The following is a 230686-nucleotide window of genomic DNA, read 5'->3' on the forward strand; positions in this document are numbered from 1 at the left end:
CGGGACCGAAGGCGGGCGGATCGAGCTGACCGTCCAGCGCCTGGACGACGGCGAGGTCTCCCCGTACCTGGTCGATGTCCTTGATCTTGGTGATCAGGTGGAGCTGCGTGGTCCGGTCGGCGGCTGGTTCGTCTGGCGGGACAGGCAACCGGCTCCGGTGCTGCTGCTGGCCGGCGGCTCCGGCGTCGTGCCGCTGATGGCGATGATCCGCGCCCGGGCCGAGGCCGGCGCCAAGCAGCCGTTCCGCCTGATCTACTCGGTGCGCACGCCGGCCGACCTGATCTACGCCGGCGAGCTGGCCCGGCGGGTGCGCGACGACGGCGGCCTCGACGTGCATCTCGTCTACACCCGGGAAACCCCGGACGGGTGGCCCGCACCCGCCAAGCGGATCGACGTGGCCACGATCAACACGTACGGTTGGCCCGCGGACTTCGCGCCGGACTGCTACGTCTGCGGGCCGACCTCGTTCGTCGAGACGGCCGCCGACATCCTGGTGGCACTCGGGCACGACCCCAAGCGCATCCGGACGGAACGCTTCGGAGGCACCTCATGAACGAGCTCGACGGCAACGCGATGGCCGGCGACCTCCGCGAGATCTTCGCGGTGGACGCCACCGCGGCCCGGTTCACCTGTGCCGGCTGCGGGCATGCCGACGCGGTCGCCACCCTGCGCCTGTGGGGGCACCAGATGGGCCGGGTCGGCCGCTGCCCGCAGTGCGCCGACGTGATCCTGCTGCTGGTGCGCACCCCCGACCGGGTAGTCCTCGACCTGCGCGGCACCGTCCGCCTCGAACTGCCCCTCGCGGGCTCCTGACCCGGCCCGGCATCCGGTGGACGACGACCTGCTGACCGAGCTCGCCCCGGATGACTGCGCCGCGATCCGGGCCGCTCAGGACGACGTGGTCCGCACCCCGCTGGACCGCCTGCTGATCGTGCGCGGCGGCCCGGGCACCGGCAAGACGCTGACCGCGCTGCGCCGGGTGGCCTGGCTGATCGACGAGGGCCTGGACGACGCTGACGCGCTGGTGGTCGGCCCGTCGCCGGCGTTCGCCCGGTACACCGAGGACCGGCTCAGCGGCTGGGGCTACGACGGCGTGGTGCACCACCCGGTGCACGAACTGCTGCCCGCGGTGGGCGGTGTCCGCGACGAGGCCCCGCACGTCACCCGGCTCAAGGGCGAGGCCCGGATGGCCGGCCTGCTGTCCCGCGCCCTCGGCGGGTACCGCAACCGGGTGCCGTCCGACCTGCCGGCGACGATCTGGGTGGACGGCCGCGAGGTGAAACTCGACCAGGTCGCCCTCCAGCGGGTGATCACCACGGCGCTGGCCAGCGAGGCCCCGGCCGGTGACCGGCGGCGCATCCTGCGCGCGGTGCTGGCCGCCGGCAGCGAAGACCCGCGGCTGATACTGGAGGCCGCCGACCTGCTGGCCGATCAGCTGTGGCCGCCGTTCGAGCCGACCGCCTTCCTGCGCGACCTGTTCGGATCGCGGCACCTGCTGGAGGCCGCCGGCGGTGGCGAGTTCACCGACCGCGAGGTCGACGCGCTGTACCGGCTGGCCGCCGAGGACCCCGCGTTCGAGGTGTGGAGCGAGGCTGACCTGCCGCTGCTGGACGAGGCCGACCACCTGGTCAACGGCGACCCGAAGGGGTATGCGCACGTGGTGGTCGACGAGGCGCAGGACCTCTCCCCGATGGAGCTGCGCGCGGTGTGCCGGCGGGCGGCCACCGGCTCGATGACGATCGTCGGCGACATCGCCCAGTCCACCGGCCCGTGGGCCCGCGACGACTGGCACGACCTGGTCGCCCAGTTGCCGGTCACGATGGCGCACGAGCACCGCGAGCTGTCCTGGGGCTACCGGGTGCCGCGCCAGATCTTCGAGCTGGCCGCCGAGTTGCTGCCGATGGCCGCGCCGAGCGTCGAGGCACCGACGCCGGTACGCCTGGGCCCGGCCGACCCGGTGCTGCTGCCGGCCGGCACCGCGGACCGGGCCCAGCTGGTGGTGCACGCCGCCGCCCAGCACGAGGCCGCCGGCCGGGCCGTCGCGGTGATCTGCCCGGCCCGCTGGCGGGACGAGATCGAGGCCCTGCTGGACGACGAAAATGTGCCGTGGCGCCCGGCCGGCGACGAGTTCGGCCCCGGGATCGTGCTGGTCGGCCCGCACGAGGCCAAGGGGCTGGAGTTCGACGCCGTGGTGGTGGTGGAGCCCGGGCACATCCTCGACGACGACCCGCGCGGGCACCGGCTGCTCTACATCGCGCTGACCCGGGCCACCGGGCACCTGCACCTGGTGGGCGCGGCCGAGGACCTCCCGATGGACTTCGGCATGCTGCCGTCGCCGGTCGAGACGCCGCCGGCCCCGCCGCTGCCGGCACCGGAGCCCGAGCTGGCACCCGGCGTCACCGAGAACATCGACATGGTGGTGCAGTCCCTGGCCGAGACGCTGCTGGGCAACCTGAGCCCGGAGCTGTGGCCGATCGCCCTGCGCCGCCTGGAACAGCTGATCAGTCCGGACTAGGCGCGGAAGCCCCCGCGGAGGCGCTGGGTCAGCGAGACCGACGGCCGGGGCGGCGGCACCACCGGCGCGGGCCGCGGCCGGGCCGGGATCGAGCGGCCGACCGGGCGGTCGTAGTCGGCGGTGGCGATGGCCTCGACGATCTGCCCGTCGCCGAAGTTCTCCGATTCGGGTATCGACGGAACGAAGCCGACCAGGATGCCGTTGCGCATGATCTGCGCCTCCAGGCCCGCGGTGCCGTCGTTGTCCCAGATCGCCTCGCGCCCGTCCGGGAGCATGACCCGGATGCCGTACTGCGTGACTCCCGCCTGGGGCAGTTTCACGTGGGCGAAGACGTTGCGCGCCCGCAAAGTGTCGACGACTCGACGTGCCCGTTCTTCTTCCATGCGAAAACGGTAGTGGTCCTGCCTGTGGGCAGCCTGAATGACGTCTGTGCCGCCAGTTAAAGTAAGATCACGCAAAGCGCATGAAACGTAACTGCATGTCATTCATGCAGGTGATATTGATGGATGTTACTTCTTCGTAATGGGATTGTCACGGTGTTTCTTTTCCCAGCCCCTTGACTTACTTTGCGGTAACCGGAGCGCTTCGGCTTCCTCTCCCCCACGGACCGGAGGCCACCGATGAGCAGGCGCCATTTCACCCTCGGCTGCGTCGTCACCACCACCCTGCTCTCCCTGGCGATCGCGACCCCCGCCGCCGCGACCGCCACCACCCTCGCCGACGTCGACTATGCGGCACTCGGCGACTCCTACTCCTCGGGCGTCGGGGCGCCCGGACAGACCGGGAGCTGCCTGCGCAGCCCGTACGGATACGCCGCCCTGTGGGCCGCGCGCAACAATCCCACCTCGTTCACCAACCTGACCTGCGGCGGCGCCGTCACCGGCGACGTCCTCAGCCGGCAGGTCCCGCAACTGCCCAGCGGGGCCGACCTGATCAGCATCACCATCGGCGGCAACGACGCGGGCTTCGCGCCCACGGTGCTGACCTGCCAGTTCGCCAGCGACGCCGAGTGCCAGCGGACCGTCGCCGAGGCCGAGACCGACATCGGCGCCACGCTCGGCGGCAAGCTCGACAACACGTACGCGGCCATCAAGCGCAAGGCCCCGGACGCGCAAGTGATCGTCCTGGGTTATCCGCTGCTGTTCGACACCGCGTCGGCCAGTTGCGGGGCCGGCATGAGCCTGGCCAAGAGGCGGGCGCTCAACCACGGCGCGCAGGTGCTCAACGACCTGATCAAGGCGCGCGTCGAGGCGGCCGGGCTGACCTTCTCCGACGTCCGCGACGAGTTCGCCGGCCACGGGATCTGCGCGTCCGGCGCGTACCTCAACGGCCTGACGATTCTCCCGCCGCAGAACTCCTTCCACCCCAACCGCAACGGATACACGTACGGCTATCTCCCAGCCATGATCGACGCGCTCGGCTGACGCGGCGGCCCGGCGTCACGGACGCCGGGCCGCACACCCGTTTTGCACCTTTTTCGGGACCGCGCGATCGCCCGCGCTTTGGCAGTATCTCCACCCATGGTTCGCCTCTACGCGCTGCTCGCCCTCGCCAATCTGGCGCTGCTCGTGATCGCCCTGATCGACTGCCTGACGGCCGACGAGGGCGCGATCCGGGCCCTGCCCCGGGTGCCCTGGGTGTTCATCATCCTGCTGTTCTCCCCGGTGGGCGCGATCGCGTGGTTCGTGGCCGGCCGCCCCGCGCCGACCGCCAGGCTGAGCAACGGCACGGTCTGGCGTCCCGGCAGCGGCTTCCCGGAGAGCCAGCGCCCGAGGCAGCAGTCGGTGGCCCCCGACGACAACCCCGAGTTCCTGCGCGGCCTGGCCGAGTCGCTGCGCGAGGACGAGAGCATGATGAACAAGTGGGAAGCCGACCTGCGCCGCCGCGAGGAGGAGTTGCGCCGCAAGGAGCAGCCGGAGTAACGGTCCGCTCGGTTCCGGCCGCGTCGGCCCGCTTCACGCTCTTCCCGTCGATGGGCGAATATCCGGCCTACGACGACCGGGTCTACGACGCCTTCGACGCCACCGACGACCGCTGCCGCGCCTACCGGCAGGCCATCCGCGCGGCAGCGCCCGGCCGGGTGGTGCTCGACATCGGCACCGGCCGCGACGCGCTGTGGGCGATCGAGGCGGCCCGGGCCGGCGCGCGGCACGTCTACGCGATCGAGGCGGATCATCGGGCCGCGAGGCACGCCCGGCAGGCGGTGGCATCGGCCGGCCTGGGCGATCAGGTCACGATCCTGCCGGGCTGGTCCACCGAGCAGACCTTGCCCGTACGGGTGGAAGTCTGCGTCTCCGAAATAGCCGGCAACATAGCGTCCGCCGAGGGCGCCATCCCCGTCCTCAACGACGCCCGCCGTCGCCTGGCCACACCCGGCTGCGTCTGGATCCCGTTCCGCATGCAAACCTGGGCCGCGGCCGTCTCCCTGCCCTCGCTGGCCTTGGCCGAGGAGTCCCTGCCGTACCTGCACAGCGTCTTCACCCACGCCGGCGCCCCGTTCGACCTGCGCCTGTGCCTGGCCGGCCCGGCGCACGAGGCCATCATCTCCACCGCCGCCGCGGTGGAGTCGGTGCCGTTCACCGACTTCGCGGCCCCCGGCGACTCCCGCTACGCCGACCTGCGGGTGGAGGTCCCGTCCACGATGACCGGCCTGCTGCTGTGGACCCGCCTGGCCCTAACCGCCGCGGGCGGCCGCGAGGTGGACACCCTGACCAGCGACACCCGAGGCTGGGCACCGGTGCTGGCGCCACTCCCGCCGACCCAGCTAGACCCCGGCACCTCACTGAGGGTCCGTTTCACCCGCCGCACCGGCACCGACGGCCTGCACCCCGACTACGAACTGACGCTCAACGACCTGCCGCCCTGGCACAGCCCGCACCGCGGCGCCCCGTTCCGAGCCACCCCGTTCTATCAAGACCTGTTCAGCGGGGACGGCACCCGGACGGCCGCCATCCCGGCCGCGGCGGCCGCTCGCATGCCGTAGTCGGTGTCCTCGAAGACCAGGCAGCGGTCCGGGGCCACGCCCAGCTTGGACGCGGCCAGCAGGAAGCACTCCGGCTCCGGCTTGCCCAGCGTGTAGTCGCCGGCGCAGACCATCACGTCGAACCGGTCCAGCAGGCCCAGCGCGGTCAGCGAGGCCGTCACCGACGCGCGGGTGCTGCCGGAGACCACCGCGAACGGCACCCGGCCGTACGCGTCCTCGATGTGGGCCAGCACCCCGGGCACCGCCTTGACCTGCGGCAACATCTCGTGGAACGTGCGCTCCTGGAGCGCCGCCACCTCGGCCACCGGCATGGTCAGGCCCTGCTGGGAGTTCAGGTCGGTCACGATGTCGACGATCGGGCGGCCGCCCCAGGCGTAGAACTGCTCCTCGGTGAAGTCGGCGCCCCAGGTCGCCAGCGTCTGCCGCCAGGCCACGAAGTGCACCGGCATCGAGTCGGCGATGGTGCCGTCGCAGTCGAACAGGTACGCGTCGAAGATGCCCTCGGGCAGCGGCAAGATCACCAGGCAACGGTAACGGCGGGGGCCGGACCGGTGCTTCCCCGCTGGCGGATGCGGATCGGCGGGGCCGTGTAGACGCGGTGCGGCGCGCCGGCCAGCGCGTCCAGCACCGCGGCGCCGACCGTGACGCCGTGCTCGTGCACATCGATCGACAGCGCCGACAGCGGCGGCACGGCCAGCTCGCACAGCGCCGAGTCGTCGCAGGCCAGCAGGCTCACCTGGCCGGGAACGTCGACGCCGGACCGGACCAGTTCCTCCTCGGCGGCCACCGCCATCACGTCGTTGTCGAAGACGATCGCGGTGGGTGCGCCGGCGCCGGCCAGCAACTTCCGGGTGGCCCGTACGCCCGACTCCGCGCTGTAGTCGGCCTCGACGATCCGGACATCGACGTGCAGCCGCTTACCGGTCGCCCGCATGGCCGCGGTCCGCTCGGCGGTGTGCGCCAGTTCGACCGGGCCGCTCACCCGCCCGATGGCCCGGTGACCCAACTCGCCGAGCAGCCGCATGGCCGCGTCGATCGCGCCGGCGTTGTCGGCCACCACGCTGCTGAGCGCGGCCGGACCGGAGTATCGCCCGGCGAGCACCGCGGGCAGCCCGAGCCGTTCCAGCCGGGCCGGACGGACGTCGTCGCGCACCAGATTGACCACCACAACAGCGTCGACCGTACGCTCGGCCGCCCAGCGCTCGTAGGTGGCCAACTCGGCCTCGAGGTCTTCGACGGTCAGCAGCAGCACCGTGCCGCCGGCCGGGCCGAGCACCTCCTCCATGCCGGCGACCAGCTCGATGAAGAACGGCTCGACGCCGACCCGGGGCGCGCTGGCGGTGAGCACGAGACCGATCATTGTGTCGGACATCCCGCGAACGCTCCCGTCACCGCTGCTCAAGGGCCTGATCGATCCATTATCTTAAGCGGGTGAATGAAGGTGTCAACGCGGGACGTGGGCGCCGTGCGGGGGCGCGCGAGGCGATTCTGACCGCGATCCGCACCGCCGAACCGCTCAGCCGGGTGGAACTGGCCGGCATCACCGGTCTGACCGAGGCGTCGGTCTCCACCACGGTCCGGCGACTGCTGGACGAGGGTCTGGTGGTCGAGACCGGGCGGGCGCCGACCGGCGGCAAGCCCCGGGTGCTGCTGCGGCTCGACCCGGCAGCCCGGATCGCGGTGGGCGTGCACCTCGACGACGACGTCACCACGTACGTGCTCACCGGGCAGACCGGCGGCATCATCTCGCGGATGAACCGGCCCGCCCCGCACCACACCGACCCGGACGCGGTGGTGCGCCGCCTGGTCGCCGACATCGGCGGCCTGGTGGCCGGCTCCGGCATCGACCGGGCGCGCTGCCTCGGCATCGGCCTGGTGCAGCCGGGCCCCGCCGCACGGCACGACCTGGACCGGCGGCTGGCGCAAGCGACCGGCTGGCCGGTGCTGCTCGAGAACGACGCCACCGCGGCCGCCGTCGGCGAATACTGGGTGGCCCGGGTCGGCGCCGCCCGCCCGTTCGCGGCCCTCTACATGGGCAGCGGCCTGGGCGCCGGCATCGTGCTGGACGGCCAGGCGCTGCGCGGCCGGCACGCGAACGCCGGCGAGTTCGGCCACCTGTGCCTCCAGTTCGACGGTCCACCGTGCTGGTGCGGCAGCCGCGGCTGCGTCGAGGCGCTGGCCGGCCCGCAGGTGGTGGTGGACGCGGCCCTGGCCGATCCGGCGGCCGCGGCCGAGGCCGGGTTGGACGCCGGTGCGCGGCGCAGCACCATCGAGGAGTTCACCGCGGTGGCCCGGGCCGCACGATCCGGGGCGCCCGGCTGCCGCGCGCTGCTGGAGCGCTCCGCCCGGCTGGTCGCGGCCGCCGCCGAGTCGGTGGTCAACCTGCTCGACGTCGACCTGCTGGTGCTCACCGGGCCGGGGTTCGCGGCAGCGTCCTTCGTGTACGGACCGGCGATCTCGTCGCGGCTGGCGGCGGCCGACGCGCGTACCTGGCACCGCTCTGTCTCCGTGACGGTATCGCTCGCCGCACCCACCGCCTCGGCCACCGGCGCCGCCGCGCTGGTGCTGCAGTCGACCCTTTCTTAGGCTGCCTAAGTTTCTGACCCCCAAATCTTGACTTGCCTAAGAAAGGTGCTCACGCTGGGAGCGCTCCCAAATATCGATGAGCGTGAGAGGAGAGCCCCGATGAAACACCGCTTCGCCTTGGTGGCGGTCGCGGTCGCCGGCTTGATCGGCGCGGGCACGATGGCGGCGGTGTCCACCGCATCGGCCGCCACCACCGGATGCTCGGCGACCTACACCGTGGCCAGTCAGTGGCAGGGCGGCTTCCAGGGCGGAATCACCGTCACCAACCTCGGTGACGCGCTGACCGGCTGGCGGCTGGAGTTCGACTTCGCCGGCGCCGGGCAACAGGTGAGCCAGGGCTGGAACGCCGCCTGGACGCAGTCCGGCGCGCACGTCACGGCCGCGAGCATGAGCTGGAACGGTGGCCTGGCCACCGGCGGTTCGGTGTCGGTCGGCTTCATCGGCTCGTGGTCCGGCAGCAACCCGGCTCCGGCCTCGTTCACCCTCAATGGTGTGGCCTGCACCGGCGGCACCACCGGGCCTACCACGCCACCCACCACCGAACCCACCACGCCGCCCACCACCGAGCCCACCACTCCCCCGACCACCACGCCCGCCGAGGGTCCCGCGCCGGCTCTCAAGGTGAACGGCAACAAGCTGGTCACCGCCGCGGGTCAGACCTACCGGCTGCTCGGCGTCAACCGGGCCAGCGCCGAGTTCGCCTGCGTGCAGGGCAAGGGCATCTGGGACAGCCCGCAGCCGGACCAGGCCACCGTCGACGCCATGAAGGCCTGGAACATCCACGCCGTACGCATTCCGCTCAACGAGGACTGCTGGCTCGGCACCTTCGGCACGCCCAGCGGCACCGAATATCAGACCGCGGTCAAGCAGTACGTGGACCTGCTGGTGTCCAACGGCATCAACCCGATCCTCGATCTGCACTGGACCCACGGCGCCTACACCGGCAACATCTCGGCCTGCCCCGACGTGAACGCGACCTGCCAGAAGCCGATGCCCAGCGCCGAGTACACGCCGCGGTTCTGGACCAGCGTGGCGAACACCTTCAAGGGCAACAACGCGGTCCTCTTCGACCTGTTCAACGAGCCCTACCCGGACGCCGCGAACAACTGGTCCGACATGACCGCGGCCTGGAAGTGCGTCCGCGACGGCGGCACCTGCACCGGCATCACCTACGAGGTGGCCGGCATGCAGGACCTGGTCGACGCGGTCCGCGCCACCGGTGCCACGAACGTCCTGCTGGTCGCCGGTCTCACCTGGACCAACGACCTCACCCAGTGGCTGGCGTACAAGCCGGTCGACCCGGCCGGCAACATCGTCGCGTCCTGGCACTCGTACAACTTCAATGCCTGTGTGACGGTGTCCTGCTGGGACAGCCAGATCGGCTCGGTGGCGGCCCAGGTGCCGGTGCACGCCGGCGAGATCGGCCAGGACACCTGCGCGCACGACTACATCGACCAGGTGATGGCGTGGGCGGACGCGAACGGTGTCGGCTACACGGCGTGGACCTGGAACCCGTGGGGCTGCACCGGCGGCAACGTCCTGATCCAGGACTACACCGGCACCCCGACCCAGACGTTCGGCGAGGGCGTCAAGGCGCACCTCCTCACGGTTGACCCGTACCGGTCATGAGGGCCAACCGATTCCGCGCGCTGCTGATCAGCGCCGCCCTGGCCGTCACCGCCGCCGTACCCGCACTGGTGGCCACCGCCGGGCCGGCCACCGCGGCCGCTCCGGTCCGGATCATGCCGCTCGGCGACTCGATCACCGCGGGCACCGGCTGCTGGCGCGCCAAGCTGTGGCGCCAGTTGCAGACCACCGGCTACACCAACATCGACTTCGTCGGCGGCGTCTCGGACGGCGGCGGCTGCAATCCCGGTTACTCGTACGACTTCGACCACGAGGGCCACGGCGGCTTCTCGGCGACCGGCATCGCCGACGCCAACCAGCTGCCGCCCTGGCTGGCCGCGGCCAACCCGGACATCGTGCTGGTGCACCTGGGCACCAACGACATGTGGGGCGGCCACATCCCGCTGGCGAACAAGCTGACCGCCTTCACCAAACTGGTCGGCCAGATGCGCGCCAACAACCCCAACATGAAGATCATCGTCGCCAAAATCATCCCGATGAGCGCGGCGGCCTGCGCCAACTGCCCGGCCGACGTGGTGGCATTCAACAACGCGCTGCCCGGGTGGGCGGCCGGGCTCACCACGGCGGCGTCACCCATCGTCCTGGCCGACCTCTGGACCGGGTACGACGCGGTGGCCGACAACAACGACGGCGTGCACCCGAACGACGCCGGCTACACCAAGATGGCCGCCGCGTGGTATCCCGTCCTGGCCCGGGTCCTGGGCGGCACCACGACCCCGACCACCGCACCGACCACCCCACCGACGACGGCGCCCACCACGGCGCCGACGACTCCGCCGACCACAGCGCCCACCACGGCTCCGCCGGCCGGTGGTTGCACCGCGACCTACAAGGCCGGTTCACAGTGGACCGGCGGCTTCCAGGGCGAGGTGACGGTCCGCAACGGCGGCACCGCCACCGCGACCGGCTGGACGGCAACGATCGCCTTCGCCGACGGCCAGCAGATCTCCCAGGCCTGGAACGCCACGGTGACCCAGAGCGGAAACACCGCCACCGCCCGGAACGTCACCTGGAACGGCGGTCTGACCGCCGGCGGGACGGCGAGTTTCGGCTTCCTGGCCTCGTGGCAGGGCACCAACAACCCGCCCTCGGTGACCTGCACGCTGAGCTGAGGAGAACCCGCCCGTCCCGGCTGCCCGCCGGGACGGGCGGGTTACTGCAAGCCGGAAATTTCTGTTATCTCCGATACAGATGAGCATCGATATAAGGGACAGGTGTCAACACGCACCCGCTCCGAAAGGAATCCCCCGCATGATGCTCACCACGTTGCGCCGCCGCTGGCGCAGCACCGCCGCGGTGTCAGTCGTGGCCGGTGCCGCAGTCGTCGCTACCGCCCTGACCATGCTGCCGTCCACCGCCGCAGTCACCCCCAAGATCGCCGCGGGCACCCTGGTCGGCTGGGCCGCGCAGAACGGCGGAACCACCGGCGGCAACGGCGGCTCGACCGTCACCGTGACCACCGCCTCCGCCCTGGACAGCGCGCTGCAGGCCAGCGGAGCCCGGATCATCAAGGTGTCCGGCACGATCACGGTCTCCGGCATGCGCAAGGTCACCTCGAACAAGACCATCCAGGGCGTCGGCTCCGGCTCCGGCATCCGCGGCGGCGGACTGTCCATGTCCAACGTCAGCAACATCATCATTCAGAACCTGACCTTCTCGGGTTCCAGCGATGACGCCATCAACGTGCAGGACAATTCGCACCACATCTGGATCGACCACAACGTCTTCACCAGCGCCACCGACGGACTGGTCGACATCCGGCTCGGCTCCGACTTCATCACGGTGTCCTGGAACATCACCCGCAGCCACGACAAGACGTTCCTGCTCGGCTCGGACGACTCCAACACCGGTGACCGCGGCAAGCTGCGCGTGAGTTACCACCACAACTGGTTCGACGGCACCAACCAGCGTCACCCGCGGGTCCGCTTCGGCAACCCGGTGCACGTCTACAACAACTACTACGCCCGGACCGCCAGCTACGGCGTGGCCTCCACCACCGAGGCCGGCGTTCTCGTCGAGGGCAACTACTTCGAGAACGTGTCCCGGCCCACCACGCTCGCCCAGGGCACCTCGCCCAACGGCAAGCTGGTGCAGCGCAACAACCACTTCGTCAGCTCCGGCACGCCGATGACGAACGGCACGGTCAACGCGATCCCCTACGCGTACACCCTCGACACGGCCAGCCAGGTCAAGTCGATCGTGAGCGCGGGCGCGGGCGTCGGCAAGCTCGGGCTCTGACACTGACCGAAGCGGGCGGTTCCGGCTCCGGCCGGGGCCGCCCGTTCGCCTTGCCCGGATTGGCATGGCTTCAGGAAAGCGCTTGCCTTAAAATCGGCCAAATCCTGCAAATAGCAGGCTAACGAACTTCATCCCAAACCGGACAATAGCTACCCAATGACTGCCGACCGACGCGCCGGCAGGCCACCTTGTCCCAATTCATTGCAACAAAACTGCAAATAAGAGTTATTGACTGTTTTCGATGGACCTTCCTACGTTGGGAAGACGCGTACCCCCAACGCAGGAGGTCCCATCATGCAGATCCCCCAGATACCGCGCCGCATCGTCAAGGCATCTCTCGCCACGGCCGCGGCCACGGCCCTGGCCGTCACGATCGGCGCCGCCGCCAACGCCGTTTCCGCGCCCGACGCAGAGGTCGACATCCTGGCCGCCGACGTGGGCTGGGCCACCCAGGGCGGCGGCACCCGCGGCGGCGAGGGCGGCACCACCGTCACCGTCACGAGCTGGTCCGCGCTGCGCGACCAGGCCGAGGCGAGCGGCGCCCGGACGATCCTGGTCAACGGCATGCTCAGCGGCTCCGGCACGATCGAGATCTCGGCAAACAAGACGATCCGCGGCGTCGGGGCCAACTCCGGCGTCTCGAACACCACATTCAACATCGAGGACATGTCGCCGGCCAACGTGATCATCCAGAACATGAACATCCGCGGCGTGGTCGGCGGCGACGCCATTCAGATCGAGAACGCCCGGAACATCTGGATCGACCACAACACCCTGTCCAGCACCATCGAGGACGACCCCGACCACTACGACGGCATGATCGACATCACGCATGCCGGCGACTTCGTCACGGTCTCCTGGAACATCATCCGCGACCACTGGAAGACCTCGCTGGTCGGGCACTCCGACGGCAACGAGAGCGAGGACACCGGGCACCTGCGGGTCACGTACCACCACAACTGGTTCGACCGCACCTTCGAGCGCAGCCCGCGGGTTCGCTTCGGCGAGACGGTACACGTCTTCAACAACTACTACTCCAACATCAAAAACAATGAGGAGTCGTACGCGATCGCCAGTGTCATGGACGCCGGCACCCTGGTCGAGGGCAACGTCTTCGAGAACGTGCAGCAGGCCTGCTGGTCGGCCAGCGGCATCTTCGAGTCCGACCCGGGCCGGCTGGTGGCCCGCGACAACATCCTGACCAACTCCGGCCCGTGCGAGACCAACGGCTCGGTGGCCGCCCTCCCGTACAGCTACACCGCGCAGAGCAGCGGCACCGTCAAGGCCGCCGTGACCGCGGGCGCGGGCGCCGGCCGCATCTGATCCAGGCGCACCCGACCGGCCCGCCGCGCCACCCGGCACGGCGGGCCGTGTGCGCCGCGACAGGACAGCAGAAAACGTCACCCGGCTGCGCGGCCGCGACGGCATGCTGGACCCGGTCAGCAGCGATCGAACGGGAGCGCCCACCGATGACTCAGCAAGTTTTGACGGTGACCGTGCCGGCCGGGCCGCCCGCCGTGTTCCGCTACCTGACCGAGCCGGAACTGCTGACCCGGTGGATCGACGGGCTGCGCGAGTCGCGGCCGCTCGGCGATCGGGTGATGCGGGTGGGCGCCAGGTCGATCGAGGTGGTCGAGGCACAGGGCAGGACCATGGAGATCGTTTCGGAGGTGACCGCCCTGGACCCGGACCGGATGCTGGCCGTCCGCATCACCTATCCCGGCGCGGGCGACACCGACATGGTCTACGAACTGGCGCCGGTCGCTTCCGGCACCGAGTTGCGGCTCACCGTCACGCCTCGCTACCGGGGTGTCGCCCGGCTGGTCGGCCGGTTGATGCAGCCGATGATGCGACGGCGGCTGCAGGGCAATCTCGACCGGCTGGCGCGGGTGGTCTGATCGGTGATCCGTGCCGATGTCATGCGGGTCCTGGTCCACGTCGAGGCCCACCTCGACCGGGATCTGTCCGCCCCGGCGCTGGCCGCGGCGGCCGGCCTGTCCGCCTCGCGTTTTCACCGGGTCTTCGTCGCCGAGATCGGCGAGACCCCGCACGCCTACGTGGCCCGGCTGCGGCTGGACCGGGCCGCACTCTACCTGGCCACCCAGGCCGGGCCGATCGCCGGCATCGCGGCCGCCGTCGGCTACGAGACGCCGGAGACCTTCGCTCGCGCCTTCGCCCGCCGGTTCGCCACCACCCCGTCGGCCTACCGCGCCGCCGTTCCGGTCGCGGCACCTCTCCCGGCGCGCCGGCCGGGGCTGGAGCAGCAGGCCGGAGAGGGCGTGCTCTCGGCGGTCCGAGTGACCGAGTTGCGGCCCCAGCCGGCGGCGTTCCTCCGTCACCTCGGCCCCTACGAGGACGTCGACGGCTCCCTCTTCGAGGATCTGGCCGCCTGGTCGCACGGACGGACCGGGGTGACCGGACCCTGGCTCGGTGTCGGCCACGACGCACCGGGCATCACCCCGGCCCGGCTGCTGCGCTTCGACGCCTGCCTCGGGGTCACGGCCGCACGTCACACCCGGGGTCGCGTCGCCTTCCAGACCGTGCCCGGCGGCTGGTATGCCGTCGCCACCCACACCGGCCCCTACACCTCGCTGCCCCAGGCCCACCGGTCCGTCTACGCCACCGCCCAGTCGTTCGCCGGCTACCGCGTCGCTGGCCTCCCCCTCGTTGAGTGCTACCTGACCAGCACCGTCCGGCCGGACGCCCACCTCAACACCACCCAGATCCGGCTGCCGTTGGTGCGTCTCGCCCGATGAGCCGGATTTCTGTCTTTTGCCCGGCCTCCACCGCGTCTACTAATCGCCGCCCGCCCCGAGGCGGCACCAACCGTCTGCGAGGTCACCATGCAAAACCAAACCATGGAGGTACGACGAACACGCCCGGCCCTGGCCGCCGCAGCAGTCGGCCTACTGCTCGCCGGAACCGTCGCGGCACTCCCCCGGCCCGCCACGGCCGCCCCGGCCCTGACCGGCGCCACCGGATCGCCGGACGGATTCGCCGCCGTGCCGGCCTGGGGCCAGGACGGCACCACGGGCGGCGCCGGCGGAGCGACCGTCACCGTGCGCACCGCCGAGGACTTCCTCGCCGCGATCGCCCAGCCGGAACCGCTCATCGTCCAGGTCGACGGCATCCTGACGCTGCCCGGCCCGATGCACAACGTCGCCTCGGACAAGACCATCGTCGGGCTCGGCGCCGGCGGCGGCCTGAACATCGGCCTGCCCATCGACGACAGCATCACCGACCCGCCGGCCGACGCCGTGCACAACGTGATCATCCAGAACCTGAAGTTCGACGCCTGGGCGGACGACGCGATCAACGTGCAGATGTTCACCCACCACGTCTGGATCGACCACAACACGTTCGTCGCCGGGTTCGACGGCGCCGCCGACGTCAAGCGCGGCTCGTCGTACGTCACGGTGTCCTGGAACCACAGCACCCACGGCAAGAACATGCTGGTGGGCCACTTCGCCGGCAACGCGCACCAGGACAAGGGACGGCTCAAGGTCACGTACCACCACAACTTCTTCGACGGCACGGTGGAGCGCAACCCGTGGGTCCGCTTCGGCAACCCCGCGCACGTCTACAACAACTACTACCGCGCCGTGAGCAAGTACGGCGTCCGGTCCAGTTCGGAGGCGGGCATCCTGGTCGAGGGCAACTTCTTCCAGGGCGTCGCGCAGCCGTTCCAGCGCGGCGTGGGCGGCACCGAACTCGGCGACCTCGTCGAGCGCGACAACTGCTTCGCCGAGTCCGGCGAGCCGCAGTCCGGTGGCACCACCGAGGAAATTCCTTACCCGTACACCGTGGAGCCCTGCGACGGAGTGCCCGCAGCGGTGACCGCGGGCGCCGGCGCGGGCCGGCTCGGATAGGACCCGCACGGAGGTGTGCCGGTACGTCCGGCACACCTCCTCAGCGGTGGTTCAATCCAGCAGTTCGGTCACCGTGCCGGCGGCGACCGTGCGGTTGCCCTCGCGTACCGCAAAACCAAGACCGACCTCGAGTGCGACCGGCTTGCCCAGCGTCACCACCACCGAGTCCAGGGTGTCGCCCGGCATCACCAGGTCCCGGCCGCCCAGATCCAGACCACCCGGCACGTCGGTGGTGTGGAAGTAGAACTGCGGCCGGTAGTTCGCCTCGAACGGGGTGTGCCGCCCGCCCTCGGCATACGTCAGCGCGTACATGGTCGCCGTGAATTTGTGGTGTGGCGTCACGCTGCCCGGCACCGCGACCACCTGGCCGCGCTGCACCTGCTCGCGCTTCACCCCACGCAGGAGTACGGCGGCGTTGTCGCCGGCCTGCGCCGACTCGAGCGACTTGCCGAACGTCTCCAGCCCGGTCGCCACACTGGTCAGCGTGGGACCGAGGCCGACCACCTCGACCGGCTCGCCGACCCGCAGCGTGCCCCGCTCGACCTTGCCGGTCACCACGGTGCCCCGCCCGCTGATCGACAGCACGTTCTCGATCGGCATCAGGAACGGCTCGCCCAACTCGCGCGGCGGGATCGGCACGTAGTTGTCGACCGCGTCGAGCAACTCGACGATCGAACCGACCCAGTGCGGGTCGCCCTCGAGGGCCTTCAGCGCGCTGACCCGGATCACCGGCACCTCGTCACCGGGGAACCCGTACTCCGAAATCAGCTCGCGGACCTCGAGCTCGACCAGGTCGAGCAGCTCCGGGTCGTCGACCGCGTCGCTCTTGTTGAGCGCCACCACCAGGTACGGCACGCCGACCCGCTGGGCCAGCAGCACGTGCTCCCGGGTCTGCGGCATCGAGCCGTCCTGAGCCGACACCACCAGGATCGCCCCGTCCACCTGAGCCGCGCCCGTGATCATGTTCTTCACGTAGTCGGCGTGGCCCGGCATATCGACGTGGGCGTAGTGGCGCGCCTCGGTCTCGTACTCGACGTGCGCGATGGTGATGGTGATGCCGCGGGCGGCCTCTTCCGGCGCCTTGTCGATGCCCTCGAACGCCACGTACCGGTTGGTTGCCGGGTCGCGGTCGGCGAGAACCTTCGTGATGGCCGCCGTCAGGGTCGTCTTGCCGTGGTCGACATGCCCCATCGTGCCGATGTTGAGGTGCGGTTTGGTACGCATGAACTGGCTCTTGGCCATGGGTTTCTCAATCCTCACTGGATGCAAGGCACTTCGGTGGTACACGACCCCGTCGCCAGGCGGGGCGCGTCAGAACCCGCGCAGGGAGCAGCCCACCCTTCCCCGGGGTTCTGCTGCCGGTGGGGAAGGGTCAGACTCGCGTATCGGCGCCGGGAAAATCGCACACGGGAGCCACCGCAAGGGGCAGCTGCAGACCGGGCGCGAACATGACCGTCACGTTAGCTCCCGGCGCCCGGCCGGGCGAACGAATTTCCGCGCCGCTCAGGAGCCGATGCCGAGCGCCGCCTTCAGGCCGCTGCGCGGGCAGTCGCCGGACCGGTGGACGCCCACCCGGCCCAGGAGTTCGCCCAGGGTCTCCCGTTCGGCCGGGGACAGCGCGGCGAACAACTCCTCCTCGGCCGCGGCGACGGCCGTGCCGACGTCCTGGAGCGTGCCCACGCCGGCCGTGGTGATCTCGACGATGTGCCGGCGGCGGTCGGCGGGATCCCGGCGCCGCTCGATCAGCCCGGACCGTTCGAGGTCGTTGAGAAGGCTGACCAGCACGCTCGGATCCACCTCGAGCACCTCGACCAGCACCTGCTGACAGGCGGCCTCCGCGTCCAGGTGCAGCAGGACGGTCACGTGCCGGGGGGTGAGCTTGCTGGCGGCGAGCGCGGCCCGCAACCGGGCGTCCGCGATCGCTCCGCGGCGGGCCAGCGTCAGGCTCAGCCAGTCCCGCGAGTCACCCATGTCGCCTCCGTCCGGTGCCGCCACCAGCACGAGCAGCACAGCGCCCACGATAACAGGGCGCCGATTGACCGCCTGCTTCAATTGTTGATAGCGTTCAACGATCGGAGTTGCTCAACTATGGAGGGGAACCCATGAACATCGCGTACATCGTCTCCGCCGTCCTGGTTTCTGTCGTGCTGGTGGTGACGGCCCGCTTCAAGCTGATCCGCGAGAAAGAAGTGACGGCCACGCTCACCCGGCTGCACGTCCCGGACCGGATGTTCCCGGTGCTGGCCGCCCTCCAGCTGGCCGGTGCCGCCGGCCTGCTGATCGGCATCTTCTTCCGGCCGCTGGGCATCGCCGCGGCCATCGGCGTGGTGCTGTTCTTCATCGGAGCGGTCATCGCCCACCTGCGGGCGAACGATGCCAAGGGCGCTCCGGTGCCGGCCGCACTCGCGGTCTTCGCCGCCGCCCCGCTGGCGCTGGGCCTCGCCTCCGTCTGAGGGCCGGCGCCGCGAACGGCGATGACCGCACCCCGGACGGGATGCGGTCATCCTCGTGCTCAGCCGTGCCCCAGCTGGAAGCCCACCCCCCGTACGGTGATCACCCAGCTGCTGGCCCCGAGCTTGCTGCGCAGGGTGCCGACGTGCGTGTCGACGGTCCGCCGGGACCAGGAGTCACCCCAGATCTCCAGCATCAGCCGCTTACGGGGGATCACCGTGTCCGGGTTGGTGGCGAGCAGGTAGAGCAGGTCGAACTCCTTGCGGGTGAGATCGATCCGGCGACCGTCCAGCAGGACCCGCCGCACGCTGGGATCGATCTCCAGCGGGCCGTGCGACACCGTGCGCACCGCCGGCGCGGTCGTCTGGGTGCGCCGCAGGACCGCTTCCATCCGGGCCAGCAGCTCGCGGAAGCCGTACGGCTTGACGAGGTAGTCGTCGGCACCGGCCTGCAGACCCAGCACCCGGTCGAGTTCGGCCCCGCGCGAGGTGACGGCGATGACCGGCTTGTCGCAGGCCGCGCGGATGCCACGGCAGACCTCGAGCCCGTCCAGATCGGGCAGTTCGAGGTCCAGCAGGACGATGTCGGCCTCCTCGAAGGAGCCGAGGGCCGCTGCGGCCGTGCCGACCACGGCGACCTCGTGACCGTGCCGCCGCAGTCCGTGGGTCAGCGTCTCGGCCTCCGCCGCGTTGCTGTCCACCACCAGAACCCGCCGCGTCGCCGATTGCCCGGGAACTCCCGTCGCGACCTCCGAGTGGCTCCCCTCCGCCGGAGCCACCGCTTTCGCACCACATGAGCAATGCCTAGTACGTTCGAGCAGATTCACAGTTTGCCGAGACATTTTCCCTCAACCTGTTACCTTCGGTTGCTCTGGCGTCACTCGACCGTACCCAGCTCCATTGGTGGATGTCAACGATTGGCGTGAATACAATATGTGCCATGACGAGGCCCGGGAAGAACGGCATTAAAGGCACCGCGAGCCAGCTGTCAATGTGATTACGAACATGTTACCGAGACGAATATCCGGCACCGATCGGACATTGATCTTCGACGGGCGACGGCGGCGTCGCGTCGAAACAATAAATGAATCTTTTCGGCCGGCCGGCAAACCCGGGAATGCATTCTTCGAGTTCACCCGGTGGCCGCGCGTGCGCCGCGACGGGGGGACGGGCGAGCGCGCGGCCACCGGACCGGCGGGGCAGGGCTCTAGTTGGCGACGTACGCCGCACGGCGGTGCAGGTCGTCGCGATCAACCACGTCCAGCACCGCGGTGGCTAGATCCGCGTAGCTGATCGAACGCGCCCCGGGGAGGGGCCGGGTGGCGTCGAGCCGATACCGGCCGGTAACCGGCGCCGCCACCAACCGCGGCGGACGCAACGACGTCCAGTCGGCCGCGCTGTCCCGCAGCAGCGCCTCCATCCGCCGCATGTCCCGATAGGTGGCGCCGAAGATCCGTTCCAGGATCGGAAACACGATTCTGCGGTCGGCGAACGAATGCTCCGGCCCGGCGCCGACCGGGAGCGCCGAGATCACCACCACCCGTTTCACGCCGTTCGCCGCCATCGCGTTCAGGAGGTTGGCCGTGCCGGCCGAATAGAGCTCGGTGGGCTGCCGGGACGTCCCGATCCCCACCGCCGAGACGACCGCGTCCACGCCGGCCAGGGCATCGGTGATCCGCTCGCGGTCCAGGACGTCACCGGCGACGCGGGACAGACCCGGCTCCGGCGGTGTCGTCCCGTGCCGCCGGGCGACCGCCGTCACCTCGATCGACCGTTCCCGCGCCTGGCGCACCACCGACCGGCCGGTACGTCCGTTGGCACCTACGACGGCGATCCTCATGCCCGGTACGGCGTCGCGGACCGCGCCTCCAGCAGGGCACCGCCCCACCAGCTGAGGTCGTCCAGCAGGCCGCGGGCCACCCGCACCGCGGGTTCGGGCTCGATCAGGTTGCCGTCCTCGGTGAACAGCTCCCAGTAGTTCGCGAAGCTGACCGAGTCGCGCATCGTCACCGCGTGCATCTCCGCGAAGACGAGCCGGAGCTGCTCGACGGCTCGCAGGCCGCCGGCGGTCGAGCCGTACGACACGAAGCCGACCGGCTTGGCCTGCCACTCGGTGTAGTGCCAGTCGATCAGGGCCTTGACCGAGGCCGGGAAACTGCGGTTGTACTCCGGGGTCACCACGACGAACGCGTCGGCCCCGGCGAGGGCGGCGCTGCACCGGGCCATCGCGGCGGGACGGGTGTCGGCGGTGGCCATGGCCGGCGGCTCGGGGCCGAGCACCAGCGGCAGGTCGACCTCGGCGAGATCGACCACCGTCACCTTGAAGCCACCGTGCTGCTCGGCCTGCTCGGTGAACCACTGCGCCGCCACCGGACCGAACCGTCCCTCCCGCACGCTGCCGATGATCACGGCGAGGTTGAGCACCTTGTCGGACATGCTGACTCCTCGTCTGGGCACAACGGGGTGATTGTTCGACGCCATCGTCACCCCGGGCCGCGCCGGCAACCAGACCGGGCGGAGACGGGCACTGGCAGGGCGACCCACCCTGGCACGGAATTGACACCGGCCCGACGAAACTTCGCGAAGACTTGGTAATCGCGGCCTTGACCCACTCCTCGGGGCCCCGAAAAACTAGGTCCCACCGGATCGTTCACATGATGCATTCCGTGCCGAATTCAGTAATACCGGGAAGGCTCGACGTGACTGTCACGACCGAAACCCCGACGTCTGACCTGGACCTCTACTCCGACGAATCCGTGATCGCGCCGTACGACAATTATCGGCAATTGCGGGAGTCCGGACCGGCGGTCTGGCTGAGCAGATATCAGGTGTGGGCACTGGCCCGCCATGCCGAAATCTATGCGGCTCTGCACGACCATGAGACCTTTTCCTCCGGCTCCGGAGTCGGGCTCAGCGAGGAACTGAACAAGGTGATGGCCGGCGGCACCATCGCCAGCGATCCGCCGGAGCACGACCAGATCCGCCGGGTGATCGGCCGGCAGCTCACCCCGAAGGCCCTGCGGCACCACCAGGAGCACGTTCGCCACCGGGCCGCGGTCCTGGTCCACGAGCTGGTGGAGCGCCGCAGCTTCGACGCGGTGCCGGAGTTCGCCCAGCGCTTCCCGGTTTCGCTGGTGCCCGATCTGCTGGGCTGGCCGGAGGACGAGACCGGCAAGCTGCTCGAGTGGGCCGGGGCCGGATTCAACGCGCTGGGGCCGATGAACGAGCGCACCATGGCGGGCTTCCCGGTGCTCAAGGGCCTGTGGGAGTTCCTCGACCAGTTGGCCGTCTCACGCAACCTGCGGGCGGACACCTGGGGGGCCAACCTGGTCGCCGCCGTCGACGCCGGCGAGGTGCCGGCGGCCAAGCTGCCCGTCCTGCTCGGCGACTTCCTGGTCCCCTCGCTGGACACCACCGTCAGCGCCCTGGCCAGCGCCATCTGGCTGTTCGGCACGCATCCGGAGCAGTGGCAGCGGGTGCGCGCCGATCCGTCGCTCATTCCCGCCGCGTTCAATGAGATCGTCCGGTACGAGACGCCGGCGCGGGGCTTCTGCCGGCTCGTCACCCGCGACCACGAACTGCCCGGCGGCGTACGGCTGACCGCCGGCTCCCGCGTCTTCCTGCTGTTCGCCTCGGCGAACCGCGACGAACGCGTCTTTCCCGAGCCGGACACCTTCGACGTGACCCGGCCCAACGTGGCCATGCACCTGGCGTTCGGGCACGGCATCCACGGCTGCGTGGGGCAGGGCCTGGCCCGGATGGAGGCGCACGCGCTGCTCGCGGAACTGGCCGCCCGGGTGGAACACATCGAGGTGGGCCCGCCGGTGTGGCGCCGGCACAACACCATCCGCGGGCTCGCGGAACTGCCTACGACTCTGCACTCCTGATACATCGACCTGCGTCTGCCGAGGTGGTCCCGATGCGAATAACCCTTGACCGCGACCGGTGCGAGGGGCACGGCGTGTGCGAGTCCGCCGCCCCGGAACTGTTCCGCCTGGACGACCAGGGTGACCTGGAATTCCCCCTCGACGGGCAGGAGATTCCACCGCCGCTGCGCGCGGCCGCCGCCGATTCCGTCCTCATCTGCCCCGTCGCCGCGTTGAAGCTGGAGGGCTGAGCACCGATGCCCGACGATCGAGCGTCCTCCGTCTTCCGGCCCGCGTCCGCCCGGACCCTGCGGTTGATCGCCCAGCACAACCGGGACCGGCGCTGCAACTTCCTGATGGCGAGCAACTACGTCAACGCGACAGCGGCCCAGCTCGGCTACGTGCTGAGCGACCTGGCCCCGGTGGGGCCGGCCGGGCCGCGAGTGTCCTATCTGCTCAGCTCGGGCCTGGAAGCCCTGTCGGCGGCGATCAAGCTGGCCCGGCACACGGCCGTGCGCGACGGGCGCGACTCGGGTGGATGGGTCCTGCTGCTCGACCCGCGCGGGCGGTACCAGGAGTTCATGGACCCGGTGCGGGCCGGGCTCGACGAGGCCCTGATCCCGCACGTGGCCTGGGCACCGACCGCCGCCGAGGCAGCCCGCCGGTTCCCCGGCACGACCTGGACCGGCGTCCTCATCGTCCGCGAGGACGACACCGACCTCACCGACCCCGCGCTCGGCGACCTGCTCGCCGCCTGCCGCCGGGCCTCCGGCCTGGTGGCGCTCTGTGCCACCGAAACCGAGCTCACCGGGACCGAGCTCACCGGGACCGCGGTGTTCGCCAACCCGATCGACGCCGATGTCATGGTCTTCGGCGAGAACCTGGCCGACCGGCAGGTGCCGTTCGGCGCGCTGACCATGTCGCCCCGGGCGCACCGGGTGTGGCGCAACCACGTCGACTGTTTCGCGCACACCTCCACCTACGGCGGGAACGTGCTCTGCGCGGCGATCGTCCTCGACGCGCTCGAACGGGCCGGCTGTCTGACCGACCGGCACCGGGCGGTGCTCGCCGCCATCGATGCCGACCCCGCGGTCACGGTGGACTACTGGGGCCGGCACATCAACCCGAACATCGCCGCGATGGCCAAGGTGTTCAACCTCAACGTCGACGTGCGGCGGGCGTCGGGCGGCCGTTTCACCACCGGCGACGGGCGCGACGTGATCGACTGCGCCGGCGGTTTCGGCAGCAACCTGCGCGGCCACAATCCACCGGATCTGGTGCCCGAGGTGCTCGACCGGCACGACCCCGGCCACGACTACGCCGCCGACCTGGAGGGCGTTCTCGCCGAGCTGACCGGCCTGCCGCACGCGTTCCCGTCGGTCAGCGGCGCGGTGGCCAACCACGTGGCCGTCAGCCTGGCGGCGCTGGCCCGGCCGCAGCGCCGGACCGTGGTCAGCTTCAAGGGCAACTACGGCGGCAAGACCCTGTTCTCGCTCAACCTGAGCAAGTACGGGCCGCAGCGCACCGAGTCGGTCGAGGACGCCTTCCGGCCGTACTACCACCGGCTGGTCCACCTCGACCCGTTCGCCGCCGGCGCCGCCGACCGGTTCCGCGAGGTCGTTGCGGACGGCGACGTGGCGCTCGTGTGGTTCGAGCTGATCCAGGGGGCGACCTGCCGCCCGCTGCCGGACGCCCTGGTGCGGGTCATCGACGAGGGACGCGAGGCCGGCGGCTATCTGGTCGGCGTCGACGAGGTGCTGACCGGCGGCTGGCGCAGCGGTGCCGGCTACCTGGCGCACCACGATCGGATGCGTCCTGCCGACATCGTGTCGCTGGGCAAGACGATCAGCGACATGACGATGCCCGCGGCCTCGGTCGTGGTGTCCGAGCCGGTCTACCGCGACGCCGTCGCCACCGATCCGGAACACGTGGCGGTGCTGCGGACCCGGCTGCGGCACAACCTCGGCGCGCACATCTCGCTGCACGCGCTGCGCAGCCTCGACGCCGGCACGGTGGCCGAGTTCCAACAGGCGTACGCGGAACTGCGCGCCAACCTGGACGCGGTCTGCCAGGACTCCCCCGTGCTCGGGCCGGTCGCCGGCCGGGCGGCGCACATGCGGTTGACGATGGAGCACCGCCTGCTGTCGTTCCCGCACGGCTCCACCCCGGGCACCCTGCTCACCCTGGCGCTGGCCGACCTGATCTTCCAGCGCAGCAACGTGTACGTGCCGCTGCTCGCGATCCGGCACCGGGTCGCCGCGGACCCCGCCGACCTCAAGACCCTCGCCGAGCGCATCGCGGCCGGCACCCGCGGGATCACCCCGCTGATGGTCTACCGGCACGCGGCCGGCCGGATCCTCGGCCAGAAGTTCCCCTGGCTCGGCCGGCGGCTGTCCGGCCGCGGGCCGACCAGCCAGGTTCCGGATCCGCGGCCGGCCACGTCGCTGACCGGCTCCTGATCACCCCAATCCACCAGGAGGTCGTACCTGTCATGCGGGTCGAGAACACCGAACTGGCCCCCGCCCAGCAGATCCTGCGGCTCGCCACCGCGAGCTGGATGTCGTCCGCGGTCAGCGCGGCCGCCGAACTGGGCATCGCCGACCACCTCACGGACGGGTCCCGGACGGCAGCGGAGATCGCGGCGGACATCGGCGCCGACGCGCACACCCTGTACCGGCTGATGCGGGCCTGCGCCGACATCGGCCTCTTCCGCGAGGCACCGGACCGGACGTTCACCCTGACCGAGGTCGGCAGCGCGCTGCGCAGCGATGCGGCGACCTCGCTGCGCAACTTCGCCCGCTGGGTGGCGTTGCCGGCCGACCGGCACACCTGGGAAGGGCTGGCGGAGACGGTCCGGACCGGTACGCCGGCGTTCGCCCGGGTGCACGGCGGCGAGGTGTGGGAGCACTTCCGGGACAACCCCCGGGTCGCGGCGATCTTCGACGACGCGATGAGCGAGCTCTCCCGCCAGGTGATCGCTCCGGCCGTGGCCGCGTACGACTGGTCCGGCCTACGTCATGTGGTCGACGTCGGCGGTGGGCACGGCACCCTGCTGGCACAGATTCTCACCACCCTGCCGCAGGCGCGCGGCGTGCTGTTCGATCAGCCCGAGGTGATCGAGGGAGCCGGTGCGCCGCTCGACGCGGCCGGCGTGCGCGACCGGTGCGAGCTGGTCGGCGGGGACTTCTTCGCGACCGTGCCGGCCGGCGGGGACGCGTACGTGCTGTCCAACATCATCCACGACTGGGACGACGAGCCGTCCCGGCAGATCCTGGCGAACTGCCGCGACGCGATGGCCCCCGGCGGCCGGATTCTGCTGGTCGAGGCGGTGGTGCCGGACGACGACACCCCGGCCGGCACGGTGAAGCTGATGGACCTCGACATGCTCGTCATCAGCGGCGGCCAGCAGCGCACCGGCGCCCAGTTCGACGCGTTGTTCCAGCAGGCCGGGCTCAAGCTGTCGCGGATCGTGCCGGGCGGGCTGTGCAGCGTCGTCGAAGCCGTCCGGGCCTGACCGAGGAGACCGAGATGCCGTTCATCAAGGCCGGGGACGGATACCTGACCGTCTTCAACATGTTCACCTGCGACACCCCGCAGGACCAGGACCGGATCGTCGACGAGATGAAGGACATCGTCAACAACGCCGACTATCCCGGGTGGATCTCGTCCACCGTGCACGCCGGCGTGGACTCCCCCGGCACCGCCAACTACATCCAGTGGCGCAGCCTCGAGGACCTGCAGGCCCGGTATGCCGGTGCCCGCTACCAGAACGTCACGGTTCCGCTGTTCCAGCAGATCTCCACCTCGGTGGCGCTGCTCAAGACCGAGGTGGTGTTCAGCCAGCACCACCCGGACCTAAACCGGATCGAGATCTCGCCGCAGCGCGACGACTACACGGTCATCATCATCATGGACGTCGAGCCGCGGGACCAGGGCGCGCTGGTGGATGCGCTGGGCCGGCCCGACGAGTGGCTGATGACGGTGCCCGGCTACCGCTCACACGCGCTGTGCCGGGGCATCGACGGCAAATTCGTGGTGCTGTACGCGCAATGGGACTCCAAGGAGCACTACGACGTGTTCCACCACCTGCCCGAGTCGGCACGGCCGGCGGACGTCCGCGAGGCGCGGGCGTTCAGCGACACGATCGTCACGCGGCGGCAGGCAAACACCTACCGGGCCGTGCACACCAGGTCCGCGGTGCCGGCCGGACGCGCCGGATGAAGGGGAAACGATGACCGGACAGACCGACCGGGACGTGCTCGAGCGGGCCATCGAGCTGATCAATGCCGGCGAGGTGGCCGAGGGCGTCACCGCGCTGTTCGCGGAGGACGCCGTCGACCACGATCCCGCGCCCGGTCAGGGCGCCGGCCGGGCCGGTTTCCTGGCCTTCTTCGGCACCCTCACGACGGCCTTCCCGGACCTGCGCCTGACGCCGCGGCATCTGACCGCCGGCGACGGGCACGTGTCGCTGGCCTTCACCGTGTCCGGCACGCACCTGGGTGACTTCAACGGGATTCCGCCGTCCGGGCGGTCCTTCAAGGTCAGCGGGGTGGAGATCTTCCGCTTCACCGCCGGCCGGGTCGCCGAACGCTGGGGACTGACCGACGACATGGGAATCCTCGGTCAGCTGGGCCTTCTCCCGGAGGATCACTAGTGGTCCGCGCCGGCCTGGTCGTCGTCGGTGCCTCCTTGGCCGGGTTGCGAGCGGTGGAGGCCGCACGCCTGGCCGGCCACCGGGGCCCGGTCACCCTGGTCGGCGCCGAGCCGCATCTGCCGTACGACCGGCCCCCGCTGTCGAAGGAGTTTCTCGGCCTGCCGGGCGGCGCCGTGCCCACCTTCCACAACGCCGTTGCCCTGACCCGCGAACTCGGTGCCGACCTGCGCCTCGGCTCGCCGGCGACCGCCCTGGACGTCGACGAACAGACGATCGAGGTGGCCGGCTCGACGATCCGCTACGACGCCCTGGTGCTCGCCACCGGCGCCGCCGCCCGCACCCTGCCGGGCACCACCCACCTGAGCGGCGTGCACACGCTGCGCGGGCTGGACGACGCCCGGGCCATCCGGGCGGCGCTGCTGCCGGGGACGCGGGTGGTCGTCGTCGGTGCGGGTTTCATCGGGGCCGAGGTGGCCTACGCCGCCCGCCGCCGCGGCCTGGCGGTGACCGTGGTGGAGGCCGCCGCGGCGCCGATGGTCCGGGCGGTCGGCGACCGGTTCGGTGCCGTGCTGGGCGAGGTGCTCCGGCGCGACGGCATCGATCTGCGCTGCGGCGCCGGGGTCGACATGTTCGAGGGCGACGGGCGGGTCCGCGCCGTCCGGTTGACCGACGGCGGCGTGCTGCCCGCAGACCTCGTCGTGCTCGGGGTCGGCGCCGCACCGGCGACCGGCTGGCTGGCCACCAGCGGGCTCAAGCTCGACGACGGCGTGGTGTGCGACGAAAATCTGCACGCCGGTGCACCCGGCGTCTACGCCGCCGGCGACGTGGTCCGCTGGTTCAACCCGGTGTTCGGCCAGACCATGCGCCTGGAGAACTGGACGACCGCCGCCGAACAGGCGGTCGTCGCGGCACGCAACGCCGTGGATCCGGCCGCGGCCCGGCCGTGCGCCACGGTGCCGTATTTCTGGTCGGACTGGAACGGGCGCCGCGTGCAGTTCGTCGGCGTGCCGGAAGCGGACGAGACGGTACTGGTCGACGGCGACCCGGGCGGGGACACGTTTCTCGCGGTGTACCGCCGCGAGGACCGGCTGGTCGGCGCCCTGGGACTGGGCCAACGGCGGGCGGTGATGGCGCTGCGCGCGGCGATCGCACGCGGCACGCGGTGGGCGCCGGCGCTGCGCGGACTGCGTGCTCAGCCGGGTGGAGCCGGCCCAGGCTGAGAGTGCACGGCCGCGTCCGGTTCGATCCCGAGTTTGGCGAGGGCCGCGCGCGACGTGTCGTCGGCCGGGAACAGCACCACCAGGCGCAGGTCCGGATCGGACAGTTGCAGCATCTCGAACGCCAGCCGGACGGGGCCCACCTCGGGATGGTTCAACTGGCGGACACCCGCGCGCCGGCCACCGAGCGGGCGGCGCCGCCACCGTTCGCTGAACGCCGGCCCGGCGGCGCGGGACAGCCGGTCGGCGAAGCTGTCCACGGCCTGACCGTCCCAGCGCAACTGGTACAGGTCGGCGACGTGCTCGTCGGCCACCTGTTCCCAGTCCGGATAGGCGGTGCGGGCCCGCTCGTCGACGAACGTGTACCAGACCACGTTGGGTTCGTCGCCGTCCAGGACGCCGAGCGGGCCGACCAGCCGGCCGTATCCCTGGGTCCAGGCCAGCAGGTCGGCGAGCGGGTTCACCACGAACGCGGGCGCGGGCTCCAGCTGCCGCAGGACAGCCTGAATCCCGGGGCGCACCGTTCGCGAGATGCGGCGCTCCCGCGGCGCCAGCTCGGCACCGGCGATGACCGCGGCGAGCCGGTGCAGGTGCTCGGTGTCCTGGGCGCCCAGCCGCAGGGCCTCGGCGAGAGCACTGAGGATCTTGGCCGAGGGACGGGTGTCCCGGCCCTGCTCCAGCCGGGCCAGGTATTCGACGCTGACCCCGGCCAGGGTGGCCAGCTCGGCCCGGCGCAGTCCCGGGGTGCGCCGGCCGGTGTGCGCCGGGAGCCCGACGTCGGCCGGCGTCACCGCCTCACGCCGGCTCCGCAGGAAGGCGCCGAGCTCGTCTTCCCTCATGCCGCCCAGTATGCCAGCGGTCCGGCGAGGGTGGCCCCACCAGGGATACGACCAGCACGGTCTCCCTCACCGCCCGAACCGCTTCCAGAATGGGCTCCGTCGGTTCCGCCACCTCCCCGCGAAGGACGTCATGACGCCCACGAAGACCTCCTCCCCGCCGAGGGCCGGCCGGCGCGAATGGCTGGGCCTGGGCATGCTGGCGCTGCCCGCCCTGCTGACCTCGATGGACCTCACCGTGCTGCACCTGGCCGCCCCCGCGATCAGCGCGGACCTGTGGCCCAGCGCGGCCCAGCTGCTGTGGATCGTCGACATCTACGGCTTCATGATCGCCGGGTTCCTGATCACCATGGGAACGCTGGGCGACCGCATCGGCCGCCGCCGGCTGCTGCTGATCGGCGCGGCCGCGTTCGGCGTGGCGTCGGTCATCGCGGCGTTCTCCACCAGCGCCGAGATGCTGATCGCCGCGCGGGCCCTGCTGGGCATCGCCGGTGCCACCCTCGCACCGTCCACCGTGGCGCTGATCCGCAACATGTTCCACGACCCGGCGCAGCGTTCCACCGCGATCTCGATCTGGTTCATGAGCTTCATGACCGGCTCGGCGATCGGGCCGCTGATCGGCGGCGCGCTGCTCGAGGTGGCGTGGTGGGGAGCGACGTTCCTGATCGGCGTGCCGGTGATGGCGCTGCTGCTGGTGTTCGGCCCCCGCGTGCTGCCGGAATACCGGGACCCGCGGCCCGGGCGCCTGGACCTGCCCGGCGCACTCACCGCCCTGACCGGCGTCCTGTGCACCCTGTACGGCCTCAAGCACGTCGCCGAGCACGGATTCGCCCTGCTGCCCGTGCTCGTGGGCGCCGCCGGCCTGCTCTTCGGGGTGCTGTTCGTGGTGCGGCAGCGGCGGGCGGCGGCCCCGCTCATCGACCTGAACCTGTTCCGGCTGCGTACGGCCAGCGTCTCGGTGCTCGCCCTGACCGTGGCGGCGGTCGCGGTCGGCGGGGTCGGCTACCTGAGCTCCCTCTACCTGCAGATGGTGGCCGGCCAGTCACCGATCATGGCCGGGGTGTGGATGGTGCCGCCGCTGCTGACCGGCATCCTCACGACGCTGGTGACCCCGGTGATCGGCCGGCGGGTGCGTCCCGGCGTCAAGATCGCCACCGGGCTGTCCGTCGGCGGGATCGGCTTGCTGGTGGTGACCCAGGTCCACGGCGCCACCGATCCGGGCTGGGTGATCGGCGGGCTGGTGCTGCTGTTCGGCGGCATCATGCCGGTGCTGGCGCTGGGGGTGGACGTCGTGGTGAGCGCCGCACCGCCGGAACGCACCGGGGCCGCGTCCGCAATCACCGAGACCGCCCAGGAGCTGGGCATCGCGCTGGGCATCGCGCTCCTGGGCAGCCTGTCCACCGCGGTCTACCGCCATCAGGTCTCCGGCCTGCTGCCGGAGTACGTCCCGGCGGAGGCGGCGGAGGCCGCGCAGTCCACCCTCGGCGGCGCCGGCGGGGTCGCCGATCAGTTGCCGGCCGGCTTCCTGGAGACGGCGGGCTTAGCCTTCACCGACGGCCTCCGGCTGACCGCGGCCGTCGGTGCCGTGCTGCTGCTGGCCACCGCCGCCGTCGCGGGCGTCGTCCTGCGCCACACCACGATCTCCGAACACCGTTAGAGAGCTGCCCGGACCGGGGTCTGCGCGACTCCGGTCCGGGCCGCAGTCCTGGCCCCGCACCGTGTGCCGAGCGGGCTGCCGCGCAAACTCAGCGCGCGACGGCCACCGGCGGCTCGCCCGTCTGCCAGATCAACCGGAAGGACAGCCGCTGCAACCGCCAGCCCTCGGCGGTGCGGCGGGCCTCGCCGTGCGCCGCGGTTCCGGTGGTGAACAGCGAGCCGGACGGCAACACCTGGGTGGAGATCAGGCTGGCCCGCAGGATGGCCCGGTCGCCGTCGAGGTCGACCACCGCCGGTGAGTTCAGGTGCTGGGTCCGGGTGAACTTCGCCATCGCCGCGCGGTGAAAACCGGCCAGCCCGGCACGGCCCTCATGGCGGCCCACCGGGAACTCCACCACCGCGTCCGCGGTGAACAGCGCCGCCGCCCAACGCTCGTCGCACCCGCCCTCGTCGAGCCCGGTGAGATAGCGGTCGAGCAGTGTGCCCACTTCGGTGCCGGGCGTCTGCATAATCGTCTCCCTGCCCTCGGTGACGTCGTCGATCGCAGGCTCGTTCATTACCGGTCCGTATTCAAGTCCGGGCGCACTCCTTGACCGTTCCTTGACATTCCTGACGCGATTCTGCGGGGGGTTGGCAAACAACTGACCCTTCCTGGAAAAGCCGGTATTGAACGGTCCTGCCGAAGTCGAGAAATATGGTTCCCGAAGCCGTTTTCCGCCGGCACAGTCGCGCATCGAGGAGGCCGAACTTGCGTAAGGTGCTCATCGCCAACCGCGGCGAGATCGCGGTTCGGGTGGCCCGGGCCTGCCGGGACACCGGGCGGATCGCCGTGGCCGTGTACGCCGATCCGGACCGCGACGCCCCGCACGTACGCGCCGCGGACGAGGCGTACGCCCTCGGCGGTGACACCCCGGCCACGAGTTACCTGGACATCGCCAAGCTGCTCGACGCCGCGGCCCGCGCGGACGCCGACGCGGTGCACCCGGGCTACGGCTTCCTGTCGGAGAACGCCGACTTCGCCCGCGCCGTCCTGGCGGCCGGACTGGTGTGGATCGGGCCGCCGCCGGCGGCGATCGACGCGCTGGGCGACAAGGTCACTGCCCGGCACATCGCACAGCGCGTGGGCGCACCCCTGGTGGTGGGCACCCCCGACCCGGTCGCCGGGCCGCAGGAGGCGGTCGCCTTCGCCGAGGAGCACGGCCTGCCGATCGCCATCAAGGCGGCGTTCGGCGGCGGCGGCCGCGGGCTGAAGGTGGCCCGGACCCTCGCCGAGATCCCGGATCTGTTCGCGTCGGCACAGCGGGAGGCGGTGACCGCCTTCGGCCGCGGCGAGTGTTTCGTCGAGCGGTACCTGGACCGTCCGCGGCACGTGGAGACGCAGTGCCTGGCCGACGCGCACGGCGCGGTCGTGGTGGTGTCCACCCGCGACTGCTCGCTCCAGCGCCGGCACCAGAAGCTGGTCGAGGAGGCGCCCGCGCCGTTCCTGACCGCCGGGCAGAACGCGCAGCTGTACGAGTCGTCCAAGGCGATCCTCCGGGCGGCCGGCTATGTCGGCGCGGGCACCTGCGAGTTCCTGGTCGCCGCCGACGGCACCATCTCGTTCCTCGAGGTCAACACCCGGTTGCAGGTCGAGCACCCGGTCACCGAGGAGGTCACCGGTCTCGACCTGGTCCGCGAGCAGTTCCGGATCGCCGAGGGCGAGCACCTCGGCTACCCGGACCCGCTGGTACGCGGCCACTCGATCGAGTTCCGGATCAACGCCGAGGACCCCGGCCGCGGGTTCCTGCCCGGTCCGGGCGTCGTCGGCGCGGTGGTCGTTCCCGGCGGTCCGGGCGTACGCCTCGACTCCGGCGCCGAGACCGGCACGGAGATCGGTCCGGCCTGGGACTCGATGCTGGCCAAGCTGATCGTCACCGGCTCCGACCGGGAACACGCGCTGCTCCGGGCCGCGCGCGCCCTGGCCGAGATGCGGGTGGACGGGCTGGCCACCACCCTGCCGTTCCACCGGGCCGTGGTCACCGATCCCGCCTTCACCGGCGCACCGTTCACGGTGCACACCCGGTGGATCGAAACGGAGTTCGCCGGCGGGCTGGCACCGTTCGACGGCGGAGCCGCGGACCCTCCGGTCGGCAGCGCGCGGGAGACCGTGGTGGTCGAGGTGGGCGGCAAACGCATCGAGGTGTCGCTGCCGTCCGAGCTGGGCGGGCCGGCGGCCCGGCCAGCGGCGAGCACCGCCCGGCCGGTCCGTGCCGCGAGCCGGCGGGCGGCCACCTCCGGTGACGCGGTCGTCACGCCGATGCAGGGAACGATCGTCAAGGTCGCCGTTCAGGACGGGCAGGCGGTCGCGGCCGGCGACGTGATCGTCGTTCTGGAGGCCATGAAGATGGAGCAGTCGCTGACCGCCCACAAAGCCGGCGCGATCGTCGGGCTGAATGCCGAAATCGGCCGCGTGGTAAACAGCGGAACCACTGTCTGCGACATCAAGGCGCTGCCGTGAAACGGCCCAAGAAAGGACAGTGACAATGCACAGTACGCTCATCGTCGCACGCATGGATCCGGCCGCCGGCCCCGATGTCGCCGCGCTTTTCGCGGATTTCGACACCACCGACATGCCGCATCGGATGGGGACCCGCCGGCGTCAGTTGTTCGCCTATCGCGGCCTGTATTTCCACCTCCAGGACTTCGCCGTCGACAACGGCGCCGAAGTGATCGAGCAGGCCAAGACCGACCCACGGTTCGTGCGGATCAGCGAGGACCTCAAGCCGCACATCGAGGCGTACGACCCGGCGACGTGGCGGTCCCCGGCGGATGCCATGGCGACCCGCTTCTACGACTGGACCGCCGCATGACCGGCCGCCGGGTCGTGATCACCGGCGTGGCCGTCCTGGCTCCGGGCGGGGTCGGTGCGAAGGCGTTCTGGGAACTGCTGGCCGACGGGCGCACCGCCACCCGGCGGATCACCTTCTTCGACCCGGAACCGTTCCGGTCGCGGGTCGCGGCCGAGATCGACTTCGATCCGGCGGAGCACGGGCTGACCCCGCAGGAGATCCGGCGGATGGACCGGGCCGCCCAGTTCGCCGTGGTGGCCGCCCGCGACGCGGTGGCGGACAGCGGGATCGAGATCAGCGAGATGGACACCTACCGGGCCGGTGTCACCATCGGCAGCGCGGTCGGCGCCACCATGGGCCTGGATGCCGAGTACCGCGTGGTCAGCGACGGCGGCCGCCTGCACCTGGTCGACCACACCTACGCGGTCCCGCACCTCTACAACTACCTCGTGCCCAGCTCGTTCTCGGCCGAGGTGGCCTGGGCGGTCGGCGCGCAGGGACCGAACACGGTGGTGTCGACCGGCTGCACCTCGGGCATCGACTCGGTCGGCTACGCGGCCGACCTGATCCGGGAGGGCTCGGCCGACGTCATGGTCGCCGGTTCGTCGGACGCGCCGATCTCCCCGATCACGCTGGCCTGTTTCGACGCGATCAAGGCGACCACGCCGCGGCACGACGATCCGGCGACCGCCTCGCGGCCGTTCGACGGCACCCGCAACGGGTTCGTCCTCGGCGAGGGGGCGGCGGTGTTCGTGCTGGAGGAGCTGGAGAGCGCCCGCCGTCGCGGCGCACAGGTGTACGCCGAGATCGCCGGCTACGCCACACGCAGCAACGCGTACCACATGACCGGGCTGCGGCCGGACGGCATCGAGATGGCGGAGGCCATCCGGGTGGCCCTCGACGAGGCCCGGCTGCCGGCCGAGGCGGTCGACTACATCAACGCCCACGGTTCCGGCACGAAGCAGAACGACCGGCACGAGACGGCGGCGTTCAAGCGCGGTCTCGGTGCGCACGCCTACGCGACACCGATCAGCTCGATCAAGTCGATGGTCGGGCACTCTCTCGGCGCCATCGGGTCCATCGAGATCGCCGCGTCGGTGCTGGCCATGAAGTACAACGTGGTGCCGCCCACCGCCAACCTGAACACCCCGGACCCGCAATGCGACCTCGACTATGTGCCGCGGTCGGCACGCGACCACGTCATCGACACCGTCCTGACGGTCGGCAGCGGCTTCGGTGGCTTCCAGAGCGCCATGGTGCTCACCCGCCCCGAACGGAGAACGGCATGACCCCGACCGTAGTCACCGGCCTGGGGGTGGTCGCCCCCACCGGACTCGGCGTCCGCGCGTACTGGGACGCGACCCGCAGCGGCAAGAGCGGCATCGCCCGGATCACCCGCTTCGCCCCGGAGCAGTATCCGGCCCGGCTGGCCGGGCAGATCCCCGGATTCGTCGCGGAGGCGCACCTGCCCAGCCGGCTGCTGCCGCAGACCGACCGGATGACCCGGCTGGCGCTGGTCGCAGCGGACTGGGCGCTCGCCGACGCCGGAATCGAGCCCCGGGACCTGCCCGAGTTCGACATGGGAGTGATCACGGCGAGCTTCGCCGGCGGGTTCGAGTTCGGCCAGGGCGAACTCGCGAGCCTGTGGGCAAAGGGCAGCCAGTACGTCACCGCGTACCAGTCTTTCGCCTGGTTCTACGCCGTCAACAGCGGCCAGATCTCGATCCGGCACGGCATGAAGGGCCCCAGCGGCGTCGTGGTCAGCGACCAGGCCGGCGGCCTGGACGCGGTGGCCCAGGCCCGGCGACAGATCCGCAAGGGCACCGCCCTGGTGGTGTCCGGCGCGGTCGACGCGACGATCTGCCCGTGGGGCTGGGTCGCCCTGCAGACCAGCAACCGGCTGAGCACCAGCGACGAGCCCGCACTCGCCTACCGCCCGTTCGACGAGGGCGCGGACGGCCACGTCCCCGGGGAGGGCGGTGCGATCCTGATCCTGGAGTCGGGCCCGGCCGCGAAGGCCCGCGGGGCGCGCATCTACGGCGAGATCGCGGGATACGCCGCCACCTTCGACCCGCCGCCGGGCAGTGGCCGGCCGTCCGCGCTGCGCAAGGCCGTCGAACTGGCACTCGCCGATGCCGGCGTGGCACCGCAGGACGTGGACGTCGTGTTCGCCGATGCCGCCGGCCAGCCCGATCTGGACCGGACCGAGGCGGAAGCGCTCGTCGCGGTCTTCGGCCCGCGCGGTGTGCCGGTGACCGCCCCGAAGACGATGACCGGCCGCCTCTACTCGGGCGGCGGCCCCCTGGACCTGGCGGCGGCCTTCCTCGCCATCGAGGAGGGCCTGATCCCGCCGACCGTGCACGTCGACCCCCGGCCCGAGCTCGGCTTGGACCTGGTGGTCGCCACCCCGCGCACCGCCGAGGTGCGTACCGCGCTGGTGATCGCCCGCGGGCAGGGCGGTTTCAACTCCGCCATGGTCGTGCGCGCCCCGCAGCCCTGACCCGTCCGACGAAGGAGAGAGAAACCCGTGACCGCACACCTGACGCTGGACGACCTCAAGCGGATCATGCGCGAGGTCGCCGGCGCGGACGAGACCGTCGACTTCGACGCCGACATCCTCGACACCACGTTCCTCGATCTCGGCTACGACTCGCTCGCCCTGCTGGAGACCGGCAGCCGGATCGAACGCGACTACGCCGTCGCCCTCGACGACGAGACGGTGACCGGCGCGGACACCCCGCGCGCCCTGCTCGGCGCGGTCAACTCCCAGCTTCCCGTCGCCTGAGCCTGCCGAAGGAGAACCACCATGACACAGACCACCCAGGACACCCGGCGCGTGGCCGTGGTGACCGGCGCGACCAGCGGCATCGGCCTGGCGGTCGCCCGGCTGCTGGCCGGACATGGCCATCGCGTGTTCATCGGGGCGCGCACCGCGGACGCGGTGAGCGAAACCGTCAAGAGGTTGTGCGACGAGGGCCTGGAGGTCGACGGCGCGACCGTCGACGTCCGGTCCGCCGCGGAGGTGACAACCTTCGTCGCCGCGGCCGTCGCCCGGTTCGGCCCGATCGACGTGCTGGTCAACAACGCCGGGCGCAGCGGCGGCGGGGTCACCGCCGAGCTCACCGACGAACTGTGGAACGACGTCGTCGAGACCAACCTGAACAGCGTCTTCCGGATGACCCGGGAGGTGCTCACCAACGGCGGCATGCGGACCCGCGACCGGGGCCGCATCGTCAACATCGCGTCGACCGCGGGCAAGCAGGGCGTCGTGCTGGGTGCGCCGTACTCGGCGTCCAAACACGGCGTGGTGGGCTTCACCAAGGCACTGGGCAACGAGCTGGCGCCGACCGGCATCACGGTCAACGCGGTCTGTCCCGGTTACGTGGAGACGCCGATGGCGCAGCGGGTCCGGCAGGGGTACGCCGCCGCGTACGACACCACCGAGGAGGCCATCCTCGCGAAGTTCCAGGCCAAGATCCCGCTCGGCCGGTACTCCACCCCGGAGGAGGTCGCCGGGCTGGTGGGCTATCTGACCTCGGACACGGCCGGGTCCATCACCGCGCAGGCGCTGAACGTCTGCGGCGGCCTCGGCAACTTCTGATCCGTCACCGCGTGAGGAGCATGCACATGTCCGAGTCGGGCCGGCGCGAAGTCGAGCACGAGATCGTCGTCTCCGCGCCCGCGGAGACCCTCTACCGGCTGATCGCCGAGGCGGAGGCCTGGCCGCAGGTCTTCCCGCCGACCATCCTCGTCGACCACCTGGAACGCGGCGAGCACACGGAGCGGATCCGGATCTGGGCCACCGCCAAGGGCGAGCCCAAGAACTGGACCTCGCGCCGCGAACTGGACCCCGCGGGGCTGCGGATCACCTTCCGGCAGGAGTCGTCGGCCCACCCGGTGGCGTCGATGGGCGGTACCTGGATCTTCGAGCCGTTGCCGGCCGGCCGCACCCGGGTACGCCTGCTGCACGACTACCGGGCGGCCGGCGACGACCCCAAGCACCTGGCGTGGATCGACGAGGCGGTGGACCGGAACTCCCGCTCCGAACTGGACTCGCTGAAAGAGATCGCGGAGAACGCCGCCACGACCGCGGAGCTGACCTTTTCGTTCACCGACACGGTGCACGTGGCCGGGTCGGCCAAGGACGTCTTCGACTTCATCAACGAGGCGCAGTTCTGGTCCGAGCGCCTGCCGCACGTCGCCACCGTCCGGCTCACCGAGGAGTCGCCCGGGCTGCAGACGCTGGAGATGGACACCCGCGCCAGGGACGGGTCCACGCACACGACGAAGTCGTACCGGGTGACCTTCTCGCCGCAGCGGATCGCGTACAAGCAGGTGACCCTGCCGGCCCTGATGAAGGTGCACACCGGGGTGTGGACGTTCACCGAGGACGACGCCGGCGTGTCCGCCTCCTCGCAGCACACCGTGGTGCTCAACACCGCGAACATCGCCCGGGTGCTCGGCCCGGACGCCGGGGTGGCCGAGGCCCGCGAGTACGTGCGCACCGCGCTGAGCACCAACAGCCGGGCCACCCTCGAGCACGCCAAGGCATACGCCGAGAAGAACCGCTGAGCGGCGTGGACACCCCGATCGCGGTGGTCGGTGCCGGCCCGGCCGGGCTGATGCTCGCTGCCGAGTTGCGCCTCGGCGGTGCGCAGGTGACGGTGCTGGAACGGCGGGACCGGCCGGCCACCGAGTCGCGGGCGTCCACGCTGCACGCCCGCACCATGGAGATCCTGGCCAGCCGCGGTCTCCGGGAGTTGTTCGGCGAGCTGCCGTGCGAGCCGCGCGGACATTTCGGCGGCATACCGATGGACCTGACCCTGCCCTCGGACTTCCCGGGTCAGTGGAAGGTCCCGCAGACCCGGACCGAGGCGCTGCTGGCCGACCGGGCCCGGAGCCTCGGCGCGGAGGTGCGCCGGGGCTGGACGGTGCGCGGCGTGACCGCGGCCGGCGACCACGTGCGGGTCACCGCCGACACCGCCCGGGGGCCGCGGGAACTGCGCGCCGCGTACGTGGTGGCCTGCGACGGCCAGGACAGCACCGTGCGGACGCTGCTGGGCGCGGACTTCCCGGGGCGGCCGGCCCGGCGCGAGATGCTGCGCGCCGACGTCGGCGGCATCGACGTGCCGAACCGGCGTTTCGAGCGCCGGGAGCGGGGCATGGTGGTCGCCGCCCGCAACCCCGCCGGGGTCACCCGGGTGATGGTGCACGAATTCGGCCGCCCGGTGCGCGCCGGCCGGGAGCCGGACTTCGGCGACGTCGTCGACGCCTGGAAGCGGGTCACCGGCGAGGACCTGAGCGGCGGTGACCCGCTGTGGGTCAACGCGTTCGACGACACCGACCGCCAGCTGGCCCGGTACCGGCACGGCCGGGTGCTGTTCGCCGGGGATGCCGCCCACGTGCAGATGCCGATCGGTGGCCAGGCGCTCAACCTCGGCCTGCAGGACGCCGTCAACCTCGGCTGGAAACTGGCCGCCGTGGCCGGCGGGCGGGTCCCGGCCGACCTGCTCGACACGTACCACGACGAGCGGCACGCCGCCGGCCGCCAGGTGCTTGCCAACATCCGGGCGCAGGCGGAACTGCTGCTCGGCACCGCCGCGGTCGAACCGGTCCGCGCCGTGGTCGCCGCCCTGCTCGCCGCCGAGCCCAATCGGGTGCGGCTGGCCGGGGTGGTCAGCGGTCTGGGACTGCGGTACCCGGCCGGCCCGGACGATCACCCGGCCGTCGGCACCCGGCTGCCCGGCGTGGATCTGCACGACGGGCGCGGTCTGCTGGTGGCCGCGCCCTCGACGGCCCGCGACGCGATCGCCGCCGGTTGGCGCGGCCGGGTCCGTACCGCGTCCGGGCCGGTACCGGCGACCGGCACCACCGCCGCGCTGATCCGCCCGGACGGTCACCTCGCCTGGGCCGGCACCGATCCCACCGCGGCCCGCCCGGCGCTCACCCGCTGGTTCGGTCCTATCGATCGCAGAGAGAAGGAACTGTCGTGACCATTGACGTGATCGTCGTCGGCGCCGGACCGACCGGGCTGATGCTCGCCGGCGAACTGCGCCTCGGCGGGGCCCGGGTGGTGGTGGTCGAGCAGTTGGCCGCACCCACCGGCCAGTCCCGCGGCCTGGGCTTCACCGCCCGCACCATGGAGACCTTCGACCAGCGCGGCATCCTGCCGCTCTTCGGCGACCTGGAGAAGAGCCCGATGGGGCACTTCGGCGGGGTGCAGTTCGACTACACCGTGCTGGCGGACGCCCACTTCGGCGCGCGCGGCGTACCGCAGTCGAAAACCGAGGCGGTGCTGGCGGAGTGGGCGACCGGCCTGGGTGCCGAGATCCGCCGCGGCTGGGAGCTGCGCGAGCTGATCGACGACGGCGACGGGGTGCAGATCACCGCCGCCACCCCGGACGGCGAACAGCGGCTGCGGGCCGCGTACCTGGTGGGCTGTGACGGCGGTGGCAGCACCGTCCGCAAGCTGGCCGGTATCGCCTTCCCGGGCACGTCCGCCACCCGGGGGATGTACCTCGCCGACGTCGTCGGGTGCGACCTGCGGCCCCGGTTCCTCGGCGAGAAGCTGGCCGGCGGCATGGTGATGGCCGCGCCGCTGGCGCCGGGCGTCGACCGCATCATCGTCTGCGAGGACGGCACCCCCGCCGTGGACCGTGCCGAGGAACGAACCTTCACCGAGGTCGCCGACGCCTGGCAGCGCATCACCGGGGAGTCGATCCACCACGGCTCGGCCGACTGGGTGAGCTCCTTCACCGACGCGACCCGGCAGGCCGCCGAGTACCGGCGGGGACGGGTGCTGCTGGCCGGCGACGCCGCGCACGTGCACCTTCCGGCCGGTGGCCAGGGCCTGAGCACCGGGGTACTGGACGCGGTCAACCTGGGCTGGAAGCTGGCCGCCGTGATTCGCGGCTGGGCGCCCGCCGACCTGCTGGACACCTACCACGGCGAGCGGCACCCGGCCGGCGCCCGGCTGCTGATGAACACCCGGGCCCAGGGCACGATCTTCCTCGGCGGCCCGGAGGCCGATCCGCTGCGCGAACTGTTCCGCGAGCTGATCACCGCCGACGACACCAAGCGGCTGCTCGCCGGCATCGTCAGCGGGCTGGACATCCGGTACGACGTCGGCACCGGCGACCATCCGCTTCTCGGCCGCCGGATCCCACCGCGCCGGCTGACCACGGCGTCCGGCCCGACCGGCACCGCGGACCTGCTGCACCGGGGCCGCGGCGTCCTGCTCGACCTGGCCGACGACGCCGGCATCCGCGGCGTCGCGGCCGGCTGGCCGGACCGGGTGACCGCGGTGACCGCGGCGGAGGACGGTTCCACCTCGCTCGGCCGGCAGACGTTGCTGGTGCGCCCGGACGGCTATGTGGCCTGGGCCGGCGACGATCCCAAGGAGCTGGACACGGCGCTGCGGCGGTGGTTCGGGGCGCCGCTGGACGCCGGATCATGACGGCGGCGGCCACCACCGCGCCGGCGGTCCGTCCGATCCTGCTCGACGTCGCGGGCGTGCCGCTGTCCGGCCTCGTCGGTGAGCCGGCGGAACCGCCCCGCGGCACGATCCTGGCGCTGCACGGCTCCGGGATGAGCGCCGGCTACTTCCACGGGCCGGCCGGACCCGGCCTCTCCCTGCTGACGCTGGGCGTCCACCTGGGCTTCACCGTGCTGGCCCTGGACCGCCCGGGCTATCGCGGGTCGGCCGCCCGGCTGCCGGACGGCCAGTCCCTGCAGGACCAGGCGGCGACCGTCGCGGCGGCGGTGCACGAGTTCACCGCCGACCGACCGCTCGGTGCCGGGCTGCTGGTGGTCGCGCACTCGTTCGGCGGCAAGCTGGCGCTCGCGCTGGCCGCCGGCGGGCACCTGCCGCAGCTGCTCGGCCTGGACATCTCGGGGTGCGGACACCGGTACGCGGTTCCGGACGAGGACCTGCCGCGGCCCGGTGCCGGCGGCCGGCGGGTGGCGAGTTGGGGGCCGCTGCGGTGCTACCCGCCGGACACCTTCGCCACCAGCCAGCGGTTGCTGGCGCCGCTGCCCGCCCGGGAGGCCACCGACATGGCCCGCTGGCCGCAACTGTTCCATCGGCTGGCACCGGCCGTCCGGGTGCCGGTACGGATCACCTTCGCCGAGCACGAGCGGTGGTGGCGCCACGATCCGGAGGCGCTCGCGGAGTTGCGGACGGCGCTGGCGGCCGCTCCCCGGGTGCAGGTGGACCGGCAGCCGCACGCCGGTCACAACATCAGCCTCGGGTGGGCGGCTCGCGCGTACCACCTCAAGGTTCTTGGTTTTGCCGAGGAACTGATCGCGGCCGGGGAGGCGGGATGACGACGGTCGACGACCTGGCGGAGGTCAAGCGGCAGGCGCAGGACGGGCCGGATGCCGCGGCCACCGAACGTCAGCACGCGAAGGGCAAGCTGACCGCGCGGGAACGCATCGAGCTGCTGCTGGACAAGGGTTCGTTCAGTGAGCTGGAACCGCTGCGACGGCACCGGGCCACCGGGTTCGGGCTGGAGGCCAAGCGGCCGTACACCGACGGCGTGGTGACCGGCTGGGGCACGGTGCACGGCCGTCCGGTGTTCGTCTACGCGCACGATTTCCGGATCTTCGGGGGCGCGCTGGGCGAGGCCCACGCCGAGAAGATCCACAAGATCATGGACCTGGCGATCACCGCCGGCGCGCCGCTGGTGTCGCTGAACGACGGGGCCGGCGCCCGGATCCAGGAGGGTGTGGTCGCGCTCGCCGGCTACGGTGGCATCTTCCAGCGCAACACCCGGGCCTCCGGCGTCATCCCGCAGATCAGCGTGATGCTCGGTCCGTGCGCCGGCGGTGCCGCCTACTCCCCCGCGCTCACCGACTTCGTGTTCATGGTCCGGAACACCTCGCAGATGTTCATCACCGGGCCGGACGTGGTCGCCGCGGTCACCGGCGCGAAGGTCACCCAGGACGAGCTGGGCGGGGCCGACGTCCACGGCGGACGGTCGGGGGTGGCCCATTTCGTCCACGACGACGAGCAGTCGTGCCTGGCAGATGTCCGGTACCTGCTCTCGCTGCTGCCCGCCAACAACCGGGAGCTACCGCCGGCCGAGCGGTCCGGCGACCCGGACGACCGCCGGTGTTCCGCCCTGAGCGACCTGGTTCCGGCCGACGGCACCCGCCCGTACGACGTCGGCGCGGTGCTCGCCGAGATCGCCGACCACGGCCAGTACCTGGAGGTGCACGAGGGCTGGGCGGCGAACGTGGTGGTGGCGCTGGCCCGCCTCGACGGCCAGGTGGTCGGTTTCGTGGCCAACCAGCCGCAGTCCTCGGCCGGGGTGCTGGACATCCACGCCAGCGAGAAGGCCGCGCGGTTCGTGCAGTTCTGCGACGCGTTCAACATCCCGCTGGTCACCCTGCTCGACGTGCCCGGCTTCCTGCCCGGGGTGGACCAGGAGCACGGCGGCATCATCCGGCACGGCGCCAAGCTGCTGTACGCCTACTGCAACGCCAGTGTGCCGCGGATCTCGCTGGTGCTGCGCAAGGCCTACGGCGGCGCGTACATCGTGATGGACTCCCGCAGCGTCGGCGCCGATCTGTCCTACGCCTGGCCCACCAACGAGATCGCGGTGATGGGTGCCGAGGGTGCCGCGAACGTCATCTTCCGCCGCCAGATCGCCGCGGCCGACGACCCCGAGGCGACGTACGCCGAGCTGGTCCGGCAGTACCGCGAGGAGCTCATGCACCCGTACTACGCGGCGGAGCGCGGCCTGATCGACGACGTCATCGACCCCGCGGACACCCGCGCGGTGCTGATCCGGGCGCTGCGCATGCTGCACACCAAGCACGCCGACCTGCCCGCCCGCAAGCACGGCAACCCGCCCCAATAGACCCGTTACACCAGACCCCGCCCCACCAGATCGGAGGCACCGATGAATCCGCTCTACCAGGTCACCAGCGGACGGCTGACGCCGGACGAAATCGTCGCCCTGACCGTCGTGCTGATGGCCCGCGCCGGCGATGCCGCACCGGCGCGCGCGCCGCGGCGCCGGCCCGGTCCCCGCTGGCGGCGTCTCGGACCGGCCAGCGGCTACCTCAGCCCGGTCAGCTGGCGCTGACCGGACCCTATTGAAAGGCGGGACGATGCAACGCCTGTTCACCTCCGAATCCGTCACCGAGGGCCACCCCGACAAGATCGCCGATCAGATCAGCGACGGTGTCCTGGACGCGCTCCTCTCCCAGGACCCGCACAGCCGCGTCGCGGTCGAGACGCTGATCACCACCGGGCAGGTGCACGTCGCCGGCGAGGTGACCACCCGGGCGTACGCCGACATCCCGGCGATCGTCCGCGAGACCGTCCTGGACATCGGCTACGACGCGTCGCAGAAGGGCTTCGACGGCGCGTCGTGCGGGGTCAGCGTGTCCATCGGCGCCCAGTCACCGGACATCGCCCGGGGTGTCGACCGCGCCCTGGAGAGCGGCACCGGCCATCTGCTGGACGCCCAGGGCGCCGGCGACCAGGGCATGATGTTCGGCTTCGCCTGCTCGGAGACGCCGGAACTGATGCCGCTGCCGATCGCCCTGGCGCACCGGCTGGCCCGGCGCCTCGCCGCCGTCCGCCGGGACCGCGCCCTGCCCTACCTGCGCCCGGACGGCAAGACCCAGGTCACGGTCGAGTACGCGGGCCTGCGCCCGGTCCGCCTCGACACGGTCGTGGTGTCCACCCAGCACGCCCGCGACGTCTCCCTGGACGGGCTGCTCGCCCCGCAGATCCGGGAGCAGGTGGTGGAGACCGAGCTCGCCGGGCTCGGCCTGGACACCGCGGGGTACCGGCTGCTGGTCAACCCGACCGGCCGGTTCGAGATCGGCGGTCCGATGGGCGACGCCGGGCTCACCGGACGAAAGATCATCGTGGACACCTACGGGGGCTACGCCCGGCACGGCGGCGGGGCGTTCTCCGGCAAGGACCCGTCCAAGGTGGACCGGTCCGCGGCGTACGCGATGCGCTGGGTGGCCAAGAACGTCGTCGCCGCGGGCCTTGCGGAGCGCTGCGAGACACAGGTCGCGTACGCGATCGGCAAGGCCCGCCCGGTGTCGCTGTCCGTCGAGACCTTCGGCACCGAGAACGTGCCCGTCGAGCGCATCGAGAAGGCCATCACCGAGGTCTTCGACCTGCGCCCGGCCGCGATCGTCCGGGACCTCGACCTGCTGCGCCCGATCTACCGGCAGACCGCGGCCTACGGGCACTTCGGCCGCGAACTGCCGGACCTGCTCTGGGAGAGCACCGACCGCGCCCAGGACCTGAAGAATGCCGCCGCCTGATCGTCAGGGGAACCGGTACGAGCCGACCTCCTCCATCTGCGTCACCTCGGGCGGCTCCGCGCACCGCCCCTCCAGCCCGGCCCGGTAGCGCCCGAACGCCTCGATCTGCCGCAGCATCCCCGGCCCCTGCGGCAGGTCGACCACGTCGATGAAGGTCACCCCGTCCGCCAGCCGGTAGGTCGCGTAGCGCAGGCCGTCGATCTCGGCCGAGGCCAGTTCGTCATAGACCTCGCGCAGCATCGCCAGTTCCTGGCCGACCTGATCCTCGAGAACCTTCCACCGCACCATCACCTGCACGACTTGCCCTCCGTGGCGTCGACAACATTCGTACGACAGCTTGTATTCGGAAATACATGGCGTCAAGTGAACGCTAGGATCGGCACCGTGGCCCCCCGTCCCTACCGACAGCGCCTGCGGGCCGAATCCACCCTCGACACCCGGCGCCGGATCATCGACGCCGTCCTCGAGCAGCTCCGCCACGCCCCCACCGAGCCCGTCACCCTCGACCGGGTGGCCCAGCGCGCCCGGGTCGCGCGCCCGACGATCTACACGACGTTCGGGTCGCGCGCCGGCCTCTTCGACGCGGTCGGCGCCGACCTGCTGCACCGTGCCGGGCTGGCCGGCGTGCTGGCCGCCGCGGAGCATCCGGACGCCCGGGCCGGGTTGCGCGCGACCGTGCACGCGGTGGTCACCCTCTACGCCGCCCATCACGACGTGTTCCGCCCGCTGTACGCGATGGCCCGCCTCGACCCGTCCACCATGGCCGGCGCCGTCCAGCGGATGGAGAACGGCCGCGCCGCGGGGATGGCCGAGCTGTGCGACCGGCTGGCCGCGCAGCACCTGCTCCGGCCCGGGCTCACCCCGGCGGCGGCGGCCCACCTGCTGTGGCTGGTGACCAGCTTCGAGACCTTCGACCTGCTGCACACCGGCCGCGACCTGCCGGTGCCGGTCACGGCAGACCTGCTGACCGGCACCGCCGAGCAAACCCTGTGCGGGACGTGAATGCTCAGGCGCGCGGCAGATCGGCGATCGGGGCCAGCACGATCCGCGGCCGCAGCGCCGGATCCAACCACCGCAGCACCGCCACCATCTGCGTCCGGGACAGCGACACGCACCCGGCCGTCGACCCACGACCGTGGACGTGCAGGAAGATCGCCGAGCCTCGGCCCGCCACCGCCGGCGCGCTGGTCACGTACTGGCCCAGGGCGGTGTTCCAGCTGACCGACCCGGGTGCCGGCCGGTTGAAGTCGACCACCGCGGCGTACGCGTACTGCCTCGGGTAGTCGGCGAGCCGCTCGGCCCGCGAGGTGCGCCAGGTGCGCCGCGGGGACAGCGACGGCTGGAACATGTTGTACGTCCGCGGGTCGCTCCGGTCGCCCACCCAGTGGTCGTTGCCGTCCACCCGCCGGTAGTCGAGCCGGGTGCCCGGGTCGGCCGCCAGCCCGAACGCCTCGGTGATCGTGAAGGTGCCGATCGGGGTGGTGCCGGTCCCCTGCACCCGCCGGCTGGCCCACTGCCAGCCGCCGTAGCCGTTGCGGGCCGCCATGGCCGGGAACGCGGCGCGCCACCGGCCGTCCGTCCCGCGCTGGTAGGCGTACGCGGTCGAGGAGGTCGAGGTGCGACTGTGCCCGGCCACCACGACGACCTGCCGGCTGTCACCGAGGTGGCCGAGGCGGGTGGGGAACCAGGGCGGCACCGCGGCCGTCGCCGGCCCGCCGACAGCCGGCCCGCCGACAGCCGCCCCGCCGACAGCCGCCAGGAGCAGAGCCACCACCAGCACGAATCTCATGGTCGGTTCTCACCGTATCGGCCTCACCACGCGAAGGCGGACCCTTTCGCGGTGCCCGACATGGCCCGCCCGTCGCGCTGGTACCGGAACGCCATCACCACGGTGTACTGCCGCCCCCGCTCGGGTCGCGCGGTCGCCGGCCCGCAGCTGCGCGTCGACGCGTCCCCGCCGAACGTCAGGTCGTCGCACGTCCGGGGCCCGGCCACGGTCCGCCCGGTGGCGGCATCCTGCACGGTCACCGTGATGCTGCCGGTGCCACCACCCGGCGCCGTGAGCGACCCCTGGTACTGGATGTCCCGTCCGAGCATCTGACACGGCTTGGTGGCCATCGCCATCTTGCTGGTCAGGTCGAACGCAAATCGCTGCGTGCACTGCCACGGCCCGTAAGGCTTCGCCTCCGGTTGCGGTGGGCGAGTTGCTTTATCCGGTACGCGCGAGGCCGCCGCCGATCGTGCGGTCTTGACGGCATCGCCCGTCCCGCCCAACTGCCGAGGCGCCCCGGTCGACGAGGCCACGGCCCGCTGCGGCACCCGCTTACCGGCCGTGCCGCGCTGCGGCAGCTGAGCCGGACTGGACGCCGCAAGAACCTGCGGCGCGGTGGTCATGGTGTCCGGCGCGTCGTTCTCGGCCCGCCCGAAGTGCCAGGCCGTGGTAGCCACCGCCGACGCCAGCATGGCCGCCGCGATCAGCGTGGCCCCCGGCCGGGCCCAGCGCCAGCCGGGCGCGGCGTTCCCCCGCGGATCCGCCGCCCGAGGCAGCGGCACGATGGAGACCGGATCCGGCTCGTCCCCGTGCCCCCCGGCGTCAAGCGGCCGGCCCGTACCCCGCCCGGACCCACTCGGCTCCGACCCGGCCCTTCCCAAGCCCGCCCGTCCCACGCCGTCCGCCCCCGAGCCGGCCCTTCCCGAGCCCGCCCGTCCCGAACGGCCCGGCTCCGAGCCCGCCATCCCCAGGGCGGCGCTGTTCGGGGCGGCGCTGTTCGGGGCGGCGCTGTTCGGGGCGGCATTGTCCGGGGCCGCCTGGCGTGGGACCGGCGGCGGCAGCACCCGGCTCACGTCGGCCAGGCTGAAGTCCGGTGCCGGGCGCTGCGGGGCCGGCAGCGCCCGCGTACCGGCGCACTCCCGCGCCAGATCCGCCAGCGAAACCACCAGTTCGGCGGCCGACGGCCGCAGCCGCGGCTTGGTCGCCATGCAGTCCATGATCACGTCCCAGACCGGCTCCGGGACACCGGGCGGCCGCGGCGGGTTGCCCTCCATGTGCCGGCGCATCAGGTCGGGGATCGAGTCGCTGTCGTAGGGCGGGCGGCCGGTCACCAGCTCGTAGAGCAGCACGCCCAGCGCGTAGACGTCCGTGGCCGGCGAGGCCGTGGTGCCGTGGAACGCCTCCGGCGCCATGTAGTGCGGCGTGCCCACCACCGCGTTCGGCGTGGTCATGCTCGGGGTGTTGAGGATGCGGGCCACCCCGAAGTCGGTGAGCCGGGTGTCCAGCCGGCCGTTCTCGAGGTGCAGCAGGATGTTGTCCGGCTTGAGGTCGCGGTGGATCACCCCGAGCTCGTGCGCCTCGGCCAGCGCCGCCGCCACCTGACAGGCGAGCCGCGCCGCCTCCCCCGCCGGCACCGTGTCGTGCTCGCGCAGGTGGTCCCGCAGCGAGCCGCCGTCCACCAGGTCCATCACCAGCCCGAGCGTCTCGCCCACGCTGAACAGGTCGCGCACCCGCACCACGTTCCGGTGCCGCAGCATCAGCAGGATGGTCCGCTCCTGCACGAAGCGGGTGACCAGCTTGGGCTGCCGCAGCAGACTCTCGTGCAGCAGCTTGACCGCCACCGGCTCCCCGGTCGACCGGTCCAGCCCGCGCCACACCGTCCCGGTGGCGCCCTGCCCGATCGGATGTTGCAGGATGTACGAGCTGCCGACGCACCGCCCGCTGAGATCCATGGTCGACGCGCCGTCGGAATCCGCGCGTGCGACGCTGCTCGTGCGATCCTTGGTCACTCGGGCTTCCTTCCGAAGTCGGCGATGCCCCGGAATCCTGCTGTTTGTCCGGATCGCCTGGCAAGCCTGTGGCGCCAAGTTCGCACCTTCGGTCTGAGAAGGCGGATTCGCGTCACCTCCCCGCCCGACGGCTCGTTCGAGCTGTCAGAACCAACCCCAGCCCCCGCACGCCCAGAGCCTGGCCACTCGCTCAGAGCGGGCTCATCTCGCCGAGCACCCGGTCCGCCAGGTCGATGATCTGTGCGACCTTGGGCAGATCGCGCTCGACCTCCTCCGCACCGATGACCGGCGTGCTGGACGACGGGTACTCGACCTGGTTACGCCGCCGCCGGAGTCTGTCGAACGGCCGGAGGACCCCGCCAAGCGGCGGATCGAGTTGCGCCGAAACCGCGTCGCGCACCGCTATGTGCCCGCCCCGGCTGGTGGCCCGCACACCCTGGTTTTCCAGCACAGCGGCAAAGGCCTTACGCGCCGCGTCGTACAGCAGCTGATAAGCACCAGCCGGGTCGGAACCGGCGATGGCGCTCGCCGAGCCGAGGTGGCGGCGCGCCTGGGAGAGCAACAGATCGGCGTGGTCCCGACTGGCCGGGACCCGTTCCAGTTCACCTCGGCTGATCATGCTGTCCAGCGTTTCGCGACCCTGCTGCCACCGCACGAGGACCTCCGAACCCGTCAACTTTGCTACTAGCTTAGCGACTAGCTGTCATTAAGCTAGTCCGGGAGGATGCGGTGGAGCGAGCGTGAGCGCACAGTTGCGAGAAACGGGTCGGATTCGGGTGATCGCCAGCTCGCGCTGGAGATCCGGTGGATGTTCACCTCGCGGGCCAGCTGGTGCTCGGCAGCCCGAGCCGCCTCTGCCAGGTCGTCCTCGTCGGCGTCGCCCACGACCAGCACGTCCACGTCACGGGGCGGTGGGCCGGGCTCGCCGGCGTAGCGGGCGGCCCACGACCCGTAGATGTACGCTTCGTGCACGCCAGCGACCGGCGCCAAGCGGTCGGCGAGCACCGCGGCGGGGCCGTACGTCAGCGCCAGCAGATCGGTGAGCGGGCGCGCCGCCGGATGCGAAAGGTCCGCGCGCAGGAGGCGCATGTTGCCGCGCCGATCCTCGCGCACGAAGCCCGTCTCGGTGAGCCGGTCGGCCTCCCGGCTGACGGTCGAAGCGGAGACCTGGAATCGGGTGGCCAGCTCAACCACCGAGTAGCCCTCCTCGGGGTGCAGGAAGAGCCACGCCAGCAGCTCGCCGAGGAGTGGCGAGCGCAGCAGCGGCAGCAACTGCGACCTAGCTTGCACATCCTGCACGATAGCTTGCAGGATGTGCAAAGTCCCAGCTGATCAGGCCGTCTCCGAAGGCTGGGGGCCGCATAGTGTGCGGATCGCGCCCAGCAGCGTCGAGCGGGTGAACGGCTTTTCGATCAGCATGCTGTTCTCGTCCAGGTGGAGCTGGGGGCCCAGCGACGCCGCCGTGTAGCCGGACATGTAGAGGACCGGCAGGTCGGGGTGGTGGGTGCGCAGGGCGTTCGCCAGTTCGGGGCCGGTCATGGTCGGCATCACCACGTCGGTGATCAGCAGGTCGGGGTGGGCGCCGGCGGCCACCTGGGTCACCGCCATCAGGGCGTCGGTGGCGACCGTGATGGTGTAGCCGGCCGGGGCGATCAGGCGCTGGACCAGCTGGGCCACCTCGGGCTGGTCCTCGACGATCAGGACCGTGCCGATCACCTGGGTGGTGCCCTGGCGGGCCTCGGCGCCGGCCGGCTTCTCCTCGGCGGCCGGCAGGTAGAGGTGGACCGTGGTGCCCATCCGGGGCTCCGACTCCAGCTCGATGTGGCCGCCGATGCCCTGCACGATGCCGGCGGTGGTGGCCAGGCCCAGGCCGGCGGCGGTCGGGCGGGTGGTGAAGAACGGTTCGAGGGCCCGCCTGCGGACCTCGTCGGTCATGCCCACGCCGGTGTCGGTGATGACCAGGTGCACCAGCCGGCCGGGCGGCACGCCCTGCTTGCCGTCCGGTTCGACCACCTCGTTGGAGGCCGCCACCCGCAGCATGCCGCCGTGCAGCATCGCGTCGCGGGCGTTCGCGGCCAGGTTGACCAGGGCCTGCTCGAGCGGGCCCCGTTCGGCGCGCACCGGCCAGACGTCGGGGCCGAACGCCAGGTCCAGGCCGATGTGCTCACCGAGCGTACGGCTGAACAAAGATTGGACGTCGGTCAGCAGGTCCGGGATCGGAATGATCTCCGGGCGGTTGCCCTCGCTGCGGCCGAACGCGAGCAGCTGATGGGTCAGGGTCCGGCCGGTGCCGACCGCCTCGAGGATGTCCTGGGCCAGCTGGTGCTGCGGCGAGCCCTCCTCGGCGCTGGTCAGGATCATGTCGGCCGAGCCGCCCACGACCGTGAGCAGGTTGTTGAAGTCGTGCGAGATGCCGCCGATCAGCTGGCCCAGGCTGTCCAGCCGGCGCAGGTGGTCGAGCTGCCGTTTGAGGCCGCGGGCGTCGATGTGGTCAGTGGTGTCGGTGACCATGCAGACCACGCCGGAGAACCGGCCCTGGTCGTCCATCAGCGGCATCATGCTCATCCGGACACTGCGCTGCGAGCCGTCCGCGCGCATCAGCCGGGTGGCGCCGACCGTGGAGCGGCCCGCCTGGCACTCGCTGAGGCGCCGGCTCAGCTCCTTCTGTCCCTGGCTGTCGAGAAAACCCCTTAAAGACACACCAACAAGCTGGGTACGCGGCATGCCGAGCACCACGCCCATCGGCTCATTCGCGTACGTGGCCACGCCCTCCGCATCGAGCTGGAGCACCCCCTCGGGGATGGTCTCCAGCACCCGCCGGTACCGCTCCTCGCTGGCCCGCAGGCGCTCCAGGGCCCGGGCGCTGGACTCGGCCAGGGCCAGCTCGCCGGCGATGTCCCGGGCAAGTTCGACCTCGGCGGTGGAATAGAACGAGCCGGGCTGTTCCCGGGTGAGCACCAGATAGCCGGCGTACGTGTTGTCGACGATCACCGGGCAGAGCACGGCCGCGTGGATGTGGTGCTCCTCCCCGGCCAGCGGCTCGACCCCGTCGCCGGCCAGCACGATGGGGCGGCGGCTGGCGGCCATCGAGGTGGAGAAATCGTCGTCCGGCAGCTGGCCGACGTGGTCGAGCACCCGGGCGATGGCGGCCGAGCGCTCGTCGTCGACGTGGTGGTAGGTGATCGCGTCGTACCGGCCGTCGTCGCGCAGCAGTTGCACGCCGGCCCCGTCGCCGATCATGTCGGCCGCGGCCCGGGCCGCGGTTGAGCGCACCTCGGCGGCATCGCCAGCGACCCGGCTGAGCGCCAGGGCGAGGTCGGCCAGCGCGTACCGGAGGGGGTAAGCCATGACACCCATGCCGACATGATCCGTGTCTGGTGGGGTTCGTGCGGCCGGTTCGCCAGCTTTGCAACCTTGAAGCCTGCCGTTACGGCGATCGGCGCAGGCGGTACAGGACGTGCCGGCGCTCGGCCCAGTCGGCCGGCACCGTCGGGTGGTCGAAGTCGTCGGCCGGGTCGTGGGTCATGCCGAGCTTCTCCATCACCCGGCGCGAGGCCCGGTTCTGCACCGTCGTGAACGAGACCAGCTCCGGCAACGCGATCTCGTCGAACGCGTACCCGACCACTCGGCGCGCGCCTTCCGTCGCGTACCCCTGCCCCTGAAACCCCGCAGCGAGCCGCCACCCGATCTCCACCGCCGGCGCCACCGGCATGCTCGGGTTTGTCACCGGCTGAAGGCCGATGAACCCGGCGAACGCGCCGCCCGCGCGGACCTCGACGGCCCAGAGCCCCCAGCCGCGCTCCGCGATGCCGGCCTCGAGGCGGTCGGCCAGCCCGTCGCTCTCGGCGCTCGTCATCACGCGCGGGAAGTGCCGCATCACGACGGGGTCGGCGTTCATGGCCGCGAACGGCTCGCGGTCGCCCGGTCGCCACTGACGCAGCAGCAGTCGTTCGGTCGCCAGGGTCAACGGGGCCTCCAGGTGGCGAACTGGCCGATTTTGCACATTCGGAGCAGGGAGCCCCAACGACCTTGCTGTGAAGATCACCACTGGGCAGCGGTGCGCAGGAGCGCCAATGGCGTCGTCAGGTGGCATACGGAGCGCACCGGTCGGCGCGACATCGAGTGTTCATTATTGACATAAGTCAATTCAGCGGGGATGGTGGGCACATCTCGCCGGGTCACGCGACGGCGGAGGCATAGGGCAGCCTCCGCGATTTCCCTATGACCCCCTTGCCTCGTCCACCGGGGCGTAAACCAGCGGAGAACTGAGCCCTCATGAACCTCAAGAAGCGTACTCGCCTGTTCGTTGGCGTCATGGCCAGCGCACTGGTGGCCACCTTTGCCGTGGTGGCCCTGCCGGCGTCGCCGGCCAGCGCCCACGGCAATGTGCTGAATCCGGCCTCCCGCAACTACAGCTGTTGGTCCCGTTGGGGCGACAAGTTCCAGGACCCGACCATGCAGACCCTGGACCCGATGTGCTGGCAGGCCTGGCAGGCCGACCCCAGCGCGATGTGGAACTGGAACGGCCTGTTCCGCGAGGGTGTCGCCGGCAACCACCAGGGCGCCATTGCGGACGGTCAGCTGTGCAGCGGCGGGCGTACGTCGAGCGGCCGCTACAACGCTCTCGACACGGTGGGCAACTGGACCGCCACCAACCTGAACAACAGCTTCACCATGAACATCTTCGACCAGGCCTCGCACGGCGCGGACTACATCCGGGTGTACGTGTCGCGCCAGGGCTTCGACCCGACGACCACGGCTCTCAAGTGGTCGGACCTGTCGCAGGTCGCCGAGATCGGTGACACCCCCGCCTCCGAGTGGGACCCCGCCACCGGCGGTGTGCAGCTGAACATCCCGGTGTCGCTCTCGGGCCGCAGCGGCCGGGCCATCGTCTACACGATCTGGCAGGCCAGCCACCTGGACCAGTCGTACTACTGGTGCAGCGACGTGAACTTCGGCGGCACCACCAACCCGACCACGCCGCCCACCACGACGCCGACCACCACGCCGACCACGCCGCCCACCACCACGCCGACCACGCCGCCGACGACCCCGCCGACGACTGGGCCGACCAGCAACCCGCCGGCTTCCGGTGCCTGCTCCGCCACCTACACGCTGGCCAGCCAGTGGGGCGGCGGCTACCAGGGCAGCGTGACCGTGACCGCCGGCTCCTCGGCGATCAAGGGCTGGACGGTGCGCCTGACCTACCCGAGCGCGCCGTCGATCCAGCAGACCTGGAACGCGACGTCCTCGATCAGCGGTAACACGCAAACCGCCACGAACGTGGGCTACAACGGTGCCCTCAACGCGGGCGGGACCACGACGTTCGGCTTCCTCGGTTCGGGTACCGCGGCGACACCGACCGTCACCTGCTCCGCGACCGTCTGACCCACCTCTTCTCAACGGACAGAGGCACGGTTACTCTGGTTGGGAGCGCTCCCATAATCGACCCCCAGCGAAGAAGGGAGGCGGCCTAGCAGCATTCCCCGCGTGACACCGGTTCCACGAGACACCAATCCGTCCACATGGACTGGAGCGGGGGTCGGGACGCCCTCCCCGGCCCCCGCTCAACCTTTCTTTCAACTTAAGCTTTCAGGCGAACAACGCGCTTACCGATTCGCCGTTGTGAATGCGGCGCATTGCCTCGGCAAGCGCCGGCGCTACCGACAGCACCGTGAGCTTTTCGGTGCGGTCGGCCATCGGGATCGGCACCGTATTGGTGCAGACGATCTCCTCGACGTCTTTCTCGTCGGACAGCCGGCGGATCGCGTCGTTCGAGAACAGGCCGTGCGTACAGGCCACCCGGACACTGCGGGCATTGCGCTCGCGCAACCGGGCCAGCAGCTCGAAGACCGTGCTCCCCTTGGCGATCTCGTCGTCCAGGACGATCACGTCGCGGTCGGCGACGTCACCGATCACGGTGCTGATCACCACCTTGTCGTCGGCGAAGCGCTGCTTGGCCCCGGCCGCCACGTCGATGTCGAGCATCCGGGCGAACGCGGCCGCCTCCTTGGCGTTGCCCAGGTCGGGCGAGACCACCACGGCGTTGCTCAGGTCGTAGCGGCGGAAGTGGTTGGCCAGCTCGCGCAGCGCGTGCAGGTGGTCGACCGGGATGTTGAAGAAGCCGTGCACCTGCGGCGAGTGCAGGGTCAGGGCGAGCACCCGGTCGGCGCCCGCGGTGGTGAGCAGGTCGGCCACCAGCCGGCCGCCGATCGAGATGCGCGGGGCGTCCTTCTTGTCGCTACGGGCGTACGCGTAGTGCGGCAGCACCACGGTGATCCGCCCGGCCGACGCGCCGCGCGCCGCATTCAGCATGAACAGCAGCTCGACCAGGTTTTCCTGGGTGGGCGGGACCAGCGGCTGGATCAGGAAGACGTCCCGTTCCCGGCAGTTGCCCTGCAGCTGCACCTCGATGCAGTCGTTGGCGAACCGGGAGGTCTTGGTCGGCATCAGAGGCACGCCCAGATGCAGGCAGATCTCCGCTGCGAGCTCGGTGTGGGCAGATCCGGTGAAAACGGCGATGTCACGCACGGGACCACCCTAAGAGGCGGCCGCCGAACACTATCGGGCGACCATCTTCGTTACCGTGTGGCTCATGAACGGACTTGCCGTAGCCTGCCGCCGGGTAGTCCACATCTACCGCGCCGAGGCGGGCGACGTGGTGGCGCTGGCCGGGGTCGACCTGTCCATCGCGCCCGGCGAGACGCTCGCCCTGGTCGGCCCGTCCGGGTCCGGCAAGTCCACGCTGATCGCCTTGCTCGCCGGCCTGATGCGGCCGTCCGCCGGGCGGATCAACATCGGCACCTACGACATGGGCAAGCTGTCCGACGGCGAGATCTCCCGGCTGCGCGGCACCGAGATCGGCGTGGTGCTGCAGGGCGCGGGGCGCAACCTTCTGCCGTACGCCTCACTGCACCGCAACATCTGGCTCGCGCAACGGCGGGCCGCGCACACCCGGGGCATCAAGCTGGACGACCCGGACCGCATCCTCGACCTGGTGGGCCTGCCCGGTCAGGGCCGGCAGCGGCTGGCCGACCTGACCCCCGGCGGGCGGCAGCGGGCCGCGCTGGCCGTCGGCATCGCCACCGGACCGGGCCTGCTGCTGGTCGACGAGCCCACCAGCCGGCTCGACACGGCCGGCCGCGACGAGGTGCTGGCCGCCATGGAGACGGTGAACGCCGAGCGGCAGACCACCATCGTGGTGGTCACCCACGACAACGAGGTGGGCGCCCGGCTGGGCCGCGCCGTCACGATCCGGGACGGCCGGGTCGGCGCCGAGGGCCGCGACGGCCAGGACTTCGCGGTGGTGGCCGGCGACGGCACCGTGCAGTTGCCGCCCGAGGTGCTCGGCAGCTACCCGCCCGGCACGCTGTTCACGGTCCAGCACGTCGACGGCGAAGTCACCCTGGTGCCGGGCGGCACCGAGCACGCCGCCTGACTCAGGCGCGGGCCCAGGTCGCTTCGCCGTCGGCCAGGTGCAGCTCGCGGTCGCAGGCCGCGGCGGCCTCCGGGTCGTGGGTGGCGAACACGACCGCGGCACCCCGGTCGGCCTCGGCGCGCAGCAGTTCGATCACCCGCTGCCGGTTCGCCGCGTCCAGTTCGCTGGTGATCTCGTCGGCGAGCAGCACGTCGCCGCGCAGCGCCAGGCCGCGGGCGATCGCGGTGCGCTGCTGCTGGCCGCCGGACAGCTCCTCGATCAGCTGGTTGGCCTGGCCGGACAGGCCCAGCGGGTCGAGCGCCTCGGCGGTGCGGCGCCGGGCCTCGGCCGGGGTGCCGCCGGTGGCGATCACCGCGACCGAGATGTTCTCGGCCGCGGTCAGGATCGCGGCCAGCCCGTTGTCCTGCGGGATCAGCACCACGCTGAGGGCCACCGCGTGGTCCCGGTCGCGCAGCGGCTCGCCGTCCACCCGCACCTCGCCGCCGGCCGGGGGCAACAGCCCGGCCATGGCGCTGAGCAGCGTCGTCTTGCCGGCGCCCGAGGTGCCGGTGACGGCCAGCATCTCGCCGGGCCGGGCCGCCACGGTGACCCCGGTCAGCACCGGCGGGTCGCCGTTCCAGGCCAGGTCGGCGGCGTCCACCGTCAGCGTCTTCACCCGATCCTCCTCAGAGCCAGCGGCGGTGCTTCATGTAGAGATACAGACCGCCGGCCGTCACGACAATCAGCAGAACGCTCTGCACGTACCCGGACCAATGATTGAAGCCGGGATAGGGCACGTTTTGGCCGAAATAGCCGGTGAGCAGCGTGGGCACCGCGATGATCGCGGCCCAGGCGGCCAGCTTGCGGGTGATGTCGTTGAGGACGTTGCTCTGCTCGGCGAGGTCGGCCTGCAGCAGGCCCTCGATCCGGTCCTGCAGGTGTTCGACCTGGTCGAACGCGTGCTGGGCGTGGTCCTCGACGTCCCGGTAGTACGGCGCCAGGTGCTCGTTGACCAGGCCGAGATCCTTGCGCATGGCCGCGGCCACCACCTCGGGCATCGGCGCCACCGCCCGGCGCAGCGCGGCCGTGGTCTTGCGCAGCTGGATGCCGCGCATCCGCATCGGGCGGGGTGCGCCGCCCTCCTCGAGCAGGGCGTCCTCGACGCCGTCCATCGCCACGTCGATCTTCTGCGCCGCGGCCACATGCCCGTCCACGACCGCGTCCAGCAACCCGTACAGCAGGAACGCCACCCCGTCGCCCTGGCCGGCCAGGGCGGCGTCCGCGTCCCAGCGCTCCACGAAGTGGGCGGTGTCGGTGGCCGACTTGCGCACCGTGATCAGGGCCCGGTCGGTGACGAACGCGCTGATCTCGGCCTTGCCGAACGGATGCGTGGAGACGTCCACGGCGTACACGTTGAGGAAGAGGTGATCGGGATAGCGGTCGAGCTTGGGCCGCTCGTGGTCCTGGACGGCGTCCTCCAGGGCGAGCGGGTGCAGGCGGAACTCCTCGGCCACCGCGGCCAGGTCGTCCAGGTCCGGGTCGTACAGGTCGAGCCAGAGCACCGCCTCGGGGTGCTCGGCCAGCATCTGCCCCACCCGGTCGGCGCCGAAGTCCTCGGCGACGACCGTCCCGTTCTCGTAGAGGCGGGTGTGGGTGGGGCAGGCCGGCGCAGCCATGGTCAGGCGGCCGACGGACCCGTGTTGATCCGGGAGCGCACCACCTCGGCCACGTGCGCGACCGCCTCGTCGAGCGGGACGCCGTTGCGCTGCGAGCCGTCCCGGTAGCGGAACGAGACCGTGCCCGCGCTCACGTCGTCGTCGCCGGCGATCGCCATGAACGGGATCTTCTGCTGCTGAGCGGTCCGGATCTTCTTCTGCATCCGGTCGTCCGAATAGTCCACCTCGGCCCGGATGCCCTCGCGGCGCAATCTCCCGACAAACTCGTCCAAATGGGAAGCGTGGTCGTCGCGGATCGGGATGCCCACCACCTGGACCGGCGCCAGCCAGGCCGGGAACGCGCCCGCGTAGTGCTCGACCAGCACGCCGAAGAACCGCTCGAGCGAGCCGAACTTCGCCGAGTGGATCATCACCGGCTCCTGGCGGGTGCCGTCGGCGGCCTGGTACTCGAGGCCGAACCGGGCCGGCTGGTTGAAGTCGTACTGGATCGTCGACATCTGCCAGGTGCGGCCGATCGCGTCCTTGGCCTGCACCGAGATCTTCGGGCCGTAGAACGCCGCGCCGCCCGGGTCGAGCACCAGGTCGAGGCCGGACTCGCGGGCCACGTCCTCGAGCACCTTGGTGGCCACCGCCCACTGCTCATCCGTACCGATGAACTTGTCGCTCTTGGGATCTCTGGTGGACAACTCCAGGTAGTAGTCGTCGAGGCCGAAGTCGCGCAGCAGCGACAGCACGAAGTCCAGCAGGTGCTTGATCTCGCCCGGGGCCTGCTCGGCGGTCACGTACGAGTGCGAGTCGTCCTGGGTCAGGCCCCGCACCCGGGTCAGGCCGTGCACCACGCCGGACTTCTCGTAGCGGTAGACCGAGCCGAACTCGAACAGCCGCAGCGGCAGCTCACGGTACGACCGTCCGCGCGACTTGAAGATCAAGTTGTGCATCGGGCAGTTCATGGCCTTGAGGTAGTAGTCGCTCCCCTCCATGTGCATCGGGGGGAACATCGTGTCCTTGTAGTACGGCAGGTGCCCGGAGGTGTGGAACAGCCCCTCCTTGGTGATGTGCGGCGTCCCGACGTACTGGAATCCCTCCTCGATGTGCCGCGCCCGGACGTAGTCCTCCATCTCGCGCTTGAGCACCCCACCCTTCGGGTGGAAGACCGCGAGACCCGAGCCGATCTCGTCCGGGAAGGAGAACAGGTCGAGCTCGGTGCCCAGCTTGCGGTGGTCGCGGCGCTCGGCCTCGGCCAACCGATGGAGGTACGCCTTGAGCTCGTCGCGCGACGGCCAGGCCGTCCCGTAGATGCGCTGCAGCTGGGGGTTCTTTTCGCTGCCGCGCCAGTAGGCGGCGGCCGACCGCATCAGCTTGAACGCCGGGATGAACCGGGTCGACGGCAGGTGCGGTCCGCGGCACAGGTCGCCCCAGACCCGCTTGCCCTCCCGGTCGAGGTTGTCGTAGTGGGTCAGCTCGCCGCCGCCCACCTCCATCACCTCGGCATCGTCGACGTCGCCCTTGATGTCGACCAGCTCGAGCTTGTACGGCTCCGACGCCAGCTCGACCTTGGCCTCGTCCAGCGAGGTGTACTCGCGGCGGCGGAAAGTCTGGCCGGACTTGACGATCTCCTGCATCCGCTTTTCGAGCTTGGCCAGGTCGTCCGGCTGGAACGGCTTGGGCACGTCGAAGTCGTAGTAGAAGCCGTTCTCGATGGGCGGTCCGATGCCCAGCTTGGCCTCGGGGAACACGTCCTGTACGGCCTGCGCCAGCACGTGCGCGGTGGAGTGGCGCAGCACGTTCAGCCCGTCCGGCTCGTCGACGGCGACCGGGGTCGCCTCGGTGTCCAGCTCGGGTCGCCAGTCCAGGTCGCGCAGCCGGCCGGCGGCGTCGCGCACCACCACGACCGCCTTGGGACCCGAGGTGGGCAGGCCGGCGGCGGCTACCGCGTCGGCCGCCGTGGTCCCGGCCGGGACGACGAGAGTATCGGCGGACACGGTCCTTCTCCTTCGGCAGAAATCGAACGCCCGGCGTTCCGGGCCGCTGACGATGCTATCGGGCGGAAAAATTCTCCGAAGAGCGAGCAACCTTTCCGGCTCCGGTGATCACTGAACGGTTGGCAACACACCCACGGTCGAGGGAATCCCTCCGCAGACTCCGCCCGGCCGGCCGGCTTTCCCACGGACCGGCCGGTCGGGCGGCCCCAACCTCGAACCATCGCGCCGTCCGTCCCGTACCCGAGAGCAGACCATGAACAAGAAACGCCTGATCATCCCCGTCGCGGTGACAGTCGTGGGCGCGGCTACCGCGCTGGCCGGCATCGTGCGGGCGGACGCCGCGGAGGTGCCGGCCTGCACGGTCACGTACGCGGTGGGCAACCGGTGGAGCGACGGCTTCACCGGGAACGTCACGATCAGGAACACCGGGACTACGGCGGTGACCGGATGGACGCTCGGCTTCGACCTCGGCGCGGGACAGCGGCTGGCCGGCGGCTGGCACGGCCGCTGGGCGCAGTCCGGCCGTGCGGTGACGGTCACCGACATGGGCTGGAACGCCCGGATCACCGCGGGCGAGTCGGTCACGGTGGGCTTCAGCGGAACGTCGAAGGCCGGCGATCCGTCGCCGGCCGGTTTCCGGCTGAACGAAGCAGCGTGTGCTGTGTATCTTTCGAGCGGATAACGGGACGGGGAAGGACGGCGTGAGCGAGACCGAACGCGCCTTCCAGCGCTTCTTCGAGGAGAGCCACTCCGATCTGGCGCGGCTCGCCTACCTGCTGACCGGCGAGACCGGCGTGGCCGACGACCTGGCCGCGGACGCCTTCGTCGAGGTCTGGCGGCACTGGCACCGGGTGACCGCGGCGGACAGCCCGCTCGCCTACGCCCGGGGCATCGTGGCCAACCTGGCCCGTCAGTGGATCAAGAAACAGACGAGGGAACGCCTCGGCCTGCGCGGCCTGGGCCTGCTGCGGCGCCCGGCCGGCGAGCCGGACACCAACGCGGTGCTGGACGTGCGGGCGGCGCTGCGGCTGCTGCCCCAGCGCCGGCGCGAGTGCGTGGTGCTGCGGTACGCGTTCGACGTGCCGGAACGCGAGGTGGCCGAGATCCTCGGCATCTCGGTGGGCGCCGTGAAGAGCCAGACCTCGCGCGGCGCCGCCCAGTTGAGTACATACCTGAAGGACCTGTCGGTAGGAGGTGCCCGTGCGACCGCAGGATGACCACGCTCTGCGCAGCCTGCTGCAGGATGAGGCCGAACGGCACCAGCCCGACCGCGAGGCCATGCTGGCCCGCATCAACCGCCGCCGCGGAACCCCCCGGCGCGGGGTGATGTCCTGGCTTTTCCAGCCGGTCGGCCCGGGGGCGCGCCGGGTCATGGCCGTAGCACGACCGGCAGCCGCCGCGGCCGCCGTGGCCGGGGTCCTGGTCGCCGGGGTGACCGGGATCAACCTGGCTGACCGCGCCCCCGAGCCGGGCCTCCAGGCGGCCGGCCCGCCGAGCACCGCGCCGGCTTCCCCGCCACCCTCGCGCTCAGTGCCACCCGGGGCCCGCGACGGCTACCTGACCGCCACCGCCGTCCGCAACTCCCACTCGATCCCCAGCTGGTCCCAGAACGACCTGACCCTGGCCACCACCGAGCAGATCACCGCCCTGGACGTGACCCTCCGGGTAGCCCGCACACCGGGCGTCGCGGACACCGGCCACTGGTCCACCATCCCCAAAGAGATGATCACCACCGGCGTGACCACCACGGCCAAGGAACTCGTGTACCGCTTCACCCTCAACCCGGGCGCGACGCTGGCTCCGGGCAGCTACACGTTCGCGGCCCAGTACAACCACGAGGCCGGCAACCGCTCAGTCTCCGCCGACACCTACGACGCCACCACCACGGCAACCGCCGCTCCGGCCCACACCAAGGGCCGCTTCACCAGCTAGCCGCCCACCCCACCCTCAGCGCGATCCGCACCACGCCGCAGCTGCCACCACCTCGCGCTGCGCCAACCGCCTGGCTGCCACCACATCGCGCCCCGCCAATTCCCGCCCGGCTGCCACCAGCGCCCCGCCAACGCCCGCCCGGCTCCACAGCGCCCTTCCTCCACTTCACGCTCGCCCGATATTTACGACTTATACGCTCCTGCTGCTTCCACTACATGGGAGTGCGGCCGGCGGAACATTGAGGTCGACTTCGCTCAATGCCGCCGTCAGTCTGGGTAGTTGTCCCAGCGCGGGTCGGGCTTTCCGATGGTGGGTGGGTAGTGGTTCAGCAGGCGGGCGTCGGGGTCCTCGGCCAACCGGCGTTCGATGTCGGCTATATCGGACAGGGTGCGGTCGGCGTTGACGGCGGCCTGGCCGGCGGCTTCGTCCGGGGTTGCGGCCTGGCGGGCCAGCAGTTCGTTGCGGGTGCGGGACAGCAGCAGGCGGTTGGCCGCGTCTCGGGCGCCGGTGGGCAGGCCCTCGCCGCTGCCGATCACCTCGGGGTACTCGGCTGTCAGGCGGTCGCGGTTGAGCTGGTGCTGGGCGTACCACCACTGGGCCCTCGAGTCGGGGCTGTAGAACAGGGTGGCCAGCACGATGTCCTCGTGGATCGGTTCCAGTTCGGTTTCCGGGAGTTCGGTCTCGCCCATCTGGTGCTTGGCCAACACGGCCGCCGCATCGCGGTCGGCCACGTTGGCCAGGGAGAGGATCTCCTCGATCTGGAGTTGGTACGAGTTGACCGTGGGACCTGCGGCCAGTTCGATGCCGCCGGACACCGAGGCTGCGGGAACGGCGTCGTACGGAATGTGGACGCGACCGCGTTCCTCGTCGACGTGCAGGCCGACCGTGATGGCCTGGTTCAGGACGCTGTTCAGCCGGCGCTGGTATTCCTCAAGTTGGTCGGCCAGGCGGCTGATCGCGTAGCGGATCGAGTCGCAGTGCACGTTGGCGTTGCCGACCTGCACCTGGAGCCGGATCGAGCGCTCGTGGGCGGCCTGCCCGGCGGGGCCGGTCCAGTGGTGCGGCAGGTCCTTGGTGCCGGCCGTCAGGTCGGCCACCGTGCCGTCGATGTCGCGGACCAGGTGTTCCCAGCGGTCGGCCACCGCGCGCAGGCCGGCCAGGTCCGCCTCCAGCAGGCCGCGCATGGTGATGGTCATCGCGGGCCCGCACCGCCGCCGGGGCCGAAGGCCGGGTGCCCGGACGCGCGCACCTGGCGGGCCGCGAACTCGTCGGCCTCCCGGTATGCGGTGGCGGCCGTGCGCAGCTCGGTGCCGAACGCGCGGACCTCCTCGGCCAGCCGGGCCAGCGTGACCTGCCAGCTCGCGGCGGCCTCGACCGTGCCGGGGTCGCAGGTGACCGAGCCGGGCAGGACGTGTTTCTCGGCGTAGCGCCGGGCCTCGACCCGGGCCGACAGACGGTCGAGCCGGCCCGCCGCGTCCAGGACCGCGTCGCTCATCCGGAACACCTCCGGCACGTCAATGCTCGTGATCTCGGCCACCGGGTCTCCTCAACGGTCGTCGATGCCTAGCGTGACGGTACCGCTACCCGCCAAGCCGGTTAAGGTGTGCCGATGCGTCCCCTGATCCGCGACCGGCTGCTGGCCCGCGTGCTGCGGCTGCCCGGGCCGGCCGGCGCGTTCCGGGTGGAGCGCGGCCTGTGCATCCCGATGCGGGACGGGGTCACGCTGTCCGCCGACCACTACGCACCGGCCGGCGCAGCGCTGGGCACCGTCCTGGTGCGCGGGCCGTACGGTCGCGGTTTTCCGTTCGGTCTGCTGTACGCGCGGCCGTACGCCGCCGCGGGCTACCACGTGGTGTTCGTCAGCAGCCGGGGCACCTCGGCGTCCGGGGGCGACTTCGACCCGATGCGCACCGAGCGGCAGGACGGCGTCGACGTGGTGGCGTGGCTGACCGCGCAGCCCTGGTTCACCGGCCGGTTCGCCACGGTCGGGCCGTCATATCTGGGCTACACCCAGTGGGCCCTGCTCGAGGATCCTCCGCCCGAGCTGGCCGCCGCCGTGATCACCGTGGGGCCGCACGACTTCGCCCGGCACTCGTGGGGCACCGGCGCGTTCAACCTCGACCTGGTCGGCTGGACCGACATGATCATCAACCAGCCGCGGTCGGACCAGCACCCGGGGCCGGTCCGCGGGCAGCTGGCCCAGGCCCGGCGCGCACCGGCACGCCGCCGGGCGATGCAGCGGGTTTTCACCGAGTTGCCGCTGGCCGACGCGGGCGAGCGCTGGTATGCAGGGCGCGCGCCCTGGTTCCGCGAGCGGGTCACCCGGCCCGACCTGGACGACCCGTACTGGCAACCGATGCGGCACCCGGCCGCGCTGGAGCGGGCGAACATCCCGATTCTCCTCCTCACCGGCTGGCAGGACCTGTTCGTGGGGCAGAGCATCGAGCAGTACCGGCGCCTGCACGAGCGCGGCGTGGACGTGGCGCTCACCGTGGGTCCGTGGACCCATGTGGAGACGATCGGCAAGGCCGCCGGTCGGCTCGTCAACGAGAGTCTGGATTGGCTCGGCGCGCATTTGGCCGGCCGAGCACCACGGGCGCGGGCTCTCCCCGTACGCGTGCATGTGACCGGAGCCCGCGAATGGCGTGAGCTGGCCGCCTGGCCGCCACCCACCACCGAGCTCGCCCTGCCTCTGGCGGAGCCCGGCGCTCCGGCGGCGTCGTTCACCTTCGACCCGGCCGATCCCACCCCGACGCTCGGCGGCCCGCTGCTGGACGGCGGCGGCTATGTGAACGACGGCGCGCTCGCCGGCCGGCCCGACGTGCTGGCGATCACCGGCGAACCGCTCGCGGCGGCCCTGGAGATCCACGGCTCGCCGGTCGTGGAGTTGCGGCACCGCAGCGACAATCCGCATGCCGACCTGTTCGTGCGGATCAGCGAGGTGAACCCTCGCGGGAGATCGCGCAACGTCACCGAGGGCTACCGGCGGCTGACACCCGGCCAACTGGAGCCCGGCCAACTGGAGCCCGGCCAACTGGAGCCCGGCCAACTGGTGCGTCTCACCCTGCTGCCGGTCGCGCACCGGTTCGCGGCCGGCTCCCGGATCCGGGTGCTGATCGCCGGCGGCTCGCATCCGCAGTACGCCCGCAACCTCGGCACCGACGACAATCCGGGCACCGGCCGCACGCTCGCGACCTGCCGGCACACCATCGACGTCGGCGAATCCCGGGTGCTGCTGCCGGCGGCGACCGGCTGAGGGACACCGAGCTACGCGACGCTCTCCTAAAATGATCGTCATCACTGGGGACGTCGACGGGGGCCGACGTGTTGCGCATTCATTTCACACCACAAGATCTTGGCCGGGTACGCATGGCGGGCGAGCCGGATCCGATGTGGGAGACGGTGTTGAGCGTGTTCCGGCTGCGCCGCCCGGGACCGCGACTGATCTTCGGACGGTGGCGGGAGCACGCGCTGCGGGCCAGCCGGCGGTCCGATCTCGACATGCTGCTGCCGCTCGTCCAGCCGCGCTACTACCCGGATTTCCTGACCCCGGCCGAGGCCAGCCAGGGCCTGTCGCACGCGCTCGAGGCGCTGATGTCCACGCCGGCGGCCCGGCTGCGCGCCGAGCTGACCGAACTGGCCCGGCTCGGCGAACCGATGCCGTCCTGGCTGCGCGGCCTCGCCGACGGTGACACCGAGACCCTGGTCCGGCTCACCGCGGCGATCCGCTCGCACTACGAGGCCGTGGTGGAGCCGTTCTGGCCGCAGGCCCGCGCGCACATCGAGGCCGACCGGGCCCGGCGCTCCCGGATCATGCTGGACCGTGGCGCCGAGGGCCTGCTGGACAGCTTCCGGCCGATGATGCGGTGGTCGCCGCCGGTCCTCGAGGTGGACGTGGTGTTCGAGCAGACGATCCACCTCGACGGCCGCGGGCTGCTGCTGGTGCCGTCCTACCTGTCCTGGGACACCCCCGACATGCTGCACGACCCGGCCCTGCCCCCGGTGCTGGTCTATCCGCTCGAGCACGACCTGTCGCTGGGCCCGCGCGCCTGCCCCGGCGGCTCGATGGAGGCGCTCATCGGGCGCACCGCACCTCGGTGCTGGAGTCGATCGGCGACGGCCGCACCACGACCGAACTGGCCCGGCGGCTCGGGGTGAGCGCCGCCTCGATCAGTCAGCACACCGCGGTGCTGCGTGAGGCCCGGCTGATCCACACCAGCCGGGTCGGCAAGGCGGTGCTGCACACGATGACCCCGCTCGGTTCGGCGCTGCTGGCCGGCGGGTGAGACCGGCCAGGGGGCCGGGTCACAGCAGGTCGCGCAGCCCTGCCGCGAAGCCCTCCGGATCGGTGAGCGGGGCCAGCGGCCCGGTGGGTCCGGCCGGCGCCATCGGCGCGCGTCCGGCCATCGCGGGCTGGTTGCGGCGGGTGGGTGGTTGCGCCAGCCAGATCTCGTACGCGCGCAGCAGTTCCGGGTCGTGCCGGGGCTCGGCGTACGGGCGGAACATCGCCGGCACCGCGTCCAGCCCGGCCGGCCGGACCAGGTCGCCGACCGCGGTGGCCCCGGCCGGCGGCTCGTCGAGGGTGAGCACGTGCTGGGTCGCGTACGCGTCCGCGAAGGCCACGGCCAGCCGGGCCGACGCGGCGTGCCCCACCACGATCGGCGCCCGGTGCAGGCCGAGGCTGTCGACCAGCCCGGCCAGGTCGGCGGCGATCCGCTCCAGGCCGTAGTCCTCGCGGGGCGGGCTCTGGCCGTGCCCGGGCAGGTCGGGCGCCACCACGGTGCACGGGGCGCCACCCAGCTCGGCGGCCACCGGCCACCACATGGTGCGGTCCAGCAGCAGGCCGTGCAGCAGCACGACGGGACGGCCGAACTCGCCCCAGCGGTCGAACACGAGCAGGTTGCGCGGTCGGCCGGTCAGGTGCGTGGTGCGGCGCGGCGGTTGCGGGTCCGGCCAGATCATCGGCCCAGCGTACGTCGCCCCGGCGGCACTCCTAGCGGTCGTCGCCCGCGTGTGCGGTGAGCCGGTCGAGACCGTCGAGGATCTCCTGCGCCGCCCGGGACGCCGTGGAGAGCTGGCGGGTGACCTCGGAGAGCACCGCGGCCTGCTCCTCGACCGAGGCGGCGATGTCGACCTGCACCTGACTGATCTCGGACACCGTGGTGGCGGTCGAGACGAACCCGGCCGCCGCGGCGCCGGTCTGCTCGACGATCGCGCCGATCACGGTGTTCACCTTGCCGACCGAGTTCGACGTCTCGGTGGAGAGCTGCTTGACCTCGCTGGCCACCACCGCGAAGCCCTTGCCCTGCTCGCCGGCCCGGGCCGCCTCGATGGTGGCGTTCAGCGAGAGCAGGTTGGTCTGCCCGGCGAGCTGGGCGATCAGCGCGTTGACCTCGGCGATCTCGGTGACCGACTTCTCCAGGCCGGACATCCGCTCGGTGGCCTCGCCGGCCACCCGCTCGCCGGTGGCGGCCACGGTCGCGGCATGCGCCGACCGCGCGGCGATGTTCTGCACCGCGGCGGACAGGTTGGCCAGTTCGGCGTCGACCGCGGCGACCGCGGCGATCGCCTCGCGGGCACCGGTCGCGATCGTGGCGGCGTCCGCGGCCAGCCGCTCGGACCGGGACTGGCTGCGCTCGGCGCGCTCGCGGACCGAGTCGGCCTCGCGCCCCTGTGCCTCGCGCTCGGCCGTGAGCCGTTCCTGCCGGTTGCGGTCGGCCTCGGCCTGCATCGCCTCCATCTCGCGCTCGGCCTGCTCGGCGAAGTGCCAGAGGAAGAGGATGCCGGCCACCTCCAGCACCACGCACCCGGCGTGCACGGCCACCATGACCGCGGCCGGGCCGATGCCGTGCACGTGCCCGAAGACCCGTTCCGGCTCGATCAGGCCCAGCACCCCGTGGTGCACGACCACCACTGCGACGGTCCAGAGCAGCGGCTTCCACTGCTGATAGAGCGCGACGAAGACGAGGATCGCGAACAGGTGCAGATGCGCCGACATATCGCCGCCGGACAGCTCGATGGCCGCGAACGAGGTGCCGATCAGGCCCAGGCTGGTGAAGCCCGCCCGCACGCCGGTGCTCCCGGCGGTGCGGCCGACCGCGGCGAACACCGCGATCACCGAGGCGAGCAGCGCACCCTCCCATGCCGGGTGCGGCCCGACCAGGCCGAGCAGCAGCAACGCGGGCACATGCAGCCACAGCAGCCCCTGCAGGATCTGATGCCGGGCCCGCCAGGACTCCGGGGTCAGTTGCGCACCGCGGGGAAGACGCCACTGTCGCTCAGCCATGCCCTGATCATCGGACGTCCAGGGCCCGGTTTGACGATTTCCGTCACGGAAGGCTGTCCAGGTTGATCCCGAAATGCTCCCGGTACGCGGCCAGCACCGCCGCGTCGTCGTCCAGTGCCGTCTCGGTCCGGCCGCCGGCCCCGCTGCGGATCAGCGTGCGGCCGCCGATCGAGATGCGGCCGTCGCCGTCCAGCCGGGAGCAGATGGTGGTCCGGGTGAAGTGCGAGTCCGGCGAGGTCTGCTGCCACCAGCAGGTGGGTGCAAAATCCGAGAGGGTACGTGCGCGCGTCTCGATCCGGTACTGCGGCGCCCCGTCCTTGAGCACCTCCACATCCCCGTCCGCGGCGGCGGCAAAGGTATAGGTGCCGCCCGGATCGTCCTGCTCGCCGGCCGCGCCGAAGCGCAGCGGATACGTGCTGTGCCGGCCGAACCCGACGTCGGCCAGCCACGGCCCGTCCCCGTCCGCGGTCGTCACCAGCAGCGCCAGGTGGTCGAACGGCGGCCCGAGCCGCTGCTCGTCGCCGTACACCCGGGCACCGGCCCGGGTCACCGGGTAGCCGAGTCCCTCCAGCAGGAGGGCGAAGGCGCCGTTGAGCTCGTAGCAGAAGCCACCGCGCCGCCGCCGCACGATCTTGTCGAACAAATCGTCTGTCCCCAGTGAGATCCGTTCGCCCAGGTGAATGCTCAGATTTTCGAAGGGCACCCGCTCCTGGTGCGCCCGGTGCATTTCCCGCAGGCTCGCGGAATCGGCCACCGCGGGGCGATTCACCCCGATCCGGTCCAGATAAGCGTCGAGATCCATGTCAGTCAGCATGAACCGTCCGTCCGGGTCACTTCAGGTCGTTGAGGATGCCGCGCAGGATCTCGGGGGTGCGGCTCAGCGGCTCGGCGTCGATGAACAGCCGGCCGATGGCCGCGGTGTACTTGTCGACGTCCTCCTCCTTGTCAAGGTAGAGGCCGTTGGTGAGGTGCTCGATGTAGACGACGTCGGACAGTTCTTCGTACGGGAACCGCAGGATGCTGAACGCGCCGCCGGACGCCGAGTGCCCGCCCGAGTCGAACGGCATCACCTGGATCCGCACGTTGGGCAGCCGGCAGCTGTCCAGCAGGGCCTCGAGCTGCTCGCGGAACACCTCGCGCCCGCCGATCGGGCGGCGCAGCACGGCCTCGTCGACCACGGCCCACAGCCGTGGACCGTCCGGCCGCATGATCAGCTGCTTGCGGGTCATCCGCAGCTCGGCCCGCTTGTCGATCTCGTCCCGGCTGGCCGCGTCGTGGCCCAGCCGGATCACCGCGCGGGCATAGGCGTCGGTCTGCAGCAGGCCGGGCACGAACTGGATCTCGTATGTCCGGATCAGCTCGGCGGCCTGCTCCAGGTCGAGGTAGTTGTGGAACCAGTTGTCCAGCACGTCGCCGTACGCGTGCCACCAGCTGGGCCGGTTGGCCTCCCGGGTCAGCGCCAGGACGCGCTGGTGCTCGGCCGGGTCGTCGACGCCGTACAGGAGCAAAAGGTCGGTGATGTCGCGTTCCTTGAACCCGACCCGCCCGAGTTCCATCCGGCTGATCTTGGATTCGGACGCACGGATAGGGTGGCCGGCCTCCTCTCGCGTGAGGCCTTTGGCCAGGCGCAACGCCCGCAGGTGTGCACCCAGTTGCATGCGGCGCACCGTCGAGCCGCCGCTATATCGTCCTTCGGTCACCTCGTCCGTCCCTGGACGGCGCACTGCATCCACAGTGGATCACCGCCGGCCGATAGCATACCCGCGCCACCGCCCGGGCACATCAGCTGCGATCAAGGATCATACGGTCGGCTTGTTGACCATCCTACGGCAGGCTCAGGCTACGCCCAATCCATACTTGACATATGGGAGTTGCAGGTATGTGATCGGGGCACCTACGCCTGCACCGGGAGGGACCCCCATGTCCATCACCACCGCCATCGCCACCGCCATCGAAGTCCGTCGCCTCGGCGGTCGCATCGGCGCCGAGATCCACGGTGTCGACCTGCGCGCCGGGCTCGACGACGCCACGTTCGGCGAGATCAACGACGCGCTGCTGCGGCACAAGGCCCTGGTGTTCCGCGGCCAGCACCTCGACGACGAGCAGCACCTGCGGTTCGCCGGCCGGTTCGGGCCGCTGACCACCGCGCACCCGACCGTCCCGTCGGCCGCCGGGCAGCCACACATCCTGCCGGTCGACGCCGAGGAGGGGGTCCGGGCCAACACCTGGCACACCGACGTCACGTTCGTGCAGACCCCGCCCAAGCTCACCACGCTGCGGGCGGTGACGATTCCGGCGCACGGGGGCAACACGCTGATCGCCAACTCGGCCACCGCGTACCAGGACCTGCCGGAACCGCTGCGGGCGCTGGCCGACCACGCGTTCGCGGTGCACACCAACGACTACGACTATGTGCAGCCGCAGTTCGAGAACGAGGCGGCGCACGACTACCACAAGGTCTTCGTGTCCCGGCGCTACCAGAGCGCGCACCCGGTGGTCCGGGTGCACCCCGAGAGCGGCGAGCGCGGCCTGTTCATCGGCGGGTTCGCGCAGCGCGTCCTGGGGCTGTCCGGCACCGAGTCGCGCGACATCCTGCGCCTGCTCCAGGCGTACGTGACCCGCCCCGAGAACGTGCTCCGGGTCCAGTGGAACGTAGGCGACCTGGTCATCTTCGACAACCGGATCACCCAGCACTACGCGCCCGACGACTACGGCACCCAGCCGCGGCGGCTGTTCCGGGTGACCGTGGCCGGCGACGTCCCGGCCGGCCTGGACGGCCGGACGAGCCGGGTGATCGAGGGCGACGACGCCGGCCATTACACCCCGGCGTCAGTCGCGTAGCAGCGGGAGCAACTGGCGGCCCTGCCGTTCGATCTCGCGCAGGTACGGGGTGTCGGAGAGGACGAAGTGCGTGATGCCCAGGTTCTGGTACCTGCGCAGCGACTTGGCCACGTCCTCGGCCGAGCCGACCAGCCAGGTGGTGGCCGCACCGCCGCCGCCGACCTTGCCCGGGGTGGTGTAGAGGTTGTCGTCCAGCACCTCACCCCGGGCGGCCAGGTCGAGCAGCCGCTGCTGGCCTACGGCGGCCACCCGCAGCGGGTCGCGGTGCGCGGTGCCGCGGCCCGCCGCCATCTCGGCCACCTTGGCCTCGGCGTCCCGCCAGGCCTCCTCGGTGGTGTCCCGGATCAGCGTGGTGATCCGCAGGCCGAACTCGAGCGGCGCGTGCTCGCGGCCGAGTTCGGCGCTGAGCCGCTTGAGCCGCTCGATCCGCTCCCGGACGCCGTCCAGCGGTTCGCCCCAGAAGAGCTGCACGTCGGCCTCGGTGGCGGCGACCCGCTCGGCGGCCTCGGACGCGCCGCCGAAGTAGAGCCGGGGCGGGGTGTCCGGGCGCAGCGCCAGGGTCGAGCCGGTGACGCCGAAGTGCTCGCCCCGGAAGGTGACGTTCTCGGCGGTCCAGAGCCGGCGCACGAGTTGCAGGAACTCGCGGGTCCGGGCATAGCGGTGCGCCTGGTCACCCTCGCTGTCCCCGTACGCCGCCAGGTTGTCCTTACCGGACACGATGTTGATCAGCACCCGGCCGCCGGTGAGGTGGCTCAGGGTGGCCGCCGCCGAGGCGAAGTTGGCCGGCCGCCAGTATCCCGGCCGGATCGCGATCAGCGGCTGAAAGGTCGTGGTGCGGGCTGCCAGAGCGGTGGCCACCGTGAACGTGTCGGGCCGTCCCCACCCGGTGCCGAGCAGCGCACCGCCCCAGCCGTGTTCCTCGAGCAGCCGGGCGTGCCGGGTCAGCGTCTCCAGGCTGTTGTGGCCCGCCACGGCATCGTCGCCGCGGTGTCCCGGCAGGGCCTGGTTCGGGATGTACCAGAGAAACGTGCCGCTCATCGGTGCCGCCTTCCCCTAGACCTATAAAGCAGATAGCTTTTATAGGAATACCACACCACGGGAGGCTCCTCGATGTCCGTTGTTGCCCGCTACGGCGATCCGGCCGCGTCCCTGACGGTCGCCTCCGAGGTGCTGGCCCTGCAACTGGCCCGCCGCTCGGTGCGCCGGTTCGGCGACCGCCCGGTCACCGAGGAGGAACTGGCCGCCCTGGTCGCGGCCGCCCAGTCGGCGCCCACCTCGTCCAACCTCCAGCCGTGGAGCGTGGTGGCGGTGCGCGACCCGGACCGCAAGGACCGGCTCGCCGAGTTGGCCGGCCGGCAGGCGTTCATCAGCCAGGCGCCGCTGTTCCTGATCTGGGTCGCCGACCTGAGCCGGGCCCGGCGGCTCGCCCGCCGCTCGGGCACCGAGGTGGTCGCCGCCGACTACCTGGAGACCACCATCATCGGCTTCGTCGACACCGCGCTGGCCGCCCAGAACACCGTGCTGGCCGCCGAGTCGCTGGGGCTCGGCTCGGTGTTCGTCGGCGCGATCCGCAACCACCCCGAGGCGGTGGCCGCCGAACTGGGCCTGCCGCCGCACACCGTGGCGGCGTTCGGCCTGGCCGTGGGCACACCCGACGCGACCGAGCCGGCCGGCGTCAAGCCCCGCCTGCCGCAGGCGGCCGTGCTGCACCGGGAGCGGTTCGACGCGGCCGCCGCGGACACCCACATCGCCGCCTACGACGAGCGGCTCTCCACCTACAACACCCGGTACGGGCTGCCCGGCAACTGGAGCGACCGGGTGCTGGCCCGGCTGCGCGGCCCCGAGTCGATGGCCGGCCGGCACACGTTGCGGCAGACCCTGGAACGGCTGGGCCTACCCTCCCGCTAGCGCGTCGCGCACCTCGCCGCTCGGTGGCGACTCCACCGCGGGCGGGCGGCCGCGCAGCGCGTCCCAGGCCGCTTTACCGCTGGCCAGGTAGTCGCGGGCGGACTTCTCGGCGAGCAGCGTGGCCGGGCAGCCCGGGCAGCGGGCCGGCACCCCGGACGCGTCCAGGCCGATCGCGCGGCACAGCGTCACGGCCCGGGACAGGTGATAGGCCTGGGTCACCACCAGGGCGCGGTCGAGGCCGTAGACGTCGCGGGCCCGCCGGCAGGAGTCGTACGTGTCCAGGCCGTGCGGGTCGGCCACGATGCGCCGCGGGTCGACGCCGAGGCCGGTGAGGTGGCGGGCCATGGCGGCCGGTTCGTCGCCGGACGCGCCACCGCCGTCGCCGGAGAGCAGGACCACCCGGGCCTTGCCGGCCTGCACCAGGGCCGCCGCGGTCTCCAGGCGTCCGGTCAGCCGGTCGCCCGGGGTGCCGTCCGGCCGGACCTCGGTGCCCAGCACGATCACCACGTCGGCCGCGGGGGCGCCGGACTCGGTGAACTCGTGACCCCGCGCCGCCAACTCCGTCCACGCCCACGGCGTACTCGCCAAAAAGAGCAGGACGAGCGCACCCAGCACAACCCACCACCCGCGGCGTTTCGTGATCACGCACCGACACTTTAGGTGGCGCTGAAAAGTATTGCCGTCCCGGCGGACGGCACCGAGGGTCTGGCCCATGGCCATCACCATTCATCCACGCGCGACCTGGGGCCGGTATGTGATCACCAACCGGGCGCACGCCGAGGCGCCGCCGGAGGTCAGCGACAACCCGGACTGGGATCCGCGGGCCGGCGTCTTCATCCACTACCGCGGCGGGGGCATCCCGGGTTCGGACTACCCCGACGAGGAGGCCTGCCAGCGGGACATCGCCCTCGTTTACACCGAGCACACGTTCGACGACAAGTTCAACGGCGACATCGGATACAACTTCCTGATCTGCCGGCACGGCAACATCTACGAGGGCCGGGGCTATGAACGGGGCGAGGCAAACCAGCGCGGCGTGACCCCGGAGGGATGGCTGCGCAACGCGAACTTCTTCTCGATCTGCGCCCTCATGCGAGCCGACCACGTCGCCGGCGAAACCCTGCTGCGGACATTCCGAGCGCTCATCCAGCACCTGCGGGAGACCAGGGGCACCGGGCCGGCGATCTATCCCCATTCCTTCGAGTACCCCGAGACCGCCTGCCCGGGCAACCTGCACATGTACGCCAAACCGGGCTCGACCATCGACCCGAACTTTCCCTGGACCGGCGTCGGCGACATCTACGTCTACGCGGCCCAGCGCTGGGTCAACGAGACCTACCAGGACGTACCCGGCTACGTCCGCTGCCCCGAGCACGGCCGCACCGGCTGGTCCACGGTCCATTCGCTGACCCAGGCACTCCAGCACGAACTCGGTATCTCGCCGGTGGTGCAGAGCTTCGGCAGCGCGACCTTCACGGCGGTGAAGAACCGCAACCGGCTGCCCGCCCAGGAGTCCAACAGCAACCTGATCCGGATCTACAACAGCGCGCTCTGGTGCAAGGGCTACTGGAACGACCCGGACCTGGACGACTGGACCCTCGAGTCACAGAACTCGCTGGAGCGGCTGTTCGGCGACGCCGGCTTCGCCTACACCGACGACGCGCTGCGCACCCGGATGTGGCCGCACATCTGCAAGGCGCTGCTGCGGATGGACCAGTTCAAGCTGGTGCCGGGCGGCGACCCGACGATCCGGCGGGTGCAGCAGCGGCTCAACCAGCGGTACGTGGCGCAGGTCGGCATCCCGGCGATGAGCCTGGTGCCGTGCGACGGCTACTACTCGCGGGACGTGCAGCAGGGCTTCCTGATGAGCATCCAGCACGAGATCGGGATCGACCTCGGCACCATCAACGGCAACTTCGGCCCGGGCACCCAGGCCGGGCTGCGCGGCCGGGGTTCCCAGCCGCTCAGCGGCGACCTTCGGTACCTGTTCCGGGCCGCGTGCTATTTCAACTCGCTCACCCAGCAGCCCGCCTATCAGGCGGGCGACCTGGACACCGACGTTGAAACCGCCGCACACACCGCCTGGGTGCGCGCGTTCCAGCATTTCTCGCAGATACCGCAGACCGGCACCAACGACTACACCACCTGGGCGCAGTTGCTGGTGTCGTGCGGCGACACCGGACGGCCGGCCACCGGCTGCGACTGCATCACCGAGATCACCCCGGCCCGCGGGCAGGCGCTGTACGCGGCCGGCTACCGGATCGTCGGGCGTTACCTGGACGAGCACATCGCGCCCGGCGACCCGTCCTATCTCGGCAAGGCCCTCAAGCCGGGCGAGCCGCGGACCATCCTGAACGCCGGGCTGCGCCTGCTGCCGCTGTTCCAGTGGAACGGCACCGCGCTGGCGAACTTCACCTACGACAAGGGCTACACCCAGGCGCTGAGGGCCCACGAGAAGTCGGTGGAGCACGGCCTGCCGCCGGGCACCTGCGTCTACTTCGCGGTCGACTACGACGCGCTGGACGCCGACATCGACAGCGACATCAAGCCGTACTTCCGGGGCGTGGCGGACGGCCTGGCCGCAACCGGCAACCGGTACGGGTACGGCGTCTACGGCTCGCGCAACGTGTGCACCCGGGTCAGCCGCGAGGTGGGCGCCCGCTGGTCACTGGTCTCCGGCATGTCCTGGGGCTTCTCCGGCAACCTCGGCTTCCCGCTGCCGGAGAACTGGTCGTTCAACCAGATCCGCGAGTTCGACTTCCAGCCCGGGTGGGGCCTCGACCACGACGTGTGGCGCGACGGCGGCGACCCCGGCGTTTCCAGCCTGGTCAGCGGTTAGGAGATGGTCATGGTCACCCGGAGGAGTCTGCTGGGCGCCGCCCTGATCGGCCTGGTGCCCGGCAGTTCAGCAAAAACCGCCCCGGACGCGATCGAGGAGTTCCGGATCGCCGGCTCGGCCGCCACGGTGCTCCTGCGCCGCGGGCCGGCCGCCGCGGTCCTGCTGCACGTGTGCCGCCGCTGGCACTACGAGATCGCCCCGCTGGACACCGGCGAGGGCGGCGTCACCGGGTACACCACCGACCGCACGACGGCCGCCGGCTTCGAGACCAACCACCGGTCCGGCACGGCCGTCGCGCTCTACCCGCGGGCGTACCCGCTGGGCGGCAGCGAGCGGCTGTGGCCGCACCAGGAGGCCGTGGTGCGGGACATCCTGCGCGACTGCGAGGGTGTCGTGGTCTGGGGCGGCGACCTGTCCCCGGTCAAGATGTCGCACTTCCACGTCGTCACGGCGGGCGCCACGCTGACCCGGGTGGCCGACCGCCTGGACACCAGCCGGCACCGGGCCCGGCGCCGGCGGATCCGTCGGTATGCCGATGGGTGACGCGGCGTCGTGAGCGCTAAGCGACCCGGTGCTTTCCCATGATGACGCGGGAGGCCGCGGCCCTGCTGCGCACCTGAAGTTTGTCGAAGATGTGGCCCACGTGGACGCCGACCGTGCGCTCCGAGATGAACAGCCGCTCGCCGATCTCGCGGTTGGTCAGTCCTTCCGCCACCGCGGCGAGGACTTCCCGCTCGCGTTGGGTGAGAACGTCCAGTTTGTCGCTCGGCTCGGGGGCGGGCGGCTCGGTGGGTATGTCGTCGTCGAGCACGAGCCGGAACCGCTGAGCGGTCGCCACGATCTCGGCGGCGAACGGGCGGGCACCCATCGCATCCGCCGTCCGGTACGCCTCGCGCAACGCCGTGGTCGCCACCGCCCGGCGGCTCCGGCCGTGCAGCAGCGCCTCGGCCTGGCGCAGCCGGCAATACGCAGCCGGATAGGGCTGATGACGGTGGTCCCAGGTAGCCGCCGCCCGCGCCCACCGGCCCGCATCCGGCCGGTCTTCGATCCGGCCCAGCTCGCCCGCGCAGAGGTCCAGATAGCCGTCCACCACCGCGCGAACCGGCGGCGCCACGCTGCCTGAGCCGTCGGCGACCCGGTCCACCACCGTCCGTAACCGGCGCACCGCGCCCGGATCGACGGCGACCCCCCTGGCGTGCGCCTCGGCCTCGGCCCGCAGGCCGTGCCAGGCCAGCACGCCGAGCAGCACCAGGTCGTCGGAGCGGGTCTCGGTCAGTCCGTGCTGCACGGCGGCGCGGGCCGCGTCGTGGCGTCCCTGCAACATGGCAAGACCGGCACGCAGGGTGAGCATCGGCAGCACATGCCGGGCGCCGCCGCCGGCCAGCAGGGTGGCCACCGCGTCCAGGTCACGGTGCGCGGCGTCGACGTCGCCGAAGCCGACCCAGAGCCGGCAGCGGGCCAGCAGCAGCTCGACCGCGTCGGCGCCGGACGGCCGGTGCTGCATGGCGGCCTCGAGCACGGCGTCGGCCTCGGCCCACTGCCCGACCCGGAACAGGCCGTTGGCGGCGATCGCGAGCAGGCGGGTCTGGTAGGTGCGGCCGGCGCCGAGTGAGGCCAGCCGTTCCGCGCCGCGGCGGGCGACCAGCACTCCCTCCTCGACGTTGTTGAGCGGCCCGGCCAGCAGCTCGGCGAGGTGCAGGTAGGCGACGCCGAGGTCGACGGGGTGGCCGGAACCCTCGGCAATTTCCACGGCCTGGCGAAGGACGGCAAGGCCGCCGGCCGGGTCTTCCCGGAACGCAGAGCTGAAGCCGAGGGCGGCGCTGGCCCGGACCAGGTCGGCGGTGGTGCCGTTCTCGGTGGCCAGGTCGAGCGCGGCGGACGCCCGCTCGAACGCGTCACCGTATCGGCCGAGGTGAAGGAGCAGCTCGGCGAGGTGGGCCGCGGCGGACGCGCGCTGCCGCGGGGTGCTGTCGGGGGCGTCCAGGGCCAGCTCGTACTCCGCCTCGGCGGTGACTGAGCGGCCGGCGGCCGCGAGGTAGCGCGCCCGGCGCAGGTGCAGCTCGCAGCGGCCGGGTGCGTCCGGGCGGCCGGCCAGCTCGGCCAGGCGGGCCAGGGCGCGCTGGTGCTCGCCGCACAGGTGCGCCGCCTCGGCGGCGTGGGTCAGCAGCTCGGTGCGCTCGGGCGAGTCCCCGGAGGTCAGGTCGAGGGCCAGGGACCAGTAGCGGTTCGCCTCGGTGAAGCCGTACATCTGCTCGGCGGCGTGTGCGGCCGCCAGCGCCGAGGGAAGCGCCCGTCCCGGGTCACCGGCGTTCTGCCAGTGATGCACCAGACGGGCATGGTCGACAGATTCGGCCGCCTCCAGCGCCTGTGCGTAGCGGAGATGGAGGGCCGTGGCCTCGGCCGGCAGCACCTCTGCCGCCAGGACCTCGGCGACCAAGCGGTGCCGCAGCCGGTAACCATCGGGACCGCTGGTCACGAACCGGTGCGCCACGGCCGTCCGTACGGCCTCAATCAGATGGTCCTCGGGCAGACCGGCTACCCGGCCCAGCGAGGCGTGCCCGATCGGTTCGACACCGGCCGCGATCGCGCGCACCACCGTGTACGCGTTCGGCGGCAACTCGTCCACCCGGGCGAGAAAGATCTCGCGCAGCGTGTCGGACAGCTCAACCCGGCCCTCGCGCAGGTCCCGGGCCAGCTCCTCGACCACGAACGGATTACCGCCGGAGCGCTGGTAGACCCGCTCGGCGTCCGCCGCCTCGATGCCACCGCCGGCGATCGCGTTGACCAGCGCGAGCGTCTGCTCACGGTCGAGGGGGGCCAGGTCGACCACCTTGACCGAGCGCAGCCGGCGTAACTCGGCCAGTACCCGGCGCAGCGGGTGGGCGCCGTGCAGCGCCTCGGTGCGCACCGCGGCCAGCACCGAGAGGGGGACATCGCCGAGGCCGGCGAGCAGGTAGAGGAGCAGCTGGCGGGTGCTGCGGTCGGCCCACTGCAGATCGTCGAGGATCAACAGCAGACGCTGCTCGCCGGCGAAGTTCTGCAGCTCGAGGGAGACCCGTTCGAGAATGGCGCCCGCATCGCCGGCGCCGGTGTCGAACGGCTGCGGCCGGCGGTCGGACCGCCGCAAGGCCTGGAGGACCGGGTGCATCGGGGACGCGTCACCGATGTCGAGGCAGGTTCCGGACAGCACAGCGAAGCCCGACCCGCGCATCTTGTCGGCGATCTCCCGCAACAGCCGGGTCTTACCGACACCGCTCTCGCCGGTGACGAACACTGCTGCGGTGCCGCCGGGGCCGACGTCACGCAGGTCGGCCTGGACTTCGGCAAGCGTGCCGGTGCGCCCGACGAGCGGTCCGTCATCCCCCTCGCTGGCCATGATTCCTCTCGCCTCTCGTATCCTACCTAGGTAGTTTCACGCTATCCTCCCAGTCAACCGGAAACCAGGGCTGAGCAACTCCCCGATACCTAGGTATCTTTCTCGTTCCGGCTCGGCAGAAGCAGCATATCGAGCGCCATCGCCTTAAAAGGCCCTCGACACCCTACGGCGCGACACGGAGGTGGCTTCTCGTGCAGGTCACCGAGATAGCGATCTTCGCGGGGGACGAGCCGAGCCTGAAACGTATCCCCGTATGTGACCTGCTCGCGGCCGCCTACGCCGTTGCGGACTGGTCCGGCGTGCGGGCCCTCTTCGTGCAGTGCCGGGAGATTCATGCCGCCGGCCTGCCGGTTCCGATCGACCTGCGGGACAGCCTGGCTGCCTGCCTGTCCAACCTGGCGACCAGCTATGCCGGGCGGGAGGAGGAGTTCATCGAGCACGGGTTCTCGGTGTTCGCCGAGGCCGCCGGGCACGAGACGCTGGATCAGGAGGTGTTCCGGTCGCTGTACGCCGACGGCTGGGGTTCCGGCAGCCTGCCCGCCGCCTTCGAAGCCATGGTGGAGACGGCCCGGCGCCTGCGTGACCTGCATCGGTTGCGCCTGCTGCTGTCGGGCACCGGCAGCTCGGGCGGCCTCTGCGGATCGGTCAGCCACGCCCCGTTCTACAACGTGCGAGCGGACTCGGACCTGGACGTTCTGATCTTCGTGGACAGCCCGGACGCGCTGCCGGCCCTGGTCGACCAGATTGCCCAGCTGCCCGGGATCACCCCCGCCTCCGCCGAGCGGCTGCGGGCCCGGGCGCCGATCTATCGGGACCGCTACGACGACGGTATGACTGTCTTCAGCCACAAGTCGGTCATGGACGGCGACTACCGGCTCAGCCTCCACGTCCTCACCTCGCGGACGCTTGAGTACGTGCTCGTGGAGTCGAGCACGAAACTGACGCGAACGATCGCCGGGAGCCGGCGCAGCGTACGGGACTATCGGGACACCGCCACGAGTCGGCCGGACCGTACGCGTTCCTTCGGCGGCCGTGAGTATCAGGTGACGACGGTCCCGGAATCCGCGGAGCTCGGCTGGCTGCGCTGGGTCACCGTCTACCGGATCGACGACGCGGACAATTACTGTCCGGGGTTCCTCCAGACCATCCTGCAGCCCCGGTTCGACCTGCTCTGGGACGAACTCGGATACGCGGCGAGGCTGCGGGTCTTCGAACGGAAATATTCAGGCCGGCTGGCCGACGAGCGGGCCCGGGAACCGCATGCGTTACTACTACCCAGCCTCACACACGTTCGTCGAGATGCGTTTGCGCCCCACGTGGTAGCGGAGTTCGACCGGTCAGTCCCCATCCCGCTCGCGCGCCCTCGATGAACTCATCGCGGGCGGCCGGGCAACTTTGCCGCCCCGGCTGTCGGCTACGCGGCGGCACCCACTGGCGCCCGGGAACTACCGTCAAAGGACAGACGGGCGAGAGTGGGTGAAGGCCGCCATGACAGCGGCTGGATTGCTGGTCACCGGGCATGGCTGGCTGGTCGCGGGCGGGTTGGCGATCGGCGGCGTCGGCGTGCTCGCGGCGGTGCTGAGCCTGCGCGACGCGAGCTTTTACGCCGGTTCACAGGAGCCGTGCACCGCGATTGACAGGTTGCCGACGTACGCTTCTCCGCCAAACGGTTTCACCCGGTTCGAAGAGGAGGGTGATCGGATGGCTGCGGAAGGCACCCGGCAGGAGTTCGAGCAGATCGTCGAGCGGCTCACCGCCGACTACCCGTCACTGACCCACGAGGGGCTCCCCTGGCCCCGACCGGTCCTGATCACCATGCTGTCGGTCGGCGGCGTCGCCTGGGGGCTGCTGTCGGTCGCCATGGTGGCCTGGGGCTGGCGCGGCGTGGTGCTGACCGGCGTGGTGGCCGCGCTCGCCGCCGGCGGCGTCGCGGTCGACCTGCACCGGAGACGCCGGGTACGCTAGATACTCACGAGTAACAAATCGGTCGATGTGTTGAACTGACAGCCCCCGCCACACGTTGTCATGGTCAACATCTACCGGGGAGCCGCTAGTGATCATCGGTGTACTCAGGGACCCCCACCCGGGCGAGCGACGGGTCGCGGCCACGCCCGCGACCGTCATGCAACTGATCAAGCTGGGTTACGACGTGCTGGTGGAGCCCGGCGCCGGCACCGGCTCCGCGTTTTCCGACGAGGCCTACGCCGACGCCGGTGCCACCCTCGGCGACCCGTTCACGGCCGACATCGTGTTCGCGATCAACCCGCCGCCGGCCGAGCAGCTCGACAAGCTGCCGGCCGGCTGCGTCCTGGTCGGCATGCTGAACCCCCGGCTCGACCCCGGCCTGGTCGCCGACCTCGGCCGCCGGCCGATCACCGCGATGTCGATGGACGCGGTGCCGCGCATCTCGCGGGCCCAGTCGCTGGACGTGCTGTCGTCGATGGCCAACATCGCCGGCTACCGCGCGGTGGTCGAGGCGGCGCACGCGTTCGGCCGGTTCTTCACCGGCCAGGTCACCGCGGCCGGCAAGGTCCCGCCGGCCAAGGTGCTGGTGGCCGGCGCCGGCGTGGCGGGTCTCGCGGCGATCGGCGCGGCCGGCAGCCTCGGCGCAATCGTGCGGGCCACCGACCCCCGGCCCGAGGTGGCCGACCAGGTCCGGTCGCTGGGCGGCGAATACCTGTCGGTCGAGGCGGCCGACGTCGAGGTCTCGTCCACCGGATATGCGAAACAGATGTCCGAGGACTACAACGAGCGGGCCGCCCAGTTGTACGCCGAGCAGGCCACCGACGTCGACATCATCATCACCACCGCGCTGATCCCCGGCCGGCCGGCCCCGGTGCTGATCACCAAGCGGATGGTGGCGAGCATGAAGCCGGGCAGCGTGATCGTCGACATGGCGGCGGCTAACGGCGGCAACGTCGAGGGCACCGTGGCGGGCGCCGTGGTCGACACCCCGAACGGCGTCACCATCATCGGGTACACCGACCTGGCCGGCCGGCTCCCCGCGCAGGCCTCCCAGCTGTACGGCACCAACCTGGTCAACCTCATGAAGCTGATGACACCGGACCGGGACGGCCGGCTGGTGCTCGACTTCGACGACGTGGTCCAGCGGTCGATGACCGTGGTCCGCGACGGCGAGCTGACCTGGCCCCCGCCGCCGGTCTCGGTGTCGGCGGCGCCCGTTGCCGCCGCCCCGGCGCCGGCCCCTCCCCCGGCGCCGGCCGTGAAACAGTCGAAGCTCCCGGTCATCGGCCTCGGCGCGGCCGCCCTGTTCCTGCTCGCCGCGCTGGCACCGGCCGCCCTGCGCGGTCATCTCACCGTGTTCGCGCTGGCCATCGTCATCGGCTACTACGTGATCGGGCACGTGCACCACGCGCTGCACACACCGCTCATGTCGGTGACCAACGCGATCTCCGGAATCATCGTGGTCGGTGCCCTGCTCCAGCTCGGGCACGGCAGCGTGGTGACCGCGCTGTCCTTCGTCGCGATCCTGCTGGCCAGCATCAACGTCTTCGGTGGCTTCGCGGTGACGCGCCGCATGCTCGCCATGTTCTCCAGGAGCTGACCCGATGACCATCGAAACGGCGGCACAGGCCGCGTACATCGTCGCCGCGCTGCTCTTCATCCTGGCGCTGGCCGGCCTGTCCAAGCACGAGACCGCGAAGGCCGGCAACGCGTTCGGCATCGCCGGCATGACGGTGGCGCTGGTGGCGACCGTCGCGCTGGCGATCGCGCACGACCTGAACAGCACCGCGCTGATCCTGCTGCTGGTGGCGACCCTGGTCGGCGCCGCGATCGGCCTGTACCGGGCCAGCAAGGTCGAAATGACCGGGATGCCGGAACTGATCGCGCTGCTGCACAGCTTCGTGGGCCTGGCCGCGGTGCTGGTCGGCTGGAACGGCTACCTCCACGTCGAGGCCGACCTGACCGGCGCCGAGGCCGGGGCGCTGCGGGCCCAGGAGATGCTCGGCATCCACAGCGCCGAGGTCTTCATCGGGGTGTTCATCGGCGCGGTCACCTTCACCGGGTCGATCGTGGCATTCCTCAAGCTGAGCGCCCGGATGAAGTCCAGCCCGCTGATGCTGCCCGGCAAGAACGCCCTGAACCTGGGCGCGCTGGCCGCCTTCGCGGTGCTCACCGCCTGGTTCGTGGTGTCGCCGCAGCTCTGGCTGCTGATTCTGGTCACCGTGATCGCACTGGCGCTGGGCTGGCACCTGGTGGCGTCGATCGGCGGCGGCGACATGCCGGTGGTGGTGTCGATGCTCAACAGCTACTCCGGCTGGGCGGCCGCGGCGGCCGGCTTCCTGCTCGAGAACGACCTGCTCATCGTCACCGGTGCGCTGGTCGGCTCGTCCGGTGCGTACCTGTCCTACATCATGTGCAAGGCGATGAACCGGTCGTTCATCTCGGTCATCGCGGGCGGCTTCGGCATCGAGGCCGGCCCGGCCGACGACAAGCAGTACGGCGAGCACCGCGAGACCACCGCCGAGGGCGTCGCCGACCTGCTGGCCTCGGCCGACTCGGTGATCATCACGCCCGGCTACGGGATGGCGGTGGCCCAGGCTCAGCACGGCGTCGCCGAGCTGACCCGGGTGCTGCGCGACCGCGGCGTGAACGTCCGGTTCGGCATCCACCCGGTGGCCGGCCGCCTGCCCGGGCACATGAACGTGCTGCTCGCCGAGGCCCGCGTGCCCTACGACATCGTCCTGGAGATGGACGAGGTCAACGACGACTTCGCGGGCACCTCGGTGGTGCTGGTGATCGGCGCCAACGACACGGTGAACCCGGCGGCCATGGACGACCCGGCCAGCCCGATCGCCGGCATGCCGGTGCTGCGGGTGTGGGAGGCCGACCACGTGGTGGTGTTCAAGCGCTCGATGGCGTCCGGCTACGCCGGCGTTCAGAATCCCCTGTTCTTCCGCGACAACAGCGCCATGCTCTTCGGCGACGCGAAGGACCGGGTCGACGACATCCTGCGAGCCGTGACGGCGGGCGCCCCGGTCTAGCCGGGGCGCCCGCCGGCGCGCCGGGTCAGAGGCGCTGCACCCAGATGCCGGGGATGTCGTGCCGCAACCACACCACCGTGCGGCCGTCGCCGCTCAGGGACGCGTGCCGGGCCCGGCCGGCCAGCCCGATGGAGGTGCCGCGCCAGGCCGAGACGTCGAGGGTGACGCCGTTCGCGGCCCAGTCCAGGATGATCGCGCTCCGTCCGTCGTAGCTGAATTCCTGGATCATCTGGCCGCCCTGGCCGACGGAGTAGACGATGTCCGAGGTGGCCAGGTTCGCGGTGAGGCTGCGCTTGACGAACGCGCCCTTCGGGGTGCCGGCGAGCCACCGGGTGTTGCCGCCGATGGTGGACGTGTCCGCGGAGATCGCGCTGATGAACACGCGGGTGTCGGCCGAGTCCTGCTGGTCGGGGTAGAGCGTCCGCACGCCGCCGGTCTGGGTGTCGTACAGGATGTTCTGGAGCCTGAACGAGTCGGAGCCGGGCACCGGCACCTGCTCGACCACCCGGACGTACCGGCCATCGGCGGAGATGTCTGGCATATCCCAGATGCCGGTGTTAGGCGGGCAGACATACGCGATCCAGCACCGGCTCACCACGATGTTCGTCCGGTTGATCAGGTCGTAACGGTAGATCACTTGGAGACCGGATGAGTTGCCCACCAGGAGCACCAGGTACTGACCGTTCGCGCTGAGCCGGTATCCCCCGCCACCGGCAACCGGGCTGAACGATCCGGTCACCACCGAGCTGACCGTGTTCGTCGCGAGGTTGTTCACCAGCACCGTCACCGGTTGCGTCCGGGGTGTGGCGACATAGGACACCACGGTGCCGGAGCCGTCCACCGAGATGTGCTGGCCGACCGTCGTCGGGGTGTAGCCGTCCGCCTCCCGGCTGACCAGGTCGATCCAGCCGGTGATCAGGTCGCGGCGCACCAGGAACTGGCCGCCGTGCTGGCCGGCCATCTCGAGGGGGGCCAGCGGGCTGGACGGGGTGAGCGCGAAGAACACGTAGCGACCGTCGCGGGACAGCACCGGATTCACCCCCTGCGGCACCCAGCCGGCCAGCGGATCGCCGGTCGCCACGTTGCTCGGCGCGCCGCCCAGCGGCGGGAAGCTGGCATCGGTGGGGCGCAGCAGACTCGGCCAAGCGGCGGGCGGACTGTTGCCGGCGCTGTTGATCGCCTGCACCTTGATCTTGTAGTCGACACCGAGTTTGAGCCCGCGCATGGTGGCCTTGCGGTCCTGGAGCGCCGACACATAGACCGACGAGGTCGACGGATCGGTGGTGACGACGTAGCCCTGCAGGAACAGACCGTTCAGATGGTCGGGCGGTTGCCACGTCACCAGCGCCCCGAACGGCGCCGGCTCGGCGATCACCCCGCGCGGCGCGCTCGGCGTACCGCCGCCGATCAGCACGCCGATGGTGGCCTCCAGCAGCGGCTGGGTGCCGGTCGGCAGGCTGTATGCCTTGATCTCGGCCGCGCCCGAGGTCGGCGAGGTGTAGACGCCGGTCACCGAGTCGATGGTGCCCGGGCCCCACACCACCATCCAGCGCACCACGAGGTCGGCCGGATAGCTGACGATCGTGACGTCCAGGTCCACCGGCTGGTTGGGTGCGCCCTGTGGATCCTCCGGGACGATCGTCAAGCCGCTGAACTTGCCCGGGGCATGCAGCAGCGGGTCGTACAGGTTGACCACGTCTTTGCTGCCCAGCTCGCCATCCGAGCCGAAGAACCGCTCGTGTTCCAGCGAGACGCTGACCCGCACCCCGCCCCGCAGCTCCCACCAGTACGGGTCCTCGGTGGTGTCGGCGAAGAACTCGATGTTCGGGGTGACCGTCACCGCCGGGCCGCCCAGGCTGTTGAAGAACATCCGCAGCGCAGCCGGCACGTCGACGTTGAGTTTGGCGCTGCCGAACGGCCGGACGGTGGGCGCCGGGTCCGCACCCGCGTTCCTGGTCGAGGAACCCACCGGCACGACCCCGCCGGTGCCCACGTCGACGCCGGCCATGACGGAGCGGCTGTACGTCACCGAGATGGCCGCCCCGCCGGACGCGGTCACCGCGATCTTGGCGGTGTAGACGAGCTCCGCGCACGCCTTGACCGGCAACCGGCCGAGCATGAAGCGGATGCAGGCGAGCTTGAACCGGCCCAGCTGCCACTCCTTGTCGTAGCCGCGGACATAGCCCACCTTGCCCACCACCTGCGTCTCGGTGTCGGCCTCGAGGGCCACCCGGAACGCGGCCTCGCCGTTGGTGATGTGCCCGTAGGCGTCCCAGCTCGGATCAAGCTCGAGCTGCACCCGCACGTTGCCACCGCGGCCCCGCTCGTCGGACTTCGGCACGCTCTCCAGCTCCACGATCACCTTGCCGTCCCGGAGCGTGACGTCCGGAACCTCCGAGCGCGGCTCGGTGGGGTCGGCGACCGCGGCACCCTGCCGGGCGGTCTTCCCGCCGATCGTCGGCTCGGCCAGCCGCACGCCCGGCGACAGCGGGGTGAACGACGCCACGTCCGCCGTGCTGAGCCGGGTGCTCAGCGCGAAGCCGCCGTTGGTGACCGCCTCGGTCAGCGACGCCGGCACGGTGTTCACGGTGACCGTGCCGGACCGGTTGGTCAGCCCGGTGACCCGGCCCTGGAAGCCCTGCGGCGCCGCGGCGGACTCGGTCACCACCACGATCGCACCCACGGTGAGACCGGTGACCTGGGCCGGCGGCTGCATAAAGATCAACTGCCCGTTTTCCCGTACGAGGTGAAGCGTGGCCAGCGAAGCGGCGGTGAGCACGACCACCGCGTCCCGGACGGTGACCGCGGGTTTGGTCGCCGCCGCCGAGGTGGCGGTCAGGCCGGCCCCCGCCGCGCTGGTGGCGCGCACGGTCAGGGTGTAGCCGGTGGCGGCGGCCAGCCCGGTCAGGGTCGCCGAGGTGGCCGTGGCGGCGACCGTCACGCTGGCACCGCCCGGCGCGGCGGTCACGGTGTAACCGGTGACCGGCCCGGTCCCGGTGTCCACCGGCGGCGTCCACTCGGCCGTCAACTGCCCGCCGGCCGGCACCGTGACCCGCAGGTCGGTCGGCGCGGCCGGCACCCGGGCAGCGACCGGCGTGGCGGTGACCGTCTCGGCCGGACCGGTGCCCGCCTTGTTGACCGCGGCCACCGCGAACGTCGTCGCGGTGCCGTTGGTCAGGCCGGTCACCGAGGTGACCGTGGTGCCGGCCGGCACGGTGATCACCCGGGCGCCCGGGTGCACGGTGACCCGGTAACCGGTGATGTCGGCCCCGCCGTCGAGGGGCGCCACCCACTGCAGGTCGACACGCTGATTGAGCGCGATCACCGCGGTCACCGGGGGCCGCAGCGGCACCTCGGCGGCGACCGGCACGAAGACATTGGACGGGCCGGACGGCTGGCCGGTGCCCGCGCCGTTGATCGCGGTCACCGTCACCCGGTACTCGGTGCCGTTGCTGAGCCCGGTCAGCACCGCGCTGCTCAGGTCGCCGCCGACCTGCCGGCTGACAGTGCCGGGGGTGGCCTTGAGCAGGTACGCCGTGACCGTGCCGGCCCCACTGGGCGGTGGGCTCCAGCTCACCGTCGCACCGCCGTCGCGCGGGATGACGTCGGTGACGAATGCGGGCCCCGGCGCGGCCGGTGGCACCGGCGTCACCGCGGCCGACGGCGCCGAGGCGGCCGAGGTGCCGACCGCGTTGACCGCCTTCACCGTGAACGTGTACGCGGTGCCGTTGGTCAGCCCGCCGACCCGCACGCTGGTGTCGGCGGTGGTCGCGGTGGCGCCGCCGGGCGACGCGGTCACCTGGTACTGCGTGATGGCCGCGCCCCCGTCGCCCGGCGCCGACCAGGAGACCGTCGCCCCGCCGTCGTCCGGCAGCGCGGTCACCCCGGCGGGCGCGGCCGGCGCGGTCGCCGGCCGGTAGTAGCCCACCACGTCGAGCAGCAGCCGGACCGGCATGCTGCCGCTGTTGTAGATCGAGATCCTGCCGTCCGGGCTGAGCTTGCTGACCTGGAGCGTGGCCGCGTGCACGCCCACCCGGTAGGACAGTTGGCGGGCCACCGGGCGGGGCACGTCGGCCGCCCACGCGCTGACCGCGCCGGCCGCGCCCTGGTCGTCCGCGGTCAGGTTGAACGCCACCGCGGTCACCCCGGTGGCCGGGATGCCGTTCGCGCCGGCCAGCGGGTACGTGCTCGTGGTGGTCGCCGGGACGATCACCCCGTTCAAAGCACGGGCCTGGGTGACACCGACGAATGACGTGCCGGGCGTGTCGGCCTCCGCGGTCCGGAAGTAGCCGACCACGTCCACGGTCACCGTCGCATTCTGCGTGACGTGCGCCCGGAACCGGCCGCCGGTGCCGAGCAGCGCGGTGACCTGGGTGGTGAACGGGCCGGTGGTCGGCCAGTACAGCTGCGGCGTGCCCGGCCTGGTGGCGCCGTCCGGGTACGCGGTGAGGTTGCCCGGCGTCGCCGAGGTGACCGTGACGTGCGCGACCACCGCCGACACGTTCGCGGTCGGAATCCCAGCCTGGCCCAGCGGCGCTACCGCGAGCGGGGCCGCCGGGGTGACCGCCACCGCGGCGACGATCCGGGCCGGCGTGACCGGCACGAACGCCGAGCCGGGCAGCACCGCGCCGGCCGCCGCGTACCAGCCTGCCACGTCGATGTGCAGCGTCACCGTCCCGGCGCTGGTGCCGGTGTTCAGCACCGACACCTGTCCGTCCGGCCCGAGCGACACGATCACCGCGTTGGCGGCCGTCATCGAGGCCGCGTAGTTGGTGGTCGAGGTGGGCGGGCGGGTGGTGCCGGCCGGATACGCGATGATCACACCGCTGCCGGTGCCGCCGTTGACCACCGTGAGGTTCAGCGACACCGCGGACACCCCGGTGCCCGGCAGCCCGCCCTTGCCGAGCGGGTTGAACGTGTAGGTCGCCCCGCCGGCCACCGACGCAGCGCTGACGATGCGCGCCGGGGTCACCGGGTGGTACTGCCCGCCGGCCGGTTGCACGTCGGCCCGGGCCGGCGTCGCCTGCACCGCCCCCACGGCGACGACGCCGGCCCCCATCAGCAGCACCAGAACGACCAACTGGATCAACCGTTGTCGCATGACCTACACCCCCCGTGACGGTCCAAACTGGTGTTAGGGTCCCGACGTCGCGTGACGAAAACGTGTGGTTGGGGTAGCGGATGCGCTTCGGGGTCCTCGGCCCGCTGGTGATCCTGGACGACGACGGGGTCCGTCCGGTGCCCGTGGCCCGGCACCGCAGCCTGCTGGCAGCGCTGCTGCTGCAGGCCGGCCGCGCCATCCCGCTCGACGAACTGGCCGAGGTGGTCTGGGACGGCGACCCGCCACCCGGCGCCCGGGCCACCCTGCGCAACTACATGAAGCTGCTGCGCCGCTCGGTCGGCCCGCGGGCGGCGGCCCGGCTGATCACCCGCGCGCCCGGCTACCTGGTCGAGGCCGGTGACGACGAACTCGACCTGCGGCAGTTCACCGGCCTGGTCGCGACCGGCCGGGACGCGGCACGGGCCGGCGACTGGCCGGCGGCCCGGGAGCGGCTCGGCGCCGCGCTGGACCTGTGGCGCGGCCCCGCGTTCGCCGACGTCACCGCGCGGTCGATCCAGCAGGGCGAGGCGGCGCACCTGCACGAGCAGCGGCTCCAGGCGCTGGAGTGGCGGATCGAGGCCGACCTGCGGCTGGGCCGGCACGACGAGCTGGTCGGCGAGCTGCAGCGGCTGACCGGACAGGAGCCGCTCCGGGAACGGTTCGCCGAGCAGCTGATGCTCGCGCTCTACCGGGCCGGCCGGCAGGCCGACGCGCTGGCCGCCTACCGGACCGTCCGCGCGACGCTGGACGCCGAGCTGGCGGTCGAGCCGGGCCCGGCGTTGCAGACGCTGCACCGGCGCATCCTGGACGCCGACCCGGCCCTGGCCGCACCGGCGGTGGCCGCCGACCGACCGGCGCAGCTGCCGCTCGACCTGCGCGGATTCGCCGCCCGGGACGGCGAGCTGGCGGTGCTGGACGACCTGCTCGCGACCGCCGCCGGCCGGCCCACCGCCGTGGTGATCACCGCGGTCTCCGGCACCGCGGGGGTGGGCAAGACCGTGCTGGCCGTGCACTGGGCGCACCGGGTCGCCGGCCGGTTCCCGGACGGCCAGCTCTACGTCAACCTGCGCGGCTTCGACCGGGACGACGCCCGGGTCGAGCCGGCCGAGGCGCTGCGCGGCTTCCTCGAGGCGATGGCGGTGCCGCCCGCGCGCATCCCGGCCGGGCTGGCCGAGCGGGCCGCGCTCTACCGCAGCACGCTGGCCGGCCGCCGGATGCTGGTGCTGCTCGACAACGCCCGCGACGAGGACCAGGTCCGCCCGCTGCTGCCCGGCTCGTCCGCCTGCGTGGTGCTGGTGACCAGCCGCAACCAGCTGCCCGGGCTGATCGCCGCGGAGGGCGCGCACCCGATGCTGCTGGACGTGCTCGACCCGGCCGGCTGCCGGCGGCTGCTCGCCGAGCGGATCGGCACCGCGCGGCTGGGCGCCGACCCGGCGGCGGTGGACGCCATCGTGGACCGGTGCGCGCGACTGCCGCTGGCGCTGGCCGTGGTGGCGGCCCGGGCGGTCACCTATCCGGCGTTCCCGCTGCGCGAGCTGGCCGACGAGCTGGGCGCGCTGGACACGTTCGGGGTGCGGGCCGTGTTCGACGCGTCGTACCGGGCGCTGCCGGCCCCGGCCGCCCGGATGTTCCGGCTGCTCGGGCTGCACCCGGGGCCGCATCTGTCGGCGGGCGCGGCGGCCGGGCTGGCCGGGCTGCCGGCGGCCGAGACCCGGGCGGTGCTGGCCGAGCTGGTGCGGGCCAACCTGATCGCCGAGTACCGGCCGGGCCGGTACGCGTTCCACGACCTGCTGCGCGCGTACGCGGCCGAGCTGGCCGGCACCGACAGCGCGGCGGACCGGGCCGCGGCCACCCGCCGGGTGCTGGACCACTATTTGCACACCGCGCACCGGGCCGCCCTGCTGCTGCGGCCGCACCGCGACCCGATCGAGCTGGCGCCACCCGCCCCCGGCGTCGAGCCGGAGCGGCCGGCCGACCGGGACGCGGCGCTGGCCTGGTTCACCGCCGAGGAACCGGTGCTGCTCGGCGCGGTCTCCTGGGCCGCCGCCACCGGCTTCGACGGGTACGTGTGGCGGCTGGCCTGGGCCGGTTCGGAGTACTTCGAGCGTAAGGGCCGCTGGCAGGAGCACCTGGCGGTCCACCACGCCGCCCGGGACGCGGCGGAGCGGGCCGGCGAACCCGTCGGGCTGGCGCACGCGTACCGCGGACTGGGTTTGGTCAATGCCCGCCTGAACCGGTACGACGAGGCGAACGCGTACCTGGAACTCGCTCTTGCCCAGTCCCGCGAGATCGGCGACCGGCCCGGCCAGGCACGCACCCACAACAACCTCGGCTGGGTGCTGGAGGTGCAGGGCCGCTACCGGGAGGCGATCGAGCACGCCACCCGGGCCTACGAGCTGTACCGGGAGCTCGGGCACGACGCCGGGCAGGCCAACGCGCTCAACAACATCGGCTGGTACCACGCCCTCGACGAGGACTTCGCGGCCGCCGTGCAGCGCTGCGAGCAGGCCCTCGCGGTGCACACCGCGATCGGCGACCGGAACGGGCAGGCGGCCACCCTGGACAGCATCGGGTATGCGCAGCACCGGCTCGGCGAGCACGGCCGGGCCATCGCGTCCTACCGGCGGGCCGTCGACCTCTTCGCCGAGGAGGGCAGCCGGTACATGGCGGCCACCACGCTGATCAATCTGGGTGACGCGTACGCCGCGGCCGGCGACGGACCGGCCGCGGATACGTCGTGGCGGCGCGCGCTCGCCGAGCTGACCGAGCTGGGTCACCCGGACGCCGCCAAGGTGCGGGCGAAGCTGACCGGCCGCTAGCTGATCCGGTGACAGGTCAGGCGACCTGCATGCGCTCGCCGAGGCCGCGCAGTTCCGTGCCGCCGGCCTGTCGCCGGGAGCGTTCCAGCAGCATCCGGGTGGTTTCCTGGGCCATTGCCGAGGTGTGTACGTGCTGCGGCGCCAGCCGTTCGGCGGTCAGCAGGAAGCGCACCGCCTCGCGGTCCCGGCCGCGCATGCGGGCCAGCGCGCGAGCCGTGTCGGCGTAGTAGAAGACCTGCCGGAACCCGGCCGGGATGGCCGCCGGGTTGGTGCTGCGGGCGGTCTCCGCGGCCCGGCCCGGGTCGCCGCCGTCGACCTCGACCCCGATCCGCCAGATGCCCACGTTGGTCGGTCCGAAGTAGAGGCCCATCGTGGTGGTCTCGCCGGTGCGGCCGGCCAGCCCGTCCGCCTCGGCCAGCCACTGCCGGCTGTCGTCCAGCTTCTTCAGACCACGGCTCGCATACGCGCAGATCAGCTGCAGGGTGCCGAGCACCTCGGTGCCGCCCGGCAGCCCGGCGTGCGGGCGCAGGTCGTCCACCGCGCGGCCGGCGAGGGTGAGCCCGCGCTGGTAGGCACCGCAGGCGGTGGCCGCGCCGGCCCGGGCGTACCCGGCATAGCCGCGCAGCACCGGGTCGCCGGCGGCCTCGGCCGCGTCCCGGCACCGCTCGGCGCCGAGCCAGGAGTCGGCCGGGTAACCCAGGTTGCGCAGCACCGACGAGGCCATGAAGGTGGCGTGGCAGAGCAGCCGCCACGCGGCCGCGGCGTGCAGGTTGCGCAGCAGGTCCGGGAGCAGCCGCGCGGTACCGGCGTAGTCGCAGGCCTGCCGCAGCGAGTCGGCGAGCTCGACGACCCGGGTCAGCTCGGTCATCGGTGGCACGGCCCGCTCGCCGGCCGGCTCGGTGAGGTCGACGTCGACCAGCGCCTGCCGGACGCCGTGCACCGCGGCGTGCGCCGCCACCGCGGCCCGGTCGGCGGCCGGCACCGGCGTGCCGGCCAGGTCGACCGGGGCGCACTCCAGCGCGCCGGCGATGTCGGCCAGCATGAACCGGTTGTCGGCCCCCTGCCGTCCCCGCTCGATCCGGCTCCAGGTGGCGTGTGAAACTCCGGCCCGGCTGGCCGCGTACCGGATGCTCCACCCACGCAGCAGGCGGCGCGCCCGGATCCGTTCCCCGATGGTGGGGTCCTGACTAGGTCGTGGACTCATGCCGCGACGGTAACCAGGGCGGCCGGGCCGGGTGGTGCATGCCTGTACCGGTGGTCAGTCGTCGGCGAGCACGGCGCCGCTCACCGCGTCGACGTCCACCTCCCGCTCGTCGCCGCGCAGCAGGAACTCGACCTCCCAGATCGGGCCGCCGGCGCGCTCGTCGAGTTCGGCCTCGAGAACCCGGGCGCCGGGAAAGCGCTGGGCGACGATGCCGGCCGCCTGGACCGCGTTGACCGGGCGCGGGCCGAACTGCGCGTCCAGATCCGGGTCGATCTCGATTTCAAAGCCCGCGCTGTCGTCCCGGCTGTCTTTGGCGGTAGCCAGGGCAGTGCCGGCCACCAGGGGCAGTGCCACCCCCGCAACGGTGACCGCTACCAGCATGATTCGGCGCATCGGAACCTCCCACGATCGGCGTCGGTGTCACCGGGAGGTACGCCGCCGGCCGGGCCGCGGGTCAGGGCCGCGACGAAGCCTCGCCCGGCCCTAACCGATTCCTGGCAGAACGACGACCGCGTCCACGCCGGTGGGCTCGGCGGCGTCCAGCCGGACCCGGCCGCCGCTCGCCTCGGCCAGCTTGCGCACCAGGGCCAGCCCGAGGCCGGTACCGCCCTTCGCCGCACCCGGCGCCCGCCAGAACGGCTGGAGGGCCTGGTCCCGCTGGTCGTCGGTGAGGCCGGCACCCGCGTCGACCACGTGCACCTCGACCAGGCCGGCCACCACCCGCCAGGTGACCGCGATGGTCGAGCCGGCCGGGGCGATGTTCAGCGCGTTGGACAGCAGGTTGTCGAGGATCTGGTCGAGCGCTCCCGGGATCGCCCGGACCCACAGGTCGTCCGGGCCGCGGACGGTCAGCGTCACGCCGCGGTCCTCGGCCACCGGCCGCCACACCGCGGCCCGCTCGCCCGCCGCGTCGGCCACCGCGACCGGCTCGGACGGCTGGCTGGTGTGCTCCGCGCGGGTCATCGCCAGCAGCGTGTCGACCAGGGTGGCCAGCCGGTCGGTCTCGACCAGGGCGGCGCGCAGGTTGGCCTCGCCGCCCGCGGCCACATCCGGCTCGAGGTTCTCCAGCCGCAGGCGCAGCGCCGCCAGCGGGGTCTTGAGCTGGTGCGAGGCGTGCCCGACGAAGGACCGCTGGGCCGCGATGAGGTCCTGCAGCCGGGTCGCGGTGGCGTCGAGGGTGGCGGCCAGGCGGCGCAGCTCCGGCGGCCCGGTCACCGCGGGCGCGGCCGGTGCCGCGGCACCGTCGGCCAGGTTCCGGGTCGCTCTTTCCAGCAGCCGTACGGGTCGGCCGATCCACCGGGCCAGGCCGACCGCGACCAGGGCGCCGCAGGCCAGCACGGACACCGCGACGATCGCCAGCACGTACCAGAACTGATGGATGCGCGCGTTCATGGCGGCGGTCGGCACGCTGACCCGCAGCGCGCCCTGGGCCCGGTTGCCGGGGTGGAGCGGCACCGCCACCGACATCATCGGCACCCCGGCCACCTCGGTCATCCCGCTGCTGATCTGCACCTGACCGGCCAGCACCGCGTGCAGGTCGCCGGCCGGCAGCGGGGTGGCGCCCTCCGGCCGGGTGGCGGCCATCGGGCGGCCGGCGGCGTCCACCACGTCGACCTCGCCGCCCCAGCGGTGCGCCGACTCGTGCGCGAGCAGCACCACCTGGCCGGGGTTGCCGCGGCTCAGCGCGGTGTCCATGAACGCGGCCAGGACCTCCGCGTCGTGCTCCAACTGGGCGAACGCGCGCTGCTGCTCGCTGCGCTGATAGACGTAGCCGAGCGGCAGCGCCAGCCCGGCGAGCACCACCAGGGCCAGCGAAAGGTAGGTGAACAGCAGGCGTCGAGTCATGGCGGCTCGAAATACGGCCGGCCGGGGCGTACCGGTTCAACCGCGGGCGTCCGTGGCCCGTACCACCCGGCGTGCAGATTCTCCTGGTCGAGGACGACGATTCGATCGCCGAGCCGCTGGTCGACGGCCTGCGCCGGTACGGCATCGCGGCGCACCACGTGGCCACCGGCGCCGCCGCGCTGGTCGCCCCGCCGGGCGACTTCGTGCTGCTCGACCTGGGCCTGCCGGACATCGACGGCATCGACGTGTGCCGCCGGCTGCGCGCGGCCGGCGACGTGCCCATCATCATGCTGACCGCGCGCGGCGACGAGGCCGACCGGGTTCTCGGCCTGGAGATCGGCGCCGACGACTACGTGGCGAAGCCGTTCAGCACCCGGGAACTGGTGGCCCGGATGCGGGCGATCAGCCGGCGCACCGGTGTCGGCGGCCGCTCCCCCGCGGTACGCCTCGGCCCGCTGGAGATCGACGAGCGCACCCGGCAGGCGAGCCTGGACGGCGTGCCGCTGGCGCTCACGCCGAAGGAATACCAGCTGCTCTGCGTTCTGGCAGCCGACCCCGGCGCGGTGGTGGACCGGCGCCGGATCCTGGAGACGGTGTGGGAGCCGAACTTCTTCGGGCACACCAAGACGCTGGACTTCCACGTCGCCACGCTGCGCCGCAAGCTGGGCGACCCGCGCTGGATCGAGAACCGGCGCGGCGTCGGCTTCCGGCTCACCGTGCCGGAGTAGGCAGCTGGTGCGCTGAGAGCAGGCCGCAACGATGTGCGGCCAGGAGCCAGGAGCCGCCGATCAGGGTGATCGACTCGGGCCCGTCGGGCATGCCGTCGACCGGGCCGGTGTACCCGGCGGTGGCGTAGGTGTGCTCGTCGACCCGGGAGCCACTGGCGCAGGTGAAGACCCGGTCGCCGGTCACCACCGCGGACTCGACCACCACCTCGGCGCCGGGCACCGACCAGCGGCCGACCACGCCCTCGCCGGCCAGGATCTCCTTGAGGCCGCCGACGCCGGCCACGTAGATCCGCCCGTCCTGTACCCACATCCGCTCGGGGTACTCGCCGGTCGGGCAGCTCCACCGGCCGGGCACGGTCAGCAGGCCGCAGTGGCCGGCCAGCACCAGGTCGCCGTCCGGCAGGTAGGCCGCGGCGCGCACCGAACCGGGCACCACCCCGACCGCCGCGCCGGTCGCCGCGTCGATCTCGACCGCGCCCGCGTTCGTGGCGATCACCAGCCGCTCGCCGACCGGATCGGCGGCCAGCCCGGACGCGGCGGCCGGCAGGCGGGTCTGCCACCGCATCCGGCCGGCCTCGTCCAGCCGGAACAGCCAGCCGCCGGCCGTGATCCCCGCGACCCCGCCGGGCAGCGGCACCACCTGGCGGGTGGCGCCGCAGCCGGTGCGGTGGTGGTCCTCGACGACGAGCGTCCAGGCCAGGCCCCGGCGCAGGCGAACCACGCCGACCCCGGCCCCGGTGGCGACGTACGCGACGGCCGGGTCGCCGGCCGCCGCGCGTACCTCCCAGATCGTGCCGAACCCCGACGGCGCCGTCACCAGCGCACCCAGCGGGGGAACCGCGGAGATCGGCACTTTCACGCCGTCGTCGGCGATCGCGGTCACCTCGCCGGTGCCCGCGTCCACCGTCGCGGTGCACAGCCAACTGCCCCGGGCGAACTGCACCAGGTAGACGGCGCGGCCGGACTCACGGACGACCCGAACGCCCGCAAGCCGGCCCCCGCCGGCCTCCCGGAGCGCCCGGTCGGCCGCCAGGCCGGCATCGACCGCCACCGGGAAGTCCCCACCCGGGCGTCGCGCCGAAACCTCACGCATCTCCACCTCCGCCGCATCGGCCGTGCGTGAAGACAACACGACGGTTCCGGCGAACTGGTTCGGCTCCTGGGCGATTCCTAACCAACTGCTCTGGGTAACCACTACGCACATGACGGAGTACGGCATTCACGCCTCGCATGAGCAGATCCCGCCCACCGACCTGCTCGCCGCCGTGGTCGCGGCGGAACGGCACGGCTTCGACGCGGCGATGTGCTCCGACCATTTCTCGCCGTGGAGCAGCCGGCAGGGGCAGTCCGCGTTCGCCTGGTCCTGGCTGGGGGCCGCGCTGCAGGCCACCAACCTGTCGTTCGGCGTGGTGAACGCGCCCGGCCAGCGCTACCACCCGGCGATCATCGCGCAGGCCATCGGCACGCTCGGGGCGATGTTCCCGGGCCGGTTCTGGACCGCGCTGGGCAGCGGCGAGTACAGCAACGAGCACATCACCGGCGAGCCGTGGCCGCGCAAGGAGGTACGGGAGGCCCGGCTGCTCGAGTGCGTGGACGTGATCCGCGAGCTGATGGCCGGTCAGGAGGTCACCCGGGACGGCCTGGTCAAGGTCGACCGGGCCCGGCTGTGGACCCGTCCGGCCGAGCCGCCGCCGCTGATCGGCGCCGCGGTCAGCACCAAGACCGCGGCCTGGTGCGCCGGTTGGGCCGACGGGCTGGTGACGGTCAACGCGCCAGTTGCCCGCCTGCGCCAGATGATCGACGCGTACCGGGGTGCCGGCGGCCGCGGACCGGTCTGCCTTCAGGTGCACCTGAGCTGGGCGCCGACCGAGGAGGAGGCCGAGACACTGGCGCACGACCAGTGGCGGAGCAACATCTTCCAGCCGCCGGTCTGCTGGGACCTCGAAACGGTCGAGCACTTCGACGTGGTGAGCGAGAACGTGACGGTCGACCAGGTGCGCCAGGTCGTGAACATCTCGGCCGACCTGGAGCGGCACATCGAGTGGCTGCGGGAGTACGCGTCGCTCGGCTTCGACCGGATCTACCTGCACCACGTCGGGCAGGACCTCATGCCGTTCGTTTCCACGTTCGGCGACAAGGTCCTGCCCGCGTTGCGTTAGTTACTCAGTTACCTCGCTACAGAGTCTCCGACCCGGGCGCTCCGGCGCCCGCGGCCGGCGGGCTGGAGGGCGCGGAGCCGGCGGAGTAGCTGTACGGCGGGGCCGCGACTCTGTTGTCGATGCGCAGCCAGTCGGCCATCGTCTTGCCGCTGTCGTTGGCGCGGGTGATGGTCGCGGTGTTGTAGTAGTTGTTGCTGGTCCAGGTCAGGCTGGCGTTGCCGAAGTCCTGGGTGATGGTCTTGGCGCGGACCACGTAGTTGGCGTCGGCGTAGATCTTGCCCTCCACGCCCAGGCCGATGAAGTAGTCGCTGACCGCCACGTGGTTGCCGAACAGGTGGGCGTAACCGAACCGGACCCGCGGGTGCCGGGTGTTCGAGCCGTCGAACCAGTTGTGGTGGTACGTGACGCGCAGGTAGCCGCGGTCCTGGGCACCGTTGTTGTCACTGTGGCCGAGCAGCATCGACTTGTCGGTGCCGACGAACCGGTTGCGGGACACGGTGGCGAGGTCCGAGCCCCGCTTGATGTCCACCGAGCCGTCGTTGGCCGGGTAGAAGGTGTTGAAGTTGATCCACACGTGGTCCGAGTAGCACTGCACGTTGATCGAGTCGTCCGCCGCGTTCCGGAACGACAGGTTCTGCACGATCACGTTGGACACGTGGGTGAAGGTGTCCTTCTCGGCCGGGTCGCAGGTGTCGCCGCCGACGGCCACCTCGTCCGGGCCCCAGCCGTTGATGTCGAGGCCGAAGCCGCTGATCGTGGCGCTGGAACCGACCCCGATGATGGTCTTGTTGGAGCCGACGTCGAGCATGTCGCCGCCGCCGTTGGTGATCGTGCCGGAGACCCGGACGATGCGCGGCGCGTCGTCGGCCACGGCGGCCGCGAGCTGGGAGTAGTTGGAGACGTTGACGGTCGGGCCGCCCGCGCCGCCGGTGGTGCCGTTCCGGCCGTAGCCGCTCACGCTCGCGAAACCGATCGGAGCGGCGTAGAGCTGGGCGTTCGGTGCGGCGGCGTTCGTTTCGGTGGCGGCCTGGGCTGAGGCCGCGAGCAGGGTGCCGCCGACGGCCAGGGTCGACACCGCGACCAGGGCCGTGGCGCGGGCCGCGGACGAACGGCGCCAGAAACTCGATTTGGACATTTTGTCCCCTCGGTGAGCAGGGTACGCGGGAGGTGGCTGCCGCGTTTCCACAGTCATTTATTGAGTGCGCGCCTCGGACATCCATCGAGCCGGCGGCACAGTCACGTCGCAGGGTTCCGGTTACGGCCGTAAGACCGGGCCCGAACGCTCGCCGCACCGGCGGGATGGCGGCTGCGGGCTCTGGAGGCCCCGCGCCATCACCATAAGGTAAGCGCTTTCCAGTTCACAAGATTGATGCAAATCTATTTATTTGTTGCAGTTCCGCCCGGCGCAACTCGCGTCGCGCCGGGCGGTCATTTCCCTACTTGAAGGTGATGTCCGACCGTGATCTTCGAGAAGGTCGCGGTGTAGCCGTAGTTCGCGTTGACGCCGGCCAGCTCACTGCCCGACGCGATCACGGTGACGTTCTGGAACACGACCGTCCGCTTGTGCGGGTGCTGCAGTTGCCGCACGACCGGTACAGCTTGCCGACGTTGCTGACCTCGAAGTTCTTCACGGTCAGCGTGCCGCCGCCATTGTGCTGGAAGACCTGTCGGAGGCCGACTTGGCGGCACCGCCGTCCACCGTGTACTCGGCCGAGCTGCCGTGGCGCCGTCGGCCAGCTCGAGCAGCGGCTTCCGGCTCTCGCTCTGGCCGCCGTCACCCATCGCGCCGCCGGCCTTGAAGCGGACCAGTCCGGCGTCGACGGTGCCGCCGACCGCCTTTGGTGCCGGTCAGCGTGGTGGTGCTCTTGGCGCTCGGTCAGGTGGCGGCCTCGGCCCCGAGCGACATGACGCCGACGACGGCGGCGGGGACCGCCATGGCGACGGCTCCACCGAACGCAGCGGCAAGCGCTTGCCCGGAAGTTACGCTAGTGGTACTCCGGGCGATTTATACCCGTCTATTCTAATCTTCTGCTTACTCGATTTGCGCCATTGTTGCAGCTGATTGCCCTCCGCCCGGCCCCATCCGCCCGGCAAGGCCACGGCGGACGTTTGCGGCAAAACGCCCCAGCGAGCGCCGTCCTGCCGGCCGCCCGCCCCGAGCGCACCCACAAAGTGCGCTCCGATCAGGAGATCGCCTGCCACGGCGTGTCCGACGGGTCGTTCACCTCGGCGCCCGGCTGATCGCCGATCGTCCACCACTTGGCCTGGTAGGCAACGCCGCGGTACTGCACCCGGTCGCCCGCCACGTATGTGTGGTTGGGCAGCCACGCCGGATACGTGCCGGCCGAGACCGTCGGCGTCGCCGCCGGCTTCTCGCCGGCCAGCACCGGGCCGACCAGGGTCCACGGGGTGTCCGCGTCGTTGGCCACCGGGGCGTCCGGGACGTCGCCCTGGGTCCACCACTTGGCCAGGTAGACGTTGTGCCGCCGGACCACCTTCGCGTTTTTCGCGTACGACGTCAGCGAGTTCCAGATCGGGTAGGGCGAGGTGGACGGGTCGTCGGAGGGCTTCACCGTCACCGCCGCGGACGGGGCGACCGCTGTCGTCGTACCCACGAAGCTTTGAAAGATTGTGGTGAACTCCGACGTCTTCTGCTCGACGCCACTGCAGCTGTCCGAGACCACCAACGGGTCGGCGTAGTTGACGCCGCAGCTTTTGTCCCGGTTCGCCGACCACATGGACAGCTGGCGCATGTGCCTAGCCCGGGCGAAGGCGAGCAGTTCCCGCGCATCGACCAGCTCGAAGCGGTCGTCGGGCGTGTCGTTCTGCCCGATCATCGGGGTCGCGGCCACGTGCTGCCAGCGCGCGTCCTCGCTCAGCGTCACACCGATTTTCGCGTACGCCGACGCTACCTGCCCGGCCAGCGCGGTGAGTGCCGACGCGTTCAGGCTCGACATGCTGCGGCCCTCGCCGGAGCCGCCGTAGTTCATCACTAGCGCGTTCACGCCGGCCAGCTCGACCTTCGCGGCCAGCATGGCGTTCAGGACCGCGGTGCCCATCGGCGTCAACCCGTTCGGGCTGACCGGCAGGGTGAGCCACACCGCCAGCTTGCGGCCGGCGGCCTCCTCGGCATTTTGCACGGTACGCACGGCGGCGGCGCGACGGCCGATGACGACCGGGTCGGCCGTGGCGTCCTCGATGTCGAAGTCGACCGACGTGAGCCGGTAGCGGTCGACCACCGACTGGTAGGCCGCCGCCAGCTTGGTCTCGTCGGTGCAGGTCTTGGCCAGTTCGTTGTTGCGCGCGCCGCCGAACGACACGGTCACCTCGCCGCCGCGCTGCCTCAGCCGGGCGATCCGCCGGTCCAGGTCGATGCCGGTGGCCGCGGTCGTGAGCGAGTACGCGGTGCCCCAGCTCGGCTGGCAGGTCACCGCGGTGCTGCTCACCACGAAGCCGAGCACCACGTTGCCGGCCGCCGACTCGGTGGGGTCCTCGAACGCGTACTGCGGGGTCGCGGTCACGTCCACGTATGGCGCGAAGGAGGAGGCCGACTTCACCGCCACGGTCTCCAGCTTCTCGGTGACCGTGCGGAAGACGAACGGCGTCCCGGCTGCACCGGTGACCACCAGGACCAAAACCATGATCCGTACGAGCGACAGCCGGCGACGGGGCTCAGACATGTCGGTTCTATCGGCCGCCGCGGCCGCGACGTGAGGCCCCGGGAACGCTCAAGTCGGCCGGGCTGTCGTCGAACAGGCTTCTCGACCCCTCCGCACTCCATCCCCCGGGAGCTGTCATGGCCGCGATGCGCAGGCGCCAGTGGGGCGCCGACCGGCGCACCGACCCGTTGCCACCGGTGGCCGCCCCCGCCAGCGACACGCTGATCACGCTCGGCCGTCTCGGCATCGTGCTCACCGTGCTGGCCTGGGCCGGCTATCTCGTGGTGACCGTCATCTCCCAGTTCGTGAACCGCGGCTTCGGCGGCATGCGGTTCACCTCGGAGACCCTGGTCTACGTGGCGATCATGTCGCTGCTGACCATGTCGTCGCTGCTGTACCTGGTGGCCCGGCAGGGTGCGCTCTATCGCACCCGGGCGCACCGGCGGGTGCCGCGGGCGGTCCTCGACGAGGCGTTCGACGACCGGCAGTCGTCGATGACGGTGCTGGTTCCCTCGTACCGCGAAGAAATTCCGACGATCCGGATGACGCTGCTGTCCGCCGCCCTCCAGGAGTACCCGGACCTGCGGGTCGTGCTGCTGCTGGACGACCCGCCCAACACCCGCACCGACTCGCTGGAGGCCGCGCGTTCGCTGCCGGACCAGCTGACGGCGTGGCTGAGCGAGCCGCGGGACCGGTTCGAGGCGGCCCTGGAGCGCTTCGAGGACGGCGAGACCGACCAGATCTACGTGATCGACGAGTACCGCTGGGCCGCCAACTGGCTCAACGACCGGGCCGACCAGGAGATCGTGACCGACCACGTCGACCGGTTCTTCGCCAACCAGGTGCTCGGCGCGCTGGCCGAGGAGTTCGCGAGCGTGGCCGACGCGGTCGAGAAGGCCGACGCCGAGGATGCCGTGCTGCCGCACAGCCGCCTGCGGCAGCTGTACCAGCGGCTGGCCTGGACGTTCCGCTGCGAGATCACCAGCTTCGAGCGCAAGCGGTACGCGTCGCTGTCGCACGAGGCCAACAAGGCGATGAACCTGAACAGCTACATCGGCCTGATGGGTCGCCGGTTCGAGCCGCGCGAGACGCCCGAGGGTCTGGTGCTGGTGCCGTCGCCGGCCGGCAGGATGGAGTTCCCGGACTCGGAGTTCGTGCTCACCCTGGACGCCGACTCGATCCTGCTGCCCGAATACTGCCTGCGCCTGGTGTTCCTGTTCGGCCAGCCGGACAACCACCGGCTCGCGGTCGCGCAGACCCCGTACTCGGCGTTCCCCGGCTCGGCCACCCGGATGGAGCGGCTGGCCGGTGCCACCACCGACCTCCAGCACATCGTGCACCAGGGCATGAGCTACCACGACGCGACGTTCTGGGTGGGCGCCAACGCGGTCATCCGCAAACGCGCGCTGGACGACATCGTCGAGGTGGAACACCAGGGCGGGCACGAGATCCGGCGCTACGTCCAGGACCGTACGGTCATCGAGGACACCGAGTCGAGCCTGGACCTCGCGATCCACGGCTGGCGCCTGATCAACTACCCCGAGCGGCTCAGCTACAGCGCCACCCCGCCGGACTTCGGCTCGCTGGCCATCCAGCGCCGCCGCTGGGCCAACGGCGGCCTGCTGATCCTGCCCAAGCTGTGGCGCAACGGCCGGGAACGCAGCCAGCGCGGCGAGCACGGCAGCGCGGCGCAGACCTGGCTGCGGATCAACTACATGGCCTCGACCTGCTGGAGCAGCATCGGCCTGATCCTGCTGCTCGCGTACCCGTTCGACAGCAAGCTGCTCAGCCCGCTGATCGTGCTGGCCGCGATGCCGTACTTCCTGGCCATGGCGAGCGACCTGAAGCGCTGCGGCTACAAGCGCACCGACATCCTGCGGATCTACGGCTTCAACCTGATCCTGCTGCCGGTCAACCTGGCCGGCGTGGTCAAGAGCCTGCAGCAGGCGGTCACCGGCAAGAAGATCCCGTTTGCCCGTACGCCGAAGGTGGGTCACCGGACCGCCACGTCCCTGCTGTTCGCGGTGTCCCCACTGCTGATCATCGGCTTCTCGGTGTTCACGGTCTGGCGCGACTGGCAGACCGGCAACTGGGGCAACGTGGCCTTCGCGGCGGTCAATGCCGCTGCCGCGACTTACGCTGTGGTGGCTTTCATGGGCGTACGCAACGTGCTGGTCGACCTGTGGCTGGGTTTCGTGGAATACCTGTACAAGGACGACCGGCCGCGCGAGGCGGTCACGTCGGTGCGCCGCCGCAAGGTGGTCCGCGAGATCGCCGAGCCGGCCTGGCAGGACGTCCTGTACCGGGGCGCGGCGGCGACCGCGACCGGCCAGCACCACGCCGACGTGGGCGGTCCGTTCCGGGTCCTCGCGGTCCCGCCGGCCGCTCCCCCGCAGCACAACCGCCGGTCCGCCGACCGGTCGGTCCCCGTGGTCGCTAACTCCGTGGTCGCTAACTCGGATCGGGCAGCCTGAGCAGTTCCCGGGCGAGGGCCTCGGTCCACCACTGTTCGACGCGGTCCGGGGTCCATCCCCGTTCCGCGGTGAGCACGGTGTAGACGTCGATGTTGCACAGGGCGGCATAGACGTCGATCGCCGTGGGCACGTCGAGGCCTGGTCGGAAGCTCCCGTCCGGCCAGGCCTCGAACACCCGAACCCGGGTCGAGTCGGCCCGGCGCCGCCCGTCGGCATAGAGGGCGGCCAGCTCCGGCTCGGCCCGCCCCGCCTCCCGGACCATGGCGATGACGTCCCCCGCGCGCTCGAACAACCGCCGGTCGTATCCCGCCATCGCCGCCAGTTGCTGCCGCGGCGACCCCTCGGCCAGCTCGGCGCTCTGCCGCTCCGGATCGGCCAGCAGCTCGGCGGCGTCGGCCAGCGCCCGCACCAGCCCAGCCTTGTTTCCGTAGGTGGCATAAACCGTGGGCACCGAAACCCCGCCCGCCCGCGCCACATCCCGAATCGTCAGCGCCGCCCACCCCTGCGCCACGAACACCCGCCGAACCGCCGCCGCGATATTCCGGCGCGTCTCCTCGGCCTGCGAAGCCCGGCGCGCCGACTCGTACCGGCGCCGCCCCTGCTCCGAACCCACATGGACTCCCGTCGCTTTTCGCGTACTATATTGAATATATGTTGCCGCAAGCCAAACTGGGCGGCCTGGCCGCACTGGGTTTCGCCACCACCATCGTCGTGGCCAACCTGATCGCCATCCCCGCCGCCCCCGCGTTCCCCGGCGCGTCCGCCGCCCTGACCCCGTTGGCCTGGCTGTGCGCGACCGTCTTCGGCGCCGCCGCGGTGGCCGTGCTGGGCCCGTCCCTCTGGCCGTTGGTGGGTTTCGCCGGCCTGCTGCTCCAGAACGCCACCTTCGCCGGCGTGATCGCCCTGCGCCTGGCCCTGACCGAGTCCACAACGCCGGCACTGCAGGCCGCGCACGACGCGCTGTTCACCTTGAACGGCACGTTTCTGGCCGTGGCCCTGCTGGGCTTGTCGTTGGTGAGCTTCGTGCCCCGCTGGCAATGCACCCTGGGTTTGACGGCCGCAGCTCTCCTGTTCACCTCCGCCACGATCACCCCGCTCGCGGGCGACGGAGTTGCCATGCTGGGCCTGGTCGGCTGGCTCCTGTGGGTGGCGTGGCTGGTGGCCTACGGCTGGCGCCTGCTCCAAACCCCGGCGCCGCAGCCCACCGCCGCATAGCCCACCTCAACCGGCCTGGCAATACCCGCGCCGGCCCACGTCGCCGACCGGGTGCTTGTCCCAACTTCGCCACCGAGCCACCCGTCAGGGTCCTCCGCGCCGCGCCGAAATTTGCTCCATCGACGACAGCGAGAGACCGTCAGGCTCGGTGGCTTGACATCAGCAAGCCCTCGATCCGCGCAGAAGTCTCTTCCCAGTGGCATTGGCGTCAAGATCTCTGGGTGGCTCACACGGCTGCCAGCGAGCGCTTCAAAGCCGCCAACTGCCCACCATCGGCTCGGCGGATCGCATAGCGCAGCAAACCCGCGAACGGCCTGAACCCACCCGCGACCGCGACGTCCGCGATCAGGGTCAGCCGCGTGCGGTCGCCGTCCGGGACGCAGTGATACGTATAAGCGGCCGTAACCCCGCCCTGCCTCGAGTGCACGATCACGGTACGGCCGTCATCGGGGACCTCCAGGCGGGCGGTCCTCTCGCGGCCCCGGGCCCGGAAGCCCAACTCCGAGCCGCGCACCCGGACGTCCTCCACGCCGGGCATCCAGGTCCACGTGTTCAGGTGCGCCCACACCTCGGCGGCCGGGCGGTCGACAGTTTCGGTAGCGGTGAAAGCAGTGGTCACGGCGGTCAAGCCTGCCCAGCGGGCCGCACCCGGTCTTGGACGGATTTCACATCTCCGGCACGAAACCGGGGGATGCCTGCTCGCGGGTGAACGCGGCGCGCTGGGCCGCCACGTACTGCGACGGGGTCACGCCGGTGTGCCGCCGGAAGTCGCGGATGAAGTGGCTCTGGTCGAACCAGCCGTAGGCGGACGCGAGGCTGGTCCACGGGACCGGCGCGAACACGTCGATCGCGGCCAGCACGGCGCGCACCCGCAGGATCCGGGACAGCGTGCGCGGGCTCAGGCCGACCACCTCGGTGAACTCGCGGTCCAGGTGGCCGTGCGACACACCCAGTTCGGCCGCCAGTTCGGCGATCGGGCGCAGCGGATCGTTTTCGAGGGCGGCCACCGCAGTTTCGCAGCGCGTGACCGCCAAGCAGCGCGCCACCTGGTCGCCGGCCACGTCCGACGACAGCGCCCGCTCGAGGGCGTCCAGTTTGCCGGCCACCAGCAGGTCCCGTCGGAGCGCTGCCGCGGCCGGCCAGACCGCATCAAGGTCAACTGCCTTTCCGCGTACGGGAAAAGGCCGGAAGCCAAAGACGGCCCGGCAGCCGACCGGGGTTGTCACCACGCCGAAGCAGTGCGTTTCGCCCAGCGGCTCGTTGACGATCGGGCGGTCGTGCGGGCCCAGCAGGAAACCGTTGCGGGCCACCAGCGGAGGGCCGTCGCCGGCGGTCACCCGGATCGGGTCGCCCAGCACCAGCACGGCGACCGTGGAACCCGTGGGAGCTATGCGTTCGCGCTGGTAGTCGATGCGGCCCCGGGCGTACCAGATCGACTCCACGTACCGCGCCAGCGCGGGCGGGCGTCTCGACTCGTACGCGAACTCCACGGCTTATCCCACCACGGTCAGGCCGTGCAGCTGGGTGCGGTTGCGGCCGCGGTGCTTCGCCTCGTACATGGCTTCATCGGCCTGGCGCAGCAGCCCGTCCACGTCGTCAGCCGCGCTCGTGCCGGAAACCCCGGCGCTCATCGTCACGGTGACCGCCTCGCCGCCCAGTTCGATCGTGCTGGCAGCCAGTTGCTCGCGCAGCGCATCGATCCGGGACCAGGCCGTTTCCGGGGTCACCCCGCGGAACACCACCACGAACTCCTCGCCGCCGTACCGCGCCACCAGGTCGTCGTCGCGCACCGCCGCCGCCAGCATCTGGGCCGTGTGCACCAGCGCCGCGTCGCCGCCGGCATGCCCGTACGCGTCATTGATGCTCTTGAAGTGATCGAGGTCGATGACCGCGAGACTGATCACGGCGCGCTCGGCGGCCAGGGTCGTCAGCCGCTCCATCAGGTGCCGCCGGTTGGGCAGCCCGGTCAGCGCGTCCCGGCGGGCCTGCTCGGCGAGGTTGGCCTGGAGCAGCTTGATCGTCTCGAGCTGCTCCCGCAGCTGCCCGGCGTCCTCCTCGGCCTTGCGGCGCCGCTGGTTCGACTCGGTCAGGTCGCGGCCGACCAGCACCCAGCCCAGGAAGATGCCGCGGCCGTCGTGCACCGGGTTGATCTGGAGGTGCAGGTCGACCAGCGTCTGCTCGGTGGCGTGCCGGCGGTCCAGGTCGAGCTCGCCCAGTTCGGTGACGCCCAGCCCGGTGACGTCGTCCGCCGTCCGGCCCAGCAGGACGAGCGCGGCCGGATTCGCCTCGATGATGTGCCCGTCCGGGTCGGCCACCAGCACCGCGTCGCTGATCGTGCTGAAGATCGTCCGGTGCGCCACCGGCATCTGCCGCGACATCCGCCCGATCCACGCCACATGCACGTAGACCATCGACAGCGCCTGCCCGATCGGGATGACGTCGAGCCCGTGCAGCGGCAGCGCGGAGCCGATAAAAGCAACAACCATCGGGATCAGGTACGTGATGAGCACCCGGTTGCAGAGCCGGCGCTGCTCGGCCGACGTGGCCCGCCGCCGCAGCACGAAGACCCGGATCGCGCTTCCGACCAGCAGCACCTGGATGATCCCGACACAGGCCCACGACAACGGCCCGGGTGTCGCGATCAAAATCCCCATTTCCGGTACGGAACGGACCGCGCTCACGATCAACTCGCGCCCGGCCGGCAGGCACGCGGCCACGGCCATGACCACGGGCGTGACCCCGAGCAGGGCCGCGGCCCGGTGCGACAGCCGCCACCCCCGATCGGAGTGCACCAGCGACATGCACACCACGCCGGCCGAGATCACCGGCAGGATCACCGTCTGCGCGACGACCAGCCCGGCGAACGCACCAGGCGCTCCGGTCAACAACTGGCACAGGCTCAGCAGATTGCTGACCGCGATGGCACCGCCGACAAACGCGATGACCCGGAACGCCGCCGACCGCTGCCGCCGCCGCCAGTCCACGGCAGCCATGACTGCGGTACCAGCAGCCGCCACCCCATAGGCAACAGCAAGCAACGTCACCACCATCACAACCACCCCTCAGCCACCGGTCAACGGACTTCGCCGCCGACCATTCGGCCCGCCCACGACCGAGTTGAGTGGCGCCCCGACATCCCGCGTTGCCGATTGGGTTGCGGGCGGAGCGGTTACGCGGTCTTGGGTCCGGGCCGTCCGGCGATGTCGGCTCCGAGTGGGAATCACCCGCGACGGCTTCGCCCCGGACGTCCGCGCGCGCAAGGGACCGGCGTACAGTAGCGGGATTCAACTTTCCAGCGGCATCCCGAGCGACCGACACGTGAGGAGCGCCCCATGCCGCTGACGCCGGCCGACATCCACAACACGACCTTCGGCAAATCGGCCCTGACCAGGCGCGGTTACGACACGGAGCAGGTCGACGCCCTCCTGGACGACGTCACCCAGGAGATGATCCAGCTGCTGGAGGAAAATGACGATCTGCGCCGCCGCGCCGATCTCGCCCAGGCCGCCGGCGTCGGGGCAGCTCCCGGCCGTCCCGACCGGGCCGAGCTCACCGCCGTCACCGGCGAGCTGGAACGCGCCCGGCGCGCCCGCGACCTGGCCGAGCAGAACGCCCGCATCCTGCAGAGCCGCCTCGCCGACGCCCGTCGGGCCGCCACCGTCGAGGCGGCCGGCGACCGGAGCGACCACCCCGACGGCGTCCTGACCATGGCGCACCGCGCCGCAGACGACTATCTGCAGCGTGCCCACCAGGAATCCGGTCAACTGCTCGCTGACGCGCGGTCGCGGTCCGAGCGGATTGCCGAGGACGCGTGGACGGCAGCCCACGGCATCGAGACCGACTCGCAGCAACGCAACAGCCGCGCGGCATCCGAGTTGCGCGACCGGCACACCGCGGTACTGGATGAGATCGACGCGCTGAGCGGCCTCGCCGAAACCTATCGGGCGCTGCTGAAAGACCAGGTGCGCCGCCAGGCGCAGCTTTGACGGCCGCCGCGCAGCGGGGCCGGGGCACACGGCATAGGGTGGTATGTCATGACTGTCGATCCGGTCGCGGCGCGGCGCGGCGCCATGCCCCGGGGTGCGGAACGGTTCCTGGACCGCCGTTCGCTGGCCACCGACCACCCCCGGCTGGCGGCCCTGCTGCGGCCGGGCGACGCCGTGCTCGACGTGGGCTGCGGCACCGGCGCCATCACCCGCGGCATGGCCGAACGGGTCGGGCCGGACGGCTCGGTGCTGGGCATCGACATCTCGGCCGACCTGGTCGCCCGGGCCATGGCGGCCGGCGTCGCGGCGAACCTCAGCTACGCGCGGGCCGACATCCACGACCACCCGTGGCCGGGACGCTTCGACGTGGCGAACGCCGCGCGGCTGCTGCAATGGCTGGCCGATCCGGCGGCCGCGATGGCCGCGATGGTCGGCGCGGTCCGGCCCGGCGGCCGGGTGGTGGTGCTCGACTACGACCACACCGCGCTGACCTGGGAGCCGACGCCGCCGCCCGCGATGCTCCGCTGGTATGACGCGTTCCTGGCCTGGCGGGCCGAGGCCGGCATGGACAACGCGATCGGCCGCCGGCTCGGCGAACTCTTCGACGCGGCGGGCCTGGTCGACGTCGTCGTGACGGCCGAGCCGGAGACCGCGACGGCACCGCCCCGGATCCATCTGTGGGGCGACGTGATCGAGACCCGCGGGCATCAGATGGTCGCCGACGGCGTGATCACCGAGGCCCGGCGGGCGGCCGCCGGCGCCGCGTTCCAGGTCTGGCTCGCCGGACCCGAGCATGTCCAGATGCTTCAGCTGTACGCCGCGGTCGGCACCCGGCCCGGCTGACGGCACGCCGGGCTGGAGAAGGGGCTAGAGCAGGCCCCGCCGGTGTGCGGCCGAGACCGCAGACGCGCGGTCGGGCACCTCCAGCTTGGCGTAGATGTGCAGCAGGTGGGTCTTGACCGTGGCCTCGCTGATATAGAGCGCGGCCGCCGCCTCCCGGTTGGTGCGGCCCTGCGCGACCAGGGCCAGGACCTCGCGTTCCCGCGCGCTCAGCCGGGTGTCGGCCGGCGCCTGCGGACGGACCCGGGCCAGCAGCACCGCGGCCACCGACGGCGACAGCACGCTCTCGCCGCGCGCGGCAGCCCGGACCGCCCGGCAGAGCTCGTCGCGCGGCGCGTCCTTGAGCAGGTAGCCGATCGCGCCCGCCTCCACCGCCGGCAGCACGTCCGAGTCGGTGTCGTGGGTGGTGAGCACCAGCACGCGGACCGTCGGCACCCGTTCCAGCAGCAACCGGATCAGCGTGCCGCCGCTCGGCTCGGGCATCCGCAGATCGGTGAGCACGACGTCCGGGCGTACCGCCTCGACCACGGCGAGCGCCTCCAGGCCGCCGCCGGCCTCACCGACGATGGCGAAGTCGGGCTGGGTGCCGAGCATCCCGCGCAGGCCGTCGCGCACCACCGGGTGGTCGTCCACCAGCACCAGCCGCAGCGTCATCGGGCCACCCCGATCACCGGGACAGTGACGTTGACCGCGGTGCCGGCGCCCGGCTGGGACTCGATCTCGACCGACCCGGACAGCGAGCCGACCCGCTGCCGCAGCGCGATCAGGCCGAACCCGCCGGCCGCCGCGTCGTCGAAGCCGGCGCCGTCGTCCCGGACGTCCAGTGCCACCACGTCGGCCATGTAGGACAGCGTGACATCCACCCGCCCGGCCCGCGCGTGCCGGCCGACGTTCGCCAGCGCCTCCTGGGCCGCCCGCAGCAGGGTCACCTCGACCTCGGCGTGCACCGGCAGCGGCGTACCGGTCACCGTGAAATGGGCGGGCACCTCGTGCTGCCTGCTCCAGCCGGCGACGGCCTGCCGGATCGCGTCGCCGAGCCGGGCACCCTCCAGCGGTCCGGGCCGCAGCGCGTCGATCGACCGGCGCACCTCGGCGAGGCTGGTGCGGGCCAGGTCGCGGGCCGTGTCGAGCCGGCGAGCCTGCGGCGGCGGCAACTCGCCGACCGCCTCCAACTGGGTGACGATGCCGGTCAGCCCCTGCGCCACGGTGTCGTGGATCTCGCGCGCCAGGCGGGCCCGCTCCTCGGCGACGCCCGTCTCCCGGGCCCGCAGCACCAGTTCCGCCTGCAGCCGGGCGACCTCGCTGTTGAGCTCGCGCCGCCGGATCGCTTCCTTCTCCATCGAGCGGATCATCCCGCCGATCAGGCAGGCCAGCGGCGTGGCCAGCCCGAAGGCGATCAGCACCGAGTCGCGATCCCCGTCGATCAGCAGCAGCCCCGGCACGTTCGCGGCCGCCACCCCGAGGTAGGCGAGCCATCCCGGCAGCGCCACGAAGGCGAGCACGTAGCAGGCCGGCACGAACAGCTGGAACGCCTCGCTGCGCAGCAACAGCAGGGAGAAGAAGCCGAGCACGCCCACGTAGTACAGGAGCATCGTCCAGGTCCGGCGCTCCCACCAGTCCGGGTGGTTGAGCACGAACCACCAGTGCCACACCGCGAGCCCGCCGGCGATCGCGAGGGTGACGAGGTGCTGCCGCCCGTCACCCTCCCCGGTGGCCAGGGCCAGACCAAAGGCAACCACCAGGAGGCCGTACGGCGACAGCGCCCACGCCAGGTTCCACCGGTGTTCCCGCTGCCGGCCCAGCCGTTCCTCCACCGACGTCACGCCGACATTCTCCCCGTTCGGTAGGTCAGCCGGCGCAGCACGACCTCGGCGGGCCCGCGCCGCCCGGATCGCCGCAGCAGGTCGCACAGCAGCACCGAGGCCAGCCAGGTGGCCAGCGCGATCGCGGTGATCCCGGCGGTGCCGAGCCGCGCCCCCAGTCCCAGCGTGAAGGGCAGGAACAACACCACGAAAACCACCGACTGGAAGAGGTACGAGCTGAGCGACCGCTGCCCGCAGGCGACGAGCGCCCGGACCACCGGCCCTCGCCGTTCACCCACCCGGACGGCGAGCAGCCCGATCAGCGCCGCGTACCCCAGACCGCCCGCGACCCCGGTGACCGCGTGCAGCGCCGAGATGCTCCAGAGCACCAGTGTCGACGACGGCGCCCAGAAGTGCCCGGCCGCGAGCGCCACCGGCAACCCGCCGGCCGCCGCCAGCCCCAGCCCGCCGATCGCCGTGCGGACCAGCAGCGGCCGGTGCGCGGCCGGGTCGGTGAGGATGCCGCGCCGGGCCGCCCACGTGCCGACCAGGACCGCACTGCCCACGCCGAGCACCCCGGCCGGCGTCATCAGCCACTCGGACGGCCGCAGCATCATCGCCGCGAGCGGATCGGCGGTCTCGAACGACCAGAAGAACGACCGCTCCCCGGTCGACGGCATCATGTACGCCGCACCCTGGACGGCCGCCACCACGGCCAGCCACAGTGCCGCGGCGACGAGCAGTTTCCGGTCGGAGACCCCGGTGAGCCCGACCAGGATGAGCCCGGCCACCCCGTATAGCCCCAGAATGTCTCCCGGGAAGAGCAGCACGGCGTGCACCAGCCCGAACGCGATGAGCCATCGACTCCGCCGCCGGAGCAGCCGCTTGGCCGCCGCGCCGGCCCCGTGCCGCTGGAAGATCTGCACCGTCCCGTATGCGAACAGGGCGGCGAACATCGGATACGCCCGCCCGTCCACCAGCGTCACCGTGACCACGCCGACCATCCGGTCGAGCAGCCCGGCCTCGACGATGTGCTGCCGCACCCCGTACGGCCGCCCGTAGAGATAGACCACCGAGTTGGCCACCGCGATGAGCGCCAACATGAGCCCCCGGGCCAGATCCGGCGCCAGCACCCGCTCGCGCACCCCGACCGGCCCTGCCACCACTGTTGCTTCCCTGACTGCCATGCTCAGAGCCTGCCGCCGCACACCCACCCGCCGGATCGACCGATCCACCGGCACGGCGGTTCCACCGCCCCTCCGCCCCCATCAACCGATCGATGGATGGTGCACCCTGTCCTCCGGTGGCACCGGCCCGGGTCGCGGAACCCGCCGCTGTCCCACCCTTCGAGGATGAGGGCGGCCCGTTCCGCACGACATAGCCTGGCTGCTGCCGCCGCGCGCCTGGGAGTCATCGATGGGACCTCTCGACACCGACGTCACGCCGTACGTCTCGACCGGGCACCTGCCCTCGCCGGAGCAGGTCCGGCGCTCGATAGACGAGGCGTACCAGCGCTACCGCACCGATACCGGCGGCGAGTGCTCCCGGGTCTATCCCGCGCTGGCCCGGGTCCCGGCCGACCTGTTCGGCATCTGCACGGTGGGCACCCGCGGCGGCCGGTACGCGGTCGGTGACGCCGACCACGGGTTCACCGTCATGAGCGTCGCGAAGCCGTTCGTGTTCGCCCTGGTCTGCCAGGTGCTCGGCGCCGAAACGATGCGCCGGCGGATGGGCGTCAACGCCACCGGCCTGCCGTTCAACTCGCTCGCGGCGGTCGAGCGCGGCCCGGACGGCCGGACCAACCCGATGGTGAACCCGGGCGCGATCGTCACCGCCAGCCTCGCCCCGGGCGACACGGCCGCGGGCAAGTGGCAGTTCCTCGGCGACGGGCTGTCCCGGTTCGCCGGACGGGGATTGCCGCTCGACGACGAGGTGTACGCCTCCGCGTCGGCCACCAACCACCGCAACCGGGCCCTCGCCGACCTGCTGCAGACGTACCGCCTCCTCGGTTGTGATCCGGTCGAGGCGGTCGACCTCTACACCCGGCAGAGCTGCCTGCGGGTCACCGCGACCGATCTCGCCGTGATGGGAGCCACCCTGGCCAACGGCGGCGTCAACCCGTGCACCCGGGAACGCGTGGTGGACAGCGAGGTCTGCCATTTCGCCCTGGCGGTCATGGCCACCGCCGGCCTGTACGAGACCTCCGGCGACTGGCTGTACGACGTCGGCGCACCCGGCAAGAGCGGCATCGGCGGCGGCATCATCGTGGTCGCGCCCGGCAAGGGTGCGCTGGCCACCTTCGCGCCGCCACTCGACGGGTACGGCAACAGCGTCAAGGGGCAGTTGGCAGCCCGGTACCTCGCCCGCCGGCTGGGGTTGACCCTGTTCGCCTCCGGGCCGGAAAGCTGAGGTAGATGGGCGCCGAGGCGGTCGCTCTGGTCGCGTTGACCGTATTCGGCTGGGGGTTGTTCTCGGCCCGCCTCGGTCGCGCCGACCTGAGCGCGCCGATCGTCTTCGTCGCCGCCGGGCTGGTGCTCGGCGAGGGGCTCCACCTCATCGCGTTCGGCATCACACCGGAGGCCATCAAGCCCCTCGCCGAGCTGACCCTCGTGTGGGTGCTGTTCGCCGACGCGTCCCGGGTGGGTCTGCGGGAACTGCGGGCCGACGCCGGCCTGTACGCGCGCCTGCTCGGGGTGGGGCTCCCGCTCACCATCGCCGCCGGGGCGGTCCTCGCGCTGTGGCTGGTCGACGGCACCGGATTCTGGCTGGCCTTGCTGGTCGGCGCCGCGCTGGCGCCGACCGACGCGGCGCTGGGCGCCTCGGTGATGACCAACCCCGCGGTGCCGGAACGGATCCGGCGGGTGCTGAACGTGGAGAGCGGGCTCAACGACGGTATCGCCACCCCGGTGGTGATGGTCGCGATTGCCGGCGCGCTCGCCGCCGAGGGCGTTCCGGGGCACGGCGTGAGCGCCGCGCTCGCCGACCTGGCGATCGGCTTGGCGGCGGGCATCGTGGCCGGCGCGGTAGGTGGGTACGCCATGCGGATCGCCCGCCGCCGGGTCTGGGCCTCGGAGGATTTCGCCGGACCGGCCGTTCTCGCCCTGACCCTGGTCGCCTACGCCGGCGCGCTCTGGCTGGACGGCAACGGCTTCGTCGCCGCGTTCGTCGCCGGTCTGGCGTTCGGCCACGTCGCCCGCCGCACCGAGGCCAGGGAGATCTACTACGTCGAGCAGACCGCCGGGCTCATGTCGCTGCTGACCTGGCTGATCTTCGGTGCGGTCGCCGTCCCGATCGTCCTCGACCGCGCCGACTGGCGAACCCTCCTCTACGCCGTGCTGAGCCTCACCGTGGTCCGGATGCTCCCCGTCACACTCGCCCTGCTCGGCACCCGGCTACCCGCGCCGACCGTGGCCTTCGTCGGCTGGTTCGGCCCGCGCGGCCTGGCCTCGGTCATCTTCGCGGTGATCGCGCTGGAGGAGTTGTCCGGCGAGGCCGGCCGCGCGGTCGCGATCATCGGGATGACCGTCCTGCTCAGCGTCCTGGCGCACGGCCTGAGCGCGAAGCCGCTCGCCGACCGGTACGCGGCGACCGTCGCCGACCCCGGCCGGCCGCCGGTCCCGCATCTGCCGGTTCGCGGGTTGCTGCCACATCGCTCCGGTTCACCCGGCCGGGATGACCCGCGGTAATCCCCGGGCTGGGACTCTGGCCGGGCCGAATTCGCCGCTGGGAAGAGGCTCGCATGAACGGATTGGTGATGTGGGGACTCGTTCTTCCCCTGCTGCTGGTGGTCGCGGGCGTCGTCGTTCTGCTGCGCAAGCGGAACAGCCGCCGTTGAAAATGCCATGTCGCGTACGCGTCCCGCTGATCGCGGTGACCCTGATCGCGGTGACCCTGGCGCCGACCGGCTGCGGCAACACGGACGGCGGCGCCCGGGTCCGGCTGGCCGAGCGGCAGCTTGCCGAAAAGCAGGAAGCCCTCGCCGAGGCGCGGACGGAACTCGCCGCCCGCGCCGATGCCTTCTGCCGGACCAGCGCCTCGTACGTGCTGGCGCTGGACCGCTACGGCAACCTCATCACCGGGACCGCGCCCACCGTCGGCGACGTCAAGGAGGCCGGCGCCGACCTGACCGAGCCGCGGTCCGACGTGCTCACCGCCGCCGACCAGGTCGCGACCGCCCGTGCGGACGTGACCACCGCCGAGCAGGAGGTGGCCGAGGCGACCGCCGCCCTGGCCTCCGCCCGCGGCGAGGCGGCCCCGTCGCCACCGGTCTCGGTGTCGGTCCCGGCCGAACCCCCGATCGCCGAGACCACGGTCGCCCGGCTGAAGCAGGCCGACGCGGACTTCACCGCGGCCCAGCAGGGCATCACCGACCAGACCCCGCTGCGCCAGGCGTCGGAGCAGTTCAACGCCGCCGCCGTAGCCCTGGAGATGTCCTGGCTGGCGCTGCTGGCCGAGGCGGGTTGCCTGAGCGAGGACCAGCTACGCCAGGCCCGCGACTACACGTTGGCCGTGCAGAAGTCACTGGCCGAGGCCGGCTACTACCAGGCCGAGGTCGACGGCGTTTACGGTCCGACCACAGTCGCCGCCGTCCAGGCCATGCAAAAGGCCAACAACCTACCCGAGACCGGTACGGTGGACATGGCCACCAACGCGGCGCTGCAGGCCGAGTTGCAGGCGCAGGGCAGCCAGGCCGCCGACGAGGCCATCGCCACCACCGCCGCCGTACAACAAACCTTGAAGCTGGCTGGCTTCTGGCCCCACCCGGTGGACGGTGTGTGGACCCCAGACCTGACCGAAGCCCTGAAGTCCTTCCAGACCGCCCTCGGCGTAAAGCCCACCGGCACCATGGACGCGGCCACCGTAGCCGCAGTCAAGGAAGCCGCAAAACGCCCGCCTCCCGCACCGTCCGGATCGTGATGTAGACCGGAGCGCGTTATTCGTTGCAGACGTGCGGCCACCAACCGGGCGAACCCGTTGAACGCGTCCTCTTCGGAAGCCATCTCGTCGGCAACCTGCACATTTTCCGCCTGGCTGTGCTCCAGCGCCGCATCCAGCACCATCGCGCGGGTCTGACGCGGGAGAGCCAGTTCACCTGTTTGACCTCGAGGGCGTCGCGCGACCGCGATCGGCACGCGCGGGCCGTGCGGCCTGACCCTCGCCTCGAGTTGCCTCAACCGCCGCAGTACGCCGTGACCAGCAGCCCGCGAACGGCCTGGTTCACGGAGCTTCGTGGGCGTAGTCGTAGACGCCGCTGGTGTGGTTGAGCAGTTGCGGATGCTGATCGCCGCGCCGTTCGGAAGGGCGCCGGGCAGCCGCTGCTCGCCGTGTCATCGAGGGCGAGCCGCCGCTCGGCGACCGAACCACGACGATCGCGCCCGGCGCGCCGGCCGCCACGATGCCGTCAAGCGCCCACTGGAGGTCGGCACGGAAGCCGGCCGGGGCTGCCGCTGCGGCGGTGCCACCGCCAGCGCCGCACTCATCACGCCGACGAGGCAGCTCACGATCACTCGCCGGGCCCCGGCGATCACATCCCGAGGCCAGACCTGGGGTCGGACATCGCTACTCCCCTGCGCCGGATCCGGCCACCGTGACGCATCGCCCATCGGGTCCCGGACAAGGCCGGTGAGCTGGATTTATTCACGCGTTAGGACGAGGGTGGGCGGCCGCTCGGCGGAGCTATGTTGGGCTCTGGTTCCGGGCAAGGGGGTGTCATGCCGGGACAGCGAAGGGCGGCGCCCGTGGCGCTCACCCGCCGGCAGCGCCTCGGCGCGGCTGTTGGTGCGGTCGTCCTGCTTTACGTCGTCGTCGGAGTTTGGGCGATCCTCGGCCGGCAACCCGATGCGGTGTCAATTGCCCCGGCCGCCCCGATGTTCCCGGACGATCCGGACGCGTTCGTCCCACCGGTGCCGGTCCTTCCTTCAGCCGGCGGCGCCGGGGAGAGCGGCCGGCCCTCATCGGCACCGTCCGCCGGCGAGCCGGGCGGGAAGCCCGGCGGGAACGCCGGGCCGGACCAGACCGGTGGTAACGAGGGCGGAGACCGGGACGAGCAGGGCCGGCGACCACCACCAGCGTCTGCCGGGCCACCGTTCCCGTCGCCCTCCGCCGGGCAGTTCACGTCTCAGTACACCGTTACAGAGAGCGGATCCCGGACGTTCCACGCGCGGGTGTTCGTCACCAACCGGGGCCCGACGACGCAGAACTGGTCGGTGCGGATCACCTTCGCGGCGTCGGACCAGGTGAGCGTCGGGCGCACCCTCGGGGCGTTCAAACGCACCTCGGGCACCACGTTTGTGTTCAGCGGGTTCAACGCTCGGCCGGGACAAACCGAGATCTTCGGCTTCGACGCCACCAAAGGGGTGAGCGGCCCGGTCCGCCCGACAGGTTGTGAGACCGAGGGCCAGACCTGCGACGTCCAGGTCGGCTGAACGCCGGGCTGCATGTTGCGCTCGCCAGCATTGACACGCATACCGTTCGGGTGCGAACGTTCTCCAACTCGTTCGGGTCCACATGATCTCTGGTGGGAGGTCCGCGGTGACCATCGGTTCGAAGTCGGCCGTTGCCGAGAGCGCTGAACTGCGCAGAGGCAAGCTCAGTGTGTTGGGGATCGTCTTCTATGTGATTGCCGCGGCCAGTCCGCTGGTCGGCATGACCGGCGCGTTGCCGGTGGCGATCGTGGTGGGCAACGGTGCCGCGGTGCCGGGTGCGTACCTGGCGGTGGGGATCGTCCTGCTGCTGTTCAGCGTCGGGTACGCGGCGATGAGCCGCCGGGTCACCAACACCGGCGCGTTCTTCGCCTACGTCGGGCGCGGGCTCGGCATCGGCCCCGGAGTCGGCAGCGCGTACGCGTCCCTGCTCGCCTACCTGGCCATCCAGCTGGCCATCTACGGGTTCTTCGGCGCCGTGCTCAGCGGCCAGATGGCCGCACTGATCGGCCTCGACCTGCCCTGGTACGTCTGGAGTCTGATCGCCTGGGCGGTCGTTTTCGCGTTGTCCGCGTTCAGCGTCGAGGTCGGCGCCAAGGTGCTGGGCGTCCTGCTCGCGCTCGAGCTGGCGGCGCTGCTGCTCACCGGGCTCGCCGTGATCCTGTCCGGCGGCGGGCCGGCCGGGCTGGACCTCGGCGCGTCGTTCGCACCGGGCAACATCTTCGTCGGCGGCCTCGCCGGCTCCGCCGGGATCGCGCTGGCGTTCGCGTTCGCCTCGTTCATCGGGTTCGAGGCCACCGCGATCTACGGCGAGGAGGCCCGAGATCCCAAACGGGCGGTGCCGAAGGCCACCTATCTCGCGGTCGTCGCGATCACCGTGATCTTCGCGATCACCACCTTCGGCGTCGTCTCCGCGCTCGGCGCGAGCACCGCGGTCGACGAGGCTGCCGCCCGCTCGACTGTCGACGGCGTGCCGCTCGCCGACTCGGCGGCCGTGATCTTCTCCGTCGCCGAGGAATATGTCGGCGCCTGGCTCGCCGAGACGATGGCCTGGCTGGTGATCAGCAGCCTGTTCGCCGGGCTGCTCGCGTTCCAGAACTCGATCGCCCGCTACTTCTTCTCGATGGGCCGCGCCGGCGTGCTGCCCCGGCCGCTGGGCCGGGTCAACGCCGCCGGCGCGCCGCTGCTCGGCAGCATCGTCACCTCGGCCGTGACGGCGATCGTGATCCTGATCTTCTGGGTCACCGGCAGGGATCCGGTGCTCAACATGTTCTTCTGGTTCAGCGGGCTGGCCGTGGTGGCGATCGTGCTGGTGGAGATTCTGGTCTGCGCCGCCGTGATCAAGCACTTCCGCGGCGACCGCGAGATCACCAACCCGTTCGTCACGATCATCGCTCCGGTGCTGGCCGCAGTGGGGCTGGCGCTCGGTGAGTACCTGCTGATGTCCCGGTTCGGACTGCTCGCCGGCACAGTCGCCGAGGGCGTCGATCCGTCGGCCCAGGCCTGGGGGCTCAACGCCCTGGGCTACACCTTGATACTGCTGCCGTTCGTCGTGTTCGCCGTGGGCACGGTGGTCGGGATCGTACGGCGCCGCAGCGAGGACTCCGCCGCAGTCGCCGATCTGGTCGGCTGATGGTCGCGTGAAGCCGCGCCTGCTGTTCCTTCTCAGCGAGAACTGGACCCTGGTCACCGGCCGGGACCTGCCGGAACTCGTGCGGTGGGCGCGGATCGTCGAGGACGCCGGCGTGGACGGCGTGATGCTCAGCGAACACGTCGTGCTCGGCCCGGACGCCAGTGCGCACGGGGTGATGGGCAACCCGCGCGACTACGCGATGCCCGGCAACCAGGATCCGGAGATGCCGTGGCCGAGCTCGATCGTGCTGCTGTCCGCGATGGCAGCGGCGACGACCCGGTTGCGGCTGGTGGCCGGGGCGATCATCGCGCCGCTGCGGCACCCGCTGCTGCTCGCCCGCGAGCTGGGCACCCTCGACCTGGTCAGCCAGGGGCGGCTGGTGGTGCAGCCGACGGTGAGCTGGAGCCGGGACGAATACGACGCGCTCGGCGTCCCGTTCGCCGATCGCGGGCAGATCCTGGACGAGCAGCTCGACATTCTCCAGCGCGCCTGGCAGCCGGGCCCGTTCTCGTACCACGGCAAGTTTTTCTCTTTTGACTCGGTCAGCCTGGCCCCTCGAGCGCACCGCGCCACCGGGCCGCGGCTGTGGTTCGGCGGGCAGCGGTTGCACAGCGCTCTGTTGCGCCGGCTGGTGCGCTACGGCCACGGCTTCCATCCGCTCGGCCAGCCGGCGCCCGCCGAGCTCGCCGCGCTGACCACGGCGATGGCCGAGGCCGGTCGGGACGCCGGTGAGCTGGAACTCGTCGGTGGCACGCGTGCCGTGTTTCCGGACGACCATTCGGTCGCCGACCTCGGCGCGGCGATGGACCCGATCCGCGAACAGATCGCCGCCGGCTTCAGCACGTTCTGCGTCAAGCCGTCCCAGTTCATCGACGATCCGGCGGACCTGCCGCGGTTCTGCGCCGACGTGGTCCGCCGCCTCGACGAGATGGCGGGTTGACCGGTTGAAGCGAGGTGCGCAACCCACGCCCGTTGCGCTCGACGAGGTCGACCTCACCGACCTCGACCGCTTCCGGGACAACCTCGGGTGGGGACAGTTCGACACCTTGCGCCGGGAAGATCCGGTCCACTGGCACCCGGAGCCGGCGCCGAACGGCGGATTCTGGGCCCTGACCCGGCACGCGGACATCCGGGCGGCCAGCCGCGACGCCGACGCCCACCGCTCGCTGCCGACCGACGATCCTCGGCAGACGGCCGTGCGTGCGCTGATCGCCCGCGAGTTCCGTCCGCACCGGCTGCGGCAGAACTACGGGGCCTTCCTGCGTGAGCTGACGAAGAACGTCGTCTGCGCCGCGTTGACCGAACCGGAATTCGACTTCGTGCAGCGGATCAGCGCCGACTTCCCGATCCAGGTGCTCTCCCGATTGCTGGACGTCCCCAAGGAGGTCACCAGGCAACTGGTCGCATGGAGCAACGCCGCGGTCGGCATCACCGAACATCTGCCGTGCCGCTCGCCGACCACCCAGGACGTGATCGCCTACGGCCGGGCACTGCGCAACGCGCGCCGGCGCGGCGACGGCAAGGACCTCGTCAGCATTCTCGTCAACAGGGTGCCCGCCGACGGTGTCCCGCTGACCGAGCGGGAGTTCGACAGCTATTTCCTGCGGCTGCTGAAGGCGGGCAACGAAACGACCCAGCACGCGCTCAGCAACTCCATGCTCGGCCTCATCGAGCAGCCCGGCCAGCTGCGGCTGCTGCGGGACAATCCGGATCTGCTCAGGACCGGGGTTGAGGAACTGCTGCGCTGGGCGTCGCCGGTGTATCACGTCCGGCGCACCGCGCCCCGCGACGTGCAGGTCGCGGGCAGGCTGATCAGGGCGGGCGACGAGGTCGTCATGTGGTTCGCCTCCGGCAACCGGGACGCTGACGTATTCACCGACCCGTACCGGATCGACGTCACCCGGCCGAAGGTTGACCACTTGGCCTTCGGCCGGGGCAGCCCGCAGGTGTGCCTCGGCAAAGCGCTGGCACGGCTCGAGATCCGGCTGATGTACGAAGAGCTGCTGCCCCGCCTCGACTCCGTCGAACTGGCGAGTGAGGTGACCCGGGTCCGCTCGAACCTCGTCAACGGGATCACGACGCTCCTGGTGAAGGTCAGGAGCCGGTGAACCAGGCTATTTGCCGTCGGCGGTGGTTTCGACGCGGGCGATCAGCACCTTCAGGCGGCCGATCTCCTCGGCAAGCGCGGTGTTGCCGGCCGGGGTGAGGGTGATCCAGGTGCGGCCGCGCTTGCCCTCGTAACCCTTCTCGATGTCGATCAGGCCGGCCGTCTCCAGCACGGTCAGGTGCTTGGAGAGGTTGCCGGCGGTCAGGTCGAGCTGGACCCGTAGGTAGCCGAACTCGACGCGCCGCGCCTCGTGCGCGATGGTGAGGATGCCCAGTCGCACCCGCTGGTGCACGACCTCGTCGAGGCCGATGACCGGGTGGTCGGACGGGTCCGGGGCGTCGGTCTCGGCGGTCACCGCTTCCTCCGGTGGGCCTTCGCGAAGCCGATCCCGCCGGCCAGCAGTACGGCACCGATGATGAGCTGGGGCACCGCCATCGACAGCCGGATGTGGGTGTTCGTGCCCGACAGGAACGACGGGAGGAGGTCAAACGGCAGGTCCATGCCGTCGGTCGTCCGCAGCACGAACAGCACCAGCACCAGGTAGCCCGCGGTGAACAGCAGCAGCGCGACGTTGCGTTCCAGCGCGGCCAGCACCAACAGCGCCAGCCCGATCAGGCCCCACGGTGCGATCAGCCGGTCCAGCAGGATCCACCAGAACGGCAACGGGCCGCCCTCGAACGGCGGGTTGCTCGGGAAATAGGCGGCCGCCGTCGTATACGCGGCCGTGAACAGGACTGCCGTCACGGCACCGGTGATCGCGTACGGCAGAACGCGGGCGCCCAGCCCCCGCGCCCGGGCGGCCCGCACGTAGCTGACCGCGATCGCCGCGTAAGCGAGAAGCAGCGCTGGCGGCCAGTAGTAGAGCATGCCGCGACGCGCGAACATGCAGCCGCTGTCGTCGCACTGCAGCTTCATGAAGAGCCAGTCGAACGGAATGGCCAGGAAGGTCGCCGCGGCCAGCACCAGCAGCGCGACCCAGGTCAGGCGCTGGTCACGGCGCACGCGGCCGGCGAGGCTGCGCACGTCGGAGAGGAGCCGGCGGGGGTCATCGCCGGTCGATACCGAGTCAGTGGTCATGGCAATAGGTTTCCATAGCAAACCTATTTGCGCTAGCCCCAACTTGGCGACGCGGGTCAGTTGATCGTGGCGCTCCAGGCGTGCAGGGCGGGCTGCGACCACGTCAGCCGGGAGCCGCAGGTCAGATCCAGGCTGTAGCGGGACGCGCGGTTCTCCGGCGCGGCATTCGTCCAGGCGTTGTTGATTTTGACCTGGATGGCGGTGGCCTCGAACTTGCGGCCCGTCATCGACTCGCAGTAGTAGCCGACGCCGGTGCTCGGGTTGCGGGTGACGTACGGTTCGAACACGTCCCAGCCGTTGTTGCCGATCTGGCTGGTCCCGGAACGCGTCCAGAAGGTGTCCCAGGTGCCGCTCGCGAAGTTGTAGAGGTACGCCGTCCAGGTGTTGTTGCTCGCGTTCGTCTTGGAGATGTCGACGCTGTACGCCGGCAGGCCGTTCACCGCAGTGGTGTAGGTGGCGACGAAATTGGCGTCGATCCGGATCTCCTTGGCCACGCCCGAGTTGCCCTGAGCGCACCAGTCCCAGGCCCAGACCACGGGATAGCGCGGGGTGTACGCGGTGGTGATCTCGATGCAGGCGCTGCTCGGCGGCTGAACCGTCGGGGCGTAGAGCACGTCGGTCGATACGGTCCGGTCGCCGGTGCCGTAGAACACGCTGTGCGTGGCGCGGATACCGGCAGACGTCGTCAGACCGCTGAAGTAGACGCCCGCGGCCGGATGCTCGACCGCCGCGATGCTGTCACCCCCGGACCGCACCCGCGCGAGCGTGCGGTCGCGGTGGAGAGACTGCACCTCGGCCGACGCGGTGATGGCGGTTCCGGTGCGGCCCGGGACGACGCCACCGAGGGGAGCGTCACCGGGGCCGGCTACCGCAGGCTTCGGCAGGGTGCCCGGACCGGCGACCGCGGCGGCGGCAGCACCGGCGAGGGCGAGATTGGTGCCCGCGATGATCGCCAGGCCCGCCGAGACGGCAATCAGTTTCGAGGCGATCCGGCGTGGAGTGAACGGCATGGGGGTCCGCCTTCCTCAGGAGGGGGATTCGCGCTGTTCAGCTTTCGGGCGCCGCCACCACTGCCCTTGATCGATCAAGCCGTCAAGGCGAAATATCGAAAACCTTTTCGGAGGCTAATATCGATACTTATGAATGTCAATGCGTCTGATCAGGTACTCGGGCACTTGAGATACGTCGACCACGGCCGAAAAGTTTCGGTCCAGTCTCAACGGCTGTTCTCGCATGGCTTCCCGGAGGGAAGCCGATTCGGCTCAGTTCGGCTTGCCGCCGGGTCCGTCGATGGGCCGCAAAGACCGAGAGGCCGGGCAGTTCGGCGAATGTCCGCAGCAGGTTGAGATGGTGAAGTTCTGATCCAAACGGGAGCACGCGGTGCGCGACGGGCGCACGAGCGCGAGCACCCGGTCGGACGGCTCCACGCCCAGGACTCCAGTCTGGCCGTGATCGCCGGGCCGCAAGGTTGACGGGCCACCGTCTCCGGTGTCGGGTTCGTGCTCAGTGGTGTCGGATTTCTGCCGATCTAGGTAGTGAGCCCTGGCCAGGGTTTGGTGTCTGCCAACAGCGGTGAGGGTGGTTCGGATGGTGACAGTCGGCGGCGACGCGGCGGGCGGGCGTGAGCGGAGCCGTTGGTGGGATGACCTGCCGGTGCTCACGAAGATCTTGTGTGCGGTGTTCGTCGCCGCCCTCGCGGCCGCGGTCGCCGGTGGGGTCGGGATCGTCAAACTCGCCGCGGTCGACGAGGTCGGGGGTGGGATTTACGAACGCAACCTGTTGCCGGTGAGCCTGCTGGCACAGGTCGACGGCAACTCGAACGAGGTCCGAGCGACCGTCCTGCGGCACGTGATCAGCACCAACCCGGCCGAAATGCAGGAACGCGAGGAGGAGATCACCGAGTTCCGCAGCCACCTCGACGGGTTGTGGGATCAGTACACGGCGGAGCACGGCAGCGCCGAGGAGCAAGCCGCGCGGGAGCAGTTCGAGGCGGCGCTGGCCGGCATGTACACGGTTGCGGATGAAGACCTCCTGCCGCTGAGCCGGGCTCAGAAGGTCGCGCAGGCCGCCACGGCCGAAAACGAGCGCTTCGATCCCGCGTTCGACAGGGTAAGTGAGACGTTGGACGCTCTGAACGGGATAGAGACGGCGCAGGCCACCGCAGCCGCCGATCTGGCGCAGAAGACGTTCCAGAACGCCCGCACCCTGCTCATCTTGGTCCTGGTCATCGGTTTGACGCTGGCCATCGCCGCCGGGGCCTACGTGGGACGGTCGATCAGTAGGCCGCTCGGGCGGGTCGTGGCGGTGCTGCGCCGAGTCGAACAAGGAGACCTGACCGCGGTGGCCAACGTGCACAGCCGTGACGAGGTAGGCCAGCTCGGTACCGCGCTGAACAGCACCACCACCCGGCTGCGGGAGGTCATCGGCGGGCGGATGTCGCAAACCGCGGTCGGTCTGTCCGCCGCGGCGGAGGAACTGTCGGCGGTCGCCGCGCAGCTGCAGGCCGGTGCGGCCGACGCGTCGTCACAGGCCGGCTCGGCATCACATGCCTCGGAGGAGGTCAACGTCGGGGTGCAGACCATCGCCGCCGGCGCCGAGCAGATGAGCGCGTCGATCAGTGAGATCGCCTCGAACGCGGGGCAGGCGGCGCAGGTCGCCCAGACGGGCATGGCCGTCGCGGAGCGCACCACCGCTCAGGTCGCCGAACTCGGTGCGGCCAGCGCGGAGGTCGGTGACGTGGTCAAGCTGATCACCAGCATCGCGGAGCAGACGAACCTCCTCGCTCTCAACGCCACCATCGAAGCCGCCCGCGCGGGAGAACTCGGTAAGGGCTTCGCCGTCGTCGCCGGGGAGGTCAAGGAGCTGTCTCAGCAGACCGCGAAGGCGACCGAGGAGATCACCGCCCGGATCGGCGCGATCCAGGGGTCCAGTAGCTCCGCGGCCGTCGCGATCGGGGAGATCACCGAAGTGATCCGGCAGATCGGCGATTACACCACCACGATCGCGTCCGCAGTCGAGGAACAGACCGCCACCACGCAGGAGATGAGCCGCTCAGTGGCCGACGCCGCCACCAACAGCGGTGAAGTGGCACAGACCGTGTCCGGCGTGGCCAACGGCGCCGCCGCGACCGCGGAGGGCGCCAAAGCCACCCAGCAGGCCGCCACCGAACTGACCCGCCTGGCCAGCGACCTCACCACCATCGTGGGCAGCTTCCGCCACTGACACACTCTGTGGCACCACGACGCAAGAACCGTGGAGCCAGCCCCGCACCGCCCACATTGGAGGCACCGCGGGTGCGCACCGCCAACGCGACCGTCATCCCGTTCGCCCCGCGCGCCGCCGCCAACCGCCGAGCCTAGATCGGCGAGCTCACGGCGGAAGAGCCGATCTCATCCGGGCGTACCGCAACCGGCGCGGCGAGCCGTTCGGGTCGTTGAGCTTTGGTTTGCACCGTCCGCCGGTCCCGGCGTTGGTACTATCTGCAGGTGTCCGGTTTGCCGGAGTCTGTCGGGTCGACTGACGCCCACACAGCGGGGCCTGCGATCGACTTCCGGGCGTTGTTCGAGTCGGCGCCTGGGCTATACCTGGTGCTGGATCCGAGATTGCAGATCGTGGCGGCCAGCGACGCCTACCTGCGAGCGACCATGACGGCGCGCGAACAGATCCTCGGTCGGGACATCTTCGAGGTTTTCCCTGACAACCCCGACGACCCGGCCGCGACCGGGGTGACGAACCTGCGCGCCTCGCTGCAGCGGGTGCTGCAGGGGCGCAAATCCGACACGATGGCGGTGCAGAAGTACGACGTCGAGCTTCCGGCCGCTGCTGGTGGCGGCTTCGAGGAGCGGTACTGGAGCCCCTGCAACACCGCGGTGCTCGGCCCGGACGGACACGTGGCCTACATCATCCACCAGGTCGAGGACGTCACGGCGTACGTCCAGCTGCAACAGCAGGACACCCAAGCCCAGCATCAGACCGCTGAGCTGCGCCGGCGCACCGAGCAAATGCAGGCCGAGATTCTGCGCCGCTCGCAGGAGTTGCACGAGACCAACCAAGCCCTGCGCCAGGCGAACGAGGCAAAGAACGAGTTTCTGTCACGGGTCAGCCACGAGCTACGCACCCCGCTGAACGCGATCCTCGGCTTCAGCGAACTGCTCACCCTCAGCGAGCTCGAGGGCGATCAGCGCGATTGGGCCGCCATGATCCTCAAAGCTGGGCGGCATCTGCTCGCCCTGCTCAACGACGTGCTCGACATCGCCCGCATCGAGAGCGGGAACCTGGCCGTGTCGGTGGAGCCGATCCCGCTCGGTGCGCTCATTGCCGACGTACTCGACCTGGTACGCCCGCTGGCCGCCACCGCCGGGGTGCAGTTGACACCCGCTCCGCAGCTACCCGACGACCTGTGTGTCGCGGCCGACCGGCAACGCCTGCGCCAAGTGTTGATCAACCTGCTGTCGAACGCGATCAAGTACAACCACCCCACCGGTACCGCGTCGGTCATCGTCGAGCACCGACCGAACGGCTGGCTACGCGTCCGGGTGATCGACACCGGCCGCGGCATCGCCCCGCAGTATCTGAGCAAGCTGTTCACCCCGTTCGAGCGCCTCGACGCCGCCCAGGCCGGCTTCGAAGGCACCGGCCTGGGCCTGGCGCTGTCCCGCCACCTCATGGCCAGCATGGGTGGCACCCTGGACGTATCCAGCCTGCCCGGCAATGGCAGCACCTTCTGGCTCGACCTGCCCGCCGCCGATCCGGCAACCAGCAGTCACACCACGGCCGAGGACGCCGACTTGCTTGCCCTACGCAGCTATCCGAGCCCCAAGCTCGTGCTCTACGTCGAAGACATGGTGGAAAACGTCCGGCTGGTCGAACAGATCCTCACCCACCGGCCGTCGGTCACCCTCATCCCGGCGATGCTCGCCGGCGTCGCTCTGGAACTCGCCCGAGAACACCACCCAGACCTGGTCCTGCTCGACCTTCATCTACCCGACATGCCCGGCGACCAACTACTCACCCTCCTGCGCGCCGAAGCCGGAACCTGCAACCTGCCGGTCGTGGTGCTGTCCGCCGACGCCACTCAGCACCACATCGACCAACTCCACGCCGCCGGAGTCGCCGCCTACCTGACCAAACCCATCACCGTGCGAGACCTACTCCACGCTCTTGACCAACTGCTCGACCAACACAGCGACGGACAGCCAACAGACCAAGCCCGAAACCAGATCACAAACCAAGACAAACCCTGAAGCTCCGGCGCGGTGAAGACGACCTGAGGTTCCCGCGATTTCGGACACCTGAGGGGAAATGAGTTCCGTCAGCGGCGCGCCCGGAGAACTGACTGCCGTATTCGTTGCCGCGCGTCTGACCCTCCGCTGAAACGCAGATAGCAGAAAGGGCCCCGCTCTACCGCCGGGTCCTGGCCTACTCCTCTCGGCCCGCTCACCGGACCCGCATCTACGTGACGTAGGCGCTGCAGTGGGACCCTGCCCATCGGCGCCGGCCGCGGAATCCTTTCCGTGGATTTGAACTCGGCAGACATTGATTATCCGCAGACCTTTCATCGACGATTCACATTCCCGCCCTCACACCCACTTGCTGTTGTACCTTTTTGAGGAGTACGAGGCAATTGTCAATAGCGCCGGGGGCGGATGATGACGGTCGATGTTCCCGTAGCGTCGCGGGCCAAGGGCCTACTGGGTCCTTTGAAGAACCTGCGGGTGGCCAGCAAACTGCTGTTCAGCTTCGCGGCGGTCTGCGCGTTGGCGGTGGTGATCGGTGTGGTCGGTGTGTTGCAGGTGCGGGCCGGCAACGACCGGATGAAGGACATGTACGCCTCCAACCTCAAGGCCATCGAATACCTCGGACAGACCGGTACCGCGGTCGTCCAGGTTCGCTTCCAGTTGGCGAATTTGCTGCTCGCTGCCGACGAAGCCGGCAGGGACGCGGTCCAGAAGAAGATGGACTCGGTGGATGACCAGATTGACGCGGAGTTCGCCGGCTACAAGGCGACCGGTGTCGCCGGCCGGGAATCTCAGATCGCGGCGTTCGAACAGGCGCTGGCCGACTACCGGAAAGTACGCGACGAGCAGTTGGTCCCACTCGCCCGCGCCAACAACGTCGCCAAGTTCATCGCGGTACGCGCCGAGCAGGCGCAACCGTTCATCGACGCCACCGACAAGGCACTGGCCGACCTGACCTACATCGAGGACACCTCCGCGATCGCGACACAACAGGAGTCGCACACGGCGGCGTCCCGCGCCACCGCGACCATCATCGCCATCGTGGTCGCCGCGGTATTCCTGTCTGCGATCATCGTGCTACTGATCAGCCGGGCGGTGGCCCAGCCACTCGGCCGCGCGGTGACCGTGCTGGAACGCGTCGCCGAGGGTGAACTCGTCGGCCGGCTACCGGTGGACACCACCGACGAGGTCGGCCGGATGGGTGGGGCGTTGAACACCGCGTTGGAGCGGATCAGTGACACGATGCGCGACATCGGCGGCAACGTGGACACCCTCGCCTCGTCGTCGGAGGAACTCGCGAGCGTCGCGGCTCTGGTGAACCAGTCAGCAGACCGGTCATCGGCGCAGGCCAAGGCGGCGTCCTCGGCCACCGAACAGATCAGCGCGAACATCACCACGATCGCCGCCGGCTCCGACGAGATCGGAGCGTCGATCAGCGAAATCGCCCGGTCCACCTCCAGCGCCGCCGAGGTCGCCGCCGGCGCGGTCACCGCGTCCGCCCACGCCGGAAAAATCCTCAACAAGCTCGGGGTTTCCTCCACCGAGATCGGCGACGTCGTCAAACTGATTACCTCCATCGCGGAGCAAACCAACCTGCTCGCGCTCAACGCCACCATCGAAGCCGCCCGGGCCGGCGAGCTCGGCAAAGGCTTCGCCGTCGTCGCCGGCGAGGTCAAAGAACTGGCTCAGCAGACAGCCCGTGCCACCGAGGACATCTCCACCCGGGTCACGACCATCCAGGGCGACTCCGAAGCCGCCGTCGCCGCGATCGAGGACATCAGCCAGATCATCGAGCAGATCAACGCCACCCAGACGGCGATCGCCGCCGCCGTCGAGCAACAGTCCGCCACCACCACCGAGATGAGCCGCAACGTCAACGAGGTCTCGGCCGGCTCGTCGCAGATCAGTGACAGCGTCGCCGCCGTTGCCGCCGCGGCGGCGGAAACCACCAGCGCCGCCGCCAACACCGCACAAACCTCCAACGACCTCGCCCGCGTCGCCAGCGCCCTGCAGAGCAGCCTCTCCCGCTTCACCTACTAACCAAACGAGCAGAACCAGCCTCGAAGCCGTTGGCGGGGCTAGCCGGGAGCACAGTGCCAGACAACGAACCACCACTACGGCTACCACCCACGGCTGACACGCCCCGCAGCGACCTGGATTCCGTCATCGATGCCCTCTACGACCTGCTGAGCAGCCAAGGGGAACTCCTCCAGCAACTCCGCGTCCTCGGCGCCGTCGCCGACCGGGTCGCCACCGCCCTCCTCGCCCAACACGACCAGCTCGGCGCCGCCATCGCCGGGTGCCACCACCACCTCACGGACCACGCCGTGCGCGCCAGCCACAGCCCGGACTGGCGCTGAACAGCCCAACTGGAACATGCGTAAGTCCGCCGCCAGTCGCCAGTAGACCTACGGATCGACGACGCTCGGGCCGGCCCGCCGCTGAGGATGCTGACCGCGCTCGTAGCCCTTCGGCCAGCGCGGCGTACAGGGGGCGCCCCGCACGACGATCACCGCGACGTACCGTTCCCGCCGGACCGGCACCCAGACCGGGCGCTGTCGCGCAACGGCAACTACGCCACCGCTTCCTGCCGGACTTCTCGTCGCCGGGCACGCCACCCCACCCGGACCGGCTACAACTCGAGGAACCCGCCCCGGACCACGACATCGTCGAGGCCACGACCGCGTCGCAGTCCGGGCACCGGCTGCCGCCGCTGACGGTCGAGCAGAACAAGGCGCTGGCCACCACGCTGGTCGAGGATCTGCTCGGCCTCGACTTCCTGCAACCCGACCAGGTTGCCGATTCGCTGCACGCCTACCAGCTCGCCAAGCGCGGCAACCCGGCGCGCTGCTGATCGGCTCGGACGGCGGGTTCATCGCCGGCAGCGACTTCTTGATGGACAGCGGTTGGTCATGCGTTCCATCTGCTCGGAGTAGCGGGCGCCCTGGACCTCGATCTCCGCGGCGGCGGTGTCGAGTTCGTCAGGTCGGCGGGAGTGAAAGCGACGTCGGCGGCGCCGATGTTCTCTTCCAGGCGTTCCAGCTTGCGGGTGCCGGGGATCGGCACGATCCATGGCTTCTGCGCGAGCAGCCAGGCCAGCGCGACCTGCGCGACCGTGATGTTCTTGCGGGCCGCGACGGTGCCGATCAGGTCGATCAGGGCCTGGTTGGCCCGGCGGGCGTGCCGGTCAGGAAGCCCTTGCCGAGTGGGCTGTACGGCACGAGACCGATGCCGAGTTCCTCGCACGACGGCAGGATCTCGTCCTCCGGACGGTTCCACCAAAGCGAGTACTCGTTCTGCAGCGCGGTGACCGGCTGCACGGCGTGCGCGCGGCGTACCGTGGTCGCAGCGGCTTCCGACATGCCCGAAGTGCTTGACCTTCCCCGCCTGGATCAGCTCCTTGACGGCGCCGGCGACGTTTCGATCGGAACGTCTGGGTTGACGCGGTGCTGGTAGAACAACCCCTGCCAAGGCATCCGGGTCACCACCGGCCACCGCCTCGAACGAACTCCGGCAACCGCACAACAGATCAACCGCATCGCCGAACGCATCACCCGACGCAGCGACCAGATCCTCGTCATCACCGCCGCCTACACGGGCATGCGCTGGGGCGAGCAGGACCCATCCCCGAGATCGCCCAAGCCCGCCGCCTCGGACATCACCTGCCCGGAGTACGCGGCATCTCCAGCCACGCCACTCCCGCAATGATCGCCCGCATCACCAACAGCCTTGAAGCTCGCTGGCAAGCCACCCACGCACCGCCCCTTCGACCAGTGCGGCAGGCAGCTCGGAGATAGCGATCTTGTGCTCCGAACTTGCTCCCATCGTAAGGAGCTAAAAGAGTAGAGCTCATTACCACCGTTGGGGTAACGGCGCTACGGGGATCGAACCCGCAACCCGTCCCGACCAGTCGGCAGCGAACGGTTTTCGTGGGGTTTCAGGGGGCTCGGCCCCTGAGCAGACATGACGAGGCCCCCGGGTCCGCGCTACTCAGCGGACACAGGGGCCTCAGGGACTCGTGGGCGATACTGGGATCGAACCAGTGACCTCTCCGGTGTGAACGGAGCGCTCTCCCGCTGAGCTAATCGCCCTCGACGCAGTAGGAACTGTACTAGACCCCAGCCCCGCGTCGCGAGCCAGGGGTCAGTCCAGCCAACCCAGGACCACCTGGACCAGGTCGATGCCCAGGCTCAGCTTTACTGAGATCCAGACCACGGCGCTCACGAACACCATGCCGACCACGCCCACGATGGCCCGGACGCCCAGGCTCTGGCGGGCTATCCAGTGGGTCCAGCTTTGTACGTGGCGCTTGGTGAAGTCGAGAAGGTTTTTGGCCCACGCGAACTCCAGGGCCCAGATGGCCAGGCCGAGGATCACGATGGCCCAGCCCGGACCCGGGAACGGGATGAGGACTATGCCCAGGGCCACCACTAGGCCACCCAAGACCCCAATTCCGATCTTGAGTGCATAGCGGCCCGTGGGGTTGGCCCGGATCTTGTCCAGTACCCCCATGCGCGCCCGATCTTCGTCAGCTTTCGTGCTCATTTCATCCCCCAGTGTTCCGGAGCCCCGTCACTACCCGGGAGGAATGGACGTTACCGGAGTAAGTCAACTGCTGGACCACCCGACGCCGGGCGGAACCGAGTACATGGGCAGAACAGGACAAGATATCGCTTTACGTCTTGTGCGAAGAGCTTTTCGGAACCGTCTTCCCACTACTGGGTGAGATCAGCGTATGGCGGAGCGTAACGACAGGGATCACCTGAGTATGGGAAACGCGGGGTTCACCAGCCTCGCAGCGGTGCCGGGGGGAGTTCGTCCATGAGTACCATTCGTCCAACGACCGTCGAGGTCGAGACCTCGCTGCGGCTCGTAGCGCCTGACGCCACGGCTCTGCCCGTGCGCGCCAGTCTCCGCTACGACCCGGCGGACCCGTATGCGGTCCATGTGTTGTTCCACGCAGAATCAGCCGGTGGGGAAGCCGTGAGCTGGTCCTTCGCGCGGGAACTGCTCGTGACCGGGCTCGATGAGCCGGCTGGTATCGGCGATGTCCGGGTGTGGCCGTGGGCCACACCGCGGGGCGATTTCGTCGCCTTGGCGCTGTCGTCACCGGACGGCAACGCGTTGTTTGAAGTGCCCCGCAGTGTCCTTGTCCGATTCCTCCGGCGCACCTATGTGGTGGTGCCGCGCGGCCGGGAATCCGAGCATCTGGACGTGGACGCGGCGGTCAACCGGTTGCTGGCCGGGCGATAGCGGATAGCGAATTCAACGGGGCGACCCGCGCGGACACTGCCGGTCCGCGCGGGTCGCCCTTTTTCGTACGGAAATCAGGTATTCGGACAAATAGCCGCTAGCCGGGCAAGAATCGGACATTGAGGCAGGTTTTCCCACGCAATCCCGCCAACCGATACTTTCCCAGGTGCAAGAGTGGTCATCGGCGGTTACCGTCAGGCGCGATGACCGCAGTGACGACCCCCTCACTCACGCCCCCCGGGTGGGCCGGCGTAGGCACCTGCACGCTGGGCGAGGTCCAACCGGTCGGGCCGTGGCGCCCGGCCTTCCACGCGCTGATGCTCACCACGGCGGGACACGGCACGGTCGAGGTCGACTTCGAGACCCGGTCCTGCCGGCCGGGCACCCTGCTCTGGATCCGTCCGGGTCAGGCGCTGCGCATCGTGCCCAACGGGCTGGCCGCCGCGATCGTCACGTTCGAGACCAGGCTGGCCGGCCAGCACTGGCCCGAGCAACCCGAGATGCCGTCGCACTGGCAGCTCGAGGGCGAGGACGAGGACGCCGTGATCAGCGAGTTCGCCCAGCTCGCGGTGGACTGCGAACGCCACCGGTCCGGCCCGATCGCGGCCGATCTGCTGCGCCACCAACTCGCCGTACTCCTGCTCCGGATCGCCCTGCTCACCCGGCCCGGCCTGGCCGGGGCCGAGGGCCGCACGTTCGCCCGGTTCCGGCGCCGGCTCGAGTCCGGCCACCCGCGCAGCCGCCGGGTCGAGGACTACGCCGAGGAAATGGGCTGCTCGGTGCGCACCCTCACCCGGGCCAGCCTCGCCGTCACCGGCCGGACCGCCAAGCAGGTGGTCGACGACCGGGTCGCCCTGGAGGCCCGCCGGCTGCTCGCCTGCAGCACGTTGTCGGTCGCCGAGGTCGGCCGCCACCTCGGCTTTCCCGAGCCGACCAACTTCGGCCGCTTCTTTCATCGCGAGGTCGGGATGAGCCCCGGCCAGTTCCGGCTGGAGATGGCCTCGAACGGCCGGGCACACATCCCGGCGCAGCGACGACCCGCTGACTGAGCGTAATTCCCACAAATCCGTGGGGTATGTGCGGCGTTGCGGCGGCGAGGGGGCATTATGGGTGGGTGCAGATCTCCGCGCGTGGCGACTACGCGGTCCGGGCGGCCCTCAGCTTGGCGCAGGCCTACCCCGCCCTGATGTCCGCCCAGGCCATCGCCCAAGACCAGGACATGCCCCGCAAGTTTCTCGAAGCCGTCTTGGCCGACCTGCGCCGCGCCGGCGTGGTCCGGGCCCAGCGCGGTGCCGAGGGCGGCTACACGCTGTCACAGTCCCCTAGGGACGTGACGATCGGCCAGATCCTCCGGGCGGTCGACGGGCCGCTGGCCGGCGTGCGTGGTCTCCGTCCGGAGGAGACACGCTACGAGGGGGCCGCGGAAAACCTGCCGAACCTCTGGGTTGCGGTGCGTGCCGCGGTCCGCGAAGTGGTCGACGAGGTGAGCCTGGCCGAGCTGATCAGCGGCCGGATGCCGGCCCACGTCCGCAAGCTGACCACCCGTCCCGACGCATGGCAGCCGCGCTGATCAAGGCACGCTGATCAAGTTTGTAAATTTCCGAGATTGGGAACCGAACGCCCATCAGACGAACCCCTGGGAGGGACGTAGCGATGGGCGTCATTTTCCGTAAGCGCAAGAAGATCGGGCCGATCATCCTGAACTTCACGGAGAACGGTTACTCCTCCTGGAGCATCAAGATCGGTCGCTGGTCGTGGAACTCGCGGGCCCGCGCGCACCGCGTGGACCTGCCCGGCCCGTGGGCCTGGAAGCAGGACAAGAGCCGCTAGGCAAGCGCTATCACCACGTCGCCGCCCAGCCGGCCGCCCAGCGGCCGGCGGGCGACCGCACCCGACTCGATCAGGGTGTGCACGACCCGGGTGGCGTCCTCCGCCCGGTAGATCGTCCCGGTCAGCGCAAAGGTGCGCAGCTCCGTCACGGTGGCCTCGCCCACCCGTTCGAGGTGGGCGAGCATCTCCCGGCGCAGCGGACCGGGATGCGGTCGCAACGAGATGTCGATGAGGTGGCGGTCGGGGTCACCGGGGTCGCGGTAGCGCACGCCGGCGAACTCGTCGACCGCCCACAGTGCCTCCTTGAACCCCTCGAGGCTCTTGCCCGAGGTGGTGCCGAACACGATCATCTCGCCCGGCTGCTCGTCGGTGGCCAGCTCCACCGCGGTCGCCAGCGGCCAGCCGGCCCGATACGGCTCCGGCGCCACGCCGGGCGGCAGGGTCAGCAGCATCTCGGCCGGCTTACCGCCGGCCAGGGCACCGATCAGGTCCGGGTCCGGCGTCTCGCTCGCGCTCGCTGCATCCACAAAACCGAGCAGGGGTACGCGCACGGCACCGGCCGCCTTGAGCGCCACCCCGAAGCGCTGGCCCGTACCGCCGGACACCGCGTGCACGATCAGCCCGCTGTCCCCCGCCTCGGCCGCGAGCCGCTCGCCGACCGCGGACAGGTCGGCGCCCACCGCCACCATCGCCAGCTCGCGCCCGCGTACGAAATCGGTTTGCTCGACCAGGACCCGGACCGCCGCCTCGGCCGACGCCCCGCCGTCCGCATCGGCGTAGCCGTGCGCATAGACCACCCGGCGCCCGCGGTGCAGCGCAGCCGGCACCCACGCCTCGAGGTGCCGCACCAATAGTTCGCGTTTGATCTCCGCCTGGGACATATTCCGAGTTCTACAGTGTCCGGCTCGCGCGGAGAAGGGTTGTACCTACGGTGTTCATACGAGCACTATGAGATACATGGCCCCTCCCCCGCTCGCCGAACTCACCGCTCGCGCGCAGACTCTCACGTCCGCGGGCGATCTCGTGGGTGCCCGCCGGGTGCTGGCCAAGGTGCTCGACCCCGCGGACGCCGACCCCAGTCACGCCGATCCCGACCTCGCCCTGGCCGCCGCCCTGCACGCCCGCATCCTGATCGCTCTCGGCGACCCGCACGGCGCCCGGCTGTGGGCGGGCTTCGCGCACGCCGCCGAGGAACGCCTGCACGGCTCCCGCCACGAACGCACGATGGCCGCGGCCGCCACCCACGCCGCCGTCCTCCAGCGGGTCGGTCACCACGGCCGGGCCGCCCAGGTCTACCAGACGCTGGTGCGCGCCCTCACCGAGCTGGACGGCGGCCGCTCGCCGCGGGTGCTGGCCGCCGAGGCCGACCTGGCCACCGCCGAGCACGCGGCCGGCCACTGCACCTCGGCCCGGCACCGCCTGACCGACGCCTGGGTGCAGCACCGGCACCAGTTCGGCGACGCCAACCCGGCCGGCATCAAGATGCTGGCCCGGCTCGGCGCCATGGAACGCGAGTGCGCCCGCGACACCGAATCGCACGAGCACCTGGCGCTGGCCCAGGAGTTGTGCGCGCGCTACCTGCCGGCCGACCACCCGCTGGTCCGCCAGGTGGCCCACCTGGCCACCGCTCCGGCCACCGGCCGGCACACCTGCGGCCGGGTGGCCCAGTCCGCGGGACCGGCCGTCCCCGAGCCGGGCGCCGGCGGACCGGGCAACGGCGGGTCAGCCGGCAACGGCGGCGGCCCGGCTCCGCCGGCCATTCCGTTCCCGCGCCGGCCCACCGTGCCGGACCCCGGCGACGGCGGCTTCCCGCCCGATGTGATGCCGATCCAGCCGCCGCCGGACAACCGACCCACCGACCCCAACGGCACCGTCTATCAGCAGCCGCTCTATCTGGCCGACGTGCACCAGACGCCGGGCGACCTCACCGGCCGGCACGCCCGCGCCGACACCCCGCCGCCGCTGCCCGGGCACCGGGCCCCCGACTACGGGCCGGACGGGCGCCGCCAGCTGATCGGCTCGGCGCCGGCCAGCACCCTGGAGACCCCGCCCAACTCGGAACGCCTGCTGCCCGTCCGGGTGCCCCGCGAGCCGCACCGGCGACAGCCGTTCCTGGTGATGGCCGTGCTGGTCGCCGGGATCGCGGTGGCCGCCGTGGTGGTGGCGCTCACCCTGCCGGACGCGAACAGCACGACCCTCCCGTCCCCCACCGGCGTCCCGGCGCCGCCGGCCGCGACCGTGGTGCCGTCCACCCCGGCCGGCAGCGTGGCGGCCAGCGGCACGCCCGAACCGGGCGCGCCGACCAGCGTGCAGCTCCGCGACAACCGCGACAGCGTGGCCCTGAGCTGGAAATACCCGGCCGGCGCCGAGGGGCCGGTGCTGATCTCCGGTGGACGCCAGGGTCAGGACGTACGGGTGTTCCAGCAGTTGCCCGCGGGCAGCAGCGACTACGTGGTGTACGGGCTGAACGAGAGCCAGAACTACTGCTTCACGGTCGCCGTCGCGTACTCGGCCGACCGGATTGCCGCTTCTGCCCCGATATGCACCCGGAGATGATCGCAACCTTTCGGCAACCGTGTTGGACCGCCATTGCACCCGCAGGCCCGGAGGATGAGTCGTCACGGTTCCCTCCCGGCAGGAAGCAGGCAGAGTGACGGCTAAGGCGGCGGAGCGCGACCAGGAGCTGGTCCACGACGCTCGCGCGGCTATCGCCGCGACCCTGGACGAACTCGAGATCCAGCCGGTCGCCGAGTTCCGCGCCATTCGGGAACCGGCCGCGGAGGCACGGGCGCTGGCCGAGGCCATCGGTGATCTGGAGGCCGCCCAGCGGGCCGCGCTGCTCGAGGCCGACGTGCTGCTGCGCGAGGGCCGGATCGGCGAGGGCGGCCGGATGGCCCACCAGGCCCGCGCCTGGGCCGAGCAGAACGGCAGCTCGTACGTGCTGGCCCGGGCGCACCGGTACCTGTCGATCTTCTATCGGCTGGTCGGCGACACCTCGGACGCGCTGAACCACGCCGTGCAGTGCGTGGCGCACCTGGCCGAGGACACCCTGCCGGCGATCCGCGCGCGGCACCTGATGACGCTGGCGGTCAGCCTGGGCGACGGCGGCTCGCCGGAGGAGGCCGACCGCCGCTACCGGGAGGCGCTGGACACCGCGGTGCGGATCGGCGACCAGGAGCTGGCGCTGCTGGTGCTCAACAACATGACCTATTCGGCGTACGAGTGCGGCGACGAGCCCGCCGCGCGGCAGTTCGCCGACCGGATGCGCGAGGTGTCCGCCCGCTCGGGCCGCCCGCTGGGCGCCAACGAGCTGGACACCGCGGCCCGGGTCGACATGATGGGCGGCCGCTACGACGCGGTGGAGGCCGCGCTGGCCGGCGTACTGGACGGCCGGCTCAAGGTAAACGAGGGCGATGCCGCCGCCGAGTGCCTGATCACCCTGGCCGAGTGCCGCCGGCTGGCCGGTGACTACCCGCAGGCCCAGGAGGCCCTGGACCGCGCCGTGCTGGAGTGCGAGAAGAACGGCCTGGGCCGGTTGCGCGCCATGTGCCGGCAGGAGCAGGCCGCCCTGTACGCCGCGGCGGGACGCTTCGAGGACGCGTACGAGGAACATCGTCTTTTCCACGCCGACTCGACCGCGCTGCACTCCACCCAGCGGGAGGCCCGGGCCCGTGCCCTGCAGGCCGTGTTCGAGGCCAACGAGGCGCGCCGGGCCAGCGAGCACTTCCGGGAGATGGCCCACCGGGACGCGCTCACCGGCCTCTACAACCGCCGGTACGTCAACGAGCGGCTGCCCGCCCTGCTCGGCGAGGCGGCCACCCGGCGTACCCCGATCTCGGCGGCGATCGTCGACCTCGACCACTTCAAGCGGATCAACGACACGCTCTCGCACGCCACCGGCGACACCGTGCTCCAGCACATCGGCAAGCTGCTCCAGGAGGCGGCCACCGGACCGGCCCTCGCGGCCCGGATGGGCGGCGAGGAGTTCCTGCTGATCTTCCCGGGCATCGACGCCACGGAGGCGGCGGAACGCTGCGAGCGGCTGCGGCTGCGGATCCGGGCGCACCCGTGGCAGCCGGTCACCGGTGCCCACCCGGTCACCACCAGCATCGGGGTCACCACCGTCGAGGACGGCCGGGCCACCGTGTCGGCGCTGCTCTCGCAGGCCGACCGCAACCTGTACGCGGCCAAGCGCGGCGGCCGCGACCGGGTGGTCACCGACCTGTCCTGATACCTTGGTCGCCGTGCGACGGCTCCTGGCCGCGGCGGCGATCCTGCTGCTGATGGCGTCCTGCGATCAGGGCACGCCGTCCCAGGACGCCGCGCCGGCCCCCACCCCGCCCTCGATCGTGGTGCCGCCGGACGTCACCTTCAGCAACGCCGACGTGGGCCTGGGCGGTCCCACCGACGTGCCGGAGCCGGCCGGCAGACCGGTCCGCATCGAGATCCACTGGTGGACCGTGGAGCCGCACGAGGGCGCCGCCTACGACTGGCGTCCCTACGACGCCGCGGTGGCCCGGGCCGCGGCCGCCGGCATGAAGATCCTGATGCTGATCACGTACGCGCCGCCGTGGGCCACCGGCCGGCACTCGGACAAGTGGTTCCCGCGCCCCGAGTACGACGCCGGCTGGACCAGGTTCGTCGGAGCCGCGGTGCGCCGCTACGGCGACCGGGTGCGCGCCTACGAGGTGTGGAACGAGCCCAACCACGCGAAGTTCGGCAACTACGGCGACGGCCACGACGAGACCCGGCTGCGCCGCTACTGGAACCTGGTCCGGATCACCAGCGAACGGATCCGGACCGTCTGCCCGGCCTGCCTGGTGCTGGCCGGCGGATCGGCGGCCGGCTCCCGGCCCGCCGGGCAGCCCCGGGCACCGTCCTCGCGCCCCAACCCCAACTCCCCCGCGGCCTGGCTGGACTGGGCCTACCGGCACGGCTACGGCGACACCTTCGACGCCGTGGCGCACCACCCGTACCCGCGCTGGACGCACAGCCACGGTCCGTCCGCGTCGTTCTGCGGCCGGCCCGACCTGTCGCAGTTCGGGCCGGCGTACCGGCCGGGCCGGCCGTACCGGGAACAGTGCGGGCAACTGGCCGCGCTGCGGGCCGTGCTGGCCGACCACGGCGACGGGCACAAGCTGATCTGGGGCACCGAGTGGGGCTACCCGACCCGGTCCTTCCTGGGCGCCCGGCACGCGCCGCTGCGGCTGGTGCGGGACTTCTCGATCGAGTCGGTGAACCTGTGGCGCACCACGTACTACCTCGGCCCGCTGATCCGGTACGAGTTCCGCGACTCGTGCACCACGCCGCGCGACCCGGAGTGCCACTACGGCCTGGTGGACGCGGCCGGGCGGCCCAAGGAGCCGCTCTACTCCGACCTGATCTCGGCGACCAGCGGGTAGTGGTCGGAGGCGTACTCGGCCTCGCCGCCGCGCCGGACCCGCAGGTTGCGCACCCGGCCGGCCACCGCGTCGGTGCCCAGCAGGTAGTCGATCCGCATCGGGCCGAACTCCGCGCCGCCGCAGCCGGTGGTCGGCACGGTCAGCCCGTTCCCGCCGCCGGCCGTCGGCCACAGGTCGCGCAGCCCGGCCCGCTCGAACGCGGCCAGCGCCCGGGTGTCCACTGTGCCGTCCTCGGCCACGTGCCGGCGGTGGTACAGCCGGGCCAGGCCGTCGATCGCCGCGGTGTGGTCGCTGTGCGGGTCCAGCCCGTTGAGATCACCGGCGAGCAGGACCATGGGCGTACGCCGGGCGTGCCGGGCGGCCAGCCAGATCGCCTCGCGCATCCGGCGGTACGGCGAGAACGGGTTCAGGTGCGCGGTCACCACGGTCAGCGGCCCGGCCGGGGTACCGACCGTGACCGCGGCCGCCGCGTGGTGCAGCCGCCAGGTCGCCGACCACCGCGCGATGATCCGCAGCGGCGGCCGGACCAGCACCGCGACCGGCTGTCCCAGACCCGAGCGGGCCAGGTGCGGCACCATGCCGAGTTCGTCGGCCAGGCCGGTCATCCGCCGGTCGAAGCCGCGCAGCTCCTGCAGGGTCAGCAGGTCCGGCCGTTCCTGCCGGAGCACGCTGCGGATCGCGTCCAGCCGGCTGCCGCCGCCGGTCCGGATGTTCCAGGTGACGAACTTCAGCATCACGCCGCCAGCGGTTGCTGCTGCTGTTGCTGCACCGTACGGGCCTCCTCGGCGGCCTCCGAGACGGTACCCGGATGCTCGTTGGGCTTGAGCACCCAGTAGAGGACCGCGATCCAGCCGGCGGTGAGCAGCATGGCGCCGAGCAGGTCGGTCGGGTGGTGCATGCCGCGGTACATCCGGGACAGCGCGACGCCGGCCGGCATCAGCACCGCGAGCACCGGGAACACCCAGCGGTACCACTGCCGGATCCGCGGCATCGCGACGATCGTGATGGCCAGCCAGATGCACATGGTCGCGGCGATGTGCCCGGACGGGAACGACGAGGTCGGCATCGGACCGTCCAGCTGCTCCACCGGCGGGCGGGGCCGGCCGGTGGCGGCCGCGACCAGCAGGAACAGCGTGATCTCGCCGAGCATGGTGAGCACCACGAACAGGACCGGCCGCCACTGCCGCCACAGGCCCAGGGCCAGCGGGCAGAAGATCAGCGCGATGGCCAGGATGGCGTGCGTGTCGCCGGCCTTGCTCAACAGCCAGCTCAGGTGGTCGAGGTCGGGCGTGCGGAAGCTCTGCAGCCAGCGCGGCACCGCGTCGTCGAAGCGGCCCAGCCAGTTGTCCGGGGTCAGCCGGCTCACGCCGTACCCCAGCACGTAGAGCAGGCCGAACACCAGCACCCAGCCGACCAGGATCTCGGCACCCTTGGCCCACGGGTGCGGCAGCAGCTTGCCCTCGGCGGGTGCCGGGCGCAGGTCCACCTCGGCCTCGGGCTCGAGACCGTCGGTCAGCGGCGGGGTGGAATGGCCCGCTTCGCGGCGCCACACCCGGAAGGCGTACGCGGTGACGCTGATCCAGGCGAGGCCGAGCAGCCAGCCGCCGATGACGTCGGAGAGGAAATGCACGCCGAGCGCGATCCGGGTGAGACCGACCGCGAAGATCAGCAGCGCCATGGCACCGATGAACCAGCGCCGCGCCCGGCCGCTGACCACCGCGAGGAAGACCAGGGTGAGAGCGCCGTAGACGACCGTGGCGCCGAGCGTGTGCCCGCTCGGAAAGCTGTTGCCGCCGCCCACCGCGACCGGGTCGGCCACCACCGGGCGGATCCGGCCCACCAGCGTCTTGAGCGACGGGTCGAGGATCAGCGCGCCGAGGCCGGTGACGCCCAGATAGATCGCCAGCCGGGGCAGCCGCCGGATCAGCAGCAGCACCATCGCGATGACGGTCAGCGGCAGCAGCCAGCCGCGCCCGCCGGCCGAGGTGATGCCGGTCAGCAGGTGCACCACGCCCGGGTTCGGGGCGACCAGGTCGTTGAACCGGTCGGCGAGGGACTGGTCGAGGCGCAGCAGCGGGGTCCAGTTCGAACGGACCAGCAACAGCAGGGTCCCGAACGCGAGGCCGGCCGCCACCACGGCGACCAGGCCCAGCACGCTGCGCTCGGCGAAATGCCGTACGGGTCGCCAGCCGGTCCGCTCCACCACGCGGTTGTCGTCGCTCACTTCGGCGCTCCAAAGAGGTCGGGGGACCCCCGGATTACCCGGACGAGTCGGCACGTACACCGCGTTGGCGGGGGACCTTGGTGCCCGGCTCCCAGCGGTCCTCGTACGCCGGCTTCGGCACACCCACCCGGCGCGCCTCCAACTGGGCCGCGAACGCCAGGCCCAGGAAGATCGCGATGCCGGTGAGGTTGGCCCAGAGCAGCAGCGCCATCATCGCGGTGAGCGGCCCGTAGGTGGCGCCGAAACCGCCGCTGAACCGCACATAGCCGGCCAGCAGCAGGCTGGCGATCCACCACAGCACGGTGGCCACCACGGCGCCGAACAGCAGCCAGGACAGGGCCGGCTGATGGCGGCGCGGGGCCCAGCGGAACAGCAGGCCCACCGCCACCACGATCAGCGCCAGGCTGACCGGCCAGCGCACCAGGTCCCAGGCCACCCGCAGGTGACCGGCCCACTCCCAGTGCTTCTCGGCCGACTCGCCGAACGGGCGACCGGCCACCAGCAACAGGAAGCCGAACAGCGCGGGCAGGCCGGCCACCACCGAGAGGATCACCGCCCGCAGGTACTTGAACAGAGCTGGGCGGTCCCGCTCCACGCCGTAGATCCGGTTGGCGCCGCGTTCGATCTGGGCCATCGCGGCGGCCAGTGCCATCAGGCCGGTGAGCAGGCCGAGGGTCAGCGCGACCTCGCCGGCGTCCTCGTCCCGCTCGGTGTCGACGAGCAGGTCGCGTACCAGCTCCTCGCTGGCACCCGGAGTGACCGCCGCGACCGTGTCGGCAACCACCAGGCCCGGGGTTTCCGCGCCCAGCTCGGCCGCCAGGCCGGCCACCGCGATCATGAACGGGACGATGGCGAGACAGAGCTGGAAGGCGAACGCGCGGGAGTGGCTGAACCCGTCACCGTAGCGGAACCGGACGAAGGCGTCGCGGATCAGCGGCCAGCGGCCGTACCGGCGCAGCGCGTGCAGGGCGTCGTCGGCGGACAGTTCGTCGCCGCGCATGTCCCTGGTCTCGGGCACCGGCTCGGTCGAGCTCACGAGGCGGCCTCGCGGATCTCCTTCGCCTCCCGTTTCGCGGTGCCGGCGTCGTACGCCAAATCGGGATCGCTCTCCGGAACCGGCACGCAGAGCAGAAGCGCCGCGGGCTTGACGTGGATCTTGAGGCTGCGGCCCGGCTCGATGAGGTCGCCGTCGAGCTGCCGGGGCTGCAACCGACGGGTGTGGATCTCGATCCGCTCGGCGGTGTAGGTCTCCATCAGCGGGATCCGGTCGCGCCGGCGCACCACCGCCCAGGCCAGCCGCGCCCAGTGCCCGAGGTTGTTGGGGCTGAGGATGGCCACGTCGAGCCGCCCGTCGGCCGGGTCGGCCTGGCTGAGCAGCCGCACCCCGCCCTGCAGCCGGCCCACGTTGCCGACGATCACGGTGCGCGGGTGCCGGGCCATCGGCGGGCCGCCGTCCAGCACCACCCGGGCCCGCATCGGCCGGTCCCGCAGATGCTTCACGGCGCCGCCGACGTACGCGATCCAGCCGATCCGCTTCTTGGCCGTCTCGGAGGTGCCGGCCAGCATGTGCGCGTCGAAGCCCATCCCGGCCATCACCGCGAAGCACTGGTCGCCGACCACGCCCACGTCGATCCGCCGGCGCCCGCCGTCCAGCGCCACCTGCACGCCGGTCGCCGGATCGTTGGCCAGCCCCAGGTTGGCGGCGAGCAGGTTGCCGGTGCCGGCGGGCAGCACGGCCAGCGCCACGTCGGTGCCGGCCAGCGCGGTGACCACGGCCATCACGGTGCCGTCACCACCACACACGAAGATCAGTTCGGCGCCGCCCTCGACCGCCGCCTTGGCCTGACCGCTGCCCGGATCCTCCGGGGTGGTCTCGTACCAGGCAGGTTCGGGCCAGCCCGCACCGGACAACCCGGTCTCGATGGTGCGACGCAGGAATTCCTGGTCGGGCACCTTGACGGGGTTGAACACGACCGCACTGCGGGGACCTGTCACGCGGTCAGTGTGCCCAACGAGTGGCCCCTCGGAAACTCGGGAATCATGCAGGGGTGAGTGACTTCACCTACGCCCCCGTGGGCGCGACCCGAAGCGGTGACCTTCCGAAGGGCTACCGGCACCTGTTCTATCGCACGCCGCTCGGGCACGGAGCCGAGATCTACCGGCGGGCCGGCGAGGCGGTGGTGTCCTTCGCGATGCACCGGGCAACGGGCGCGCGGGTGGAGGCCAGCGCCCCCGCGGCGTCGCCGGGCACCCGGGTGACCGTGCGGATGGGACCGCTGCGGGCGCCGTGTGCCGTGGTCTGGGCGGTGTCGGAAGAGCGCAAAACCGGGTTCGGGTACGGGACCAGAGCCGGTCACCCGGCATCGGGCGAGGAGTCTTTCCTGGTCGAGCTGGACAGCCGGGACCGGGTCTGGTTCACGGTGACGGCGTACAGCCGCCCCGCCGGTGTGCTCATGCGTCTCGGTGGCCCCGCCGCGGTCATCCTTCAGCATGTGTACGCCCGGCGGTGCGGCCAGGTGCTGAAGCGGCTCTGTACCGTGAACTCGTGAGCACAACGGAAGTCACCTGGTGGGGCCACAGCACCGTGTGGCTGACCGACTCCGGCGTCCACGTGCTCACCGACCCGGTGCTGACCAACCGGGTGGCCCACCTGCGCCGGATGGTCGGCCTGTCGCCGGCCCTGCCGTGCCCGCCCGACGTGGTGCTCCTGTCCCACCTGCACGCCGACCACTTCCACGTGGCGTCGCTGCGCCTGCTGACCGGCGCGCCGGCCCTGGTCGTCCCCCGCGGGGCGGCCCCGTTCGTGGCGAAGTGCCTGGGCCCCGGCGTGGCCCGCCGTTGCGTGGAGCTGGCCCCCGGCGAGGAGACGTCCTTCGGCGACCTCCGCGTCCGGGCCGTGCCGGCCGCCCACGACGGCGGCCGCGGCCCGTGGTCCCGCGACCGCGCCATGGCGGTCGGCTACGTGATCGAGGGCGCCGCCCGCACCTGGTTCGCCGGCGACACGGGCCTGTTCGACGAGATGACCGACCTGGCACCACTCGACCTGGCCCTCATACCGGTGGGCGGCTGGGGCCCCACCCTGGGTTCGCACGGCCACCTGGACGCCGCGGACGCCGCCGAGGCCCTGCGCCGCGTCAAGGCGGGCTGGGCGGTCCCCGTGCACTACGGCACCCTGTGGCCGATCGGCATGACCCGCATCAGGTCCCACATGTTCCACGAGCCCGGCCGCGAGTTCGCCCGCCGCGCCGAGCGGGCCGCCCCCGACACCCAGGTCCGGGTCCTGGACCACGGCGAGACGCTGACCATCGGACGCTCCGCGTGATAGCCACTTTGGGCGCCCTGGCTTGGCTGTTCGGTGTGGTGGCTTTCGGGGCTATTGTCCCCATTGTGCCGACCGGTGCCGCGGTCAGCGGCGCCGCCGCCCTGGCCTTCCACGAAAACCATCCCGCCACCATCGTCTTCGTGATCGCCGCCGGTGCCGCCGGTGCCTACGCCGGCGACCTGGTGATGTACGCGGCGTGCCGCCTGGGCGGCGAACAGCTGGCGAGGCGGGTGCGTTGGCTCCGCGACGAGGAACACCTGGCGTCGGTGAAGGAGCGCCTGCAGCGAAGCCAGGTCCCGGTCCTGCTGGTGTCCCGCCTGATACCCGGCGGCCGGGTGCCGGTGTTGCTGGCCGCCGCTTTCGTAGGCTTGGCGTGGCGAACTTTCGTAGTGGCAAATGTGCCGGCGTGCGCTTTATGGGCCTCGGTGTATGCGGCAATAGGCGTGGCCGGCGGCTCAATCTTCCCCGAACCATGGGAAGGCGTGGTAGCCGCGGTACTTTTAATCCTGATAGTGAACCAGTCAATTTCCTGGTGGACCAAACGCCGCGAGTCCCGAACCCCCGCCACCGAGTCCTGATCCCCATACCCTAACCGATATCGGAAATGCGCGACAAGTCACCCAAGGCGCCCCTTCGCAGCATCGATACCCCGGCGCGCGGTCTTGTGGACTTTGTGCGCCGCAGAAGAAGGAGCTCGACAAGATCTGCGGCACGAAATTGGATCGAGACGAATTAGCGCCTCCCAGCGGCAGCATTTCCACAAGATCGGCAGAGCGGGCAGAAACGGCCGGACGCCGAACTCGGCGGGCAAGAACTGCGCTGGATGCGCGCCGATTGAAACGCCGGCCCAGCGCCCACAAACCCGGCCAGCGGGCGCCTGGCCAGCCGGCCGGGACAGCCCGGCGGCGGACCGGAGGGCCGGTGTTGCAGGCGGCCGCCGGTGTGCCCCGGGGCCGGTCGTCGCCCGTACCTCCTAAGGAGATGCTCGGGGCCGTCCCGATACAACACCGCGAGCCGCATCCCTTTCGCGAAACGCTTCACCCCCTCGATGCCGAAACCCGACTCCACAGTGGTCATTCTTCAAAGCTCGTCGACCTGCTGTAAACGTTTGGCGGGCCGGATTTGGTTGGGGGGATCAGCCGGGGTTTTCGGCTTCCTCGCCACGGCGGCGCAGCATCCGCAGACCCGGGATGCCGGCGATGGCCAGCCGCAGGTCCTCGGTGACCTCGAGCAGTTTGTGCAGGTCCGGGCCGACCTGGTCGAGCTTGCCGAGCAGCGGCATCACGTCCTCGACCAGGTGGTCGCGCAGGCGCGGCAGTTGGTCGATCATCCGGATCGCGGCGGTGACCTCCTCGGGCGACAACTCGTCCACGAACCGGGCCGCCAGCGGCGCACCCTTCCGCAACGTCTCCGAATACGCGTGCAGCAACTCGGCCGCGTCGGCCGCCGCCGACTCGGCCTGGCCCACGACCGCGGAGGCGTTCGCGCTGATGTCCGACGCCTGGGTGATCACGCCCTCGGCCGTGTCGGTGAGGCTCGCGGCGCGGCCCACCACCATCCCGGCCGCGTCGCTGATCCGGGCGGCCCGGCCCACCACGGCCGCGGCGGACTCGCTGATCTCGCCGGCGTCGGCGATCACCGCGCTGGCCGCGTCGGCCGTCGCGGTGGCGTGCCGCACCAGCGTGCCGGCGGCGGCCGCGATGGTGCCGGCCTCGCCGACGGTTCCGGCCGCCGCCACCGTGAGCGCCTGAGCCTGCTCGATCGTCCCGGCCGCCGCCACGGTGAGCACCTGCGCCTGCTCGATCGTCCCGGCGGCACTGGTGGTGAGGACATCGGCCCGCTCGACCGTGCCGGCCGCGCTCACCGTGATGGCCCGGGCCTGGGCCACCGTGAGCTCGGCCGCCTCGGTTATCGTGGTGACCCGCTGGATCAGGGTTTCGGCCTGGTCGGCCAGCACCGTTATCCGGCTGACCAGCAGTTCGGTCTGGCCGAGCACCGATGCCGCCCGGACCGGGATGGTGGCCGCGGCCGCCACGGTCTCGATGACCTGGCCGATCGCGGAGCGGGTGAGGTCGGCGAGCGCGGCGGGTGACACCAACGGGAAGCGCATGTTCTTATTTTGCGCCCGTCCCGCACGTCTGGCCCGCAGTCACACGAGGTGATCGGAACCGAGCTTTCCGTCGAAAGTCTCTGTCAACTTCTCTCTCAGGGGCCTTTGGGTTCCCCATCCGTGCGCCGGACGCGGCACTATGGCTCGGTGCGACGTACGCGAAGCTGGATCTTGGCTGTGGCGGCTGTGGGGATCCTGGGAGGTGCGGGGTTGGTCGGCGTGGGCATGTTGCGCGGCGACTCCGGTGGCAGCGGTCTGCCACTGGCCGGCACCTTCGGGGAACCCGACCCGAGCAAGGCATCGCCGACACCAACCGGCCCCACCCCCGAGGAGTTGGCCGCTCAGGAGCGCGCCAAGCGGACCAAGGCGCTCGACTCGGCGCTGAAAAAGTATGCGACGTCCGTCCCTGAGTTCTCGGTGGCTGTGCTCGACAAGAAGACCGGCGCGAGGTATTCGTTCCGCGGCACCGAGAAATACGAGACCGCCAGCGTCGTCAAGGTTCAGGTACTGGCCTGCCTGCTGCTCACCGCGCAGGACAACGACCGCGAGGTCACCGCGAACGAGTTGGCGCTGGCCAAGCGGATGATCCGGCTGAGCGACAACGACGCCACCACGGCGCTGTTCCGGCAACTGGGCCGGCAGTCCGGGATCAGCAAGTGCAACAAACGACTCGGACTCACCCAGACCACCGTCAACAGCGCCTGGGGCCTGACCCGCACCACCGTCGACGACCAGGTCAAGCTGCTGGCCAAGCTGGTCGACAAGAACGGGCCGCTGGACGCCGACTCGCGCAAGCTCGCCTACACGCTGATGAACACCGTGGAGGAGACCCAGGACTGGGGCGTGCCGGCCGCGGCCAAGACCGGCGAGGCGTACACGGTCAAGGACGGCTGGCTGCCCCGCTCGACCGAGAACAACCGCTGGATCATCAACTCGGTGGGCCGCATCACCGGTGACGACGCGGACGTCTCGATCGCCGTCCTGTCGCACGGGCACGCCTCGATGTCCGGCGGCATCGCGGTGGTGGAAAAGGCTACGAAACTGACACGGCAGTATCTGAAGTACTAGGTCCCGCATGGTGCGCAGTGGGTGCAGCATCACGCTTTGACTTTCAGCTCTAGCAAGTGCCCGACCCGCAAAACCGTGCTTTCGTCCCCGTGCCGGCCCACCACCTGGACACCGATCGGCAGCGGATCGAGGGCCGCCGGCACCGAGAGCGCGGGCAGGCCGGCCACGTCGAAGATCGAGGTGAGCCGGGTCAGCATCCACTCGATCGGCAGCTGACGGCCGTCCACCTCGACGACCTCCGCACCGATCGGCGGCGCCGGGGCGGGCACGGTGGCGCACAGCAGCACATCGAAGTCGCGCAGGGCGGCGGTCAGCCGGGCCACCCGCGCGGACAGGCGCTTTGCGCCCGCGGCCAGGCGGTCGGCACTCGGGGCGGGCAGGCTCAGGTTCGTGCGAAGATCTTGGCCGTACGCGTCGGGAGCGCGCGCGAAGTCGGCCCGGTGATAGGCGCCCGCCTCGGCCAGCACGATGTCGAACACGTCGTCGACCAGCGAGCCGTCGGCCAGCGAGCCCTCGTCCGGGAACGGGACCTCGTCGACCAGCACGCCGAGGCCGGTCAGCGCGCTCACCCGCCCGGCGAGCGCCGCGCGTACGGCTCCATCGAGAATGGCGTCGAACCAGCCGCGCAGGACCCCCACCCGGAGCCCCGCCGGATCACGATCCACCGGCTCGACCGGCTCCGCCGCCAGCGCGCCCAGCAATAGCGCGGCGTCCGGCACCGTACGGGCGATCGGGCCGGCGTGATCGAGGGACGGCGCCAGCGGCACCACGCCGGTCAGGTCGATGCGGCCGAAGGTGGGCTTGAGGCCGACGCAACCGCAGAGCGCCGCCGGGATCCGCACGCTGCCGCAGGTGTCGGTGCCGACGCCGGCCAGCGCGGTGCGGGCGACCACCGCGGCCGCCGAACCGCCGGACGAGCCGCCCGGGATCCGGTCCGGATCGTGTGGATTGCGGGTTGGTCCGAAATGTGGGTTGTTCGTGGTGCCGCCCCACGCGAACTCGTGCGTGGCATGCTTGCCGAGCAACACCGCACCGGCCGCGTGCAGACGGGAGGCCACCACGCAGTCGGCGGCTGGCACGTGCTCACGGCGCAGTGCCGAGCCCGCGGTCGTCCGGATGCCCGCCGTGTCGAAAAGGTCCTTGAGCCCGATCGGCAGGCCGTGCAGCGGGCCTCGGTAGTGACCGCCGGCGATCTCCCGCTCGGCGCGCCGGGCATCCTCGCGTGCCCGTTCCGCGGTGACGGTGACGTATGCGTTCAGCCCCGGCTCAACATCCAAAATCCGGTCCAGGTACGCCTCCGTCAGGTCGACCGGAGACACCTCCCGGCTCCGCACCGCCGTGGCCGCCGCCACCAGATCCAGCCTGGTCAGGTCCGCATTCGCCATCCCGGTATCACACCCATGCGGTCCGCGAAGGTCAACAACTCGGCGAGGGCGGCCACCGGCTGCGGTGGCGGCGGCACGTCCTCGAACGCGCAGCGCAGCAGGGCCGCGGTCACCCGGGAGCGGCGTACCTGGTCGGGGGTGATGGCACGCCAGCCGGACGGCAGGCCGGCCAGTTCGGCCGGATTCATCGGCAGCAGCGGGAGGCACTCCCGGGCCACCACGCCGACCGGGACCGCACCGGGCCGCTCCAGCACGAACCGGGACCAGTGCCAGGCCCACTCCTCGGCCGGCCAGACGGCGCGCTCCCGGGCCTGCTCGAACAGCCACAACCCGAACTCGGTCCAGGCCGGCCGCTGGTCCGGCACGTCGCGGTGCAGGGCGTGCAGGTGCCCGAACAGCCAGGCCCAGTCGCCAGTGGCCGGGTTGAGCCGGTCGAGCCACGCCGGCCACTCCCCCGGACCCGACGTGGCGACCTCCCGGATCGGCGGGTCGCCGGCCCCCGACCTCGATGTCGGCCGGTGCGGGAAGGGCGCCGCCGGTAGGTGGATTTTCATGGCTCGCTCGGTCGCGACGACCACACCGGTGTTCGCCGCGAGCACCCGGAAATTCTCCTGGTCGGCGGTGCGGAGGTCGTCGGTGGCCACCTCGTGGCCGGCGCGTTCCAGTTCGCGGCGCAGGGCCTTCCACTTCGGCGGTTTCCTCATCCGGTGGGCCTGCACCATGAAGAAGTCGCAGGACCACGGGTCGCCGGCCCGCCACCGCGAGAAATGCGCCTCGACCAGGCCCCAGTCGCGCCACATGTGCAGGTCGCCGTTCGCGTTCTGGGCGAAGGAGGAGTCACAGACCATCAGGTCCGGGTCGTGGTTGGGGGAGAAGCCGTACGCCGTGCCGGTGGCCAGTGCGGCCAGGCAGAGTTCGACGGCTTCGTCGCGGCTCACCGGGTACGGGATGCGCAACGGTCACTCGATCCCGAACGGCGCCGGGTAGCGGACCGTGCCGGCCGGCAGCGGGTGGCCGGGGTCCAGAGCGAGGACCATCAGCGCCTCGTCCGGCACCTCGAAGCTGACCCGGATGCCGTGCCCGGACGCCCGGGAGAAGCCGAACCGCGGGTAGTAGGTGGGGTGGCCGAGCACGACGACGGAGCGCTCCCCCAGGCCGGTGGCGGCCTCGAGGGCGGCGCGGATGGCGGCGGATCCGGCCCCGGTACGCTGCCGGGCCGGCCGGACCGAGCAGGGCGCGAGGGCGAGCGCCGGCGCGTCGCCGATGTGGCAGCGGGTCAGCAGCGCGTAGCCCACGACCAGGCCGTCCGAGCCCACCGCCACGATGGACAACCCGTCGATCCACGCCTGCGGGTCGGCCCGGAGAGCGTCGACCAGGTCAGCCTCCACCGCGGACGGGAACGCCTCGAGGTTGATCTCGCGGATGGACAGGATGTCGTCGCCGGTCTCGGCGCGCGTGGTCCAGGTGTCGGTCATGGTGTCCTTTCGCCACGACCGAGTCTGCCCTACCCGTGGAGCCAGGCGACCGGCGCCGCCCCGTTAAACGCCGCCGGCCGCCTGGAGATCTGGAGTGGTGGCCGCCACCTTTGATCGATGGAGGCCAGTATTTGCCCGCGGGCGTCGTGATGTCAACAACTCCCGGAAATGTTCCGGGAGTTGTCGCCTTCCTTACCCGGATGAATGGGGCGTTAGCCGCGGGCTTTGCCTTCGGGTCCGGTCCTGCGTTGCCGAGAGTTTCGACGCTTCTCGGACCCAGGTATGACTCCGAAGTTCTGACCACGGTCCGATGCGCCCGCCGTGCCGCCACCCGTAGCGTGCCGTGCATGAAGCGAGTCCTGACCGTCCTGGGCGTCGTGCTCGGGGCCTATCTGATCGTGCGGGCCGTCGCCGAGCCGTTCGTCATCGACATGACCGACCCGGCCACCTACCGCCACGACTGGGGCGGCCCCACGCTGGCCGGCGTCCTGCTGGTCCACTGCGGACCGGGTGTGCTGGCGGCACTGCTGATGGTCCGGGCCCAGCGGGTCCGGGCTCAGCGGGTCCGGGCTCAGCGGGTCCGGGCTCAGCGGGTCCGGGCTCAGCGGGTCCGGGCTCAGCGCAAAAAAGAAACGGCCCCGCCGCGAGGACGGGGCCGTTCCAGGAGAAAGCGAGGTGAGTTACCAGACCCGCATGCCGTAGGCGTTGAGCGCCTCGACGACCGGCTGGAAATAGGTCGTGCCACCGGAGGTGCAGTTGCCGCTACCGCCGGAGGTCAGGCCGAGGGCCGTCGAACCGGAGTAGAGCGGGCCGCCGCTGTCACCGGGCTGCGCGCAGACCGTGGTGCGGATCAAGCCGGAGACCGAGCCCTGGGCGTAGTTCACCGTGCTGTTGAGCGCGGTGACCCGGCCGGAGCGGGTGCCGGTGGTGGAGCCGCGACGGTAGACCGTGGCGCCGACCGCGGGGGTGCCGGAGGAGGCGATGTCCTGGGAGCCGACGCCGCCGGTCTTGGTGACCGACGTGTTGGTGTACCGGACGATGCCGTAGTCGTTGCCCGGGAAGCTGGAGCCGGACCGGGTGCCGAGGGTCTGCGAGCCGTTATTCCAGGTCGTCGAGCCGTTGGTGCAGTGGCCGGCGGTCAGGAAGTAGTCGGCGCCCGCGCTGTTGCGCACGTTGAAGCCGAGCGAGCAGCGGCCACCACCGGAGTAGATGGCGTCGCCACCGGAGATGGTGGTGGACAGCGTGCCGGGGGCGCGCTCGATGCGGGCCTTGTCGCCCAGCTTGGCCACGATGGCCTCGACCTTGGCCAGCTTGTCGCCGGTGATCGTGTCGTCCACGGTCACCACGACCTGGTTGGTGATCGGCTCGACCGCGAACGCGGTGCCGGGGACCGTGAGCTCGGCCTTGAGGGCGTTGTCCGCGGCCGCGAGCTCGGCGCCGCTGCGGGCGACGAAGCGCGGCGTGGCGCCGGAGGCCTTGACCGAGGCCGCGGTGGCGGCGTCGGTGACGTTGACGACAACCTTGCCCGAGTCGTCGATGAACGAGCCGGCGGTGCTGGCGCCGAGCTGCGCGTCGATCTTCGAGGCGAGGGCGGAGGGTGCGAACGAGGGGTCGATGCCGGCAAGGGGGGCGGCCGAAGCGGGTGACGCGGCGAGCGCCGAGCCGACGAGCATGGTGGCGGCCAGGCCGACGATCGGTCGGCGCAGCTTCCGGTTGAGCACTTGTTCCTCCCAGGGGGTGGGGGGTACGCCGGTTGGTTCCGGACGTACCGTGCTCATGCAGTATTGAGTGAGCTCGATATAGCCACAAGGTCGGGCGAACGCGCCGACAACACCCAGGAAACCGGCCCTGAACTGGGAAAACACCTGTTCATACCGTTAACTTATGACCGAATCGGGATGAACTAATCGCGGCCTCGGAGGGCAGATCCGAGGGCAGAGAGGCAAATTGCGCCGGCTGCGCGGTCGCGATGGACTGGGCCAGCTGGCGGGCCTGGCTGCGGATCTCCGGGACGGCGGTGGTCTCCCAGCGGGCGCCGCGGCGCAGGGGGCCGATCAGCCAGCGGTTGCCGCGGGGCCGGCCGTCGGCGGCCAGCAGGCGGCCGGCCGCGTCCATGTCCAGGCCCAGGCCGTGTGGGCCGACGCGGGCGTCGCCGGCTTCGATCAGGCCGGCCACGAAGCTGCCGGCCGCGGCGGGCAGGCGGCCGGGGCCGGCGCAGTTGACCACGGCGCCGAACCACTGCACGCCGGCCTCCAGCTCTACCAGCAGGCCGCCGGCCGGGGGTGCGGTCATCGAGCGGATGCCGCCGGCGCGTACCTCGAAGCGGCCCTCCTCGCGCAGGGCGGCCAGCCGGGCGCCGACCGCGGGGGCCATCCGGTGGCGGTGACATTCCCAGGGACGGGCCAGGTGGCGCAGGAACGCCTCCTGCTCGTCGGGGGTGAACGCCACCCACAGGCGGTCGAGCAGCGGTCGCATGCCGTCGACCACGGCGCGCCAGTCGCCCGCCCGGGCCGCCTCGGAGCGCACCCGCCGCACCACGTCGCGCAGCGTGTGGCATTCGTCCAGTGGAGGGCTCGCCGGGGGCGCCGCCACCGCGGTGTGGGTGAGCGGCAACTGGCCGCGGCGGCTCACCGCGGTGATCGGGGCGTCCCGGTGGCCGTCGGCGGTCAGCGTCAGGGCCACGTCGACCGCCGTCAGGCCGGCGCCGACCAGCAGCACCGGCACGTCCGACGGGATCGCCTCCAGCACACCCTGCCGCCACGGGTCGGGGACGTAGTCGGGGTGGTCGGGGCGGGCCGCCGGCTGGGCGGGTGCCGGGTTGCCGGTCGCCACCACCACGTGGTCGGCGCGCACCAGGCCGGCCTCGGTGCGGACACCATTTCCGGTCAGGCCGGTGGCCCGGTGCCGCACCACGTCGAGCCGGTCGCCGTGCTCGCGGGCCGCGGTGTCGAAGACCGAACGCAGGTAGCGGCCGTATTCGGTGCGGGGGCGGAAGTCGTCCGGCGCGCAACTCGCCCAGCGGGTGAAGTGGCCGGGGTCGTCCGGGTGGGCGCTCATCGCGCCGGCCCGCGAGTTGAGCAGGTGCCAGGGGCGGGCCGACCCGTAGGCCAGCCCGCCACCCGGCTCATCCGGCTCGATCAGGACGACCCGGTCGCCGGTACATCGCAGCATCTCGCTGGTGGCCAGCACGCCCGCACAGCCGCCGCCGACCACCGCCACCGTCTTGCCCACGATTGCTCAGGCCTCGCGCACCGCGACGGCGGCGTCGTCGGCCAGCCGGTAACCGAGGCCGTAGACGGTGGTGACCACCTCGGGGTCGTCGAGCTTGGTGCGCAACCGGCTCACGTGCACGTCCACGGTGCGGTTCGTGGTGTGCGTGTGGCCCCAGACCTGGGACAGCAGCTGGCTGCGGCTGAACACCTGGCGCGGGTGCCGGGCCAGGAACAGCAGCAGGTCGTACTCGAGGCGGCTCAGGTCAAGCTGGTCGCCGTTGCGCAGCGCCGTGCGGGCGCGCGGGTCCAGCTGGATGGCGCCGGTCGTCCGCGGCTCGGCGGTGTCGACGGCCACCTCGACCGCGGCACCGGCCAGGTCGACGAGGTCGCGCAGCGCGGCCAGCACGCGGTCCCGGCCGGCGGCGCCGCCGGCGATGCTGATGGTCACGGTCACCGGGGGCTCCGGCGGCAGGTCGGGTACGGGTCGCAGGCGGCGCGGGCGTACGGCGTGCGGATGCGCGACGGCGAGCGCTGACATGGGAGGTCCTCCAATGCGATGCGATGCGAAGCGAGCGATGCGGCGCCTCACAATACATTTCCTATCGGTTAGATAGGTTGTAGCGCGCAGTCTAGCCGGTTCTTTCCCCCAATCGGGGGTTTGATCTCCGTCATCTTAGCCATATCCCCTAGATTTACTAGGATATGGGAACGGCATTGACAGCGGCCACATTCGCGACGGAGGGTGGGATCAGCGGGACCAACCTTCCCACTCTGTGGGCGCCGCTCGTCAGGAGGACCACGTGACTGTCAGCTCCCTCGTGGACGCCGATCTGTTCCGGGCGCTGCTGCGCCGCCACGCCGCTGCCGTCGTGGTCATCACGGCACCCGGCGAGCCGCCGGCCGGATTCACCGCCACCTCGTTCACGTCCGTCTCGCTCGACCCGCCCCTGGTCTCCTTCTGCCTGGCGCACACCGCCTCGGCCTGGCCGGCCGTGTCCGCCGCCGACGTGGTCGCCGTCCACGTGCTGACCGAGGAGCAGGAACACGTCGCCCGCACCTTCGCCACCCACGGCATCGACCGGTTCGCCGCCCACGGCGCCTGGCGGGCAGGCTTCGGCGGGGTGCCGCTGCTGGACGGCGTGCTGGCCCGGATCGTCTGCCGGGTGGTGCGCCGGGTCGAGGCCGGCGACCACAGCATCGTGCTGGCCACCCCGCTGACCGGCAGCCACCACGAGAACCGCAGCGCGACGCCGCTCGTCTACCACGACGGCCGGTACGCGCAGCTGAACCAAGCCGCATAAGAAGCCAAGCAGCGTAGGGAGAGCAATGAGCAAGATCGTTGTGGTGTCCGGCAACCCGCGTCCGGGTTCGCGCACCTCGGTGCTGGCCGTCGCGGTCGGCGAGGCACTGGCCGGGCGCGCCGGTGCGCCGGCGCCCACCGTGATCGAGGTGGGCGAGCTCGGCACCGGTCTGCTGACCCCGGGCGACGAGCCGACCGCCGCCGCGGTGGCCGCGCTGCGCGAGGCCGACGTGCTGGTGATCGCCACCCCGACGTACAAGGGCAGCTACACCGGTGTGCTGAAGGTGCTGCTCGACCAGCTCCCGGCCCAGGCGCTGGCCGGCAAGCGGGCGGTGCCGGTGGTCACCGCCGGGATCGCCCCGCAGGCCGCGGCCGCCGAGGCCCTGCTGCGCCAGTTGCTGACCGAACTGGGCGCGGACGTGCAGGCCGGCCTCCCGGTGGTGGAGGCCGACCTGCCCGAGACCAAAGCCGTCGCCGACCGGTACGCCGAGACCTTCTAGCCCACGATCAGCGTGTAGACCTCACTCGCGGTCCTGCCCCAGGTGTCGGTGAAGGTGACCGTGAAGGTGGCCTCGCCGGCCTCCGGGTAGCCCCAGAGCACGCCGTCCGGCTCCAGCGCCAGCCCGGCGGGCAGCTCGCCGGCGGTCACCGCCCAGCTGCCCGCGCGGTGGTCGGCAACCGTCAGCTGGTGTTCGTAGTACACCTCCGCGTAGGCCTCGGCCAGTGCCGTCGTGCTGATCACCGGGGTGGTCGACTGCACCGTGACGGTCAGCGTCCTGGTGACCGTGTTGGGCACGTAGTCGACGAACCGGACCTGCACGGTGGCGGTGCCCGGCGCGGTCGGGGTGCCGGTGATCGCGCCGGCCGCGGACAGCACCAGGCCCTTCGGCAGGCTGCCGCCGGCCAGGCTCCACGAGCCGCGACGGGCCGCGGTGAGGGCCAGCTTGCCCGAGTACGCCTTGCCGGCCGTGACCGCGATGCCCTTGGTGGCGATGACCGGCGCCGCGGCCGGTGCCGGGGTGAACAGCAGCCGGTTCGGCGAGCCCTTGAGGCCGGTCACCTTGCCGGTGGTGGCCTTGCCGACCAGCACGTTGCGCACCTGCAGCGGGGTGTAGGCCGGGAACGCGTCGAGGACCATCGCGGCCGCCCCGGCCACGTGCGGCGACGCCATCGAGGTGCCGCTGTAGTAGGCGGCCGCCGTGTTGCTGGTCGCCACGCTGGACAGGATGTCCACGCCCGGCGCGAACAGGTCGAGCACGCTGCCGTAGTTGGAGAACGAAGCGCGCCGGTCCTTGCTGTCGGTGGCGCCCACCGTGATGGCCGCGGGCAGCGCCGCCGGGCTGACGTTGCCGGCGTTGACGTTCTCGTTGCCGGCCGCCAGCACGTAGGTGATGCCCGACTTGATCGACTTGGCCACCGCCGCCTCGAGGGTCTTGCTGCGCGAACCGCCCAGGCTCATGTTGGCCACCGCGGGCTTGACCGCGTTCTTGGTGACCCAGTTGATCCCGGCGATCACGTCGGAGAGCGAGCCGGAGCCCTCGCAGTCCAGCACCCGGACCGCCACCAGCTTGACCTTCTTGGCCACGCCGTAGGTGGAACCGCCGATGGTGCCGGCCACGTGCGTGCCGTGCCCGTTGCAGTCGCTCGCCGTCCGGTCGCCGTCGGCGAAGTCGTAGCCGTACGACGCCCGGCCGCCGAACTGCGCGTGGGTGATCCGGACACCGCTGTCGATCACGTACGCGTGCACCGAGGAACCGTCGTCCATCGGGGCGTACGTCTTGGACCGGGTCACCGCCCGCTGGTCGATGCGGTCCAGCCCCCAGGTGGGGTTGGTCTGCCGGTAGGCCGAAAGGCGCACGGTCCGGTCCTGCTCGACCATCAGCACGCCGGTGTGCGCGGCCCGGCGCCGGGCCTGCGGGGCGGTCAACTGCTCGGTGTGCACGCCGTCGGCGGTGGTCACCAGGTACCGGCCGGGGATCGCGCCGGGCTCGGCGGTGCCGAAGACCCGGCCCTCCGCCGCGTGCGCGGGAACCGCCGCGCCGGCCACGGCGATTGCCGTGGCGGTGACCAGTGTGCCGAAGACTCGCATGCGCATGGCCTGGTCGATCGGACGGCATGGGAGCAAGTTGAGACGCCACGCCCCGAGATCACCGAGCGAAACCCGGATGGCAAGTTAAACTGGTCGGTAGCGAAAGGCCGGAGAACCGCCGCCACGGATCTCCGGCCTTTTCCTCGCCCGAAAACAAGCGCCCCGCTCAGGGCGCGGCCCGCCGGTGGGCCAGCAGTGCCAGGCGTACCCGGTTGGGGCTGTTGGTCTTGGTCATCAGTGCCGTGATGTGTGTTTTCACCGTGGTCACGCCGATGTGCAGCCGGTCCGCGATCTCGGTGTTCGACAGCCCCGCGCCGACCAGATCGAGCACGTCCTGCTCGCGCGCGGTCAGGCCGTCGACGGCCTGTGGCTGCCCGGTCGCGCTGGTCACCGCCCGCCGCACCAGCCGCCGCAGCACCTCCTGGCTGAACGGGCTGTCGCCGGCGGCGGCCCGCCGGATGCCGTCCAGCAGTTCGGCCGGCGGCGCGTCCTTGAGCAGGAAGCCGCAGGCACCGGCGGTGAGCGCCGGGTAGAGGTGCTCGTCGTCGCCGAACGTGGTGAGCACCAGCACCCGGGTGGCCGGCCGGGCGGCCAGGATGCGGCTGGTCGCGCTGATCCCGTCGACGCCCGGCATCCGCAGGTCCATCACCACCACGTCCGGGCTGAGCCGCTCGGCCAGGGTGACCGCGTCCCGGCCGTCGCCGGCCTCGCCCACCACCTCGAGGTCGGGCTCGGCGTCGCAGAGCATCCGCAGACCGGCCCGGATCAGCTGCTGGTCGTCGACGAGCAGGACCCGGATCACGAGACCGCCTGGGGCAGCACGGTGCGGACCCGCCAGCCGGTGCCGGCCGGGCCCGCGGTCAGCCGGCCGCCGAGCACCTCGACCCGCTCGCGCATGCCGGTCAGTCCGTGCCCGCCGCCGGGCGGCGGTGCGGCGGTCCGGGGCGCCGAGCCGCCGTCGTCGGAGACCTCCCAGCTCACGGTGCCGTCGTCGACCGCGACCCGGAGCTTGGCCCGGGCCGTGGTGCCGGCGTGTTTCGCCACGTTGGTGAGCGCCTCCTGAGTCAGGCGGAGCACGGCGAGGCCGCGGACCGCGTCGAGCGAGCCGACCGCCTCGTCGATGTCGGCCTCCACGGTAAGGCCGGTGCGCCGGGCCGTGTCGACCGCCGCACCCAGGGCGGCCGGCAGCGCGCCCGGCTCGATCGCGGTGAGCGCCGCGTCGCCGCGCACCCCGGCCGGGTCGCGCAGCACAGCGACCAGCCGGCGCAGGTCGGCCAGCGCCGCCGTCCCGGTGCCGTGCACGTCGTCGAGCACCTCGGCCACCCGCGGGTCGATGCCGGGCAGCACGTGCCGGGCCACCCCGACCCGCAGCACCATCGAGGCCACGTGGTGCGCCACCACGTCGTGCAGTTCGCGCGCGATGGCGCTGCGCTCGTCGGCCCGGGCCGCGCGGCTCTCCGACTCGGTGCGCTGCTGCTCGGCGAGCATCCGCTGCTCGGCCTGCCGGGTGAGTTCCCGGCTGGTGCGCACCATCAGGCCGAACAGCAGCGGCACGCCGATCGGCAGCAGCAGCACGCCGAACAGCGCGGCCGGCAGCGAATGCTCCGACACCCGGATGTCCTGCACCAGGTAGACGCCGAACAGCAGGCCGACGCACAGCCAGATGGTGCGGGTCCGCAGCGCCCACATGGCCACCTCGGCCAGCGCCCAACTCGCGCCCACCTGGTTGATGGTCTGGTCGTCGATGACCGCGAACGCAACCGACAGCAGGCCGACCTGGGACAGCAGGCCGATCACCGGCCAGCGGCACAGGGCCAGCGCGCTGGCGAACGCGAGGACCGCCAGCACCCACTGCGTGCCGGTCGGGTGCCGGCCCTGGTCGCCGCCGAACAGCAGGTAGCACAGGCCGCTCAGGTCGAGCAGCACCATCCGGATCCAGGCGTCCCGCCGGTCGAAAAGGCGTCCCGACCACCCCATGACGATCAGCCTAGGCCCCGGCCACCGGCTGCCACCTCGGGCGAATCGCCAGATAGGCGAGCAACCCGAGCGGCCCGAGCAGGATGGTGAGCAGCAGGATCGGGGCCATCACCAGAGCCGGCACGCCGCGGTCCCGGCTGTCCAGCCAGGACCAGCGGCCCACGAACAGGTCGAACGCGATCATGTGCGCCCAGCCCGCTGCCGCGCCCTCGGCCGTGCCGAGCAGATCCCGTACGCCACTCAGGGTGGGCGACAGCACGGCCGGGAGCACGGTGTCGAGGCTGCCCAGCACCAGCACGCCGTGGACCGCGACCACCGGCACCACGATCAGCGGCGACGCGATGATCCGCCGGGTCCACGACCAGCGCGGCAGCAGGATCATCAGCGCCCAGAACGGCGCGGCCAGCAGGAAGGTGAGCTCGAACAGGAAGCCGGTCACGCTGTGTCCTCCTTAGGCATGCCCTTCTGGCCCTCGCCTCCAGCGCCGTCCGCAGGTGCGGCTGGGTGCCGCTCGGTGCAGGCGGTCACGCCGCCACCGCTGCCTTCCGGCGCAGCACCAGTACAAATCCACCCGCCGAGGCCAGCGCCAGCGCACCGAAGGCGCCGAGGGTCAGGGCGTCCGGTTCCAGCAGCGGCTGCGCGCGCAGGGCCTGCCAGGTCAACAGCATCACGAGTACGGCGTACGCGCCGCCGGCCACCAGGATCAGACGTGCCCGGTGGACCGCGTCCAGGCGCCGGCCGCCGTACCGGGCCAGCAGGAACGCCAGCAGCGGCAGCGCCTGCAGCGCGTGCAGCCCGACGAAGTGCCCGATCCGCAGGTCACCGCCGGTCGTGCTCCAGCCGGTGATCGGCAGGCCGGGGCCGCCGTCCGGCACCCCGACGCTGTGCGCGCCGGTCACACCCTGCATCATCTGCGCCTCCGTCGGCGTCACCATCGGGACGGCGGCCAGCATGCCGAGCAGCGAGACGCCCAGACCGAGCAGGATCGCATACCGGGCCGGCCGGTCCGGTATCCGCTGGATCAGCGCGATCACCCCGATCAGCAGGTGGGCCAGGAACAGCACCAGGATGGAGGTGCCCATCACCGAGAAGAGGACGGCGTTCAGCGGGGTGCTGGCGTTGTAGTGGCTGGTGGTGCCGCGGGCGGCCTGGACCACGATGATCGCCATCTCGACGAAGGAGACGGCCACGATGATCACGGCGGCGATCTCGGCGAGCCGGCTGCGGCGCGGCAGCACCGACAGCATCCAGGCCAGGGTGAACGCGTACAGCACGAACGAGACGGCGAACTTCCAGGGCTTGAGCCAGATCGGGGCCCCGGTGAGGATGCGGGCGTCGGCGAACACGCCGACCGTGGTGACGAGGGCCAGCACGACCATCGCCCCGGTGAGCACGAGGAGCGGCTTGTGCCAGCGGATGACCGCGCGTGCATCGATGGTTGTCATATCCGCAGCCTGCCGCCGCGGAAAGGTCGAATCTTCGGTCCGCGGGCCGCACTCGCGGCCTCCGGTCCGAGCCGGTCTCCTACCCAGGGTGGAGATGTTCCCCCTAGGACCGCGGTTACGCTCGGTCGATGGAGATCGCCGGCCTCGTGCTCGCGGCGGGAGCCGGCCGGCGCTACGGGATGCCGAAGGCGCTGGTCGCGTACGGCAAAAAGCTCTTGGTGCAGCACGCGGCCGAAACGTTGCGGGAAGCCGGTGTGACCCGCCGCCTGGTGGTGCTCGGCGCGCAGGCCGAGCGGGTGCGCGAGGCCGCGCCCGACCTGCCGGACACGGTGCTCAACCCGGACTGGGCGACCGGCATGGCGTCCTCGCTGCGCGCCGGGCTGGAGGCGCTGACCGGCACGCCGGCCATCGCCGTGGTGGTCCTTCTGGTCGACATGCCCGCGGTCACTTCCGAGGCGGTACGCCGGGTGGCCGCGCTCGGCGCCCCGGACGCGCTCGCGATGGGCGGGTACGGCGACCGGCGCGGTCATCCGGTGCTGCTCGGCCGCAACCACTGGCCCGGCGTGATGGCTACCGCGACCGGTGACCGGGGCGCCCGCGACTACCTGCGCGCACACGCCGCCCAGGTGCGCGTGGTGCCGGTGGGCGACGTGGCCGACGACGCCGACCTCGACGTCAGGCCAGATGCCGGCCCGTAGATCAGGGTCGAGTCCGGGACTTACCGGATTAATCCCGGGCTGCCCGCACACCAGGATCAACGGCATGAAGGCACTTCTCGCGTTGCTGCTGATCATGCCGCCGCCGGTGACCGCGCCCGACTGGGTGACCTGCGGGACCGCGGAATGCACCACGCTCACCGTGCCGGTGGACTGGTCCCGGCCGAACGGCGAGACGGTGGGAATCCCGGTCGCCCGGCGCGCCGCTCCCGATCCCGCCAAACGAATAGGAACGCTGGTGTTCCTGCCGGGCGGGCCGTGGGACTCGGGCGTGCAGCGGGTGCGGGACGGCTACCGGCGGTTCAGCGACACCCTGCTGGACCGGTTCGACATCGTCAGCCTCGACCCGCGCGGCTCGCGCTGCGAACCCGGCCCGCCGCCGCTGCTGACCAGCCAGGCCGACTTCGACGCCGCGCTGGCCCACAACCGCGCGCTGTGGCAGACCTGCGCTGGCGGGGTGTGGCGGCACGCCGACATGCTCAGCAACGTCCGCGACCTGGAGGCGCTGCGGATCGCGCTCGGCGAACGGCAGCTCAGTTTCCACGGCAGCTCGTACGGCACGCTGCTGGGTCAGCAGTACGCCGAGCGCTATCCCGGGCGGGTGCGGGCCATGGTCCTGGAAAGCGTCGTCGACCACAGCCCCGCGCCGTTCCTCCCCACGCAGGCGGCGGCGTATGAGGACGCCTTCGACCACTTCGCCGACTGGTGCGCGGCCGACACGTCGTGCGCGCTGCATGGCCGGGACGTCCGGCAGGTGTGGCGTGGCCTGCGCGACTTCGACCTGGTGGCGGTCACCCTCAAGTTCCTGCGGGACGCCGCGTACGGCCCGCTCGCCGGGTATCTGCGCGACGTGGCGGGTGGGGCGCCGCCGATCCGGGTGCCGAGCCTCGGCGTGGTGACCCCGGCGTTCTGTGCTGATTGGTCGCTGCCGGTCGCTGACTTCGCCGATTACCAGCGGCAGCTGCGCCAAGCTGCGCGAGTCGCACCGGACACCGGCTATCCGGCGCAGGTCTTCGCGCTGACCATGTGTCTCGGGTGGGGCAAGGTGGCCAACCCGCAGCGTCCGGTACGGGTGCGCACCGAGATCCCGCTGTTGCTGGTCAACTCCCGGCACGACCCGGCGACGGGGTGGGAGGGTGCCCGCAATGTGGAGCGCCAGCTGGGCCGGCACGGGGTGCTGGTGACGTACGAGGGTGCGGGGCACGGCGCGTACACCCTCAGCGATTGCATCAAGCGGACCGTCGACGATTATCTGGTGTCGCGCACCGTGCCGGCGCGCGGAACGACCTGCTAGCGCCGCACGTCGCCGCCGGTCAGCGCCGCCAGTTCGGTCCGGTCGGGCAGGCCCTCGCAGTCGCCGGGAACGGTCACCGCGAACGCCCCCACCGCGATCGCCGTGGCCAGGCGCTGCTCCGGCGGCTCCCCCGCCAGCCGGTCGGCCAGATATCCGGCGACGAACGCGTCACCCGCACCGACCGGGTCGACCACGGTCACCGGCAGCGCCGCCACCGCGTGCCGCCGACCCGCGATCCGGGCGACACAGCCCCGGCCGCCGTCCTTGACGATCACCTCGGCCGGGCCCAGCTTGGCCAGGCCGTCCAGCGGATCGTCGTCGTCGATGAACAGGGCCGCCTCGTCGGGGCTGGCGAACACGATGTCGGCGCGGGTGACCAGGTCGCGCAGCACCGGGGCGGCCTCGAAGCGGGACCACAGCTTGCCGCGGTAGTTGACGTCGACCGAGACCGGGACGCCGGCCGCGCGCGCCGTCTCTACTGCCTGGAAGACCGTGGCCCGGCAGGACTCGCTCAGCGCCGGGGTGACGCCGGTGACGTGCAGGACGCCGGCGCCGCGCAACTCGGCCACCGGCAGGTCGGCGGGCATCAGCCGGGAGCCGGCGCTGCCCTGGCGGTGATAGTCCACATGGGTGAACTCGGCGGAGCGCCGGTGCCGGACCATGAGGCCGGTGAACGCGTCGTCGGAGATGGCCAGGGCGCGCACCCCGGCGGCCTCGATCCGGCCGGTGATCAGGCTGCCGGTCGCGTCCCGGCCGACCCGGCCCAGCCAGGTGGCCGGAGCGCCGAGGCGGGCCGCGCCGATGGCCACGTTGCTCTCGGCGCCGCAGATGCCGTACGAGAAGCTGCGGGCGTACCCGAGTGGGCCGATGCTGTCCGCGGCGACCAGGCCCATCGTCTCGCCGAAGGTGAACAGGTAGGTCATGAGCGGGCGAACTGCACCGCGGCTACCGCGTGGCGGGCCCGGGCGCCCAGGGCGGCCAGGCTGCCGCCGCTGGCCGCGTCGCCGATCAGCGGGGCGCCGAGACCGACCGCCTTGGCGCCGGCCGCCAGCCAGTCGGAGATGTCGTCGAGCGCGATGCCGCCGGTCGGCATGACGTTGACCTGCGGAAGCGGGCCGCGCACGCTGCGCAGGAAGCCGGTGCCGAGGCTGGCCGCCGGGAACAGCTTGACCAGCGGGGCGCCGGCCTGGTGGGCCGCGTACATCTCGGTGGGGGTCGCGGTGCCCGGATAGAACGGGACCGGCGACGAGGCCACCAGCTCGGTGTCGATCACCGGCGAGATCAGGAACTCGGCACCGGCGTCCACCGCGGCCTTCACGTCGTCGGCGGTCAGCACGGTGCCGGCGCCGACCGCCACCGACGCGGGCAGCTGGCGGCGCAGGCCGGCGATGGCGTCGACCGCGCCGCGCGAGGTCAGCGTGACCTCGAGCGCGGTGACCCCGGATTCGACCAGGACCTCGGCCACCGAGGCGAAACTGTCGGCCGTGGGTGCGCGCAGGATCGCGATGATCCCGCTGCGCACGACGGCCGCGGACACATCATCGAGCTTCTTAACGGTCACGATTTCGATCCTGCCCGATATCGCCAAGATCATCCACTGCCGATCCACGACCTGGACGGCGCAGCAGCGTCCGGGCCCGGTCGCGCAGGTGCCCGTTGAGCAGGGCACCCCGCGGCGGCGGCAGGACGTCGATGGACAACTCCTCGCGGATCGACGCCTCCAGTTGCTGCATCACCAGCGGCACCTGGGCCAGCAGCTCGCGGAAGTGGATCTGCGGCTGCACGCCGCGCACCGCGGTCGGGTTCATCTCGCCGTGCAACTTGTGCAGCAGCACGTGGACCGCCAGGGCCTCGCTGCGCACCGGGCCCGACGCGAGCAGGCGCACCTGCATGAGGGCCGGACCGACCTCCTCGATGTAGCTCTGCGCCGGGCCCGGTTCCTCCTCGGCGTCGAAGGCGGAGCGCAGGCGGTAGGTCACCCGTTCGAAGATCGCGAGCAGTTCCACGTACGCGGTCTTGCGCTCGTCGTACCAGCGACTGCGGCGGACGGTCAGCAGCCGGGCCGCGACGGCACCGGCCAGGGCGAACACGGCGGCGAGGAGGGGCAGCCCCCACCACGGGATCTGGGACACGCGGATAACCGTAGCGACGTGGCGCGCGGCACGCCCGGGCACGTGGTTAACCCGATAGGCGGGCTAGCGCAGCGTCGATGGCCCGTGACGCTTCGTCGGTCACCCGTGCCGGTGACAGGGCGGCGCCGGCCTCGCGCAGCGCGGCCACCCGGTCCGGCCCGAGGCGCTCGGCGGCGGCCTGGCGGGCCCGGTCCAGGCGGGCGGCCTCGGCGGGATAGACGCAGGCCGTGGGCAGGGCGGCGTCGACCAGCACGGCGGTCTCGTCGGCGCCGACGCGCACCAGCAGGACGACCAGGTTGCGCAGGGCCGCGGTCTGCAGGGTGTCGTTGCCGGCCCGGCGCCAGAGGGCGAGCACCTCGCGGAAGCTGGCCAGGGCGGTGGCCGGGTCGCCGTGGCGGCTGCGGATCGCGACGGCGGCGGTGCCCGCGGCGGCCCCGAAGAGCCGGTCGTCGGCCTCTTTGGCGATCTCCACCGCTTCGGCCAGCAGGTCCAGCGCTCGGTGCGGATCGCTGTCGCCGAGCGCCTCACCCAGCCCGTATCGCGCCTCCGCCCGGGCGCTCGGATTGCCGGTCAAATCAGAAATGTCGCATGCGTGCCGGCCGCGCGCGATCGCCTCCGCCGTGCGCCCCGACCAGGCCAGCACCAGCGCCTCCCCGACCAGCGCCGACACCTTGGCCACCGGGCTGCCGTCCATCGCCCGGTAATGCTCCGCGGCCCCCGCGCCGTCGCAGGTCACCAGGGCCACATCACCCAGCACCTCATGCACCGCCGCGCTGGGCACGACGGACTCGGCAAGCGCCCGGGCCTCGGCCAGATCGCCCCGCCCCCACGCGTGGGTGGCCGCCGCCGCGAGCGCCTGCGACGCCCGCGGATGGCCCTCGGCCCCGATCGCGGCCCGCCCCCAGAACAGCACCTCGTAGTGCTGGCAGTGATACCCGTACCGGTACATCGCCGCGGCCAGCCGGATTCGCGCGTCGGTGTCGCCGCGCGCGAACGCCAGCCGCAGGTCGGGCAGCAACGCGTCGATCTCCCGTACCGCCACCGCCTGTTCCGGCCCGTGCACGGCCGCGTCCAGTTCCTCGGCGGCCGCGACCATCGCCGCCGCGTGCCGCGCCTCGGTCTCCGCCAGGTCACCGTGCTCCGCGGCGTACGCCCGCACGGTTTCCAGCAGCCGGAACCGCCCGGCGCCGTGCCGCACCACCAGCGAGCGCTCCACCAGCACGGCGAGCACCGCGGCCACCCGCTGCCGCGGCACCGACGGATCGGCCACCACCGCCTCGGCCTGCGCGATCGTGAACCCACCGGCGAACACCGCAAGCCGCCGCAAAACGGTCTGCGCCGCGTCGTCCAGCAGCCCGAACGACCAGTCCACCACGGCCCGCAGCGTCCGGTGCCGGGCGTCGCCGTCCCGCCGCCCGCGAACCAGCAGGTCAAGCCGGTCGTCCAGCCGTTCCCGCAGCTCACCGACCCCGAGCGCGGCAGCCTGGGTGGCCGCCAACTCGATCGCCAGCGGCAACAGGTCGAGCCGCCGGACAATGTCACCGACGTCATCCTCCTCGCCGTGCACGCCGGCCCTCTCCAGAAACAGCCGCGCCGCCGTTTTCTCATCGAGAGGCGCCAATGCCAGAAGCCGTTCCCCGTCCGCCCGGAGCCGTTCCTGACTGGTGACCACAACGCGCGCCCCGCGCATGGCCTCGACGACATTCAAAGCGGCTGTCAGCAAATGCTCGCAATTGTCGAGAACCACGACGTCGTAACCTTTTGCGGCCCGTCCGATGGCAGCGAAAGCGTCGTCCAGCGGGCCGATTCGTACCCCCAGTGCCACCGCGACCGCCGGCACAAAATCGGCCTCCAGCACATCCGCACCGTCCACCCACGCCGCCCGCTCCGCCTGCCGGACCGCCTCCGACACCAGCCGCGTCTTCCCCACCCCGCCGGGCCCGGTCACGGTCACCGTCCCGGGCTCCGCGATCATGCCGGCCAGCTGCGACAACTCCCGCTCCCGACCCACAAAAGACGAAAATCGCAGAGGTACGGGCAAAGGCCGGCCCCGGGGCACACCGGCGGCCTCGGCGTCCGGTCCCGGCCGTTGCGCCCGCTGCGGGCTGAGGCGCGGGGCGAGCTCACCCCGGGCGACGGCAGCCTGCAATTCGCGGACTGCCTGCGACGGATCCAGTCCCTGTTCGCCGACCAGCGCCTCGGAGTGCCGCCGGAGCAACTCCAGCGCTTCACCACGCTGCCCATTCCGCGCGAATGCGGTGGCCAGCGCGACAACTCCGCTTTCCCAGCAGGGATCGCCCGCCACCACTTCCGCCAGCCGGCCGACATCCCCGTGCCTGACCAGCCCGTCCCGATAGAGCGACCTGAGCCGGACGGCAATCCCCTGGAACGGCTCCCCCGGAAATTCCCCCAGCGGTTCCCCACGCCAGAGCGCGAGCGCGTCGGCTAATCCCTCCGGCCGCCCCACCAGGTCCTCAAACAGCAATGCGTCCACGTCATCCCGGGGCACCACCAGCCGGTAACCCGCGGGCTCCAGCACGATGTCGGCCCCCGCCCCGCCCCCGGCCCCCAGAGTTCCGCGAAGCCGAGCCACATGCGACTGCAGACTGTTCCGAGCCGACCGCGGGGCCCCGTCCGGCCAGAGCGCATCGACAAGGGCCGAAACCCCTACCGCCCGCCCCGCGTGCAGAGCAAGAAGCGCAAGCACAGCCCGCTGACTCCCACCGGCAACCCGAACCGCCCCGCCGGCCCCCCAAACCTCAAACGCCCCCAACACCCGAACCAACACGGCCCGACCTTACGACGCCCCCCACCGCCGCCGGCCAGCCCTTTTCCACCCCCACCCCGAGAATGTCAAAAACCAGACCGTCCCCACCCCGCCCCCGCAGCCGCAACCCCCGATCGCCCGGCAGCGCCGTCGCCATCCCTGGACGCCGCTCACTGCCGTCACCCGCCGGCATCCCCCTGCCCGCCGGAGCAGCCCCGGTTCCCGACGACGCGATCCCACACAGCGCCGACATCGCCCCGGCCGCCATCCGCGTCCGACGCCCCGAGGCCCCGGCCGTCAGTGCCTCAGCAGCATGCCGCCGCCCGCACCGGCCGCCCTCGCCCCGAAGCCCGAACTCCGGACCGGCACCACACGCGCCCGCGTGGATGGCATGCCGGCGGCGCCACGCGGACACCGCGCAGAGGGACGGGCTCCGCCGGATGCCTCAGCGCGACAGTCGCCGCGGGAGGCGCAGACGTCCGGATCTCCCCCAAGGCGGCAAGGCCCAACATCCGGTGCGGGTGCTGATGCGCTGGGAGGTCGGTGCCGCGCGGGGAGGGTGGCTCCGCCGCGCGGCATCCGTTCGGGGATCAGTGAAGGTGGTAGAAGCGCCAGAAGTCGTTTGGTAGGGGTAGGACCTCGGGGGTGTTGAAGCCGGCTGCTCTTGACCACTCGAGCAAGGTTGGGGCTCGCAGGATGGTGCCGTTGGCTATCACCGGGTTTTCGGCTCTGGTTGCTGGCAGGCAGTGCAGGACGCTGAAGGCGTACTGGAGGCGTTCGATTTCGCCGGCGGGGGCGGTGAACTCGTCCGCCACCCGTTCGTCGGCGATGAAGACGCTGCCGCCGGGGGCCAACGCCGCTCGGGCCGCCGCCAGCACACCTACCGGGTCGCCCATGTCGTGCAGGGCCTCGAAGATGGTCACCAGGTCGTACCGGCCCTCCACCTCGGCGGCGTCGCCCAGGGTGAACGTCACGCGGTCGGCCACTCCGGCGGCGGCCGCGGTGCGGCGGGCCTCCTCGATCGACGCCTCGTCGAGGTCCACGCCGCGGACCGTCGCCGTGGGGTAGGCCAGCGCTATCGCCACCGAAGAGTGGCCCACGCCGCAGCCCAGGTCCAGCACCTGCGCCGAGGAACGGAGCCGGGCGTCCACTTCGGGCAGGGCCGGCAGCCACTCCGTTGCCAGCATGTTCGCGAACATCGGGCGGTTGAAGCTGGCGATCCCGTGCCGGATGTGGCGGCCGTAGTCCGCGTAGCCGACGCCCTCGCCGGTTCGGAACGCCTCGATCACGCGCGGGGTCAGCAGGCCCAGGCCCACCGCGAACTCGCCGGCCGTGCCCAGGAAGTCCGGGCCGCCCTCGTCCAGCAGCACCTCGGTCACGCCGTCGGCCAGCGCGAAACCGTCGCCGGTGACCACCAGGAAGCCGGCCGCGGCCTGCTGTTCCAGCCATTCCCGGGCGTAGCGTTCGTCGATGCCGGCGGTCTTCGCCAGCGCGGCGGCGTCCAGCGGGTGATCTCGCAGCGCCGCGTACAGGCCCAACTCCCGGCCCAGCTCCACGGTGAACAGTTCGGCGGCGCCGATCAGGGCGCCCAACAGGCGTTCGCTCAACTCTTGTGCACTCATACCGCACACCGTGCACCCCCGCGAGTGCAGCCCGAGTGCAGAACGCGTGACACAACTCGCCCTTGACTTGAAGGGGGCTTGAGGTTGCAGGTTGTACGGCATGAGAGCCGCCCTCTTCGACCACTTCGGTCCGCCCGACGTCCTGCGCATCGCCGAGGTGCCCGATCCGGAACCGCAAGCGGGCGAGGTCCGCGTCCGGGTCCGCGCGGCCGGCGTGCAGCCGTTCGACGTCGGGGTCCGCCGGGGCGACATGACCTGGCTCGACCTGTCCTTCCCGCAGACGATCGGCCAGGAGTACTCGGGGGTGGTCGATCGTCTCGGGCCGGACACCGAAGGGCTCGCGGTCGGTGATCCGGTGCTCGGCTCGACCATGCTCAACGGATACGCGGAGCTGGTATGCGTACCCGCCAAGAATGTCGTGCGCAAGCCGGACCGCCTGGACTTCCCCACCGCCGCCGCGCTGGTGGCGGCGTCGCAGACGGCGTCCGGCGCGCTGCTCGAACTGGGTGTCACCGAGGGCGACGTGCTGCTGGTGCACGCCGCCGCCGGCAGTGTCGGCACCGTCGCCGTCCAGCTGGCGCGGCTCGCGGGGGCGACCGTGATCGGCACCGCGAGCCCGGCCAACCACGCCTACCTGCGTCAATTGGGTGCCGTGCCGGTCGCGTACGGCGAAAGTCTGATCGACGCGGTGCGGCCGCACCAGCCCACCGTGGCCCTCGATGCGGCCGGCGGCGCGGCGATAGCCCAATCGGTCGCGCTCGGCATCCCGCGGCAGCGGATCGGCACGATCGTCGACGACAAGGCGGCCGCCGAGCACGGAACCCTGGTGGTGCGCGCCGGCCGCAACCCGCAGCGCCTCGCCGAGGTGATCGCGCTCGCCGCGAAGGGCGCGGTCACCATGCCGGTCCGCGCCTACCCGCTCTCCGACGTGGTCGCCGCGCACGCCGCTGTCGAGTCGAGGCACGGCCGCGGCAAGGTCGTGCTGATCGTCGAGCCCGGAAAGTCCTGACCGTAGAGCCCGGAAAGTCCTGACCGTAGAGCCCGGAAAGCATGAAATGCGGCCGGACCCGGCCTAGATTTCTCCCATGACATCGACCACCGGAGATTGCCCGATCTGTGCCAAACATCGGGGCGAGGGCTCCCTGATCGGTGGCCCGCTGATCTGGCAGGACGACAACGTGGTCGTCTATCACAAGCCGCCCGGTCCGACCGGCCGCGTCTTCCTCGGTCACCTGTTCGTCGAGACCAGGCGGCACGCCCCCCATCTGGACCAGCTCACCGACGCGGAGGCGACCACGGTCGGCTGGGCGGCCGCACGGGCCGCCCGGGCGCTCACCCTGGTCCTCGGCCCGGAGGCCGTCTTCTCCGCCATCGTCGGCCGCGGGGTGCCCCACTTCCATCAGCACGTGTTCGCCCGCCACCCCGGCACGCCGCGGGAGCTCAACTGGATGGCGAGCAACGAGTGGACCGACGCCCCGCACGGCGACGCTGCCGAACTCGCCGAGTTGGCTGACCGCCTGCGCCCACACTTCACGGCATCAGGTGATGCCGGCCAATGTGAGCGGGCGGGTGCTGGCGCGGACGTGGTGCCGATTGGCGGCGGCGATGCCGGTGCCGCCGGCGAGGCGTAAGGCGCCGGTGGCGGCGTTGCACAGGACGCCGGCGGAGTCGGCATGCTGGCGAACCAGTTCAGCAAGGCCGGCGCCAGCACGCCGCGCGACTGCGCGATGTCAGCTGCGTAGGCAGATGTCGAACGGGTGGCCGCCCGGGTCGACCAGCACCCGCCACCGGTCCGGCTGCGGCTGCTCGTCCGGCTTGGTGGCGCCGAGCGCGAGCGCCTGCTCCTCGGCCTTGTCCAGATCGTCGACGTACAGGTCCAGGTGGTAGCGCTTCGGCGCCTCCTCGGCGGGCCAGCCGGGGCCGGAGTAACCGGGCACCCGGCCCCAGCCGATGCTGGACTTGCCGTCGCCGATCATCGCGTACTCGGCGTCGCTGTGCAGAACCTCCCAGCCCAGCACCCGCGAGTAGAAGGTGGCGAGCGCGGCCGGCTCGGACGCGTCTAAGTTGATCATTGCCATGGTGGCGAAACCTGTCATGGACGTGATCCTCGCGCCAAAGACTGACACGTACTGTCAGCATCTCCTATTTGAGGTACACCAGACCGTCCAGCACCACGCCCGGCCGGCCCGGGGTGCCCTCGACCTCCACCCGTACCGTGTGCTCTCCGCTCTGGCTCCACCACCGTGACCAGATCGCCTGGCGGTAGATCGTCTTCGGCGACCCCAGGTCGACGACGCCCTGGTCGGCGCCGTCCACCCAGATCCGCACCCGGCCGGAGAGCGCGCCCCGGCCCACCGCGAGGGCGGCCGAGCGTCCGGTGAAGGTCCAGCTCGCGGACGCTCCGGCCGAGGTGGCGCCGAGCGCCACACCGCCGAGATATGCCGGGTTGCTCAGGGCGCGCCAGTTTCCGCTCCGTCGGGCGGCGGCTTCCGACAAAACCATGGGGGTACGGGTAACCGACGCGCTCACCGCGTTTCCGGCGCGGTCGGTCGCCCGTACGGTGAAGGTTGTCGGCACTGCGGGTTTGATCGTGCCGTTGCGGTAGCGGTTGGTCGCGCCCAGGTCGACCGTGCTGGGCCGGACCAGGCTGACCGAGGACAGGCCGTTCACGTCGGTGGCGTGCCAGTTGAGCCGGATCGGCACCGACCCGTCCAGCGAACCGGCCCGCAGCACCACGTCCGGGCCGCTCGCAAAGATCGGCGCGTTCGGGTCGGCCACGACTTCGCTGGTGAACTGCGCGGTCCGCCCGGACAGGTGCATCGCCCGCACCGTTACCGTGTGCCCGCCCGGCGTGAGGCTGAGCGACGCCGTCCGATGGTGCCCCGGTGCCGCCAGCGCCAGCCGGCCGTCGACGTAGACCTCGAACCGGTTGATCAGCGCGCTCGGCGTCGTGACGTTCCAGAGCGGCCGGATCAGCCCCCGGGTGAACATCAGTGACCCGTACCTGGTCGCCCCGGTCATGCGCAGCAGGCGCAAGCCGGACGGCCCGGCGCCGGCAATCGCCCGGATGGCCGGCAGTTGGGCGTACAGCCCGTTACCCGGACACTCGGTGCGCCCCGCGTCCCGATGCCCCGAGATCCGGTAGAGCACCGCCTTGGCCCCGGCCGGATACTTGTTGCTGCCCGCCGACGGATAGACCACACGCCCGTTGGGAGCATTGCCGAAGGCGCCGAGCTTGTACGCGGCGACGGTCGCGATCGCCGTGCGCACGGTGGGCGAGACCCCCGCCGAGTCATAGGTCCCGATCGCCGCGATGGCCGCCGCGTTCTGGTTGAACCCTTGCGTATGCGCCCCGAGCACCGACCGCCCGACGCCGCCGGCCCGCCCCTCGAAGATCGTCCCGCACCGGTCGACCAGGAAGTTGTACCCGATGTCGTCCCAGCCGCGGCTGCGCACGTGGAAGGCCTGAATCCCCCGCACGATGCTGGCCGAGTCGCCGCAGCTGTATCCGTTCCCGCTGGCGGTGTGGTGCACGAAGAAGACCTGAATGGGCCCGGTCAGCGTGGGCTTGGCCCGCACGATGGCCTCGTTGGCCCCCCACCCGGCCCGGGTGACCATCCGAGGCACCGGCCGCGCCGGCATCGGCACCGCGGCACGCCGCTCGAGCCGAGGTTCGGCCTGCTGGGTGGCCGACTCCTCGCGCCGTGCGGGGGCCGGCGCGTCGGGGTTGATCAGGTCCAGGCGCAGGTCGGTGGGGAGCGGGCCGCGGGCGTTGTCGATGCGGGCCGCCACCGCGTCGGCCCGGCCGACCCACAGCGGGTCGGAGGCGCCGCGCTGGTCGCCCGCCTTGGCGCCGTCGGTTTCCAGGCGGCGCCACTCGCCCCACCGGCCGGTCGCCGCCTCGCGGACCTGCAACCACACCGCGGCGTCCAGGGCTGCCCGCGGGTCGGCCCAGGTCAGGCCCACCAGGCGGAACGGGCGCGTCGGGCGGGCCGGCAGCGACGCCGGGAGCGGGATGGTCTCCAGGGCCGGCACCGCGGCCGGGGGCTGCGGCTCGGCGGCTGCGGCGGGCAGGTCGGCGGGAAGGGCTGCGACGGTCGCCAGGAGCGCGGCCAGCAGGGTGCCCTTCGTCCGATTCCGGTGCACGTGAACCCCCGTGGTACTGGTTGATCGGCCATGTGCCAGGTTGCCGCCTGAAGTGGCTTCCGTCCGGGAAATGGCGAACTCAACTCGGGAACTGTACGGATGAATCCGGCAAAATGCCCGAACGGCCGAGGTCATGCGGCGGTAAAGATTGCGGCTGAGTTGCCGATGGAAGGTCATGACCAGCAGCGCGGAGAGCACCACGGGGACGCCGGCGCCGCTGGCTCCCCGGTTCGCCTGGGTGCTGGTCGGTGTGGGGCTGGCCCTGGTGACGCTGTACGCCGTGGGGCCGGCGTGGATGCGTACGCCCGCCATGGCTCTGGTGGTTGCCGCCGGGATGACGGCACTGCACGTCGCGCCGCGCCGCAATCTCGGACCGGACGACCGCGGTCCGTGGCGGCTGATGCGGGCGGCGGGCTACATCTTCATCCTGGCGCTCCTGATCAGGGCGGTCTTCCCGGAGACGATGGCGTCGCCGCCGAACGTGTTCACGATGATCCCGAACAGCGTGGTCATCCCCGCCTACCTCCTCCTCGGTGTCGCCTACGCCGTGCTGCTGCGCCGCCGCCGCGCCTCCGACGACGACCCGGCCCGGATCGACGCGCTGCTGGTCGGCCTCGCATTCGCGTTCCTCACCTGGTCCTTCTTGATCGTGCCGACCATGGACGCGGCCACCGTGACGTGGCTGCAGGTCGTCAACGCGTGCTACCCGGTGATCGACGTGGTGCTGCTGGTGTTCGTGTCGCAGCTCATGCTGGCCGGTGGCGCCCGGCAGCCGGCGATGTGGATGCTGATCTCGGCGGCGGTCATGATGTTCGCGGCCGACCTGCTGTTCGCGCTGCGCGACATCGGCCTCGTGCAGGTGCCCGAATCGCTGATCAACGGCCTGTTCATGGCGATGTTCGTGCTGCTGCCGGCGTCGGCGGTGCACCCGTCCTGCCGCACGCTGGTGGAGCCGCAGGAGGTCGTGATCCGGGACCTGAGCCGGCTGCGCCTCGTCGTGATCGGCCTGGTCGTGACGGTGCCGACTGCGGTGACCTCGCTGCTGCCGCTGGGCACCCTGGCCACCGACCTGATCCGGGCGGGCCTGTGCGTGCTGCTCGTGCTGGGCGTCCTGACCCGGGTGGTGCGTTCCAACAATTCCCGGGTACGCGCCGAGCGGGTCACCCGCCGGCGGGCCACCCACGACGCGCTCACCGACCTGCCCAACCGGGAACTGCTGGCCGAGACGGTCAGCGCCTGGGGCGACCGGGCCACCGCTGACAACCTCGAGATCAGCCTGCTGTTCCTCGACCTGGACCGGTTCAAGATGGTCAACGACCACTGGGGCCACCAGGTCGGCGACGAGTTGCTGTGCGCGGTCGCGGCCCGGCTCAGCGAGCAGGTCCGGGCCGAGGACCTGGTCTGCCGGATCGGCGGCGACGAGTTCGTGATCGCCCTGGCCAGCCCGTCGCACCTGCGCCTGGCCGAGTCGCTGGCCGACCGGCTGCTGGTCGAGTTGGCCCGCCCGTTCCGGCTCTCGGTCGGCGACGTGGTCATCTCCGCCTCGATCGGGGTGGCCCGGTCGATCGGCGGCGCGCACGCGCTGGAGCTGATCCGGGACGCGGACACGGCGATGTACAAGGCGAAGGGTTCGGGCCGCAACGCGTACGCGCTGTTCGACACGTCCCTGCGGGATCAGGTACGCGACCGGGTCAAGCTGGAGCAGGCCCTGCGCGGCGCCCTGGAGCGCGACGAACTGGCCGTGCACTTCCAGCCGATCGTCGACATCGAGTCCGACGAGCTGGACGGTTTCGAGGCCCTGATGCGCTGGCACTCGCCCGAGCTGGGCAACGTCGCGCCGATGGAGTTCATCCCGATCGCCGAGGAGACCGGCATGATCGTGGAGATGGGCGCCTGGCTGCTCCGCGAGTCCGCGTACCAGCTGGTCGAATGGACCCGGCAGCGCGGACCCGGCGCCCGCCAGCTGCACGTCTCGGTCAACGTGGCGGTCCGCCAGCTGCGCGACGGCTCCCTGGTCACCCTGGTCGACGAGGTGCTGCAGGACACCGGCCTGCCGCCCGAGTCGCTCTGGCTGGAGATCACCGAGTCCAGCGTCATGGAGGACATCGACGCCGCCCTGTTCACCCTGAACGCGCTGCACGCGCTGGGCGTCACGCTCTGCATCGACGACTTCGGCACCGGTTACTCCTCGCTCAGCTACCTGCACCGCCTCCCGGTAGGCATCGTGAAGATCGACCGCTCCTTCATCTCGCACGTCGGCGAGAACGGCAGCAACGAGCCGATCGTCCGCGCCGTGCTGGCCATGACCCACGCCATGGGCCTCAAGGTGGTGGCCGAGGGGGTGGAAACCCAGCGCCAGCGCGACTGGCTCCGCGATCAGGGCTGCGACCTGGTGCAGGGCTGGTTCTACGGCAAGGCCGACCGCCCCGCCAACCTCACCCACTGGATCGAGCGGTCAACCACGCTCGGTGTTTAGCGCTCCACACCCGCGGGGTACTCGATCGCCGCCATCCCCACGGATCGAGGAGCGACAATGTCCATTCAGGGCGTCTTCTATCTCATCGCGGTCATCTTGCTGGTCCTGGCTGCCCTGCCAATTCCGGCCCGCGGTTTCAGCCTGGCGCTGCTGGGCGCGGCGTTCGCCCTGCTCGCCTACTCATGGGACAGCATCACCGCAGGCTGACCGGCGCGTGCCGCTCGCGGTCGGGCCGGCCCCGAACCGCGAGCGGCACCCCCTTTCAGGGACCGTTACCAACCCCCTGCCCGGCGCTGCGGCCGCCAGCCGCAGCGCCGGGCAGACCCGCAGCCGGCGGGAACTGTCGCAGGCGGCCACCACGCGAGCGAGGTCCTCGCGCTGTTCGGGCCGATCGCGAAGGCGACCACGGCCACCGCGGTAATCGCACGCACCATGGCGACGACCGGCGCCAGTGCACGCCGCAGGAAGCGCAGTGCAACAGACATCGACAACGCGGCGAGCACCAGGAAGACGCGATCTATGCGCGGATGCTGCTGCCGGACGCTCCCTGAGCGTCAGCCGTGCCGGCGGCGGTAGACGACTGCCTGCCACGGGCCCATGGTGAGGTCGGCGGGTGGGGTCGAGGCGTTCGAGAGGAGCACCTCGGCTGACGACCAGGATGCGGCGCCGGGGATGCCGGCTCGTACGGTCTCGGCGGAGAAGTTGCCTATCACCAGGAGTTCCGTGTCGGCCAGGCGGCGGGTGTAGGCGTACAAGCGCTCGTCGTTGGGCAGCAGCATCGTGAAGTCGCCGTTGACCACGGCCGGCTCGGTGTGTCGCAGGTCGATCAGCTTGCGGTAGTAGTGGAAGACCGAGTCGGGGTCTGCCCGGTCGGCGGCGGCGTTGATGACGGAGTAGTTCGGGTTGGCCGCCAGCCATGGGGTGCCGGTGGTGAATCCGGCGTGCGGGGAGTCGTCCCACTGCATCGGGGTTCGCGCGTTGTCGCGGCCGCGGGCCCGCAGGACCGTCAGGACCTCGTCGGGGGTGCGGCCCTCGCGTTCGGTGGCCTGGCTGAACTGGCCCAGCGCCTCGATGTCGCGGAACTCGTCGATCGAGCGGAACGGGTAGTTCGTCATCCCCAGTTCCTCGCCCTGGTAGATGTACGGCGTGCCGCGGTGCAGGTGCAGCACCGTGCCGAGCATCTTGGCCGACGCCGCGCGGAAGTCGGGGCCGTCGTCACCGTAGCGGGACACCACGCGGGGCTGGTCGTGGTTGTTCCAGTAAAGGCTGTTCCAGCCCACCTGCGCGAGGCCGGCCTGCCAGCGGCCGAAGATGCCCTTGAGCGTGGTCAGTTTCAGCGGTACGAGCTGCCACGGGTCGGGGCCCCGGTCGGCCCAGACGTGGTCGAACTGGAAGACCATGTCGACCTCGGCGCGGCTCTGGTCGGTGAACTTGATCGCCTCGTCGACCGTGACGCCGGGCATCTCGCCGACGGTGAGCAGCGACTCCTTGCGGCCGGCGAAGACCTGCTCGTACATCTCGTGCAGGAACTCGTGGTTGCGAGGGCCGTTCAGGAAGCCCGCCGAGCCGTCGCCGTACGAGGCGCCGGCCTGGACCGGGCCGTCCGGGAGGGTCACGTCCTTGGAGATCATGTTGATGACGTCCATCCGGAAGCCGTCCACGCCCCGGTCGAGCCACCAGCGCATCATGGCGTACACGGCCTCCCGGACCTCGGGGTTCTCCCAGTTGAGGTCGGGCTGCTTCACCGAGAACAGGTGCAGGTAGTACTCGCCGGTCTTCTCGTCGAACTGCCAGGCCGAACCGCCGAAGACCGAGCCCCAGTTGGTCGGCTCGGCGCCGGGCGTGCCGGGTTCCATACCGGGACGGGCGGGCCGCCACCAGTACCAGTCCCGCTTCGGATTGTCCCGGCTGGACCGGCTCTCCGCGAACCACTGGTGCTCGTCGGAACTGTGGTTCACCACCAGGTCCATGATCAGCTTCATGCCCCGGTGGTGGACGCCGGCCAGCAACTCGTCGAAGGCTTCCAGGTCGCCGAAGAGCGGATCGATCTGCTGGTAGTCGCTGATGTCGTAGCCGTTGTCGTCCTGCGGCGACTGGTAGATCGGCGACAACCAGATCACATCGACGCCCAGCTCGGCCAAGTGATCGAGGTGGTTGATGACACCGCGCAGATCGCCCATGCCGTCGCCGTCGGAGTCGGCGAAGCTGCGGGGGTAGATCTGGTAAACCACGGCACTTTTCCACCACAGGTCGGTCATGCGTCTTAGCTAACACGAGAACGCCGGGCTAAACCCGCGGGCATACTGATCACGTGCTAATCACCGATTCGCGGTATTTGTCATGAAGGTGGCGTTGTTGGGACCGGTCGCCTGGCGAACGCCGCCGGTGCACTACGGACCCTGGGAACTGATCACCAGCCTGCTCGCCGAAGGGCTGGCCGAGCGCGGCGTCGAGGTCACGCTGTTCGCCACCCTGGACTCGATCACCAAGGCCACCCTGGACGGGGTCAGCCCGAGCGGCTACGAGGAGACACCGGAGATCGACGGCCGGGTCTACGAGGCACTGCACGTGAGCCACGCGCTCTCCCGGTCCGCCGAGTTCGACCTGGTGCACAACCACCTGGACTGGCTGCCGCTGGCGTTCGACCGGCACTGCGCGGCGCCGATGCTCACCACGATCCACGGCTTCTCCGGGCCGAACATCCTGCCCGCGTACCGCCGCAGCCGGTCGCACTTCGTCTCGATCTCGGACGCCGACCGCTCGCCGGACCTCGACTACCTGGCCACCGTGCACCACGGCATCGACCTGGACGGCCTGCCGGTCGATCCGGACGGCGGGGACGACCTGATCCTGTTCGGCCGGATCCACCCGGACAAGGGCACCGACCTGGCCATCGAGATCGCGCGGCGGGCCGGCCGGCGGCTGATCATCTGCGGGATCGTGCAGGACCGGTCCTTCTTCACCGAACTGATCGAGCCGCGGATCGACGGCGACCGGGTGGTCTACCTGGGCTCGGTGGGGCCCGCCGACCGGGGCCGCATCCTCGGTTCCGGCGCGGCTCTGCTGCACCCGATCCGGTTCGCCGAGCCGTTCGGGTTGTCGGTGGTCGAGTCGATGGCCTGCGGGACGCCGGTGATCGCGTACCGGAAAGGATCCATGCCGGAAGTGGTCGACGAGGGCGTGACCGGACGCCTGGTCGCGGACGTGGACGAAGCGGTCGGCGCCGTGGCGTCGATCGCGACGCTCGACCGGGCCGCCTGCGCCCGCCGCGCCCGGGAGCGGTTCTCGGCCGGACGCATGGTTGACGACTACATGACGATTTACCGAAAAATCATCAGCTGAATAGGCGGGTCTTGTTAACGTCGCAATGTGAATTGCACGTTAAACCGGGCAATTTCCCGGGGCGTCGCAATGGCGTTTGCGCGCGGGCCGAAACTCTTCCTCCGCGCGCGGTGAGTCGTGCTGCGGGGAGGCAGCCGCGGAGAAAGAAAGGCCCTGTCATGCCCGCCACCTACGGCTTTCTGAGCACATACCCGCCCACTCAATGCGGTTTGGCGACATTCAATGCGGCACTGGCCACCCAACTGAATGCCACCGGCGGCGCCGGTGTGGTCCGGCTGCTCGCCGGCGACAACGTCAGCGGCGGGATCGAACTCGACCGGGCCGCACCGCGCGTCGTGCACACGTGGCACACCGACACGCCCGGCGGGTGGGCCGCCGCCGCCAACGCGCTCAACCGGTTCGACGCCGCGATCATTCAGCACGAGTACGGCATCTACCCGGGCGACGCCGGCGCCGAGGTGCTGCCGCTGCTGCGCGCCCTCAAGGTGCCGGCCATCGTGGTGCTGCACACCGTGCTCAGCCACCCCGACCCGCTGCAGCGGCAGGTGTTGGAGCGGATCGCAGCCACCGCCGAGGCCGTGGTGACCATGACCGACACCGCCCGGCAGCGCCTGGCGGCCGGCTACGCGGTGGACCCGCGCAAGATCTCGGTGATCCCGCACGGCGCCGGCAGCCACGACGGCGCGCCGCGCGAGGACCACGACCGGCCGCACCTGCTCACCTGGGGGCTGCTCGGGCCGGGCAAGGGCATCGAGTGGGCGCTGCGCGCGCTCGCCCTGCTCGGCGACCGGCACCCGGCACCGGTCTATACGGTGGCCGGCCGCACCCACCCCAAGGTGCTGGAGCAGTTCGGGGACGCGTACCGGGACTCGTTGAAAGCTCTCGCCGGCGAACTCGGGGTGACCGACGACGTCCGCTGGCTCGACGTCTACCTCGACCAGGCGGAGCTGTCCCGGCTGATCTGCTCGGCCGACGTGGTGGTGCTGCCCTACGACTCCACCGAGCAGGTCACCTCGGGCGTGCTGATCGAGGCGGTCGGCGCCGGCGTCCCGGTGGTGGCGACCGAGTTCCCGCACGCGGTCGAGCTGCTCGCCGACGGGCCGGGGCTGCTCGTACCCCATCAGGATCCGGAAGGCATGGCCGCCGCGATCCGGCACCTGCTCGCCGAGCCCGGGATCGCCGGGCGCCTCACCGGCCTGGCCGGCGGGCCGACGCTGCGCTGGCCCGCGGTGGCCGCGCGCTACCAGGCTCTGGCCGGCAAGCTGATCACCGAGCGCGCGCCGGTCGCGGCGTCGGTTCCCGCATGAGCTCCGTGCGAGAGGAAGGGGGCCGCGTGACCGCCGGCCTGCGGCTCGTACCGCCGCCCATTCAGCTCGCCGACGCGCCGGCACCCAGCTGGAGCCACATCGCGCGGCTCTCCGACGACACCGGGCTGCTCGAGCACGCCCGCAACGCGATCGTCCGGCGCGAGCACGGCTACTGCGTCGACGACGTGGCGCGCGGCCTGTTGGTGGCCAGCCGGGAACCGCGGCCGACCGCGCAGGTGGTCGAGCTGGCCGAGCGCTACCTGGCGTTCCTCACCCACGCGCAGGGCCCGGACGGCGCGTTCCGCAACCGGATGAGCTACGACCGGCACTGGCAGGACGAGCCCGGTCTCGGCGACTGGTGGGGACGCGCCATGTGGGGACTGGGCACGGCCGCCGCGCGCTCGACGGTGCCCTGGATCCGGCGCGAGGCGCTCGGTGCGTTCCGGCAGGGTGCGCGGCAACGCTCACCGTGGCCGAGGGCGATGGCGTACGCCGGACTCGGCGCGGCCGAGGTGCTCCGCTCGGACCCGCGCGCCGCGGACGCCGCCGAGTTGCTCGGTGCCGCGGCCGCCTCGGTCGGCGTGCCCGGCGACGACCCGGGCTGGGTGTGGCCGGGGCCGGAGCTGACCTACGCGAACCCGACCCTGGCCGAGGTGGTGATCGCGGCCGGCGACCTGCTCGGCGACGAGCCGCGGCTGCGGGCCGGCCTGCGGATGCTCGCCTGGCTGTGCCGGGAGCAGGACCGGGACGGGCACCTGTCGACGGTGCCGGTGGGCGGCTGGCGGCCCGGGGTGGAGAAGCACCGGTTCGACCAGCAGCCGATCGAGGCGGCCGCCACCGCCGATGCGTGCGCCACCGCGGCGGCGATCACCGGCGACGAGCGCTGGGAGCAGCCGCTCTTCCGGGCGATCGCCTGGTTCCTGGGTGACAACGACGGCCAGACGGTGATGTACGACCCCCTAACCGGCGGATGTTATGACGGATTGACGACTAATGGTCCTAATCTGAACCAAGGAGCCGAATCCACCCTCGCGCTGGTCTCCACCATGCAGCACGCCCGCACGTTGGCGACCCGGAGCGCGACCCGACCGTCAGGCGGCCTAGCGTGACCGCAACCATGAATTCACAAACCTTCATCACACGGCACGACATCGTCATGGAGCCGGACGACCGGCGCGTGGTGATCAAGCTGTTCGTGCCCGGCGAAGACGCCCAGATGGTGCAGAACCGGGCATCCAGCCTGATCGAGCGCATCCTACAACTCGACGAGGCGGAAACCGCACGGCTGCTCGACGAGGTGCTGACCCGGTTCGCCGGGCGGCACCACGACCTGCTGTCGGTCTTCCAGCACCACTACGAACTGGTGCAGCACCGGGTCCCGCCGGAGATCGAGCTGTCGCCGACGGCGCGCACGCTGATCGGCGCCTACTTCAGCCACGAGTACTCGGTCGAGGCCGCGGCACTCTGCAACCCGTCGATGGTGCCGCACCCCGACCAGGCCGGCCTCGAGGACGGCGAGCTGCGGGTGGGGATCAGCCTGCGGCAGATCGGCGAGGGGCACATCTCGTCGATCGGCTTCTGCTCGGCGATCCTCGGCCCCGGTGACCGGATCCGGATGGAGGACCGCACCGGTCCGCTGATGATCGGCCAGCGCGTCGGCGCCGTGCACATGCGGTTCCAGCTGTCCGCCGCCATGATCGACGAGGAGATCGACAACGAGGCGTCGGCGTACGTGATCTCGGCCCTGCCGGAACGCTTCACCGACGAGGAGTTCGAGGACGTCATCGGGCACGTGCCGGCCGAGCTGCTGGCCCGGCCGACCACCCAGGAGACGCTGGACCGGATCCGGCACATCGTGGGCGAGGACTACGCGGTGACGTTCCCGTGCACGGTGCCGCTGCACCAGCGGGTGATGTGGCCGGCCACCCGGGCCGAGACCAACGGCATGGAGGACGCCCGCTTCGTGCAGGTGCTCGACCCGGACGGCCGCCTCGCCTACCAGGCCACCTACACCGCCTACGACGGCCGGCACATCTCCGGCCGGGTCATCTTCAGCCGCGACATGCGGCACTTCGAGGTGACCCAGCTGCACGGACCGGCCGCCCGGAACAAGGGCATGGCGCTGTTCCCGAGGTATGTGGGCGGCCGCAAGCTGGCCCTGTGCCGCTCGGACGGCGAGACCCTGGGCCTGAGCGTCCGCGACGAACAGCACCGCTGGCAGCAGGCGGTGCCGCTGCTGGTCCCGCACCGCGGCTGGGACCTGATCCAGGTGGGCAACTGCGGCTCCCCGGTGGAGACCGAGGCCGGCTGGCTGGTCCTGACCCACGGCGTCGGCCCGATGCGCCGCTACGCGATCGGCGCCATGCTGCTCGACCTGGAAAACCCGGAACGCGTGATCGCCGACCTGCCCGAGGGTCTGCTCGACCCGGATGACATCGAGCGGGAGGGCTACGTCCCGAACGTGCTCTACTCCTGCGGCGGCCTGGTGCACGACGGCCGGTTCTGGCTCCCGTACGGCGCCAGCGACGTGCGGGTGGGCTTCGCCAGCATCGCGCTGGACACGCTGCTGAGCCGGATGGTCCCGACCGGCTACTGAGTCGCGCTCGGTGCCCGCTGCGGTCGGCCGCGGCGGGCACCGCTGGTCAACGGGACTCGTGGACCAGGACCGCCACCTGCACCCGGTTGGTCATCTCGAGCTTGGTGAAGATCCGGGTCACGTACGCCTTGACCGTCGCCGTGCTCATCAGCAGCTCGGCCCCGATCTCCTGGTTGGTGCGGCCGTCCGCGATCAGCCGGGCCACGTCGCGCTCGCTGGGACTGAGCCGGTCGAGCGCGGCCCGCGCCCGCTCCCGGCCCGGGTCGTCGTCGACGGCCGCCACGAAGCCCATCACCTGCCGCAGCACCGACGGCGTGAAGGCCGGCTCGCCCGCGGCGGCCCGGCACACGGCACGCGCGATCTCGTCCGGCTTGGTGTGCTTGAGCAGGAAGCCGCTGGCCCCGACCCGGATGGCCCGCCGGACGTGCTCGTCGGTGTCGAAGGTGGTGAGCACGATGACCGCCGGCGGATCCCGGCGCGCCCGCACCACCTCGGTCGCGGTCAGCCCGTCCGTCCCCGGCATCCGGATGTCCATCAGCACCACATCCGGCCGGTGACTGTTGACGGCGCCCACCACCTCGCGCCCGTCCTCGACCGAGCCGACCACCTCGATCTCGTCGAACTCCCCCAGCATCATCGACAGCCCCATCCGCACCAGCGGATCGTCGTCGACGAGCAGGACCCGGACCGGGCGCCGCTCACTCAGGTCGCTGTCGGCCACGGCAGCCACGCGCGCAGGTGGAAGTTGCCGGCCGCGGTCGGCCCGTGCTCGAGCTGCCCGCCCAACAGCTGAATCCGCTCCCGCAGCCCGGCCAGCCCCGCACCGGCCCCGGGCAACACACCGCCGGCCGGCCGGACCCGGGCGCCGTCCGTCGCGAGGGCGTTGTCGATCCGCACGGTCAGGCCCTTGCCGGCCTGCACGTCGATGTCGACCAGAACCGGGGCGCCGGGCGCATGCTTGCGCGCGTTCGTCAGCGCCTCCTGCACGATCCGGTAGGCGTGCCGGCCCAGCGGCGCCGGCACGGCCGGCTCGCCGCCGCCCAGAGGCTCGCCGCCGCCCAGGGAGAGGCCGATCTCGGTGCCGGTGGACCGGGACTGCTCGACCAGCGCGGGCACGTCGTCGAGGGTGGGCTGCGGATGGTCGTCGGCCGGCGCCCGGACCATGCCGATCAGCATGCGCAGGTCTTCCAGCGCGTCGTGGGCACACTGGCGGATCACCCCGGCCACCTCGCGCTCGGCGGGCGAGGCGTCCCGGCGTACCTCCAATGCCCCCGCATGCACCGCCAGGAGCGAAACGCGATGCGCGAGCACATCGTGCATCTCGCCGGCGATGCGCTCGCGCTCGGCGAGCCGGGCCTGCTCGATGCGCAGCCGCTGGCCCTCCTCGGCCTGCCGGGCCCGCTCGGCCCAGGACGCGACCAGCTGGCGCTGGGACCGGATGAGCATGGCGACCGCGATCGCGCTGACGTGCAGCAGCACCAGGAAGGCGACGGACTCGTAGTATACCCGGCCGGCGCCGAGCGCCAGGTAGTAGATCACCGCGGTGGCCGTGGCGTGCAGGGTGGCCAGCGCGATCGTCACCCGGGCCGCCCGGTGCAGGCCGACCGCGAACAGGGCGAACGGCGTGGCACCCATCGGCATGCCGAGCAGGATGCCGAACGGGATCAGCGCCAGCGTCAGCGCGACCGGGTGGCTGCGCCGGAACAGAACGAGGCCGGCGAACGAGAGGGCGCCGGCCACCGCCTCGACCACGATCGGAGCGCCCTCGGCGTCCTGCGAGACCGTCTCGTGCACGAAGAAGAGCCCGAGCAGGGTGGCGCAGGCCGCCAGAGAGATCTCCAGCAGCCAGGACCGGGCCGGCCGTTGGCGTGCCATGTCTCGACGCTACCGGCGGGCGGTCGCGGCGGGTATTCGACTTTGGTCTACGGGTCATCGCCTTCGGTAGGTATCGCGCCGGTGCGACCCCGGCGAAGGATCGGCAGCGTGTTCGAACAGACGACGACGGTGCCGACCCCCTGGTGGGCCCGGGTGCTGGTGTGGCTCGGCCTGCCGCTGGCCGGCGCGGGGCTGCTCTACCTGGCCATCCGGGTGATCGCCTGGCTGCCGCTGCCGGGACCGTTCCGGTTCATCCGGGAGCTGCCCGAGCCGCTCGGCACCGTCCTCGCGGTCGGCGTCGGCGCCGTGATCGGCCTGGTGCTGGCCGGCCTGGGCGACCGCGAGTCGCTCACCGTGCGGATCGATCCGGCCGAGGTGGTGCTGACCCGCCCCGGCACCACGAGCACCGTCGCCCGGCGCGAGGTCGCCGTCGCCTTCCCGGACCGCGACCAGCTGGTGCTGCTCGGCCGCACCGGGCGCGAGCTGGCCCGCGAGCCGTCCCACCTGTCCAGGCACCGGTTGCGGGCGGCCTTCACCGCGAACGGCATCGAGTGGGCCGACCACGACCCGTACCGCGACGCCTACCAGCGCTGGGTGCCCGACCTGCCCGACCTGCCGGCCACCGCACACGCGCTGCTGGCCGCCCGGCAGAAGGCGCTGGAGTCCGGCGACGACACCGACAAGCGGGAGTTGCGCTCGGAACTGGCGAGGCTGGGCTTCGTGGTGCGCGACGAGGGCAAGCGGCAGTACTGGCGGCACGCCGACGGTTAATCGAGCGTGCCGGTCACCACCCAGATCGTCAGCACCGCGAGGAAGTCACCCCGGGCACCGGCAGATTCAACATCGGAAAACCAAGCATCCCGTACGCCCGGAGCCGTCGTCCACGCGTCGGCCGGCACGTTCGGGTTGACCATCGGCAGCACCACGGCGGCCGAGGCCGGGTCGCCGAACAGGCAGGTCACCGGCGTCGCGGTGACCTGGGCGAGCCGCTGCGAGACGAGCCGGCGGCGCAGCGACCGGCCCATGTCGCGCTGCCGCGGGGTGAGCCGCCCGTGCATGTCCGCCACGATCGTCCGGGCGAGCCGGCCGGGCACGCCGTCGAACGCGAGCGACGTCCAGTCGGTGTCGACCAGGCAGAGCCGCCCGCCGGGCCGGGTCACCCGGATCAGCTCGGTGATCGCCGCGTCGGCGTCGTCGACGTGCTGGAGCACCCGCTCGCACCAGACCCCGTCGACGGTGTCGTCCGGCAGGTCGATCGCCGAGACGTCGCCGGTCAGGTAGCGCACGTTGCTGCCGTCGTGCCGCCGGAGAGCGGCCGCGGTCGTGGCGGCGGAATGGTCCAGCGCGAGCACCTCGCCGGTCGGCCCCACCGCGGCGGCCAGCCGCCGGGCCACGTCACCCGCACCCGCGCCGGCGTCCAGCAGCCGCTCACCCGGTTGCGGACGCATCGCGGCCATCGCGGTCTCCCGCACCCGGCGGATCTCCGGATGACGGCCCATCGACTCGAGCGCCGCCACCAGCATGGCGGTCATCTCGCTCGGCTGGCTGTCGAGGTCGGCCCAGGGGGTGCGTTCGATCTGCGCGGGCTTCATGGGCCAAATATTTACCCGCCGAACCGTCCTCCCGCTGGCCGCGGTCACTCATCCGACAGGAAGGATCACTGGTCGCACAAACCGGCGTTGTCCGGGTCGGTTACCGTTTCCGGCTGATGACGACCGATCCGCAGGTACCCACCTGGTTGCGCTGGCCCCTGCGAGCGGTGGCGGTGGTCGTGGTGCTGCCGCTACGCCTGGCCTGGGAGGCCCTCCGCCTGCTGCCGACGCTGCTGCACCGCGGCGTGGTCGTCCCCCTGGCCTGGCTGTGGCAGCACCTGGTGGTGATCCCGCTGGCCTGGCTGGCCCACCACCTCGTGGTAGCGCCGGCCACCTGGATCTGGCGCCGGCTCACCTGGCTGGGCGGTCACCTCGCCACCGCGGGCGCCTGGTTCTGGCGATATGTCCTGGTCGCCCCGATCGCCTGGACCTGGCGCAACGTGATCGTCACCCCGATCACCTGGACCTGGCGCCACGTGATCGTCACTCCGGCCGCCTGGATCGGGCGCTACCTGATCGCCAACCCGGCGGTCTGGGCCTGGCGCTACCTCATCGTCATTCCGGTCGGCTGGATCGCCCGCTACCTCATCGTCATTCCGGCGGGCTGGGCCTGGCGACTGGCGGCGGCCGCCGTCCGGGGCATCGCCGGCGGAGTGCGGTGGCTGCTCCGGCCGGTCGGGGCCGGCCTCCGGTGGATCGGCGAGATGTCGGTCAGATGGGTGCTCCGGCCTATCGCCGACGCCGTGCTCTGGGCGGGCCAGGCCTGCGTCCGGTGGGTGATCCGGCCGCTCGTCACCGGCGTCGGGTGGGTGGCGCGGGCCGGATACCGCTGGCTGCTTCACCCGATCGGGGTGGCGGTGCGCGGCGCCGGCCGGCTGATCCACCGATGGGCGCTGCGACCGGCCGTCGCTGCCGTCCGCGCGTTGGGCAGCGCGGCGCGGCGGTCGAGGCTCTGGGTGCGGGACGAGGTCTGGCGACCCACCGCCGCAGCCACCCGGTCTGCGCTGCGCGCGGCCGGCATCCGGGTGCGGCCGGCAAGCACCGGCACCGGCGCGACCGGCGGGCAGCCGGCGGAGTAGAGCCGACGGGCAGCCGGCCGAGGAAGGCAGCCGCTGGAGTAAGCAGCCGCTGGAGTAAAGCGCGCACACCCCGCCGGGCTTCATCGGCGTCGGTGGGCGTTGTGTGGGACGCTTTCGGGATGAGCAACGCGGTACGGTTCGGGCTAGTCGGTTATGGCGCGGGCGGGCGGATCTTTCACGCACCCCTGCTGGCGTCCGCGGAAAACGTCGAATTCCTCGGCGTCGTCACGAAATCGCCCGAGCGCCGCAAGGAACTGGCCGACGAGCGGCCCAAGCTGAGCGCCTTCGACTCGATCGCCGCGCTGGCCGAGGCCGGCGCCGAGGCGGTCGCGATCTCCACGCCCGCGGCCACCCACGCTCCGCTGGCCAAGGAGGCGATCGCACTCGGCCTGCACGTGGTGGTCGACAAGCCGTTCGCGATGGACTGCGCCTCGGCCCGCTCGGTGGTCCAGGCCGCGCGCGAGGCCGACGTCCTGCTCAGCGTCTATCAGAACCGCCGCCTCGACTCCGACCTGCTGACCGTCCGCAAGCTCATCAAGGACGGCACCCTGGGCGCGGTCCGCCGCTTCGAGTCCCGCTTCGAGCGCTGGGCACCGGACCGCAAGCCACCCGCCGCCGGCGGCGGCACCCTGCTCGACTTCGGATCACACCTGGTCGATCAGGCTCTGCTGCTGCACGGCCCGGCGCAGCGGGTGTACGCCGAGATGCGCGGCAGCGGTGACCTGGACGACGACTTCTTCGTGGCCCTGCACCACGTCGGCGGCGTCGAGTCGCACCTGTGGGGCAGTTGGCGCCAGGCCGCCCCGGGCCCGCGTTTCCGGGTCACCGGCACGACCGGCACGTACATCATCGACGGCATCGACGGCCAGGAGGCGGTGCTCAAGGCCGGCAAGTCCCCCGCCGATCTCGGCGAGCGCTGGGGCATCGAGCAGGAGCACCTCTGCGGCCGCCTCTACCGCGGCGAGACCAGCGCACCCATCCGCACCGAACGCGGCCGGTGGGACACGTACTACCCCACCTTCGCCCATGCGGTCCGGGGCGACGCTCTGGTTCCGGTCGACCCCGCCGACACGCTGCGCGCCATGGCCGTCCTGGACGCGGCCCGCCAGAGCGCCCGCACCGGCGAGGCCGTCCGCCTGTAACGCGTGGATGCCGCAGCCGCCGCCCGCGACCTGGTCCGCGCCCGGTTCCCCGACGCACGCCTGACGCTGCTGGCCGGCAGCACCGCCCGCGGCACCGCCACCGCAACGTCCGACCTGGACATCGTGGTGATCCTGGACGGGCCGCCGGCGCCCTACCGCGAGACGCTCCGACTGGACGGCCGGCTGGTCGAGTTGTTCGTGCAGACCCCCGAGTCGACCCGGTTGTGCTGGGTGCGGGAGGCCGCCGAGCGGCGCAACACGCTGGCCGACATGTGCGCGTACGGCATCACCCTGACCGGCGCCGAGGCCGCCGCCGCCCTCCGCGACGAGGCCACCGCCTTCCTGGCCGCCGGCGCGCCCGCGCTGACCCCGGCCGAACTGGCCCGGCGCCGCTACGCCCTGACCGACGGCCTGGACGACCTGGCCGACGCCACCGATCCCGGCGAGCGCGACGCGATCGCCGGGATCGTCCTGGTCGCCGCCGCCGAGTTGGCGCTGCTGGCCGACCGCCGGTGGCTGGGCCGCGGCAAGTGGCTGGTCCGCCGGCTGCGCGACCACGACCCGGCGGTGGCCGACCGCCTCCTGGCCGCCCACCGCCGGGCCGTCGCCGAGGGTGACCCCGGCGATCTGACGGCCGCCGCCGACGAGGTGCTCGCCCGGGTCGGCGGCCGCCTGACCGCCGGGTATCACGCCACCTGACCTGCCTTAGTTACGGACGATGGTGAATGTGCTGGTGGGGTTCTCGATGTCCCGGTAGTTGTTGGCGAACTGCAGGTTGGTGAAGGTCGCCGAGCCCACCGCCGGCCCCTGGCCCGCTTCCGGCATCGGGTTGGCCCAGATGCCGAATCCGGATTTGGCGTCGTATGCGTCACCGCTCTTGCGGGCGCCGCTGATCGTGACGTTCGTGAAGGTGGTGTCGCGGATCGGATTCACCGGCTGGCCGCCGATGTACTGGGTCTGGAACATGATTCCGGAGTAGGTCGGGTCGACGATGTCGACGTTGCTCACCCGGATGCCCTGGAAGACCTTCGACGCGCTGAACAGCCAGATCGCCGGGAAGGTCTGCGCGCCCCAGAAATGGCCGCCGGCCCGGACGATCGAGATGTTGTCGAACACCGTGGGCGGGTTGGCGCCGAAGCCGTTCATCGGGTAGCCGAAGTCCAGCGAGCTGATCGTGATTCCGGAGTAGACCAGGGTGTCGGCGATGTAGATGTTCTTGAAGGTGTTGGCATATCCGCCGTAGACCGCGATACCGGCCGCCCGCCAGGTCAAAATCGAGGTCAGATTCTGGTACGTGTTGTTGATTTCGTCCGCGCCGCCCGCGTCGATCGCGGAGAACAGCGCGAAGCTGTCGTCACCGGTGGCCCGGGCCTCGTTGTTGTCGACCAGGTTGTCGGTGCTGCCGTTGGTCATGTTGACGCCGTCGGCGAAGGTGTTCCGGATCCGGGCGTTCTTGATGGTCATCCGGTCGGTGTTGGCGCCCCAGTAGAGGCACACCACGTGCTCGGTCCAGATGTTGTCGATGGTGATGCCGCTGACGTTCTGGAAGTCGAACACCTTGCCCGGCCCGTCGATCCGGATCGTGTAGTTGCCGAAGAACGCGAAATTGGCGAACGTCGAACCGTTGGCGCCCGCGTCGGCGCGGAAACCGGCGTCCGTCTCGGTCTGGGTGGACGGTGTGTGGAACCGGGTGTACCAGGGGCCCGCGCCGACCACGCGCACGGACCGGCCGTACACCTGGAATTTGCTCGAGGTCTGGTAGTCGCCCGCCGGGAGATAGACGCCGGCCTTGCTGGTGTCCTGCCGGGCGGCGTCCAGCGCGTTCTGCACCGACTGCTGGTCGAAACCGGCCGGCACCACATAGCGCGCCGCATCGGGATTGGCGATCGGCGCGACCTGCTCGAGGTTGATGAAGTCGATCGCGATGCTCCCCGAGTTGGCCGCGTCCTTCTGGAGCTTGATCGTGCTGCCGGCCGGGAACGAACCGGTCAGCATGATGTTCGCCTCGTCGTAGATGTGCCGCGGCCCGGTTCCGGAGTTCTGCGGCGCCGCCTCGTTGCCGTACAGCCACGCGTATTTCGCGGTGAGCGGCAGCGTCCGGTTGAGCGAATTGTTCACGTACACATTGATGGAACTGGTGGTGCCGTCCGGAATGGAGAACCGGGCGACGATCGTGTTGGTGGCGGCCCGGCTGGTCCACTGCACGTACGCGCCGGTCTGGTTGAGCGTGACGGCCCGCCGCCCGGAGGCCTCGCCGGCCAGGTCACCGACCGCGCGGTTGGGCCCGACCACGGAGGCGCCACCGCCGGTCGTGCCGTCCTCGGCCTCGTACATGTCGTACGGCATGTTGGCGCCGCGGCCCACGAAGAACGGCTTCTCCGTCGTGTTGTTTCCCTGCTTGACCGGCAGTTCGGAACTGTCCGGCGCGACCACCGTGCGCACGGTGTAACGGCCGTTGACCGCGGTCCACGTCCCCATGTTGATCACCGGCGAGGAGGCGCCGGCGGCGAGGGTGCCGGAGAAAGAACCGGTCAGCGTGCGCACCACGGTGGACCCCGAGAGCAGAGTCACGGTAACGCCGTGTGACCCCGATCCGGACGCCGCTGACCCCTGATTGCGCAGGGTCACCGAGAAGGTCACGGTGTTGCCTGCCGCCGGATTCCCCGGCGACCAGGTCACCGCCGACGCGACCAGATCCGAGCTGCTGACCGGCGTGACGACGAGGGAGGTCGACGAGGAATTGTTCGACTCATTCGTCTCGATGATCAGGCCGGCCTCGTCGACCACGGCCCGCAGCGCATAGGTGCCGGCATCCCGCGCCCCGATCGACGCCGAAACAGCAGTCGAGGCACCCACGGCAAGCGCACCCACCGGCGCCGTGCCCACCCGGGTGTCCCCGAGATAGAAGGAAACCGACGAAGCCGCCGACGCGCCGGTGCCGCTGTTGCGCACAGTTGCCGACGCCGTGACCGCATCGGTCTCCACCGGCGCCGTCGGCGAGAACGACACTCCCGAAACCGTCAGGTCCGGATTGGGCGCCGCGGTCCCGAAAACCTGGAACTCCGCCACCTGCCCACTGGGCGCCCCGGTATTGGCCGTGAAAGACAGCCGGACATCCGCCACGGCCCCACTGACCGGCACGGTCACGGTGTTCCCCGACGCCGGATTGAAGCTGTAGGTGGCCGGACCGACCAGTGTCGTGAAGGCCGACCCGCTCTGCTCCCGCCCCAGAATCGAAAACGTCTGCTGCCGAGCGCCCCACGCCGTGTCCGGGTTCAGCCTGACCACCACCTGCTGCAGGGCGGCATTGGCACCGAGACGAACCGTCAAGGTAGCCGGATAACCACCACCCTCCCAGTAAGAAGCAGTATTGCCGTCGTTCGCGTTGGTGGCCGCAAACGTGTGCACGGTCGACGACGCCTCAATCGGCTTGTTGAGTGCCAGGTTCGAGCCTCCGCCGGTCCCGTTCCGGGTAGCCGTGTTGCTCGGCGCCGACACGTTTCCCGCCGCATCGCGAGCCCGCACGTAATAGGCGACAGTCAGAGAGTCCGGCTGGCTGTCGGTAAAGGAGAGCACCCCCGCGCCCAGGCTGGTCCGCAGCCCGCCGTTGGCGTACACGTCGTATCCCGTGACGCCCACGTTGTCGGTCGATGCCGACCAGGTCAGCCGGATCTGCCCGGCAGCAGGCTGGGTGAGGACCAGATTCCCCGGCGCGCCGGGAGCCTGCGTGTCGCCACTGGCCGGCCCGTACACCTCAAGCTCGGAAATCTGCCCGGCCGGCCACCCGGTGTTGCCGGTGACCACCACCCGGACGAATCGGGCGCCGGCCGCGGGGAAATCGATGGTCACGACATTCCCGCCGGACGGATTGAAGACATAGCCGCCGCTCGATTTCAACACGGAGAACGACGACCCGTCATTACTGCCCGAAACGGAAAGCGTCTGAGTCCGCGAACCCCACGCCGGCGGCACCTTGAGCACGACCTGGTTGACCTGGGAAACCACCCCGAGATCGACCTGGAGCCATTGCGGAAACGCGTTGTTCTGGCTCTCCCAGTACGTGCTGGCATTCCCGTCCCCGGCGTTTCCCGCCGCATAGACGTCGTTGCTGCTGCTGGCGCTGAAGGTCTTGCCGGCCGCCAGGTTGGGACCGGCGGCCGACGCGGGGATGGACGGGGTGAGGACGACGGCGACGGCTGCCGTGACGGCGAGCAGGCGTCTGAACAATCTGGACATGGCGGGAGCGTCCCTTCGGTCAGGTTTGACGGCGCAGCCAGACGGCGGTGTCCGGCGGGAGCAGGTCGCCGTCGAGCGGCCCACTGGAGAGCAGGAGAGACTCGTGGCCCGGCAGCGCCACCGCGGCGCCGGACATGTTGACCACGCAGGCGAAGTCCGCGCCGCGGGTGTAGGCGAGCACCGCGGGCTGGACGTCGAGCCAGGTCATCGCGGTGTGGTGCAGCGCGGGTTCGGCGCGGCGCAGCGCGATCGCCTCCCGGTAGAGCTCGAGCATCGAGGCCGGATCGCCGGTCTGCGCCTGCACCGTCCGGTCCTTCCACTCCGGCGGCTGCGGGAGCCAGGGCGTGGCACTGCTGAAGCCGAACGGCGGCTCGCTCCCGCTCCACGGCAGCGGCACCCGGCACCCGTCCCGGCTGTGCCCGCGCCGCCCCCACATCGGGTCCTGGAATTCGGCCGGCGGGATGTTCTCGTTCTCCCAGAGCCCGAGTTCCTCGCCCTGGTAGATGTAGGTAGCGCCGGGCAGCGACAGGGACAGCAGAGCCGCCGCCCGGGCCCGCCTGGTGCCGAGTTCCAGGTCGACCGGGGTGCCGTCGAGGTTGTTGTCGAAGCTGAACGTGGTGTCGGTCCGGCCGTACCGGGTGACGTGCCGGGTCACGTCGTGATTGGACAGCACCCAGGTCGGCGGCGCGCCGACCGCCGCGTGCGCGTCCAGGGTCCGGTCCACGCAGGCCCGCATCAGCGCCGGATCCCAGGCGCAGCCGAGGAAGTCGAAGTTGAACGCCGCGTGCAACTCGTCCGGCCGCAGGTAGGCCGCGAACCGCTCGACCGACGGCATCCACACCTCGCCGATCAGCGCCCGGTCACCGCCGTAGGAGTCGGCGATCCGGCGCCAGGCCCGGTACACCGAATGCACCTCGTCGAGGTCGTGGAAGGGATGCGGCCGGCCGTCCACGACCTCGGGCAACGCCGGATCCTTGAACAGGAGCGCCGCCGAGTCGATCCGGATCCCGTCCACCCCGCGGTCGAACCAGAACCGCAGGATGCTCTCGAACTCGGCCCGCACGCCGGGGTGGTCCCAGTTGAGGTCGGGCTGCTCCGGCGTGAACAGATGCAGGTACCAGGCCCCGTCGTCGACCCGGGTCCAGGCCGTGCCGCCGAACTCCCCTCGCCAGTCCGTCGGCATCCCGGCGCCGTCCGGTCCGCGCCCCGGCCGGAACCAGAAGTAGTCCCGCTCCGGCGCGGCGGGCGAGGCGAGTGCCGCCTGAAACCACGGATGAGCGCTGGAGATGTGGTTGGGGACGATGTCGACGATCATCCGGATGCCCAGCGCGTGTGATTCCGCGATGAGCGCCTCGGCCTCGGCCAGCGTCCCGAACACCGGGTCGATGTCGCGGAAATCGGCCACGTCGTAACCCGCGTCCGCCATCGGCGACGGATACCAGGGGCTCATCCAGATCGCGTCCACGCCGAGGTCGGCGAGGTGCGGCAGCCGGGCCCGGATGCCGGCGATGTCGCCGACGCCGTCGCCGTCCGCGTCGGCGTAGCTGCGCGGATAGACCTGGTAGATCACCGCGTCCCGCCACCACGGGGAAGGGTCCGAAATAGGCACGTTTACCTGCTTTCTAGATGAGAAAAGGGCGCAAGGATCCCCACCGATCAACGAGGAAGGGAGATCAGCCCTTGACCGAGCCCGCCGAGAGCCCGCCGATGATGCTGCGCTGGAAGATCAGGAAGATGACGATCATGGGAATGCTGGCGATGGTGAGGCCCGCGATGAACTCGGTGGGCGGCACCTGACTGGTGTTGGCGAGCCGGGCCAGCGCCACGCTGAGCGTCTGCGACTCCGGGTTCTGCAGCACCACCAGCGGCCAGAGGAAGTCCTTCCAGATGCCGATGATGATGAAGATGGAGACCACGCCGAGGACCGGGCGGGACAGCGGCAGCACGATCGACCGGAGCAGCCGCAGCCGGCCCGCGCCGTCGATCGACGCGGCGTCCAGCAGGTCGTCCGGAATCTGGTCGAAGAAGCGCTTGAGCACGTACACGTTGAACGCGTTGGCCGCGGCCGGCAGCCAGAGCGCCCACGGGGTGTTGAGCAGATTCCAGCCGACCAGCGGCACGTCGACCACGGTGAGGTAGGCCGGCACCAGCAGCGCGGCGGCCGGCAGCAGCAGGCTGGCCAGCATCAGTCCGAGGATCATCCGGCCGAACACCGGCTTGAGCTTCGACAGCGTGTAGGCCGCCAGCACGTCCACCACCAGGCAGAACAGCCAGCCGCCGAGGGCGTACAGCACGGTGTTGGTGAAGTATTTCGCGATCCGCATGTTGGTCCACGCGGTCGCATAGGTCTCCGGATGCCACGACTGCGGGAACCAGGTCGGCACCGCCTCGGCGAATTCGGCCGGCGACTTGACCGCCCCGGTGACCATCCAATACACCGGAAAGAGAAAGACCAGGGCAAAAACCACCAAGGTCAAACCCAAGATGCAGAAGTACGCGTAACGGTGCCGCTGGAGGTCCACTGCGGAGATCAGGGTCCGGGTCGTCGCCGTCGCGCGGATCTTGGAAAGTTTGCGCGCGCGGGCCGGCGGGGGTGTCACGACCGCGGGCGGCCGGGGTGCGGTGAGTGTCATCGTTCGCCCTCTCAGTCCGCGGACCGGGTGAGTCGCAGGTAGACCGCCGAGAAGGCGGCCAGCACCACGAAGAGGAGCACGCTCATCGCGGCGGCCATGCCGAAGTCCTGGTTGACCGAGAACGCATACCGGTAGACCAGCACCAGCACCGTGATGGTGTCCGGGTTGGAGGTGCCGGTGAGCATGAACGGCTCGATGAACACCTGCATGGTGGCGATGATCTGGAGCAGCAGCAGGACCAGCATGATGAAGCGCATCTGCGGGAAGGTCACGTGCCGCAGCCGCTGCCAGATGCTCGCGCCGTCCAGCTCGGCCGCCTCGTACAGCTCCCCCGGAATGCCCTGCAGTGCCGCGAGATACATCAGGGTGGCCCCGCCGAGATTGGCCCAGGTCGAGACGAGCACCAGCGAGAGCATCGCGGTCCCGGACGACTGGGTCCACTGCGACTCCGGCAGTCCCACTCCGCGCAGCACCGTGTTGAACAGGCCGTTGCCCGGGTCGTAGAAGTACCGCCAGAGCAGCACGCTGACGATCGGCGGCAGCATCACCGGCAGGTACACCAGCACCCGGAAGAAGCCGGCAAAGTGCCGGAACTCGTTGAGCAGCACCGCGATGAAGAACGGCAGGACGAAGCCGAAGACCAGCGCCAGGCCGGTGAAGAAGAGGGTGTTCTTCCAGGCCGTCCAGAACAGCGGGTCGTCGAACACCGCCCGGTAGTTCTCCAGGCCCACCCACCACGGGTCGGTCACGAAGTTGACCTGCTGGAAGCTCAGGATGATGCCGCGGACCAGCGGGTACCAGGAGAAGACGGCGAAGCAGAGGATGCCCGCCGCCAGGAACACGTAGGCCAGCACGTTGTCCGCGATCCTGCGCCGGACCCGGCCGGCGGTCAGCACCGTCATCGCGTTCTCGCAATCTCGGGAGTAGCCGCCGGCGAGCAACACGGCCCGCCGGCGGCCGGATCGTGGGCTACTTGACGCTCGCGAGGATCTGGTTGACCTGGGTCTCGGCCGTCGCCAGCAGCTCGTCGACGTTGGCGTTCCTGTCGGTGAGCACCTTCTGCATCGGCACGTCGAGCACCGCGTAGATCTGCTGCGCGTTCGGCGGCTCGAACTTGACCGGGATGGCGCCCAGTTTGGCGGTGAACGGCGCGTAGTTGGCCTGCGGGACGTTCGCGTACCTCTTGTCGGCCGCGGCCTGCTTCTCGGCGGACGCACCGGTGTAGATGGCCGGCTCGGGCAGGCCGACCGGTTGCTTGGTCTCGCTGGCCCACTTGTTCTCGGCCTCGTACCGGTCGGCCGAGGTGAACCAGAAGGTCAGCCACTTGAGCCCGGCGTTGATCTTTTCGGGGCTCAGGCCGGCCTTGAACATGTAGCCCTCGCCGCCGCCCAGGGTGCCCTTGCCGTCCGGGATCGGGCCGAGCCCGTACGACTGATAGTTGCCTTTGAACTGATTGACGATCGTCGGGATGTTGTCGGCCGTCGCCACATACATCCCGAGCTTGCCGGAGCCCATCAGGTTGAGCAGGTCGGCCCACTCGAGCAGCTGCTTCTGGCCCATCGAGTTGTCGGTCCAGCGCATGTCCTTGAGCTGCTGGAGGACCTGCCTGCCCTGGGCGTTGTTGAACGCCGCCTTCCAGGTGCCACCGTCGTTGACCGCGATGTCGCCGCCGATCGAGTACATCTCGGCGGTGAAGTGCCAGCCGCCGGTGTTGCTCTTGCTGTAGTCGCCGTAGCCGACGACGTTCGTGCCGAGGCCGGCGATCTTCTTGGCCGCCGCGCGCACCTCGGCCCAGGTGGCCGGCGGGGTGTTCGGGTCGAGGCCGGCCTTGCTGAAGAGGTCGCGGTTGTAGAGCAGGCCCAGCGAGTAGTTCTTGTACGGCAGGCCGTAGGTGCCGCCTTTGTCGTCCTGGAAGACCCGGAGCACCTCGGGCTTGATCTCGGCGGTAACCGGGAAGTCTTTGAGGTGCTTGCTGATGTCGCTGACCTGGCGCTTGGCGATCAGGCTGGCCGGGTCGGTGAAGTAGACGTAGAAGACGTCCTCCAGCTGGCCGCCGGCGAGCTTGGCCTGGAAGGTCTGCGGGTCCATTTTGCCCTCGCGGGCATCGATCTTGATGGTCGGGTTGGCCTTCTCGAACTCGGCCACGTTGGCCCGGAACCGGTCGTGGTTGACCTTTTCGGTGGCCGGCGGCAGGCCGTTGATGACCAGGGTCACCGGGCCGCCGGCGGCCTTCGCGTCGCCGGAGTCGTCGTTGCCGCAGGCGGTCGCCGAGAGGCCGACGCCGGCCACCAGCAGGAGGCCGATCGCGCTGCGCAGCCTGGATTTGGACATAAGGATGGCGCCCTTCCTGGACGGGAATGTGACGTGGCTCTCGCGTACATGTTTCGTGGCGATGACGATACAAAGACGAACGAGCGCCCGCAAGAACCCGACTACATTGAGAAAAATTGCGACGTGACGCGAGAACGACAGCAACGGCGAAGGGCGGGCCGTCGGCCCGCCCTTCTGTTAAGAGAATTACCTGGTCAGCCCCGCTGCGGCGCCGGCGCGGTCGACCCGCGCACCACCAACTCCGGCTCGAACAGCAACTCGTCCGGCCCCACGCCGCTGCCGTCGATCTGCGTCACCAGCAGGTCGACGGCGGCCTGGCCCATCATCTCGATCGGCTGGCGCACCGTGGTCAGCGGCGGGTCGGTGCAGGTCATCAGCGCCGAGTCGTCGAAACCCACCACCGAGATGTCGGCCGGCACGTCCAGGCCGAGCCGGCGCGCGGCCCGGATCGAGCCGAGCGCCAGCACGTCGCTGGCGCAGATCATGCCGGTCACGCCGCGCTCGATCAGCCGGGCCGCGGCCAGCCGGGCACTCTCCATCGAGAACGTGGTGCGCTCGACGTGCCAGGCCCCGCCGGCCTCCCCCGCGATCCGTTCCAGGCCGGCCAGCTTGCGCCGCGAGGGCACGTGGTCCTCGGGCCCCATCACCATGCCGACCTGCCGGTGGCCCAGCGATTTCAGGTGCCCGTAGGCCTGCTCGACGGCCACCGCGTCGTCGGTGGAGATGTGCGGGAAACCCAGGTTGCCGACGCCCGCGTTGACCATCACGACCGGCATCCGGCGGTCGGTCAGCGCCTGGTAGTGACCGTGGTCGGCGTCGGCCAGCGCATAGGACCCACCGGCGAAGACCACGCCGGACACCTGGTGGTCGAGCAGCATCTCGATGTAGTCGCGCTCGGGCACGCCGCCGATGGTGCGGGCGCACAGCGCCGGGGTGAACCCGCGCTGCGCCAGCGACGCGGTCACCACCTCGGCCAGCGCCGGAAAGATCGGGTTCTGCAGTTCGGGCAGCACCAGGCCGACCAGCCGGCCACGCTCGCCGCGCAGCTTGGTGGGCCGCTCGTAGCCGAGCACATCGAGCGCCGTCAACACCGACGCCCGGGTGGCCTCCGACACGCCACTGCGCCCGTTGAGCACCCGGCTCACCGTGGCCTCGCTGACGCCCGCCTTCTTAGCCACCTCGGCAAGTCGCTTCGTCACGTCGGAATCTTACGTCAGAAGTATGCAAGAACCGAACCGCTGTGCGCCGAGGCGGACGTAAGTCTTGCAGTCGCGTCCGCATTCCGCTGGCGGCTGCCAGAATTCAGTCATGGCGCGAACGAAGACCACCACCGCGTGTCCGTGCGGGCGCGGGCTGCCGTACGGGGAATGCTGCGGCCCGGCCCACGAGGGCACCCCGCCGACGACCGCGGAGGCCCTGATGCGGTCCCGGTACACCGCGTTCGCGATGGACAACGACGCGTACGTGATGTCGTCCTGGCACCCCAGCACCCGGCCGGAGACGGTCGAGCCGGACTCCAGGATGCGCTGGGTGGGCCTCGACATCATCGAGTCGACCGGCGGCGGGATGTTCGACACCGAGGGCGTGGTCGAGTTCCGGGCCCACTACCGCGACCACGGCAAGTCCGGCGACATGGTCGAGCGCAGCCGGTTCGTGCGCCACGACGGTCAGTGGGTGTACTGGGGTCCGATCCTTACCGACGGCTCGCTCGCCAACATCTGACCAGGTGTGATTCGCTGGGAGGGTGGCTAGCGACTTCAAGGTCAACCTCACCTACGGGGCGTACCTGCACCTGGCTGAGATCCTCAACGCCCAGCACCCGGTCAGCACGCCCGAGCACCACGACGAGCTGCTGTTCATCCTGCAGCACCAGACCTCCGAGCTGTGGCTCAAGCTGGTGCTGCACGAACTGCACGCGGTGCGGCGGCGGCTGGCCGCGGACGAGCTGCGGCCGGCGCTCAAGGGTCTGGCCCGGGTCAAACACATCCAGCGCACGCTGACCGAGCAGTGGTCGGTGCTGGCCACCCTGACACCCAGCGAGTACGCCGAGTTTCGCAGCCTCCTCGGCACCTCGTCGGGCTTCCAGTCGTACCAGTACCGCGCGGTCGAGTTTCTGCTCGGCAACAAGGACCGCCGGATGCTCTCGATCTTCGACGACGACCCGGCGGCCCGCGAACTGCTGACCGAGGCGTTGGAAACCCCGAGCGTGTACGACGAGTTCCTGCGGTACCTGGCCCGGCACGGCCACCGCGTACCGGCCGAGCTGCTCCAGCGCGACGTGACCCTGGCATACCAGTTCAACGAGGATCTGGTGCCGGCGTTCGTGCGGATCTATGCCGACCCGGAGAAGCACTGGGAGGCGTACGAGGCCTGTGAAGAACTTGTTGATCTTGAGGAGAATTTCCAGCTCTGGCGGTTCCGGCACCTCAAGACGGTCGAACGCACCATCGGATACAAGCGCGGCACCGCCGGCTCCAGCGGCGTCGGCTTCCTCAAGGGCGTCCTCGACCTGACGTTCTTCCCCGAGCTGTACGCCGTCCGCACCGAGATCGGCATCCCGCAGTGACCGACGACCTGCTCGGCCGCGCCGTCGCGCTGGACTCGGCCGACCCGCTCGCCGGATACCGCGACCAGTTCCTCACCCCCGACGAGCACGACCTGGTGTCCTACCTGGACGGCAACTCGCTGGGCCGCCCGCTGGTGGCCACCGCGGCACTCCTCGACGACTTCGTCCGCCGGCGCTGGGCCGGCCGCCTGATCCGCGGCTGGGACGAGGGCTGGATGGAGTGGCCGCTCACCCTGGGCGACCGGCTCGGCGCGGTGGCCCTGGGCGCCGCGGCCGGCCAGGTGGTGATCGGCGACGCCACCACCGTGCTGATCTACAAGCTGGCCCGCGCCGCCGTGGACGCCCGTCCCGGCCGCACCCGGGTGGTGCTGGAAACCGACAACTTCCCCACCGACCGCTACGTGCTGGAGGGCATAGCGGCCGAACGCGGCCTCGAGCTGGTGTGGATCGAAACCGACCCGCGGACCGGCATCCACGCCGCCCAGGTCGCCGAGGTGGTCGACGAGCGCACCGCCCTGGTCCTGTTCAGCCACGTCGCCTACCGGTCGGGCTGGATCGCCGACGTACCCGAGATCACCCGGATCGCACACCAGGCCGGCGCGCTGGCCCTGTGGGACCTCTGCCACTCGGCCGGCTCGGTAGCCGTCCAACTGGACCGGTGGAATGTGGACCTGGCGGTGGGTTGCACGTACAAGTACCTGAACGGCGGCCCCGGCGCTCCCGCGTTCGCCTACCTGCGCAGCGACCTGCAGGACGAGTTGCGTCAGCCGATCTGGGGCTGGATGGGCACCGCCAACGCGTTCGAGATGGGCCCCCGCCATCAACCGGCGCCCGGCATCCGGGCCCTGCTCAGCGGCACTCCTGCGATCCTCGCCATGGTGCCGCTGCACGCCAACCTGGACATGCTGGCCGCGGCCGGGGTGGAGGCGGTGCGCTCCAAGTCGGTGTTGCTCACCGGTTACCTTCTGGATCTCGCGGACGAGTTGCTGGCCCCGTACGGTGTGTCGGTGGCCAGCCCGCGCGATCCCGACCGCCGCGGCGGTCACGTGACCCTGACCCGCCCCGGCTTCGAGGCGCTGCTGGCGCCGCTGTGGGAGGGCGGCGTGCTGCCCGACTACCGCCGCCCCGACGGCTTGCGCCTGGGCCCGGCCCCCTTGAGCACCAGCTTCGGCGAGGTCTACCGCGGCGTGGCGGTCCTGCGAGAGCTGCTAGAGAAACAACAGTGACCGAGTACGTCCAGGCCGCCACCCTGTGGTGGGACGGCACCCTGCGCACCGGCGAGGCGCTGCGCCTGACCTCGGACGGCCTGGCCACCCCGGTGGCGCTGACCGACGTGCCCCCCGATGCCGGCCGCCGCGTCCTGCCCGGCACCCTGCTGCCCGGCCTGGTCGACGCCCACGTCCACTCCGGACTGGTTGACCTCGCCACCGTCCGGGCCGGCGGCATAGCCGCCGTGTGGGACCTGGGCAGCGTCCCCGAACGGGTAGCCGCCCTGGCAGCATCAGCCGCAGCGCCACCACTGCGGCCCGGTGGCGGCGCGCCCCTGCCGCGCATTCGATATGCCGGCCCGTTTCTGATCGCGCCCGGCGGTTATCCCAGCGACCGCGCGTGGGCCGCGCCCGGCAGCTGGCGCGAGATCACCACCGCCGACGAGGCCACCGAGGCCGTGAACGCCGCCCACGCCGCCGGCGCCACCCTGATCAAGGTGACCGCCCACGCCGCCGGCCCGCAGCTGCGGCTGTTCACCATGACCGCGATCGCGGACGCCGCCCACGACCTGGGCCTGCCGGTGGTGGTGCACGCCGAGGGCGCCGGCACCGTGGCAACCGCCTACGAGGCCGGCGCCGACCTGCTGGCCCACACCCCCTGGACGGAACCCCTGGACCGCGGCCTGATCCGCGCCTGCGCCGAACGGATGCGCTGGATCAGCACCCTGGACATCCACGGCTGGGGCGTGCCCACCACCGACCTGCACACCGCGGTGGGAAACCTGCGCCGCTTCCTGGAATACGGCGGCGCAGTCCGCTACGGCACCGACCTGGGCAACGGCCCCCTGACAGCAGGAGTAAACCCCCGCGAGATCCGGGCCCTGCAGTCGGCCGGCCTGACCCCCAACGACATCCTCCAGGCAATGACCGGCGACGACATAACGTGGATCCCCGGCGGCCTGGACCTCGACCCCACCCGCTTCGCCGACACCTTGGCCACCGCCCGAGTCCTGGACAAGACAGTCCGCCCACGCACCTGACCAGCCATCCACAAGATCGGCTGCCGGGGCGGGCACGGGAGGGCGAGCGCGGACGCGGGTGCTGGGCGCGGACACGACACGCTACGAGACCTGGTCGGCCGGATCGGCTGACACCGGGCGGGGGACGCCGGCGGTCTCGTCCACCTCGTACATCCGGGCGCTGGCCAGGTCGAAATAGAAGCCGGCCAGGGTCAGGCGGCCGTCCTCCACCGCCTTGCGCACGGCGGGGTACGTCATCAGGTTGCGCAGCTGCTGGGCCACGTTGGCGGTGCAGCAACCCTGCTCGTCCGCGGAATCGGGGAAGTGGACGCCGGAGCGGCTCAGCCAGCGGCCCAGGTCGCCGACGGCGCCGCCGGACATCAGGGCCCGGACGGCGCCGCAGCCGGAGTGGCCGCACACCGTGATCGTGCGCACCGCCAGGACGTCGACCGCGAACTCGACGGCGGCGCCCACCGAGGAGTCGGGGCCGCCGGCCGGTGGGACGATGTTGCCGACGTTGCGGACGCAGAACAGGTCGCCGGGGCCGCTTGCGGTGATCAGGTTGGGCACCAGCCGGGAGTCGGCGCAGGTGATGAACAGCTGCTCGGGGCGCTGGCCGTCGCGGGCCAGGCCGGCCAGGTGCGGCTGCACCAGCGGGGCCACGTGCCGCTCGAACTCGCGGATGCCGGCCTCCATCGCGTTGCGCCGCTGACGGTCCAGGTCCTGCCACTGGGTCCAGGAGCCGAGCCGGCGCACGAGGCTCTTGCCGGCACCCAGGCGGCCCTGGGTGGCCCGGGAGAACCAGCCGTCGTGCGTCTCGCGGACGGTCACCTCGCCGCCGGCCTTGGTGTACGCCTCGCGCCAGTCTTCGATCACCTGGAAGGCGCCGTGGTCGAGGTAGTCCAGGTGCAGCTCCACCGTCACCCGCTCGCCCGGCGGCAGCGCGTTCAGCCGCCGGGACACCCGGCCGGAGCAGAGGAACGCCAGGGTTCCGCTGATCGTCACCTCGTGCTCGCCGTCGGCGTTCCGGGCGGTACGGACTTCGCAGCGCACCAGCCGGCTCAGCATCAGCAGCACCGCCGCGGCCAGCCCCAGCGCCACCCCGGTGAGCAGGTCGACCGCCACCACGCCGCCGGCCGTGACCAGGTAGGTGGGCAGTTCCCGGTGCCGGATGTAGGTGCGGATCTGGGCCAGGCTGATCAGCCGGAGGCCGACCACCACCAGCACGGCGGCCAGCGCGGACAGCGGGATGGCCTCCAGCAGGCCGGCGCAGAGCAGCACGAACACCGCGATCCAGACGCCGTGCAGGATGGCCGAGGCGCGGGTGCGGGCACCGGCCGCGACGTTGGCCGAGCTGCGCACGATGACGCCGGTGATCGGCAGGCCGCCGAGCAGGCCGGAGACCGTGTTGCCGGTGCCCTGGGCGATCAGTTCCCGGTTGAGCCGGGCCCGCGGGCCGTCGTGCATCCGGTCCACCGCGACCGCGGACAGCAGCGACTCGACGCTGGCCACCAGCGCGATGGTGACGACCGCCAGCGCGATCTGGTCGAGCGGCGCGTCCGGCCAGGCCGGCCGGATCAGCTCGTCGAGCGGCGCGCCGGGCAGCCCGACCCGGTCCACGTCGGCGTCGGTGACCACGGCCACCAGGGTGGCGGCCAGTACGGCGACGAGCGCGGCCGGCACCTTGGCGACCTTCGGGTAACGCGGCCAGACCAGCAGCACGGTGATGGCGATCATGCCCAGCAGCAGCGACATGCTGTGCGGGCCGGCCAGCTGGCCGGGCAGGTCGCGCAGGTTGTGCCAGGCCTCGCTCTGCGGCGCGCCGCCGAGCAGCACGTGCACCTGGCTGAGCGCGATGACCAGGCCGATGCCGGCCAGCATGCCGTGCACCACGGCGGGCGAGAGGGCCAGCGCTGCCCGGCCCAGCCGGGACACGCCGAGCAGGATCTGTATCAGGCCGGCCACCGCCACGACGGCCGCGGTGCCGGCCAGGCCGAACTCGGCGATGGTGCCCGCCACGATCACGGTGAGGCCGGCGGCCGGGCCGCTGACCTGGAGCGGAGCCCCGCTGAGCGCGCCGGCCACGATGCCGCCGACGACCGCGGCTATCAGGCCGGACAGCAGCGGCGCGCCGGACGCCGCCGCGATGCCGAGGGAGAGCGGGATCGCGACGAGGAACACCACGATCGACGCCGGAAGGTCACGCCGTAGATGCCTTAAAACGGACATACCCGGAAAACTACCGATAGGCGGTTAAGCGATCGTTACGCCCCGGAATTTCCAGGCGGCCGTGGGCTCAGGCTTTCCAGACGTCGCGGTTCGCCTCGTACATCTCCCGCAGGATGGCCGGGACGTCGTAGGTGAGCTTCCAGTCCGGGTAGTGCTGCTCGAAACGGGCCGTGCTGCTGATCCACCACTGGTGGTCGCCGACCCGGTTCTCCTCGACATACTCGGTGCGCGCCTCGAGGCCGGTGATCTCGGCGGCGATCTGGAACGCCTCGATGTGGCTGGCGTTCGAGTAGCGGCCGCCGCCCATGTTGTAGACCTCGGCGATCCGGGGCGCGCGGTAGAACGCCTCGAAGGCCGACACCAGGTCGTGCGAGTGGATGGCGTCGCGGACCATCTTGCCCTTGTAGCCGAAGATCCGGTAAACCCGCTGCTCCATCACACAGCGCATCACGTACGCGAGATAGCCGTGCAACTCGGCAGCCGAGTGACCCGGCCCGGTCAGCGTGCCGCCGCGGAAGACCCCGGTCGGCATGTCGAAGTACCGCCCGTACTCCTGCACCATCACGTCGGCGGCCACCTTGCTGGCCCCGAACACCGAGTGCAGGCACTGGTCGATCGACATGGTCTCGTCGATGCCGTCGTACCACTGATGGTCCTCGGGCAGTTCCCAGCGGGTCTCCTGCTCGACCAGTGGCAGCGAGTTGGGCAGGTCGCCGTAGACCTTGTTGGTCGAGGTGAAGATGAACGGCGCCTCGGGACAGTGCTGGCGGACCGCCTCGAGCATGTTGAGGGTACCCACCGCGTTCACGTCGAAGTCGGTGAACGGCTCGCGGGCCGCCCAGTCGTGCGACGGCTGCGCGGCGCAGTGGATCACCAGGCCCACGTTGCGGCCCAGCCCGGCGAACAGCTTGCGGAGGCCGTCCCGGTCGCGGATGTCGACGTCATGGTGGGTGTAGCGGTCGCCGACCTCGGTGATCAGGCGGTCCAGGTTCCACTTCGTCGACCCGTCGGCGCCGAAGAAGTAGCCGCGCATGTCGTTGTCGACACCCACCACGTCCATGCCGAGGCCGGCGAAGTGCCGGACCGACTCGGAGCCGATCAGGCCGGCCGAACCGGTCACCACGACCACACTGCTCATCAAGTCCTCCGGGAAAGCGGGGTCGGAACGGGCCCGAGGTTACCCGGTGTATGCATATGGCCCGCCGCCTGGCCCGCCGTGTCGGGAACCTCATGCTTGGTCCGGCCACGAAATGGGCACGTCACAGGTTGGATACATCTGATGGCGAGGCTCCGGGACAGGGCAGGGCCATCACTGCGAGGACATAGGCGGTCTGCATGACGGAGTCTCTACCGGCCACCGCGGGCGAAACGGTCGCGGACCGGGAACTCACGCTCGGCGTCGAGGAGGAACTGCACGTCGTCGACCTGGTCACCCGGGAACTCGTGCCGCGCGCCCCGGAGGTGCTGGCCCGGCTCGACCCGGCGGAGTTCTCGGCCGAGCTGCACCGTTCCGTGGTGGAGACGAACACCCCGGTCAGCGCCACGCTCGACGACCTGCGGGCCGGCATCGTGGCCCGGCGCCGGGAGGCGATCGGGGTGGCCGAGTCGCTCGGGCTCGGCCTGGTGGCGTCCGGCACGGTGCCGCTGGTCGACCTGGAGTCACTCCCCGTGACGCCCACCTCGCGCTACCGCCGGATGCTGGACGACTACCAGCTGCTCGCCCGGGAACAGTTGATCTGCGGTGCGCAGGTGCACGTGGGCGTCCCCGACCGGGACGAGGCGGTGGCGGTCGCCCAGCGGGTCACCTCCGCGCTGCCGGTGCTGCTGGCGCTCTCCACCAGCTCGCCGTACTGGATGGGCGAGGATTCCGGGTACGCGAGCGTGCGCTCACTGGTCTGGCTTCGCTGGCCCACGGCCGGCGACCCGGGCCCGCTGGACTCGGCCCCCGAGTTCGACGAACTGGTCGACGACCTGATCGCGTCCGGCACCATCACCGACCGCAAGATGGTCTACTTCGACGTCCGGCCCTCGGCTCACGTGCCGACCGTCGAGCTGCGGGTCACCGACTCGTCGCCGGACGCCGACACCGTGGTGCTGCTGGCCGGCCTGTTCCGCGGCCTCGTGTTGCGGGCCCGTCAGGAATACCGCGCCGGGCTGCCGCTCACCGCCACCCGGCCGCCACTGCACCGGGCCGCGATGTGGCGGGCCGCCCGCTCCGGCCTGGAGGGCGACCTGCTCGACCTGCCGCACTCGCCACGTCCGGTGCCGGCCGCCGTGGCGGTCGAGCGGCTGGTCGGCGACCTGCGCCCGCAGCTCGAGGAGCTGGGCGACTGGGAGCAGGTGTTCGACCTGTCGGTGCGGGCGCTCAGCCGGGGCAGTTCGGCCGCCCGGCAGCGGCGCGCGATGGCCCGGCGCGGCCGGATCTCCGACGTGGTCGACCTGGTGCTGGCGGACACCCGGGGCGGCGCCACCGGCATCGGACCCGCGGGCGCGGGCGACACCGTTCCGGCGGGCCTTTTCCCGTACGCGGGACAGGGCGACGAGGCGTTCCCCGGCGGTGACGTCGTCACCGCGTACGCCGGAATTTTGAATGTCCTGACCGCTCTTGGCCCGGCCGGACTGCGCCGGCGCGAGGATGCCCGGGACGACGAGCAGCGCTCCCGGGGCATCACCTTCAGCGTGGCCGGCGAGGCAGCGACCCGGCTGTTCCCCTTCGACCTGGTGCCCCGGATCGTCGAGGCGCACGACTGGAACCGGCTGACCACCGGGCTGACCCAGCGGGTGCGCGCGCTCGACCGGTTCGTGCAGGACGTCTACAACGGCCGCCAGGTGGTGCGCGACGGCATCATTCCGGAGTGGGTGATCAACGGCTCGCCCGAGCTGCGCCCGAGCGGCGCGCTGGTGGCCCACGACGGGATCCGGGCCCAGGTCGCCGGCGTCGACCTGGTGCGCGACAAGGACGGCAACTGGCGCGTGCTCGAGGACAACCTGCGGGTGCCGTCCGGGATCGGGTACGCGGTGCAGAACCGCCGGCTCACCGCGAGCGTGCTGCCCGAGCTGCCGGTGCCGTCCGGGCTGCTCTCCGTGGAGCCGACCGCGCAGCTGCTCAAGCGGGCCCTGCTGGACGCGGCCCGCCCGGCGGCCGGCGACAACCCGCGGCTGGTCGTGCTCAGCCACGGGCCGGACGACTCGGCCTGGTTCGAGCACCGGATGCTGGCCGAGGAGATGGACGTGCCGGTGGTCCGCAGCACCGAACTCTTCGTGCACGAGGGCCGGGTGCACCGGATGCGGGACGGCAAGCGCTACCCGGTCGACGTCGTCTACCTGCGGATGGACGAGGACAGCCTGATGCACGCGCCGGGCGCCGACGGGATGCCGCTCGGGCCCAGCTTCGTCGCCGCGCTGCACGCGGACACCGTGGTGCTGGCGAACGCGCTGGGCAACGGGATCGGCGACGACAAGTCGGTGTACGCGTACGTGCCTCGGCTGATCGAGTATTACCTGGGCGAGAAACCCCTGCTGGAGGACGTGCCCACCTACCTGTGCGGCATCCCGGAGCAGCGGGCCGAGGTGCTCGGCCGGCTGGACGAGCTGGTCTGCAAGCCGGTGGACGGCTACGGCGGCGACCGGATCGTGATCGGGCCGCACGCGAGCGAGGCCGACCTCGCGGCGGTGCGCCGGCAGATCATGACGGCCCCGCACCGCTGGGTGGCGCAGGAGGTGGTCGACCTCTCCACCCACCCGGTCTTCGACGGTCACCAGCTGGCCGCCCGGCACGTCGACCTGCGCGCCTTCGTCTTCACCGGCACCGAGTCGGTGGTGGCACCGGCCGCGCTCACCCGGGTGGCGCCGGCCGGCAGCATGATCGTCAACTCCTCGCGCGGCGGCGGGTCCAAGGACACCTGGCTGCTCTCGTAACGGCTGAGTAGGAGGCTGGAATCAGATGTGTGGAATCGCCGGTGAGCTGCGCTTCGACGGGCGTACCGCGGACGGGGACGCCGTCCGCCGGATGCTGCCCTGCCTCCAGGCGCGCGGACCGGACGGCTCCGGTTTCGCCGCGCGCGGCCCGGTCGCGTTCGGGCACCGCCGTTTGAAGATCATCGACCTGTCCGAGGCGGGCGGGCAGCCGATGACCGACGAGGAGCTCGGGATCACCCTGGTCTTCAACGGCTGCATCTACAACTACCAGGAGCTGCGTTCTTCGTTAAGTGCGGACGGCTACCGGTTCTTCTCCACCTCGGACACCGAGGTGATCATCAAGGCGTACCACCGCTGGGGTGCCGACTGCGTGTCGCACTTCCTCGGGATGTTCGCGTTCGCGCTGGTCGAGCACGAGAGCGGCCGGGTGGTGCTGGCCCGGGACCGGCTCGGAATCAAGCCGATGTACCTGGCCGAGGCCCCGGGGCGGCTGCGGTTCGCGTCGACACTGCCGGCTCTGCTGGCGGCCGGCGAGGTGGACACGTCGATCGACAAGGTGGCGTTGCAGCACTACATGACGTTCCACTCGGTGGTGCCGGCGCCGCGGACGATCCTGACCGGGGTGCGCAAGCTGCCGCCGGCCACGGTCCGCACGATCGAACCGGACGGCAGGTCGCGCGAACACGTCTACTGGGAGGCGTCGTTCACCCGGCACGCGGGGCTGTCCGAGGCGGACTGGCCGGAGGCGCTGCACGAGAAGCTGAAGCTGGCGGTCGAGCGGCGGATGGTCGCGGACGTGCCGGTCGGGGTGCTGCTGTCCGGCGGGATCGACTCCAGCTACATCGTGGCGCTGCTGGCCGAGCAGGGGCAGCGCGGGCTCACCACGTTCAGCATCGGGTTCGAGGCGGGCGGCGGCGAGAGCGGCGACGAGTTCTTCTACTCCGACATCGTGGCCCGCAAGTTCGAGACCGAGCACCACCAGATCCGGATCGGCGGCGACCGGTTCCTGCCCGCGGTGGACCGGACCGTGACGGCGATGAGCGAGCCGATGGTGAGCCACGACTGCATCGCGTTCAACCTGCTCAGCGAGGACGTGTCAAAGCATGTGAAGGTCGTACAATCGGGGCAGGGAGCGGACGAGATCCTGGCCGGCTACAGCTGGTATCCACCGCTCGCCGGCGTGCCCCGGGAACGCGCCGTCGACGCGTACGCGAAAGAATTTTTTGACCGGCCGCACGCCCGCCTCGCGCGGCAACTCGCTCCGGAGTGGCTGGTCGACACTGACGTCAGCCGGGAGTTCGTGGCGGCGAGCTTCGCCCGGGACGGTGCCACCACCGCGGTGGACGCGGCGCTGCGGCTCGACTCCCAGGTGATGCTCGTGGACGACCCGGTCAAGCGGGTCGACAACATGACCATGGCGTGGGGGTTGGAGGCTCGCGTACCGTTCCTCGATCACGAGCTGGTCGAGCTGGCCGCGGCCTGCCCGCCCGAGCTCAAGCTGGCGCACGGCGGCAAGGGGGTGCTCAAGGAGGCGGCCCGGGGCGTCGTGCCCGACGAGATCATCGACCGGCCCAAGGGTTACTTTCCGGTCCCCGGCATCCGGCATCTGGAGGGTCAAATTCTGGATCGGGTACGCGACGCGCTGCACGCGCCGGCTGCGCGGGAGCGCGGGCTTTTCCGGCCGGAGTACGTGGACTTCCTGCTGGCCGACCCGAACACGCCGCGCACCACGCTGGGCGCCAACCAGCTGTGGCAGCTGGCCCTGCTGGAAATGTGGTTACAGGACAAGGGTATCTAGACGAAGGGTGCACACATGACCGGTCAGCTCCACCGGGTCGACGCCACCGTACTGCCGCTCAGCTGGACCAATCTCCGTCCGCCCGCGGAGGCGGTGGGCAGCTGGTCGCCGAGCCTGTCGCCGGACGGCCGGCATTGCGCGTACGTGTCGGACCGCGGCGGCCGTCCCCAGGTGTGGGTGCAGCCGGTCGGGAGCGATCTGGCCTTCCTGGTGGACACCGGCGAGGAGCCGGTGGCCGAGGTGCACTGGTCGACGGGCGGCGGCTGGCTGGCCTGCCTGGTGGCGCCCGGGGGCGCGCCCCGGCACGAGGTGTGGCTGATCCGGCCCGACGGCAGCGACCTGCACCAGGTGGCCGGCTTCGGCGCCGACACGGCGGACAACATGCGCTGGCTGCCCGGCCGGTCGCTGCTGGCGCTCACCGAAAACCTGTCCACGGCGCTGCTGATCGACCCGGCGACCGGCGAGCGCACCGTGGTGGCGACGGGCGACCTGATCAGCCTGCTGGACGTGCACCGGGACAGCGCCCTGCTCAGGATCGGCCCGCGCGGTGCCCGGATCATCGTGCTGCGCGACGGCACCGTGGTGACGCCCGGCGAGCAGGCGGTTTTCGCGCCCGACGGCGCGATCCTGGCCCGCTCCGAGAACGGCGAGTTCCCGTGCCTGTTCCGCGTCGCCAACGGCGCAACCGAGGTCCTGGCCGGCGGCGACGCCGAGATCGAGTCGTTCGCCCTGACCGCCGACGGCCGCCGTGCCGCCGTCCTGTGGAACGTCCGCGGCGGCGAGTCCGAGGTGGAGCTGATCGACCTGACCGGCGGCGAGCGGGGCGTGCTGGCGCCGCTGCCCGGCAGCGTGGTGAGCGGGTTGGTGTGGAGCTTCGACGGATCGACGCTGGCCTTCTCGGCGGAGGGTCCCGGCCGTCCGCACGGCGTGTGGGTCTGGTCCGGCGCGGCCCCAGCCCTCACTTCCGGCGCCGCTCCGGCAGCCGGCCCGATCGGCGCCGCTCTGGCAGCCGGCCCGATCGGCGCCGCGCCGGCAGCCGGTGAGATCCGGGCGGTTTCGGCGGTGCCGGCCGCGATCGGGGCGGTGCGGCCGATGCTGTGCCGCTTCGAAGCCCACGACGGCCTGGTGCTGACCGGCTGGCTGTTCCGGCCCGCCTCCCCCGGCCCGCACCCCACGGTGCTCTGGCTGCACGGCGGCCCCGAGGCCCAGGAGCGCCCCGGGCACTCCCCGCTCTTCCAGTCCCTGGTGGACCGGGGTGTCGCGGTGTTCGCCCCCAACGTGCGCGGCTCCGCCGGCTTCGGCCGGAGCTTCGTCCGCGCCGACAACGGCCCGCTGCGCTACGCCGCCATCGAGGACGTCCGCTCCGCGGTCACCCACCTGGTCGCCACCGGCGTGGCCGACCCGGCCCGGGTCGGCTGCATGGGCCGCTCCTACGGCGGCTACCTGACGCTGGCCGCCCTGACCCGCTTTCCCGACCTGTTCGCGGTAGGCATCGACATCTGCGGCATGTCCAACTTCGCCACGTTCTACGAAAACACCGAACCCTGGATCGCCGCCGCCGCCATCTCCAAGTACGGCGATCCCGCCACCGACGCCGACCTGCTGGCCGACCTGTCCCCGCTGACACAAATCGACCGCCTGCGCGCTCCCCTGCTGATCATCCACGGCGAGAACGACAGCAACGTCCCGGTGGTCGAGGCCGACCAGGTAGCCGCCGCCCTGGCCGCCCGAGGCATCCCGCACAAGTACGTGCTCTATCCCGGCGAGGGCCACGAACTGCTGCACCGCAACGCCCGAGCCGACTTTCTCCGCGAGGCCGTCGCCTGGCTGACCACCCACCTACGCTGACGGGCGGGCCGGGTCACGCCCGGGCGGTCTTCGCGCTCACCAGCGTCTCCACGCCGTCGAGCAGGCGCTCCAGGCCGAACTCGAACGCCCGCTTCGGGTCGGTGGGCGCGTTGAACTCGGCGCCGGCCGCGGCACCGACCCGGGTCGCGGTCGGGTAGCGCTCCGGCTGATAGACCGCCTCCAGCGCCGGGCCGGCCTGCTCCCACCACTGCTCGTCGGTCAGCCCGGTGCGCTGCGCCACCAGGGTGGCCGCCACCGCCGTGCGAGCGGCGCCGTGCACGTAGTCGCCGACCATCTGCACGACCAGGTCCATCTCGACGTCGCTCAGCCCGATGCCGTCGATCACGCTCAGCTCGTAGTCGTACTTCGCCACGAGGTTGGGCCCGAGCGGCGGCCGGCTGGTCGCCACCTGGAGCAGCCACGGGTGTCGCAGGTATGTCCGCCAGTTCTCCCTGGCGACCGCCGCGAGCCGGGCCCGCCAGCTTGACGCATGACCCTCGAACGGCAACTCGCCGAACACGGTGTCGAGCATCAGGTCGATCAGTTCGGCCTTGCTGGGCACGTACGTGTACAACGACATCGCCGCCACACCGAGCCGCTCCGCCACCCGGCGCATCGACAACGCGGCCACCCCGTCGGCGTCCGCGATCGCGATCGCCGCGGCGGCGATCTCGTCGATCGTGAACCGCGGTTTCGGCCCCGGACGGGGACCGCTCTGGACCCGCCACATCAGGTCGATGCTGCGCCGCGGGTCACCGCCACTGCTGAAGTCGGATGTCACCTCCCCATCTTCCATGGTCCAGCTTCCCTGGCCGCCACCGAGGATTTAACTCTTTACACCGTACGGGATTGGACTATACTCCTTGGCACGATCCCCGTACAGCGTAAGGAGAACGATGATACGGGCCGACCAGCTCACCCGCCACTTCGGCAGCACGACCGCCCTCGACCGCTTCGATCTGGAGGTCCCGCCCGGCTCCGTGCACGGCCTGCTGGGGCCCAACGGCGCCGGCAAGACCACCGCGGTACGCATCCTCACCACGCTGCTGCGTCCCGACGCGGGCCACGCCAGCGTCGCCGGCCACGACGTGGTCCGGGAGGCCGACCGGGTCCGCGCCCGGATCGGCCTGGCCGGCCAGCACGCCGCGGTCGACGAGCAGCTCAGCGGCCGGCAAAACCTGGAGATGTTCGGCCGCCTCCACCACCTCGGGGCGGCCGCGGCCCGGCGTCGCGCCGACGAGTTGCTGGAACGGTTCGACCTGGCCGGCACCGGCAAAAAGCCGGCCAAGCAATACTCCGGCGGCATGCGGCGCCGGCTCGATCTCGCGGCCAGCCTGCTGACCAGCCCCGCCGTGCTGTTCCTCGACGAACCGACCACCGGTCTCGATCCGCGCGGGCGCAACGAGGTGTGGCGGGCGGTCCGGGCCCTGGTCAGCGACGGCACGACCGTGCTGCTCACCACGCAATACCTGGAGGAGGCCGACCAACTGGCCGACCACATCACCGTCATCGACCACGGCCGGGCCGTCGCCTCCGGCACTCCCGACCAGCTCAAGGGCCAGATCGGCGCCGACCACCTCGACGTCGTGCTGCGCGACCCCGACCGCCTGGCCGAGGCCGCCACGGTGCTGGCCCGGCTGGGCTCCGGCGAGCCGGCGGTCGACCCCGATCGGCGCCGGGTGAGCGTCCCGGTGACCGACCGGGTCACCGCACTCGGCGAGGCGGTCCGCGCCCTTCAGGAACGCGGCCTCGACCCGGCCGACGTGGCCCTGCGCCGGCCCACCCTCGACGAGGTCTTCCTGCACCTGACCGGCACCACCGAGAGGAGCGCGGCATGACGGCGATCTACTGGCTGGCGGCCGACAGCTGGACCCTGACCCGTCGCGCCCTGCTGCACTGGGCCAACCAGCCCGGCGCGCTCGTGGTCGGCCTGCTGTTCCCGGTGATGGTGTTGCTGATGTTCGGATACCTCTTCGGCGGCGCCATGGTCGTCCCCGGCGGCGGCGACTACCGCGAGTTCCTGGTCCCCGGCATCTTCACGCTGACGGTCGCCTTCGGCCTCGAGGCGACCTACACCGCGGTGAGCACCGACGCCGCCCGCGGCGTGACCGACCGTTTCCGCACCATGCCCATCTCGTCGGCCGCGGTGGTGACCGGCCGCAGCCTGGCCGACATGCTCAACGCCACCGTGAGCCTGCTGGTCCTGGTCGCCTGCGGCCTGGCCATCGGCTGGCGCTGGCACCACGGCCTGGCCGACGCGCTGGCCGCCGCCGGCCTGCTTCTGCTGCTGCGCTTCGCCCTGCTGTGGCTGGGCATCTGGCTGGCCCTGGTGTCCCGCTCGCCGGAAACCCTGATGGCCCTGCAGATTCTGGTGTGGCCGCTCGGCTTCCTGTCCAACGTCTTCGTCCCGCCCGACACCATGCCCGGCTGGCTGGGCACCATCGCCGACTGGAACCCGCTCTCCGCCACCGCGGCCGCCACCCGCGAGCTGTTCGGCAACCCGGGCTGGTCCGGCACCTCCTGGCCCGCCGAACACGCCACCCTGCTGGCCGTCGTCTGGCCCCTGCTGTTCCTGGCCGTCTTCGTCCCGCTGTCCATCCGCCGCTACCGCCACCTGACCTGATCCGTTGACACCGACCACAACCACCACGCAGCGGCGATTGCTGACCAGATCGCGACGACTGCAGCGCCTGGCTCCACTGCAGTCGTCACGGTCACGGTCGCCATTTTGTCCGGCCCCTACCCTGAGGCCATCGAGCTTGACGTGGCCGAGAGGTGCGCATGTCGAATGCAGGATGGGGCTCAGGCAGTGGGCACCGTCTTCGTGGGACTGGTGGGTCTATGGCTGGTGAACAGCTATCGCCGGCAAATCCGACTGAAACTCGTTGAACGACAAGTCGACTCGTACCAAAGACTGTGGAGTCTTACCGCGCCGGCTACGCCGGACCGGACCACGCCGATGAGCGAACAGGAACGCCGTGATGTCTACGACTCCATGCTCGACTGGTACTTCTCGTCGGGGACGGCATCTTCGCATCGGCCGCGACCCGCGACCTCTTCGTCGCCGTCCGCGCCAATCTCGTTGGGCCGGTGGAGTCCGTGATGCCGTCGACACTGGCTCGGGACCTGGCCACCAATGTCCGGGCCCGACGCCCAACGACGGCGTGGGTGCGTGGTGATCCGGCAGGACTACTACAGTCCGCTCAGTCCCGAGGACCGGGCCTTCCTGACTGCTTGCGGGATATCGTCGCGGCGGCGGCCATGGCGAACTAAAGGCCGCACTCGCCCCCAGGTCAATGCGTGTGTGCGGCATGCGTCCAGCGGCTGACAGTCGCGCCGAGGAGAACCGATAGGTGAAGTGACAAACGAGGTCGATACGGCACAAGACCGCATCGACCTCGGATCCAGCTGGATCAGAGCAACCCGCGAACGTACGCCGCCTGCCCCGCGTGCTGGGCATCGTCGTCGATCACGCTCACCAACCGGACCCCCAAGGTCACCGGCGGGTCCCAGGCCGTGTCCACCACACGGTCCAGGTCCGCCGGGCTCAGGCCGGACACGAAGGCGATCGTGCGTTCGTGCACCGCCCGGTAGTAGTCCTCGAGCACCTGGGCGCTCTCCGGAGCCACCGCGGCCACCTGGGTGGGCGAGTGCGCATAGCCGGTGTCCGCGGGGTCCGGTTTCAAGCCGAAGCGCGGAGCCCAGTCACCCGTGAGGTAGATCTGCTCGGCGCCCATGACGTCCGCGATGTGGTCGTCCTGGACGCGGGTCAGGTGCCACACCAGCCAGCCGATCGGGTTGGCACCGGGCGCCGGTGCCCAGCGCAGCTGGTCGGGGGTCAGGTCGTGCACCGCGCTGCGCACCAGGTCGGGGAGGCGCCCGAGGGCGTCGGCCAGGAGGTCCTTGGCTTCCATGATCGGTTTACTCCGTCCCGTTATCCGGGTTTCGAGTATCCGCCCCCAGCGGATCCGCGACGCCCGGATCGGGCCCCGAGTTGGGGCCGGAGTCGGAGCCGGTTCCCGGGTCGGCCGCGCCGCCGGTGGGCGACCCGGTGGGCGAATCGGTGTCCGGCTCGGTCGTCGCCCCGCCTCCGGGCTCGGTCGCCGGCGCCTCGGTCGGTGCGGTCGTGGCGGCGCCGCCGGGCCCGGTGGTCGCCGGGTCGTCGCCCGACGGGTCGGTGCTGGTGGCCGGTGCCGGGTTCTCGCGATCCGAGTCCGACGAATCCGACGAGGTGAACAGTCTGGACAGCGTCGACCGGTCGCCGGTCCCGCCACGTGTCGCGTCCGCTATGGAGCGACCCGAGACGATCTCGGCCACCGTCAGCGTGCCCATGGCCAGAACGAACACCGCGCCGGCCACCATGGCCACCCGGCGCCAGCGGATCTTGCCCCGGGAAACGGCCTGCTCGGACGGTGTCTCCTCGGCGGCCGCAGCCACCTCCGGAGTGCCGACCGCGGCCGGCGCCGTCAGGAACGTACCCACGATTTTCTTGCGCCCTCGGTCGATCGACCGGTGGTACACCTCGGTGCCCACCGAACCGATCAGGCTCGCCACCGCGGCGCCGATCAGTGTGCCGGCCACCCCCAGGAACGAGCCGATCACGGCCGCGGACACCGCGGCCAGCACGCCGGCAATGGTCTTCGGTATGTCGATCCCGGACCAGAAACGGCCCGGTGCGTGCTCAGTCATGTCCTCCTCTCCCCCTCACTCCAGTTCCCACGATTAAGGTTCTCGCCTTTACCGCACGGCTCATCCCTAAACCCAGGGCCACCCGAAGTGGACGCACCACGACACCCTCATCGGCCAGCCGGCGCCGGGCCAGCCTGCGATTACGCAAGATTCCGGCCAGTCCGACGGCAAAGATGAGATATTGCACAGCCATCGCGATTTTGAAGTCGCTGATCTCGTACGTGGCGCGACCGCCGGTGCGCGCGTCCAGGATGAGCCCGACCAGTTCGATGGTCAGCAGCGAGGCCACGAAGCCGCCCACGTTGACCACGCCGGTCGCGGTGCCGAGACGGCTCGGCGGGTTGAAGGTCCGCGCGTAGTCGAATCCGATCATCGAACCCGGACCACCCAGCCCCAAAGCCATGACAAGCAGCACGAGTACGGGCAGCGGCGCGTGCCCCGGCCACGCCAGCACCAGACCCCACGCCCCCGCGTTCACCGCGATCACCGCGAGCACCAGCACGGACCGGCGCAGCGGGTAGCGCTGCACCAGCACCCCGATCAGCGGTCCGGCCGCCATCCCGACCAGCACGAACAGGGCCAGCAGCGTGCTCGCCGTCTCGCGGTCCAGGCCCTGGCCGGCGATCAGGAACGGGAAACCCCACATCAGCGCGAACGCCGTGCCCGCGAACTGGGTGGTGAAGTGGCTCCAGAAGCCGAGCCGGGTGCCCGGGTGCCGCCAGGACTGGGCCAGGTCGCTGCCCACCCGGCGCAGGGTCACCGCGTCGCCGCTGCTCAGCCGGCGATCGGGGGTGTCCCGCAGCGCGGCCAGCGCCACCAGCGCGATGAACACGCCGGTGGCCGCGGTGCCGAGGAACGCCGTGGTCCATCCCGGCCCGGCTAGCAGGGCCGCCAGCGGCACCGCCGAGAGCACCTGCCCGGTCTGCCCGATCAGCCCGGTGAGCTGGGTGAGCACCGGCACCCGGCGGGCCGGGAACCAGTGCGGCACCAGGCGCAGCACGCTGATGAAGGTCATCGCGTCGCCGGCGCCCACCAGGACACGGGCCAGCACCGCGCCCTCCACCCCGTGCGTGGTCGCCATCAGCGCCTGCCCGGCGGCCATCACCATGCCACCGGTGACGATCAGGCGCAGCGAACCGAACCGGTCCAGCAGCAACCCGACCGGCACCTGGAGGCCCGCGTACACGAGCAACTGGAGCACGGCGAACGAGGCCAGCGCGCCCGCACCGACATGGAACCGGTCCTGCGCGTCCAGCCCCGCCACCCCCAGCGAGGTGCGGTGCAGCACGGCCATGATGTACGCGGCCAGGGCGACGGCCCACACCGCCCAGGCCCGACCGGTCGGTCGCATGGGCAATGTCCCGCCTTCCACTCGCTCCTTACCGTGCGTTATCCAGCCTGCTCCGCGGCCAGGACTCCGACAATGCTTTCGCGGTCTGGACCACACGTGCCGCTGCTCACGCCGGCTACGGGAACTGCGGGTCCAGTCGATGTATAACGACCACGCCCAGAATCAAAAACGCCGGTCGGCCACTCGGCCGGTCGTATCGAAGTGTTCTGGCGCGGCACCGACGGGGGGCTGTGGCGAGCCTGAAGTTACGACAGTTCCGAGTGGCACGGCCAGCACCACAGGCCCGCACCACATGAACGTGGTCAGGACTCGGCGGCGGCCAGCGAGCGAGGACCCGGGCGCATCCGGCGCGCCGCGGCCACAAGTGCGGCCGCCCGGTCGGCGCGCGGGGGTGCCTCGATGGCGCCGGCCAGGGTGAGTGCCTCGGTGGCCGCCTCGGCCGCCGCGGTCGGCTGGCCGGCGGTCAGACGAGCCGCAGCGAGTGCCAGCAGGGCGTCGATCTCCAGGACCCGGTAGCCGGCCGCGCGGGCCGCCTCCAGTGCGGCCGCCGCGTTCTGCTGGGCGGCGGCCACCGAGCCCGCCGCCGCCTCCGCCGCGGCCAGGCCGGCCTGCGCCCGGATGTGCAGGTGGGCGGCGCCGATGTCGCGGGCGGTGTCGTAGGCGTAGCGCAGATGGCGGACGGCCGCCGACGCGTCGCCGGCTGCCAGCAGAGCCTCGCCCAGGCTGGCCGAGGCGCCCGCCTGGTAGGTGCGGTCCTTCACCGTGCCGGCCAGGTCCAGGGTTCGGCGGGCCAGGTGGATGCCCTCCTCGGCGTTCCCTGTCCACACGTGCCACTGGCCGCGCTCGTCGAGGGCGGCCAGCTCGCCGTACTTGGAACCGTTCTTCGTCCAGTGCTCCTCGGCCGCCTCCAGGTGTTGCCGGGCTGCGTCGAACAGGCCCTGGTCACGCAGCACGATGCTGATGTTGGTGCGGTTCACCGCCTCGCCGTTGGGGTGGCCGCGGCGGCCGTTCAGGTCCATGGCGTCGGCCAGGTAGGCGATCGCCTCGTCCAGGGCACCCTGCTCCCAGCACATCATGCCGAGGTCGTTGAGCGTCACCGCGCGCACCGCGTCGAGACCGAGGCGCTCGCAGACCTCCAGCGAGCGCAGGTAGTGGTCGCGGGCCGCGGCCGTCTCGCCCAGCGCGACCTCGACCAGGCCGAGGTTGTGCAGCTGGTAGCCGACGCCGGGCAGCCAGCCGGACTGTTCGGCACGTTGCAGGCCCAACCGGTAGTGGGTGCGGGCCTCGCGCAGGTCGCCGATCGACCACAGGGCCTGGGCCAGGGTCTGGTGCATGGCCGCCTCGGCCATCGCGTTGCCGGCCGCCTGCGCCGCGGCCAGCCCGGCCTCGGCGGTGGCCAGCCACGGCGGCGCGGTCCGCTGGTTGAAGAAGTAGCCGCGCAGCAGGTCGGCCAGTTCCCAGGCCAGCTCGCCGGGACCGTGCTCGGCCGCGTGTTCGACCGCCGCGACCAGGTTGGGCATCTCCAGCGCCAGCCACCGTTTCGCGTCGTCGGCGGTGACCGGCGCGGCCGGCAGCGGACGGCGCTGCGGCAACCGCACCACCGTGGGGCCGAGCGCCTCGACACCGGCGGCGGCCCGGTCCTGGTACCACTCCAGCAGCCGCCGGACGGCCGCGGTGCGCACCGTCGCCGGCTCGTCGGCGACCGCCTGCTGGTGGGCGAACAGCCGGATCAGGTCGTGGAACCGGAACCGGTCCGGACCGGCCTGTTCCAGCAGGTTGGCATCGAGCAACTCGCCGACCTGCCGCTCGGCGGTGGCCGGGTCGGTGTCCAGGACCGCGGCCGCCGCCTCCGGCCCGAAGTCGGCGCCCGGTGCGAGCGCCAGCAGCCGGAACGCGCGGGCCAGCGGCGCGGCCAGGTCGGCGAGGCTGAGCTGGAAGGTGGCCCGCACGTCGAGGTCGCCGATGCTGAGCTCGTCGAGCCGGCGGCGCTGGTCGCCGAGGCGGTCGAGGAACGCGCGCAGGTCCCAGCCGGGCCGGCCGGCCAGCCGGGCACCGGCGATCCGGATTGCCAGCGGCAACCGGCCGCACGCCGCCACCAGCGCCTCGGCGGCCAAGGGATCGGCGGCGACCCGCTCCGGGCCGGCCACCGCGGCCAGCAGGTCGAGCGCGTCGGCGGCCGGCAGCAGGTCGAGGTCGAGCAGCCGGGCGCCCTCGAGGTGCGGCAGCCGCCGGCGGCTGGTGACCAACGTGGCGCAGCGGCCGGGGCCGGGCAGCAGCGGCCGCACCTGTCCGGCGTCGCGAGCGTTGTCGAGCACGATGAGCACCCGCCGCTCGGCGAGCGCGCTGCGGTAGAGCCCGGCCAGCTCGGCCTCGTCGTCGCGCGGGTCGGGGTCGAGCCCGAGCGCGCGGAGCAGCCGGCCGAGCGCCTCGGCGGGGCGCAGCGGGCGGTTGCCGGCGCCGAGCAGGTCGACGTGCAACTGGCCGTCGGGGAAGTCGGCACGCAGCCGGTCGGCCAGCGTGCGGACCAGTGCGGTCTTGCCCACCCCGGCAACACCGGCGATGGCGTGCACCACGCCGGCGACCGTGGCCGCGAGCACGTCGCGCAGTTCGGTCTCGCGGCCGGTGAAGTCGCCCGGCGCGGCCGGCACCTGAAACGGGGTAGGCCGATTGTCCACCGGCGAGATAACAGCGGCGGTTCCGCCGCGCAGCACCCGCAACCGGGCGTCGGCCAGACCCGGGCCAGGGTCGATGCCCAGCTGCTCGGCCAACCGGCGGCGCACCGCGTCGTAGGCGTCCAGCGCGTCGGCCTGCCGCCCGGTCGCGGCCAGCGCCAGCATCAGCCTGCCGGCGACCGCCTCGTGCAGCGGGTGCCGGTCGGCGAGGATGCGCAGGGCCCGCAGCGCCGCCTCGTGGGCCAGATCGGGGTGGGCCAGATCGGCGTGGGCCAGGTCGGCCCGCAACAGGGCCGCCGCGATCCACTCCTCGATCAGCGCCACCGCGGCCGGGTGCTCGCGCAGGCCCTCCACGTCGGACACCGGGTCGTCGCGCCAGCCGGCCAGCGCCCGGTCGAGCAGTTCACCGGCCGCGGCCGGGCGGTCGGCGGCCTGCTCGCGGGCCTCGGCGGTGAGCTGCCGGAACCGCACCACGTCGAGCTGGTCGGGCCCCACCACCAGCCGGTAGCCGCCGGGGGCGAGGTTGACCACGCCGGCGGCGGCCCGCGGCGGCCGGTGCGGTTCGAGCACGCGGCGCAGCCGGGAAACGTACGTCTGCACGAGGTTGACCGCGGAATCGGGGACCTCGCCGGGCCAGAGCAGCTCGATCAGTTCGGCACGGGCGACCGGGGTGCCGGGGGTGAGCGCGAGCCGGCCGAGCAGGGTGCGCGGGCCGGGGCCGCCGAGGTCGAGTTCGCCGGCTCCGAGATGGCCTGTTCTCAGGTGGACGGTGAGCGGGCCGAGCGCGCGGATCTCGCGGGTGCCGGCGGCCGCGGGCGGCACGATCCGGTGCACGGACGCCCGGCGGGCCGCGGCGCGCAGCAGCGCCACCTCGGCCGGACCGAGGCGCAGCGCACCGGCCAGCGCGTCAATCGAGTCGGGCCGGGGCTGCCGGGTGCGGCACTGCTCCAGGTCGCGGATCGCGGCCGCACTGAGCCCGGCGCGGGTGGCCAGGTCCTGCTGGGTCAGCCCGGCCGCGCGGCGGAATTCGCGCAGCAGCCGGGCGAGCTCCCGGCCTGCCGTGGCACCGTCCGTCATCGTTCAACGGTAGGCATGACGCACCACCGTCCGTCCGTCGTGGATCAGACAAACGGAAGAATCGGACTCAGGCCGATGCCGGTTCGGTCAGCGGCAGCCGCACCTTGAACTGCGTGTCACCCGGCCGGGACTCCAGATGGATGTCGCCGCCGTGCCCGTTCACCACGATCCGGTAGGAGATGTCGAGGCCCAGGCCGGTGCCCTCGCCGACCGGCTTGGTGGTGAAGAAGGGCTCGAAAACCCGCTTTTTAAGATCATCCGGTACGCCCGGGCCGGTGTCGCCGATCGACACGATCACGTGCTCGTCGTCCCGGTGCGTCCGGACGGTCAGCGTGCCGGCGCCGTTCATGGCCTGCACCGCGTTGTCGATCAGGTTGGTCCACACCTGGTTGAGCTCGGCCGGGTGGGCCGGGATCTGCGGCAGGGTCCGGTCGTAGTCCTTGACAACCGTGACGCCGTTGCCGATCTTGTGGTTGAGCATCACCAGCGTCGAGTCGAGGCCGCCGTGCACGTCGATCCACTGGTGCGCGGCCCGGTCCATCTGCGAGTACTGCTTGGCCGCCGACACCAGCGACGACACCCGGCCGGTGGCGTCCTCGATGTCGCTCATCAGCTGCTCGGTCTCCAGCGCGTACCCGATCCAGTGGATGGCCTGGTCGAGCAGCTCGGGCGAGCCGACCCGCTGCTCGATCTCGTCGAGGCAGTCCACGTCGATGCCGGCCTGGGCGAACACCGGCGCGATGTCCCAGCCGCCGGTGACCCGGTGCTCGTCCATCCAGTCGCCCAGCTCGTCCTCGCGGTCGGCTGCCTGCATGGCGGTCAGTACCGGCGCCTTGGCAGCCCGCTCGATGACGTCCTCCTGCAGTTCGACCAGCGCGGTGAGCCGGTCCGGCGGCACCTTGCCGGCGGCCAGCATGGCCAGCTTGTGCCGCATGCCGGCGACCCGCTGGCGGAGCGCGCCGGTGGCCCGGGAGGCGGCCGCGGCCGGGTTGTTCAGCTCGTGCATGAGGCCGGCCGACAGCGCGCCGAGCGCCGCCAGCCGCTGCCGCTCGCTGATCGCGGCCGCCGAGCTGCGCATCCCCAGGGCCAGGCCCTCGAGCAGGTGGATCGCCATCGGGAACCACTCGCGCATCATGTGCCCGAAGTCGGCCGACGACATCACGAAGAAGTCGGAGTCGTCGAGCGCCCGCATGGTGGCGGCGTACCTGCGCGGGATGCCGTCGTCGCGCAGGTAGGCCTGGGTGGCGCCCATGTAGACCCCGCGCTGCTCGGTGCGCACGGTCTGCACCTCGTCCTGGCCGACCTTGCGGGTCAGCGAGATGGTGCCGCTGAGCAGCACGAAGAACTGCTCGGCCGGGTCGCCCTCGCGGATCACCACGGTGCCGGCGGGCAGGTGCACGGTGCGGCCGTGCGCGGCGATCCAGGCCAGCTGGTCGTCGGTCAGCTTCTCGAAGAGGAACAACGTCCGCAGGTCGAGGTCGGACATGGCTACGGGGTCGGACATGATTACTGGGCCTCCAGGTAACGATGGACCAGCGTGACGGCCATCGCGCCCTCGCCGACCGCCGAGGCCACCCGCTTGACCGAGTTGGCCCGGACGTCGCCGGCGGCGAAGATGCCGGGAACACTGCACTCCAGGTAGAACGGATCGCGGTCCCGATCCCATCCCTTCGGCCGGGCCCCGCCGGCGAGCAGGTCGGGTCCGGTGTAGACGAAGCCCCGCTCGTCGCGGGCCACGGTCTCGCCCAGCCAGTCGGTGCGCGGCTCGGCGCCGATGAAGATGAACAGCGCCCCGCACTCGACGGTGGCCTCGCTGGCGCCCTTGTTCTCACAGATGGTGATCGCCTCGAGGTGCCCGTTGCCGTGCGCGCCGATCACCTCGCAGCCGGTGCGGACCTCGATGTTCGGGGTCCGGCCGAGCTGCTGGATCAGGTAGTACGACATGGACGACTCGAGCGAGTCGCCGCGGACCAGCAGGCTGACCCGGCGGGCGTACCGGGAGAAGAACAGCGCCGCCTGGCCGGCCGAGTTGGCACCGCCGACGATGTAGACGTCGCTGCCGGCGCAGGCCGGCCCCTCGGTGGCCGCCGAGCCGTAGTAGACGCCCGAGCCGGTCAGCGCGGCCACCCCGTCGGCGGCCAGCGGCCGGTACGCGACCCCGGTGGCCAGCACGATCGAGTGCGCCGACACCGCGCCGCCGTCGGCGAAGGTGAGCGTGCGCGCCGAGCCGTCCAACCGCAGCCCGGTGACCTCGCGGGTGGTGAGCACCTCGGCCGAGAACTTGCCGGCCTGCCGGCGGGCCCGGTCGGTCAGTTGCGCGCCGGAGATCCCGTCCGGGAATCCCAGGTAGTTCTCGATCCGGGAACTCTGCCCGGCCTGTCCGCCCACTGCTCGTCGTTCCACCAAAAGGGTTTTGAGCCCTTCCGACGCGCCGTAGACCGCGGCGCCCAGCCCGGCCGGACCGCCACCCACGATGATCAGGTCGTAGAAGTCGCGGCCCGGCGCGGTGGACAGCCCGGCCGCCTCGGCCACCTCGGTGGTGCTGGGCTGCGGCAGGGCCCGGCCGTCGGCGGTCACCACCAGCGGGATCGATTCGGGACCGACCCCGGCGGCGTCCAGCAGGCGGCGGCCCTCCGGCTCGTCGGCGGCCAGCCAGCGGTACGGCACCAGGTTGCGGGCCAGGAAGTCGCGGAGCTGGTAGGACGGCTCGCTCCACCGGTGCCCGACCACCCGGATGTCCTCGACCTCGCGGTCGCCGGTGGCCTGCCAGGCGTCGAGCAGCGCGTCCAGCACCGGATAGAGCTTCTCCTCCGGCGGGTCCCACGGCTTGAGCAGATAGTGGTCGACGTCGACCAGGTTGATCGCCTGAATCGCGGCGTCGGTGTCCGCGTACGCGGTGAGCAGGGCCCGGCGCGCGTTCGGGAACAGGTCCATCGCCTGCTCGAGGAACTCGATGCCGTTCATCTGGGGCATCCGGTAGTCGGCCAGCATCACCGCCATCCGGCCGCCGCGCAGCTTGAGCTCGCGCAGCGCCTCGAGCGCCTCGGCGGCCGAGGACGCCCGCAGGATCCGGTAGTGCTCGCCGTACCGCCGGCGCAGGTCACGGGCGATCGCCCGGGAAACCGAGGGGTCGTCGTCGACGGTCAGGATGGCGGGATTGCCCATGTGTCACAACCCATCTGGTAACGGGCCATCTGGCAACAGATCGGAGTATTCGGGGTGGCGGTCCAGGTAGCCGCGGACGAAGGGGCAGGTGGCGGTCACCGGGGTGGCCCGGTTGCGGGCGTCGGCGAGCGCGGCGGCGGCGAGCCGGCCGGCCAGGCCGCGCCCGGAGAAGGACTGCTCGACCTCGGTGTGCATCAACTCGATCCGGTCGCCGTGCCGGCGGTAGTGCAGCACCCCGGCCACCTCGCCGCCCAGCAGGATCTCGTAGCGCTGCTGCTCGAAGCTGTCGACCACCACGGCGCCGGCCGGGTCGGCCACGCCCACCTGGGCGCTGCCCTCGACCCGCAGTTTGCGCCGGGCCCGCTCGTAGAACGAGGTGCGGCCGAGCCGGATCACCTGGGCCGCGGACGGCACCGGCGTGATCGCCAGCCGGTCGCCGGCCTCGGCGTAGCCCTCGATGATGCCGTCCACCTCGATGGCCAGCCGGCCGCTGGTGGGCAGCAGGTCGAGGTCGAGCCGCTCGCCGAGGGCCAGCACCAGGGACCGGTTGAACGAGGAGTGCGCGGCGGAGGCGCTGACGATGAGGCCCTCGACGTTCGGCGAGACGATCGGGCCGCCGGCCGCGAACGAGTACGCCGTGGAGCCGGTCGGGGTGGCCACGATGACGGCGTCGGCCGCGTAGTTCACGAAGTTTTTACCTTCGACCGTGATGCCGACCGCGGCCATCCCGTCGCCCGGCACCCGGGCGAGGGCCACGTCGTTGAACGCGGACACCGGCTGGCCGCCGGGCAGGGTGGTGCGGACCGCGGTGCGCGGCTCGACGGTGAACCGGTGCTCGTCGATCGCGGACAGCGCCTCGGCCAGGTCGGGCAGGTCGACCTCGGCGAGGAAGCCGAGCCGGCCCACGTTGACCCCGAGCACCGGCGTCTTGCGGCCCTCGACCAGCCGCATGGTGCGCAGCATGGTGCCGTCGCCACCCAGGCTGACCAGCAGTCCGGCGCGCTCGATCATCTCCTCGGTGCCGACCGCCTCGGCCGTGCAGTCGATCCGGTCGATCTCGTCGTGCAGGCCCAGCACGGTGACGTCGCGGCGGGCCGCCCAGGCCACGATGGCCTCGATCGCCGCGCCGCAGTCGCGCCGGGGGTGCAGCACCAGCCCGACGACCTTGACCATGCCCATGACTCAGCCTTGCACGGCGCACCCGGCGGCGGCGAGGGCGGGCGACCGGGCACACAGTGTTCATTCGGGCAAGTTTGTTAAACGTTTCTTGACAGCGTTGTCACGCCATCGACAAACTCCGATCAAGAGAGCGCTCTCCTTCCCCACCGACCGGAAGGACTCCCCCGATGCGCCGATCCCGGCTCCTCGCCATCTCGGCCGCGGTACTCACCGCGGTCACCCTCAACCCCCATCCGGCCGCCGCGGCGCCGGGCGACGACTTCGACCTGTCGCCCGGGATGCTGTCCGCGCTGCGCCGCGACCTCCAGCTCGACGACCGGCAGATCGCCGCCCGGCTGCGGACCGAGGCGGCCGCGCCGGCGGTGGAGCGGCACCTGAGGACCAGGCTCGGCTCCGCCTTCGCGGGGGCCTGGATCCCGGCGGGCGGGCAACGACTGACAGTCGCGGTCACCGACCAGTCAAAAGCGGCTGCCGTACGCGCGGCCGGCGCGAACCCGGTGCTCGTCTCGCGCAGCGCCGCCGACCTGACGGCCGCGCGCACCAGATTGGACCGCAACGCGACCCGGGCCGCCGCGGCCTCGGTCCGCGGCTGGTACGTCGACGAGCCCGGCAACCGGGTGGTGGTGCTCGCCGAGCCCGGCGCCGAACCGGCCGCCCGCGCGTTCGCCGAGGCCAGCGGCGCCGGCCCGGTCACCGTGCGGGCCGAGGCCGAGCAGCCCCGCCCCTACTACGACATCCGCGGCGGCGACCAGTACGTGATCAACGGCCGGACCCTCTGCTCGGTCGGCTTCGCGGTGGCCGGCGGCTTCGTCAGCGCCGGGCACTGCGGCGGCACCGGCAGCCCCACGCTCGGCTACAACAACGTCAGCCAGGGCACGTTCGCCGGCTCCTCGTTCCCGGGCAACGACTACGCCTGGGTCCGCACCAACGCCAACTGGACCCCGCAACCGTGGGTCAACAACTACAGCGGCGGCAACGTCGTGGTGGCCGGCTCGGCGGAGGCCGCCATCGGCAGTTCGATCTGCCGGTCCGGGCGCACCACCGGCTGGCGCTGCGGCACCCTGCTGGGCCGCAACGAGACCATCGTCTACAGCCAGGGCGCGGTCTCCGGGCTGTCCCGCAGCAACGCGTGCGCCGAGCCGGGCGACTCCGGCGGGGCCTGGATCTCGGGCAACCAGGCGCAGGGCGTCACCTCCGGCGGCAACGGGACCTGCTCGGCACCCGGCACCATGTGGTTCCAGCCGGTCAACGAGATCCTCGGCGTCTACGGCCTGTCGCTGACCACCAGCGGCGGCGGCGGTTCCGGCGCGCTGGTCAGCAACTGGAACGGCCGGTGCATCGACGTGCCCAACGGCAACTTCGCGGACGGCGTACCCCTGCAGATGTGGGGTTGCAACGGATCCGCGGCGCAGCGCTGGACCTTCGTGAACGGCACCCTGCAGACCTCGAACAACAAGTGCATGGACGTGGCCTGGGGCTCGACCGCGAACGGCGCGGTGATCCAGATCGTGAACTGCAGCGGCAACCCGGCCCAGCAGTTCGTCCTGTCGGCGGCCGGCGATCTGGTCAACCCGCAGGCCAACAAGTGCATCGACATCCGGGACTGGAACACCAACGACGGCGCCGCCCTCCAGCTGTGGGACTGCGCCGGCACCGCCAACCAGAAGTGGCGCCGCGGCTGACCGTCACGCTCCGCACCCACGCCGGGCCGTCCTGTCGATCAGGGCGGCCCGGCACTTTATATTTCCGTGATATTTCTTGACGGGGTCGGGAAGCATAGACAGACTCCGATAAAAGGTGCTTTCCGCCAGTGCGCCGATCCCCATCCCCCAACGGAAGCCCCACGATGTTCACCACTCGACTTCTTGCCATTACCGCCGTCGCCGCCGCGGCCGTCACGGTCGTCACGCTGAGTGCTCTGCCCAGCGGCGCGGAACCCGTCCCCGAGGTTCCGGACGGCATGATCGCGGCCATGAAGCGCGATCTGAATCTCGACGACGACCAGATCGCCACCCGGCTGCGGACCGAGGCCACTGCCGCCGCCACCGGGCAGCGTCTGCGCGCCCGGCTCGGCTCCGCCTTCGCCGGCGCCTGGATCCCCACGGGTGCTGCGAAACTCACGGTCGCGGTCACCACCGACTCCGCGGCTGAGGCGGTACGCGCCGAGGGCGCCACCCCGGCCGTCGTGCCCCGCAGCGGTGCCGACCTGGCCGCCTCGCGCGCCAAACTCGATCGGAACGCGTCCCGCGCGGCCGGTGCCGACGTGCACGGCTGGTATGTGGACGTGCCCGGCAACCGCGTGGTGGTCCTGGCCGAGCCCGGCGCCGTGGCGGATGCCGAGGCCTTCGCCGCGGCTGCCGACGCCGGCCCGGTGACCGTGCTGCCGTCGGCCGGACGGCCCCGCCCGCTGGCCGACATCCGCGGCGGCGACCAGTACGCCACCAGCGGCAACCTGCTCTGCTCGGTCGGCTTCGCGGTGACCGGCGGCTTCGTCACGGCCGGGCACTGCGGCGACCCGGGCATCACCACGGTCGGCGCCGACAACCTGAGCCAGGGCACGTTCCAGGGCTCCTCGTTCCCGGCCGACGACTACGGCTG

The 230686-nt window shown here is 71.4% G+C and carries 204 protein-coding genes, 1 tRNA gene and 1 pseudogene (1 of these 206 cut by a window edge); 109 read left to right on the plus strand and 97 right to left on the minus strand.

Annotated features, from left to right (window positions below):
• The 3 genes from Ari01nite_RS01985 to Ari01nite_RS01995 form a co-directional block, all read left to right on the plus strand.
• Positions 1-553, plus strand: a 553-nt coding sequence (locus Ari01nite_RS01985) for an FAD-binding oxidoreductase (protein WP_203778788.1), incomplete at its 5' end; no start/stop codon positions are given.
• A complete protein-coding gene (locus Ari01nite_RS01990) occupies positions 550-813 on the plus strand; it encodes a DUF6510 family protein (protein ID WP_203778789.1) in 264 nt (87 codons plus the stop codon). The genes Ari01nite_RS01985 and Ari01nite_RS01990, both read left to right, overlap by 4 nt.
• 16 nt (positions 814-829) lie before the next feature.
• The gene (locus Ari01nite_RS01995) at positions 830-2515 is read left to right on the plus strand and encodes a HelD family protein (RefSeq protein WP_203778790.1); all 1686 of its coding nucleotides are present in this window, start codon (positions 830-832) and stop codon (positions 2513-2515) included.
• On the opposite strand, the gene Ari01nite_RS02000 is transcribed toward Ari01nite_RS01995, so the two are convergent.
• Complete coding sequence (locus Ari01nite_RS02000) at positions 2512-2898, minus strand: hypothetical protein (RefSeq protein ID WP_203778791.1); 387 nt, start codon at positions 2896-2898, stop codon at positions 2512-2514. The genes Ari01nite_RS01995 and Ari01nite_RS02000 overlap by 4 nt on opposite strands.
• Before the next feature lie 237 nt (positions 2899-3135).
• On the opposite strand from Ari01nite_RS02000, the gene Ari01nite_RS02005 reads away from it, so the two are divergent.
• From Ari01nite_RS02005 to Ari01nite_RS02015, 3 genes are all read left to right on the plus strand, one after another.
• Complete coding sequence (locus Ari01nite_RS02005) at positions 3136-3939, plus strand: SGNH/GDSL hydrolase family protein (RefSeq protein WP_203778792.1); 804 nt, start codon at positions 3136-3138, stop codon at positions 3937-3939.
• Between the two features lie 96 nt (positions 3940-4035).
• On the plus strand, positions 4036-4437 hold the full coding sequence (locus tag Ari01nite_RS02010; protein WP_203778793.1) for a PLD nuclease N-terminal domain-containing protein: 402 nt from the start codon (positions 4036-4038) through the stop codon (positions 4435-4437).
• Between the two features lie 50 nt (positions 4438-4487).
• Positions 4488-5498, plus strand: coding sequence for a 50S ribosomal protein L11 methyltransferase (locus tag Ari01nite_RS02015; RefSeq protein WP_203778794.1), 1011 nt, complete (start codon positions 4488-4490; stop codon positions 5496-5498).
• Here the strand turns inward: Ari01nite_RS02015 and Ari01nite_RS02020 are convergent.
• Together Ari01nite_RS02020 and Ari01nite_RS02025 are read right to left on the minus strand one after the other, a co-directional pair.
• A complete protein-coding gene (locus Ari01nite_RS02020) occupies positions 5426-6019 on the minus strand; it encodes an HAD family hydrolase (protein ID WP_203778795.1) in 594 nt (197 codons plus the stop codon). The two genes, Ari01nite_RS02015 and Ari01nite_RS02020, sit on opposite strands and share 73 nt — an antisense overlap.
• A complete protein-coding gene (locus Ari01nite_RS02025; RefSeq protein ID WP_203778796.1) occupies positions 6016-6870 on the minus strand; it encodes a LacI family DNA-binding transcriptional regulator in 855 nt (284 codons plus the stop codon). Before Ari01nite_RS02025 ends, Ari01nite_RS02020 begins: the two co-directional genes overlap by 4 nt.
• Positions 6871-6929: 59 nt before the next feature.
• Between Ari01nite_RS02025 and Ari01nite_RS02030 the strand changes: the two genes are divergently transcribed.
• The 8 genes from Ari01nite_RS02030 to Ari01nite_RS02065 all read left to right on the plus strand — a co-directional run bounded on the left by Ari01nite_RS02030 (position 6930) and on the right by Ari01nite_RS02065 (position 15838).
• A complete protein-coding gene (locus Ari01nite_RS02030; RefSeq protein WP_239162414.1) occupies positions 6930-8084 on the plus strand; it encodes an ROK family transcriptional regulator in 1155 nt (384 codons plus the stop codon).
• 99 nt (positions 8085-8183) lie between these two features.
• Positions 8184-9713 (plus strand): cellulase family glycosylhydrolase, encoded by a 1530-nt coding sequence (locus Ari01nite_RS02035; RefSeq protein WP_203778797.1) that lies wholly within the window; start codon positions 8184-8186, stop codon positions 9711-9713.
• Complete coding sequence (locus tag Ari01nite_RS02040; protein WP_203778798.1) at positions 9710-10843, plus strand: cellulose binding domain-containing protein; 1134 nt, start codon at positions 9710-9712, stop codon at positions 10841-10843. The genes Ari01nite_RS02035 and Ari01nite_RS02040 overlap by 4 nt, the downstream gene beginning before the upstream one ends.
• A gap of 142 nt (positions 10844-10985) precedes the next feature.
• A complete protein-coding gene (locus Ari01nite_RS02045) occupies positions 10986-11969 on the plus strand; it encodes a pectate lyase family protein (protein ID WP_203779046.1) in 984 nt (327 codons plus the stop codon).
• 294 nt (positions 11970-12263) lie between these two features.
• Positions 12264-13292: a pectate lyase family protein gene (locus tag Ari01nite_RS02050; RefSeq protein ID WP_203778799.1), complete on the plus strand. Its 1029-nt coding sequence runs from the start codon at positions 12264-12266 to the stop codon at positions 13290-13292.
• Between the two features lie 146 nt (positions 13293-13438).
• The gene (locus tag Ari01nite_RS02055; RefSeq protein ID WP_203778800.1) at positions 13439-13867 is read left to right on the plus strand and encodes an SRPBCC family protein; all 429 of its coding nucleotides are present in this window, start codon (positions 13439-13441) and stop codon (positions 13865-13867) included.
• Positions 13868-13870: 3 nt separating this feature from the next.
• Positions 13871-14725: an AraC family transcriptional regulator gene (locus Ari01nite_RS02060; RefSeq protein ID WP_203778801.1), complete on the plus strand. Its 855-nt coding sequence runs from the start codon at positions 13871-13873 to the stop codon at positions 14723-14725.
• 102 nt (positions 14726-14827) lie between these two features.
• Positions 14828-15838 carry a pectate lyase family protein gene (locus Ari01nite_RS02065; protein ID WP_203778802.1) on the plus strand — a complete coding sequence of 337 codons (1011 nt, stop codon included), beginning with the start codon at positions 14828-14830 and terminating at the stop codon, positions 15836-15838.
• Between the two features lie 51 nt (positions 15839-15889).
• Here the strand turns inward: Ari01nite_RS02065 and tuf are convergent, their stop codons facing one another.
• Together tuf and Ari01nite_RS02075 are read right to left on the minus strand one after the other, a co-directional pair.
• On the minus strand, positions 15890-17080 hold the full coding sequence (tuf, locus tag Ari01nite_RS02070; RefSeq protein WP_203778803.1) for an elongation factor Tu: 1191 nt from the start codon (positions 17078-17080) through the stop codon (positions 15890-15892).
• A gap of 261 nt (positions 17081-17341) precedes the next feature.
• Positions 17342-17848: a MarR family transcriptional regulator gene (locus tag Ari01nite_RS02075; protein ID WP_203778804.1), complete on the minus strand. Its 507-nt coding sequence runs from the start codon at positions 17846-17848 to the stop codon at positions 17342-17344.
• Positions 17849-17940: 92 nt separating this feature from the next.
• On the opposite strand from Ari01nite_RS02075, the gene Ari01nite_RS02080 reads away from it, so the two are divergent.
• Positions 17941-18291 carry a DoxX family protein gene (locus Ari01nite_RS02080; protein WP_203778805.1) on the plus strand — a complete coding sequence of 117 codons (351 nt, stop codon included), beginning with the start codon at positions 17941-17943 and terminating at the stop codon, positions 18289-18291.
• Positions 18292-18350: 59 nt separating this feature from the next.
• Here Ari01nite_RS02080 and Ari01nite_RS02085 read toward each other — a convergent pair whose 3' ends face one another.
• From Ari01nite_RS02085 to Ari01nite_RS02095, 3 genes are all read right to left on the minus strand, one after another.
• Entirely contained in the window at positions 18351-18989 is a 639-nt protein-coding gene (locus Ari01nite_RS02085) for a response regulator transcription factor (RefSeq protein WP_239162416.1), read from the minus strand.
• A gap of 506 nt (positions 18990-19495) precedes the next feature.
• Complete coding sequence (locus Ari01nite_RS02090) at positions 19496-20128, minus strand: NAD(P)-dependent oxidoreductase (protein WP_203778807.1); 633 nt, start codon at positions 20126-20128, stop codon at positions 19496-19498.
• Positions 20125-20724, minus strand: a complete 600-nt coding sequence (locus tag Ari01nite_RS02095; RefSeq protein WP_203778808.1) for an NADPH-dependent FMN reductase — start codon at positions 20722-20724, stop codon at positions 20125-20127. The genes Ari01nite_RS02090 and Ari01nite_RS02095 overlap by 4 nt, the downstream gene beginning before the upstream one ends.
• 263 nt (positions 20725-20987) lie before the next feature.
• Between Ari01nite_RS02095 and Ari01nite_RS02100 the strand changes: the two genes are divergently transcribed.
• Genes Ari01nite_RS02100 through Ari01nite_RS02130 form a run of 7 tightly spaced genes read left to right on the plus strand, consistent with a single transcriptional unit; the run spans position 20988 to position 28028 of the window.
• Positions 20988-22175 (plus strand): cytochrome P450, encoded by a 1188-nt coding sequence (locus Ari01nite_RS02100; RefSeq protein ID WP_203778809.1) that lies wholly within the window; start codon positions 20988-20990, stop codon positions 22173-22175.
• Between the two features lie 32 nt (positions 22176-22207).
• Positions 22208-22405, plus strand: coding sequence for a ferredoxin (locus Ari01nite_RS02105; RefSeq protein WP_203778810.1), 198 nt, complete (start codon positions 22208-22210; stop codon positions 22403-22405).
• 6 nt (positions 22406-22411) lie between these two features.
• Entirely contained in the window at positions 22412-24613 is a 2202-nt protein-coding gene (locus Ari01nite_RS02110) for an aminotransferase class III-fold pyridoxal phosphate-dependent enzyme (RefSeq protein ID WP_203778811.1), read from the plus strand.
• 32 nt (positions 24614-24645) lie between these two features.
• Complete coding sequence (locus Ari01nite_RS02115) at positions 24646-25668, plus strand: methyltransferase (protein WP_203778812.1); 1023 nt, start codon at positions 24646-24648, stop codon at positions 25666-25668.
• Positions 25669-25682: 14 nt separating this feature from the next.
• Positions 25683-26375: an antibiotic biosynthesis monooxygenase family protein gene (locus Ari01nite_RS02120; protein ID WP_203778813.1), complete on the plus strand. Its 693-nt coding sequence runs from the start codon at positions 25683-25685 to the stop codon at positions 26373-26375.
• Between the two features lie 10 nt (positions 26376-26385).
• Positions 26386-26808 (plus strand): ester cyclase, encoded by a 423-nt coding sequence (locus Ari01nite_RS02125; RefSeq protein ID WP_203778814.1) that lies wholly within the window; start codon positions 26386-26388, stop codon positions 26806-26808.
• A complete protein-coding gene (locus tag Ari01nite_RS02130; protein ID WP_203778815.1) occupies positions 26808-28028 on the plus strand; it encodes an NAD(P)/FAD-dependent oxidoreductase in 1221 nt (406 codons plus the stop codon). The genes Ari01nite_RS02125 and Ari01nite_RS02130 overlap by 1 nt, the downstream gene beginning before the upstream one ends.
• On the opposite strand, the gene Ari01nite_RS02135 is transcribed toward Ari01nite_RS02130, so the two are convergent.
• The gene (locus Ari01nite_RS02135) at positions 28001-28864 is read right to left on the minus strand and encodes a helix-turn-helix domain-containing protein (RefSeq protein ID WP_203778816.1); all 864 of its coding nucleotides are present in this window, start codon (positions 28862-28864) and stop codon (positions 28001-28003) included. The genes Ari01nite_RS02130 and Ari01nite_RS02135 overlap by 28 nt on opposite strands.
• Positions 28865-28994: 130 nt before the next feature.
• On the opposite strand from Ari01nite_RS02135, the gene Ari01nite_RS02140 reads away from it, so the two are divergent.
• Positions 28995-30518: an MFS transporter gene (locus Ari01nite_RS02140; RefSeq protein ID WP_203778817.1), complete on the plus strand. Its 1524-nt coding sequence runs from the start codon at positions 28995-28997 to the stop codon at positions 30516-30518.
• 88 nt (positions 30519-30606) lie between these two features.
• On the opposite strand, the gene Ari01nite_RS02145 is transcribed toward Ari01nite_RS02140, so the two are convergent.
• Positions 30607-31074, minus strand: coding sequence for a nuclear transport factor 2 family protein (locus tag Ari01nite_RS02145; RefSeq protein ID WP_203778818.1), 468 nt, complete (start codon positions 31072-31074; stop codon positions 30607-30609).
• Between the two features lie 191 nt (positions 31075-31265).
• Here Ari01nite_RS02145 and Ari01nite_RS02150 point away from each other — a divergent pair, with 191 nt between their 5' ends.
• The 13 genes from Ari01nite_RS02150 to metK are packed head-to-tail and all read left to right on the plus strand — an operon-like array spanning position 31266 to position 44640.
• The gene (locus Ari01nite_RS02150; RefSeq protein WP_203778819.1) at positions 31266-33014 is read left to right on the plus strand and encodes an acetyl/propionyl/methylcrotonyl-CoA carboxylase subunit alpha; all 1749 of its coding nucleotides are present in this window, start codon (positions 31266-31268) and stop codon (positions 33012-33014) included.
• Between the two features lie 25 nt (positions 33015-33039).
• Positions 33040-33366: a TcmI family type II polyketide cyclase gene (locus Ari01nite_RS02155; RefSeq protein WP_203778820.1), complete on the plus strand. Its 327-nt coding sequence runs from the start codon at positions 33040-33042 to the stop codon at positions 33364-33366.
• Positions 33363-34634, plus strand: a complete 1272-nt coding sequence (locus tag Ari01nite_RS02160; protein ID WP_203778821.1) for a beta-ketoacyl-[acyl-carrier-protein] synthase family protein — start codon at positions 33363-33365, stop codon at positions 34632-34634. The genes Ari01nite_RS02155 and Ari01nite_RS02160 overlap by 4 nt, the downstream gene beginning before the upstream one ends.
• On the plus strand, positions 34631-35845 hold the full coding sequence (locus tag Ari01nite_RS02165) for a ketosynthase chain-length factor (RefSeq protein WP_203778822.1): 1215 nt from the start codon (positions 34631-34633) through the stop codon (positions 35843-35845). Before Ari01nite_RS02160 ends, Ari01nite_RS02165 begins: the two co-directional genes overlap by 4 nt.
• A 27-nt stretch (positions 35846-35872) precedes the next feature.
• Positions 35873-36130, plus strand: coding sequence for an acyl carrier protein (locus tag Ari01nite_RS02170; RefSeq protein ID WP_275410815.1), 258 nt, complete (start codon positions 35873-35875; stop codon positions 36128-36130).
• Positions 36131-36151: 21 nt separating this feature from the next.
• Complete coding sequence (gene fabG / locus Ari01nite_RS02175) at positions 36152-36946, plus strand: 3-oxoacyl-ACP reductase FabG (protein ID WP_203778823.1); 795 nt, start codon at positions 36152-36154, stop codon at positions 36944-36946.
• Between the two features lie 20 nt (positions 36947-36966).
• Positions 36967-37917, plus strand: coding sequence for an aromatase/cyclase (locus tag Ari01nite_RS02180; protein ID WP_203778824.1), 951 nt, complete (start codon positions 36967-36969; stop codon positions 37915-37917).
• Between the two features lie 5 nt (positions 37918-37922).
• Complete coding sequence (locus Ari01nite_RS02185; protein ID WP_239162417.1) at positions 37923-39338, plus strand: FAD-dependent oxidoreductase; 1416 nt, start codon at positions 37923-37925, stop codon at positions 39336-39338.
• Positions 39335-40801, plus strand: a complete 1467-nt coding sequence (locus Ari01nite_RS02190) for an FAD-dependent monooxygenase (protein ID WP_203778825.1) — start codon at positions 39335-39337, stop codon at positions 40799-40801. The genes Ari01nite_RS02185 and Ari01nite_RS02190 overlap by 4 nt, the downstream gene beginning before the upstream one ends.
• Entirely contained in the window at positions 40798-41670 is an 873-nt protein-coding gene (locus tag Ari01nite_RS02195; protein ID WP_203778826.1) for an alpha/beta hydrolase, read from the plus strand. The genes Ari01nite_RS02190 and Ari01nite_RS02195 overlap by 4 nt, the downstream gene beginning before the upstream one ends.
• Complete coding sequence (locus Ari01nite_RS02200; protein ID WP_203778827.1) at positions 41667-43208, plus strand: acyl-CoA carboxylase subunit beta; 1542 nt, start codon at positions 41667-41669, stop codon at positions 43206-43208. The genes Ari01nite_RS02195 and Ari01nite_RS02200 overlap by 4 nt, the downstream gene beginning before the upstream one ends.
• 42 nt (positions 43209-43250) lie before the next feature.
• The gene (locus Ari01nite_RS02205; RefSeq protein ID WP_203778828.1) at positions 43251-43436 is read left to right on the plus strand and encodes an acyl-CoA carboxylase subunit epsilon; all 186 of its coding nucleotides are present in this window, start codon (positions 43251-43253) and stop codon (positions 43434-43436) included.
• Between the two features lie 25 nt (positions 43437-43461).
• Positions 43462-44640: a methionine adenosyltransferase gene (gene metK, locus Ari01nite_RS02210; protein ID WP_203778829.1), complete on the plus strand. Its 1179-nt coding sequence runs from the start codon at positions 43462-43464 to the stop codon at positions 44638-44640.
• A 3-nt stretch (positions 44641-44643) separates the two neighbouring features.
• On the opposite strand, the gene Ari01nite_RS02215 is transcribed toward metK, so the two are convergent.
• The gene (locus tag Ari01nite_RS02215) at positions 44644-44937 is read right to left on the minus strand and encodes a hypothetical protein (RefSeq protein ID WP_203778830.1); all 294 of its coding nucleotides are present in this window, start codon (positions 44935-44937) and stop codon (positions 44644-44646) included.
• An 87-nt stretch (positions 44938-45024) separates the two neighbouring features.
• On the opposite strand from Ari01nite_RS02215, the gene Ari01nite_RS02220 reads away from it, so the two are divergent.
• Positions 45025-45642, plus strand: coding sequence for a TetR/AcrR family transcriptional regulator (locus tag Ari01nite_RS02220; RefSeq protein ID WP_203778831.1), 618 nt, complete (start codon positions 45025-45027; stop codon positions 45640-45642).
• A gap of 4 nt (positions 45643-45646) precedes the next feature.
• Here the strand turns inward: Ari01nite_RS02220 and Ari01nite_RS02225 are convergent, their stop codons facing one another.
• The 6 genes from Ari01nite_RS02225 to Ari01nite_RS02250 all read right to left on the minus strand — a co-directional run bounded on the left by Ari01nite_RS02225 (position 45647) and on the right by Ari01nite_RS02250 (position 52387).
• Positions 45647-46429 carry a L,D-transpeptidase family protein gene (locus Ari01nite_RS02225; RefSeq protein WP_203778832.1) on the minus strand — a complete coding sequence of 261 codons (783 nt, stop codon included), beginning with the start codon at positions 46427-46429 and terminating at the stop codon, positions 45647-45649.
• 23 nt (positions 46430-46452) lie between these two features.
• On the minus strand, positions 46453-48420 hold the full coding sequence (locus tag Ari01nite_RS02230) for a serine/threonine-protein kinase (RefSeq protein WP_239162418.1): 1968 nt from the start codon (positions 48418-48420) through the stop codon (positions 46453-46455).
• 190 nt (positions 48421-48610) lie between these two features.
• Positions 48611-49039, minus strand: a complete 429-nt coding sequence (locus Ari01nite_RS02235) for a hypothetical protein (RefSeq protein ID WP_203778833.1) — start codon at positions 49037-49039, stop codon at positions 48611-48613.
• A 92-nt stretch (positions 49040-49131) separates the two neighbouring features.
• Positions 49132-49710, minus strand: coding sequence for a helix-turn-helix domain-containing protein (locus Ari01nite_RS02240; RefSeq protein WP_203778834.1), 579 nt, complete (start codon positions 49708-49710; stop codon positions 49132-49134).
• A gap of 42 nt (positions 49711-49752) precedes the next feature.
• Positions 49753-51768 carry a hybrid sensor histidine kinase/response regulator gene (locus Ari01nite_RS02245; RefSeq protein ID WP_239162419.1) on the minus strand — a complete coding sequence of 672 codons (2016 nt, stop codon included), beginning with the start codon at positions 51766-51768 and terminating at the stop codon, positions 49753-49755.
• A 79-nt stretch (positions 51769-51847) separates the two neighbouring features.
• A complete protein-coding gene (locus tag Ari01nite_RS02250; RefSeq protein ID WP_239162420.1) occupies positions 51848-52387 on the minus strand; it encodes a GNAT family N-acetyltransferase in 540 nt (179 codons plus the stop codon).
• Positions 52388-52695: 308 nt separating this feature from the next.
• Here Ari01nite_RS02250 and Ari01nite_RS02255 point away from each other — a divergent pair, with 308 nt between their 5' ends.
• Entirely contained in the window at positions 52696-53808 is a 1113-nt protein-coding gene (locus Ari01nite_RS02255) for a lytic polysaccharide monooxygenase auxiliary activity family 9 protein (protein ID WP_203778836.1), read from the plus strand.
• 204 nt (positions 53809-54012) lie between these two features.
• Here Ari01nite_RS02255 and Ari01nite_RS02260 read toward each other — a convergent pair whose 3' ends face one another.
• Positions 54013-54951 (minus strand): ribose-phosphate diphosphokinase, encoded by a 939-nt coding sequence (locus Ari01nite_RS02260; protein WP_203778837.1) that lies wholly within the window; start codon positions 54949-54951, stop codon positions 54013-54015.
• Positions 54952-55015: 64 nt separating this feature from the next.
• Between Ari01nite_RS02260 and Ari01nite_RS02265 the strand changes: the two genes are divergently transcribed.
• Complete coding sequence (locus Ari01nite_RS02265) at positions 55016-55858, plus strand: ABC transporter ATP-binding protein (protein WP_203778838.1); 843 nt, start codon at positions 55016-55018, stop codon at positions 55856-55858.
• A gap of 1 nt (position 55859) precedes the next feature.
• Here Ari01nite_RS02265 and Ari01nite_RS02270 read toward each other — a convergent pair whose 3' ends face one another.
• The 3 genes from Ari01nite_RS02270 to thrS are packed head-to-tail and all read right to left on the minus strand — an operon-like array spanning position 55860 to position 59495.
• The gene (locus Ari01nite_RS02270) at positions 55860-56513 is read right to left on the minus strand and encodes an ATP-binding cassette domain-containing protein (protein ID WP_203778839.1); all 654 of its coding nucleotides are present in this window, start codon (positions 56511-56513) and stop codon (positions 55860-55862) included.
• 10 nt (positions 56514-56523) lie between these two features.
• Positions 56524-57513 carry a magnesium transporter CorA family protein gene (locus Ari01nite_RS02275; RefSeq protein WP_203778840.1) on the minus strand — a complete coding sequence of 330 codons (990 nt, stop codon included), beginning with the start codon at positions 57511-57513 and terminating at the stop codon, positions 56524-56526.
• 2 nt (positions 57514-57515) lie between these two features.
• On the minus strand, positions 57516-59495 hold the full coding sequence (thrS, locus tag Ari01nite_RS02280; protein ID WP_203778841.1) for a threonine--tRNA ligase: 1980 nt from the start codon (positions 59493-59495) through the stop codon (positions 57516-57518).
• Positions 59496-59748: 253 nt separating this feature from the next.
• Here thrS and Ari01nite_RS02285 point away from each other — a divergent pair, with 253 nt between their 5' ends.
• Genes Ari01nite_RS02285 through Ari01nite_RS02295 form a run of 3 tightly spaced genes read left to right on the plus strand, consistent with a single transcriptional unit; the run spans position 59749 to position 61427 of the window.
• On the plus strand, positions 59749-60177 hold the full coding sequence (locus Ari01nite_RS02285) for a cellulose-binding domain-containing protein (protein WP_203778842.1): 429 nt from the start codon (positions 59749-59751) through the stop codon (positions 60175-60177).
• Positions 60178-60196: 19 nt separating this feature from the next.
• Positions 60197-60712, plus strand: coding sequence for a SigE family RNA polymerase sigma factor (locus Ari01nite_RS02290; protein WP_203778843.1), 516 nt, complete (start codon positions 60197-60199; stop codon positions 60710-60712).
• Complete coding sequence (locus tag Ari01nite_RS02295; RefSeq protein WP_203778844.1) at positions 60696-61427, plus strand: hypothetical protein; 732 nt, start codon at positions 60696-60698, stop codon at positions 61425-61427. Before Ari01nite_RS02290 ends, Ari01nite_RS02295 begins: the two co-directional genes overlap by 17 nt.
• A gap of 266 nt (positions 61428-61693) precedes the next feature.
• Here the strand turns inward: Ari01nite_RS02295 and Ari01nite_RS02300 are convergent, their stop codons facing one another.
• Together Ari01nite_RS02300 and Ari01nite_RS02305 are read right to left on the minus strand one after the other, a co-directional pair.
• Positions 61694-62623 (minus strand): WXG100 family type VII secretion target, encoded by a 930-nt coding sequence (locus Ari01nite_RS02300; protein WP_203778845.1) that lies wholly within the window; start codon positions 62621-62623, stop codon positions 61694-61696.
• On the minus strand, positions 62620-62964 hold the full coding sequence (locus tag Ari01nite_RS02305; protein WP_203778846.1) for a hypothetical protein: 345 nt from the start codon (positions 62962-62964) through the stop codon (positions 62620-62622). Before Ari01nite_RS02305 ends, Ari01nite_RS02300 begins: the two co-directional genes overlap by 4 nt.
• Positions 62965-63036: 72 nt before the next feature.
• Between Ari01nite_RS02305 and Ari01nite_RS02310 the strand changes: the two genes are divergently transcribed.
• The 3 genes from Ari01nite_RS02310 (at position 63037) to Ari01nite_RS02320 (ending at position 65713) form a co-directional block, all read left to right on the plus strand.
• Positions 63037-64683 (plus strand): CocE/NonD family hydrolase, encoded by a 1647-nt coding sequence (locus Ari01nite_RS02310; RefSeq protein WP_203778847.1) that lies wholly within the window; start codon positions 63037-63039, stop codon positions 64681-64683.
• 68 nt (positions 64684-64751) lie between these two features.
• Positions 64752-65585 carry a DUF5937 family protein gene (locus Ari01nite_RS02315; RefSeq protein ID WP_203778848.1) on the plus strand — a complete coding sequence of 278 codons (834 nt, stop codon included), beginning with the start codon at positions 64752-64754 and terminating at the stop codon, positions 65583-65585.
• A complete protein-coding gene (locus Ari01nite_RS02320) occupies positions 65525-65713 on the plus strand; it encodes an ArsR/SmtB family transcription factor (protein ID WP_203778849.1) in 189 nt (62 codons plus the stop codon). The genes Ari01nite_RS02315 and Ari01nite_RS02320 overlap by 61 nt, the downstream gene beginning before the upstream one ends.
• Positions 65714-65732: 19 nt before the next feature.
• Here the strand turns inward: Ari01nite_RS02320 and Ari01nite_RS02325 are convergent, their stop codons facing one another.
• The 4 genes from Ari01nite_RS02325 to Ari01nite_RS02340 are packed head-to-tail and all read right to left on the minus strand — an operon-like array spanning position 65733 to position 69413.
• Positions 65733-66389: an alpha/beta fold hydrolase gene (locus tag Ari01nite_RS02325; RefSeq protein WP_203778850.1), complete on the minus strand. Its 657-nt coding sequence runs from the start codon at positions 66387-66389 to the stop codon at positions 65733-65735.
• 31 nt (positions 66390-66420) lie between these two features.
• Complete coding sequence (locus Ari01nite_RS02330) at positions 66421-67713, minus strand: methyl-accepting chemotaxis protein (RefSeq protein WP_203778851.1); 1293 nt, start codon at positions 67711-67713, stop codon at positions 66421-66423.
• 43 nt (positions 67714-67756) lie between these two features.
• Entirely contained in the window at positions 67757-68515 is a 759-nt protein-coding gene (locus Ari01nite_RS02335) for an arylamine N-acetyltransferase family protein (protein ID WP_203778852.1), read from the minus strand.
• Between the two features lie 28 nt (positions 68516-68543).
• Entirely contained in the window at positions 68544-69413 is an 870-nt protein-coding gene (locus Ari01nite_RS02340; protein WP_498371173.1) for a Sco1979 family transcriptional regulator, read from the minus strand.
• 220 nt (positions 69414-69633) lie between these two features.
• Here Ari01nite_RS02340 and Ari01nite_RS02345 point away from each other — a divergent pair, with 220 nt between their 5' ends.
• On the plus strand, positions 69634-70554 hold the full coding sequence (locus tag Ari01nite_RS02345) for a TauD/TfdA dioxygenase family protein (RefSeq protein ID WP_203778854.1): 921 nt from the start codon (positions 69634-69636) through the stop codon (positions 70552-70554).
• Here the strand turns inward: Ari01nite_RS02345 and Ari01nite_RS02350 are convergent.
• Entirely contained in the window at positions 70543-71592 is a 1050-nt protein-coding gene (locus Ari01nite_RS02350) for an LLM class flavin-dependent oxidoreductase (RefSeq protein ID WP_203778855.1), read from the minus strand. The two genes, Ari01nite_RS02345 and Ari01nite_RS02350, sit on opposite strands and share 12 nt — an antisense overlap.
• Before the next feature lie 72 nt (positions 71593-71664).
• Between Ari01nite_RS02350 and Ari01nite_RS02355 the strand changes: the two genes are divergently transcribed.
• A complete protein-coding gene (locus Ari01nite_RS02355) occupies positions 71665-72462 on the plus strand; it encodes an NADPH-dependent oxidoreductase (RefSeq protein WP_203778856.1) in 798 nt (265 codons plus the stop codon).
• Here the strand turns inward: Ari01nite_RS02355 and Ari01nite_RS02360 are convergent.
• Positions 72448-73107, minus strand: coding sequence for a SanA/YdcF family protein (locus Ari01nite_RS02360; protein ID WP_239162421.1), 660 nt, complete (start codon positions 73105-73107; stop codon positions 72448-72450). The genes Ari01nite_RS02355 and Ari01nite_RS02360 overlap by 15 nt on opposite strands.
• Positions 73108-73174: 67 nt before the next feature.
• Here Ari01nite_RS02360 and Ari01nite_RS02365 point away from each other — a divergent pair, with 67 nt between their 5' ends.
• Both Ari01nite_RS02365 and Ari01nite_RS02370 read left to right on the plus strand, forming a co-directional pair.
• Complete coding sequence (locus Ari01nite_RS02365; RefSeq protein ID WP_203778858.1) at positions 73175-75301, plus strand: glycoside hydrolase domain-containing protein; 2127 nt, start codon at positions 73175-73177, stop codon at positions 75299-75301.
• Between the two features lie 9 nt (positions 75302-75310).
• A complete protein-coding gene (locus Ari01nite_RS02370; protein ID WP_203778859.1) occupies positions 75311-75844 on the plus strand; it encodes a hypothetical protein in 534 nt (177 codons plus the stop codon).
• Positions 75845-75860: 16 nt separating this feature from the next.
• On the opposite strand, the gene Ari01nite_RS02375 is transcribed toward Ari01nite_RS02370, so the two are convergent.
• On the minus strand, positions 75861-78677 hold the full coding sequence (locus Ari01nite_RS02375) for a helix-turn-helix transcriptional regulator (protein ID WP_203778860.1): 2817 nt from the start codon (positions 78675-78677) through the stop codon (positions 75861-75863).
• A 191-nt stretch (positions 78678-78868) separates the two neighbouring features.
• Between Ari01nite_RS02375 and Ari01nite_RS02380 the strand changes: the two genes are divergently transcribed.
• The 4 genes from Ari01nite_RS02380 to pntB all read left to right on the plus strand — a co-directional run bounded on the left by Ari01nite_RS02380 (position 78869) and on the right by pntB (position 83683).
• On the plus strand, positions 78869-80047 hold the full coding sequence (locus Ari01nite_RS02380; RefSeq protein WP_203778861.1) for a hypothetical protein: 1179 nt from the start codon (positions 78869-78871) through the stop codon (positions 80045-80047).
• A 118-nt stretch (positions 80048-80165) separates the two neighbouring features.
• Positions 80166-80642, plus strand: a complete 477-nt coding sequence (locus Ari01nite_RS02385; RefSeq protein WP_203778862.1) for a hypothetical protein — start codon at positions 80166-80168, stop codon at positions 80640-80642.
• Between the two features lie 88 nt (positions 80643-80730).
• Positions 80731-82242: a Re/Si-specific NAD(P)(+) transhydrogenase subunit alpha gene (locus tag Ari01nite_RS02390; RefSeq protein WP_203778863.1), complete on the plus strand. Its 1512-nt coding sequence runs from the start codon at positions 80731-80733 to the stop codon at positions 82240-82242.
• Between the two features lie 4 nt (positions 82243-82246).
• Positions 82247-83683 (plus strand): Re/Si-specific NAD(P)(+) transhydrogenase subunit beta, encoded by a 1437-nt coding sequence (gene pntB, locus Ari01nite_RS02395; RefSeq protein WP_203778864.1) that lies wholly within the window; start codon positions 82247-82249, stop codon positions 83681-83683.
• Between the two features lie 25 nt (positions 83684-83708).
• Here pntB and Ari01nite_RS02400 read toward each other — a convergent pair whose 3' ends face one another.
• Positions 83709-88784 carry a fibronectin type III domain-containing protein gene (locus tag Ari01nite_RS02400; RefSeq protein ID WP_203778865.1) on the minus strand — a complete coding sequence of 1692 codons (5076 nt, stop codon included), beginning with the start codon at positions 88782-88784 and terminating at the stop codon, positions 83709-83711.
• A gap of 80 nt (positions 88785-88864) precedes the next feature.
• On the opposite strand from Ari01nite_RS02400, the gene Ari01nite_RS02405 reads away from it, so the two are divergent.
• Entirely contained in the window at positions 88865-91603 is a 2739-nt protein-coding gene (locus Ari01nite_RS02405) for an AfsR/SARP family transcriptional regulator (protein WP_203778866.1), read from the plus strand.
• 16 nt (positions 91604-91619) lie between these two features.
• Here Ari01nite_RS02405 and Ari01nite_RS02410 read toward each other — a convergent pair whose 3' ends face one another.
• The 3 genes from Ari01nite_RS02410 to Ari01nite_RS02420 form a co-directional block, all read right to left on the minus strand.
• Positions 91620-92807, minus strand: a complete 1188-nt coding sequence (locus Ari01nite_RS02410) for a helix-turn-helix domain-containing protein (RefSeq protein WP_203778867.1) — start codon at positions 92805-92807, stop codon at positions 91620-91622.
• Positions 92808-92861: 54 nt separating this feature from the next.
• Entirely contained in the window at positions 92862-93200 is a 339-nt protein-coding gene (locus Ari01nite_RS02415; protein ID WP_203778868.1) for a PepSY domain-containing protein, read from the minus strand.
• A gap of 90 nt (positions 93201-93290) precedes the next feature.
• A complete protein-coding gene (locus tag Ari01nite_RS02420; RefSeq protein WP_203778869.1) occupies positions 93291-94652 on the minus strand; it encodes a sensor histidine kinase in 1362 nt (453 codons plus the stop codon).
• A 71-nt stretch (positions 94653-94723) separates the two neighbouring features.
• Between Ari01nite_RS02420 and Ari01nite_RS02425 the strand changes: the two genes are divergently transcribed.
• On the plus strand, positions 94724-95380 hold the full coding sequence (locus Ari01nite_RS02425) for a response regulator transcription factor (RefSeq protein ID WP_203778870.1): 657 nt from the start codon (positions 94724-94726) through the stop codon (positions 95378-95380).
• On the opposite strand, the gene Ari01nite_RS02430 is transcribed toward Ari01nite_RS02425, so the two are convergent.
• Positions 95364-96473, minus strand: a complete 1110-nt coding sequence (locus Ari01nite_RS02430) for a PepSY domain-containing protein (protein WP_203778871.1) — start codon at positions 96471-96473, stop codon at positions 95364-95366. The genes Ari01nite_RS02425 and Ari01nite_RS02430 overlap by 17 nt on opposite strands.
• A 109-nt stretch (positions 96474-96582) precedes the next feature.
• On the opposite strand from Ari01nite_RS02430, the gene Ari01nite_RS02435 reads away from it, so the two are divergent.
• On the plus strand, positions 96583-97539 hold the full coding sequence (locus Ari01nite_RS02435; protein WP_203778872.1) for a TIGR03885 family FMN-dependent LLM class oxidoreductase: 957 nt from the start codon (positions 96583-96585) through the stop codon (positions 97537-97539).
• A 16-nt stretch (positions 97540-97555) separates the two neighbouring features.
• On the opposite strand, the gene Ari01nite_RS02440 is transcribed toward Ari01nite_RS02435, so the two are convergent.
• The 4 genes from Ari01nite_RS02440 to Ari01nite_RS02450 all read right to left on the minus strand — a co-directional run bounded on the left by Ari01nite_RS02440 (position 97556) and on the right by Ari01nite_RS02450 (position 101219).
• Positions 97556-98674: a pectate lyase family protein gene (locus Ari01nite_RS02440; RefSeq protein ID WP_203778873.1), complete on the minus strand. Its 1119-nt coding sequence runs from the start codon at positions 98672-98674 to the stop codon at positions 97556-97558.
• Between the two features lie 293 nt (positions 98675-98967).
• The gene (locus tag Ari01nite_RS49560) at positions 98968-99126 is read right to left on the minus strand and encodes a hypothetical protein (protein ID WP_239162435.1); all 159 of its coding nucleotides are present in this window, start codon (positions 99124-99126) and stop codon (positions 98968-98970) included.
• A complete protein-coding gene (locus Ari01nite_RS51255; RefSeq protein ID WP_307837737.1) occupies positions 99069-99317 on the minus strand; it encodes a pectate lyase in 249 nt (82 codons plus the stop codon). The genes Ari01nite_RS49560 and Ari01nite_RS51255 overlap by 58 nt, the downstream gene beginning before the upstream one ends.
• Before the next feature lie 405 nt (positions 99318-99722).
• The gene (locus tag Ari01nite_RS02450; RefSeq protein ID WP_203778874.1) at positions 99723-101219 is read right to left on the minus strand and encodes a chitinase; all 1497 of its coding nucleotides are present in this window, start codon (positions 101217-101219) and stop codon (positions 99723-99725) included.
• A gap of 125 nt (positions 101220-101344) precedes the next feature.
• On the opposite strand from Ari01nite_RS02450, the gene Ari01nite_RS02455 reads away from it, so the two are divergent.
• Entirely contained in the window at positions 101345-103672 is a 2328-nt protein-coding gene (locus Ari01nite_RS02455) for a glycosyltransferase family 2 protein (protein WP_203778875.1), read from the plus strand.
• Here Ari01nite_RS02455 and Ari01nite_RS02460 read toward each other — a convergent pair.
• Positions 103650-104285, minus strand: coding sequence for a TetR/AcrR family transcriptional regulator (locus Ari01nite_RS02460; RefSeq protein WP_203778876.1), 636 nt, complete (start codon positions 104283-104285; stop codon positions 103650-103652). The genes Ari01nite_RS02455 and Ari01nite_RS02460 overlap by 23 nt on opposite strands.
• 38 nt (positions 104286-104323) lie before the next feature.
• On the opposite strand from Ari01nite_RS02460, the gene Ari01nite_RS02465 reads away from it, so the two are divergent.
• Positions 104324-104887, plus strand: a complete 564-nt coding sequence (locus Ari01nite_RS02465; protein ID WP_203778877.1) for a hypothetical protein — start codon at positions 104324-104326, stop codon at positions 104885-104887.
• Positions 104888-105113: 226 nt separating this feature from the next.
• Here the strand turns inward: Ari01nite_RS02465 and Ari01nite_RS02470 are convergent, their stop codons facing one another.
• From Ari01nite_RS02470 to Ari01nite_RS02480, 3 genes are read right to left on the minus strand one after another with little or no spacing between them, the layout of a single operon-like run.
• On the minus strand, positions 105114-105506 hold the full coding sequence (locus Ari01nite_RS02470) for an SRPBCC family protein (RefSeq protein WP_203778878.1): 393 nt from the start codon (positions 105504-105506) through the stop codon (positions 105114-105116).
• 46 nt (positions 105507-105552) lie between these two features.
• Positions 105553-106377: a helix-turn-helix domain-containing protein gene (locus tag Ari01nite_RS02475; protein WP_203778879.1), complete on the minus strand. Its 825-nt coding sequence runs from the start codon at positions 106375-106377 to the stop codon at positions 105553-105555.
• A 3-nt stretch (positions 106378-106380) separates the two neighbouring features.
• On the minus strand, positions 106381-107937 hold the full coding sequence (locus Ari01nite_RS02480; RefSeq protein ID WP_275410816.1) for a histidine kinase N-terminal 7TM domain-containing diguanylate cyclase: 1557 nt from the start codon (positions 107935-107937) through the stop codon (positions 106381-106383).
• A 282-nt stretch (positions 107938-108219) separates the two neighbouring features.
• On the opposite strand from Ari01nite_RS02480, the gene Ari01nite_RS02485 reads away from it, so the two are divergent.
• Positions 108220-108873, plus strand: a complete 654-nt coding sequence (locus tag Ari01nite_RS02485) for a DivIVA domain-containing protein (RefSeq protein WP_203778881.1) — start codon at positions 108220-108222, stop codon at positions 108871-108873.
• A 48-nt stretch (positions 108874-108921) separates the two neighbouring features.
• Positions 108922-109716 (plus strand): methyltransferase domain-containing protein, encoded by a 795-nt coding sequence (locus Ari01nite_RS02490; RefSeq protein ID WP_203778882.1) that lies wholly within the window; start codon positions 108922-108924, stop codon positions 109714-109716.
• 24 nt (positions 109717-109740) lie between these two features.
• Here Ari01nite_RS02490 and Ari01nite_RS02495 read toward each other — a convergent pair whose 3' ends face one another.
• The 3 genes from Ari01nite_RS02495 to Ari01nite_RS02505 are packed head-to-tail and all read right to left on the minus strand — an operon-like array spanning position 109741 to position 112702.
• Positions 109741-110367 (minus strand): response regulator, encoded by a 627-nt coding sequence (locus Ari01nite_RS02495; protein ID WP_203778883.1) that lies wholly within the window; start codon positions 110365-110367, stop codon positions 109741-109743.
• Positions 110364-111536, minus strand: coding sequence for a sensor histidine kinase (locus tag Ari01nite_RS02500; protein WP_203778884.1), 1173 nt, complete (start codon positions 111534-111536; stop codon positions 110364-110366). Before Ari01nite_RS02500 ends, Ari01nite_RS02495 begins: the two co-directional genes overlap by 4 nt.
• Positions 111533-112702 (minus strand): DUF418 domain-containing protein, encoded by a 1170-nt coding sequence (locus Ari01nite_RS02505; RefSeq protein WP_203778885.1) that lies wholly within the window; start codon positions 112700-112702, stop codon positions 111533-111535. The genes Ari01nite_RS02500 and Ari01nite_RS02505 overlap by 4 nt, the downstream gene beginning before the upstream one ends.
• A 229-nt stretch (positions 112703-112931) precedes the next feature.
• Here Ari01nite_RS02505 and glsA point away from each other — a divergent pair, with 229 nt between their 5' ends.
• The 7 genes from glsA to Ari01nite_RS02540 all read left to right on the plus strand — a co-directional run bounded on the left by glsA (position 112932) and on the right by Ari01nite_RS02540 (position 121678).
• Positions 112932-113924, plus strand: a complete 993-nt coding sequence (gene glsA / locus Ari01nite_RS02510; protein ID WP_203778886.1) for a glutaminase A — start codon at positions 112932-112934, stop codon at positions 113922-113924.
• A gap of 5 nt (positions 113925-113929) precedes the next feature.
• Positions 113930-115201 (plus strand): cation:proton antiporter, encoded by a 1272-nt coding sequence (locus Ari01nite_RS02515; RefSeq protein WP_203778887.1) that lies wholly within the window; start codon positions 113930-113932, stop codon positions 115199-115201.
• A 151-nt stretch (positions 115202-115352) separates the two neighbouring features.
• Positions 115353-116432, plus strand: a complete 1080-nt coding sequence (locus Ari01nite_RS02520; RefSeq protein WP_203779069.1) for a peptidoglycan-binding domain-containing protein — start codon at positions 115353-115355, stop codon at positions 116430-116432.
• Between the two features lie 821 nt (positions 116433-117253).
• Positions 117254-117940 (plus strand): cellulose binding domain-containing protein, encoded by a 687-nt coding sequence (locus Ari01nite_RS02525; protein ID WP_203778888.1) that lies wholly within the window; start codon positions 117254-117256, stop codon positions 117938-117940.
• Positions 117941-118046: 106 nt separating this feature from the next.
• On the plus strand, positions 118047-119570 hold the full coding sequence (locus tag Ari01nite_RS02530) for an APC family permease (RefSeq protein ID WP_203778889.1): 1524 nt from the start codon (positions 118047-118049) through the stop codon (positions 119568-119570).
• 7 nt (positions 119571-119577) lie between these two features.
• A complete protein-coding gene (locus tag Ari01nite_RS02535; protein WP_203778890.1) occupies positions 119578-120510 on the plus strand; it encodes a TIGR03619 family F420-dependent LLM class oxidoreductase in 933 nt (310 codons plus the stop codon).
• 4 nt (positions 120511-120514) lie between these two features.
• Entirely contained in the window at positions 120515-121678 is a 1164-nt protein-coding gene (locus Ari01nite_RS02540; protein WP_203778891.1) for a cytochrome P450, read from the plus strand.
• A 6-nt stretch (positions 121679-121684) separates the two neighbouring features.
• On the opposite strand, the gene Ari01nite_RS02545 is transcribed toward Ari01nite_RS02540, so the two are convergent.
• From Ari01nite_RS02545 to Ari01nite_RS02555, 3 genes are read right to left on the minus strand one after another with little or no spacing between them, the layout of a single operon-like run.
• Positions 121685-122032 carry a transcriptional regulator gene (locus Ari01nite_RS02545; RefSeq protein ID WP_203778892.1) on the minus strand — a complete coding sequence of 116 codons (348 nt, stop codon included), beginning with the start codon at positions 122030-122032 and terminating at the stop codon, positions 121685-121687.
• Positions 122029-122754 (minus strand): hypothetical protein, encoded by a 726-nt coding sequence (locus Ari01nite_RS02550; RefSeq protein ID WP_203778893.1) that lies wholly within the window; start codon positions 122752-122754, stop codon positions 122029-122031. Before Ari01nite_RS02550 ends, Ari01nite_RS02545 begins: the two co-directional genes overlap by 4 nt.
• 56 nt (positions 122755-122810) lie before the next feature.
• On the minus strand, positions 122811-123764 hold the full coding sequence (locus Ari01nite_RS02555; RefSeq protein ID WP_203778894.1) for a hypothetical protein: 954 nt from the start codon (positions 123762-123764) through the stop codon (positions 122811-122813).
• A gap of 577 nt (positions 123765-124341) precedes the next feature.
• On the opposite strand from Ari01nite_RS02555, the gene Ari01nite_RS02560 reads away from it, so the two are divergent.
• The 4 genes from Ari01nite_RS02560 (at position 124342) to Ari01nite_RS02575 (ending at position 130351) form a co-directional block, all read left to right on the plus strand.
• Entirely contained in the window at positions 124342-125976 is a 1635-nt protein-coding gene (locus tag Ari01nite_RS02560) for a methyl-accepting chemotaxis protein (protein WP_203778895.1), read from the plus strand.
• A 263-nt stretch (positions 125977-126239) separates the two neighbouring features.
• Positions 126240-127997, plus strand: coding sequence for an ATP-binding protein (locus Ari01nite_RS02565; RefSeq protein ID WP_275410817.1), 1758 nt, complete (start codon positions 126240-126242; stop codon positions 127995-127997).
• Between the two features lie 405 nt (positions 127998-128402).
• On the plus strand, positions 128403-130031 hold the full coding sequence (locus Ari01nite_RS02570; protein ID WP_275410818.1) for a methyl-accepting chemotaxis protein: 1629 nt from the start codon (positions 128403-128405) through the stop codon (positions 130029-130031).
• Between the two features lie 53 nt (positions 130032-130084).
• Entirely contained in the window at positions 130085-130351 is a 267-nt protein-coding gene (locus tag Ari01nite_RS02575) for a hypothetical protein (RefSeq protein WP_203778898.1), read from the plus strand.
• Positions 130352-130623: 272 nt separating this feature from the next.
• Here Ari01nite_RS02575 and Ari01nite_RS02580 read toward each other — a convergent pair whose 3' ends face one another.
• From Ari01nite_RS02580 to Ari01nite_RS02600, 4 genes and pseudogenes are all read right to left on the minus strand, one after another.
• Complete coding sequence (locus tag Ari01nite_RS02580; protein WP_203778899.1) at positions 130624-130803, minus strand: hypothetical protein; 180 nt, start codon at positions 130801-130803, stop codon at positions 130624-130626.
• A gap of 98 nt (positions 130804-130901) precedes the next feature.
• A pseudogene (locus Ari01nite_RS51260) lies at positions 130902-131353 on the minus strand (aldo/keto reductase).
• 657 nt (positions 131354-132010) lie between these two features.
• A tRNA-Val gene (locus tag Ari01nite_RS02595) sits at positions 132011-132082 on the minus strand.
• Positions 132083-132134: 52 nt separating this feature from the next.
• A complete protein-coding gene (locus tag Ari01nite_RS02600) occupies positions 132135-132536 on the minus strand; it encodes a TIGR02611 family protein (RefSeq protein WP_203778902.1) in 402 nt (133 codons plus the stop codon).
• A gap of 276 nt (positions 132537-132812) precedes the next feature.
• Here Ari01nite_RS02600 and Ari01nite_RS02605 point away from each other — a divergent pair, with 276 nt between their 5' ends.
• The 4 genes from Ari01nite_RS02605 (at position 132813) to Ari01nite_RS02620 (ending at position 135074) form a co-directional block, all read left to right on the plus strand.
• Positions 132813-133244 carry an SsgA family sporulation/cell division regulator gene (locus Ari01nite_RS02605; RefSeq protein WP_020514863.1) on the plus strand — a complete coding sequence of 144 codons (432 nt, stop codon included), beginning with the start codon at positions 132813-132815 and terminating at the stop codon, positions 133242-133244.
• 203 nt (positions 133245-133447) lie between these two features.
• Complete coding sequence (locus Ari01nite_RS02610; RefSeq protein WP_203778903.1) at positions 133448-134293, plus strand: helix-turn-helix domain-containing protein; 846 nt, start codon at positions 133448-133450, stop codon at positions 134291-134293.
• 65 nt (positions 134294-134358) lie between these two features.
• Positions 134359-134814 carry an RrF2 family transcriptional regulator gene (locus Ari01nite_RS02615; RefSeq protein ID WP_203778904.1) on the plus strand — a complete coding sequence of 152 codons (456 nt, stop codon included), beginning with the start codon at positions 134359-134361 and terminating at the stop codon, positions 134812-134814.
• Between the two features lie 83 nt (positions 134815-134897).
• The gene (locus tag Ari01nite_RS02620; RefSeq protein ID WP_203778905.1) at positions 134898-135074 is read left to right on the plus strand and encodes a DUF4236 domain-containing protein; all 177 of its coding nucleotides are present in this window, start codon (positions 134898-134900) and stop codon (positions 135072-135074) included.
• Here Ari01nite_RS02620 and Ari01nite_RS02625 read toward each other — a convergent pair.
• Positions 135071-135955 carry a hypothetical protein gene (locus Ari01nite_RS02625; RefSeq protein ID WP_203778906.1) on the minus strand — a complete coding sequence of 295 codons (885 nt, stop codon included), beginning with the start codon at positions 135953-135955 and terminating at the stop codon, positions 135071-135073. The genes Ari01nite_RS02620 and Ari01nite_RS02625 overlap by 4 nt on opposite strands.
• Before the next feature lie 76 nt (positions 135956-136031).
• Here Ari01nite_RS02625 and Ari01nite_RS02630 point away from each other — a divergent pair, with 76 nt between their 5' ends.
• From Ari01nite_RS02630 to Ari01nite_RS02640, 3 genes are all read left to right on the plus strand, one after another.
• Positions 136032-137630, plus strand: coding sequence for a fibronectin type III domain-containing protein (locus tag Ari01nite_RS02630; RefSeq protein WP_239162422.1), 1599 nt, complete (start codon positions 136032-136034; stop codon positions 137628-137630).
• A 94-nt stretch (positions 137631-137724) separates the two neighbouring features.
• The gene (locus Ari01nite_RS02635; RefSeq protein ID WP_203778908.1) at positions 137725-139305 is read left to right on the plus strand and encodes a GGDEF domain-containing protein; all 1581 of its coding nucleotides are present in this window, start codon (positions 137725-137727) and stop codon (positions 139303-139305) included.
• A 13-nt stretch (positions 139306-139318) separates the two neighbouring features.
• Entirely contained in the window at positions 139319-140476 is a 1158-nt protein-coding gene (locus Ari01nite_RS02640; protein ID WP_203778909.1) for a glycoside hydrolase family protein, read from the plus strand.
• On the opposite strand, the gene Ari01nite_RS02645 is transcribed toward Ari01nite_RS02640, so the two are convergent.
• From Ari01nite_RS02645 to Ari01nite_RS02660, 4 genes are read right to left on the minus strand one after another with little or no spacing between them, the layout of a single operon-like run.
• Positions 140443-141210, minus strand: coding sequence for an endonuclease/exonuclease/phosphatase family protein (locus Ari01nite_RS02645; protein WP_203778910.1), 768 nt, complete (start codon positions 141208-141210; stop codon positions 140443-140445). The two genes, Ari01nite_RS02640 and Ari01nite_RS02645, sit on opposite strands and share 34 nt — an antisense overlap.
• The gene (locus Ari01nite_RS02650) at positions 141210-142700 is read right to left on the minus strand and encodes a phosphatase PAP2 family protein (protein ID WP_203778911.1); all 1491 of its coding nucleotides are present in this window, start codon (positions 142698-142700) and stop codon (positions 141210-141212) included. The genes Ari01nite_RS02645 and Ari01nite_RS02650 overlap by 1 nt, the downstream gene beginning before the upstream one ends.
• 34 nt (positions 142701-142734) lie before the next feature.
• A complete protein-coding gene (locus tag Ari01nite_RS02655; protein WP_203778912.1) occupies positions 142735-143736 on the minus strand; it encodes a YihY/virulence factor BrkB family protein in 1002 nt (333 codons plus the stop codon).
• The gene (locus tag Ari01nite_RS02660; RefSeq protein ID WP_203778913.1) at positions 143733-144695 is read right to left on the minus strand and encodes a diacylglycerol/lipid kinase family protein; all 963 of its coding nucleotides are present in this window, start codon (positions 144693-144695) and stop codon (positions 143733-143735) included. Before Ari01nite_RS02660 ends, Ari01nite_RS02655 begins: the two co-directional genes overlap by 4 nt.
• 53 nt (positions 144696-144748) lie before the next feature.
• Here Ari01nite_RS02660 and Ari01nite_RS02665 point away from each other — a divergent pair, with 53 nt between their 5' ends.
• From Ari01nite_RS02665 to Ari01nite_RS02675, 3 genes are all read left to right on the plus strand, one after another.
• Complete coding sequence (locus tag Ari01nite_RS02665; RefSeq protein ID WP_203778914.1) at positions 144749-145249, plus strand: DUF1990 domain-containing protein; 501 nt, start codon at positions 144749-144751, stop codon at positions 145247-145249.
• Complete coding sequence (locus Ari01nite_RS02670; RefSeq protein ID WP_203778915.1) at positions 145246-146022, plus strand: MBL fold metallo-hydrolase; 777 nt, start codon at positions 145246-145248, stop codon at positions 146020-146022. The genes Ari01nite_RS02665 and Ari01nite_RS02670 overlap by 4 nt, the downstream gene beginning before the upstream one ends.
• A gap of 65 nt (positions 146023-146087) precedes the next feature.
• Positions 146088-146600 carry a DedA family protein gene (locus Ari01nite_RS02675; RefSeq protein ID WP_239162423.1) on the plus strand — a complete coding sequence of 171 codons (513 nt, stop codon included), beginning with the start codon at positions 146088-146090 and terminating at the stop codon, positions 146598-146600.
• 557 nt (positions 146601-147157) lie between these two features.
• On the opposite strand, the gene Ari01nite_RS02680 is transcribed toward Ari01nite_RS02675, so the two are convergent.
• On the minus strand, positions 147158-148132 hold the full coding sequence (locus Ari01nite_RS02680; protein WP_203778917.1) for a hypothetical protein: 975 nt from the start codon (positions 148130-148132) through the stop codon (positions 147158-147160).
• 225 nt (positions 148133-148357) lie between these two features.
• On the opposite strand from Ari01nite_RS02680, the gene Ari01nite_RS02685 reads away from it, so the two are divergent.
• On the plus strand, positions 148358-149200 hold the full coding sequence (locus Ari01nite_RS02685; protein ID WP_203779071.1) for a serine hydrolase: 843 nt from the start codon (positions 148358-148360) through the stop codon (positions 149198-149200).
• A 29-nt stretch (positions 149201-149229) separates the two neighbouring features.
• On the opposite strand, the gene Ari01nite_RS02690 is transcribed toward Ari01nite_RS02685, so the two are convergent.
• The 6 genes from Ari01nite_RS02690 to Ari01nite_RS02715 all read right to left on the minus strand — a co-directional run bounded on the left by Ari01nite_RS02690 (position 149230) and on the right by Ari01nite_RS02715 (position 155810).
• Complete coding sequence (locus Ari01nite_RS02690; RefSeq protein ID WP_203778918.1) at positions 149230-150585, minus strand: amidase; 1356 nt, start codon at positions 150583-150585, stop codon at positions 149230-149232.
• A complete protein-coding gene (locus Ari01nite_RS02695) occupies positions 150567-151523 on the minus strand; it encodes a hypothetical protein (protein WP_203778919.1) in 957 nt (318 codons plus the stop codon). Before Ari01nite_RS02695 ends, Ari01nite_RS02690 begins: the two co-directional genes overlap by 19 nt.
• A 21-nt stretch (positions 151524-151544) precedes the next feature.
• Positions 151545-152060, minus strand: a complete 516-nt coding sequence (locus tag Ari01nite_RS02700) for a GNAT family N-acetyltransferase (protein ID WP_203778920.1) — start codon at positions 152058-152060, stop codon at positions 151545-151547.
• Between the two features lie 680 nt (positions 152061-152740).
• Positions 152741-153781, minus strand: a complete 1041-nt coding sequence (locus Ari01nite_RS02705) for a S1 family peptidase (protein WP_239162424.1) — start codon at positions 153779-153781, stop codon at positions 152741-152743.
• A gap of 148 nt (positions 153782-153929) precedes the next feature.
• The gene (locus tag Ari01nite_RS02710; protein WP_239162425.1) at positions 153930-155291 is read right to left on the minus strand and encodes an FAD/NAD(P)-binding protein; all 1362 of its coding nucleotides are present in this window, start codon (positions 155289-155291) and stop codon (positions 153930-153932) included.
• Between the two features lie 6 nt (positions 155292-155297).
• Positions 155298-155810, minus strand: coding sequence for a winged helix-turn-helix domain-containing protein (locus tag Ari01nite_RS02715; protein WP_203778922.1), 513 nt, complete (start codon positions 155808-155810; stop codon positions 155298-155300).
• Between the two features lie 262 nt (positions 155811-156072).
• Here Ari01nite_RS02715 and Ari01nite_RS02720 point away from each other — a divergent pair, with 262 nt between their 5' ends.
• Together Ari01nite_RS02720 and Ari01nite_RS02725 are read left to right on the plus strand one after the other, a co-directional pair.
• Positions 156073-156573 (plus strand): flavin reductase family protein, encoded by a 501-nt coding sequence (locus Ari01nite_RS02720; protein ID WP_203778923.1) that lies wholly within the window; start codon positions 156073-156075, stop codon positions 156571-156573.
• 25 nt (positions 156574-156598) lie between these two features.
• Positions 156599-157072, plus strand: coding sequence for an NADPH-dependent FMN reductase (locus tag Ari01nite_RS02725; RefSeq protein WP_203778924.1), 474 nt, complete (start codon positions 156599-156601; stop codon positions 157070-157072).
• Here the strand turns inward: Ari01nite_RS02725 and Ari01nite_RS02730 are convergent.
• The 5 genes from Ari01nite_RS02730 to Ari01nite_RS02750 all read right to left on the minus strand — a co-directional run bounded on the left by Ari01nite_RS02730 (position 157069) and on the right by Ari01nite_RS02750 (position 162083).
• Complete coding sequence (locus Ari01nite_RS02730; RefSeq protein WP_203778925.1) at positions 157069-158667, minus strand: S8 family serine peptidase; 1599 nt, start codon at positions 158665-158667, stop codon at positions 157069-157071. The two genes, Ari01nite_RS02725 and Ari01nite_RS02730, sit on opposite strands and share 4 nt — an antisense overlap.
• Before the next feature lie 160 nt (positions 158668-158827).
• On the minus strand, positions 158828-159463 hold the full coding sequence (locus Ari01nite_RS02735) for a response regulator transcription factor (RefSeq protein WP_203778926.1): 636 nt from the start codon (positions 159461-159463) through the stop codon (positions 158828-158830).
• On the minus strand, positions 159460-160638 hold the full coding sequence (locus Ari01nite_RS02740; RefSeq protein ID WP_203778927.1) for a sensor histidine kinase: 1179 nt from the start codon (positions 160636-160638) through the stop codon (positions 159460-159462). The genes Ari01nite_RS02735 and Ari01nite_RS02740 overlap by 4 nt, the downstream gene beginning before the upstream one ends.
• A gap of 10 nt (positions 160639-160648) precedes the next feature.
• Positions 160649-161077: an ABA4-like family protein gene (locus Ari01nite_RS02745; RefSeq protein WP_203778928.1), complete on the minus strand. Its 429-nt coding sequence runs from the start codon at positions 161075-161077 to the stop codon at positions 160649-160651.
• A gap of 85 nt (positions 161078-161162) precedes the next feature.
• Positions 161163-162083: a hypothetical protein gene (locus Ari01nite_RS02750; RefSeq protein ID WP_203778929.1), complete on the minus strand. Its 921-nt coding sequence runs from the start codon at positions 162081-162083 to the stop codon at positions 161163-161165.
• A 128-nt stretch (positions 162084-162211) separates the two neighbouring features.
• Between Ari01nite_RS02750 and Ari01nite_RS02755 the strand changes: the two genes are divergently transcribed.
• Positions 162212-162781 carry a nucleotidyltransferase family protein gene (locus Ari01nite_RS02755; RefSeq protein WP_203778930.1) on the plus strand — a complete coding sequence of 190 codons (570 nt, stop codon included), beginning with the start codon at positions 162212-162214 and terminating at the stop codon, positions 162779-162781.
• Positions 162782-162845: 64 nt separating this feature from the next.
• Positions 162846-164093 (plus strand): alpha/beta hydrolase, encoded by a 1248-nt coding sequence (locus tag Ari01nite_RS02760; RefSeq protein ID WP_203778931.1) that lies wholly within the window; start codon positions 162846-162848, stop codon positions 164091-164093.
• On the opposite strand, the gene Ari01nite_RS02765 is transcribed toward Ari01nite_RS02760, so the two are convergent.
• The 5 genes from Ari01nite_RS02765 to Ari01nite_RS02785 form a co-directional block, all read right to left on the minus strand.
• Positions 164090-165016, minus strand: coding sequence for a sugar kinase (locus Ari01nite_RS02765; protein WP_203778932.1), 927 nt, complete (start codon positions 165014-165016; stop codon positions 164090-164092). The genes Ari01nite_RS02760 and Ari01nite_RS02765 overlap by 4 nt on opposite strands.
• Complete coding sequence (locus Ari01nite_RS02770) at positions 165013-165654, minus strand: bifunctional 4-hydroxy-2-oxoglutarate aldolase/2-dehydro-3-deoxy-phosphogluconate aldolase (RefSeq protein ID WP_239162426.1); 642 nt, start codon at positions 165652-165654, stop codon at positions 165013-165015. Before Ari01nite_RS02770 ends, Ari01nite_RS02765 begins: the two co-directional genes overlap by 4 nt.
• Positions 165644-166225 (minus strand): hypothetical protein, encoded by a 582-nt coding sequence (locus tag Ari01nite_RS02775; RefSeq protein WP_203778934.1) that lies wholly within the window; start codon positions 166223-166225, stop codon positions 165644-165646. The genes Ari01nite_RS02770 and Ari01nite_RS02775 overlap by 11 nt, the downstream gene beginning before the upstream one ends.
• Before the next feature lie 46 nt (positions 166226-166271).
• Positions 166272-169013 (minus strand): ATP-binding protein, encoded by a 2742-nt coding sequence (locus Ari01nite_RS50800; RefSeq protein WP_307837738.1) that lies wholly within the window; start codon positions 169011-169013, stop codon positions 166272-166274.
• 569 nt (positions 169014-169582) lie between these two features.
• Positions 169583-170614, minus strand: coding sequence for a class I SAM-dependent methyltransferase (locus Ari01nite_RS02785; RefSeq protein ID WP_203778936.1), 1032 nt, complete (start codon positions 170612-170614; stop codon positions 169583-169585).
• Positions 170615-170714: 100 nt separating this feature from the next.
• Here Ari01nite_RS02785 and Ari01nite_RS02790 point away from each other — a divergent pair, with 100 nt between their 5' ends.
• Together Ari01nite_RS02790 and Ari01nite_RS02795 are read left to right on the plus strand one after the other, a co-directional pair.
• Positions 170715-171623 (plus strand): NADP-dependent oxidoreductase, encoded by a 909-nt coding sequence (locus Ari01nite_RS02790; RefSeq protein ID WP_203778937.1) that lies wholly within the window; start codon positions 170715-170717, stop codon positions 171621-171623.
• A 76-nt stretch (positions 171624-171699) separates the two neighbouring features.
• The gene (locus tag Ari01nite_RS02795; RefSeq protein ID WP_203778938.1) at positions 171700-172245 is read left to right on the plus strand and encodes an HIT family protein; all 546 of its coding nucleotides are present in this window, start codon (positions 171700-171702) and stop codon (positions 172243-172245) included.
• Between the two features lie 99 nt (positions 172246-172344).
• Here the strand turns inward: Ari01nite_RS02795 and Ari01nite_RS02800 are convergent, their stop codons facing one another.
• The gene (locus tag Ari01nite_RS02800; protein WP_203778939.1) at positions 172345-172710 is read right to left on the minus strand and encodes a VOC family protein; all 366 of its coding nucleotides are present in this window, start codon (positions 172708-172710) and stop codon (positions 172345-172347) included.
• 46 nt (positions 172711-172756) lie between these two features.
• Positions 172757-174760: an N-acetylmuramoyl-L-alanine amidase gene (locus tag Ari01nite_RS02805; protein WP_239162427.1), complete on the minus strand. Its 2004-nt coding sequence runs from the start codon at positions 174758-174760 to the stop codon at positions 172757-172759.
• 175 nt (positions 174761-174935) lie between these two features.
• Here Ari01nite_RS02805 and Ari01nite_RS02810 point away from each other — a divergent pair, with 175 nt between their 5' ends.
• Both Ari01nite_RS02810 and Ari01nite_RS02815 read left to right on the plus strand, forming a co-directional pair.
• Positions 174936-177236 carry a putative bifunctional diguanylate cyclase/phosphodiesterase gene (locus Ari01nite_RS02810; RefSeq protein WP_203778941.1) on the plus strand — a complete coding sequence of 767 codons (2301 nt, stop codon included), beginning with the start codon at positions 174936-174938 and terminating at the stop codon, positions 177234-177236.
• A 57-nt stretch (positions 177237-177293) separates the two neighbouring features.
• Positions 177294-177443: a hypothetical protein gene (locus tag Ari01nite_RS02815; RefSeq protein ID WP_203778942.1), complete on the plus strand. Its 150-nt coding sequence runs from the start codon at positions 177294-177296 to the stop codon at positions 177441-177443.
• Positions 177444-177790: 347 nt separating this feature from the next.
• Here Ari01nite_RS02815 and Ari01nite_RS02820 read toward each other — a convergent pair whose 3' ends face one another.
• Complete coding sequence (locus Ari01nite_RS02820; protein ID WP_203778943.1) at positions 177791-179494, minus strand: glycoside hydrolase family 13 protein; 1704 nt, start codon at positions 179492-179494, stop codon at positions 177791-177793.
• Between the two features lie 82 nt (positions 179495-179576).
• Here Ari01nite_RS02820 and Ari01nite_RS02825 point away from each other — a divergent pair, with 82 nt between their 5' ends.
• The 4 genes from Ari01nite_RS02825 to Ari01nite_RS02840 all read left to right on the plus strand — a co-directional run bounded on the left by Ari01nite_RS02825 (position 179577) and on the right by Ari01nite_RS02840 (position 184481).
• Positions 179577-180578 carry a glycosyltransferase family 4 protein gene (locus tag Ari01nite_RS02825; protein WP_203778944.1) on the plus strand — a complete coding sequence of 334 codons (1002 nt, stop codon included), beginning with the start codon at positions 179577-179579 and terminating at the stop codon, positions 180576-180578.
• A 158-nt stretch (positions 180579-180736) separates the two neighbouring features.
• Positions 180737-181885, plus strand: coding sequence for a glycosyltransferase (locus Ari01nite_RS02830; protein ID WP_203778945.1), 1149 nt, complete (start codon positions 180737-180739; stop codon positions 181883-181885).
• Positions 181886-181911: 26 nt separating this feature from the next.
• On the plus strand, positions 181912-182994 hold the full coding sequence (locus Ari01nite_RS02835; RefSeq protein WP_203779075.1) for a glycosyltransferase: 1083 nt from the start codon (positions 181912-181914) through the stop codon (positions 182992-182994).
• 8 nt (positions 182995-183002) lie between these two features.
• Positions 183003-184481: a glycoside hydrolase family 130 protein gene (locus Ari01nite_RS02840; RefSeq protein ID WP_203778946.1), complete on the plus strand. Its 1479-nt coding sequence runs from the start codon at positions 183003-183005 to the stop codon at positions 184479-184481.
• Between the two features lie 46 nt (positions 184482-184527).
• Here the strand turns inward: Ari01nite_RS02840 and Ari01nite_RS02845 are convergent, their stop codons facing one another.
• Together Ari01nite_RS02845 and Ari01nite_RS02850 are read right to left on the minus strand one after the other, a co-directional pair.
• Complete coding sequence (locus tag Ari01nite_RS02845; RefSeq protein WP_275410819.1) at positions 184528-185211, minus strand: response regulator transcription factor; 684 nt, start codon at positions 185209-185211, stop codon at positions 184528-184530.
• Positions 185184-186356 (minus strand): sensor histidine kinase, encoded by a 1173-nt coding sequence (locus Ari01nite_RS02850; RefSeq protein WP_203778947.1) that lies wholly within the window; start codon positions 186354-186356, stop codon positions 185184-185186. Before Ari01nite_RS02850 ends, Ari01nite_RS02845 begins: the two co-directional genes overlap by 28 nt.
• A gap of 108 nt (positions 186357-186464) precedes the next feature.
• On the opposite strand from Ari01nite_RS02850, the gene Ari01nite_RS02855 reads away from it, so the two are divergent.
• Complete coding sequence (locus Ari01nite_RS02855; RefSeq protein ID WP_239162428.1) at positions 186465-187127, plus strand: YqeB family protein; 663 nt, start codon at positions 186465-186467, stop codon at positions 187125-187127.
• On the opposite strand, the gene Ari01nite_RS02860 is transcribed toward Ari01nite_RS02855, so the two are convergent.
• Positions 187124-187948 carry a methyltransferase domain-containing protein gene (locus Ari01nite_RS02860; protein WP_203778948.1) on the minus strand — a complete coding sequence of 275 codons (825 nt, stop codon included), beginning with the start codon at positions 187946-187948 and terminating at the stop codon, positions 187124-187126. The genes Ari01nite_RS02855 and Ari01nite_RS02860 overlap by 4 nt on opposite strands.
• A gap of 116 nt (positions 187949-188064) precedes the next feature.
• On the opposite strand from Ari01nite_RS02860, the gene Ari01nite_RS02865 reads away from it, so the two are divergent.
• From Ari01nite_RS02865 to Ari01nite_RS02875, 3 genes are all read left to right on the plus strand, one after another.
• The gene (locus tag Ari01nite_RS02865; protein ID WP_203778949.1) at positions 188065-189027 is read left to right on the plus strand and encodes a hypothetical protein; all 963 of its coding nucleotides are present in this window, start codon (positions 188065-188067) and stop codon (positions 189025-189027) included.
• Between the two features lie 119 nt (positions 189028-189146).
• Positions 189147-190169: a Gfo/Idh/MocA family protein gene (locus Ari01nite_RS02870; protein WP_203778950.1), complete on the plus strand. Its 1023-nt coding sequence runs from the start codon at positions 189147-189149 to the stop codon at positions 190167-190169.
• A 3-nt stretch (positions 190170-190172) separates the two neighbouring features.
• The gene (locus Ari01nite_RS02875) at positions 190173-190868 is read left to right on the plus strand and encodes a nucleotidyltransferase domain-containing protein (RefSeq protein WP_203778951.1); all 696 of its coding nucleotides are present in this window, start codon (positions 190173-190175) and stop codon (positions 190866-190868) included.
• A gap of 6 nt (positions 190869-190874) precedes the next feature.
• On the opposite strand, the gene Ari01nite_RS02880 is transcribed toward Ari01nite_RS02875, so the two are convergent.
• The 6 genes from Ari01nite_RS02880 to Ari01nite_RS02905 form a co-directional block, all read right to left on the minus strand.
• A complete protein-coding gene (locus tag Ari01nite_RS02880; RefSeq protein ID WP_203778952.1) occupies positions 190875-194405 on the minus strand; it encodes a discoidin domain-containing protein in 3531 nt (1176 codons plus the stop codon).
• A gap of 19 nt (positions 194406-194424) precedes the next feature.
• The gene (locus Ari01nite_RS02885; RefSeq protein ID WP_203779081.1) at positions 194425-196008 is read right to left on the minus strand and encodes a glycoside hydrolase family 13 protein; all 1584 of its coding nucleotides are present in this window, start codon (positions 196006-196008) and stop codon (positions 194425-194427) included.
• A 70-nt stretch (positions 196009-196078) separates the two neighbouring features.
• Positions 196079-197038 (minus strand): carbohydrate ABC transporter permease, encoded by a 960-nt coding sequence (locus Ari01nite_RS02890; protein WP_203778953.1) that lies wholly within the window; start codon positions 197036-197038, stop codon positions 196079-196081.
• 11 nt (positions 197039-197049) lie between these two features.
• Positions 197050-197940: a carbohydrate ABC transporter permease gene (locus Ari01nite_RS02895; protein ID WP_203778954.1), complete on the minus strand. Its 891-nt coding sequence runs from the start codon at positions 197938-197940 to the stop codon at positions 197050-197052.
• Positions 197941-198007: 67 nt separating this feature from the next.
• Positions 198008-199369 (minus strand): ABC transporter substrate-binding protein, encoded by a 1362-nt coding sequence (locus tag Ari01nite_RS02900; protein ID WP_203778955.1) that lies wholly within the window; start codon positions 199367-199369, stop codon positions 198008-198010.
• Between the two features lie 194 nt (positions 199370-199563).
• Positions 199564-200568, minus strand: coding sequence for a LacI family DNA-binding transcriptional regulator (locus Ari01nite_RS02905; protein ID WP_203778956.1), 1005 nt, complete (start codon positions 200566-200568; stop codon positions 199564-199566).
• Positions 200569-200677: 109 nt separating this feature from the next.
• Between Ari01nite_RS02905 and Ari01nite_RS02910 the strand changes: the two genes are divergently transcribed.
• Genes Ari01nite_RS02910 through Ari01nite_RS02925 form a run of 4 tightly spaced genes read left to right on the plus strand, consistent with a single transcriptional unit; the run spans position 200678 to position 204183 of the window.
• Complete coding sequence (locus Ari01nite_RS02910; RefSeq protein ID WP_203778957.1) at positions 200678-201091, plus strand: YchJ family protein; 414 nt, start codon at positions 200678-200680, stop codon at positions 201089-201091.
• Between the two features lie 22 nt (positions 201092-201113).
• Complete coding sequence (locus tag Ari01nite_RS02915; RefSeq protein ID WP_203778958.1) at positions 201114-201935, plus strand: tryptophan 2,3-dioxygenase; 822 nt, start codon at positions 201114-201116, stop codon at positions 201933-201935.
• Positions 201932-203161: a kynureninase gene (kynU, locus tag Ari01nite_RS02920; protein ID WP_203778959.1), complete on the plus strand. Its 1230-nt coding sequence runs from the start codon at positions 201932-201934 to the stop codon at positions 203159-203161. Before Ari01nite_RS02915 ends, kynU begins: the two co-directional genes overlap by 4 nt.
• On the plus strand, positions 203158-204183 hold the full coding sequence (locus Ari01nite_RS02925; RefSeq protein ID WP_203778960.1) for an amidohydrolase family protein: 1026 nt from the start codon (positions 203158-203160) through the stop codon (positions 204181-204183). Before kynU ends, Ari01nite_RS02925 begins: the two co-directional genes overlap by 4 nt.
• A gap of 81 nt (positions 204184-204264) precedes the next feature.
• Here the strand turns inward: Ari01nite_RS02925 and Ari01nite_RS02930 are convergent, their stop codons facing one another.
• Both Ari01nite_RS02930 and Ari01nite_RS02935 read right to left on the minus strand, forming a co-directional pair.
• A complete protein-coding gene (locus Ari01nite_RS02930) occupies positions 204265-206391 on the minus strand; it encodes a SulP family inorganic anion transporter (protein ID WP_203778961.1) in 2127 nt (708 codons plus the stop codon).
• Between the two features lie 67 nt (positions 206392-206458).
• Positions 206459-207529, minus strand: a complete 1071-nt coding sequence (locus Ari01nite_RS02935; RefSeq protein WP_203778962.1) for an NAD-dependent epimerase/dehydratase family protein — start codon at positions 207527-207529, stop codon at positions 206459-206461.
• A 197-nt stretch (positions 207530-207726) separates the two neighbouring features.
• Here Ari01nite_RS02935 and Ari01nite_RS02940 point away from each other — a divergent pair, with 197 nt between their 5' ends.
• The 3 genes from Ari01nite_RS02940 to Ari01nite_RS02950 are packed head-to-tail and all read left to right on the plus strand — an operon-like array spanning position 207727 to position 213955.
• A complete protein-coding gene (locus Ari01nite_RS02940; protein WP_203778963.1) occupies positions 207727-210309 on the plus strand; it encodes a carboxylate--amine ligase/circularly permuted type 2 ATP-grasp protein in 2583 nt (860 codons plus the stop codon).
• Positions 210310-210334: 25 nt separating this feature from the next.
• Entirely contained in the window at positions 210335-212107 is a 1773-nt protein-coding gene (locus Ari01nite_RS02945; protein ID WP_203778964.1) for an N-acetylglutaminylglutamine amidotransferase, read from the plus strand.
• 15 nt (positions 212108-212122) lie between these two features.
• Positions 212123-213955 (plus strand): S9 family peptidase, encoded by a 1833-nt coding sequence (locus tag Ari01nite_RS02950; protein WP_203778965.1) that lies wholly within the window; start codon positions 212123-212125, stop codon positions 213953-213955.
• A gap of 13 nt (positions 213956-213968) precedes the next feature.
• Here the strand turns inward: Ari01nite_RS02950 and Ari01nite_RS02955 are convergent, their stop codons facing one another.
• Positions 213969-214736, minus strand: a complete 768-nt coding sequence (locus Ari01nite_RS02955; protein WP_203778966.1) for a TetR/AcrR family transcriptional regulator — start codon at positions 214734-214736, stop codon at positions 213969-213971.
• Positions 214737-214851: 115 nt separating this feature from the next.
• Here Ari01nite_RS02955 and Ari01nite_RS02960 point away from each other — a divergent pair, with 115 nt between their 5' ends.
• Both Ari01nite_RS02960 and Ari01nite_RS02965 read left to right on the plus strand, forming a co-directional pair.
• The gene (locus Ari01nite_RS02960) at positions 214852-215793 is read left to right on the plus strand and encodes an ATP-binding cassette domain-containing protein (RefSeq protein ID WP_203778967.1); all 942 of its coding nucleotides are present in this window, start codon (positions 214852-214854) and stop codon (positions 215791-215793) included.
• Positions 215790-216578 (plus strand): ABC transporter permease, encoded by a 789-nt coding sequence (locus Ari01nite_RS02965; protein WP_203778968.1) that lies wholly within the window; start codon positions 215790-215792, stop codon positions 216576-216578. Before Ari01nite_RS02960 ends, Ari01nite_RS02965 begins: the two co-directional genes overlap by 4 nt.
• A 790-nt stretch (positions 216579-217368) precedes the next feature.
• On the opposite strand, the gene Ari01nite_RS02970 is transcribed toward Ari01nite_RS02965, so the two are convergent.
• The 7 genes from Ari01nite_RS02970 to Ari01nite_RS03000 form a co-directional block, all read right to left on the minus strand.
• Positions 217369-217869, minus strand: a complete 501-nt coding sequence (locus tag Ari01nite_RS02970) for a mycothiol transferase (protein ID WP_203778969.1) — start codon at positions 217867-217869, stop codon at positions 217369-217371.
• Between the two features lie 7 nt (positions 217870-217876).
• Positions 217877-218644 carry a hypothetical protein gene (locus tag Ari01nite_RS02975; protein WP_203778970.1) on the minus strand — a complete coding sequence of 256 codons (768 nt, stop codon included), beginning with the start codon at positions 218642-218644 and terminating at the stop codon, positions 217877-217879.
• Positions 218637-219995, minus strand: a complete 1359-nt coding sequence (locus Ari01nite_RS02980) for an MFS transporter (RefSeq protein WP_203778971.1) — start codon at positions 219993-219995, stop codon at positions 218637-218639. The genes Ari01nite_RS02975 and Ari01nite_RS02980 overlap by 8 nt, the downstream gene beginning before the upstream one ends.
• Positions 219996-220297: 302 nt before the next feature.
• Positions 220298-223744 carry a BTAD domain-containing putative transcriptional regulator gene (locus Ari01nite_RS02985; RefSeq protein ID WP_203778972.1) on the minus strand — a complete coding sequence of 1149 codons (3447 nt, stop codon included), beginning with the start codon at positions 223742-223744 and terminating at the stop codon, positions 220298-220300.
• A 67-nt stretch (positions 223745-223811) separates the two neighbouring features.
• Positions 223812-225248: an ATP-binding protein gene (locus Ari01nite_RS02990; protein WP_203778973.1), complete on the minus strand. Its 1437-nt coding sequence runs from the start codon at positions 225246-225248 to the stop codon at positions 223812-223814.
• Between the two features lie 2 nt (positions 225249-225250).
• Positions 225251-226909: an NAD(P)/FAD-dependent oxidoreductase gene (locus tag Ari01nite_RS02995; protein ID WP_203778974.1), complete on the minus strand. Its 1659-nt coding sequence runs from the start codon at positions 226907-226909 to the stop codon at positions 225251-225253.
• Between the two features lie 3 nt (positions 226910-226912).
• The gene (locus tag Ari01nite_RS03000) at positions 226913-228088 is read right to left on the minus strand and encodes an NAD(+)/NADH kinase (protein ID WP_203778975.1); all 1176 of its coding nucleotides are present in this window, start codon (positions 228086-228088) and stop codon (positions 226913-226915) included.
• A 167-nt stretch (positions 228089-228255) separates the two neighbouring features.
• Here Ari01nite_RS03000 and Ari01nite_RS03005 point away from each other — a divergent pair, with 167 nt between their 5' ends.
• Together Ari01nite_RS03005 and Ari01nite_RS03010 are read left to right on the plus strand one after the other, a co-directional pair.
• Positions 228256-229770 carry a ricin-type beta-trefoil lectin domain protein gene (locus tag Ari01nite_RS03005; protein ID WP_239162429.1) on the plus strand — a complete coding sequence of 505 codons (1515 nt, stop codon included), beginning with the start codon at positions 228256-228258 and terminating at the stop codon, positions 229768-229770.
• A 164-nt stretch (positions 229771-229934) separates the two neighbouring features.
• Positions 229935-230686, plus strand: partial view of a S1 family peptidase gene (locus Ari01nite_RS03010; protein ID WP_239162430.1) — the 5' portion only. 379 nt of this gene lie beyond the right edge of the window; the window shows 752 of its 1131 coding nt (coding positions 1-752); it begins with the start codon at positions 229935-229937; the stop codon falls past the right edge of the window.

Origin of the sequence: Paractinoplanes rishiriensis, from assembly GCF_016862375.1 — a bacterium.
GTDB classification, from domain to species: Bacteria; Actinomycetota; Actinomycetes; order Mycobacteriales; family Micromonosporaceae; genus Actinoplanes; species Actinoplanes rishiriensis.

Bases quoted from the DNA above. Each gene is read 5' to 3' on its own strand.
- Ari01nite_RS02715 (WP_203778922.1), bottom strand. From the start codon at position 155,810: ATGTCAGCGCTCGCCGTCGCGCATCCGCACGCCGTACGCCCGCGCCGC.
- Ari01nite_RS02630 (WP_239162422.1), top strand. From the start codon at position 136,032: ATGGCCCCTCCCCCGCTCGCCGAACTCACCGCTCGCGCGCAGACTCTC.
- Ari01nite_RS02200 (WP_203778827.1), top strand. From the start codon at position 41,667: ATGACGACGGTCGACGACCTGGCGGAGGTCAAGCGGCAGGCGCAGGAC.
- Ari01nite_RS02490 (WP_203778882.1), top strand. From the start codon at position 108,922: ATGACTGTCGATCCGGTCGCGGCGCGGCGCGGCGCCATGCCCCGGGGT.
- Ari01nite_RS02005 (WP_203778792.1), top strand. From the start codon at position 3,136: ATGAGCAGGCGCCATTTCACCCTCGGCTGCGTCGTCACCACCACCCTG.
- Ari01nite_RS02520 (WP_203779069.1), top strand. From the start codon at position 115,353: ATGCCATGTCGCGTACGCGTCCCGCTGATCGCGGTGACCCTGATCGCG.
- Ari01nite_RS02985 (WP_203778972.1), bottom strand. From the start codon at position 223,744: ATGACGGACGGTGCCACGGCAGGCCGGGAGCTCGCCCGGCTGCTGCGC.
- Ari01nite_RS02730 (WP_203778925.1), bottom strand. From the start codon at position 158,667: ATGCGCATGCGAGTCTTCGGCACACTGGTCACCGCCACGGCAATCGCC.
- Ari01nite_RS02645 (WP_203778910.1), bottom strand. From the start codon at position 141,210: ATGCTGAAGTTCGTCACCTGGAACATCCGGACCGGCGGCGGCAGCCGG.
- Ari01nite_RS02785 (WP_203778936.1), bottom strand. From the start codon at position 170,614: ATGAGTGCACAAGAGTTGAGCGAACGCCTGTTGGGCGCCCTGATCGGC.
- Ari01nite_RS02600 (WP_203778902.1), bottom strand. From the start codon at position 132,536: ATGAGCACGAAAGCTGACGAAGATCGGGCGCGCATGGGGGTACTGGAC.
- Ari01nite_RS02050 (WP_203778799.1), top strand. From the start codon at position 12,264: ATGCAGATCCCCCAGATACCGCGCCGCATCGTCAAGGCATCTCTCGCC.
- Ari01nite_RS02870 (WP_203778950.1), top strand. From the start codon at position 189,147: ATGAGCAACGCGGTACGGTTCGGGCTAGTCGGTTATGGCGCGGGCGGG.
- Ari01nite_RS02555 (WP_203778894.1), bottom strand. From the start codon at position 123,764: ATGCCGTTCACTCCACGCCGGATCGCCTCGAAACTGATTGCCGTCTCG.
- Ari01nite_RS02235 (WP_203778833.1), bottom strand. From the start codon at position 49,039: ATGATCAGCCGAGGTGAACTGGAACGGGTCCCGGCCAGTCGGGACCAC.
- Ari01nite_RS02300 (WP_203778845.1), bottom strand. From the start codon at position 62,623: ATGACCATCACCATGCGCGGCCTGCTGGAGGCGGACCTGGCCGGCCTG.
- Ari01nite_RS02990 (WP_203778973.1), bottom strand. From the start codon at position 225,248: ATGTCCGACCCCGTAGCCATGTCCGACCTCGACCTGCGGACGTTGTTC.
- Ari01nite_RS02440 (WP_203778873.1), bottom strand. From the start codon at position 98,674: ATGTCCAAATCGAGTTTCTGGCGCCGTTCGTCCGCGGCCCGCGCCACG.
- Ari01nite_RS02740 (WP_203778927.1), bottom strand. From the start codon at position 160,638: ATGGGGTGGTCGGGACGCCTTTTCGACCGGCGGGACGCCTGGATCCGG.
- Ari01nite_RS02345 (WP_203778854.1), top strand. From the start codon at position 69,634: ATGTCCATCACCACCGCCATCGCCACCGCCATCGAAGTCCGTCGCCTC.
- Ari01nite_RS02480 (WP_275410816.1), bottom strand. From the start codon at position 107,937: ATGGTGGTGACGTTGCTTGCTGTTGCCTATGGGGTGGCGGCTGCTGGT.
- Ari01nite_RS02040 (WP_203778798.1), top strand. From the start codon at position 9,710: ATGAGGGCCAACCGATTCCGCGCGCTGCTGATCAGCGCCGCCCTGGCC.
- Ari01nite_RS02760 (WP_203778931.1), top strand. From the start codon at position 162,846: ATGAAGGCACTTCTCGCGTTGCTGCTGATCATGCCGCCGCCGGTGACC.
- Ari01nite_RS02275 (WP_203778840.1), bottom strand. From the start codon at position 57,513: ATGGCTGCGCCGGCCTGCCCCACCCACACCCGCCTCTACGAGAACGGG.
- Ari01nite_RS02450 (WP_203778874.1), bottom strand. From the start codon at position 101,219: ATGTCTGAGCCCCGTCGCCGGCTGTCGCTCGTACGGATCATGGTTTTG.
- Ari01nite_RS02800 (WP_203778939.1), bottom strand. From the start codon at position 172,710: ATGACAGGTTTCGCCACCATGGCAATGATCAACTTAGACGCGTCCGAG.
- Ari01nite_RS02465 (WP_203778877.1), top strand. From the start codon at position 104,324: ATGTTGCCGCAAGCCAAACTGGGCGGCCTGGCCGCACTGGGTTTCGCC.
- Ari01nite_RS02310 (WP_203778847.1), top strand. From the start codon at position 63,037: ATGCGTCCCCTGATCCGCGACCGGCTGCTGGCCCGCGTGCTGCGGCTG.
- Ari01nite_RS02895 (WP_203778954.1), bottom strand. From the start codon at position 197,940: ATGACGGTGCTGACCGCCGGCCGGGTCCGGCGCAGGATCGCGGACAAC.
- Ari01nite_RS02330 (WP_203778851.1), bottom strand. From the start codon at position 67,713: ATGGCTGAGCGACAGTGGCGTCTTCCCCGCGGTGCGCAACTGACCCCG.
- Ari01nite_RS02055 (WP_203778800.1), top strand. From the start codon at position 13,439: ATGACTCAGCAAGTTTTGACGGTGACCGTGCCGGCCGGGCCGCCCGCC.
- Ari01nite_RS02910 (WP_203778957.1), top strand. From the start codon at position 200,678: ATGGCGCGAACGAAGACCACCACCGCGTGTCCGTGCGGGCGCGGGCTG.
- Ari01nite_RS02415 (WP_203778868.1), bottom strand. From the start codon at position 93,200: ATGCGCCGAATCATGCTGGTAGCGGTCACCGTTGCGGGGGTGGCACTG.
- Ari01nite_RS02370 (WP_203778859.1), top strand. From the start codon at position 75,311: ATGGTCACCCGGAGGAGTCTGCTGGGCGCCGCCCTGATCGGCCTGGTG.
- Ari01nite_RS02980 (WP_203778971.1), bottom strand. From the start codon at position 219,995: ATGCGACCGACCGGTCGGGCCTGGGCGGTGTGGGCCGTCGCCCTGGCC.
- Ari01nite_RS02685 (WP_203779071.1), top strand. From the start codon at position 148,358: ATGTTGCGCGGCGACTCCGGTGGCAGCGGTCTGCCACTGGCCGGCACC.
- Ari01nite_RS02945 (WP_203778964.1), top strand. From the start codon at position 210,335: ATGTGTGGAATCGCCGGTGAGCTGCGCTTCGACGGGCGTACCGCGGAC.
- Ari01nite_RS02935 (WP_203778962.1), bottom strand. From the start codon at position 207,529: ATGAGCAGTGTGGTCGTGGTGACCGGTTCGGCCGGCCTGATCGGCTCC.
- Ari01nite_RS02820 (WP_203778943.1), bottom strand. From the start codon at position 179,494: ATGACCGACCTGTGGTGGAAAAGTGCCGTGGTTTACCAGATCTACCCC.
- Ari01nite_RS02015 (WP_203778794.1), top strand. From the start codon at position 4,488: ATGGGCGAATATCCGGCCTACGACGACCGGGTCTACGACGCCTTCGAC.
- Ari01nite_RS02375 (WP_203778860.1), bottom strand. From the start codon at position 78,677: ATGGCCAGCGAGGGGGATGACGGACCGCTCGTCGGGCGCACCGGCACG.
- Ari01nite_RS02265 (WP_203778838.1), top strand. From the start codon at position 55,016: ATGAACGGACTTGCCGTAGCCTGCCGCCGGGTAGTCCACATCTACCGC.
- Ari01nite_RS02560 (WP_203778895.1), top strand. From the start codon at position 124,342: ATGGTGACAGTCGGCGGCGACGCGGCGGGCGGGCGTGAGCGGAGCCGT.
- Ari01nite_RS02455 (WP_203778875.1), top strand. From the start codon at position 101,345: ATGCGCAGGCGCCAGTGGGGCGCCGACCGGCGCACCGACCCGTTGCCA.
- Ari01nite_RS02435 (WP_203778872.1), top strand. From the start codon at position 96,583: ATGACGGAGTACGGCATTCACGCCTCGCATGAGCAGATCCCGCCCACC.
- Ari01nite_RS02160 (WP_203778821.1), top strand. From the start codon at position 33,363: ATGACCGGCCGCCGGGTCGTGATCACCGGCGTGGCCGTCCTGGCTCCG.
- Ari01nite_RS02080 (WP_203778805.1), top strand. From the start codon at position 17,941: ATGAACATCGCGTACATCGTCTCCGCCGTCCTGGTTTCTGTCGTGCTG.
- Ari01nite_RS02610 (WP_203778903.1), top strand. From the start codon at position 133,448: ATGACCGCAGTGACGACCCCCTCACTCACGCCCCCCGGGTGGGCCGGC.
- Ari01nite_RS02765 (WP_203778932.1), bottom strand. From the start codon at position 165,016: ATGACCTACCTGTTCACCTTCGGCGAGACGATGGGCCTGGTCGCCGCG.
- Ari01nite_RS02880 (WP_203778952.1), bottom strand. From the start codon at position 194,405: ATGTCCAGATTGTTCAGACGCCTGCTCGCCGTCACGGCAGCCGTCGCC.
- Ari01nite_RS02110 (WP_203778811.1), top strand. From the start codon at position 22,412: ATGCCCGACGATCGAGCGTCCTCCGTCTTCCGGCCCGCGTCCGCCCGG.
- Ari01nite_RS02995 (WP_203778974.1), bottom strand. From the start codon at position 226,909: ATGGGCAATCCCGCCATCCTGACCGTCGACGACGACCCCTCGGTTTCC.
- Ari01nite_RS02420 (WP_203778869.1), bottom strand. From the start codon at position 94,652: ATGACTCGACGCCTGCTGTTCACCTACCTTTCGCTGGCCCTGGTGGTG.
- Ari01nite_RS02385 (WP_203778862.1), top strand. From the start codon at position 80,166: ATGACAGCGGCTGGATTGCTGGTCACCGGGCATGGCTGGCTGGTCGCG.
- Ari01nite_RS02970 (WP_203778969.1), bottom strand. From the start codon at position 217,869: ATGGAAGCCAAGGACCTCCTGGCCGACGCCCTCGGGCGCCTCCCCGAC.
- Ari01nite_RS02035 (WP_203778797.1), top strand. From the start codon at position 8,184: ATGAAACACCGCTTCGCCTTGGTGGCGGTCGCGGTCGCCGGCTTGATC.
- Ari01nite_RS02900 (WP_203778955.1), bottom strand. From the start codon at position 199,369: ATGTCCAAATCCAGGCTGCGCAGCGCGATCGGCCTCCTGCTGGTGGCC.
- Ari01nite_RS02620 (WP_203778905.1), top strand. From the start codon at position 134,898: ATGGGCGTCATTTTCCGTAAGCGCAAGAAGATCGGGCCGATCATCCTG.
- Ari01nite_RS02410 (WP_203778867.1), bottom strand. From the start codon at position 92,807: ATGAGTCCACGACCTAGTCAGGACCCCACCATCGGGGAACGGATCCGG.
- Ari01nite_RS01990 (WP_203778789.1), top strand. From the start codon at position 550: ATGAACGAGCTCGACGGCAACGCGATGGCCGGCGACCTCCGCGAGATC.
- Ari01nite_RS02125 (WP_203778814.1), top strand. From the start codon at position 26,386: ATGACCGGACAGACCGACCGGGACGTGCTCGAGCGGGCCATCGAGCTG.
- Ari01nite_RS02355 (WP_203778856.1), top strand. From the start codon at position 71,665: ATGTCCGTTGTTGCCCGCTACGGCGATCCGGCCGCGTCCCTGACGGTC.
- Ari01nite_RS02285 (WP_203778842.1), top strand. From the start codon at position 59,749: ATGAACAAGAAACGCCTGATCATCCCCGTCGCGGTGACAGTCGTGGGC.
- Ari01nite_RS02225 (WP_203778832.1), bottom strand. From the start codon at position 46,429: ATGAGATTCGTGCTGGTGGTGGCTCTGCTCCTGGCGGCTGTCGGCGGG.
- Ari01nite_RS02155 (WP_203778820.1), top strand. From the start codon at position 33,040: ATGCACAGTACGCTCATCGTCGCACGCATGGATCCGGCCGCCGGCCCC.
- Ari01nite_RS02095 (WP_203778808.1), bottom strand. From the start codon at position 20,724: ATGTCCGACAAGGTGCTCAACCTCGCCGTGATCATCGGCAGCGTGCGG.
- Ari01nite_RS02965 (WP_203778968.1), top strand. From the start codon at position 215,790: ATGACGGCGATCTACTGGCTGGCGGCCGACAGCTGGACCCTGACCCGT.
- Ari01nite_RS02025 (WP_203778796.1), bottom strand. From the start codon at position 6,870: ATGTCCGACACAATGATCGGTCTCGTGCTCACCGCCAGCGCGCCCCGG.
- Ari01nite_RS02140 (WP_203778817.1), top strand. From the start codon at position 28,995: ATGACGCCCACGAAGACCTCCTCCCCGCCGAGGGCCGGCCGGCGCGAA.
- Ari01nite_RS02350 (WP_203778855.1), bottom strand. From the start codon at position 71,592: ATGAGCGGCACGTTTCTCTGGTACATCCCGAACCAGGCCCTGCCGGGA.
- glsA (WP_203778886.1), top strand. From the start codon at position 112,932: ATGGGACCTCTCGACACCGACGTCACGCCGTACGTCTCGACCGGGCAC.
- Ari01nite_RS02145 (WP_203778818.1), bottom strand. From the start codon at position 31,074: ATGAACGAGCCTGCGATCGACGACGTCACCGAGGGCAGGGAGACGATT.
- Ari01nite_RS02165 (WP_203778822.1), top strand. From the start codon at position 34,631: ATGACCCCGACCGTAGTCACCGGCCTGGGGGTGGTCGCCCCCACCGGA.
- Ari01nite_RS02680 (WP_203778917.1), bottom strand. From the start codon at position 148,132: ATGCGCTTCCCGTTGGTGTCACCCGCCGCGCTCGCCGACCTCACCCGC.
- Ari01nite_RS02000 (WP_203778791.1), bottom strand. From the start codon at position 2,898: ATGGAAGAAGAACGGGCACGTCGAGTCGTCGACACTTTGCGGGCGCGC.
- Ari01nite_RS02950 (WP_203778965.1), top strand. From the start codon at position 212,123: ATGACCGGTCAGCTCCACCGGGTCGACGCCACCGTACTGCCGCTCAGC.
- Ari01nite_RS02865 (WP_203778949.1), top strand. From the start codon at position 188,065: ATGACGACCGATCCGCAGGTACCCACCTGGTTGCGCTGGCCCCTGCGA.
- Ari01nite_RS02400 (WP_203778865.1), bottom strand. From the start codon at position 88,784: ATGCGACAACGGTTGATCCAGTTGGTCGTTCTGGTGCTGCTGATGGGG.
- Ari01nite_RS02090 (WP_203778807.1), bottom strand. From the start codon at position 20,128: ATGAGGATCGCCGTCGTAGGTGCCAACGGACGTACCGGCCGGTCGGTG.
- Ari01nite_RS02115 (WP_203778812.1), top strand. From the start codon at position 24,646: ATGCGGGTCGAGAACACCGAACTGGCCCCCGCCCAGCAGATCCTGCGG.
- Ari01nite_RS02405 (WP_203778866.1), top strand. From the start codon at position 88,865: ATGCGCTTCGGGGTCCTCGGCCCGCTGGTGATCCTGGACGACGACGGG.
- Ari01nite_RS03000 (WP_203778975.1), bottom strand. From the start codon at position 228,088: ATGGGCATGGTCAAGGTCGTCGGGCTGGTGCTGCACCCCCGGCGCGAC.
- Ari01nite_RS02795 (WP_203778938.1), top strand. From the start codon at position 171,700: ATGACATCGACCACCGGAGATTGCCCGATCTGTGCCAAACATCGGGGC.
- Ari01nite_RS02830 (WP_203778945.1), top strand. From the start codon at position 180,737: ATGCCCGCCACCTACGGCTTTCTGAGCACATACCCGCCCACTCAATGC.
- Ari01nite_RS02180 (WP_203778824.1), top strand. From the start codon at position 36,967: ATGCACATGTCCGAGTCGGGCCGGCGCGAAGTCGAGCACGAGATCGTC.
- metK (WP_203778829.1), top strand. From the start codon at position 43,462: ATGCAACGCCTGTTCACCTCCGAATCCGTCACCGAGGGCCACCCCGAC.
- Ari01nite_RS02365 (WP_203778858.1), top strand. From the start codon at position 73,175: ATGGCCATCACCATTCATCCACGCGCGACCTGGGGCCGGTATGTGATC.
- Ari01nite_RS02755 (WP_203778930.1), top strand. From the start codon at position 162,212: ATGGAGATCGCCGGCCTCGTGCTCGCGGCGGGAGCCGGCCGGCGCTAC.
- Ari01nite_RS02975 (WP_203778970.1), bottom strand. From the start codon at position 218,644: ATGACTGAGCACGCACCGGGCCGTTTCTGGTCCGGGATCGACATACCG.
- fabG (WP_203778823.1), top strand. From the start codon at position 36,152: ATGACACAGACCACCCAGGACACCCGGCGCGTGGCCGTGGTGACCGGC.
- Ari01nite_RS02325 (WP_203778850.1), bottom strand. From the start codon at position 66,389: ATGATCTGGCCGGACCCGCAACCGCCGCGCCGCACCACGCACCTGACC.
- Ari01nite_RS02120 (WP_203778813.1), top strand. From the start codon at position 25,683: ATGCCGTTCATCAAGGCCGGGGACGGATACCTGACCGTCTTCAACATG.
- Ari01nite_RS02810 (WP_203778941.1), top strand. From the start codon at position 174,936: ATGACCAGCAGCGCGGAGAGCACCACGGGGACGCCGGCGCCGCTGGCT.
- Ari01nite_RS02840 (WP_203778946.1), top strand. From the start codon at position 183,003: ATGAATTCACAAACCTTCATCACACGGCACGACATCGTCATGGAGCCG.
- Ari01nite_RS02570 (WP_275410818.1), top strand. From the start codon at position 128,403: ATGACGGTCGATGTTCCCGTAGCGTCGCGGGCCAAGGGCCTACTGGGT.
- Ari01nite_RS02940 (WP_203778963.1), top strand. From the start codon at position 207,727: ATGACGGAGTCTCTACCGGCCACCGCGGGCGAAACGGTCGCGGACCGG.
- Ari01nite_RS03005 (WP_239162429.1), top strand. From the start codon at position 228,256: ATGCGCCGATCCCGGCTCCTCGCCATCTCGGCCGCGGTACTCACCGCG.
- Ari01nite_RS02625 (WP_203778906.1), bottom strand. From the start codon at position 135,955: ATGTCCCAGGCGGAGATCAAACGCGAACTATTGGTGCGGCACCTCGAG.
- pntB (WP_203778864.1), top strand. From the start codon at position 82,247: ATGACCATCGAAACGGCGGCACAGGCCGCGTACATCGTCGCCGCGCTG.
- Ari01nite_RS02335 (WP_203778852.1), bottom strand. From the start codon at position 68,515: ATGGATCTCGACGCTTATCTGGACCGGATCGGGGTGAATCGCCCCGCG.
- tuf (WP_203778803.1), bottom strand. From the start codon at position 17,080: ATGGCCAAGAGCCAGTTCATGCGTACCAAACCGCACCTCAACATCGGC.
- Ari01nite_RS02550 (WP_203778893.1), bottom strand. From the start codon at position 122,754: ATGACCACTGACTCGGTATCGACCGGCGATGACCCCCGCCGGCTCCTC.
- Ari01nite_RS02255 (WP_203778836.1), top strand. From the start codon at position 52,696: ATGAACCTCAAGAAGCGTACTCGCCTGTTCGTTGGCGTCATGGCCAGC.
- Ari01nite_RS02430 (WP_203778871.1), bottom strand. From the start codon at position 96,473: ATGCGTGAGGTTTCGGCGCGACGCCCGGGTGGGGACTTCCCGGTGGCG.
- Ari01nite_RS02930 (WP_203778961.1), bottom strand. From the start codon at position 206,391: ATGTCCGTTTTAAGGCATCTACGGCGTGACCTTCCGGCGTCGATCGTG.
- Ari01nite_RS02790 (WP_203778937.1), top strand. From the start codon at position 170,715: ATGAGAGCCGCCCTCTTCGACCACTTCGGTCCGCCCGACGTCCTGCGC.
- Ari01nite_RS02750 (WP_203778929.1), bottom strand. From the start codon at position 162,083: ATGACAACCATCGATGCACGCGCGGTCATCCGCTGGCACAAGCCGCTC.
- Ari01nite_RS02815 (WP_203778942.1), top strand. From the start codon at position 177,294: ATGTCCATTCAGGGCGTCTTCTATCTCATCGCGGTCATCTTGCTGGTC.
- Ari01nite_RS02195 (WP_203778826.1), top strand. From the start codon at position 40,798: ATGACGGCGGCGGCCACCACCGCGCCGGCGGTCCGTCCGATCCTGCTC.
- Ari01nite_RS02105 (WP_203778810.1), top strand. From the start codon at position 22,208: ATGCGAATAACCCTTGACCGCGACCGGTGCGAGGGGCACGGCGTGTGC.
- Ari01nite_RS02850 (WP_203778947.1), bottom strand. From the start codon at position 186,356: ATGGCACGCCAACGGCCGGCCCGGTCCTGGCTGCTGGAGATCTCTCTG.
- Ari01nite_RS02135 (WP_203778816.1), bottom strand. From the start codon at position 28,864: ATGAGGGAAGACGAGCTCGGCGCCTTCCTGCGGAGCCGGCGTGAGGCG.
- Ari01nite_RS02605 (WP_020514863.1), top strand. From the start codon at position 132,813: ATGAGTACCATTCGTCCAACGACCGTCGAGGTCGAGACCTCGCTGCGG.
- Ari01nite_RS02960 (WP_203778967.1), top strand. From the start codon at position 214,852: ATGATACGGGCCGACCAGCTCACCCGCCACTTCGGCAGCACGACCGCC.
- Ari01nite_RS02485 (WP_203778881.1), top strand. From the start codon at position 108,220: ATGCCGCTGACGCCGGCCGACATCCACAACACGACCTTCGGCAAATCG.
- Ari01nite_RS02245 (WP_239162419.1), bottom strand. From the start codon at position 51,768: ATGGCTTACCCCCTCCGGTACGCGCTGGCCGACCTCGCCCTGGCGCTC.
- Ari01nite_RS02860 (WP_203778948.1), bottom strand. From the start codon at position 187,948: ATGAAGCCCGCGCAGATCGAACGCACCCCCTGGGCCGACCTCGACAGC.
- Ari01nite_RS02495 (WP_203778883.1), bottom strand. From the start codon at position 110,367: ATGACGCTGCGGCTGGTGCTGGTGGACGACCACCCGGTGGTGCGCGAC.
- Ari01nite_RS02010 (WP_203778793.1), top strand. From the start codon at position 4,036: ATGGTTCGCCTCTACGCGCTGCTCGCCCTCGCCAATCTGGCGCTGCTC.
- Ari01nite_RS02700 (WP_203778920.1), bottom strand. From the start codon at position 152,060: ATGACCGACACCTGGACCACGCGCGCCGAGACCGGCGACGACATCCTG.
- Ari01nite_RS02890 (WP_203778953.1), bottom strand. From the start codon at position 197,038: ATGACACTCACCGCACCCCGGCCGCCCGCGGTCGTGACACCCCCGCCG.
- Ari01nite_RS02045 (WP_203779046.1), top strand. From the start codon at position 10,986: ATGCTCACCACGTTGCGCCGCCGCTGGCGCAGCACCGCCGCGGTGTCA.
- Ari01nite_RS02505 (WP_203778885.1), bottom strand. From the start codon at position 112,702: ATGGCAGTCAGGGAAGCAACAGTGGTGGCAGGGCCGGTCGGGGTGCGC.
- Ari01nite_RS02825 (WP_203778944.1), top strand. From the start codon at position 179,577: ATGAAGGTGGCGTTGTTGGGACCGGTCGCCTGGCGAACGCCGCCGGTG.
- Ari01nite_RS02515 (WP_203778887.1), top strand. From the start codon at position 113,930: ATGGGCGCCGAGGCGGTCGCTCTGGTCGCGTTGACCGTATTCGGCTGG.
- Ari01nite_RS02690 (WP_203778918.1), bottom strand. From the start codon at position 150,585: ATGGCGAATGCGGACCTGACCAGGCTGGATCTGGTGGCGGCGGCCACG.
- Ari01nite_RS02065 (WP_203778802.1), top strand. From the start codon at position 14,828: ATGGAGGTACGACGAACACGCCCGGCCCTGGCCGCCGCAGCAGTCGGC.
- Ari01nite_RS02205 (WP_203778828.1), top strand. From the start codon at position 43,251: ATGAATCCGCTCTACCAGGTCACCAGCGGACGGCTGACGCCGGACGAA.
- Ari01nite_RS02725 (WP_203778924.1), top strand. From the start codon at position 156,599: ATGAGCAAGATCGTTGTGGTGTCCGGCAACCCGCGTCCGGGTTCGCGC.